The organism is Streptomyces sp. CB03234, from assembly GCF_001905885.1.
Taxonomy (GTDB): Bacteria; Actinomycetota; Actinomycetes; order Streptomycetales; family Streptomycetaceae; genus Streptomyces.
This window is the reverse complement of record NZ_LIYH01000001.1, coordinates 1,062,430-1,293,115: the sequence shown is the minus strand read 5'-3', so window position 1 is coordinate 1,293,115 and position 230,686 is coordinate 1,062,430. Positions and strand designations below refer to the sequence as shown.

Sequence of the window (230,686 nt, the reverse complement as noted above, 5' to 3'; positions counted from 1 at the left end):
GAGGGTGTCGGAGGTGACGGTGTAGGCGCCGGCGCTGTCGAGCGGGTTGCCGGGCGCGTCGCCGAGAAAGGCCCCCGTACCGGCGAAGCGGCCCACGCCCTGGAAGGCGCCGGGCGATGCCATGCCGGAGCGGCGGTACGCGCCGAGGTAGTACTGGGCGAAGTCGTCGGAGTCGGCGCGGCCGATGTCGACGAGTCCGCCGGCGTTCTCACCGGCGTTGACCAGCGTGCCGCCCTCGTTGAGGTACTCCCGTACGGCGAGCGTGGTGGCCCCGGAGGGCTGGCCCGCGCCGGTGTACCACACCACGGTGCCGAAGTGGCCGAGCACGCCCAGGGGGTGCGGGGCGCCCTGGGTGGCCACGTCCCAGACGGCGGCCCTGCGGCCGTTGTCCTTCAGCGCCTTGGTGTACGCGGCGGTGTGCCGGGCCGGCGTGGTGCCACCCTCCTCGGCGAGGACGAGCGTGTCGCCGCGCGGGCGTGCCGCGATCGTGTACGTGAACGGGGTGGACGAGACGCGCTTGCCGTCGCGGGTGCGGCCGGTGAACCAGACCTCGACGGTGTCGCCGGGTTCGCCGTCCTGGACTTCGGCGCGGTACTCGTCGTAGTAGAGGTTGTCCTCGCCGCCGTACGTCTCGCCGCCCTCCCAGGCGTCGAGCCGCTGGTCGTGCGTACGGCCGCCGTTGACGCGGTACTTGAGCTCCTTGTCGCGCAGCGACTTGCGGGCGGTGACGGCGACTTCCTGGTCGTCGCCGTCGTACGCGTAGGAGGTGGTGAAGGTGTCGGGGACGAAGGGGGGCGCGTCGGCGCCGACCGGGGAGACCGGGTCGTCGGGGCGGGCGGCGGACTCGGCGACGGCGAGCGCGAACGGGACGTTCTTGGCGAACTCCTGCTGGATCAGTCTCTCGTCGTCGGGGAAGGTGAAGATGGACGCGCAGTCGGCCGGGTCCCAGGCGTCGTTCGGGTCGACGCGGGAGGCGGTGGCGCAGGTGGACATCTCCGGGGTGAACATCTGCATGCCGTTGACGTTGGCCGCGTGTCCGTCGGATTCGCCGTTGGTGGTGTAGAGCTCGGAGGACACCTGCGGGCGGTAGCCGGGGATCGCGGGCTTGGCCGGGGTGCCGGCCAGCGCCTTGAGGGCGACGTCGTCGGGGGTGTCGGTGGCGACCTGCCAGCCGACGCCGTACAGGATCAGCTGCGCGGCGGAGTGGTAGTTGATGCCGTACTGGAATCCGATCCGCTTCTGGAACGCGTCGAGTGCCTTCGTCTCCGGCTCCGACATCGGGCCGGTGCCGCGGTAGGTCTCACCGGCCGGGTCGGGCGACGAACCTTCGTTGTCGTAGCCCCACTTGTAGGAGAAGTTGCGGTTGAGATCGACGCCGTCGCCGGGCGCGATCTTCCCGTCGCCGTTGTTGTCGCGGAGGTTCTTGCGCCACTGGCGGTTGGCCGGGGCGGCGTGGGTGTGGTCGTAGCCGTCGGGGTTGGCGGAGAGGACGAACCACAGCTCGGTGGTGTCGACGATCTTCGTGATACGCGGGTCCTTGCCGTAGCCGGCCAGGTAGTGGTGGAGCAGCCGCCGGTTCATCTCGGGCGTGATCCACTCGCGGGCGTGCTGGTTGGAGAGGTAGAGGGTGGCCGGCTTGGAGCCGTCCTTGTACTTCTTGGCGCCCTTGGTCAGCTTCAGGGCGAGGATGTCCTGGCCCTGGACCGTCCTGCCGATGCTGATGACCTTGGTGAGGGCCTGGTTGGCGCGGGCGGTCGCCAGGATCTCCTCCTTGAGCCCGCCCTTTCCGCCGTACGGCCGGAACACGCCGTCGCCGGCGGCCGCGACGCGCTTCTCGGCGGCCTTGGTGAGGTCGTGCTCGGTGACCCCGACGCCCTTGTCGCGCAGCGCCTCGGCCTGCCGGTCGGTGAGGTACAACTCGACGGTGGCGGTGCCCTTCTCGGGCACCTGCTCGCTCAGCTCGTGGCCGTCGGTCCCGGCGTCGAGCAGGAGCGGGACCTGTTCCCTGGTCACTTCGGCGTGCCACACGGAGAGGCTGTCGCCGTCCCCGTTGCCCGTGCCGTCCTTCTGCTCCGCCCCGGCGACGGGTGCCGCCACCAGTCCGGCCATCAGCAGTGAAGCCGCGGCGAGGATCGATCTCGCTCTACGTCTCATGTGCCCCCCTTGCTGTTGTCTGCCACGGAAGTGGACAGGCGCCAGGCTCATGACTCTTCATGATCATGTCAATACCACCCGGATGCGCTTGGCCGGTGAAGCATGGGGGCCGGTGCGGGTCCGGCAGGCCGCCGCTCCGGATGGGGCGGCGGCGCGCACAGCGGCGTCAGCCGACGAGGCCGTCGGCCATTTCCTCGGTCAGGTTGGACTCCGTGCCGGGGATGCCGAGGTCCTGGGCCCGCTTGTCGGCCATGGCCAGCAGGCGGCGGATACGGCCCGCGACCGCGTCCTTGGTCAGCGGCGGGTCGGCGAGGGCGCCGAGCTCCTCCAGGGAGGCCTGCTTGTGCTCCATGCGCAGCCGGCCGGCCGCCGCCAGGTGCTCGGGGACCTCCTCGCCGAGGATCTCCAGGGCGCGCTGCACCCGGGCGCCGGCCGCGACCGCGGCGCGGGCCGAGCGGCGGAGGTTGGCGTCGTCGAAGTTGGCCAGCCGGTTGGCGGTGGCCCGGACCTCGCGGCGCATCCGCCGCTCCTCCCAGGCCAGCACCGACTCGTGCGCCCCGAGCCGGGTCAGCAGGGCGCCGATCGCGTCCCCGTCCCGTACCACCACGCGGTCCACGCCCCGCACCTCGCGGGCCTTGGCGGCGATGGACAGCCGCCGCGCGGCACCGACCAGCGCGAGCGCGGCCTCCGGGCCCGGGCAGGTGACCTCCAGCGACGAGGAGCGGCCCGGCTCGGTCAGCGAACCGTGCGCCAGGAACGCGCCGCGCCAGGCGGCCTCCGCGTCACAGGTCGCCCCGGAGACGACCTGCGGCGGCAGGCCCCGGATGGGGCGGCCCCGGCCGTCCACCAGCCCGGTCTGGCGGGCCAGCTGATCGCCGCCCGCCACCACCCGTACGACGAAACGCGAGCCGCGCCGCAGCCCGCCCGGCGCCATCACGATCAGCTCGGAGCCGTGGCCGAAGATCTCCGCGATGTCCCGTTTCAGGCGGCGCGCCGCCATCGCGGTGTCCAGCTCCGCCTCGATCACGATCCGCCCGCTGACCAGGTGCAGCCCGCCGGCGAACCGCAGGATCGACGAGACCTCCGCCTTTCTGCAGCAGGTCCGGGTGACGGGGAGCCGGGAGATCTCGTCCTTCACCGCTGCCGTCATCGCCATGGGCCGATCCTTCCATGCATCCGAAAAATACGGTCGTACGCGGCGGCCAGCAGCTCCGGGTCGTGCTTCGGGGAGCCGTCCTTCCTGGCCACGGGGGCCAGCTCGACCGCGGCACCGAGCCGCTTTGCGGCGTCTGCGAGGGACTCGCGGTCGGGCACGGCGGCCTCGTCGGCCAGCACCACGTCCAGGGCGAGTTTAGGGGCGTGTCGTCCCAAAACCTCCAAATGACGCTGCGGAGAGAAGCCCTCGGTTTCTCCGGGCTGCGGCGCGAGGTTCAGCGACAGGACCCGGCGCGCCTTGGTCTCGACGAGGGCCTCCAGCAGCTCGGGCACCAGCAGGTGCGGGATGACCGAGGAGAACCACGAGCCGGGGCCGAGCACCACCCAGTCCGCGTCCAGCACCGCCGCGACCGCCTCGGGCACGGCGGGCGGGTCGTTCGGCACCAGGTGCACGGACTGCACCTCGCCGGGCGTGAGCGCCACGGTCGCCTGGCCGCGCACGGTGTCCACCTCGTCCGGGCGCTCCGGGTCATGGCCCTTGACCAGCGCCTGGAGCTCCAGCGGCACCGCCGACATGGGCAGCACCCGGCCGTGCGCACCCAGCAGCCTGCCCACCAGGTCCAGCGCCTGGACATGGTCGCCGAGCTGCTCCCACAGGGCGACGATCAGCAGGTTGCCGACCGCGTGCTCGTGCAGGTCACCCTTGGACTGGAACCGGTGCTGGATGACGCGGGACCACGTCTGGCCCCAGTCGTCGTCGCCGCACAGCGCCGCCAGGGCCTTGCGCAGGTCCCCGGGCGGCAGCACTCCGAGCTCCTCCCGGAGCCGGCCGCTGGACCCGCCGTCGTCGGCGACCGTGACCACGGCGGTCAGGTCGCCGGTGATACGGCGCAGCGCGGCGAGGGACGCGGACAGGCCCATGCCGCCGCCGAGGGCCACGACCTTGGGCTGGGCGCCGCGTCTGCGGAGCGTACGGACGGACAGGGACCGCGTACGCCGACGGTACTGCTTCACTCGCGCCCCATGTCCCGGTGGACGACGACGGTCTCGACCCCTTCCGAGGCGAGCCGGGCGGCGAGCTTCTCGGACATGGCGACGGAGCGGTGCTTACCGCCCGTGCAGCCGACGGCGATCGTCACGTACCGCTTGCCCTCGCGGCGGTAGCCGGTGGAGATCAGCTGGAGCAGCTCGGTGTACTGGTCCAGGAACTCCTTGGCGCCCGGCTGGTTGAAGACGTACCCCGACACCTCCTCATTGAGGCCGGTGAACGGGCGCAGCTCCGGCACCCAGTGCGGGTTCGGCAGGAAGCGGCAGTCCACGACCAGGTCGGCGTCGACGGGCAGGCCGTACTTGTAGCCGAACGACATGACGGTGGCCCGCAGCTCCGGCTCCTCGTCACCCGCGAACTGGGCGTCCATCTTGGCGCGCAGCTCGTGGACGTTGAGGCTGGAGGTGTCGATCACCAGGTCGGCGTCGCCGCGCAGCTCGCGCAGCAGGTCGCGCTCGGCGGCGATGCCGTCGACGATCCGGCCGTCGCCCTGGAGCGGGTGCGGGCGGCGCACCGACTCGAAGCGGCGGACCAGGGCCTCGTCGGACGACTCCAGGAAGACGATCCGGCGGGTGACCTGCTTGGCGTCGAGGACCGCGAGCGACTCGCGGAGGCTCTCGAAGAACTGGCGGCCGCGCACGTCGACGACGACGGCGATGCGCGCCACATTGCCCTGGGAACGGGCGCCCAGCTCCACCATGGTGGGGATCAGCGCGGGCGGCAGGTTGTCGACGACGAACCAGCCGAGGTCCTCCAGGCACTTGGCGGCGGTGCTGCGACCGGCGCCGGACATGCCGGAGATGATCACCAGCTCGGGGATGGCCGCCTCGGCGGCCTCTCCGGCCTCGATCGTCGTGCCCGTACTCACGTGTGCTGCTCCGTCTTCTCGCGCTGTCGGCTCTGGCTCTGCCGGCTTTGCCGGTTCTGCCGTCGGGTGGTGCTCAGTCATTTCCGGTTCCCCCGTCGTCGTCTTCCATGATCTCTCCTGTCGCCGTGTTCACGGCGGGGGCGGCCGGAGCCGCCTGGGCGAGGGCCACGGCCACGGCTTCGGCGGTCTTCCGGCCGAACCCCGGCACCTCGCAGATCTGCTCGATTGTCGCCTGCCGCAGCCGCTTCACCGAGCCGAAGTGTTTGATCAGCGCCTGCTTGCGGGTGTCGCCGAGGCCCGGGACCGCGTCCAGCGGGCTGGTCCGTATCCGCTTGGTGCGCTTGCTGCGCTGGTAGCGGATGGCGAAGTCGTGGGCGGTGTCACGGACCCGCTGGAGGAGGTACAGCCCCTCGCTGGAGCGGGGGAGGACGACGGGGTCGTCGTCGCCCGGCAGCCAGACCTCCTCCAGGCGCTTGGCGAGGCCGCAGACGGCGACGTCGTCGATCCCGAGCTCGTCGAGGGCCCGCTGGGCGGCGGCGACCTGCGGCTGTCCGCCGTCGACCACCACGAGCTGCGGCGGGTACGCGAACTTCTTCGGCCTGCCGTCGTCCTCTGGGAGGTCCGCCGGGACCTCGCCGTCGGTCTCCTCCAGGGCCCACTCCCCGGTCTTCTCCTTCTCCGCGAGGTACCGCCTGAAGCGGCGCGTGATCACCTCGTGCATGGAGCGGACGTCGTCCTGGCCCTCGAAGCCCTTGATCTGGAAGCGGCGGTACTCGCTCTTGCGGGGCAGGCCGTCCTCGAAGACGACCATGGAGGCGACCACGTCCTCCCCCTGGAGGTGGGAGATGTCGAAGCACTCGATGCGCAGCGGCGCCGTCTCCAGGTCCAGGGCCTCGGCGATCTCCTCCAGCGCGCGGGAGCGAGTGGTCAGGTCGCTGGCGCGCTTGGTCTTGTGCAGGACGAGAGATTGTTGGGCATTGCGGCCGACGGTCTCCATCAGCGCCTTCTTGTCACCGCGCTGCGGGATGCGCAGGGACACGTTCGACCCGCGGCGGGTGGTGAGCCACTGCGTGATCGCGTCCAGGTCCTCGGGGAGGGCCGGGACGAGGACCTCCTTGGGGACGGCGTCGCCGCTCTCCTCGCCGTACAGTTGCTGGAGCGCGTGCTCGACGAGGCCCGCCGTGTCGACCGCCTCCACCTTGTCGGTGACCCAGCCGCGCTGGCCGCGCACCCGGCCACCGCGGACGTGGAAGATCTGCACGGCCGCTTCCAGCTCGTCCTCGGCGACCGCCATCAGGTCCGCGTCGGTGGCGTCGGCGAGGACGACGGCGCTCTTCTCCATGGCCCGCTTGAGGGCCTCTATGTCGTCGCGGAGCCTGGCCGCCTTCTCGTACTCCATGTCCTCGGCCGCCAGCATCATGTCCTTCTCCAGGCGGCGGATGTACGTGCCGGTGCGGCCGGCCATGAAGTCGCAGAACTCCTCGGCCAGTTCCCGGTGCTCCTCCGGGTCGATCCGGCCCACGCACGGCGCCGAGCACTTGCCGATGTACCCCAGGAGGCAGGGGCGGCCGGTGCGCTCGGCGTTCTTGAACACCCCGGCCGAGCACGTCCGTACGGGAAAGACACGCAGCAGCAGGTCCACCGTGTCGCGGATGGCCCAGGCGTGGCTGTACGGGCCGAAGTACCGCACGCCCTTCTTCTTCTGGCCGCGCATCACCTGCACGCGCGGGAAGTCCTCATTGAGGGTGACGGCGAGGTAGGGATAGCTCTTGTCGTCCCGGTACTTGACGTTGAACCGGGGGTCGAACTCCTTGATCCACGAGTACTCCAGCTGGAGCGCCTCGACCTCGGTCGACACCACGGTCCACTCGACGGAGGCGGCCGTCGTGACCATGGTGCGCGTGCGCGGGTGCAGGCCCGCCAGGTCCTGGAAGTAGTTGGCGAGCCGCTGGCGCAGGGACTTCGCCTTCCCGACGTAGATCACCCGGCGGTGCTCGTCACGGAATTTGTAGACCCCCGGCGAGTCGGGGATCTGTCCCGGCTTGGGGCGGTAGCTGGAGGGGTCTGCCATGACTCACACCCTACTGGCGTCCACTGACACCACGAGTGTCCCCGAGGTGTCCACGGAACGGCCACGGAGCACCCCCGGCGGGGGCCGAAGCCCCCCGCGGCCCCTCCCGCCCCGCGCCCGGCGGCCGGGGGTTCCCCCGCTCGGCGCCCGGCGGGAGCGGGCGCAGCGGGGGCGGGCCCAGTGGGGGCGGGGTCCCGGCGGCCGGGGGTCTCCCCGTTCGCGGCCCGCCGGGAGCGGGCGCCGGGTGGGTCCCGGCGATTGGGGCACAGGCGGCTCGGTGCCCCGGCGGCCCACGACCCCGACAGCCCAAGAGCCCCGGCCGGAACTGGCCCAGCGGGGGCGGGGCCTCGGCAGCCGGGGGTCTTCCCGCTCGGGGCCCGGCGGGAGCGGGGGCCGGCGGCCCGCAGTCCCCACGGGAGAGGTGGCCCAGTGGGGACGAGGGCCCGGCGGCCCCGGTCTCCCCGACCGGGCCTTGGCAGGGCGGGACCCGGCGGGAGTGGGCCCCCGCCGGGGCCCAGGCCGGCTCGGGCACCGGCCGCTCGGCGCCCGGCCGAAGCGGGCCCAGCGGGGCCAGGGGTCTCCCCGCTCGGCGCCCGGCGGGAGCGGCCTCCGCCGGGGCCCGGGCCCGGCCCAGGGCCGGCTCGGGGCCGGGCGGGGCGCGGCGCCGCGGGCCCGGGGCTTCGCGGGCTCGGGGCCCGGGACCCGGGGCCCGGCGGGGCGGGGCTCAGTCGCGCCGGTGGCGGCGGAGCCTCCACGCGCCGGTGAGGGCGAGCGCCACGGCGCAGAGGGCGGCGGCTCCGGTGGGCACCGGCGGGAGGCCGGTACGGTCACCGGCGGCCGCGACGGCAGGGGCAGGCGGGGCATCCGGCCGGGCGGCCGGGCCGGAGGCGGGCCCTCCGTACCCGCCGGCGGCGCCCTTGCGGGCGTACGCCGTGCCGGGGAGCTTGTCCCCGTACGCCGCCGCGACCCGCTCCCGGTAGGCGGCGAGCGTGGTGCCGCGCGCGCCCACCGCGCGTATCGCGTCCTCGTCCAGCGGGAGCACCCGGCTGCCCTTGTGGACGTACCAGGCGTCGATCTGCGGTTCGCGGAAGACCGTGCCGCCGGGCAGTCGGCGGGCGCCCTCCCTCGCGTACCGGATCTCGTCGTCACCGGTCGCGATGTTGACCACCTGCCAGCCCTTCGCGCCCTGGCGGGCGGTCCAGACGGACGCCTTCTGCCCGTCCGAGGAGACCGCCCCGGCGGCGTGGAACTCGACGCGGGCCACCGGCGCCCCCGCTCTGCCCGCCACGAAGTCCGGCGACAGGACGCGTACGGGTACGGTCGAGCCCTCGATACGGGGGTGCGCGGCAGCCCGCGTCACGGCCCCGTCGCGGGCGAAGAACCGGGAGAGCGTGTCGAGGGTTGCGGGAGCGGTGACCGCCGCGCCCGGTGTGTCGGCGGCGGTGGCGGTGGGAGCGGGAAGCAGCAGCAGTGCGGGGGTGAGGGCGGCTGCTGCCAGGAGACGGCGTGGGGTCATGGCGTTCACGCCCCTGTCCGGTAGAGGGAGTGGGTCCAGGAGAAGGAGCCGTTGTCGACGTACCAGGCGTGCGACGCCCAGTTGTAGCGGTCGCTGGAGGGCCAGGGATCGCCCCAGTACACCCAGCTGTTGGCGTCGTCGTACCCGTAGATCACGTGCATGTGTCCGCCGCCGCTCGACCACTGGATGCGGGTCTCGATGGGGCGGTTCGCGTTGATCTCGGTCTGGACGGTGGAGTAGCGCAGCCAGCCGTCGACGTACGAGCCCGGGTTGATGCCGGCCCAGCGCAGCCCGTTCTGTACGTTGCCGAGGGTGGCCTGCCAGTTGGGGCAGTCGGTGCCCTGCTGCCGGTTGAAGGCGGCGTTGCAGAACTGGTTCTGGGAGTAGGAGCGGCCGAACCAGGCGGCGATGGTGTTGCCGCCGGCGGCCCAGCACCAGTTGGTCTTCTGCTGTGCCTGCATGGTGATGTTCAGGCGCTTCGCGGCGAGCGTCGTCGTCGCCGAACGGTCCTCGGCGGTGGCGGCGTTCACCGGGAGGACGAGGACGGTGGTGGTGGCGGCGAGGAGCACCGCGAGGAAAGTCGGTTTGCGCATCGCGTTCCTCCGACTGGGGATGTGGGGAGGGAGGATCGCGTCCGGACGCTGCTGGGAGCATCAAGCGTTGTCGGGGGCAGGTCAACACGCTTCAATGCGGGGTGACACCGCGCTGTGAATGCCACTGGTTGACGAGTGAACGGCACCCCCGTGCCCACCAGCCCGCCCGTCACCACCTCGCCCGGAGTCGCACTGCCCCGTCGTGAACGTTCACTGAGGACTCCCATGGGACACACCGAGACCGATCTGGCGCAGATCCTGCACACCGGCCCCTTCCACCTGGCGCTGCGCGCGGCGCTGGCGGTGCGCGGGCTGCCGCTCCAGCGGGTGCAGCACCATCTCGCGCATCGCGGCATCAAGGTGGGGGTGACCAGCCTCTGCTACTGGCAGCAGGGTGCCCGCCGCCCGCAGCGGCCGGAGTCGCTGAAGGCCGTACGGGCCCTGGAGGAGCTGCTCCAGCTGCCCGGCGAGTCCCTGATCCGGCTGCTCGGCGATCCGGCCCCGGGCGGTGAGGGGACGGCGCGGCCGGCGGCCCGTTCGTACCGCTCGCTGGTGGAGGTGTCGGGCGTGGTGGAGCAGCTGATCGCGGAGCTGGAGGCGCCCGCGGACGGCGGGCTGCACACAGTGGGGCACCAGGAGCGGGTACGGGTGGGAGCGGGGCGGGAGCTGGTCGGCCGGGACTCGCAGCAGGTCGTGCGGGCCCACCGGGACGGCATCGACCGTTACCTGGCCATCCACCACGGGGACCCCGGCTGCGACCCGGGGCGGGTGGTGGTGCGGGCGGGCGAGAACTGCCGTACGGGACGGGTTCGGTGGCACGGCGAGACGGGCGTCGTGGTCGCGGAGCTGCTGTTCGACGCGCGGCTGCGGGCGGGCGAGACGTACCTCTTCGGGTACGGCTTCGAGGACGGTACGGGCGGGGTGAGCGGCGAGTACGTGCGCGGCTTCAGCTTCGCGGGCGGGCAGTACGTCCTTCAGGTGCGGTTCCACGAGGACGCCCTGCCGGTACGGTGCCGGCGCTTCGCCCAGACGTCGGCGGGCGCGCCGCGCGGAGCCCGCAGCGACCTGACGCTGAGCGGGCGGCACCGTACGGTCCACTTCGTGGAGCAGGGCGTCAGGCCCGGGATCCTGGGGATCGACTGGGACTGGGAGTGACCCCCGGATCCGCCGTGCTGGGATTCCCCGTGCTTACGGCTTACGGCTTACGGCTTACGCGTCGGGGCCGGCGATCAGCTTGCCGTCGGCGCCGACCTTGACCGGGACCTCGGGCAGGGCGGCGGTGGCCGGGCCCTTCAGCGCCTTTCCGGTGGTGACGTCGAAGCGGCTGCCGTGGCAGGGGCAGTTGCCCTCGGTGCCCTCGACCTTGTCGAAGACGCAGCCCGCGTGGGTGCACTGGGCGCTGAACGCCCGGTACTGGCCCTTGGCCGGGCAGCTCACCACCAGGCGCTGCTCGCGGTACAGCTTGGCGCCGCCGACCGGTACCTCGTCCGCCGCGCCCAGGTTCACGGGTGCGGTGGGGGTGGGCGTCTGTGCGTGGCCGAGTTTCGACTCGGTGGAGCAGGCGGCTGCCCCGAGCCCGGCGGCCCCGGCGAGGGTGGCGCCTTTCAGCACGGTACGGCGGGCGGGCGGCTGGCCGGGCATGGGGGCTCCACGGTGGGCTGGTGTGCGTCGGTGACGGAACCGACGATACCGGGGTAGATCGGCGGCCTTGCGCGCGGGTTGGGGGGCTGTGGTGGGCGGGGGTGATGGGTTACGTTCGGGCTCGTGATCGTCGCCGCCGGAGAGTCCCTGATCGACCTCGTACCCGAAGGGGCCGAGCCGCTGTCCGCCCTGGTGCCGCTGCGGGGCGGCGGACCGTACAACACGGCGGTGGCGCTGGGCCGGCTCGGCGCCGAGGCCGGTTTCTGCTCGCGGATCTCCACGGACGCGTACGGCGAGGCGCTGCTGGACGGGCTGCGGGCCGCGGGGGTCGCGACCGGCCTCGTACAGCGCGGTCCGGAGCCGACGACGCTGGCGGTGGCCTCGGTGGGGGCGGACGGTTCGGCGGGGTACTCCTTCTACGCGGAGGGCACGGCCGACCGGCTCTTCGAGCTGCCGCAGCGGCTTCCGGAGGCGGTACGGGCCGTCGCCTTCGGGACGTGCTCGCTGGTCCTGGAGCCGGGCGCGAGCGCGTACGAGGCGCTGCTGCGGCGGGAGTCGGGGCGCGGGGTGCTGACCCTGCTGGACCCGAACGTCCGGGCGGGTCTGATTCCGGACGCGGACGCCTACCGGGCGCGGTTCGCGGGCTGGCTGCCGTACGTGTCGCTGCTGAAGCTGTCCGAGGAGGACGCGCGGTGGCTGGGCGGTTCGCCCGCGGAGTGGCTGGCGAAGGGGCCGTCGGCGGTGGTACTGACCCGGGGCGCGGAGGGGCTGACGGTGTTCACGGGCGACGTGACCGTGTCGGTGCCCGCGGTCCCGGTGACGGTCGCCGACACCATCGGTGCGGGCGACACGGTGAACGCGGCGCTGCTGCACGGACTGGGGGGCCGCGCGCCGGAGGCGCTGGATGAGGCGGCCTGGACGGACCTGCTCTCGTTCGCGGCCCGCGCGGCGGCGGTCACCTGCTCCCGGCCGGGCGCGGAGCCGCCGTACGCCGCGGAGCTGGTGACGGACGACACGGTGTTGCCGCTGAGCGGCGTCCCCACGCTGATCTGCGCGCCCGACGGCCCGCCGCTGGCCGGCCGGCAGGCCGCGCTCGACCTGATCGGCGACGCCCTGGGCCGGGGCGCGGGCCTGGTCGTCGTGCCGGTGGCCCGGCTCGGCGAGGACTTCTTCGCGCTCCGCTCGGGCGTGGCCGGCGAGGTCGTCCAGAAGTTCGCGGACTACGGGCTGCGGCTGGCGATCGTCGGGGACATCTCCACCCACGTGGCGGCGAGCACGTCACTGCGCGACTTCGTACGCGAAGCGAACCGCGGCACCCAGGTCCGGTTCGCGGACACCATCCCCGCCCTGGCGGCCCGCCTGGCCGCCCGGGCCTAGGCCCCGGGCCGCACCTGCGGTCGGGCACACGCCCCCTGCGCCGGACCGACACGCCGGCCCGTCGGCATGGCCACACCCTGAGCGCGCCGACCCCACCAGGACGATCGGCTCCGTCAGCTCCCCAGTCGACCGGTACGGCCTCGTGCCGGATCGGATGGCCGGGGGGGGGGACTCGAGGGGCCCGGGAGGACCTGGGCGGAGCCAGGGGACCCGCAGGACCCACGCGGACCCGGGGGCCAGGGGCCCGGGGGCACCCGGCGGAACCCGACCGACCCGCAGGACCCGCGCTGACCCGGTGGGCCCGGGGGACCCGGGAGACCCGCGCCGACCCGGTGGACCTGGGGACCCGGGGGACCCGCGTCGACCCGGTGGACCCGGGGACCCGGGGAGCCGGGGGACCCGCGTCGACCCGGTGGACCTGGGGACCCGGGGAGCCCGGGGGGCCCACGCGGACCCGGGGGCCAGGGGGTCCCGGCGGACCCGGATGGACCCGCAAGGACCCGGGGCCCGGATGGACCGGCAAGGGCCCGGAGGAACCCGGCAGACCCGCAGGATGCGGCCGGTCCGGGACCACGGGGGAACCAGGCGGACCCGGGGGAACCCGGCGGACCCGGGGGAACCCGGCGGACCCGGGGGAACCCGGCGGACCCGGGGGGACCCGGCGGAACCCGGCGGGCTCGCAGGCCCCGGGCGCCCCGATGGATCCCGCCGACCCGGCCCACGGACGGCGCCGCCCCGGGTGGGGATCCGGGGCGGTGCCGTGGCGAGGGCGGCCGGGCAGCCGGCAGCCGTACGGTCAGGGCTTGGCGGCCCGGGCCGTCTGCTTCTTCGGCTTCGTCGTCTTCGCCGTGGTCGTCTTGCGGGGCGTGCCGTCCGCCGCCGCGACCGTCTTCTTGGCGGTCGTGCGCTTGCGCGCCGCCGGTACCGTCGCGGCGGCCGCGTCGCTGACGCGGTCCGCGCCGAGGATGTCCCGGAGGAACTTGCCGGTGTGGCTGGCCGGGACGGCCGCGACCTGCTCGGGCGTGCCCTCGGCGACGACCAGGCCGCCGCCGCTGCCGCCTTCGGGGCCCATGTCCACGACCCAGTCGGCCACCTTGATGACGTCCAGGTTGTGCTCGATCACGATCACCGAGTTGCCCTTGTCGACCAGGTCGGAAAGGACCTTGATCAGCTTCGAGATGTCCTCGAAGTGCAGACCGGTGGTCGGCTCGTCCAGGACGTACACCGTGCGGCCCGTGGAGCGCTTCTGGAGCTCGGACGCCAGCTTCACGCGCTGCGCCTCGCCACCGGAGAGCGTCGGCGCGGGCTGGCCGAGCCGGACGTACCCGAGGCCGACCTCGGTGAGGGTGCGCAGGTGGCGCGCGATGGTGGGGACGGCCTCGAAGAACTCCAGGGCCTCCTCGATCGGCATGTCCAGGACCTCGGCGATGGACTTGCCCTTGTAGTGGACGTCCAGGGTCTCCCGGTTGTAGCGCGCCCCGTGGCAGACCTCGCACGGGACGTACACGTCCGGCAGGAAGTTCATCTCGATCTTGATCGTGCCGTCACCGGCGCAGTTCTCGCAGCGGCCGCCCTTGACGTTGAAGGAGAACCTGCCCGGCAGGTAGCCCCGGACCTTCGCCTCCATCGTCTCGGCGAACAGCTTGCGGACGTGGTCGAAGACACCGGTGTACGTCGCCGGGTTGGAGCGCGGCGTGCGGCCGATGGGCGACTGGTCGACGTGGACGACCTTGTCGACCAGGTCGTCGCCGTCCACGCGCGTGTGCCGCCCGGGCACCGACTTGGCGCCGTTGAGCTCACGCGCCAGGTGGGTGTACAGGATGTCGTTGACCAGCGTCGACTTGCCGGAGCCGGAGACACCGGTGACGGCCGTGAGGACGCCGAGCGGGAAGGAGACGTCGATGTCCCGCAGGTTGTTCTCGCGGGCGCCGTGCACGGTCAGCCGGCGCGACGGGTCCGCCGGGCGGCGGATGTCCGGCGTCGGGATGGACCGCTTCCCGGCCAGGTACTGCCCGGTCACGGAGTCCTTGTTGGCCAGCAGCTGCTTCAAGGGGCCCGAGTGCACGACCTTGCCGCCGTGCTCACCCGCGCCCGGGCCGATGTCGACGACCCAGTCGGCCACCTTGATGGTGTCCTCGTCGTGCTCGACGACGATGAGCGTATTGCCCATGTCGCGCAGCCGTACCAGAGTCTCGATGAGCCGGTGGTTGTCGCGCTGGTGCAGGCCGATGGACGGCTCGTCCAGCACGTACAGCACGCCCACCAGGCCGGAGCCGATCTGGGTGGCGAGCCGGATGCGCTGGGCCTCGCCGCCGGAGAGGGTGCCGGCCGCGCGGTTCAGCGACAGGTAGTCCAGGCCGACGTCGACCAGGAAGCGCAGCCGCTCGTTGACCTCCTTGAGCACCCGCTCGGCGATCTTCTTGTCACGGGCGTTCAGCGTGAGCTGCCGCAGGAAGTCGGCGCAGTCGCTGATGGACATCGCGGAGACCTCGGCGATGGACTTCTCCATGACCGTGACCGCGAGGACGATCGGCTTCAGGCGCGTGCCCTCACAGGTGGGGCAGGGCACCTCGCGCATATAGCCCTCGAAGCGCTCGCGGCTGGAGTCGCTCTCGGCCTCGCTGTGCCGCCGCTTGACGAAGGAGACGGCGCCTTCGAAGGCGGGCGTGGTGTACGCCCGCTCCCTGCCGTACCGGTTGCGGTAGCGGACCTCGACCTGGGTCTTGTGCCCGTACAGCAGCGCCTTCTTGGCACGGGCGGGCAGCCCGGCCCAGGGGATGTCGGTGCGGAAGCCGAGGGCCTGGGAGAGTCCGCCGATCAGTCGGCCGAAGTACTCCTTGGTGTGGCCGTGCGACCACGGATGGATGGCGCCCTCGTCGAGGGAGCGCTCCTCGTCGGGGACGACCAGCTCCGGGTCGACCTCCATGCGCGTGCCGATGCCGGTGCATTCGGGGCAGGCGCCGAAGGGCGAGTTGAAGGAGAAGGAGCGGGGCTCCAGCTCCTCGAAGGACAGGTCGTCGTACGGGCAGTACAGGTGCTCCGAGTACATCCGCTCGCGCTCGGGGTCGTCCTCGGGGAGGTCGACGAAGTCGAGCACGACCATGCCGCCGGACAGGCCCAGCGCGGTCTCGACGGAGTCGGTCAGCCGCCGCTTGGCGCTCTCCTTGACCGTGAGGCGGTCGACGACCACCTCGATGGTGTGCTTCTCCTGCTTCTTCAGCGTGGGCGGCTCGGCGAGCTGGATGGTCGTGCCGTCCACCCGCGCCCGGCTGTAGCCCTTGGTCTGGAGGTCGGCGAAGAGGTCGACGAACTCGCCCTTGCGCTCGCGCACCAGCGGCGACAGGACCTGGAAGCGGCTGCCCTCGGGCAGCTCCAGCACCTTGTCGACGATGGCCTGCGGCGACTGGCGCGAGATCGGACGGCGGCACTCGGGGCAGTGCGGCTTGCCGATGCGCGCGAAGAGCAGACGCAGGTAGTCGTAGACCTCGGTGATGGTGCCGACCGTGGAGCGCGGGTTGCGCGAGGTCGACTTCTGGTCGATCGAGACGGCCGGGGAGAGGCCCTCGATGAAGTCGACGTCCGGCTTGTCCATCTGGCCGAGGAACTGCCGGGCGTAGGAGGAGAGCGACTCGACGTACCGGCGCTGCCCCTCGGCGAAGATCGTGTCGAACGCGAGGGAGGACTTGCCCGACCCCGAGAGCCCGGTGAAGACGATGAGGGAGTCGCGCGGGAGGTCGAGCGAGACGTTCTTCAGATTGTGCTCGCGCGCGCCACGGACGATGAGACGGTCGGCCACGCCGGTCCGCACCTTTCTTGAGAGAAGCGGGGGCACAGCCCCCGTCCCAGACTGTTCAAGCCTACGGGGGGCCGCCAAATGGATGGATGCCTGACTTTCAAGGATGCCTCCACCGAGCGTATAGCACGTGCATTCGATTTCCGGCCGCGCTCCGCCACCTTCACCCGATCGTGTGGCGGCGCTAGGGTCAGCAGCATGATCGACCATGTGCATGACCTGGCCTCTGTACGTGAGGCGACCGACCGGCTGCTCAGCGCAGCCGCCAAACTCGACGACGCCGCCGTCGCCGCGCCGTCCCGGCTCCCCGGGTGGACGAGGGGCCACGTCCTGGCCCACCTCTCCCGTAACGCCGACGCCCTCGTGAATGTTCTCCAGGGCCGCCCGATGTACGTCAGCGCCGAGGCACGCGACGCCGACATCGAGCGCGACGCCCACCGCCCGCTTGCCGTCCAGCTCGACGACGTGCGCGAGAGCGCCGCCCGCTTCCAGGCGGAAGGCGAGGTGCCGGCCGACTGGGACCGCAGGGTGGAACTGCGCAACGGGGTGACCGACCGGGCCGTACGGCTGCCCTTCCGCCGCCTGGTCGAGGTGGAGCTGCACCACGTGGACCTGGGCATCGGCTACGAGCTGGAGGACCTGCCGCGGGAGTTCACCGAGCGCGAGATCGACTTCCTGGCCGAGCGCTTCTCCGGCCACCCCACCGTACCTCCGACCCGCCTGGTGGCGGCCTCCGGCAAGGAGTGGCGCACAGGCGGCGGCGAGGGCGCCGGGGTGACCGTCTCCGGACCGGCGGCGGACCTGCTCGGCTGGCTCGCGGGCCGCCGCGACGGGACGGCCCTGGAGGTCACGGGTGACGCCCTTCCCGTACTGCCCCCGCTATAGGCTGGATTCATGACGTACAGCGGAGCGGTGAAGGTCGGCGGGCCCGCCGATGTGCACGAGCTGTCGGACCTGATGATCTCCAAGGTCGCGGTCGGGCCGATGGACAACAACGCGTATCTGCTGCGCTGCCGGGCCACCGATGAGCAGCTGCTGATCGACGCGGCGAGCGAGCCCGCCACGCTGCTCCGGCTGATCGGTGACGACGGCATCGCGTCCGTCGTCACCACCCACCGCCACCACGACCACTGGGGGGCGCTGGCCGAGGTCGTGGCGGCCACCGGCGCCCGTACGTACGCCGGGAAGTACGACGCCGAGGGCATCGACGTCGTGACGGACGTCCCCGTCGAGGACGGGGACACGATCCGGGTCGGCCGGGTGGAGCTCACCGCCCGCCGGATGGTGGGCCACACGCCCGGCTCCATCGCGCTCGTCTACGACGACCCGCGCGGCCACCCGCACGTCTTCACCGGCGACTGCCTCTTCCCCGGCGGCGTGGGCAACACCTGGGGTGACCCCGACGCCTTCGCGAGCCTGATCCTCGACGTCGAGACGAAGCTGTTCGACGTGCTGCCGGACGAGACCTGGGTCTACCCGGGCCACGGCAAGGACACCACGCTGGGTGAGGAGCGCCCGAGGCTCCCGGAGTGGCGCGAGCGCGGCTGGTAGACGCTCCCGTGCGCCTCCCTCACGCCCCGTAACCCGGGGCCGTGGCGGGTAGTTGGCGCGGCATGCGCCAGAGTCATACTCCCCGTACGCCCTCCATGGTGCGGCTCGCCGCCGCCTCGCTCGCCGGCACCGCCATCGAGTTCTACGACTTCTTCGTCTACGGGACCGCGGCCGCGCTGGTCCTGGGACCGCTGTTCTTTCCGACCTTCTCGCCGGTCGCCGGCACGCTGGCGGCTTTCGGTACATTCGCGATCGGCTTCATTTCGCGTCCGCTCGGTTCTGCGCTCTTCGGGCACATCGGCGACCGGTACGGACGGCGTCCGGTGATGCTCGCGTCCCTGGTACTGACCGGCGCGGCGACCGTCGCGGTCGGGTGCGTACCGTCGTACGCGACGCTCGGCGTGGCCGCTCCGGTGCTGCTGCTGGTGCTGCGGTTCCTCCAGGGGCTGGGGCTCGGCGGGGAGTGGGGCGGGGCGGTGCTGCTGACGGCGGAGCACGCGCCCGAGCGGCGGCGCGCGCTGTGGGCGAGCTTTCCGCAGATCGGCCCCGCCGTCGGCTTCCTGCTGGCGAACGGGGTGATGCTGGGGCTTTCGGCGGGGCTGAGCGACGCCCAGTTCCGGGAGTGGGGCTGGCGGGTGCCGTTCTGGGCCGCGGGGCTGCTGGCGGCCGGCGGGCTGCTGCTGCGTACGTCCCTGGCGGAGACGCCCCAGTTCCGTGAGCTGGCCGAGACCGGCAAGCGGGCCGGCGCCCCGCTGGTGGAGGTGGCACGCGGCCACTGGCGGCTGGTGCTGCTGACGGCGGGGGCGCTGGCCGTCGGGTACGCGATCTTCTACGCGGTGTCCACGTGGGCGCTGGCGTACGGCACCGAGCGGCTCGGCGTGAGCCGTACGGTGATGCTCGTCTGCATCATGGCGGCGGTGGCGATCAAGGGGGTGGCGACGCCGTTCGCCGCGATGCTCGGTGACCGCTATGGGCGGCGTCCGATGTGCCTGGCCGGCTGCGCGGCCTCCGCGCTGTGGATGTTCCCCATGGTGGGCCTGCTGCACACGGCCCAGCCGCTGCTGATGTTCCTGGGGTTCACGGGGGCCATGCTGGCGTTCATCAGCACGTTCGCGGTGGTCGCCGCGTATCTGCCGGAGCTGTACGAGCCGAGGGTGCGCTGCACCGGCGCGGCCGTCGGCTACAACCTGGCGGGCGTCCTCGGCGGAGCCCTGACCCCGATCGTGGCGACGGCCGCCGCCGGCGGTTCCGGGCCGCCCTGGGGCGTGGCGGCGTACCTGACGGGGATGGCCCTGTTCAGCCTCGGTTGCTTCGCCCTGCTGCCCGAGACACTGCCCAAGCCGGTGGCGAAACCGGCCGTGGAGTCGGCGGTCGTGTGAGGCGATCGGCGGCCGGCTCCGCGTGGGCGGGGGCGATCGGCGGCCGAAGCAGCACCGGCCGGTGCGGGTCGCGATGCGAACCCGTACCGGCCGGTGCCGTGCTCGTGCCTGGGGCGGTCAGGCCCCGACGCTGTCCTTCGGCGCCTTCTCGGATCCATCGGACCCATCGGCCGCCTCGGCCGCTTCGCGCTCCGCCTGCTTCTTGGAGGCGATCAGGCTGGTGATCGTGGTGATGACCAGGACGCCGCAGATGACCGCGAGCGAGAAGGGGATGGAGATCTCCGGCACGTGCACCCCGGACTCGTGCAGGGCGTGCAGCACCAGCTTCACACCGATGAAGCCGAGGATCACCGACAGGCCGTAGCTCAGGTGGACCAGCTTCTTCAGCAGGCCGCCGATGAGGAAGTACAGCTGCCGCAGACCCATCAGGGCGAAGGCGTTGGCGGTGAAGACGATGTACGGGTCCTGGGTCAGACCGAAGATCGCGGGGATGGAGTCCAGCGCGAACAGCACGTCCGTGGTGCCGATGGCGAGCATGACGACCATCAGCGGGGTCAGCACGCGCTTGCCGTTGTTGCGGATGAAGAGCTTGGTGCCGTGGTACTTGTCGGCGACACCGAAGCGGTTCTCGATGGACTTGAGGAGGCGGTTCTCCTCGAACTCCTCTTCCGGCTCGTCGGCGCGCGCCTCCTGGATGAGCTTCCAGGCGGTGTAGATCAGGAACGCGCCGAAGATGTAGAAGACCCACGAGAAGCTGGCGATGATCGCGGCGCCGGCGGCGATGAATATCGCGCGGAGCACGAGCGCCACCAGAACACCGATCAGCAGCACCCGCTGCTGGAGATGGGTCGGCACCGAGAACTTCGCCATGATCAGGACGAAGACGAAGAGGTTGTCCACGCTCAGCGACTTCTCGGTGATGTAACCGGCGAAGAACTCGCCGGACGCCTGGGTCTCGCCGAAGAACAGCAGGCCCAGGCCGAACAGTGCGGCGAGGACGATCCAGACGACCGTCCAGGTTCCGGCTTCCTTGATCGACACGTCATGGGGCTTGCGCCCGATGAAGAAGTCGACCGCGATCAGGGCGGACAGACCGAGAATGGTCGCCACCCACAGGCTCATTGAAACGTCCACTGCGCCTCCGGCGTCGTACGGCTACTGATCAGCGTCGTCGCTGCCGGAGGTCTCTTCCACCCGGGCGGCCCGGCGTCCATCACCGGTACACACCACGGGCCGGCGCCCCGGGACCGGCCTTATGTCCGACCGTCCGTACTGACGGGCACGCCGCGCAGGGAGTACTCCCCTCCGCACCAAGAACGTTACCGCAAAGACCAAAGAAAGGTAAAGGGGAAAGTAAAAGGCGTCCCAAGTCCGCAGGTCAGCGCCGCCAGTTGGTACGGGCTTGAGCCACCTGCGACAGGACTTGGCGCAGGATCCCGCTCCCCTCGGGCAGCCGGGGCGGCTCGTACGTCCAGGCGTGTCCCACCCACGGGTCGGCGAGGTGGTCGTCCGGGACCGGCGTCAGGCGCAGCAGCGACCGCCACAGGGGGTCGAGCACCGGCCCGTAGGCACTGGCGTCCTCCCGGTCGGCGATCAGCAGCAGGTGGACGCCGACCGCCGGGCCCTCGTCCGCCAGGTAGCGCAGCTGGGTGACGGCACGGTCGTCGAAGCCGTGCGGGAAGTCGTTGACGATCAGCAGCTGGTCGGCGGTGTCCAGGTCCGGCGGGAGCGCGTCGGTCGCGCCGCCGCTGACGGCCATCCGTACCAGCTCCACGCGCTGGGTGAGAGCGCCCAGGACGGCGGCCACTCCCCCGGCCCCGGCCGCCGGCGGTGCGGCGAGCACCCCGGATTCGGCCAGCGGGGCGAGGGAGGCGGCTGCCGAGCCCGCCGGGTCGATGACATGGACGGCGTATTCGCCCACCGGGTGGACGGCGAGCAGCCGCGCCGCGTGCAGGACGGCCGTGTCCACGGCGAGCCGGCGCAGCTCCCCGTCGTCCATGAAGGCGGCGGCCTCGGAACCGGAACGGCCGCTGTCCACCCACAGGCCCCGCTCCAGCGGCAGCCGCACCAGCATCGGGATGCGCAGCTCGGGGCGCTCGGGGAGGTGGAGATCCCCCAGGCGCAGCGCCATGGGGCCCTCGGCGGGGACGCGGTAGCCGTGCCACACCGGGCTCTCCCAGCCCGCGTACGCGGCCGGAAGGGCGGGCTCGACGACCTCCGCCTCGGCGGTGAGCTGTGCGAGGTCCCGGTCGAGCGCCTCGCGGGCGCGGGCGGTCAGCTCGTCGCACCTGGCGCGGGCCGCCGCGCGGGCGGCGTCGCCGGCTGAGCCGATCCGGCTGCGCGGGTCGGACAGGACGCGGTCGAGCTCCTGGTCCATGCGGGACTCGGCGAAGTCGACGGCGCTGCGGTACGCGGCAGTGGTGCGGGCCAGGTCCTCGAACATGCCCCAGACCTGGTTGTACAGGCGCTCGTCCATGGACCAGCCGCTGGCATCGCCGGCGACCGGCGGGGCGGGCTGCCCCGGGGGCGTGGGGGCGGCTACGGGCCGGTTGGTGGCGGCGTCCGGGGGCGGCGGGGCGGTGGTCTCGCGGCGCGGGTGGGCGTAGCTGATGGGCCCGGTCGGCGCGGCGGCGGGCACGGCCGGGTGGGACGGGCCGGTGGCGGGGGGCGGGGTGGTGGACGACGGCGCGGTGTCGCCGGGTGCGCCGGATGCGGTCAGCGAGGCGCCGCGCCTGGCGCGGTCGCCGTCGGCGGTACGGGGCGGAGGCGCGGAGACCGACCGCGTCACCCCGTTCGCGACCGCTTCCTGGATGGTGTCCGCGAGCTCGGCGGCCCGGTCCAGACCCTGGTCGGCGAGCATCGCGGTGAGCCCGCCCGCGTACCCCTGGCCGACGGCGCGCATCTTCCAGGCACCCTGGCGGCGGTACAGCTCCAGGGCGACCACGGCGGACTCCGTGTCCAGGCCCGTGATGGTGAAACTGGCGACCTCGGTGCCGTCGAGGGCGGTGACCGCGGCGAACGGCGCGGCGACTGCGCCGAACCGCGCCGGGCCGCCGGCGCCATGGGGCAGGGCGAGGAGCACCGTCACCCGGTGCACCTCCCCCGGCAGGGCGTCGAGGTCGACGGCGAGCCGGTGGTCGGCGGCCGCCTGCCGGGACACTTCGAGGCCGGGCAGCGCGGGCGAGCCTGGGTGGGCGATCCACTGGGCGCCTGCCACCGTGCCGTTCTCGTCGCCGAGCGTGGCCCCGGCGATGACCGGCGCGCCGGCCGACACCCGGATCTCGAGTCGGGTGTGGGGCAAGGGATGGTTCTGCCCCCGGACCAGCTCGGCCGTCATGCCTGTGTCCCCTCGGTGCTGCGGTGCCTCGGTGTCAACCGCAGCTCCCGGCGGCCTGGCCTCCGGGAGCTGCGGGTGTGTGCTGTGCGTGTGCGTGTGCGTGTGCGTGTGCCGGGCGCCTACAGGTGCGGCAGGATCGACGGCATCAGGTCCTGGAACGTACGGCCGTTGGCCGGGTTGCCCAGGGCCGTCATCTGCCAGCCGGCACCGGCCCGGTGCACCTTGGCCATGATCTGCGCGGTGTACTGGCCGCCGCCGTCCAGGGTGTAGCGCGCCAGCTCCTGGCCGTTCGTCTCGTCGACGATGCGGCAGAAGGCGTTCTGGACCTCCTGGAACGTCTGGCCGGTGAAGGAGTTCACCGTGAAGACGATCTGGTCGATGTGGACCGGGACGCGCTGCAGGTCGACGAGGATCGCCTCGTCGTCGCCGCCCTGTCCCGCGCCGCCCACCAGGTTGTCACCGGTGTGGCGGACGGAGCCGTCGTCGCTGACCAGGTGGCGGAAGAAGACCACGTCCACGGGCTGCTTCTCGGCGAAGAGCACCGCCGAGGCGTCGAGGTCGACCTCACGGGTGCGCGAGCCGAACAGACCGCGACGCGGCGCCGCCTGCCACCCGAGCCCCATCCGCACCGCGGTGAGAGTACCCCCGTCGCTCTTCTGCAGGTTGATGGCCTGGCCCTTGGTCATATTGACCGTCACGCGCTGTCCCCTCTCGTTGCGTACCCCCGCGACCGTCTGAAGAGTGCGGTTGACCAGCACCCTACGCAGGGCCCAGACACGGCATCAGGCCAGGCCCTGTTTTGTGGCGGTGTTGCAACACACCGGATTCGGCGGGGTTAGGCGATGCCCGCCTCCTTCATCTGCCGCAGCTCCTTCTTCAGCTCGCTGACCTCGTCACGCAACCGTGCCGCCACCTCGAACTGCAGCTCGGCCGCCGCCGCCCGCATCCGCTCGGTCATCTCCTCGATGATTCCGGCCAGTTCGGCCGCCGGGCGGTCGCTGACCAGCGCGCCCTTTCCGCCGGCCTTGCCGGCCTTGGCGGCCTTGGCGCCTGCAGTGCCGCCGCCGTGCGCCGACTTGGAGCCCAGCGAGGGGACGGGGGCCTTGGCGCCCTTGCCGTCCTTGGACTGGCGGTAGCCGGTGCCGAGCAGCTGCTCGGTGTCGACCTCCTCGCGCGCGATGGTCGCGACGATGTCGTTGATCTTCTTGCGCAGCGGCTGCGGGTCGATGCCGTTGGCCGTGTTGTACGCGACCTGCTTCTCGCGCCGCCGGTTGGTCTCGTCGATGGCCTGCGCCATGGCCGGGGTGATGGTGTCCGCGTACATGTGGACCTGGCCGGAGACGTTGCGCGCCGCGCGCCCGATGGTCTGGATCAGCGATGTGCCGGAACGGAGGAAGCCCTGCTTGTCCGCGTCCAGGATGGCCACGAGGGAGACCTCGGGGAGGTCGAGGCCCTCACGGAGCAGGTTGATGCCGACCAGGACGTCGTACTCGCCGGAGCGCAGTTCGCGCAGCAGCTCCACCCGGCGCAGGGTGTCGACGTCGCTGTGCAGATAGCGGACCTGGATGCCCAGCTCCAGGAAGTAGTCGGTGAGGTCCTCGGCCATCTTCTTGGTGAGGGTGGTGACCAGGACCCGCTCGTCCCGCTCGGTACGGAGGCGGATCTCGTGGACCAGGTCGTCGATCTGGCCCTCGGTCGGCTTGACGACGACCTCGGGGTCGACGAGCCCGGTGGGGCGGATGATCTGCTCGACGAAGCCGTCGGAGCGGGAGAGCTCGTACTGTCCGGGCGTCGCCGACAGGTAGACGGTCTGGCCGATCCGCTCCTGGAACTCCTCCCACTTCAGCGGCCGGTTGTCGAGTGCTGAAGGCAGCCGGAAGCCGTGGTCGACGAGGGTGCGCTTGCGGGAGGCGTCGCCCTCGTACATGGCGCCGATCTGCGGCACGGTGACATGGGACTCGTCGATGACGAGCAGGAAGTCCTCGGGGAAGTAGTCGAGGAGGGTGTTGGGCGGGGAGCCGGGCTCACGGTCGTCGAAGTGCATCGAGTAGTTCTCGATGCCGGAGCAGGACCCGATCTGGCGCATCATCTCGATGTCGTACGTGGTGCGCATCCGCAGCCGCTGGGCCTCCAGCAGCTTGCCCTGCTTCTCCAGCTCGGCCAGGCGCTCCTCGAGCTCGCGCTCGATGCCGTTGACCGCCTTCTCCATGCGCTCGGGCCCCGCCACGTAGTGGCTGGCCGGAAAGACGTAGAGCTCCTGGTCGTCGCTGATGACCTCGCCCGTGAGCGGGTGCAGCGTGGACAGCGCCTCGATCTCGTCGCCGAACATCTCGATCCGGACGGCCAGCTCCTCGTAGACCGGGAAGATCTCGATGGTGTCACCGCGCACGCGGAAGGTGCCGCGGGCGAAGGCCAGGTCGTTGCGGGTGTACTGGATGTCGACGAAGCGGCGCAGCAGCTGGTCCCGGTCGATCTCCTCACCGACCTTGAGGGGGACCATCCGGTCGACGTACTCCTGTGGCGTACCGAGGCCGTAGATGCAGGAGACGGAGGCGACCACGATGACGTCCCGCCGGGTGAGCAGCGAGTTCGTGGCCGAGTGGCGCAGCCGCTCGACCTCCTCGTTGATCGAGGAGTCCTTCTCGATGTAGGTGTCCGACTGGGGGACGTACGCCTCGGGCTGGTAATAGTCGTAGTACGAGACGAAGTACTCGACCGCGTTGTTCGGCAGGAGCTCGCGGAACTCGTTGGCCAGCTGGGCGGCCAGCGTCTTGTTCGGCGCCATCACGAGGGTGGGGCGCTGAAGCTTCTCGATCATCCAGGCCGTCGTCGCCGACTTGCCGGTGCCGGTCGCGCCGAGCAGGACGACGTCCTTCTCGCCTGCGCGAATGCGCCGGGCCAGGTCGGCGATGGCCGCCGGCTGGTCACCGCTGGGCTGGTAGGGGCTGACGACCTCGAAAGGCGCCACCGAGCGTTCGATCTTGGAAACGGGCCGCATGCAACCACCGTACGACCCGGCACTGACAGCCGGGGCCCGGGCGAGGTCATCGGGGGTCGCCGGGCGGCCTCAGCGGTCGCCGGCGCGCTAGCGGCGGCGCGGTCGGCGGGCCGTCGACCGGACGGCGGGCTCGTCGTAGAAGTGGCTCTGCCACTGGACCGGCGCACCGGGGCGGCGGAGGGCCCGGCCGGGGGCCGCGAGCACGGTCCGCTGCCCGTCGCGGTCGCCGCCCGTCACCAGCAGCGGGTCGAACATCACCACGGCGCCGGCGAGCAGCAGGAACACCGCCGGGCCCACCAGCATGGGGCCGAGCAGCGAGGTCGCGGTGTCACCGTCGCCCGCCGTGAGGCCGCCGCCGTGCAGGTGGACGCTGACCGCGGCCATGCCCGTGTAGTGCATCCCGGTGACCGCGACGCCCATGCCCAGGCCGGCACCGAGGCTGGGCAGGAACCCGCGGATCGAGACGGCCGCCCACAGCGCCGAGGTCGCCGCCACGACCGCGATCACGACGGAGAGGGCGACGGTGAGGGTCTCGTACTGGAGCCGGCCCGGCAGGCGCATTCCGGCCATGCCGAGGTAGTGCATGGTGGCGATGCCGAGGCCCGTGATGGTGCCGCCGGTGACCAGGGCCATCGCGGTGGCACCCCGGTATCCGACGATGAAGATCCCGATGCCGACCATCACGATCGCCACGGCGAGGCTGGCGAAGGTGACGGCCGGGTCGTAGCCGACCGGCGCCTCCTGGACCGTGAAGCCCATCATCGCGATGAAGTGCATGGTCCATATGCCCGAGCCGATGGAGGTGGCGCCGAGTGCGAGCCAGCCGGGTCTGAAGGTGCCGTGCTCGCGAAGGGACCTGGTGGTGCAGCGCAGCCCCAAGGCGCCGCCCAGGCACGACATGAGAAAAGCGGCCACGGGTGTGACAAGGCCGTAGCTGAAACCGTCGACTGTGCCCTGCATGCCCGTATGCCCTTCGCTCCTTGTGCCCCGCCGTCCGGAAGCCTCGTCCCCGTGCCGTGGCGCCGTGGTGCCATGTGTACCCGCTGGTACGGGGGCGAGGCTATGGCGCGTCCAGGACCGAACAAACATTGCCGGGGGATTTGTCGGCAGAGGAGCCCCGGCGCGGTGGGCCGGGGCCGGTCCGTTCACATTCCGGCCATCCTTCGCCTGTTCCCCGTTGACCGTCGGCTGCCAGTCTCGAGGCCGTCCGCGATCCCTCGGCACGAGGAGCTCACGTGTCCCTACGGCCCGCCCTGGCCACCGCCACCGCGCTCGCCGCGGCCGGCACCCTGCTGCTGCCCGCCACCGCCACCGCTTCCGCGACCGCGACCGCGGCGGGGGCTGGGGGCGACCAGCCGCTCGTCATCGCACACCGCGGCGCCTCCGCGTACGCGCCCGAGAACACCCTGGCCGCCATCGATCTCGCCCGTGACATGGGCTTCACGTGGGTGGAGAACGACGTCCAGCGCACCAGGGACGGCGAGCTGGTCGTCCTGCACGACGACAGCCTGGCCCGCACCACCGACGTGGAACAGCGCTTCCCTGGCCGGGCCCCGTGGAAGGTCAAGGACTTCACGGCCGCGGAGATCGCCACGCTGGACGCCGGCAGCTGGTTCGGCGAGAAGTGGGCGGGTGCGCGGGTGCCGACGCTGGAGCAGTACCTCAACCGCGTGGACCGCAACCACCAGAAGCTGCTGCTGGAGATCAAGAAGCCGGAGCTGTACCCCGGGATCGAGAACGACACCCTGCGCGTTCTGGGCGAGGAGGGCTGGCTGGACCGCCCGCACGTCGCCGGCCGGCTGGTCATCCAGAGCTTCGGAGCCGCGAGCGTGAAGGCCGTGCACCAGCAGCGGCCCGACGTCACCACCGGCTTCCTCGGTACGCCCGCGATCGCCGACCTGCCGTCGTACGCGGCCTTCACCGACCAGATCAACCCGGCGCACACCACGCTCGCCGCCGGTTACGTCGCCGCGGTGCACCGGCTGAAGGGTGCGCACGGCAAGCCGCTGCGGGTGAACACGTGGACGGTCAACGACGCCGCGGGGGCGGAGCGGGCCGACGGTTTCGGGGTGGACGGCATCATCACCAACAACCCGGACGTCGTGCGGGACGCGGTGCGCTGACCCGTACGCGGCGCGCTGACCCGTACGCGGCGCGCTGACCCGTACGCGGCGCGCTGACCTACGGCGATCCTCGCCCCGGCCGCGTTGTCAGTGGTCGGTCGTACGGTGGTCGGCATGGACAGCAACGGGCAGTTCGTGGAGTGGGCCGTCGTCGGCAGCGGCATCGGCCCGCTGCTGCTCGCCGCGACGGGCGAGGGGCTGGTGAGCGTGGTGTTCCACGCCGACGACGCGGTGCGCGACCGGGCGTTGAAGCGGTTGGCGGGGCAGCTCGGCGCGGAGCTGGTGGAGAGCGCGTCGGGGCGGCTGGCCGAGCCGATACGCAGGCTGGAGGCGTATTTCGCGGGCGAGCTGCGCGAGTTCGGGCTGCGGCTGGACTGGTCGCTGACGGCCGGGTTCAACCGGCAGGTGCTGCGCGAGCTGGCCACCGGTGTGCCGTACGGGGCTGTCGTCGGCTACGGGGAGCTGGCCGGCCGGGTGGGGCAACCGGGGGCGGCGCAGGCGGTCGGTGCGGCGATGGGCGCCAATCCGCTGCCCGTGGTGGTGCCGTGCCATCGGGTGGTGGAGAGCGACGGGGGAATCGGCGGGTTCGGCGGAGGGCTGGAGACCAAGCGCCGGCTGCTGGCGCTGGAGGGGGTGCTGCCGCAGCCACTGTTCTGATCCTGTCAGGGGCGGCAGAGGGTGGCAGACTGCCGCGGTGACTACCGACCCCGACATACCCGATGCCTTCGCGCCGCCAGTGGAGACGTCCGGCTCACAATCCGGCTCACGGTCCGGCTCCACCGCTGTCGTGGCCGCCGAGTTGCCCGCCCTGCGGCGGCGGATCTCGGCCGTCCTCGTCGCCAGCCAGATCCTGGGAGGGCTGGGGGTGGCGACCGGGATCGCCCTCGCCTCCGTCCTGGCCCAGGAGGTGAGCGGGACGGACGCGCTGTCGGGGCTGGCTCCGACCGCCACCGTGGCCGGGACGGCGCTGCTGTCCATGCCGCTGGCCGCGCTGATGACCGCACGCGGGCGGCGGCCCGGGCTGGTCCTGGCGTATGCGATCGGGGCGGCCGGGGCGGGTGTCGTGGTGCTGGCCGCGGTCCTCGGGAACTTCCCGCTGCTGCTGGCCGGCATGGCGGGGTTCGGTGCCGGGTCGTCGGCCAACCTCCAGGCCCGCTTCGCGGCGGCGGACCTGGCGGAGCCGGAGCGGCGCGGGCGGGCCATCTCCACCGTGGTCTGGGCGACGACGATCGGCGCGGTGCTGGGCCCGAACATCGCCGCGCCCGCCGGACGGAGCGTGTCCGGGCTGGGGATACCGCCGGCGGCCGGTCCGTTCCTGTGGGCGGCCGGGGTCTTCCTGCTGTCGGCGGCGCTGGTCGCGGTCCTGTTGCGGCCGGATCCGCTGCTGACCGCGCGGGCGCTGGCGGCCGGCACCGAGGAGGACGCGGGACCCGAGGGCCGGTCGCTGCGGGCGGGCGTGCGCGCGGTGCGGGAGTCGCCTCGCGCCCGGCTGGCGCTGGTGACGCTGGCGGTCTCGCACACCGCGATGGTCTCGATCATGTCGATGACCCCGGTGGCGCTCAGCCACCACGGGGCGGACATCACGCTGATCGGGCTCGTCATCAGCGGTCACATCGCGGGCATGTACGCGTTCTCGCCCGTGATGGGCTGGCTGTCGGACCGGCTCGGACGGCTGTCCGTGATCGGTCTGGCGGTCGGGCTGCTCGCCACGGCCGCGCTCCTGGCGGGCACGGCCGGGCCGAGCCATGGGCAGACCGCGGCGGGGCTGTTCGTCCTGGGGCTGGGCTGGTCCGCGGGGCTGGTCTCCGGCTCGGCGCTGCTGACGGACTCCGTACCGCAGCCCGCCCGCGCGGCGGTGCAGGGCCTGTCGGACCTGACCATGAACACGGCGGCGGGCGTCGGCGGTGCGGGGGCCGGCCTGATCGTCGCGCAGGCGGGATACGGCTGGCTGAACGCGGTGGCGGCGTTGCTGCTGCTCCCGCTGGCCGCCGTGGCGGTACGGCGGAAGCGCGGCTGATACGACGGTGTGACGGGCGCTGCCTCAGAGGCAGATGTGGTACGCCTTGCGCAGTGTCTCGTGCACCATCCACGTCGTACGGTCGCCTTCGCGCAGGACGCACGCGTCGCCCGGCCCGAGTTCCAGCGTGTCGCCGCCCTCGACGTCCACGGTGGCGCGCCCGCTGACGACCACGAAGAGTTCGTTGGCCTCGGTGTCGGTCACGACGCCGGGCGTGATCTGCCAGATGCCGCGCACCTGGGTGCCGTCGGCAGATTCCCACAGCACCTTGCCGGTCACCACTGGGTCACCGGAGACGATCTGTTCCGGGTCCAGCGGCTCGGGCTCCAGCTCGGCGTCCGGTATGTGCACGGCAAACGAGGGCGGCTGCTCCATGGTCGTCATGGCCGGTGACTCTAACCGGCGCTGCCGGGCGCTCCGCGCACGGGGTGAACGCCGGTGCGGCACAGGAAAGCGCGTCCGGACGTTTGCGCGGGCCGCCGCCGCGCCAGGGATGGGGACATGCCGGAGACCACTGTCACCCTGTCGGAAGAGGTACGGGAGGCGATGGCCGCGCGCAGGCCGGTCGTCGCCCTGGAGTCGACGATCATCGCGCACGGCCTGCCCCGCCCACGGAACCTGGCCGTGGCGGAGGAGTTGGAGGCGCTGGTACGGGCCGGCGGGGCGGTGCCGGCCACGGTCGCCGTGCTGGACGGAGTGGCGCGTGTGGGGCTGGACAAGGCGCAGCTGGAGCGGGTGGCGGCCGATACCGGCGTACGCAAGCTGGGCCATCGTGACCTGGCGCCCGCCCTGGCGGCGCGGGCGAGCGGGGCGACGACGGTGTCGGCGACCGCGTTCCTGGCGGCGCGCGCCGGGATCCAGGTGTTCGCGACCGGCGGGCTCGGCGGCGTCCACCGTGAGTGGGTCCGGACGCAGGACGAGTCGGCGGACCTGCGGCTGCTGGCGCGGACCCGGATCGCCGTGGTGTGCGCGGGGGTGAAGTCCATCCTGGACGTACCGGCGACGCTCCAGCGGCTGGAGACGCTGGGCGTCGGCGTCGTGGGGTACGGGACGGAACACTTCCCCGGCTTCTACCTGGCGTCCTCCGGCGAGCCGGTCGACTGGACGGTGCGGTCGCCGGAGGAGGTCGCGGCGGTGATCCGGGCGCAGGACGCGCTCGGCGGCCCCGAGGCGGCGCTGATCGTCGCCAATCCGGTGCCGGAGGAGGAGCAACTGGATCCGGAGCTGCACGACCGGGTGCTCGCGCTGGCGCTGGCGGAGTGCCGGGAGCGGGGGATCACCGGGCAGGGCGTGACGCCATTCCTGCTGGAGTACCTGATGCGGCACACCGGTGGGGCGTCCCTGGAGGCCAACCTGGCGGCGGTGCGCGGCAATGTGCGGCTGGCGGCGCGTATCGCGGCCGCGCTGTGAGCGGCGCGCTGCTCGTCGTCGGGGACGTGGTCACCGACGTGGTGGCCCGGCACCGTACGCCGCTCGCCCCGGCGACCGACACGGCGGCGGAAATCCGGACGCTGCCGGGCGGCGCGGGGGCGAACGTGGCGTGCTGGGCGGCGCGTTCGGGCTGCGCGGACGTGCGGATACTGGCGCGGGTGGGCACCGACTGGGCGGCCTGGCACGAGGAACGGCTACGGTGCGCGGGGGTGCGGCCGTTGCTGGTACGGGACCCGGGCACGCCGACCGCGACGGTGGTCGCGCTGGTCGACGAGGCCGCCGAGCGGACGTTCCTCACGGACAGCGGCGCGGCGCTCCGGATCGGGGTTGGCGACTGGTCGCCAACCCTGCTGGACGGGGTGTCCCATCTGCACCTGTCGGGGTATCTCTTTTTCGCCGGGACCAGCCGCGAGACGGCGCGGCTGGCCCTGGCAACAGCGCGGGACCGGGGCGTGCCGGTGAGCGTGGATCCCGCGTCGGCGGGGTTCGTCAGGGAGCTGGGAGTGGACCGGTTCCTGGCCGCGGTCGAGGGCGCGGACGTGCTCCTGCCCAACGCCGACGAGGCCGCGCTGCTGACGGGCCTGGCCGACCCCGCGGGTGCGGCGGCCACGCTGAGCCGCCGCTTCCCGCTCGTCGCGGTGACCCTGGGCGCGGCGGGCGCCCTGGTCGCCGTATCGGGGCGGGCCCTCCCGCAAGTCCCGGCCCCGGCGGTACGGGCGGTCGACTCGACGGGCGCGGGCGACGCGTTCACGGGCGCCTTTCTGGCGGCCCGCCTGTCCGGCGCGGACCCGACGTCCGCCGCGGAAGCCGGCTGCCGCGCCGGCGCGACGGCGGTCACGGTACTGGGCGGCCGCCCGACGGTGGGATGACGGAGGCCGCCCGGATGACGGAGGCCGCCGGGTGAAGGACCTCGGCCGGACCGGGGCCGGGGGCGGAAGGGCCGGCACAGGGTGTCGCCGGTGGCGGAAGCCGCCGCAATACGGAGGCTGGGCAACCCCCCGGGCCACCCGGGAGCGGAAGGGCGGGGCGAAGGGTGCCGCCGGGTGACGGGGGCCGCGGAACCGGGCCGGCCGCGGTCGGGGCGCGCGGTCGGGGCGCGCGGTCGGGGGCAGGTGGGAGCAGCGGGGCGGCCGGGGGCATGCCGGGTGGTCGGTCCGGAAGGGACCGTGGTCGCTAGCGCAGGCCCGTCCAAGCCGGGTGGCGGGGGTCGTCGGCGCGGACGACGATGTCGGCGCTCTCCGTCGGGGCGACCTCGGCCTCGTACCGCTCGAAGGCCGGCAGCGTCCACGGCTGCTCCGTGCGACGGGCCAGGGCGCCGGGTGACAGCCGGAGGTGGACCGTCAGGTCGAAGGGGAACCAGTGGCCGAGCAGGAACGGCCCGTGCAGTACCAGTACCCCGCCCGGCGCCAGCGTCCGGTACGGGCTGCGTGTCGCCCTGTCCGTCACCGGGTCCCACAGGTCGGGGAGCACCCGCCCGTCGCCGCCCGGCTCCAGAGGCCCGAAGACCTCCCGCCACAAGGCGCCGGTGTCGAACCAGCCGCTGTAGTACGCGTCGGCGTCCTCCTTGCCGTACTCGTACCGCAGCGACGCCGGCCTCAGGAACCCCTCCGTTCCCACGGTCATCACCGCTCGCCCACGCACCCGCAGTGCCTCCGCCAGCCGCCCGGCCGGCTCTCCGGGCCGGGCGGCGGGCGCCCCGTCGACGGCGACCTTCAGCCACGGCCCGCCGTCGCCCGGGGACAGCCCGTCCACGTGCGCGGCGAGCGCGTCGGCCAGCCGTTCCCAGGTGATCGGTTCGAGTTTCACGCCCCCATGCTGCCCGAGACGCGTCATGAGTTGACCTTGCCATTGGCGGCAGGGTTCGAGGATCGCCCCATGAAGCACGCGCAGAAGAGCACCAGGGTCGTGATCGTCACCGGCGCCGGTACCGGTATCGGCCGCGCCACCGCCAGGGCATTCGCCGCGCGGGGTGCCCACGTCCTCGCCGTCGGCCGCCGCCCGGAGCCCCTCGCCGAGACCGCGCGGGCCCACCCGGACGGCATCCGGCCGCTCGCCGCCGACGTCACCGAGGAGGGTGCCGCCGAGCACATCGTCGGCGCCGCCCTCGACACGTACGGCCGCCTCGACGTCCTCGTCAACAACGCGGCCGTCGTGGGAAGCTGCCGTCTCGGCACGCACACCCGGGCCTCCATGGCGCCCCAGCTGGACACCAATCTCGTGGCGCCCGTCCTCCTCACCCAGGCCGCACTGCCCGCCCTGGAACGGCAAGCGGCGCACGGCGTGGTCGTGAACGTCACCACCTCGGTGGGCCAATGGGCCTGGCCGGGCAATGCCGTGTACGCGGCGACCAAGACCGCCCTCGAACTCCTCACCCGTAGCTGGGCCGTCGAACTCGCCCCGCGCGGCATCCGCGTCGTCGCCGTCGCGCCGGGTGCGGTCGAGACGCCGATGGGCGAGCACTCCGGGCTGTCCCCCGAGGAACTGGCCGGCTTGCGTGCCTGGCAGCGGGCGCACACCCCTCTCGGCCGGATCGGCCGCCCGGAGGACGTCGCATGGGCCATCACCCAACTCGCCTCGCCCGAGGCCTCCTTCGTTACCGGCACCGTACTGCCCGTGGACGGGGGCGCCGTGGTGGCGTGAACCCGGGAGACCCGCCCGTGATAGCAATGGCTCCCTGGAGGGGAGCACAGTGCGCATCGGGGAACTGGCACGGGCGACGGGCACCACGGCCCGCGCCCTCCGCCACTACGAACAGCAGGGCCTGATCTCGTCGACGCGCGCGCCCAACGGCTATCGGGAAGACGACGAGGGTGCCGCCGTCCGCGTACGCAACATCCGCCATCTGCTGGACGCCGGGCTGACGTTGGAGGACGTGGCGGCGTTCAGTGCCTGCCTGGACGGTGACGTCGCGGGCGCGCCGCCGTCCGAGCGCGGTCTGGAGATCGCCCGGGGCCGGCTCGCGGTCCTGGACGCCCGGATCGCCGCGCAGACAGCCGCCCGCGACCGGCTCGCGGCGGCGTTGCTGCGCGCTGAACGCCGTTCGGGCGGCGGGCGCAACCGACGCATCGGTCAGCGGGGGCGTGTACCGGACACCCCGGGCGCCACCGGGCCCACACCGTGTGCATGATGCACGTGACATCCGTCCATGGACCTGGAATTCGCGCGGAGGTTCGCCACGCAGTGGCGGGACGACTGGAACTCCCATGACATCGACCGCATCCTCGCCCGCTACCACGACGACGTGACCTTCTCCTCCCCCATGGTCAGCCGCTGCTACGGCGACCCTTCCGGCACCGTGCGCGGCAAGGACGCGCTGCGCGCGTACTGGACCGAGGGGCTACGGCGCATTCCCGACCTGCACTTCGAGGTGCTGGACATACGGGTGGGCGTCGACGCGCTGGTGATCGACTACCGGAACCAGATCGGTGACCGTGTCTACGAGGTGCTGACCTTCCGCGACGGCCTGGTGATCGCCGGCTTCGGTGCGTACGGGGCGACGCTCGCCCACTGACACCCGCTCGTTCAGGCGCGGGCGCTCCCGGCGAGCGTCCCGGCGTCGCCGCGACCGGCCGCCGCCACGCCCTCCGGCCCGCGCACCACCTCGATACGCCCCGCCCTCACACCCTCGGCGACCGACAGACCCCCGGCCGCCACGGCCGCGCACGTCGCCGCGTCCATCCGCAGGCAGACGTCCGGCTCGTGAGCGGCGGGGCCGTCGGCGTACGTCACCTGGCCGCTGTCGGCGTCGCCGCCCAGCCTGACATGGAACGTCCCCTCGTCGAGCCGGACTTCGACCACTCCCGGCCCCGGGGCCGCCGCCTGCAGGGCGTCCAGCAGCGGGATGGCAAACCAGTGCGCCCGCACCGCGTCCGTGGGGCGGGGCTCGGCGAGAGCGGGGGCTCCCCAGGCCGCCAGGGCCCGCAGCACGGGCAACAGGTCCCGCCCCCGGTCGGTGAGTTCGTACACGTACGCGGAAGCGGGCGGCGGCAGCCGGCGACGGGTCACCAGGTCGTCGCGCTCCATGTCCTTGAGCCGCGAGGCGAGCATGTCCGTACTGACGCCGGGGAGATCGGCGTGCAGGTCGGTGTAGCGGCGCGGACCCGCGAGCAGTTCGCGGACGATCAGCAGCGTCCAGCGGTCACCGACGGCGTCGAGGGCACGGGCGGCGGCGCAGTACTGGTCGTAACTTCGTCGACGTGGCATGCGAGGCAGTCTAGACAAGTTGTTGGACTTTCCAAGCTCACACTTGGTAAAACCAAGCAACACCACTTCTGGAGGTCGTCGCGCATGGAGTTCCGGCAGTCGAGCAAGCTCAGCGAGGTCTGCTACGAGATCCGCGGCCCGGTCATCGAGCACGCCAACGCCCTGGAGGAGGCCGGCCACAGCGTGCTGCGCCTCAACACCGGCAACCCGGCCCTCTTCGGCTTCGAGGCGCCCGAGGAGATCGTCCAGGACATGATCCGGATGCTCCCGCAGGCCCATGGCTACACCGACTCCCGCGGCGTCCTCTCCGCCCGCCGCGCCGTCGCCCAGCGCTACCAGGCCCTCGGTCTCACCGATGTCGACGTCGACGACGTCTTCCTCGGCAACGGCGTCTCCGAACTCGTCTCCATGGCCGTCCAGGCCCTCCTGGAGAACGGCGACGAAGTCCTCATCCCGGCGCCCGACTTCCCCCTGTGGACCGCCGTCACCGCCCTCTCCGGCGGCCGGCCGGTGCACTACCTGTGCGACGAGTCCGCCGACTGGTACCCCGACCTGGACGACATGGCCGCGAAGATCACCGACCGCACCAAGGCCGTCGTCATCATCAACCCCAACAACCCCACCGGCGCCGTCTACCCGCGCGAGATCGTCGAGGGCATCCTCGACCTCGCCCGCCGCCACCAGCTGATGGTGTTCGCCGACGAGATCTACGACCAGATCCTGTACGACGGCGCCGTCCACCACACCGCCGCCTCCCTCGCCCCCGACCTGGTCGTCCTGACCTTCTCCGGCCTGTCCAAGACGTACCGCGTCGCGGGCTTCCGCTCCGGCTGGCTCGTCGTCACCGGCCCCAAGCAGCACGCGCGCAACTACCTGGAGGGGCTCACCATGCTCGCCTCCATGCGCCTGTGCGCCAACGCCCCCGCCCAGTACGCCATCCAGGCCGCCCTCGGCGGCCGCCAGTCCATCCACGAGCTGACCGCCCCCGGCGGCCGCCTCCATGAGCAGCGCGACAAGGCCTGGGAGAAGCTCAACGACATTCCCGGCGTCTCATGCGTCAAACCCAAGGGCGCGCTGTACGCCTTCCCGCGCCTCGATCCGAAGGTGCACCGCATCCACGACGACGAGAAGTTCGTCCTGGACCTGCTGCTGCGGGAGAAGATCCAAGTGGTGCAGGGCACCGGCTTCAACTGGCCGCGCCCGGACCACTTCCGCATCCTCACCCTGCCGCACGTCGACGATCTCGACGCGGCGATCAGCCGGATCGGCCGCTTCCTGAGCGGGTACCGCCAGTGAGCCGGGGAAAGGGAGCGGGCCCCGAGGCGTAGCCGGCCCCCGGGCCCTGACGCGCCGCGCGGGCAGCCCGTCCGCTCTTCTCAACTGCGATGAACTGTTTGAGTCTTGTCGTTGTCACGAGAGAATCCCCTCAGCACCGGCGTGCCCGGACCGAAGGATTGAGGAGTACGGAGCGATGGAGACGGCGCTCATAGCCGTGGTCGGCACGCTGCTCGGTGCGGTCGTCACGCACTTCTTCCAGGGCCGGGCTGCGCAGCGCACCGCCGCCCTGACGCGCGCCGAACAGCTGCGCCAGGAACGGATCTCGACGTACAGCGCGTTCGCGGACGCGGTCGTCGAGTACCGGCAGGCGCAGAACGCCCGCTGGTACCGCCGGAACGGCTCGCATGCCGAGTCCGCGCGCCTGGAGTCGTACGACCGGCGCGCCACCGCCCGGCAGGCTCTCGTCCGGGTGCAGCTGGTGTGCGAGGACGGCGTGACGGTCGAAAAGGCGTACAAGGCCTTCGAGGTGACGCACTGCATGCACGAGGCGAAGGACGAGGCGGAGCGGCAGCGCCGCTCGACCGAGGCCGTCGAGGCGTTGACCGCGTTCATCGAGGCCGCGGCCCCCGGCGTGCGCTGACATGGCGGCGGCCCAGGCGGTGTCGGCCCCCCTCGTGGTGATCGAGCCGCTCAAACGGCGGCACTGCGCGGAGTGCCGCGGTGGGCCGCTCCCCCGGCTGGTCCTGGAGTTCAACGCGCCGCTCTGCCTGGACTGCGCCGACCTCGGCCACCTGGTCTACCTGCCGCGCGGCGACGCGGCACTCACCCGCAGGGCCCGTGAGGCGAGCGGCCTGTGGGCCGTGGTCGTACGCCACAACCGGCGCCGTACGCGGTACGAACGCCAGGGCATCCTCGTGGAGGAGGCCGCCCTCGCGCGGGCGGAGGCGGCGTGCCTGGCCGACGCGGAGGCACGGGCCCGCCGCCGGGCCCGGGACGCGGTGCGCCGGGCGGTGGAGGACGAGCGGTTCCGGGCCGCGCTGGCCGACGAGATCCTGCGCCTCTTCCCCGGCTGCCCGCCGGAGCGTGCCGCCGAGATCGCGGGGCACGCCGGGGAGCGGGGAAGCGGCCGCGTGGGGCGTACGGCGGCGGGGCGGGCGCTGGACGAGGGAGCGGTCACGGCGGCGGTACGGGCGTCGGTGCGGCATCTCGACACCGAGTACGACGCCCTGTTGATGCGCGGTGTCCCCCGCCGCCAGGCGCGTACCCGGGTGGCACCGGTCATCGAGTCGGTGCTGGCCGCCTGGCGGCCGTGACGGCGGTTCCGGCGGTTCCGACGGTTCCGGCGGTTCCGGCGGTTCCGGCGGTTCCGGCGGCAACGGCGGCGACGGTGGCGGGGCCGGGGCGGCCGGGTGCTCGGGGCGACCGGCCGCCGCGGGAATTCACGTGCGGTCGGGCGTGGGGCGGAAGCGGCGGTAGAGGAGGCCACCGCCGAGCATGAGGCCCATGGCGGCGGGCACTCCGATGCCGATGAGGCCGGCGCCGGAGCCGGTTTCCGCGAGCGCCGTCGAGCTGGTCCGCTCCACCGGCACCGGCGCGGGGGCCTGATCGGCCGGTGCGGGCACCGGAGTGGCGGGGCCGTCGCTCTGGGGCGGGGAGACGGGCTTGTCGTGGTCCTTCGGCGGCTTCTGCGGCGTGACGGGCGTCTTGCTGCCGCCGTTGCTGGAGGCGTTGCCGAAGGTGGGGTTGAGGATGCCGACCAGGCTGACGGAGTTGCCGCTGACGTTGACCGGCAGGTCGATGGGCAGCTGGATGCCGTTGCCGGAGATCACACCCGGCGACTTCACCGCGGCACCGTCCGCCGAAGCGCCGCCGCCGTTCTTGCTTCCGCTCTTGCCGCCCTGCTCACCGTGCTTGCCGGGCTTCCCGTGCGGCGTGCCGGGCCGGTCCTTGTGGTCGTGGCCGCCGCCCTTGTTCGCGCATGTGTTGCCGGCCGCGGGGTTGAGAATCCCGACCACATTGACGGTGTTCCCGCAGACGTTGACCGGGACGTCCACCGGCAGTTGCACGGTGTTGCCGGAGATCAGCCCCGGCGAATCCGCCGCGGCACCGGCCGCGTCGGAGTCGGCCTGCGCATAACCCGCCGCCAGAGCGAGCGCGCCACCCGTGGCCATCAGTGTGACCAGACCATTTCGGCGAGTGTGCCTCATGGCTTCCTGCCTTCCGGAGACTTTCACGGGCACCCGCCCGCACCGGAATTAACGCCTTACAGGCAAGCCGGGTTATGACGCATCCGCCATTCACCCCATCGAGTGGCGGCTCATTCGAACCCTCACATGGTCTTTACGACGTGTCCCCCGGTCGGCGGCGTGCCCGTCAGCGCTCCAGCAGGTCGGTGAGTGCTCCCACCGGGTCCGCGTCAGGGGTGCCTCTCGGCCACCAGTCCTCCCGGTCGGGGTCCGATTCGTACCCGTACCAGAGCCCGTCGCGGCCGTAACGCAGTTGCAGTGAGCGGGTGGAGAGGCGGTTGCGCCAAGGGCGGAAGTGCGGGAGGTCGGCGGCGATCAGGGCGGGGCGGGCACGGTCGAAGGGGCCGGCCGGCGGGTCCCAGGGCTCCTCCAGGACGGCGAGCCCGGCCGGTCCGCCCTGGCGCCAGGCGGCGACCGCGCGGGCCAGGTCGGCGGGGGTGCGGTCCAGGGCGGCGGCGAGGTCACGGTAGAGGGCGCGGGTGGAGGCGGTCAGGCCGGAGCCCGGGTGGGCGGCCGCGAGGCGGACGGCGTCCTGCCAGGGGGTGAGGGAGGCGACCGGGTCCTGCCCGGTGGTCAGGAAGGTGTGCGCGCGGGCTGCCGCCTCGGTGGCCAGCATCTCCAGGGCCAGCGGGTCGGGGGCGTCCGGGTCCTCGGGGTAGAGCGGTGGGCGGCCGGGCCGGTCGGGGACGGGCAGCGGCGGCGGCAGGGTCGTGGCGGGCGGGGAGGTGACGGCCGTGCGGGCGGGCACGGTGGGCATGGGCGGGGGCGCGGCGGTGGTCTCGGCCGCCTCGTGGGCGGCGTTGCGGTGGCTGAGCGCCGCGAGGATCTCCTGTTCGCCTCGGCCGCGCATCAGGAACAGCACGAACGGGTCCTCGTCGAGGAGCCGCGCCGCCTGATAGCACAGGGCGGCCGCGTGTTTGCAGGGGTAGCCGTGGTCGGGGCAGGAGCAGTCCGGGATCAGGTCGCCCGGGCCCGGCAGCAGGTCGACTCCGGCGGCCAGGGCGTGCGGCACGTCCTTGTCGAGGAGGGCGGCGATGTGGTCGGGGCGGGCAGCGGCGGCGTCCAGGAAACGCTCCCAGTCGTCGTCGCCGAGGACCCGCAGCCGGATCTCGGTGCGGTACGGGCGGGGGCGGCTGCCGTGCACGTACGCCACGACCCGCCCCGGCGTCACGGTGATGGCGTCGACGTGCCCGGTGGCGGCGTAGGCACGCCCGCGTGCCAGGCGCGCCGGGTCCAGGGCGGTGTCCTCCAGGGCCTCCACCCAGGCGTTGCCCCACCAGGTGGCGGCGAACTTCCCGTCGCCCCCCTGGACCGGGGCGAGCTGGGGGAACGTACGGCGGCGGTCGTCGTGCAGCGGGACGCGGCGCGCGCCGGGGCCCGGGCGGGAGCCGGGGCGGTCGCCGGGGCGGTCGCGGTGCGGGCTCATGACGGCCTCCTCAGGGAGACGAGGTCGGCCAGTTCACGGTCGGTCAGCTCGGTGAGGGCGGCCTCCCCGGAGCCCAGCACCGCGTCGGCCAGGGCACGCTTGGCGAGCAGCATCTCCGCGATGCGGTCCTCCACCGTCCCTTCCGCGATCAACCGGTGGACCTGGACCGGCTGTGTCTGGCCGATGCGGTACGCCCGGTCGGTGGCCTGCTCCTCGACGGCCGGGTTCCACCAGCGGTCGTAGTGCACGACGTGGCCGGCCCGGGTGAGGTTGAGGCCGGTGCCGGCGGCCTTGAGGGACAGCACGAACACCGGCACCTCGCCGGACTGGAACCGGTCCACCATCCGCTCCCGCTCCGCCACCGGCGTCCCGCCGTGCAGCAGTTGGGAGGGGACCGCGCGGGCCGCCAGGTGCGACGTGAGCAGCCGCGCCATGGTCACGTACTGGGTGAAGACCAGCACGGAGCCGTCCTCGGACAGGATCGTGTCGAGGAGTTCGTCGAGCAGGGCCAGCTTGCCGGAGCGGCCGGCCAGCCGTGCGGGCTCCTCCTTGAGGTACTGGGCGGGGTGGTTGCAGATCTGCTTCAGGGACGTCAGCAGCTTCATGACCAGGCCGCGGCGTGCGATGCCCTCCGCTCCCTCGATCCGCCCCATCGTCTCGCGCACCACCGCCTCGTAGAGGGAGGCCTGTTCGCGGGTGAGGGGCACGGGGTGGTCGGACTCCGTCTTGGGCGGCAGCTCGGGCACGATGCCGGGGTCGGACTTCTTGCGGCGCAGCAGGAAGGGGCGGACGAGCCGGGCGAGCCGCTCGACCGCCTCGTCGTTCTCGATCTGCTCGGCGTTCTCGACGGCACGCGCGTGCCGTGAGCGGAACGCCTTGAGGGGGCCGAGGAGCCCCGGCGTCGTCCAGTCGAGCAGCGCCCACAGCTCGGAGAGGTTGTTCTCGACGGGGGTCCCGGTGAGGGCGACGCGCGCGGGCGCGGGGATGGTGCGCAGCGCCTTGGCGGTGGCGGAGAACGGGTTCTTGACGTGCTGGGCCTCGTCGGCGACGACCATGCCCCACTCGTGGGCGGCCAGCCGCTCGGCGCTGGTCCGCATCGTGCCGTACGTGGTGAGCACGAAGCCCCCGTCGAGGCCGTCCAGGGTGCGGTCGGTGCCGTGGAAGCGGCGCACCGGTACGCCGGGGGCGAACCGGGTGATCTCGCGCTGCCAGTTGCCGAGCAGGGACGCCGGGCAGACGACGAGAGTGGGGGCCCGGCGGGCGCGGCGCAGGTGGAGGGCGATGAGGGTGACGGTCTTGCCCAGGCCCATGTCGTCGGCGAGGCAGCCGCCGAGGCCGAGGGACGTCATCAGGTCGAGCCAGGCCAGGCCGCGCAGTTGGTAGTCGCGAAGGGTGGCGTCCAGGCCGGGGGGCGGGTCGACGGTGCCGGGGCCCGCGACGAGCCGGTCGCGCAGCGCGGCGAGCGCGCCCACGGGGACGGCTTCGACCGTCTCGCCGTCGACTTCGGCGGTGCCGCTGAGCGCCACGGCGAGCGCGTCGACGGGCTCCAGCAGCCCCAGCTCCCGCTTGCGCGCCTTGCGTACGAGGGCCGGGTCGACGACCACCCACTGGTCACGCAGCCGCACGATGGGGCGGTGCGCCTCGGCGAGGGCGTCCATCTCCCGCTCGGTCAGCGGGTCGCCGTCCAGCGCGAGCTGCCAGTTGAACCTCAGCAGCTCCTCGCTGTCGAAGAACACCGTGCCGTCGGTGGCCGAGCCGGGTGCGGGCCGGACGACCGCGGCGGCGGTGAGCGACCGGGCCAGCTCCCTGGGCCAGTGCACGGTCACGCCGGCTGCGCCGAGCCGGGTCGCGGCGGGGCCCAGCAGCTCGTACAGCTCGTCCTCGGTGAGCGACAGGACGTCGGGGACGTCCCGCTCCAGCAGCCGGGCGAGCGGGCCCCAGACGCGGGCCGCGCGCCGCAGCGCCAGCACGGCGTCGATCCGGGCGCGCGGCCCGAAGTGCTCGGTGCTCTCCCCCGCCCACAGCGCGGCCGCGTCGACGACCAGGGTCGGGTCGGCGAGGCTGTGCACCTGGACCAGCGCGGCGGCGGCCTGCCGCTGCTCGCCCCCCTCCTGGACGGTGTCGAACAGCTCGTACCCGGACAGGTCGAGGCGGAGTGAGACGCGGACGCCGGCGTCCATGCCCGCCGCCGCCTCGGCGGCCCAGGCACGCGCGCGGGGCAGGTGCTGCGGGGCGCGGGCCGCGAACGGCGCCCCCGCGGCGTACGCTGCGGCGGGCGTACGGGGCAGCGTGTCGGCTACCGCGTCGAGGAACGCTCGCACCAGGGCCTCCGGTTCGGGCAGCTGGAGCGGCCGCAGGCCCCGCACGGGCACGGCATGGGCTTCGTACGGCATCGCCGCCGCGACCGCCCGCAGGTGGGCGATGTCGTCGGCATCCAGGGGTCCCGCGCGCCAGGCGTCCAGGTCGTCCGCCGTGAGCCCCGGCAGGAGCCTGCCACGCCCGGCGAGGTGGAGGGCGTGCAGGGCGGCCGCGCCCCAGCAGGCGGCGGCGGGGTGCGCGGCCGGGTCGTGCCGCGCGGTGACCAGCATGGGCAGGGCGTCGGCGACGGACAGCACCACCGCCGGGACCGCACGGCTCCGCACCCCGGCCCCGTGCGCCCGCACGATCGTGATCGTCTCGGGCCGGGCCCCGGACACCGGCAGCGGCAAGGGGACGCCATCCGGGGACCAGAAGGCGACACGGCCCTCACGCGGCAGCGCGGCCGGGAGGAAGACGGCGGCACAGGTGTGCAGCGGCCCCTGCTGCATGGCCGGTCACCTCCCTTCACGCTGGTCGTGTCGTGGATCTACGACCTTACGGCGAGGGTCTGACAATCGGCCCGAGCCCCGTCGGCGCACGCCCTTCCCACAGGGCCGACGCCGCCTCTCACGCCCCCGAACTCATCGGAGGCCGGCCTTGACGCGGCGCGAAGCTCACATGCGCGTGCGGACCAGAGCCAGGAGCTGCGCGGTGTGGTGGCGGCGGGCCCGGGCGACGACGGCCAGCAGCACGGCGAAGATCACCGGGGTGAACCAGTACTGCCCATCCAGAAAAGCCAGTTGCGTGACGAGCGCGCCGGCCATCAGGCCGATCAGCGCCAGCGCCGACACCCCGGACAGGACGGGTATCACCAGCCCGATGGCACCGGCCAGCTCTAGTGCGCCGACCAGGTACATGAACCAGCCACCGAGGCCGATCGCGTCGAAGGACTCCGCCGCCGACGCGTGTCCGACCAGCTTGGGCGCGGCGCTGGGAATGGCGAAGAACAGCGCGAGGACGATCTGCAGCGTCCATACGCCGATACCGGCCCGACGGGACAGGGCAGGGGCGGCGGTGGCCTGGGCGGTGGTGGTGGTCATGTCGGTCTCCTCCTACGGGCGTTGGGTGTCATGGAGGTAGACCGGAGGGCCGCCCGGAACTCATCGGTGTTCCGGCCGCGCCCGCACCCGTGTGCCGTCGTCCGTCAGGTACGTCTCGACCACGACGGCTCTGTACGGTCCTGACGCCGGGGCCCGTTTCATGGACCCGTTCCGGCATCTCGGCCGACTCGTCCACGGCTGTCACGACCAGTCCGCGTCCGGCCGGCGGCCCGGTCAGCCGCCCCGCCCCGCTGCACAGTTCGAGCAGGGTGGCCCCGCTCGGCTCGCACGGCACGGCACGGCACGGCACGGCAGCGGCGACGATGCCGGGCTCGTCGCCCGCCACGAGCCTGCCGTACAGGTCGGCCGCACAGCCGCCCGAGGTGATCGCCCCGAGGCCGTGCCCTGGTGTCCCTCACGCATCCGTCCGCTCATGCGACCCGAACCGCCGGCAGCGGATCGCTGTTCCCTCCCGGCTCGTCGTCCGCCGGATCGAACGGCGTCGTGCCGGGTACTCGCCCGTCGGGAGAGCGATCACCATGCGTACTGGCAGTGAACCGAGAACCGCACGCAGCCCCCTCCGGATCCGCTTCTGGCTGAGCATGTGGGGCCTGATCTGGGCGGGCGCCGGAACGGCGGCCTTCGCCCTGGCCGGCCGGCCCGGCTGGGCGGCGGCCTGCGGCCTGCTGGCCGTGGTCGTCCTGGTGGACCTCGTGGTCATCCTGCGCCACATCCGCCAGGGCCCGCACTACCAGCCGGGCCGCGACGTCCCCCCGTACGAACCGGACGACGGGGACTTCGGCGGCCGCTGACGTACGGGCCCGGTCATTCCTCGGGCGGGACGCCGGGCGGGAAGTCGACAGGGAACCGCGCCGCCTCGAGGTACTCCGGCTTCGGGTCCAGGGCGGCGGCCAGGCGGAAGTGACGCTTGGCCTGGTCGGGGCGGCCGGAGCGCTGGAAGGTGCGGGCCAGTGCGAAGTGCGCGAACGCGTTGTCCGGCTCCCGCTCCAGGACCAGTTCGAACTCCAGCTCCGCCGGTCGCAGCTGGGCGGCCGCGAAGAAGGCGCGGGCGCGCAGGAGGCGGGCTGCGGTGTTCTCGGGATGGGCCGCGATCACGGAATCGAGCAGCTTGACCGCGCCGCGTGGGTCCCGGGCGGCGAGCAGCTGCTCCGCCGCGCGGAAGTCGATGACGTGGGTCTCCGGATTGGTTTCGGGCACGCTCGCATCCTTCCCTCGGCTGCGGCGGTTCAACATGCCCGGCGCGGGCGGTATTCCTCCCCCGTCGCCGGGCGCGTTCGCGCTCACTCGTCCGGGTGGGCCGGCGGACGGGTGGCGGCCCGTTCGGTCAGCTGCTGCCAGACCTTGCGGACCTGCGGTTCCAGGTCCTCCAGCGGCCCGTCGTTGTCGATGATCAGGTCCGCGACGGCTCGCCGCTGTTCCCGGGTGGCCTGTGCGGCCATCCGGGCGCGGGCCTCGGCCTCCGTCATGCCGCGCAGCCTGAGGAGCCGGTCCAGCTGGGTCTCGGGGGACGCGTCGACGACCACGACGACGTCGTAGAGCGGCGCCAGGCCGTTCTCCGTGAGCAGCGGTACGTCGTGGACGACCACCGCGTCGGGCCCCGCCGCGGCTTCGAGTTCCGCGGAGCGGGCGCCGACGAGGGGGTGGACGATGCCGTTGAGCGTGGCCAGCCGCTCGGGGTCGGAGAAGACGATCGAACCGAGCCTGGGCCGGTCGAGGGTGCCCTCGGCCGTGAGGATGTCCGGCCCGAACGCCGCCACGACGGCCGCGAGCCCAGGTGTTCCGGGCGCTACGACCTCGCGGGCGATCTTGTCGGCGTCGACGAGCACCGCCCCGTACGACGAGAGCAGCCGCGACACCTCGCTCTTCCCGGCGCCGATTCCGCCGGTCAACCCAACCTTCAGCATGACCGGAAGCCTAGGCCCTACCGGACGGGCCCTGGAGACGGGCCCTCGGGACCGGCCTGAAGACGGGCCCTCGGGACCGGCCTGAAGACGGGCCCTCGGGACCAGCCTGGAGACGGGCCCCTACAGGTCGCCCTCCCGCTCGGCGAGGAACCGCTCGAACTCGCGGCCGAGCTCGTCCGCCGAGGGCAGGTCCACCGGTTCGGCGACCAGGCTGCCGCGGGTCTCGGCGCCGGCCATCGCGTCGTACTGGTGCTCCAGCCCCTGAACGAGCGCGGTCAGCTCTTCGTCGCCCTCGCCGATCTGCCGCTCGATCTCGGTCTGGGTGCGCTGGGCCTGCGTACGCAGCGTGTGCGCGATGCCGGGCAGGACGAGGCCGGTCGCCGCCGTGATGGCCTCCACGGCGGTCAGCGCCGCGTCCGGGTAGGCGGACCGGGCCACATAGTGCGGCACGTGGGCGGCGACACCGAGGACGTCGTGCCCGGCCTCCATCAGCCGGTACTCGATCAGCGACTCGGCGCTGCCCGGCACCTGTGCCTCGTCGAACGGGCTGAGGTGCCCCGGCATCAGGTCGGTGCGGTTGCCGTGCGGGGTGAGGCCGACGGGACGGGTGTGGGGGACGCCCATGGGGATGCCGTGGAAGTTGACCGAAAGCCGCACCCCGAGCCGCTCGACGATCTGCCGGACGGCCATGGCGAACCGCTCCCACTCCACGTCCGGCTCGGGCCCGGACAGCAGGAGGAAGGGCGCCCCGGTCGCGTCCTGAAGGAGGCGGACCTCGATGGCCGGGACCTCGTACTCGGTCCAGCGGTCGCGCCTGAACGTGAGCAGCGGACGGCGCGCCCGGTAGTCCACGAGCCTGTCGTGGTCGAAGCGGGCCACCACTTGGTGGGGCTGCGAGTCCAGCAGGCTGTCGACGATCTGCTCGCCGGCCTCACCCGCGTCGATGTATCCGTCGAAGTGGTAGAGCATGACCAGGCCGGCCGACTCCTGCGCCAGCGCCATGTCGACGACAGCCAGGCCCTTCGGCTCCCATTCGTACAAACCCTGCGGATCAAGCACGATTACCGCTCCTCCTCGTGTTCGTACGGAAGAACGTCACTCGCCGTACCGGCATTCCCCACCGGGGCCCATATCCGGCCTGCCGGGCCTCCATGGCGGGCCGTGCGGGGGTCCTTGATCCAGACCTTGACATGCCCACACCCCGTCCCTACGGTCACGGGGCAGCACGCCAGTTCAGGAAGCTGCGGCACCGTCTTCCGCGCCAACAAGGCCGACCTGACCGGCGCCACGGGCCCCGACCGGTACGCGATCCATGCCCCGCACCACTCGTCCTCGTGCCGTACGACGGTGTACGCGGACAACAGCCGCACCGGTGGCCGCGGCCCGGTCACACCGGGCGTGCCGGTCACGGGGTGAACACACGACTGAGGCCCGCCCCCTTCCGGGGACGGGCCTCAGTGCTGACTACTGCTTACCGCTCAGCGGTGCAGCCGGAGCCTCAGCTCTGGCCGCCGGCCAGCTTCTCGCGAAGGGCAGCCAGGGCCTCGTCCGACGCCAGGGCGCCGGAGTTGTCGTCCGACTCCGAGGAGTACGAACCACCAGCGGCACCCGCCGGGGCACCGGCCGCAGCGGCGGCGGCGCCACCCTCGGCAGCGGCGGCCTCGTCGGCCTCGCGGGACTTGATGACCTGGGCCTGGTGCTGCTCGAAGCGCTGCTGCGCCTCGGCGTACTGGGTCTCCCACGCCTCGCGCTGGGCCTCGTAGCCCGGCAGCCAGTCGTTGGTCTCCGGGTCGAAGCCCTCGGGGTAGATGTAGTTGCCCTGGTCGTCGTACGACGCGGCCATGCCGTACAGGGTCGGGTCGAACTCGACCGAGGCCGGGTCGGCACCGAAGGACTCGTTGGCCTGCTTCAGCGAGAGGCTGATGCGACGGCGCTCGAGGTCGATGTCGATGACCTTGACGAAGATCTCGTCGTTGACCTGGACGACCTGCTCCGGGATCTCCACGTGGCGCTCGGCCAGCTCGGAGATGTGGACCAGACCCTCGATGCCCTCGTCCACGCGGACGAACGCACCGAACGGAACCAGCTTGGTGACCTTACCCGGGACGACCTGACCGATCTGGTGCGTACGGGCGAACTGCTGCCACGGGTCCTCCTGCGTCGCCTTCAGCGACAGGGAGACACGCTCGCGGTCCATGTCCACGTCGAGAACCTCGACGGTGACCTCCTGGCCGACCTCGACAACCTCGGACGGGTGGTCGATGTGCTTCCAGGACAGCTCGGAGACGTGCACCAGGCCGTCGACGCCACCCAGGTCCACGAACGCACCGAAGTTGACGATCGAGGAGACGACGCCGGAGCGGACCTGACCCTTCTGCAGGGTCGTGAGGAACGTCTGGCGCACCTCGGACTGGGTCTGCTCGAGCCAGGCGCGGCGGGACAGGACCACGTTGTTGCGGTTCTTGTCCAGCTCGATGATCTTCGCCTCGAGCTCCTTGCCCACGTAGGGCTGGAGGTCGCGGACACGGCGCATCTCGACGAGGGAGGCCGGCAGGAAGCCACGGAGGCCGATGTCGAGGATGAGACCACCCTTGACCACCTCGATGACGGTGCCGGTGACGATGCCGTCCTCTTCCTTGATCTTCTCGATGGTGCCCCAGGCACGCTCGTACTGGGCGCGCTTCTTCGAGAGGATCAGGCGGCCTTCCTTGTCCTCCTTCTGGAGAACAAGGGCCTCGATCTCGTCGCCGACCTTGACGACCTCGTTCGGGTCGACGTCGTGCTTGATCGAGAGCTCGCGGCTCGGGATGACACCTTCGGTCTTGTAACCGATGTCGAGCAGGACCTCGTCCCGGTCGACCTTCACGATGACGCCGTCGACGATGTCGCCGTCGTTGAAGTACTTGATCGTCTCGTCGATCGCGGCGAGGAAGGCTTCCTCGTTACCGATGTCGTTGACCGCAACCTGCGGGGTGGTGGCGGTGGTCTCGGTGCTGCTCGTCATGTGGGAAAGGGCTCCGGTACGGACATTGAAGTCGTAGGTACTGCTACGCCGAGAGCCCGTATCGCAGCTGAAGAAGCCGGACAGCCAAGGAAGCGCCCAACCCCGCCAGGGGAGGCGCCTCGACAACCGAGGGGACATACAACAGATGCGAGCGCGACCTGCTCCGTCTGAGGCGCGCAGGCCCGCAGCGCAACCTTTAGCATACGGGGACGGCCGGACACGGTCAATGCGCGAAGGCGCACACCCGGGGCAGAACGTCGCATACCCGGCACATTTAAAGTTTCCCAAGGCCATCGTGGCCGCGGCCACCGCCTTCGCGGAGCCGTGCGCAACCTACAACGGCGGGCGGGATGATCCAAGAGTACGAGCCTGAAGCCACTCGGCGCCACGCCGGTGACGTGGAGAGCAGCCGGGCGAGCCGTGGCTGGTGGGACCGGAACGCGGACGAGTACCAGAGCGAGCACGGGGCGTTCCTCGGGGACGACCGGTTCGTGTGGGGGCCGGAGGGACTGGACGAGGCCGACGCGGGTCTCCTGGGAGACGTCGAGGGGCGGGACGTACTGGAGATCGGCGCGGGCGCCGCCCAGTGTTCGCGCTGGCTGGCCGCGCAAGGGGCGCGTCCCGTCGCGCTGGACCTGTCCCACCGGCAGCTCCAGCACGCCCTCCGTATCGGCCGGGACGTGCCCCTGGTGGAGGCCGACGCCACGGCGCTGCCGTTCCGGGACGGCTCCTTCGACCTGGCGTGTTCGGCGTACGGGGCGGTGCCCTTCGTGGCCGATCCGGTACGGGTCTTCAAGGAGGTGCGCAGGGTGCTGCGGCCGGGCGGACGGTGGGTGTTCTCCGTGACCCATCCGATCCGGTGGGCCTTCCCCGACGAGCCGGGTCCGGAGGGCCTGTCGGTGTCCGCCTCCTACTTCGACCGCACCCCTTATGTGGAGCAGGACGAGGAGGGCGATGCCGTGTACGTGGAGCACCACCGGACCCTCGGGGACCGGGTGCGGGACGTCGTGGCGGGCGGGTTCCGGCTGGTGGACCTGGTCGAGCCGGAGTGGCCCGCCTGGAACACCCAGGAGTGGGGCGGCTGGTCCCCCTTGCGCGGAAACCTGATCCCGGGCACGGCCGTCTTCGTGTGCGAGCGCGCGTGATGCGGCTCCGGGACGAGGCCCTGGGCCTTCCCGTACGTACCGCCCTGCCCGCCCTGGAACGGGCGCTGGACGGGCACGGGGCGGCGGTGCTGTGCGCGCCGCCCGGGACCGGCAAGACGACGCTGGTGCCCTTGGCGCTGGCCGAACGCGGCGCCCGGGTGGTGGTCGCCGAGCCGCGGCGGATCGCGGCGAGGGCGGCGGCCCGGCGGATGGCGTGGCTGCTGGGCGAGCCGGTGGGTGGCCGGGTGGGCTTCACGGTGCGCGGCGAGCGGGTCGTGTCGCGCGAGACGGTCGTCGAGGTGGTGACCACGGGCGTGCTGCTCCAGCGGCTCCAGCGGGACCAGGAGCTGCCCGGCGTGGACGTGGTGATCCTCGACGAGTGCCATGAGCGGCACCTGGACGCGGACACCGCCGCGGCCTTCCTGCTGGACGTACGGGCGGCCCTGCGGCCCGAGCTGCGGCTGGTGGCCGCCTCCGCGACGACCGACGCGGAGGGCTGGGCGCGGCTGCTGGGCGGCGCGCCGGTGGTGGAGGCGGAGGGGGTGGCCCATCCGGTGGAGGTGGTGTGGGCACCCCCGGCGTCGTCCGTGCGGCCGCCGCACGGGATGAGGGTGGACCCGGCGCTGCTGGCGCATGTCGCGGCGGTGGTGCGGCGGGCGCTGGCGGAGTGCTCGGGGGACGTGCTGTGCTTCCTGCCCGGGGTGGGGGAGATCGCGCGCGTGGCGGGGCTCCTGTCGTCCGTGGACGCGGAGGTGCTCCAGGTGCACGGGCGGGCGCCGGCGGCGGTTCAGGACGCGGTGCTGGCCGGTTCCGTTTCGGGGCGCCGGGTGGTGCTGGCGACGTCGGTGGCCGAGTCGTCGCTGACGGTCCCGGGGGTGCGGGTGGTGGTCGACTCCGGGCTGGCCCGTGAGCCGCGCGTGGACCACGCGCGGGGCCTCGGGTCACTGACGACGGTACGAGCGTCCAGGGCGGCCGCCCGACAGCGTGCGGGGCGTGCCGGGCGGGAGGCACCGGGCGTGGTGTACCGGTGCTGGGCGGAGGCGGAGGACGGGCGCCTGCCGCGCTTCCCGGCGCCCGAGATCCAGGTGGCCGACCTGGCCGCGTTCGCGCTCCAGGCGGCCGCCTGGGGCGACCCGGACGCGGCGGGGCTGGCGCTGCTTGACGCGCCGCCCGCGGGTGCGATGGCCGCCGCGCGGTCGGTGCTGGCGGCGATCGGCGCCGTGGACGCGGCGGGCCGGGTGACGGACCGGGGCGCGACGATGGCCCGCCTGGGCCTGCACCCGCGGCTGGCCCGCGCGCTGCTGGACGGGGCGCCGGAGGTGGGCGCGCGGTGCGCCGCCGAGGTGGTGGCGCTGCTGAGCGAGGAGCCGCCGCGCGAGTACGGCGACGACCTGGCGGCCGCGTGGCGCACGGCGCGACGGGGCGGCGACGCCTACGGGGCGCGGTGGCGCCAGGAGGCGCGGCGCCTGGCGGCGCACCTGCAGGCGTCGGGCGCGCCCGCCGGGCGGGCGGGCGGTGCGCGGGAGTCCGCCGGGCGGGCGGAGGGCTCCGGCGCTGTGGGGAGCGCGTGGAACGACGACGCCGTCGCGGGGCTCGTCGCCGCTCTTGCCTTTCCCGAGCGGGTGGCGCGGGCCAAGGGCGAGGGGGCCTTCCTGATGGCGTCGGGGACCGGCGCCGAGCTCGGCGCGGGGTCCCGGCTGCGGGCGGCGCCCTGGCTCGCCGTCGCCGTCGCGGACCGGCCGTCGCACGCCGCCTCCGCGCGCGTGCGGCTGGCCGCCGTGGTCGACGAGGGGACCGCGCGGGCGGCGGCCCGGCATCTGCTGGTGGCGGGCGAGGAGGTGCGCTGGGAGGACGGTGACGTGGTCGCGCGGTCGGTGGAGCGGCTGGGGGCCGTCGAGACGGCCGTACGGCCGCTGCGGGACCCGGACCCCGCACGCGTACGCGACGCGCTTGTGGACGGGCTGCGGCGCGAGGGCCTGGGGCTGCTGCGCTGGTCGCGGGAGTCGGGCGGGCTGCGGCGGCGGCTGGCGTTCCTGCACCGGGTGCTGGGCGCGCCGTGGCCCGACGTCTCGGACGCCGCGCTGCTGGACCGTACGGAGGAGTGGCTGGAGCCGGAGCTGTCACGCGCCCGGCGCCGCGCGGACCTGGGCAGGATCGACGCGGGGCAGGCGCTTCAGCGGCTGCTGCCCTGGGCGACCGGCGACGCCGCCCGGCTGGAGGAGCTGGCGCCGGAGCGGATCGAGGTGCCGAGCGGGTCGCGGATCCGGGTCGAGTACGAGGGCGAGCAGCCCGTGCTGGCGGTGAAGCTGCAGGAGATGTTCGGCCTGACGGAAACGCCCTCCATAGCGGGGGTTCCGGTCCTGGTGCACCTGCTGTCGCCCGCCGGCCGGCCCGCCGCCGTCACGGCGGACCTGGCGTCCTTCTGGCGCGACGGATACCGCTCCGTCCGCGCGGAGCTGCGCGGGCGGTACCCGAAGCATCCGTGGCCGGAGGACCCGGCGGTGGCGGAGCCGACCCGCCGGACGAACGCGCGCCGCTGAGGTCCGGGCGGCGCCGTGCGCGTGCCTCCAGCCACAGGGACAGCGCCGCCAGTCCCGTACCGAGGACCAGGAAGCTCCACGGCAGGTACGACGTCATCAGCAGGACCAGGCGGCGCTGGGAGCGCACCAGGTCGACGGTGTGCTCGAGGTAGTCCTCGCGCATCTTGACGTGCCCGGCGAACGCGGTGACCTTGTCGCGGCCGCCGAGGAGGGTGCCGCCGCGCAGCTCCTCGCGGTGGATCTCCTCACCGTTGACGGGGGCGCCGGTGACGGGCTCGACCCAGAACATGCGCTTGGTGGTGTACCAGCGGGTGGTGCCGGTCTGCTGTTCCAGTTTCGTCGCGTCGACGCCCGGCAGGGGCATCTTCTTCGGGTACGGCACCTTGGTCCACGGGATGGTCTGCTCGAAGTAGTAGACCTCCAGGCCGCGGACCGTACGCGTGCCCTTGTAGTGGATGGGCGCGGAGGTACGGGTCTGGGCGTCGAAGTACTCGTAGTCCCGTTTCTCGGTGAGGAAGGGCCACTTGAACTCGATGCCCTCGCGCCGCACCGGGTCCCCGTCGACCATCTCGCCGGTGGCGTGGACGGGTGCCTGGGTGTGGGCGTCGAAGATGTAGCGCTCGGGGATCTGGGACACCATGGCGCCGTCGGGGCCGGCCACGTGGGAGAGCGCGTCCCATACGACGACGTCGCGGCCGGCGTCGCGTTCGATCCTCCGGGACTCCTCGACGTTGCCCTTGAGGGTCTGGACGATGGTGACCTTGTCGACCTGTTCGGCCCTCATCGTGTCGTACTTCAGGAGGGTGGCCGGTTTCGCCTCCAGCACCATCTCCTGGTACTGGCCGGCGGGGATCTTCGCCAGCCGGGGGAAGGCGTACCAGCGCAGTGTGGGGGCCATGGCGGCGAAGAACACGGCGAAGGAGAGGAGGACGAGGCCGGCTCTTCGGCGCATGGTGGCTGCCCCTCCTACTTCTTGGGTCCGGGAACCGTTGTCAGGAGCGGTTTGGGCGAGGTCTCGCCCTCGGGTGCCGGATCGGTCACGGCCAGAAGCAGGACCAGGAGCAGGACTGGAGCCAGGCCTATGGAGGCGGCTACAAGGGCGCGCATGGATCGGCCTCCCTATCTGATGCTCCGTCAGATGGCAGGCACCGTAGCAATCGCACCGCGAGAGGGGAACACGTAACGCCGCACATATGACACCGCCCCACCGGGCGGGTGGGGCGGTGCGTGTGGTGTGCGGTGGGCCGTCAGGCGACCGTGAGCTCGATGGTCAGGGTCGCGCCGCCGGTGGTGGTGAGGCGGAGCAGGAACGTGCCGGTCTGGCCGTCCGCGAACATCCTCGGCAGCGTGAGCAGGCCGTTGGCGTCGGTCTTCAGGCCATCGAGGGTGCGGACCGGGTTGCCCTGCTCGTCCTTGAAGTAGGGGCCCTTGTCGTTGGCGGTCGCGTCGTCCGCCGCCTCGATCATGGTGGCGGTCAGCGCGACACCGGAGGCGGCGGCGCCCTTGTACGTGGCCTTCACCTGGACCTGGCCGGCGAACTCGCCCTCGGGCGCGGCCGTGAGCGCCTTGTCGTCCGTCCTGGTCAGGGCGTCGGCCTGCCGGGCGGTGACGGTCGCGGTGTAGTCGACCGGCGCGACGGTGCGGCCCACCACGGTGGCCCGGACGGTGAACTCCCCGGTCCGCTCGCCCGCCTGGAGCACGGGGGCGGTGGCGGTGCCGTCGGCGCCCGTGAGGACGGTGACGCTCGTGGCACCGTCCGGGAAGCGCGAGTCGGTCTCACCGACGAGCGCGAACCTCACGCCGACCCTGGCCACCGGCTTGCCCGACCCGTCCAGCGCCGTGACGGCGGGACGCTCCGCGAACCGGGTGCCGGCCGTCGCGGTGAGCGGCCCGGTGCCGGCGTCCTTGATACGCGTGACGGTGGGCGTCGGCTTGGGCGTGGGGGTGGGCGTGGTCGTGGGCGGTGTGGTCGTGGGCGGTGCGGGAGTGGGCGTGGGACTCGTCGGCGGCGGCGTGGGCGTGGGCGTGACCGACGGGGGGGTCGGGGTCGGTGTCGGAGTGGGCGTCGGCGTGGGGGTGGGCGTAGGTGTGGGCGTGGGCGTCGGAGTGACGCCGTTGTCGCTGCGGTCGACCGGCAGGACGCCCGTGCCGTCCGGCACCTGGTGGCTGTTGTTCTTGTAGTACTCGAACCAGGACAGAACCGTACGAAGGTACTCCGTCGAGCGGTTGTAGCTGAGGATCGCCTTGTCCAGGTCCGCCTTGACCGCGAGGTCGCGGTTGTTCGCGCACAGGTACATGCCGGCCGCCTGTGCGGCGTCGTAGATGTTGTTCGGGTCCTTGCGGCCGTCGCCGTTGGCGTCCTGGCCCCAGCTCGCCCATGTGGAGGGGATGAACTGCATCGGGCCGACCGCGCGGTCGTGCGTCGTGTCACCGTCGTACGCGCCGTCGTCGGTGTCGGAGATGTTGGCGAATCCGACACCGTTGAGGACGGGGCCGAGGATCGGCGTGAGGGTGGTGCCGTCGGCGCTGACGCGGCCGCCGCGCGCCTGGCCGGACTCGACCTTGCCGATGGCCGCGAGGAGCTGCCAGGGGAGGTTGCAGCCGGGGTCATTGGTCTTCAGGTGCTGCTCGGCCTGCTTGTAGGCGGCGAGCACGGTCGCCGGTATGCCCGCCTCCGCGGGGCCCGTGACAGGGGGTGCGGTGGGAGCGCCGGGCTTGGTGGGGGTGTTGAGCGGCGGCAGGTCCGTGTAGTACGGGGAGTCGCCGGTCGCCGAACCCCCGGGCGAGGGCGGTGTCGCGTCGGACAGCTGCTGGTCGGCGCCACCATCGGCGGACGGTGTCACGCCCGGCGCCTGCGAGGCGGAGAGCGCCGCCACCGCCGCCGCGGCCACCGCTGTACTGGTGGCCCCCTTGCGCAGCCGACGGCCGATGTGCGCTGCCATACGTCTGGTCCCTCCCCATTGACGGCCCTTCACGCTCCCCAGCGCGATGACTCAGGCGACCCTACGTCAACTCGGCGTCCCGGGCACCGCCAGTTGACCGGTTTTCACGCTTTCGTCACCTGTGGGCTGCCCGGAATCCGGTGTGCGAACGTCGCGCATACTGGGCGGCATTGACCAGAGGTTCGCATTCGGGGGCACGACAGCCATGCCATTCACGCTCAGCCATGCCGCGGCGGTCCTGCCGGGGATACGGAGGTCCGGCACTGGACGGGGGCCTCTCGTCGCGTCGGCGCTCGTCATGGGGTCGTTCTCGCCCGATATGACGTACTTCGCGGACACCGCGATCCCGGGGGCCATGCTCTTCGGGGACGTCACGCACAGCCTGGTGGGAATCCTGACCGTCGATGTGCTGATCACCGCCGCCCTGGTGGCGGTGTGGCTGATGGTGCGTGAGCCCCTGCTCGCGCTGGTGCCGGCCGGGTGGCAGGGGCGGGTGCACACGCTGCTGCGGGGGCAGTCCTGGCGTGGGCGGCATCCGGCGGTGCTGGCGTTCCGGTTCTACGCCTCGGCTGCCATCGGGGCGGCCACGCATGTGGTGTGGGACCTGTTCACGCACGCGGACCGGTGGGGTACGAGGGTGCTGCCGGCGCTGGGGGAAGTCGTGGCCGGCTTCCCCATGTACATGTACGCGCAGTACGGCGGCTCCGCCGTGGCGCTGGTGGTGCTGGTGTGGTTCGTGGGCGGCGCACTGCGGCGGGTGCCGCCGGAGGCGGCGGGCGAGCCTCCGGCGTCGGTGCCGGTGCTGGACCGGCGCGGGCGGTGGCTGGCGGCGGGGCTGCTCGGGGCGTGCGTGGCGGCGGGGATCGTGCACCGGTGCGTGCGGTGGTACGCGTACTGGGGCCGGATCGACACACCGCTGGACATCGTCCCCACGGCGTGCTTCGGGGCGGGGGCAGGACTGGCGGCGGGGCTGCTGCTGTACGGGGCGGGGATGCGGCTGCGCGCGGCGGGCCGCCGCCCGGCGGGGTAGGTGGGCGATGGCATGTCCCCCACCCCTACGCCCTGACGGGAAAGGTTGTTGTACGGGGGCTGACGCCCCCGCACTCCCGGCGCGGCAGCTTCGCCCCGCGGCCGCGCCCGGCGCCGGGCGGGGGCCCGAACCGGGCGCGCCCGGCCAGGCGCGATGGCGGCCCCGGGTGGGGCCGCCGTCCCGGGGTGAGGCCGCCGCCCCGGCAGGTCAGTGGGCCGCGGAGTCCCAGTCCGGGCCCACGCCCACCGACACGTCCAGGGGGGCGCGGAGGTCGACCGCCGTGGACATTTCGTGGCGGACGAGCTCCTCGACCCGGTCGCGCTCGCCCGGGGCGACCTCCAGGACGATTTCGTCGTGGACCTGGAGCAGCAACCGGGTGTTCAGGTCCGCCTCCCGCAGCGCCCGGTCCACATTGAGCATCGCGACCTTCACGATGTCGGCGGCCGTGCCCTGGATCGGGGCGTTGAGCGCCATCCGCTCCGCCGCCTCGCGGCGCTGGCGGTTGTCGCTGTTGAGGTCCGGCAGGTACCGGCGCCGGCCGAGCATGGTCTCCGTGTACCCCGTCGCGCGGGCCTCGTCGACGACGCGGCGCAGGTACTCCCGCACCCCGCCGAACCGCTCGAAGTACGTGTCCATCAGGGCACGGGCCTCGCCGGCCTCGATGTTCAGCTGCTGCGAGAGGCCGAAGGCGGACAGCCCGTACGCCAGGCCGTACGACATGGCCTTGATCTTGCGGCGCATCTCGGCGTCGACGGCGGACCGCTCCACCGAGAACACCTGGGAGGCGACGGTGGTGTGCAGGTCCTCGCCGGAGGTGAACGCCTCGATCAGGCCCTCGTCCTCCGAGAGGTGGGCCATGACCCGCAGCTCGATCTGGCTGTAGTCGGCCGTCATCAGGGACTCGAAGCCCTCGCCGACGACGAAGCCATGACGGATGGCGCGGCCCTCGTCGGTGCGGACCGGCACGTTCTGGAGGTTCGGGTCCGTCGACGACAGACGGCCCGTCGCCGCGACCGTCTGGCTGAAGGTGGTGTGGATACGGCCGTCGGCGGCGATCGTCTTGATCAGACCCTCGACCGTGGAGCGCAGCCGCGCCTGCTCGCGGTGGCGCAGCATGATGACCGGCAGCTCGTGCTCGGTCTGGGCCGCCAGCCACGCCAGCGCGTCCGCGTCCGTGGTGTAACCGGTCTTGGTCTTCTTCGTCTTGGGGAGGTTCAGCTCCCCGAAGAGGACCTCCTGGAGCTGCTTGGGCGAGCCGAGGTTGAACTCGTGCCCCACGGAGGCGTGCGCCTCCTTCACGGCCTGCTGCACGGCGCCCGCGAACTGCTGCTCCATCGCCTCCAGATGGGCGCGGTCGGCGGAGATGCCGTACCGCTCCATCCGGGCGAGCACCAGGGAGGTGGGCAGTTCCACGTCGTGCAGCAGCTCGGTCGCGCCGACTTCCTTCAGCTTCTCGCCGAACGCCTCGCCCAGGTCGAGGACCGCGCGGGCCTGCGCCATCAGGGCGTCGGCCTCGGCCTGTTCGTCGGTGCCGAAGGCGAGCTGCCCGTCGGCGGCGGCGGGGGCCAGCTCGCGGTGCAGGTACTCGACGGACAGGGCGTCCAGCGCGAAGGACCGGCGGCCCGGCTTGACCAGGTAGGCGGCGAGGGCGGTGTCCATGGTGATGCCCTCGATGTGCCAGCCGTGCTCGGGGAAGACCCGCAGCGCCTCCTTGGCGCTGTGCATGATCTTCGGCCGGTCCGGGTCGGCGAGCCAGGCGGCGAAGGCCCGCTCGTCGGACTCGTCGAGCTGGGTCGTGTCGAACCAGGCCGCCTTGCCGTCGGCGGCCGCCAGCGCGACCTCGCTGACGTTGCCCACGCCGAGCGCCCAGGTGGCGACGGTCGCCACGCCGAGCGGCTGCCGGCCGTGCTGCTCCAGCCAGAAGGCCAGCTCACCCGCGCCCAGGACCGCGCCGTCCAGCTCGACGCCGGCGGCCGTGGCCGGGGCCTCTTCCTCCTCCGCGCCCGGGTCGACCGCGAGGAGCCGCTCCCGAAGGCTCGGGTTGCGGATCTCCAGGACCTCCAGGAAGCCCTTCAGCGCCGTCCTGTCGTACGGCCGGCGCTCCAGGTCCGCGACGGACTTGGGCAGCTCCACGTCACGGACCAGCTCCGTCAGGTGACGGTTGAGCTTGACGGACTCCAGGTGGTCGCGCAGCGCCTGCCCGACCTTGCCCTTGACCTCGCCGGCACGCTCGACCAGCTCCGCGAACGAACCGAACTGGTTGATCCACTTCGTGGCGGTCTTCTCACCGACACCGGGGATGCCCGGCAGGTTGTCGGACGGGTCGCCGCGCAGGGCGGCGAAGTCGGGGTACTGCGCCGGGGTCAGCCCGTACTTCTCCTGCACCTTCTCCGGGGTGAACCGGGTCAGCTCGGAGACGCCCTTGGTGGGGTACAGCACGGTGATGTGGTCGGAGACCAGCTGGAAGGAGTCGCGGTCGCCGGTGACGATCAGCACCTCGAACCCGGCCGCCTCGGCCTGGGTGGCCAGGGTGGCGATGATGTCGTCCGCCTCGAAGCCGTCCACCGCGAACCGCTCCGCGTTCATGGTGTCCAGCAGCTCGCCGATCAGCTCCACCTGACCCTTGAACTCGTCGGGCGTCTTGGACCGGTTCGCCTTGTACTCGGGGAAGTCCTCGGATCGCCAGGTCTTGCGGGACACGTCGAACGCCACGGCGAAATGCGTGGGCGACTCGTCGCGCAGCGTGTTCGCCAGCATCGACGCGAAGCCGTAGATGGCGTTGGTCGTCTGGCCGCTCGCGGTGGTGAAGTTCTCCGCGGGCAGCGCGAAGAACGCCCGGTACGCCAGGGAGTGCCCGTCCATGAGGAGCAGGCGCGGACGGTTGTCGTCGGTCTTCTTCGATGCTGTCTCAGCCACGGGGACGATCCTGCCACGGACCACTGACAATCCCGACCGAGCGGGCCTGGAGTCCGCCACTGTCAGTGCGACGTGACAGGATCGTGAGACGTACAACGAGGACGTCCGTCGGACATGACCGCTCAAGGGAGAGCGCGATGGCCAGCAAGCCGCCCGCAGGTGACCCGGTCCAGGACGCGCCGCAGGTCGCGCCCCCGCAGCACGCCGCCGCGGGACTCCCCGCGATCGGGCACACGCTCAAGATCTCCCACCAGCAGATGGGTGTGCGCCGCACCGCGCGCACGCTGCTCAAGGTCAACCAGAAGGACGGCTTCGACTGCCCCGGCTGTGCCTGGCCGGAGGGCGACAAGCGGCACATCGCGGAGTTCTGCGAGAACGGGGCGAAGGCCGTCGCCGAGGAGGCGACGCTGCGCCGCGTCACACCGGACTTCTTCGCCGCCCACCCCATCGCGGACCTGGCGACCCGCAGTGGGTACTGGCTGGGCCAGCAGGGCCGCATCACCCACCCCATGTACGCGGCCGAGGGCGCCGGCCGGTACGAGCCGGTGAGCTGGGAGCGGGCCTTCGAGATCATCGCGGAGGAGCTGACGGCGCTCGCCTCCCCCGACGAGGCCGTCTTCTACACCTCGGGCCGCACCAGCAACGAGGCCGCGTTCCTGCTCCAGCTCTTCGCCCGCGAGTTCGGCACCAACAACCTGCCGGACTGCTCCAACATGTGCCACGAGTCGTCCGGGTCGGCGCTCACCGAGACGATCGGCATCGGCAAGGGCAGCGTCTCGCTGGAGGACCTGCACCAGGCCGACCTGATCATCGTGGCCGGGCAGAACCCGGGCACCAACCATCCCCGGATGCTGTCCGCCCTGGAGAAGGCCAAGACCGCCGGCGCGAAGATCATCTCGGTGAATCCGCTGCCCGAGGCCGGCCTGGAGCGGTTCAAGAACCCGCAGACCCCCCAGGGCATGCTCAAGGGCGCCGCCCTCACCGACCTGTTCCTCCAGATCCGCATCGGCGGCGACCAGGCCCTCTTCCGGCTCCTCAACAAGCTGATCCTTCAGACCGACGGCGCGGTCGACGAGGACTTCGTACGGGAGCACACCCACGGGTACGAGGAGTTCACGGCCGCCGCCGAGGCCGCCGACTGGGACGAGACCCTCGCCGCCACCGGCCTGGAGCGCGCCGAGATCGAACGCGCGCTACGCATGGTGCTCGCCTCGAAGCGCACCATCGTCTGCTGGGCCATGGGTCTCACCCAGCACAAGCACTCCGTGCCGACCATCCGCGAAGTGGTCAACTTCCTGCTGCTGCGCGGCAACATCGGCCGCCCCGGTGCCGGAGTGTGCCCGGTGCGCGGCCACTCCAATGTGCAGGGCGACCGCACGATGGGCATCTTCGAGCGCCCCTCCGCCGCCTTCCTGGACGCCCTCGACAAGGAATTCGGGATCACCTCCCCCCGCCACCACGGCTTCGACGTGGTCCGCGCCATCCAGGCGCTGCGCGACGGGAAGGCGAAGGTCTTCTTCGCCATGGGCGGCAACTTCGTCGGCGCGACGCCCGACACCGAGGTCACCGAGGCCGCCATGCGGCGCGCCCGGCTCACCGTGCACGTGTCGACCAAGCTGAACCGGTCGCACGCGGTCACCGGCACGCGCGCGTTGATCCTGCCCACGCTCGGCCGCACCGACAAGGACGTACAGAAAAGCGGCAAGCAGTTCGTGACCGTCGAGGACTCGATGGGCCTCGTCCACGCCTCGCGCGGGAACCTCCCGCCCGCGAGCCCGCACCTGCTGTCCGAGCCGGCGATCGTGGCCCGCATGGCGCGGGCGGTGCTGGGCGAGGCGTCGGCCACGCCGTGGGAGGACTTCGAGAAGGACTACGCCACGATCCGCGACCGCATCGCACGCGTGGTGCCCGGCTTCCAGGACTTCAACGCCAGGCTCGCGGCCGACCCCGCCGGCTTCGCCCTGCCGCACGCCCCGCGCGACGAGCGCCGCTTCCTCACTAGGACCGGCAAGGCGAACTTCACGGCCGCGCCCGTCGAGTACCCCACGGTCCCCGAGGGCCGCCTGCTGCTGCAGACGCTGCGCTCGCACGACCAGTACAACACCACCATCTACGGCCTGGACGACCGCTACCGGGGCATCAAGGGCGGCCGCCGCGTCGTCCTGGTCCACCCCGACGACGCCCGTGAGCACGGGCTGGCCGACGGGGCCTACGTCGACCTCGTCAGCGAGTGGACGGACGGCACCGAGCGCCGCGCGGCCGGCTTCCGCGTCGTGCACTACCCCACCGCGCGCGGCTGCGCCGCCGCGTACTACCCCGAGACCAACGTCCTGGTGCCGCTGGATGCGACCGCCGACATCAGCAACACCCCCGCCAGCAAGTCCGTCATCGTGCGTCTGGAACAATCACCCTCCGCCTGAGCGTTCGCTTAGGCAGCACGGCAGACCAGGGACATGACCGTACGACGATCGGAGCCGGCCCCCATGGGCGAGCAGACACACGTGAAGTTCCCTCAGGAGGTCATCGACGAGTACGCCTCGCTCGGTGTCGACCTGCCCGCCCTCTTCTCCGCCGGGCACCTCGGCAGCCGCATGGGCGTACAGATCGTCGAGGCGTCCGCGGACCGCGTCGTGGGCACCATGCCGGTCGAGGGCAACACCCAGCCGTACGGGCTGCTGCACGGCGGAGCCTCCGCCGTCCTGGCCGAGACGCTCGGCTCGGTCGGCTCGATGCTCCACGGCGGCGTGTCCAAGATCGCCGTGGGGGTCGATCTGAACTGCACGCACCACCGAGGCGTGCGCAACGGGCTGGTGACCGGCGTGGCCACCCCCGTCCACCGCGGCCGCTCCACCGCGACGTACGAGATCGTCATCACCGACGAGCAGAACAAGCGGGTCTGCACGGCCCGGCTGACCTGCCTGCTGCGCGACGCCTCCCCCAAGGACGCGGAGAACATCCCCGGGGCGACCACCGCCGGCCCCACGGGCTGACCGGCAGGGCCTGCGGGCGTCCGGCCATGCGCGGGTCACGCTCGTGAAGCCGGCGTCCCCGGTACGGTGCCGGCCCGGTGGGCGCGGCCCGTGCCGCCGGGGCGCACACGGCCGCCCGCACGCCTTCTCGCCACGGGCTCCGGCCCGCCGGAGCCCGGCCCGCCGGAGCCCGCCCTCCAAAGCCCGGCCGCCGTAGCCCGGCCTCCAGAGCCCCGCCCTCCACAGCCCCGCCGCCGGGACACCCGCACCGCCACCTCGGCGTCCCGCTGACCCGCGCGCCCCCTGGAAACGCCCGCCGGACACCTCCGCCTCCCCGCAATACCCCCGCCGGAAGACCGGCCCATCCGGGACACCGGCCTCCTTCCAGCGATCGGCCGCCCCGGGAATGGAGCCGTACGCCCCCTCGAGAAGACGGCCCGGCCTCGACCTCCCCGAGCCGCGGAATCCGCATCCGTACGGTGTCACCCCTGCCGTCTCCGTCGCTGTCCGTTGCCGTCCCGGACGTCCACCCGCTGGTGGGCGGCGTCCGCGCGGGAGAAGCCGGCTGGATCGGCTCGCCCCTCGATCCGCAGCGCCGGGCCCTCGCCGCCGTCCCGTACGGAGGGCACGGGCGCGGCCGCCACCAGTGCGGCGGCGAGGACGGCCGGGGCGGACCCGCGAGGGATACGGGGCATGCGGTTCGCGTGGGGTCCGGCCATCGCGCCTGCCGCCGAGGGCCGGTGGACGCGGCCGTCACACGGGAGGCACGCACACATTCCACCTCCGGCGCACGGGCGACACCAAACCTCCCAACCCTCCACCGCTCACTCACAGTTGAGGAGACAGGGTTCGCGCACGGACCCCAGCGGCGCCGCTGCCGACGCCCCCATGAGCCCGATGCGGGCCTCACCGGGCCCCGCGCCACGCGGGGCGTCCACCCGGGCCCCGGCAAGCGCGCCGCCCACCGGGCGCACCGCCGGCCACACACCGGCCCTCACACCAACTGCCGCTTCTCATAAGGCACTTCACCTACCGGACTCCGCGTCGCGCTCACCGGACGCCCAGCGCCGGAAGCCCCCGCCGGATGCACAGAACGGGACTTCACGTACAAGGCCTCCGACAAGGGACGGGAGCAGTGCCTCCTCCCACCCTCCCGCCGGTCGTCACAGCCGTTCGCCAGGCACTTCACCGCAACCGGCCCGGCCGCCGCCGACCGACACCGCGACACCCGGCGCACGCACCGCCCCGAAGGCCCCCGGCATCCCCGCGGAGCCCTCACGGGAGCCCGATCCACCGACCGCCCGTCGTAACACTGCGTAACAACCGAGCAATGCGGCCGACCACCCCTCCGGAGCGGTCCCGGCACCGCATGAGCCCCCGGCACCCCCTCATCCGGCCGCCCGCCACGACCCCCGCCGTAAGTACCAAGATCGGTCCAAGCCCCTTAGCGGAACTGGGCGTTCTCGCCATGTGAGAAAGAACCCCCGCCCGCGACAACCCGTGTAGCCACCACCGATCGGCGACGTTTGGCCACGGCATAACAAGAGAGTCACATCCTGTCTCTGCCGCTCCCGGACCCGCCCCAGCTGCGCTTAGAGTCACCGCCAGTCACCGCGCCGCCGGGCGCGTCACTGCACGGCCCCTGCATCACCACATGTACGGCCCGGCGCTCGCAACGGCTCCTCGAGCGAGGAGACCGCGCCAGGGAAAGGACCCCTTCGTGCGACAGCGATCGTTGTTCATACTCACCGCAGTGCTCACCACTGGAGCACTGACTCTCACAGCCTGTGGGTCGCGCGACGACAAGGGTGGCGGCGACAGCAGCAACGGCAAGAAGACCACCGTCGTCATCGGCTTCGACGCGCCCCTGACCGGTGACCTCTCCGCCCTCGGCCTCGGCATGAAGAACTCCGCCGACCTCGCCATCAAGACGGCCAACAAGGACAACACCGTCCCCGGCGTCGAATTCAAACTCGAAGCCCTCGACGACCAGGCCCAGCCGTCCGTCGGCCAGCAGAACGCCAGCAAGCTCATCAGCAACAAGGACGTCCTCGGCGTCGTCGGCCCGCTGAACTCCAGCGTCTCGCAGTCCATGCAGAAGCCGTTCAACGACGCCAGCCTCGTCCAGATCTCCCCCGCCAACACCGGCACCGAGCTGACCCAGGGCGACGGCTGGAAGGCCGGCGACAAGAAGCGCCCGTTCAAGACCTACTTCCGCACCGCCACGACCGACCAGGTCCAGGGCGCCTTCGCGGCCAAGTACCTCTTCAACACCGCGAAGATCAAGCAGGTCTACCTGATCGACGACCAGAAGACCTACGGCGCCGGCCTCGCCGCCTCCTTCAAGGAGACCTACACCAAGCTCGGCGGCAAGATCGTCGGCAGCGACCACATCAACCCCGACGACCGCGACTTCAACGCCGTCGTCGCCAAGGTCAAGAACTCCGGCGCCAAGGCCCTCTACTACGGCGGTGAGTACCCCGCCGCCGCGCCGCTCAGCCAGCAGCTCAAGGACAGCGGCACCAACATCCCGCTCATGGGCGGCGACGGCATCTACAGCGGCGAGTTCCCCAAGCTCAACAAGAAGGCCCAGGGCGACCTCGCCACCTCCGTCGGCAAGCCCGTCGAGCAGCTGGACTCCGCCAAGAAGTTCATCGCCGACTACAAGACGGCCGGCTACAAGGACGCCTACGAGGCCTACGGCGGCAGCACCTACGACGCCACCTGGTCCATCATCGAGGCCGTCAAGATCGCGGTGGCCGACAACGGCGGCAAGCTCCCCGACGACGCCCGCGCCAAGGTCCTCGAGGCCATGAACAAGGTCAAGTTCGACGGCGTCACCGGCCCCGTCTCCTACGACGAGTACGGCGACACCACCAACACCATGATGACCGCCTACCAGGTCGACAAGGGCGCCTGGGTCCCCAAGCTGAGCGAGGCCTACAAGCCGTAACCGGCCCCTCCCGCCTCACGCATTGACCCCAGGCCGCGCGGGAGCGCCACCAGCGCTCCCGCGCGGCGCCTTATCCGAACCACTTCACGGAGGCCCTGCGGTGCACGAACTGCCGCAACAGCTGGCCAATGGACTCATCCTCGGCGCGATGTACGGACTCATCGCTGTCGGCTACACGATGGTCTACGGCATCGTCCAGCTCATCAACTTCGCCCACGGCGAAATCTTCATGGTCGGCGGCTTCGGCGCCCTGACCGTCTTCCTCGTCCTGCCGTCCGGGTTCTCCCTCGGCCTCGCCATCCCCCTCATGATCATCGGTGGCGTCCTCGTCTCCGTCGCCGTCGCGACGGCAGCCGAACGATTCGCCTACCGCCCCCTGCGCAGCGCACCACGACTGGCCCCGCTCATCACGGCGATCGGCCTGTCCATCGCCCTCCAGCAGGCCGTCTGGATGCTCTACCCCGACGCCAAGAAGGACCGCTCCTTCCCCCAGTTCGACGGCGCGCCCTTCGACGTCTTCGGCGCCACCATCCAGCGCGGCGACATCTTCGTCCTCGTCGCCGCCCCGCTGTGCATGCTCGCCCTCGGCCTCTTCGTCACCAAGACCCGCTCCGGCCGGGGCATGCAGGCCACCGCGCAGGACCCGGACACCGCGAAACTGATGGGCATCAACACCGACCGCATCATCGTCATGGCCTTCGCCATCGGCGCCGCGTTCGCCGCCATCGCCGCCGTCGCCTACGGCCTCAAGAACGGCCAGGTCGGCTTCCGCATGGGCTTCCTCATGGGCCTCAAGGCCTTCACCGCCGCCGTCCTCGGCGGCATCGGCAACATCTACGGCGCCATGCTCGGCGGCGTCGTCCTCGGCATCGCCGAATCCCTCGCCACCGGATACGTCGGAGAAATCCCCGGCATGGAACTCTTCGGCGGCGGCGGCTGGAAGGACGTATGGGCCTTCAGCCTGCTGATCCTCGTCCTCCTCATCCGTCCCCAGGGCCTGCTGGGCGAACGCGTCGCGGACAGGGCGTGAACACCATGACCACCATCACCAAGAACACCCCCGCCGCCGACACCCCGGCACCCGCCTCCCTCCTCCCTCTGCCGGCCACCGCCGCACGGATCACGGCCCTCGCCGGATCCGCACTCGCCCTCGCCGGCACCTTCCTCGCCTGGACCTGGACCGACGAATTCCCCGGCGACCTCACCATCAACGGCCACCCCGGCGGCCTCCAGGTCCTCACCCTCGTCGGCTCCGCCCTCGCCCTGCTGTTCCTGCTCGCGGGATACGGCGTCAAAGGCCTGCGCTGGCTCACCCCCGGCGGCAGCAACAGCCCCGTACGCCTCCTCAGCCTCGGCATACTCGGCACCACCGGCTACGCCATCGGCGCCATATCCACCACCCTCGGCGGCCTGGTCAACCTCGAACCGGGCGCCTGGATCTCGGGCCTCGGCGCACTCCTCACCGTCATCGGCGCCTTCGGCCTCCCCGCCGACCAGGAGCCCGACGACGACACCGGCACCAGCTTCTGGGCCCGGCTGCGTCACAGCCTCACCGCCCCGCGCCCGCCGCGCGCCAAGGAACTCTCCTCCTGGGCAGAGATCCTCATCATCATCGGCGCCTTCGCCGTCGGCCTGTACGTCTTCGTGTACGGCATCGACACCCACTACGCCGAGCTGTTCATCGGCTTCCTGATCACCGTGGCGTTCGGCTTCACCGCGATCAACCGGGCCGGACTCGTCGCCCGCGTCTCGGCACTGACCGCCAAGCACCGCACCGTCACCATGGGCGCCGCCTTCGCGGCCGCGATCTGCTTCCCGTTCTCGCAGAGCAACGACCAGTTCACCCTGATCGGCGCGAACATCCTGATCTTCGCGACCGTCGCACTCGGCCTCAACGTCGTCGTCGGCCTCGCCGGCCTGCTCGACCTCGGTTACGTCGCATTCCTCGGCGTCGGCGCCTACACCGCCGCCCTCGTCTCCGGCTCCCCCCAGTCGTCGATCGGCGTCCACTTCCCCTTCTGGCTCGCCGTCCTCACCGGCGCCGCCGTCTCGCTCCTCTTCGGCGTCATCATCGGCGCCCCCACCCTGCGGCTGCGCGGCGACTACCTCGCCATCGTCACCCTCGGGTTCGGCGAGATCTTCCGCATCACCATGAACAACCTCAACGGCAACAGCGGCCCCGACATCACCAACGGCGCCCAGGGTGTCCCGAACATCCCCGACCTCAACATCCTCGGATTCGACTTCGGCCTCACCCACGCCATCGGCGGCTTCGACCTCACCCGGTCCGGCAACTACTTCCTGCTGATGCTGCTGTTCACCGCCATCGTGGTCCTGGTCTTCCGCCGCTCCGCCGACTCCCGCATCGGCCGCGCCTGGGTCGCCATCCGCGAGGACGAGACCGCCGCCACCGCCATGGGCATCAACGGCTTCCGCCTCAAACTCCTCGCCTTCGCCCTCGGCGCCGCCCTCGCCGGCCTCGCCGGCACAGTGCAGGCCCACCTCGGCTACAGCGTCACCCCCGAGCAGTACCAGTTCGCCGGCTCCGTACCGCCCAACTCCGCCTTCCTGCTCGCCGCCGTCATCCTCGGCGGCATGGGCACCATCGGCGGACCCCTCATCGGCGCCGCACTGCTCTACCTCATCCCGGCCAAGCTCCAGTTCATGCAGGACTACCAACTCCTCCTCTTCGGTGTCGCGCTCATCGTCCTGATGCGCTACCGCCCCGAAGGCCTGGTCGCCGACCGCCGCAAGCAACTCGAATTCCACGAGACCGGCCAACTCGACGTACCCGACGACAAGCTCCCCGACGGCGCCGTCGGCATCACCAAGGCGGGGGCGTAACACATCATGACCACCACCACTGCCACCGCGGCCGCACCGGCCACCACCACCGTCCTCGACGCCAGCGGCGTGACCATGCGCTTCGGCGGCCTCACCGCCGTACGCAACGTCGACCTCACCGTCAACAGCGGCGAAATCGTCGGCCTCATCGGCCCCAACGGCGCCGGCAAGACCACGTTCTTCAACTGCCTCACCGGGCTGTACGTCCCCACCGAAGGCCGCGTCAGCTACAAAGGCACCGTCCTGCCGCCCAAACCCCACCTCGTCACCCAGGCCGGCATCGCCCGCACCTTCCAGAACATCCGGCTCTTCGCCAACATGACCGTCCTGGAAAACGTCCTCGTCGGCCGCCACACCCGCACCAAGGAAGGCCTCTGGTCCGCCCTCCTGCGGCTCCCCTCCTTCAAGAAGGCGGAAGAAGAGTCACGCGCACGAGCCATGGAACTCCTGGAGTTCACCGGCCTCGCCGCCAAGGCCGACCACCTCGCCCGCAACCTCCCCTACGGCGAACAACGCAAACTGGAAATCGCCCGCGCACTCGCCAGCGACCCCGGCCTGCTGCTCCTCGACGAGCCGACGGCCGGCATGAACCCCCAGGAAACGCGGGCCGCCGAAGAACTCATCTTCGCCATCCGCGACAAGGGCATCGCCGTCCTCGTCATCGAGCACGACATGCGCTTCATCTTCAACCTGTGCGACCGCGTCGCCTGCCTCGTACGCGGCGAAAAGCTCATCGAAGGCACACCCGCCGTCGTCCAGGGCGACGAGCGCGTCATCGCCGCGTACCTCGGCACGCCCTTCGAGGGCGCCCCCGGCGCGGAGGAAGTCGCCGAGGTCGAGGCAGCCGAAGCCCACGCGCAAGCGGCCGGGTCGGATGCCTCGTCCGGCACCACCACGCCGGACAGTGAGACCGACGAGGCCCACGCCGACGACTCGGACGACGACGCGGACAGGGCGGACGACTCGGACGAGGCGCCCGAGGCGGACGAGGCGCCCGAGGGCGGCGCACCGGACACCCCCGGCACACCGGAGGCAGACGCGCCCAGCACCACCGAAGGAGACACCAAGTGACCACCCTCCTCGAAGTCGAGGACCTCCGGGTCGCCTACGGCAAGATCGAAGCCGTGAAGGGCATCTCCTTCAGCGTCGGCGCCGGCGAAGTCGTCACCCTCATCGGCACCAACGGCGCCGGCAAAACCACCACCCTCCGCACCCTCTCCGGCCTCCTCGAACCACTCGCCGGAAAGATCACCTTCGACGGCCGGCCCCTCCGCAAGGTCCCCGCACACAAGATCGTCGCCATGGGCCTCGCCCACTCCCCCGAAGGGCGCCACATCTTCCCCCGCATGTCCATCGAGGACAACCTGCGGCTCGGCGCCTACCTCCGCAACGACAAAGCAGGCATCGAAAAGGACATCCAGCGCGCCTACGACCTCTTCCCCATCCTCGGGGAACGCCGAAAGCAAGCCGCAGGCACCCTCTCCGGCGGCGAACAGCAAATGCTCGCCATGGGCCGCGCCCTCATGTCCCAGCCCAAACTGCTCATGCTCGACGAACCCTCCATGGGCCTCTCCCCGATCATGATGCAGAAAATCATGGAAACCATCGCCGAGCTCAAGGCCCAGGGCACCACCATCCTGCTCGTCGAGCAGAACGCCCAAGCCGCACTCTCGCTCGCCGACCAGGCCTACGTCATGGAAACCGGCACCATCAAACTGTCCGGCACCGGCCAGGACCTCCTCCACGACGAGTCCGTCCGCAAGACCTACCTAGGCGAGGACTGAGCCGTACGCACACGAAGAGGGCCCACCCGGTGAGTGACGGGTGGGCCCTCTTCGTCCCCGTACGTCTCCGTACGTCTGCTACTGGCCCTTCGCGGCCTTCTTCTCCTCGGCGTCCTCGATGACCGCCTCCGCCACCTGCTGCATCGACATCCGCCGATCCATCGACGTCTTCTGGATCCACCGGAACGCCGCCGGCTCCGACAGCCCGTACTGCGTCTGCAGAATACTCTTCGCCCGATCCACCAGCTTCCGCGTCTCCAGCCGCTGCGAGAGGTCCGCGACCTCCTTCTCCAGCGCCTTCAGCTCCGCGAACCGCGACACCGCCATCTCGATGGCCGGCACCACATCACTCTTGCTGAACGGCTTCACCAGATACGCCATCGCCCCGGCGTCCCGCGCCCGCTCCACCAGGTCCCGCTGCGAGAACGCCGTCAGCATCAGGACGGGCGCGATGGACTCCTCCGCGATCTTCTCAGCGGCGGAGATCCCGTCCAGCACGGGCATCTTCACATCCAGGATCACCAGATCCGGCCGGTGCTCCCGCGCCAGCTCGACGGCACGCTCACCGTCACCGGCCTCGCCGACGACCGAGTAGCCCTCTTCCTCGAGCATCTCTTTGAGGTCGAGGCGGATGAGCGCCTCGTCCTCGGCGATGACGACGCGGGTCGTCAGCGGCGGGACGTGCGACTTGTCGTCGTTGTCGTCGGCGACGGGCTGGGGCGACTCGGGGGCGGTCACGCGGGCTCCTCGTTCCAAGGGCAGGTACAGCTCCCCATGAGCCTACCTAGCTGCGGTATGGTGGACGCGCAGCGGGTCCAGGGAAACCTTGGATTCTGCGGGCCCCGGTAGCCCAATTGGCAGCAGGCAATGGATTCAAAACCCATACAGTGTCGGTTCGAGTCCGACCCGGGGCACTTTTCCTTGGATTCCAAGGTCACAAGCGGAATGGTGAACTTCACCCGACATCGTGAACCGCTCCCCCTTCACCAGCTCCGCCGCATCGCATCAGCCAGGCTCGACCGCGTGTACGACACCGACACAAGGAAACGGGCGCTGGCGCTCGTCGCCCAAGGCCGCAGCCTCAACTCCGTCAGCAAGCAGACCGGCATATCCCGGTCGGCCATCCGCTCGTGGCGGACCCGTCTCGAACCACTCGCCCGTACTGGCGAACCGTGTCCTCGTTGCCGGGACGTACCCGGCATGCCCGAGGACCCGGCGGCGTACGCCTACCTGCTGGGCCTGTACCTCGGCGACGGTTGCATCAGCGAGCACCGGAGAGGTGTCCATTACCTCCGCATCATGTGTGCCGATGCATGGCCGGGTCTCATCGACGCCTGCCAAGCCGCGATGCGTGCCGTACGCCCGGGCAACAGCGTCTTCCGTGTCCAGCGGCAGGGATGCGTCGCCGTTACGGCGAGCAGCAAGCACTGGCCCTGCCTATTCCCGCAGCACGGGCCCGGCCGGAAGCACGATCGCCCCATCGCCCTCGAAGACTGGCAGCAGGCGATCGTCGACGGGTATCCCTGGGAGTTCATCCGGGGGCTCATCCACTCCGACGGTTGCCGCATGACCAACTGGACCACTCGCATCGTCGCGGCTGAACGGAAGCGGTATGAGTACCCGCGGTACCTCTTCACCAATACGTCGGCCGACATCATGCGGCTCTACACCCGCACCCTCGACAAGCTCGGCGTCGAGTGGAAGCCGCTGAAACAGAGCCGCGCCGCCGTCACCGTCTCCGTCGCCCGACGCGCGTCCGTCGCGCTCATGGACGCGCACGTCGGGCCGAAGTACTGAGGAGGGGGCGTTATGCGAGGGGCTCGCCGATGTGGTGGACGCGGACGAGGTTGGTGGAGCCGGAGACGCCCGGGGGTGAGCCGGCGGTGATGATGACGATGTCGTCCTTCTGGCAGCGGCCGATCTTGAGGAGGTGCTCGTCGACCTGGGCGACCATCGCGTCGGTGGAGTCGACGTGGGGGCCCAGGAAGGTTTCCACGCCCCAGGTGAGGTTGAGCTGGGAGCGGGTGGCCGGGTCGGGGGTGAAGGCGAGCAGGGGGATGGGTGAGCGGTAGCGGGAGAGGCGGCGGACGGTGTCGCCGGACTGGGTGAAGGCGACGAGGTACTTGGCGCCGAGGAAGTCGCCCATTTCGGCGGCGGCGCGGGCGACGGCGCCGCCCTGGGTGCGGGGTTTGTTGCGTTCGGTGAGGGGCGGGAGTCCCTTGGCGAGGACGTCTTCTTCGGCGGCCTCGACGATGCGGCTCATGGTCTGGACCGTGGCGATGGGGTAGCGGCCCACGCTGGTTTCGCCGGAGAGCATGACGGCGTCGGTGCCGTCGATGACGGCGTTGGCGACGTCGCTGGCTTCGGCGCGGGTGGGGCGGGAGTTGTCGATCATCGAGTCGAGCATCTGGGTGGCGACGATGACCGGTTTGGCGTTGCGCTTGGCGAGTTTGATGGCGCGCTTCTGGACGATGGGGACTTGTTCGAGGGGCATTTCGACGCCGAGGTCGCCGCGGGCGACCATGATGCCGTCGAAGGCGGCGACGATGTCGTCGATGTTGTCGACGGCCTGGGGTTTTTCGATTTTGGCGATGACGGGTACGCGGCGGCCTTCTTCGTCCATGACGCGGTGGACGTCTTCGATGTCGCGTCCGCTGCGTACGAAGGAGAGGGCGATGATGTCGGCGCCGGTGCGCAGGGCCCAGCGGAGGTCTTCGACGTCCTTGTCGGAGAGGGCGGGGACGGAGACGGCGACGCCGGGGAGGTTGAGGCCTTTGTTGTCGGAGACCATGCCTCCTTCGAGGACGGTGGTGTGGACGTGGGGGCCTTCGACTGCGGTGACGTGGAGGGTGACGCGGCCGTCGTCGACGAGGATGCGTTCGCCGGGGGTGACGTCGGCGGCGAGGCCTTCGTAGGTGGTGCCGCAGGTGGTGCGGTCGCCTTGGACGCCGGGTTCGGTGGTGATGGTGAAGTCGTCGCCGCGTTCAAGGAGTACGGGTCCTTCGCGGAAGCGTCCGAGGCGGATCTTCGGGCCTTGAAGGTCGGCGAGGATCCCGACGCTGCGGCCGGTTTCGTCGGAGGCTTTGCGTACGTGCTGGTAGCGCTCCTCGTGGTCGGCGTAGGTGCCGTGGCTGAGGTTGAAGCGGGCGACGTCCATTCCGGCTTCGACCAGTGCCTTGATCTGGTCGTATGTGTCGGTGGCTGGGCCCAGGGTGCAGACGATTTTGGCTCGGCGCATGGGTCGACCCTATGGCTTACCGGCGGGTAGAGAATTGGTCCCGCGTGACTACTCAACAACCTTTCCATGAAGCCTCATTGACAAGTGTTGAATGTGTGCGGGGTGCTGCTCTGATGAGCGTCAGAGCTGGGGCGGGTGCATGGTGAACCGGGCGTTGACCTGGGCGGTGATGGTTTGGCGCTGGGGTTCGAGGTCGAGGGGTGGGGCGGCGGTTTCGCCGGTTTCGGCGGCGGCGAAGGCCATGCGGGTTCCGCCGAGGGGAGGGGGGTTGTAGGGGGTGGGGGGTTCGGTGCCGGTGTCGGCGAGTTCGACGAGGGCGGTGAGGTGGGTGCCGAGGGCTTCGGCGTATTCGCGGGCGCGTTGGACGGCTTCTTTGACGGCTTGGCGGCGGGCTTCGCCGTGGGCGGGTGAGTCGGGGCGGAGGGCCCAGGTGGGGCCGTCGATGCGGGTGAGGTCGAGGTCGGCGAGGCGGGTGGTGAGTTCGCCGAGGGCGGTGAAGTCGGTGAGTTCGGCGGTGATGTGGACGGTGCCGTGGTAGGCGCGGACGCGTTCGGCGCGGCCGTGGCGGGTGAGTTCGGGGGTGATGGAGAAGGCGCCGGTCTGGAGGTTTTCGACGGCGTCGCCGTAGGTTTTGATGAGGTCGAGGGCGGTGGTGTTGCGGCGGGTGAGGTCGTCGAGGGCGCTGCGCCGGTCGGTGCCGCGGGCGGTGACGGTGATGCCGATGCGGGCGATTTCGGGGTCGACTTCGAGGTGGGCTTCGCCGCGTACGGAGACGCGGGGGGTTTGGGGGGTGCCGTACGGGAGGTCGGTCGCGGGCTGGGGCTGGGATTGGGGCTGGGGTTGGGTCATGGGGTCCACTCTTCCGTAGGTGGTCATCGGATCGAAACCTGTGGGGGCTGTTGCGGGGGGCGTGTCTGCGCCAGAATCTACGCGCGTCATGCACTGAACGAAGGAGACCACATGCCGCTGAATCGAAGGACGTTCCTGGGGAGTTCGGCCGTGGCCGGCGCCGGTGTGGCGGTCGCCGGAGCGGTGGGAACGCCGGCGGCCGCGGCGCCCCGGGCGAAGCGGTACTCCTTCACCGTCATGGGCACCACGGACCTGCACGGCAATGTCTTCAACTGGGACTACTTCACGGACAGGGAGTTCGACGACAAGGCGCACAACGACGTCGGCCTGGCGAAGATCTCCACGCTCGTGGAGCGGGTGCGGGAGGAGAAGGGCCGTCGCAACACGCTGCTGATCGACGCGGGTGACACGATCCAGGGCACGCAGTTGTCGTACTACTACGCGAAGGTCGACCCGATCACCGCCGAGCGCGGGCCGGTTCATCCCATGGCGCAGGCGATGAACGCGATCGGGTACGACGCGGCCGCCCTCGGGAACCATGAGTTCAACTACGGCATACCGGTGCTGCGGAAGTTCCAGGAGCAGTGCGATTTCCCGCTGCTGGGTGCCAACGCGCTGGACGCGAAGACGCTGCGGCCGGCGTTCCCGCCGTACAGCATGCACCGGCTGCGTACGCCGTGCGGGCGGGATGTGCGGGTGGCGGTGCTGGGGCTGACGAACCCGGGGATCGCGATCTGGGACAAGGCGAACGTCAGCGGCAGGATGGTGTTCCCGGGACTGGAGGAGCAGGCGGCGAAGTGGGTGCCGCGGCTGCGGTCGATGGGCGCGGATGTGGTGATCGTGTCGGCGCACTCGGGGTCGAGTGGTACGTCGTCGTACGGGGATCAGTTGCCGTACATCGAGAACGCGGCCGCGCTGGTGGCGGAGCAGGTGCCGGGCATCGACGCGATCCTGGTCGGTCACGCGCATACGGAGATCCCGGAGTACCGGGTGGTGAACAAGGAGACCGGCAGGGACGTCGTGCTGTCGGAGCCGCTGAAGTGGGGCCAGCGGCTGACCCTGTTCGACTTCGATGTGGTGTGGGAGAGGGGCCGCTGGGCGGTGGAGAGGGTGGGCGCGCGGGTGCTGAACTCCAACACCGTCGAGGAGGACCCGGAGATCGTCAAGCTGCTGGGTGACGAGCACGAGAAGGTCGTGGCGTACGTCAACCAGGTCATCGGTACGTCGACCGTCGCGATGTCGACGGCGGACGCGCCGTGGAAGGACGAGCCGATCATCGATCTGATCAACCACGTCCAGGCGGAGACGGTGAGGGCGGCGCTGGCGGGTGGCGAGTACGCGTCGCTGCCGGTGCTGTCGCAGGCGTCGTGTTTCTCCCGTACGGCGAGGATTCCGGCCGGTGAGGTGACGATCCGGGACGCGGCGGGGTTGTATCCGTTCGAGAACACGCTGGAGGCGCGGCTGCTGACGGGTGCGCAGTTGAAGGACTACCTGGAGTTCTCGGCGCGGTACTACGTGCAGACTCCGGCGGGTGCGCCGGTGGACCGGGCGAAGCTGACGAACGCGGGTGGCACGCCGGACTACAACTATGACGCCGTGTACGGGCTGTCGTACGAGATCGACATCGCGAAGCCGGCCGGGTCGCGGATCGTGAACCTGGCGTTCGAGGGGAAGCCGCTGAACCCGGCGGCGCGGTTCGTGCTGGCGGTGAACAACTACCGGGCGTCCGGTGGTGGTGCGTTTCCGCATGTGGCGGGGGCGAAGCAGTTGTGGGCGAACTCGGACGAGATCCGGAACACGATCATCCAGTGGGTGCAGGCGCGGGGGACGGTCGACCCGGGCCGGTTCGCGTCGGTGGACTGGCGGCTGACCCGGGACGGCGTGCCGGTGTTCTAGCGATTGCGTTCGGTGTGCAGGGGCGTCTGGCGGGGAATGCCGGGCGCCTCTTGCCGTTCGAGGCCGAAGGTGGTGAAGGCGGTGCGGCGTGGGAGCGGGTAGGGCTCCTTGCCGGTGAGGTGGTTGAGGATGGAGGCGCTGCGCCAGGCGGCGAGGCCGAGGTCGGGTGTGCCGACGCCGTGGGTGTGGGTTTCGGCGTTCTGTACGTAGACGGAGCCGGTGACGGAGGGGTCGAGGACGAGCCGGTGGTGGGCGTCGATGCGGGGGCGGTCGGCGGAGTCGCGGCGCATGTAGGGGTCGAGGCCGGCGAGGAGGCGGCCGAGGGGGCGTTCGCGGTAGCCGGTGGCGAGGACGACGGCGTCGGTGGTGAGGCGGGAGCGGGTGCCCTGCTGGGTGTGTTCGAGGTGGAGTTCGACCTTGGTGGTGGCGAGGCGGCCGGCGGTGCGGACGCGGACGCCGGGGGTGAGGACGGCGTCGGGCCAGCCGCCGTGGAGGGTGCGGCGGTAGAGCTCGTCGTGGATGGCGGCGATGGTGTCGGTGTCGATGGCTTTGTGGAGCTGCCATTGGCGGGGGATGAGGGTGTTGCGTACCGGTTCGGGGAGGGCGTGGAAGTAGCGGGTGTAGTCGGGGGTGAAGTGTTCGAGGCCGAGTTTGGAGTACTCCATGGGGGCGAAGGCCTCGGTGCGGGTGAGCCAGTGGATCTTCTCGGCTCCGGCGGGGCGGGTGCGGAGGAGGTCGAGGAAGATCTCGGCGCCGGACTGGCCGGAGCCGATGACGGTGATGTGTTCGGCGGTCAGCAGGCGTTCGCGGTGGTGGAGGTAGTCGGCGGAGTGGATGACGGGGACGGTGGGCAGGTCGGCGAGGGGGCGTAGGGGGTCGGGGATGTGGGGTTCGGTGCCGATGCCGAGGGCGATGTGGCGGGTGTGGGTGCGGCCGAGGGCTTCGGCTTCGCCGTTGGTGTCGAGCTGGGTGTAGTCGACTTCGAAGAGGTCGCGTTCGGGGTTCCAGCGGACGGCGTCGACCTGGTGGGCGAAGTGGAGGCCGGGGAGGTGGTCGCTGACCCAGCGGCAGTAGGCGTCGTATTCGGCGCGGTGGGTGTGGAACCGTTCGGCGAAGTAGAAGGGGTAGAGGCGGTCGCGGCCGCGGAGGTAGTTGAGGAAGGTCCAGGGGCTGGTGGGGTCCGCGAGGGTGACGAGGTCGGCGAGGAAGGGGACTTGGAGGGTGGTGCCTTCGATGAGCTGGCCGGGGTGCCAGTGGAAGGCGGAGCGCTGTTCGTAGAAGGCGGTGGCGAGTCCTCCGGGTACGCCGTGGGCGAGGGCGGCGAGGGAGAGGTTGAACGGGCCGATGCCGATGCCCACCAGGTCGTGGGGCTGGTCGGGGTCGCGCTGGTGGTCGCGCTGGGGTGTGCTGCCGGTCATCGGGTGGTGCTGCCTTCCACGAGTGCGGTGAGTTCTTCGAGGTGGTGGGGGGTGGTGTGGGGGTTGAGGAGGGTGGCTTTGAACCAGAGGCGGCCGTCGGCGTGGGCGCGGCCGAGGACGGCGTGGCCTTGGGCGAGGAGGTCGCGGCGGGCGGCGGCGACGGCGTGGTCGGTGGCGCCGGTGGGGCGGAAGAGGACGGTGGTGAGGGTGGGGCGTTCGTAGAGGTCGAGGCGCGGATTTTTGTCGATGAGGTCGGCGAGAGCTTGTGCGGCGGCGCAGACGTGGTCGACGAGGTGGCCCAGTCCGGTGCGGCCGAGGGCGCGGAGGGTGACGGCGATCTTGAGGATGTCGGGGCGGCGGCTGGTGCGGGGTGAGCGGCCGAGGAGGTTGGGGAGGCCGGCGTGGGTGTCGTCGTCGGCGTTGAGGTAGGGCGCGGTGTGGCCGAGGGGGGCGAGGAGTGCGGTGTCGGGTACGGCGAGGAGGCCGGCGGCGACCGGCTGCCAGCCGAGTTTGTGCAGGTCGAGGGTGACGGTGCGGGCGCGGTCGAGGCCGGTGAGGAGGTGGCGGCGGGTTTCGCTGAACAGGAGCGGGCCTCCGTACGCGGCGTCGATGTGGAGGGTGGCGCCGTGGGCGTCGCACAGGTCGGCGATCTCGGGGAGGGGGTCGATGCGGCCGGTGTCGGTGGTGCCGGCGGTGGCGGTGACGAGGAGGGGGCCGCGGAGGTCGGTGAGGACGGCGGCGAGGGCGGTGAGGTCGAGTCGTCCGCCGGGGGCGGGGACGGTGACGGGTTCGGGCAGGCCGAGGAGCCAGGCGGCGCGGCGGATGGAGTGGTGGGCGTTGGCGCCGCAGACCGTCTGGAGGGTGGGGCCGTGGTGTTCGCGGGCGAGGAGCAGCGCGAGGTGGTTGGACTCGGTGCCGCCGGTGGTGACGAGGGCGTCGGGGTGGCGGCCGGTGGGGTGCGTCTCGGCGGCCAGGGCGCGGGTGACGAGCTGTTCGAGCGCGGAGGCGGCGGGGGCCTGGTCCCAGGAGTCGAGGGACGGGTTGAGCGCGGAGGCGGCGAGGTCGGCGGCGGCGGCGAGGGCGAGGGGCGGGGTGTGGAGGTGGGCGGCGCAGTGGGGGTGGGCGGGGTCGGCGGCGCCGTGTGCGAGGGCGGTGACGAGGGTACGGAGGGCCTCCGGCGCGCCGGTGCCGGTGTGGGGCAGCGCCGCCCCGAGGGCGTCCCGCACGTGTGCGGCGATTTTTTCGGGCCCGCCCGCGGGGAGCGGCCCGCCGCGTGCCGCCGCGCCGTCGCGGAGGGCGTCGAGCACGGTGTCGAGGAGGGGACGCAGGGCGTCGGGGCCGCCGGGGCCGCCGGCGAGGGGCGGGTGGAGGGCGTCGGGGCCGGGGCCTTCGGTGCCGTCGGGGGTGCTGGGGCCTTCGGGGCCGCCGGCGAGGGGCGGGCGCGGGGCGTGGGCTGCGTCGGGGCCCTCGGCGAGGGGCGGCGTGCTCCATGGGGTGCTCGACGGGGTGCTCCACGGGCTGCTCATGCTGCCAGCGTGGCCCGGCGCGGCGGAGCGTGGTTGCGGTGCGGCGCGATCACAACCCGAAAGGGGGACGAGGGGGTGGCGGGGCGGGGTGGGCGTGCTATGGGCGGCGGTGGGGTGGTGTCGGGCCCGGGGTGGGTTCTGGACCCGGCCCGGGTCGGGGCGCCCGGGGCGCGGGTGCCCGGGCGGGGGCGGGCGGTGGGGGGCGGCGTGGCCCCTCCGGGCTCGTCTCCTCGGCGCCGGCGGCCTTGGGTACGGATCCTGGGAGCCCATACATGGCCGCCAACCCCTGTGGGGACGACCCTGCACGGCCCCGCCACACGCCGTCCGCCGGGCGGTGGGGCGGGGCCGGTGGGTGGTCAGGCCTTGCGGACGCGCAGCGCGCGGCGGAGGTCGTCGATCTGGTCGGTGAGTTTGCGGCGGAGCGCCGGGAGGAGGTTGTCGTCGGCGAGGTGTTGTTCGCCGAGGCGGAGGTGGGCGGTGTCGACGGCGTGGGCCGGGAAGGCGTAGCGGCCGGCCGCCTCCGCGATGGCGGGGCCTCGGCGGTCGGCGAGGGCGGCGGCGTCGGGGTAGAAGCGGGGGACGTACTCCCGTACCAGCTCGGCCTGTTCGGGCTGCCAGAAGCCCTGGGCGGTGGCGGTGAACAGGTAGTTGGAGAGGTCGTCGGAGGTGAACATCCGGTGCCAGGCCGCCTGCTTGGCCTCGGCGGTCGGCAGGGCGGCGCGGCAGCGGGCGGCGCCCTCCTGGCCGGTGGCGCTGGGGTCGCGGTCGAGTTCGGCGGCGATGGCGGCCTCGTCGGTGGCGCCGAGGACGGCGAGCCGGGCCAGGATGCGCCAGCGCAGTTCGGGGTCGAGTTCGGGGCCGCCCGGGACACCGGCCTCGTCGAGCCAGCCGTGGAGGGTGCCGGGCCGGTCGGTGGCGTCGATGTAGTGGCGTACGGCGGTGAGGCGCAGGCCCGGGTCCCTGCCGTCCTCGGTGCGGCGGATGAGGTCGCGGGTGAGGTCGGTGAGCAGGGCGAGGGCGGCGGGGCGGTCTTCGGCGGGGACGTACCGGTCGGCGATGTGGGTGGAGGCGAAGCCGAGGACGCCCTGGACGATCGCGAGGTCGCTCTCCTCGGGGAGGTGGGCGCGGGCGGTCTGCAGGTAGGCGGTGGGTTCGAGTTCGCCGTCGCGGACCATGTCGCGCAGGCAGTTCCACACGACGGCCCGGGTGAGGGCGTCGGGGATGCCGGAGAGGGTGCGCAGGGCGCGTTCCTCGGAGTGCTCGTCGAGGCGGATCTTGGCGTAGGTGTGGTCGCCGTCGTTGAGGACGATGAGGGCGGGGCGGGGGCCGGGGATCGAGGCGGGGGCCTGCTCCGGGACGTCGATCTCCAGGCGGTCGCGGAGGACGAGGCGCCCGCCGTCGGCGAGGTCGTGGTCGTAGACGCCGACGGTGACGTGGTGGGGGCGGCTGCCGGTGCGGGTGACGGTGAGGGTGCGGCTCGCCTGGTCGTACGCCGGGGTGAGGGTGTCGACGCCGGTGGTGCGCAGCCACTGCTCGGCCCAGGTGTGGACGTCGCGGTCGGTGGCGGAGGCGAGGTTGTCGATGAAGTCGGCGAGGGTGGCGTTGGCGAACTTGTGGCGGGCGAAGTGGGTGTTGATCCCGGCCAGGAAGTCCTTCTCGCCGAGCCAGGCGACGAGCTGGCGGAGGGCGGAGGCGCCCTTGGCGTAGGAGATGCCGTCGAAGTTGAGCATCGCGGAGGCGGTGTCGGGGACGGCGTCGGGGTCGGGGGCGACGGGGTGGGTGGAGGGGCGCTGGTCGGCGTCGTATCCCCAGGCCTTGCGGGCGATGCCGAAGTCGACCCAGGTGTCGGGGTAGCGGCTGGTGGCCTCGTTGATGGTCTGGTAGCCCATGTATTCGGCGAAGGACTCGTTCAGCCAGATGTCGTCCCACCAGGTGAGGGTGACGAGGTCGCCGAACCACATGTGGGCCATTTCGTGGGCGATGACCATGGCGCGGGTCTGGCGTTCGGTGACGGTGACGGCGGAGCGGTAGACGAATTCGTCGCGGAAGGTGACCAGGCCGGGGTTCTCCATGGCGCCGGCGTTGAATTCGGGGACGAAGGCCTGGTCGTAGGAGTCGAAGGGGTACGGCTCGTCGAACTTCTCGTGGTACCGGTCGAAGCACTGGCGGGTGACGTCGAGGATTTCGTCGGCGTCGGCGTCGAGGTGGGGGGCGAGGGAGCGGCGGCAGTGGATGCCGAAGGGCAGTCCGGCGTGCTCGGTGCGGATGGAGTGCCAGGGGCCGGCGGCGACGGCGACGAGGTAGGTGGAGATGAGGGGGGTGGGGGCGGCCTGCCAGCGGCCGTCGCCCTGGTGGGTGGTGATGCCGTTGGCGAGGACGGTCCAGCCGTCGGGGGCGGTGACGGCGACCTCGAAGACGGCTTTGAGGTCGGGTTGGTCGAAGGCGGCGAAGACGCGCTGGACGTCCTCCATGAACAGCTGGGTGTAGGTGTAGGTCTCGCCGTCGCTGGGGTCGGTGAAGCGGTGCATGCCCTCGCCGGTGCGGGAGTAGCGCATGGCGGCGTCGACGCGGAGGGTGTGCTCGCCCTCGGTGAGGGTGAGGGGGAGCCGGTTGTCGGTGAGGGTCTCGGGGTCGAGGTGCTGCCCGTCGAGGGTGACGGTACGGAGGGTGGCCGGCTTGAGCTCGACGAAGGTGGTCCCGGCGGTGCGGGCGGTGAACCGGATGAGGGTGGTGGAGTCGAAGGTCTCATCACCGGTGGTGAGGTCGAGGTCGACCGTGTACCGGTGGACGTCGAGGAGCTGGGCTCGGGTCTGCGCTTCGTCGCGCGTCAGTACGGGCATGGGGCCATGCTGCCCGATGGGGTGGGGGCGGGGCACGGGGGTTCTCCTCATGGCTGATCCGGTGGCGGGCTCCCCCGGTGGGTGCGTGCGCCGGGGGCGTACTCTCCTGGCCGTGAACGGGGATCATGATCTGAGCGATCTGGAACCGGCGCGGCTGTACGACTGGGCGGTGGCCTGTTCGAGCACCGGCGGCGTCCTGGGCGTCGTCGAGGCGCTGTGCGCGCGTGAGACGAGGGACGCCACCGAGTGGGCGGCGCGGATCGCCTGTGAGGTGGTGGGTCCCGACGGGCCGGCCGGTGGGCGCCGGCTGGTGCGGTGGACCGCCTGGCGGCTGGCGCGGCGGCCCAGCAGGGTGGCGCTGGAGCCGCTGTTCGCGGGGCTGCCGGAGCGGCTGGATCGGGCGGCGGAGTTCCGTGCGTGTCTGTTGCAGGAGATGGCGCTGCGGTTCGGCCTGGACGGTGGGCCGTACGTGGCGTACCGGGAGCGGCTGGCGGAGCTGGGGCATCCGCTGGCGTGGTTGCCGCTCGCCTGGCTGGACTTCGAGCGGCGGCTGCGTGACGGGGGGTGGACGCCGGGCAGCGTGCTCGGTTCGCCGCGCCCGGCGCAGCTGCGGTCCCGGTACGCCGAGGTGCCGCCGACCGCTGCCGGGGCCGCTGCCGGGCGGGGTGCCCGGGAGGTGCGGGAGGTGGCGCGGGGGGCGGCGGTGGTGGCGCCGTTCGGGGACGAGGGCGCGCAGGACGTGCGGTTCTACGTCCTGCCGGGGCCGCTGGATCCGGTCGACTGGAACGCGGCGCTGCTGGCCGGGCTGCCGGCGCCGTGCCTGGCGGGGACGTCCACGCGGACGATGGCGGCGGTGCACACGACGGCGGACGACGTGCTGTGCGATCTGTTCGTGGCGGCGTTCGGGGGCGGTCTGTGGGGTGAGCCGGGGATGGGGGCGTACGGCAGGCTGCTGGCGTGGCGCGGGTTGTACGCGCTGATGGGGCTGGGCGCGGAGGTGTCGCCGTACGACGCGGTGCGGCGGGCGGCCGAGCACCGCTGGTTGCGGTTCGCGGTGGAGCGGCACGGCGGGAACGACTGGTTCTGCGGTGACCTGACGGACGTCGCGTTCGCGGTGCTGGATCCGGGCCGGACGCGGGCCGCGGTGCTGGCGCACACGGAGACGGACTAGTCGTCGGTGGGGGGTGCGCCGCCGGCGATGGTCTCGTGGTGGCGGATGACCTCGGCGATGATGAAGTTCAGCAGCTTCTCGGCGAAGGCCGGGTCGAGGTTGGCGCTCTCGGCGAGTTGCCGGAGGCGGGCGATCTGGCGGGATTCGCGGGCGGGGTCGGCCGGGGGGAGGTGGTGGCGGGCCTTGAGGTGGCCGACCTGCTGGGTGCATTTGAACCGCTCGGCCAGCATGTGGACGACCGCCGCGTCGATGTTGTCGATGCTTTCGCGCAGCTGGGTCAGCTCGGCGCGTACGGATTCGTCGATGTCGCCGGTGTCGTCGACCCGGCCGGTCTGGCTCGTGCTCATGGTGAGCGAGCTTAGACGTGTCCCGTGGTGATCGTCGGTGGGTGTTCGGGATCTGGGATCCGGGTGCTCCAGCCTCCCGGTACCGTACGCCCCTGCTGTTCGCGGAAGCGGACGGGGGCGGTGCCGACGCGGCGGGTGAACAGGCGGGAGAAGTAGGCGGGGTCGTCGTAGCCGACGCGGCGTGCGACGGCGGCGACGGGGAGCTCGGTGCCGGCGAGGAGTTCCTTGGCGCGGCCGAGGCGGATGCCGAGGAGGTAGTCCTTGGGGCTGCAGCCCGCGCCTCGTCGTACGGCTGTGCGCAGCTCGGCGGGGGTCATGCCGTGCCGGGCGGCGTGTTCGGCGACGGTCAGGGGCTGGAAGGCGTCGCGGGCGAGGGCTTCGAGGACGGGGTCGCCGTCGGCGTTGGTGTCGGCGCGGGCGCGGCGCAGGGCGACGAGCAGTTCGTGGACGGCGGCGGACGTCTCGACTTCGAGGAGCGGGTTGCCGCGGCGGGCGGCGCGGGCGATGCGGCCGATGACGGCGCGGGCGGGGCCGGCGTCGGCGAGCGGGACGACGGGGCGGTCGGGCTCGATGTAGCCGAGTTCGGTGTAGGTGGCGGTGACGGGGCCGGTGAAGTCGACGAAGCCCTCGTCCCACCCGGTGGCGGGGTCGGGCGCGTAGTGATGGGGGACGCCGGGGGTGAGCCAGAGCAGTGCGGGTGCCGTGACCGTGGTACGGCGGCCGTCGGGGCCCCGGTACCAGCCGCCGCCGGCGTTGATCACGACGGCGACGTGGTGGTCGAGGGTGCGGGGGCCGACGGTGGGCAGGGTGCCGTGCTGGAGGCCGACGCCGAGGCAGGTGAGGCCGAGGCGTGTGTGCAGCGGGCTGGGTGTGAAGAAGCGCATCCAGGTGTGGTACATCCCTCGGCCTCCCTGCCCCGTTGTGTCCATGCAGCGCTGATCTTTGTCCATGGACCCGCCGACCGCCAGAGGGCGACAGTTGGTCGCGGTACGTGACCAGGAGATGGGTGGAATGGTGGCAGTTTTCACGGTGGGTGATGAGGATTTTCTGCTGGACGGCAGGCCGGTGCGGCTGCTGTCGGGGGCGGTGCACTACTTCCGGGTGCACGAGGAGCAGTGGGACCACCGGCTGGCGATGGTGCGTGCGATGGGCCTGAACTGTGTGGAGACGTATGTGCCGTGGAACCTGCACGAGCCGGAGATGGGCCGGTACCGGGACGTGGCGGCGCTGGGGCGGTTCCTGGACGCGGTGCACGCGGCGGGGTTGTGGGCGATCGTGCGGCCGGGCCCGTACATCTGCGCGGAGTGGGAGAACGGCGGGCTGCCGCACTGGCTGACGGGGCGGCTGGGGCGGCGGGTGCGGACGGACGACGCCGAGTACCTGGTCCATGTGAACCGCTGGTTCCACACGCTGCTGCCGCAGGTCGTGGCGCGGCAGGTCGACCGGGGCGGTCCGGTGATCATGGTGCAGGCGGAGAACGAGTACGGGAGCTACGGCTCCGACGCGGGCTATCTGCGGCACATCGTGGACCTGCTGGAGGCGTGCGGGGTGACCGTGCCGCTGTTCACGTCGGACGGGCCGGAGGACCACATGCTGACCGGCGGGTCGATTCCGGGGGTGCTGGCGACGGCGAACTTCGGGTCGGGGGCGCGGGAGGCCTTCGAGGTGCTGCGGCGGCACCAGCCGCGCGGGCCGCTGATGTGCATGGAGTTCTGGTGCGGCTGGTTCGACCACTGGGGCGACGCGCATGCCGTGCGGGACGCGGAGGACGCGGCGGCGGCGCTGGCGGAGATCCTTCAGTGCGGGGCGTCGGTGAACGTCTACATGGCGCACGGGGGGACGAACTTCGGCGGCTGGGCGGGGGCGAACCGGGCGGGTGAGCTGCATGACGGTGCGCTGGAGGCGACGGTGACGTCGTACGACTACGACGCGCCGGTCGACGAGGCGGGGCTGCCGACGGCGAAGTTCTGGGCGTTCCGGGAGGTGCTGGCCCGGTACGCGGAGGGCCCGCTGCCGCCGGTTCCGGCGCCGCCCGTGCGGCTGGCCGCGCCCGTGGAGGCGGCCGTCGCGGAGTGGGCGCCGTTGGACGGCGTGCTGGAGGCGCTGGGCGACGAGGAGTGGGACGGTCCGGTGCCGCCGACCTTCGAGGAGCTGGGCGTGGACCGGGGCCTGGTGCGCTACCGGCTGCGGGTGCCGGGGCCGCGGCAGCCGTATCCGCTGTCGGTGACGGGCCTGCGGGACCGGGCGGTGGTGTATGTGGACGGGGTCCGTGCGGGAGTGCTGGAGGCGGAGGACGCGGTGCTGGCGGAGCTGGTGGCGGGGCCCGCGGTGGTGGAGCTGTGGGTGGAGTCGCTGGGGCGGGTCAACTACGGGCCGCGGCTCGCGGAGAGCAAGGGCATCACGGGCGGGGTGCGGCACGAGCGGCAGTACGTGCACGGGGTGCGGGCGCGGGGGCTGCGGGTGGACGCGTTCACGGCGGACGGGGTGGGGAAGGTGCCGTTCACGCCAGCTTCCCGGGAGGGTGCGCAGGGGCTGTACCGGGCGGTCGTGGAGGTGGCCGGGGCGGGGGACGCGGCGCTGGAACTGCCGGGCTGGACGCGGGGGTTCGTGTGGGTGAACGGGTTCTGCCTGGGGCGGTACTGGGGGGTGGGCCCGCAGGAGTCGCTGTTCGTGCCGGGGCCGGTGTTGCGGGAGGGGGCGAACGAGGTGTGGGTGCTGGAGCTGGAGGGCGCCGGGAGCCGCGTACGCCTGGCGTAGCGGGAGGGGGCAGGCCCCGCCGGGCCTGCCCCCCGCCGTGCTGGAGGTTCGCCGTGCTAGAGGTTCGCCGCCGCGGACTTGATGGCGGAGGCGAAGGTGGACACCTCGGTGTAGACGCCGGGGTAGTCGGGCCGTGCGCAGCCCTGGCCCCAGCTGACGATGCCGACCTGTATCCACGCCCCGGCGTTGTCGCGGCGGAACATCGGGCCGCCGGAGTCGCCCTGGCAGGTGTCGACGCCGCCCTGGGGCAGACCGGCGCAGATCTCTTCGGCCGGGACGAGGGCGTTGCCGTAGGCCTGCCTGCAGGTGGCGTCGGAGACGAACGGCACGGTCGCCTTGCGCAGGTAGCGCTGCTGGGCGCCGCCTTCGCGGGTGGCGCCCCAGCCGGCGACGGTGAAGGTGCCGCTGTTGTACGCCGTGGTCGACGCGATGTTCAGGGTGGGCAGGTTGATCGGCTGGGCGAGCTTGATCAGGGCCCAGTCCTTGCCCTTGCCGTTGTAGCCGGGTGCCTGGAGGACCTTGGTGGAGCGGACCTTGATGGCACTGGAGCTCTGGAGGTCCACGACACCGGCGGTGGCGGTGATGCTGGTGTTGTTGCCGGAGCCGCTGACGCAGTGGGCGGCGGTCAGCACGATCTGCTGGGTGAGCAGCGAGCCGCCGCAGCCCATGGAGAGCCTGACCATCCACGGGAACTCGCCCTGGGCGGCCTGTGTCCCTCCGACGACCGGCGCGGGGGCGGCGGAGGCGGTGGTGGGCTGGAGGCTGACCGCGGCGAGGGCGACGGCGCCGGCCGCGGCGCATCTTTTGAGGGCGCGAAGAAGCTTGGACAACTGTCTGCCTTTCGTGGGGGGTTGAGCCGTGCGCACACGACGGGGCCCGTGCCGCCAGGCAGCTCGATGACATGGTCCCGTCAAGGCGTGTCCCGGATTATCCGGAGGCGGTCGACGCGCCCACAAGGCCGTGTTTTCGGCCATGTGAACGGTGCCTGTACACCCGTACGGGCTCTTACGCGGGCGCTTACAGTGGAGGGGAGTCGACGTCGCACATGGGGGCAGGGACGTGGCGAACGGCAGTGAGGTCGTGCACGGCTACCCGCACCTCGACACCGTGCGGGCGGCGATCACCGCCCTGTACCGGCGGCTCCCCCAGGAAGGGCTGTACGCGTACGCCGGCAGCGTCGCCCCCGCCGACGTGGCCTTCGCCGACGGCGACGACCTCCACCTGGGCGCGCAGCGGGTGGCCCACGCGCTGGTGCAGCAGCTGCGGCTGCCGGACGCACGGATGATCGTCAGCTTCCGGGAGATGACGCACGCGGCGAGCGTCGAACTCGCGGCGGGGCCCGAGTACTTCATCGAGCTGAACGACCGGTTCCGTACGCATCGCCGGGACATCGGGGCGGCCCTCGCCCACGAGATCACCCATGTGCTGCTGCACCGGCTCGGCCTGAGCTTCCCCGGCACGCGGGACAACGAGATCCTGACGGACACGGTGACCACGTACCTGGGGGCCGGCTGGCTGCTGCTGGACGCGTACCGCGAGGACGGGGTGTCGAGCCAGAAGCTGGGCTACCTGACACCGGAGGAGTTCGGGTACGTGCTGGCCAAGCGGGCCCTGGCGTTCGGCGAGGACCCCTCGCCCTGGTTCACCAGCCCCCAGGGGTACACCGCGTACACCGAGGGCCGGACGGTGGCCCTGCGCGACGGGCGGCAGCCCCCGCTGACGGCGGCGGGCTGGGCCGGCCGGCACCGTTACGCCAAGGACCGCCGGTACGCCCAGGACCATCCGGGGGCCGTCACCGGCCTGCCGTACGCCTTCGAGGGCGGCGGCCACGAGGCCGCGCTGCGGGTCTCGTTCCCCTGCCCCACCTGCCACCAGCGCATCCGGATCCCGGTGCGGGGCCGGGTGCGGGCACGGTGCGGGCTGTGCCGGACGGTGCTGGAGTGCGACACCTGACGGATATCCACTTGGCGGCCGGGGGGCGGGCGGGCGAAGGTCGGACCATGACCAGCGATGTGGAGGACCTCTTCGAAGCCGTCCACGGCGGCGACGAGGACGCGGTGGTGCGGCTGCTGCGGGCGGGTGTCCCGGCCGAGGCGACCGACGAGGACGGGCAGACCGCGCTGTATCTGGCCGCGGTGAGCGATCACGCGGGGATCGTGCGGCTGCTGCTCGCCGCCGGGGCGCACCCGGGGTGCGGCAGCGGGGAGGGGGCCGGTGACCTGCCGCTGTGCGGCGCAGCGTGCGGCGGGCACACCGGGGCCGTACGGGCGCTGCTGGCCGCCGGGGCACGGCCGGACCAGCGAGAGGAGTTCGGGTTCACCGCGCTGACGTGGGCGGTGCGCAACGGGTACGCCGACACCGTGGAGGCCCTGCTGGAGTACGGGGCCGACCCCGGCCTGCCGGGGCCTGCGCCCGGCGCGGAGCTGCCGCTGGTCGCCGCCGCGCGGCGCGGCTCGCCCGCGGTGGTGCGGGCGCTGCTGGCGCGTGGCGCGCCGGGCCTGGAGGACGCGCTGCGCGAGGCGCGGCGGTGGGCCGGCACGGATGTGGCGGAGGCGCTGCGGCGGGACCTGGTCGAGGCGTACGGGCCGGGTGAGTACGAGGTCGTCACGCGGCACGTGCCGGAGGACGGCGGGGTGACCGTCGTCGTGGAGCTGCTGCGGGACGGTGTGCCCGGCGCGGGCGCCGAACAGCAGACCGGCCACGCGGCGATCGCCACGCTCCTGGAGGGCGCGCTGGGCATCCGCACCGGCCACGAGGAGCTGGCGGCGCGTGCCCTGCGCTGCAGCGACCCCGAGCAGGACGACTGGACCGAGTCGGTGGAGGCGCTGTCGCGGCGCGGCGACGAGGAGACGTTCCAGGCGGCGGTCGCCTGGGCCGCGAGCGGCGACCCGCTCCGGCAGGCCCTCGCGGCGGACGTCCTCGGCCGGCTCGGCTCCGGCGGGGCGCGGGCGTTGCCGGTGCTGCGGGAGGTGGCCCGGGAGGCGCGGGACACCGAACTGGTGGCGGCCGCCGTGGGCGCGCTCGGGCAGCACGGCGACCCGGCCGCGCTGCCCGAGATCCTCCGGCACGCCGCGCACCCCGACACCGGCGTGCGGCGCGGGGTCGCCGTCGCGCTCACCGGTCTGGTGCCCGCCGGCCACCGCGAGGGCGTGGAGGTGCTGATCGGGCTGAGCCGCGACGCGGCCCCCGAGGTGCGCGACTGGGCGACCCTGGCGCTCGCCGAGGTGCCGGACGACTCCCCCGCCCTCCGGGAGGCCCTGGCCGCCCGGCTGGACGACCCCGACGCCGACACGGCCGCCGAGGCCGCCCGGGGCCTGGCGAAGCGTCAGGACACCCGGGCCCTGGACGCCTTGGCGCGCGTCCTCGGCGGCGAGGCGCCGGGGAGTTCGGCGCGCGGTATCGCCGAGGGCGCCCTGGAACACGTACGGGACGAGCGCGACAGGCGGCGCCTGGAGCACACCCTGCCGCGCCGCCGCTGACCGCCCGGGCGCGGGCCCGGGCATCGGGGTCAGCGCAGCCGGAGCGCTCCCGGCGCCCGCTCCTCCATGATCTCCACGAGCTCGTCGAAGAACGCCGGTCCGAGGGCGCGGCGCGAGACGTCGTGGTCGCGCCACTCGAAGGCGAAGCCGCCGTCCTCCGGCGTACCGAAGCCACCGCTCAGGCAGTCCGCGAACGCGTCACGGTTGTGGCCGAAGTAGCCGCCGGGGCCGTTGACGGCCTCGCCGACGGCCCGCCAGAAGCCGGCCGGTGTGGTGACCCGGCGGCCCTCGATGACGTACACGCTCAGCAGTGGTGGTCGACGAGGTCGAAGGACGCGTAGTGGTCGGCGGTGTAGTAGTCCTCCCGCGTGGCGTCTCCGGTGACGATACGGCGGGCGCCACGGGTGTCGGAGCCGGGGGTGATGACCGTGTACTCACGGTAGTAGCCGGTGGTGCGGCTCGGCAGGATGCCTTCGCGGTTCTGGAAGACGGTGCCGTCCTGGGGGAAGGGGTAGGGGCCTCCGGTCTCGATGAGGTCGAGCGTGTCGTGTGCCTGGGAAGGCAGCCGGGAGTAACAGATGTCCCCGACCGCCGTGATGGCGGTGGGGACGGTGGGAGCGGCGGTGGCCGGTCCGGTGAACAGGGCGGCCAGCAGCGCGGTGGCGGCGCCGAGCAGGGTGAAGCGTGGGGGGATTCGCATACGCCGATGATGACGCGTGTAGATGTGGGCACGTCAACGCCAAGTAACGGGAATTACCCGGATGTTGACGCGTCGGACACGTACGGGGCGAGACGGTGAACGTCGCCCTCGTACGCCGCCGCGGCCTGCTTCGCCAGTGTCATGGATGCAGGCCCTCCACCACGTTCCACACCTGGTGCGTCCTCCAGGCCGTCGTCGAACACGCCGAGGAAACGGGGCGCCTCGGCCGCCGGGACCAGGTTCCCCCAGCGGTCCGGCCGTCGCCGGCAATCGAATCGGTGCCTGCCGTGCGGGGCTTGGTGTGCGCGTTCTTCGCCCGGCACCTGTCCGTACGGGCGGACGAGCGACGCTAGGGCGTGTGCGGGCCCGCCCCGTACACCGGGAGAGGCGCCTGCGCGGTGGCCAGGAGCGCGCGGGCGGCCTCCCCCGCTTCGGCCGGGAGCCAGCGGGCGGGCTTCTCGGCTGTGGGGCCGGGGCGCCAGCCGTCCATGACGGTGATGCGGCCCGCCTCCGCCTCGAAGACCCGGCCGGTGACGCCCGCGCTCGGCGCGCCCGAGCCGAGCCAGACGACGAGCGGGGAGACGTTCTCGGGGGCCATGGCGTCGAAGCCGTCGTCGCGGGGGGCCGCCATGGTGGCGGCGAAGGTGCGCTCGGTCATCCGGGTGCGGGCGGCCGGGGCGAGGGCGTTGACCTGGACGCCGTAGCGGGCGAGTTCGGCGGCAGCGACGAGGGTGAGGGCCAGGATGCCCGCCTTGGCGGCGGCGTAGTTGGCCTGGCCGACGCTGCCCAGCAGGCCCGCTCCCGAGCTGGTGTTGACGACACGGGCCTGGGGCGTGCGGCCCGCCTTGGACTCGGCCCGCCAGTGGGCGGCGGCGTGCTTGAGGGGCAGGAAGTGGCCCTTGAGATGGACGCGTACGACGGCGTCCCAGTCGTCCTCGTCGAGGTTGACGAGCATGCGGTCGCGCAGGAACCCCGCGTTGTTGACGAGGGTGTCCAGCCGCCCGAAGGCGTCGAGGGCGGTGGCGACGAGGGAGGCGGCGCCCTCGGGGGTGGCGATGTCACCGCCGTGCGCGACGGCCCGGCCCCCGAGCGCCCGGATCTCGTCGACCACCCGCTGGGCGGGGCCGACGGCGGCGGCTCCCCCACCGGGGCCGCCGCCCGGCGCGGTCGCCGCATCGAAGGCACCCGAACCGTCGCGGAACGCCGACCCGCCGTCGACGGAGGCCCCACCCTGGGCGAACGCCCCGCCGCGAGCGGACCCCCCGTCGCGGAACGCCGACCCGCCGTCGGCGGAGGCCCCACCGCGGGCGGGCATCCCGTCGTCGGACGGCCACTCGCCGTGGAGGAACGCCCCGCCGTGGGACGCCGAACCGTCGTGGAACGGCGACCCGCCGTCGGCGGAGGCCCCACCGCGGGCGGGCACCCCGTCGTCGGACGGCCACGCGCCGCGAGACGGCCACCCGTCGCGGGAAGGCCCCCCGTCACGGAACGGCGACCCGTCGTTGAAGGGCCTCCCGTCGCGGGACGGCGCCCCGCCGCGAGACGGCCCCGCGTCGCGGGCGGACCCCCCGCCGCGAGACGGCCACCCATCGCGGGAAGGTGCCCCGCCGCGGGCCGACGCGGCATCGTGGGCCGACGCGGCCCCGTGGGCCGACGGAGCCCCGTGGGCCGACGCGGCATCGCAGGACGACGCGGCATCGCGGGGCGGCGAGCCGTCGAGGCCGACGTCCAGGTCGTTGACGACGACGTGGGCGCCCTCGGCGGCGAAGGCCAGGGCGTGGGCGCGGCCCAGGCCGCGGCCGGCGCCGGTGACGGCGACGACACGGCCCGCGCAGATTCCGTCCGGTTCGGTCATCTGGAGGTCTCCTTGTTGGCGGTTGCGGCGTCCAGGAAAGCGGGGCGTTCCCCGCCCCCGTGGACGAGGAGCGACGCGCCGGTGATGTACGCGGCGCGGTCGGAGGCAAGGAAGACCGCCGCGTCACCCACGTCCGACGGCTCGGCGAGCCGACCCAGCGGGACGGTGCGCGCGACCGCCGCGACGCCCTCCTCGTCGCCGTAGTGCAGGTGGGCCAGCTCGGTGCGGACCATGCCGGGGAGCAGGGTGTTGACCCGTACGTCGGGCGCCCACTCCACGGCCATGGAGGCGGCCAGGTTCTCCAGGCCCGCCTTGGCCGCGCCGTACGCCGCCGTGCCGGGCGAGGGCCGCGTCCCGCTCACGCTGCCGACCATGACGACCGAGCCGCGGGCGGCACGCAGGTGCTCGTACGCGGCGAGGGAAGCCGTCAGCGGGGCGAGCAGGTTGAGCTCCAGCACGCGCGCGTGCCGCTCGGCGGGCCCTTCCGCCAGGGGGCGGTACGGCGTGCCGCCCGCGTTGTTCACGAGCACGTCCAGGCGACCGCGGGCGTCCGCCACGGCCGCGAAAACGCCCCGCACGGCGGCTGGTTCACGCACGTCCACCGACACGAACTCGGCCCGGTGGCCCACCACTTCGACCGGCTCCGGCGGCGGCCGGCGGGCGCACACCACCACATGGGCGCCCGCCGCGAGGAACGCCCGCGCGATACCGGCGCCGACGCCTCGCGTGCCGCCGGTGACGACCGCGACCCTCCCGTCCAGCTCCATCCGCTGCTACCTTCCCGGAAGACGCGCCTAACAAATGTTTGGTGGAAAGGTAGCTGATCCTCCCATGGGTGTCTCCACCACAAGCCCCGAAAAGGGCATCACGGTCGTCGAAGTCGGCTTCCCGCCCGTCAACGCCCTTCCCGTACAGGGCTGGTACGCCCTCGCCGACGCCCTCCGCGCCGCCGGGCGCGACCCCGACACGCGCTGCGTCGTGCTCGCCGCCGCGGGCCGGGGTTTCAACGCGGGCGTCGACATCAAGGAGCTCCAGCGGGACACCCCGGACCGCCGGGCGCTCATCGGCGTCAACCGGGGCTGCGCGGAGGCGTTCGCGGCGGTGTACGAGTGCGAGGTCCCCGTCGTCGCGGCGGTGCACGGCTACTGCCTGGGCGGCGGCATCGGCCTCGCGGGGAACGCGGACGCGATCGTCGCCTCCGACGACGCCACCTTCGGGCTGCCGGAGCTGGACCGGGGCGCGCTCGGCGCCGCCACGCACCTGGCGCGGCTGGTCCCCCAGCACCTGATGCGGGCGCTGTACTACACCTCCCGCACGATCACCGCCGCCGAGCTGCACGCCCACGGCTCGGTGTGGCGGGTCGTACCGCGCGCCGGACTCCAGGACGCCGCACGGGAGCTGGCGCGGGAGATCGCCCGCAAGGACGGGCACCTGCTGCGGCTCGCCAAGGCGGCCATCAACGGCATCGACCCCGTCGACGTACGCCGCAGCTACCGCTTCGAGCAGGGCTTCACCTTCGAGGCGAGCCTGAGCGGGGCCGCCGACCGCGTACGCGACACCTTCGGGAAGGACAAGGCGACGCCGTGACCGACAAGACCATGAGCCCCGACGAGGCCGTGGCGCGGCTGCGCAGCGGCATGACGATCGGCATCGGCGGCTGGGGCTCGCGCCGCAAGCCCATGGCCCTGGTGAGAGCGCTGCTCCGGTCCGGGATCACCGATCTCACCGTCATCTCCTACGGCGGTCCCGACGTCGGCCTCCTCGCCGCCGCCGGCCGTATCCGCAGGCTCGTCGCCCCCTTCGCCACCCTCGACTCGATCCCCCTGGAGCCGCACTTCCGGGCGGCCCGCGAGCGCGGCGCCCTCGAACTGACCGAGCTGGACGAGGCCATGCTCATGTGGGGCCTGCACGCCGCCGCGAACCGGCTCCCCTTCCTCCCCGTCCGCGCGGGCCTCGGCTCCGACGTCATGCGCGTCAACCCCGCCCTGCGTACGGTGCGGTCCCCTTACGACGACGGCGAGGAGTTCGCCGCCGTGCCCGCGCTGCGCATGGACGCCGCCCTCGTCCACGTCAACCGCGCCGACCGCCTCGGCAACGGCCAGTACCTGGGCCCCGACCCGTACTTCGACGACCTGTTCTGCCAGGCCGCCGACACCGCGTACGTCTCGTGCGAACGGCTCGTCGAAACCGCCGAACTCACCAAGGCCGCCGCCCCGCAGACGCTGCTCGTCCAGCGCCAGTACGTCACCGGCGTCGTCGAGACCCCGAACGGCGCCCACTTCACCTCCTGCGTTCCCGACCACGGGCGCGACGAGGCGTTCCAGAAGCTGTACGCGACCACGCCCTGGGACGAGTTCGCGGGGCGTTTCCTCTCCGGCGGCAGCGAAGCCGCGTACCAGGCGGCCGTCCAGGCATGGCAGGAGGGACAGAAGTGACCGTCTCCCGTGCCGAGTACTGCGTGGTCGCGTGCGCCGAGGCCTGGCGCGGGGACGGCGAGGTCCTCGCGAGCCCCATGGGCCTGATCCCGTCCCTCGGCGCCCGGCTCGCCCGGCTCACCTTCTCCCCCGACCTGCTGCTCACCGACGGTGAGGCGATGCTGGTGCGCCCCGACGGCACGGTCGAGGGCTGGCTCCCCTACCGCCGCCACCTCGCCCTGGTGACCGGCGGCAGACGGCACGTGATGATGGGCGCGAGCCAGATCGACCGGTACGGCAACCAGAACATCTCCTGCGTCGGTGACTGGTCGCGGCCCACCCGCCAGCTCCTCGGCGTGCGTGGCGCGCCCGTCAACACCCTCAACAACCCCACCAGTTACTGGATCCCCCGCCACTCCCCCCGCGTCTTCGTCGAGCGCGTCGACATGGTGTGCGGTCTCGGGTACGACCGGGCGGAAGCCGCCGGGGCCGCGTACCACCGCATCCGGCGCGTCGTCACCGACCTCGGCGTCCTCGACTTCGCCACACCCGACCGCTCCATGCGGCTGGCCTCGCTGCACCCGGGCGTCACCGTCGAGGAGGTCGTCCAAGCGACCGGTTTCGCCCTCGACGTCCCCGACGACGTCCCATACACCCGCGAGCCGACCGCCGAGGAGCTCACCCTCATCCGCGAGGTCCTCGACCCCGGCCGTACGCGCGAGCGTGAGGTGCGGGGGTGATGGAGACCGCGCTCACCGAGCTGACCGGCGTCCGCCACCCCATCGTCCAGACCGGCATGGGCTGGGTCGCCGGGCCGCGCCTGGTCACCGCCACCGCCCGTGCGGGTGCCCTCGGGATCCTCGCCTCCGCGACGATGACGCCCGACGAGCTGCGCGCCGCCGTCGCCGAGGTGAAGTCCCGTACGGACGCGCCCTTCGGCGTCAATCTGCGGGCGGACGCGGCGGACGCCCGCGAGCGGGTGCGGATCATCGTCGAGGAGGGCGTACGGGTCGCCTCGTTCGCCCTCGCGCCCTCCCGGGAGCTGATCGCCGAGCTGAAGGACGCGGGCGTGGTGGTCGTCCCGTCCGTCGGGGCCCGCCGCCACGCCGAGAAGGTCGCGGCGTGGGGCGCGGACGCGGTGATCGTGCAGGGCGCGGAGGGCGGCGGGCACACCGGCGAGGTGGCCACCTCCGTCCTGCTGCCCCAGGTCGTGGACGCGGTGGACATCCCGGTCGTCGCGGCGGGCGGGTTCCACGACGGGCGGGGGCTGGTGGCGGCGCTGGCGTACGGGGCGGCGGGCATCGCCATGGGGACGCGGTTCCTGCTCACCTCCGACTCGCCCGTCCCCGGTCCGGTGAAGGCGGCCTACCTGGCGGCGACGGTCAGGGACGTCACGGTGACGACCGCCGTCGACGGTCTGCCGCACCGCATGCTGCGTACCGAACTCGTCGCCTCCCTCGAACGGGCGGGCCGCGCCCGGGCGTTGACGGAGGCGGTACGGCGGGCGGCGCGGTTCCGGAAGCTGTCGGGCCTGTCGTGGGCGCGGATGGTCCGCGACGGGCTGGCCATGAAGCACGGCAGGGACCTGTCCTGGAGCCAGGTCCTGCTCGCCGCGAACACACCGATGCTCCTGCGGGCGGCCATGGTCGAGGGCCGCCCCGACCTGGGCGTCATGGCCTCGGGGCAGGTCGCGGGGGTGATCGAGGACCTTCCGAGCTGCGAGGACCTCGTCCGGCGCGTCATGTCCGAGGCACACCACGTGCTCCGCGCACTCCCCTCACCCGAAGGAGTCGGGCCATGGCCCTGACGAGACGCACTCTGCTCATGACAGCGACGACGGCCGCCCTCATGGCGGCGACCGGGACGGCCGGCGCGAGCACCGCCGGCCGTCACATCCCCCTCCAGGGCGCGGTCAACGTCCGCGACCTGGGCGGTCACCGCACCTACGACGGCGAGACGGTCCGCCATGGCCTGGTCTACCGGGCCGACGGGCTGAGCAGGCTCACCGACGCGGACCTGGTCACCCTCTCCGGCCTCCGCCTGACGAAGGTGATCGACTTCCGGATCCCGCTGGAGGTCCAGTACGACGGGCCCGACCGCCTCCCGGACGGGCTCGTGCCCGTCTCCCGCCCCGTCACCGACAACGGTCTGTACGCGCGGCTGCGCACCGCCATCGGTTCCGCGGACCCGGTCCGGCAGGAGGAGCTGCTGGGCGGCGGCCGGGCGGCCGCGTTCATGCGCGAGGTCTACCGCACGTTCGTCACGAGCGCCGACAACCGCGCGCGGTTCGGCGCCACGCTCCGCGACATCGCGTCCGCCGGCCGGGCACCGCTGCTGTACCACTGCACGGCCGGCAAGGACCGCACCGGCTGGACGAGCTGGCTGCTGCTGACCGCGCTCGGCGTGCCGGAGCGGACGGCCGTGGCGGACTACCTGGCGTCGAACACCTTCCGCGCCGCGTACGACGCCCAGCTGCGCGCCTACCTGAAGCAGGCCGGGCTGATGCAGAACCCGGACCTGCTCATTCCGTTGCAGGAGGTACGGACGGAGTACCTGGACGCGGCGCTGGCGGCGGTGTCGGAGGCGTACGGGAACCTGTACCGCTACCTGACCGCCGGGCTGGGCCTGGAGCACCGCACGCTGGCGGCGCTCCGGGCCCAGTTGGTGGGCTGAGCCGGTCCGGCCGCTACGCGGCGGTGCGCCGGCCGCCGCGCCCGGCCGGGCGGCCGGCGCCGCCGCTACGGCGGCGGGGAGTACCCGCCTGGGTGCTCACGCCGGTGGCCGTCGCGGCGCCGCTGCCGCCACCGGTACCGCCGCCCTGGCCGCTGCGGCGGGGGCGGCGGCGCCGTCCCGGCTTGCCGGAGGTCTGCGCGGCGGGCTGGGCCGGCTGCGGGACCTCGATCGTGACCGGTATGCCGGACGGCTCGCGGGCGCCGGTGAGCCGGGCCAGCTCCTCGTCGGACGACTTGACGCGGGCGGCGCTCGGCGTGATGCCCGCGTGGGACATCAGCCGGCTCATGTCGCGCTTCTGCTCGGGCAGGACGAGGGTGACGACGCTGCCGGACTCGCCCGCGCGGGCGGTGCGGCCGCCGCGGTGCAGGTAGTCCTTGTGGTCGGTGGGCGGGTCGACGTTGACGACCAGGTCGAGGTCGTCGACGTGGATGCCACGGGCCGCCACGTTGGTCGCCACGAGCGCGGTGACCTGGCCGTTCTTGAACTGGTCCAGGGTCCGGTTGCGCTGCGGCTGGGAGCGGCCGCCGTGCAGGCCCGCCGCCCGTACGCCGCTGGCGAGGAGCCGCTTGACCAGCCGGTCCACCGAGCGCTTGGTGTCCAGGAAGAGGATCACCCGGCCGTCGCGGGCCGCGATGCGGGCGGTGACGGCCTTCTTGTCGGTCTCGTCGGCGACGTACAACAGGTGGTGCTCCATGGTGGAGACCGCGCCCGCCGACGGGTCGACCGAGTGCACGACGGGGTCGGTGAGGAACATCCGCACCAGCCGGTCGATGTTCTTGTCCAGCGTCGCGGAGAACAGCATGCGCTGGCCGTCCGGCTCGACCTGCTTCAGCAGCGCGGTGACCTGCGGGAGGAAGCCCATGTCGGCCATCTGGTCGGCCTCGTCCAGGACGGTGACCGACACCTGGTCCAGCCGGCAGTCGCCGCGCTCGATCAGGTCCTTCAGGCGGCCCGGGGTGGCGACCAGGATCTCGGCGCCGCGCCGCAGCGCGCCCGCCTGGCGGCTGATCGACATGCCGCCGACGACGGTGGCGATCCGCAGCTGCACGGACGTCGCGTACGGGGTGAGGGCGTCGGTCACCTGCTGCGCGAGCTCGCGCGTGGGGACCAGGACCATCCCGAGCGGGGCCTTCGGCTCGGCGCGCCGGCCGGCCGTGCGGGCCAGCAGGGCGAGCCCGAAGGCGAGGGTCTTGCCGGAGCCGGTGCGGCCGCGGCCGAGGATGTCTCGGCCCGCGAGCGAGTTCGGCAGCGTCGCGGCCTGGATCGGGAACGGCTCGGTGACGCCCTGGGCGGTGAGCGTCTTGAGGAGGGCGGCCGGCATGTCGAGGTCGTCGAAGCCCGCGACCGGCGGCAGCGCCGGCGTGGCGGTTTCCGGCAGGGTGAATTCGCGCGGCGGCGCGATGGGGGCGCGGTTGCCCGCCCCGCGGGCGGGCGCCTTGCCGTTTCCGGCCGCCTTGCCGTTGCCGGAGCGCGCGGGGTTCGCGTTTCCGGTCCTCGCGGGGCGCTTACGGGCGGGGCGTTCGGGTCGAGTCGTCGTCATGCATTTGCCTTCCTTGGCCTGAGCAGGGCCTGAGCACAGCACAAGCCGGGACCCGCACCTGCATTGGTGCGGGTCCCGGCTGCGGGATACCGGTGCTGCGTATCCGGTGGATCCGGTGATCAGGCGGGGAGGATGTTCTCCGCCTGCGGGCCCTTCTGGCCCTGCGTGACGTCGAAGGTCACCTTCTGGCCTTCCTGGAGCTCACGGAAGCCCTGGGTGGCGATGTTGGAGTAGTGGGCGAAGACGTCGGCGCCGCCGCCGTCCTGCTCGATGAAGCCGAAGCCCTTTTCCGAGTTGAACCACTTCACGGTACCGGTGGCCATAATTATCTCCTGATGGTGTCGGGGCCCCATCCGGAGTAAGCCGGTAAAACAATAATGCGCCTGAGGAACATTCCCGTCAGGCGCACATAAAGTTCATGGGTACCAAAACTGCAACGTGAACAACCGTAGCACACCATCCCGGCGGCCCCGTCCGCAACTGGGCACGCCAGGTTCCGCCACGGCGCGCTACAGCCTCTCGATGATCGTCACGTTCGCCTGGCCGCCGCCCTCGCACATGGTCTGGAGGCCGAACCGGCCGCCCGTGCGCTCCAGTTCGTGCAGGAGCGTGGTCATCAGGCGGACGCCCGTCGCGCCCAGGGGGTGGCCCAGCGCGATCGCGCCGCCGTTGACGTTCACACGATCGGGGTCGGCGCCGGTTTCCGCCAGCCAGGCGAGGACGACGGGGGCGAACGCCTCGTTGATCTCGACCAGGTCGATGTCGTCGATGGTCATGCCCGTCTTCTTCAGGGCGTGCGCGGTCGCCGGTATGGGCGCCGTCAGCATGCGGATGGGGTCCTCGCCGCGCACCGACAGGTGGTGGACGCGGGCCCGGGGGGTCAGCCCGTGCGTGGCGACGGCCCGCTCGCTCGCCAGCAGCATGGCGGCCGCGCCGTCGGAGACCTGGGAGGAGCAGGCGGCGGTGACGGTGCCGCCCTCCAGGACGGGCTTCAGCCCGGCCATCTTCTCCAGGGTCGTGTCGCGGCGCGGGCCCTCGTCCGTCTCCACCGTCCCGTACACCACCGTCTCGCGCGCGAAGCGCCCCGCGTCGATCGCGCGGACCGCCCGCCGGTGCGAGCGGAGCGCGTACTCCTCCTGGTCCGCCCGCGTGATGCCCCACTGCCGCGCGATCATCTCGGCGCCGGCGAACTGGTTGACCGGGGCGTCGCCGTACCGGGCGCGCCAGCCCTCGGAGCCGGCGAAGGGCCCCTGGTCGAGGCCCAGCGGCACGGCGGCCTGCCGGGAGGCGTACGCGATCGGGATCATCGTCATGTTCTGGGTGCCGCCCGCCACGACCAGGTCCTGGGTGCCGGACATGACCGCCTGGGCGGCGAAGTGCACGGCCTGCTGGGAGGAGCCGCACTGGCGGTCGACGGTGACGCCCGGCACCTCCTCCGGCAGCCCGGCCGCCAGCCATGCCGTACGGGCGATGTCGCCGGCCTGCGGGCCGACCGTGTCCAGGCAGCCGAAGACGACGTCGTCGACGGCGGCCGGGTCGACGCCCGAGCGGTCGACCAGCGCCTTCAGGACGTGGGCGCCGAGGTCGGCGGGGTGGGCGGCGCCGAGGCCGCCTCCGCGCCGGCCGACGGGGGTGCGTACCGCTTCGACGATGTAGGCCTCGCCCATCACAACACTCCTCTACGTTCGTACGGCGATACCGTCCAGCACCATCGACAGGTACTGGCGGGCGATCTCCTCCGGGCTGTGCAGGCCCCCCGGCCGGTACCAGGACGCCGCCACCCACACCGTGTCGCGCACGAAGCGGTAGGTGAGCCGGACGTCCAGGTCGGCGCGGAAGACCTTGGCGGCGACGCCGCGCTCCAGCGTCCCGAGCCAGGCCTTCTCGAACTTCACCTGGGAGTCGGAGAGGTACTGGAAGCGCGGCTGGGTGGCGAGGTGGCGCCACTCCTTCTGGTAGATGGCGACGGCGGCACGGTGGCGGTCGATCTCCCGGAACGATTCGGTGACCAGCGCCTCGATGGTCTCGCGCGGCCCGAGCCCGGCGGCGAGGACGGTGTCGTACCCGGCCCACAGTTCGTCGAGGAAGTCGGACAGGATCTCGTCGACCATCGATTCCTTGGAGTCGAAGTGGTAGTAGAGGCTGCCGGCGAGCATGCCGGCCTCGTCGGCGATCTTCCGTACGGTGGTGGCGTTGTACCCATGGGCGGCGAACACCTCCGCCGCCGTGGCGAGGAGTTCGGCGCGCCGCTCGGGCGCGGGGGTGGTCACCTGGGGCTTCTTCTGGTTCGGCTTCGGCACGGGGACATTGTCGGCCTACGCGCGCTGGCTGCTGACGGGCACGGTCTCGCCGGTCATGTACGAGGCGTAGCCACTGGCCAGGAAGACGATGACGTTGGCGACCTCCCAGGGCTCGGCGTACCGCCCGAACGCCTCGCGCGCGGTCAGCTCCTTCAGCAGTTCGGCGGAGGTGACCTTCACCAGGTGCGGGTGCATCGCCAGGCTCGGCGCGACGGCGTTGACGCGGACGCCGTACGGGGCGGCTTCGAGCGCCGCGCAGCGGGTGAGCGCCATGACGCCCGCCTTGGCGGCGGCGTAGTGGGCCTGCCCGGCCTGGGCGCGCCAGCCGACGACGGAGGCGTTGTTGACGACGACACCGCCGCCCGGCCGCTGGTCGCGCAGGAGCCTCAGCGCGGCCCGCGTGCACCGGAACGTGCCGTTCAGGGTCACGTCGAGGACCCGGGCCCACTGCTCGTCGGTCATGTCGGCGAGGTGCGCGGTGCCGCCGAGGCCGGCGTTGTTGACGATCACGTCGAGGCGGCCGTGGAGCCGTACCGCTTCCGCGAACAGAGCCTGGACCTGGGCCTCGTCGGTGACGTCGCAGGGCTGGGCGGCGACGGCGGGTGCCCCGAACTCCTCCGCGAGCGCCCGCTCGGTCTCCTTCAGGCGGCGGGTGTGCGCGTCGCTGATCAGCACGCGTGCGCCCTCCTCCAGGAAGCGGCGTGCGGTGGCGCCGCCGATCCCGGCTCCGGCGGCGGCGGTGATGACGGCGGTACGCCCGGTCAGGAGGCCGTGCCCGGCCACGTACTCGACGCTGTTCATGGCCGTACGCTAACCTGCCAAACGCTTGTTAGGGAAGGGAGCGCCATGGAGGAGTCCCTCACCGCTTTCCGCGCGGAGGCCCACGCCTGGCTGGCCTCGCACGTGCCACCCGAGCCGCTGCCGTCCCTGGAGACGGCGGAGGGCTTCGCGGCCCACCGCGCCTGGGAGGCGCAGCTGCACACGGGCGGCTGGTCGGTCGTCAACTGGCCCGAGCGGTACGGCGGCCGGGGCGTCGGCCTCGGCCACTGGCTGGCCTTCGAGGAGGAGTACTGGGCGGCGGGCGCGCCCGGCCGCGTCTCGCAGAACGGCATCAGCCTCCTCGCCCCGACCCTCTTCGACCACGGCACGGAGGAGCAGCGGGCCCGGGTCCTGCCGCCCATGGCGAGCGGCCGGACGGTGTGGGCCCAGGCGTGGTCCGAGCCCGAGGCCGGCTCCGACCTCGCCTCCTTGCGCTCCCGGGCGGTGCGCACGGACGGCGGCTGGCTGCTGTACGGGCAGAAGACCTGGTCGTCGCGGGCCGCGTTCGCCGACCGGGCGTTCGGGATCTTCCGTACGGACCCGGCGGCGGCCCGGCCGCACCAGGGCCTGACGTACCTGATGTTCGGGCTGCGGGAGCCGGGCGTGACCGTGCGGCCGATCGCGCGGCTGGACGGCAGGCCGGCGTTCGCCGAACTGTTCCTGGACGGGGTGTTCGTACCGGACGAGGACGTGATCGGCGCGCCCGGCGACGGCTGGCGGATCGCGATGTCGGCGACCGGCAACGAGCGCGGCCTGATGCTCCGCTCCCCCGGCCGCTTCCTGGCGGCCGCCGACCGGCTCGTGCGGCTGTGGCGGGAGCGCGGGCAGGACCCGGCCGTGCGCGACCGGGTGGCGGACGCGGTGATCGGGGCGCGGGCGTACCAGCTGTTCACTGAGCTCGCCGCGGCCGGCGGCCCGGGGATGGGCGCGGAGTCCAGCCTGAACAAGGTCTTCTGGTCCGAGTACGACATCGCTCTGCACGAGACGGCGCTCGAACTGCTCGGCCCCGAGGCGGAGTTCGGCGACACCGGCTGGGCCGAGGGGTACACCTTCGCGCTGGCCGGGCCGATCTACGCCGGGACGAACGAGATCCAGCGGGACATCATCGCCGAGCGGCTGCTCGGCCTGCCGAAGGGCCGCCGCTGATGCGCCAGTGCCTGACGGACGAGCAGCGGGACTTCGCCCGGTCGCTGGACGCGATGCTGACCGCCTCGGACACCCCGTCGGCGGTACGGGCCTGGGCGGCCGGGGACCCGGCCGCGGGGCGTGCGCTGTGGGCGCGGCTCGCGGAGGCCGGGGTGTTCGCCCTGGCCGTGCCGGAGGCGTACGAGGGCGGCCTGGGCGTCCTGCCGCTGGAGGTGGCCCTGGCGTTCGTGGAGCTGGGGCGGCACGCGGTGCCCGGCCCGGTGGTGGAGACGGTCGCGGTGGCGGCGCTGCTGGACCGGCTCGGGGACGGCGCCGCCAAGCGGTTCCTTCCGCCCCTCGCGGCGGGCGAGCTGACGGCCACGCTGGCGATGAGCGCCGCGTCGCACACGCCGGGCCCGGGCTCGCCCACGGGCCGGATGGACGCGTACGCGCTCGACGCCGACACCGCCGGCCTGGTCCTGGTCGTCGCCGGCGACGAGCTGCGGGTGGCGCCCGGGCACGGTCCGGTGCGGGTGAGTGCTGATCCGGCACGGCGGCTCGCGCGGCCCGCGCTCGGCGGGGAGGTGATCGCGGCGGGGCCGCACGTGGCGGAGGCGGCACGGTACGCGGCGCGGTGGGCGGCGCTGGCGACAGCCGCGCAGGCGCTGGGCGCCGGGTACGCGCTGCTGGACCGGACGGTGGCGTACGTGAAGCAGCGCACGCAGTTCGGGGCGGCGATCGGCTCGTTCCAGGCCGTCAAGCACCGGCTGGCGGACACGCTGCTGGCGCTGGAGTTCGCCCGGCCGCTGCTGTACGGAGCGGCGGTCTCCCTCCGTACCTCCGAGGTCGCGGCCGCGAAGGTGGCGGCCGGGGAGGCGGCGTACGGGGCCGCCCGCACCGCGCTCCAGCTGCACGGCGCGGTCGGCTACACCGAGGAGCTGGACCTGGCGCTCTGGCTCCGCAAGGCGCGCCCGCTGCGGGACGCGTGGGGCACGCCCGCGTGGTGCCGGGAGCAGGTGCTGGCCGAGCCGCACGGCTAGGCCACGCGGACGGCCCGCCGAGGGGGAGGCAGGCCGTCGGTGCGGGAGGGGGACGGTCAGGTGAGCCAGCTGCCCGCGGCACACCCGGAGGCGTTCACCCAGCGGTGGGAGCCGATGTTGTTGAGGACCAGGCCACCGTTGTTGGTGTAGTAGTTGTCGGACAGGTCGTCGGCGTACAGCTCGTACGGCGAGAGGCAGACGTAGCCGTACTCGTAGCGGTAGCCGCTGGTGCGGTAGAAGGCGACGACGTCCAGGTTGCCGACGTAGCCGCTGTTCATCACGGACTTGGGCTGGGCGTACTCCGTCCCCGTGAAGGCGCCGGAGCTGTCGCCCCAGGCGTAGTCGTCGCCCGGGGTCGCCCCCAGCAGGTTGCCCGTGCAGTCGTAGCCGTTCCAGGCGCGGACCAGTCCGTCACGGCCGTGCTGGTTCCACTCGTAGTCGCAGTAGGCGCCCTGGGGCGCCGCCTGGGCGGAGGTGGGGACCGCGACACCGAGGACCGCCAGGCCCATGGCTGCCAGGGCTGTGCCCAACTTGCGCATCGTTCACTCCTTTTGTCTGCCTCGTCGGAGGCATGCCGGACCACGGCGACGACCGTGGGCGTGTGTGGGCGCGCTCAGGCGCGGGGTGCGACGAGCTTCGTGGCGTGGGCCAGCGCCCGGAGCCGCAGCCGGTCGTACGTGTCGAGCGCCTCGCCGTACTGGCCGCGCAGCGCGTTGACGTACTCGGTCTCCAGCTCCTTGCCGACGACCCGCAGACGGGTGTCCCTGGTGCAGGCCGCGTCGGCGACGGCGAGTTTCCGCTCGGCTTCGAAGGCGAGGGCGTGCGCCGCCTGGCGGGCCTCGGCCGGGTCCCGGTACGGGTGGCCGGCCCGTTTCATGCACTGCGACCATTTCGTGAGGGCCGCGGTGAAGCGCTCGTCGGCCATGGCCTTGGGGACGTAGAGCGGCTGGAGGCTCATGGCGGTCTTCTCCGCCCGGAACCAGGCCTTGGGGTCCCCGTACAACTGCTTCTCGGACTCGGCCACGCAGCCGCCCACCCGCTTGCGGACCGTTCCGCCGCTGGGCAGCTCGGCCGTCAGCTCGGGTGCGTCGACCCCTTCGTCCAGGGCCTTGTCGTACGCCGTGCGGCGCTGGGCCGGGAGGCCTTGGCGGTAGGCGACGTTGGGGTTGGCGCGCTTGGCCTGTTCGTGTTTCGCCCGGATGCGGCTGCCGTAGCCGTGCTCACGGGCCCAGGCGACGTCGTCGGACACATAGCCGAACGTGCGGCTCTCCTCCAGGCTCAGCCGCTCGGCCTCGTGGTACGTGAAGCCCTTGCGGGCCATGCAGTCCTTGATCAGCCGCTGCTGGGCGTCGGAGACGCGGAGCTGTTCGGCCTCGGTGAGCGGCCGCGGACGGTCTGTTGCCGCGGTGACGGCCGCGTCGCGCGGGTGCTGAGTGTCGCTCGCGCACCCCGTCACCAGGGTCGCCACGACGGTGGCCAGCACTGCCGCGGCGACCCCGGCGAACGTCCGCTTCATACCGATGCTCCCCCGTTGCTTCGGTACCTCTCTCCTACGGGTCCGACATTAGGACCGGGGCGGCCACGCCGGTCCTGACGGATGTCAGGACCGGCGTGGCCGGAGGTGGTGCGCCCGTGGGTGGGCAGTCGCTATTGTCATGCCCCCGTGACGACCGTGACTGTCCAGCTGCCCGAACCGGCTCGCCGGTACCCGGACGAGCCGCCCGGAAGGCCCCGCCTCCTCCATATGAGCCCCGGTCAGAGCGCCGACTTCGGGAGGGGTACGCCAGGGGCTCCGCTCCCCATTCCCCTCGACGACCCCGGCGTCTCCCGGTACGCCGGGCAGATCACCGCCACCGAGGACTACTGGCGGCTGTCCAACCACAGCGAGGGCGCGACCTACGTCGTCGAGAACATGGAAGGCGCCGGTGAGCACATCAAGGTCGCGCCCGGCCGGATCGGCGCACCCGTGCCGTTCGAGCTGTCGCGGGTGATCCTGCCCGCGGCCGAGGGCTCGGTGGAGTTCAAGGTGTTCGCGCCGCAGCACACGTACCGGGAACCGGGCAGCGACCCCACCGCCGGAGAACCGACCACCACGCCCTTCTCCCTGGACCCCACGTCCAAGTACTTCCTGGTGCTGCTCGCCCTGTGCGAGCCGAGGCTGCGCTCCCCGTCGGACGCGGCCGTACCGGGCGTCGGTGAGGTCGTCGAACGGCTGCGGCCCCTGCCGTCCTGCGCCGGCCTGACCCGGTCGGCCGTCAACTACCACATCGACTATCTCGTCACGGCCAAACTCCGGTTGCGCGAGGACACCGACGAGCCGGCCGCGGGTGGCGCCAAGCGGAGCCGGCTCGTCTCCCTGGCGCTCCGCTTCGACCTCGTACGCGAAGAGCACCTGCGCCTGCTCCCCCCACCCGTCAGACGCTGAACCGAAAGGCCCATCGAGGATGGACCCACACCGCAACGCCCCCGGCCTCGGCCTCCCCGAGGGGTACCGGATCGCCGACTGGGCCGTCACGGCCCTGCTCGGCTCCGGCAGCTGGGGCACCGTCTACGCCGCCGAACGGGCCGGCGGCACGGCGCCGGGCCCCGGAGTCGCCGTGAAGCTGCTCCGTACCGACCTGCTCAGCCCCGGGCAGCGGGCCTCCATGGAGGAACTCATCCGCCAGGAGGTGCGGTTCAGCAGCGAGGCGAAGCACCCGAACCTGGTGCGCACCCACGACGTGGTCACCCTCCGCGACCCCGACCGGCCCGACCTCGACGGGGTGACGGCGCTGGTCATGGACCGGGCGGAGCGCAGCCTGCACGACCTGATCACGGCCGGCGAGCAGGGCGCCCCTGTCCCCGGCGCCGAGCGCATCCTCTGCGGGGTCGCCGCCGGGCTGGCCCACATGCACGCCCGTGGCTGGGTCCACGCGGACCTGAAGCCCGCCAACATCCTGCTCGGCCCGGACGACGCCGTCCGCCTCGCCGACTTCGGGCTCACCGTGGAGCTCGACGGCACCCACGCGTACATCCCGCCGCTGGGCTCCCTCGACCACGTACCGCCCGAGTGGTGGTCCGAGCGGACCGGCATCCGCGGCACCACCGTCCGGCAGACGGCCGACATCTGGGCCTTCGGCGTCCTCGCCCACCAGGTGCTGACCGGCGGCCTCCACCCCTTCCCGGGCGGCACCGCGCGGGCCCGCGCCCTCGCCGCGCAGGCCTACGCCGGCGGGTCGGCGCAGCTGCGCCTCGACGACGCGCTGCGGCCTGAGTGGCGGGAGCTGATCGGTGCCTGCCTCGCCCCGGACCACGCCTCGCGGGCGGCGCTCGGCGCGGAGGAGCTGGCCCGGCGCGTGCGGGACCTCCACGAGGGTGCGCGTACCCGGCCGCGCCTCCGGCGTACGGCGCTGCTGCTGGGGACCGGTCTCGGGCTGGCCGCCGTCACGGCCGCCACGCTGACCCTGCTGCCCGACGGGACGTCCGACGGCAAGGGCGCCGCTCCGTCCGCGAAGCCCGCCGCGAGGACCTCACCCGCGTCCGGGCCGCCCGGGGCGATTCCGGCGGACTCGGACGTACCGGTCGCCCTGCGCGCGACCATCACCGACGCCGCCAAGCGCTGCACGGACCCCGAGGTCACACCGGCGTTCCTCGCCGCCATGCTCAAGGCCGAGAGCGGCTTCGACCCGCGGGCCTCCCGGCCCTCGGCGGGGGAGTACGGCATCGCCATGTGGACGCCGTCGGTGTTCCAGGCATGGGCCGTGGACGGCGACGGGGACGGGGACAAGGACCACATGTCACCTCCCGACGCCATCGCGACCATGGCCGTGTTCGTGTGCTGGCTCGACCAGCGGTTCAAGGACAACGGGCTGCACGACAACCTGCACGCGCTGATGGCCGCCGGCTACCGCACCAGCGACAAGACCGTGATCGAGGCCCGCGGCGTACCGGAGCGCACCCGCCCGCACGTGGACAAGGTGCTCCGATACCTGGAGGAGTACACGCGCTGACAGGTGTCAGAACCCGTAGTAGGGGTTGGCGGCGATGTACCGGGTCTCGCAGTGGTCGGGCGCTGCGGCGCCCCGGCGGCACAGGGTCATCGTGAGGTTTCTGATGCCGCTCGCGTCGGTGGCCCGGAGGTTGCGGAAGTCGGCGGTCGTGCCGCAGCCGCCGGTGTTGTGCTTGTCGCCCAGCGAGAGGGTGTTGCCGGAGCCGGTGCGGATGGTGAGGGTGGCGTAGAGGGACTTGTCGTCGCACGTCTGGTCGGCGACGGCGAGCGTTCCGTTGTGGAAGGAGTTCCGGTCGACCCAGGTCACTTGGATCCGGGTGCGGTCTCCCCAGCTGGCGGTGATGTCGCCGCTGGAGGTGGTTGCCCAGCCCTGCCCGGCGGCTGTCAGGGTGAGCGCGGTGGTGGTGGCGACGACGAAACCTGCACGGCGCATGTGAATGTCTCCTGTCCGGTGGCCGGCCCCGAGGTGCAGCCCTACCCGCCGGACGCGCCCGGTCACGAACGGGCGGGCACGATCACACGGCCGGGTCAGCCCGTCCGGCGTAGCGTGACGACCGCCGCGTGCCCGTCGGTACGCAGGTCCACCGCGGGCTCGTCGCACAACACCGCGTCGTACCGCCCCAGTTGCGTGCCGGCCACCTCCGCCGGGCCGTCCAGGGCGACGACGAGCACCGTGGCGTCCGCCGCGACCGCGACGGGCAGCCCGCCCCGTACGACCGCGACCGACGCCGTGACCGGGCCCCGCCGGTGCATCACGTTCAGGTTGACGACCGGTCCGGCGAGGAGCCGCCCGTGGGTGGCGACCTCGCCGGGGAAGGGCCGGGGGGCGTACCGCTCCGCGAGCAGGTGCCGTCGGGCGACCGTGAGGCCCATGCCCGTGCCGTCGACGACGGTCAGGATCCGCTCCGTACCGGGGAAGGCGGAGAACGGCCCGTCCGCGCCGACGTCCGCGAGGCTCACCCGCCAGTCGAAGCCGTCCACACCGGAGCCCTCCGGCCAGGCGGCGATCTCGCGGGTGACGCCGCCGCCGTTCTTCCACGGCACCGCCGTCCGGTCGGCCGCCCGCAGCACGCGCGGCGCGCTCATCGGACGATGCCCTGGGCGCGGGCGGCGGCGAGCCAGCCGGGGAACTCGGCGACCAGCCGGTCGTACAGCTCGGCGTCCGGGACGCGGCGCGGGTCGGCGCCCGCGTGGAAGAAGCCCGCGTTGTCGACGCACCGCTTGGCGGGGACGGCCAGCTCGTCGAGCTTGCGCAGGAACTCGAACTGGCGGCTGCCCGGGTCGCCGAAGCCGATGAACTGCCAGAACAGCGGCAGTTTGGCGGCCCTGCACAGGTAGCGCTCGGCGGCGAGCTTGTTGATCGGGCCGCCGTCCGTCTGGAAGACGACGAAGGCCGGGGCGGTGGCACCGCTGTCCAGGTAGTGGTCGATGACCGCGTCCATGGCCAGGTGGTAGCTGGTCCTGCCCATGTGGCCGAGCCCCGCCACGATCCTGTCTATCCGCCCCTGGTGGTTCGCGAGGGAGATCTCGGTCTCGGCGTCGATGTCCGTGGAGAAGAAGACGACCGGCACGCGCCCGTCGTCGTCGAGGTTGGCCGACAGGCCCAGCACCCGGTCGGCCAGCGCCTGGACGCTGCCGTCCTGGTAGTACGGCTTCATCGACCCCGAGTAGTCGATGACCAGGTAGACCGCGGCGCGCTCGCCGCTCAGCCCGTGCTTGCGCAGCGACACACCCGCGCTCTTGTAGAGGCTGACCAGGGCCGGGGCCGTCTCTTCCATCTTCCGCAGGCTGATCGGCATACGGGGAGACTATGCGATGACCGTCACAGCTCCTCCCCGAGCGGCAGGCGGCGCACGCCCGGCAGGAACTCGTCCAACTCCCCCGGCTGGAACCGGTACATGCCCACCACGTGCCAGAACTCGCCCGCCATGTCCCCCTCGTACTTGTAGCCCCCGGACGGGGTCAGCGCCGCCCAGCCGCCCGGTACGCCGATGAGCGTGGCCCGCGGCGACGGCTCACCGCCCTCCAGCGGCAGGTTCCACAGGCGTACCGTCCCGTCCTCCGCGCCGCTCGCCAGCGCCGTACCGTCCGGGCTGAACGCCACCGACAGGACGCGGCCGGTGTGGCCGGTCAGTTCCGCGAGCCGCGCGCCGCTGTCGGCGTTCCACAGGACGACGGTCCGGTTGTCGCCGGCGGCGGCGAGGACCGGGCGTGCGGGGTGCGCGGCGACCGTCCACAGTTTGCCGCCGCCCGCTCGCAGCCGCAGCCGGGGTTCGCCGTCGCGCCAGACAATGGCGGTGCCGTCCCAGGAGGCGCTGGCGAGCCAGGCGTCGCCGGGCCCGAAGGCGACGCCGTACACCCGGTCCTCGTGGCCGGACAGCTCGGCCAGCAGCCGCCCCTCGCGCGCCTCCCAGAGCCGTACGAAGCTGTCGTCGCAGCCGCTGGCGAGGACATCGCTGTCGGCGCGGAAGGCGATGGAGCGGACCCGGCCGCGGTGCCGGTCGAGGGTGGCGATGCGGGCGCCGGTGGAGCGGTACCAGAGGCGGACGGTGTCGTCGTCGTTGGCGGTGGCCAGCAGGTCGCCCGCGTGGTTGAACGCCTGGGCCCAGATGTGCTCGGTCTCGGCGTCCAGCTCGCGCAGGAACTCGCCGTCCTGGTTCCACAGGTAGACCCCGCCGTCGTTGCTGGCGGTGCCGAGGACGGGCCGGGCGGGGCTGAAGGCGGCGGAGACGAGCCGGTCGCCGCGCCCGGTGAGCTCCTGGGTGCGGGAGCCGGTGCGGGTGTCCCAGAGGCGTACCGCCCCGTCGCTGCCGCAGGAGGCGAGGCGGGTGCCGTCGGCGCTGAACGCCACGCCGCTGACGCGCCGGCCGTGGCCGCGCAGGATGCGCTTGCCCTGGCCGGTGGCGGCCTCCCAGATCTGGGCGCCTCCGTCGTTGCCGACGGTCAGCAGCTGCGGCTCGTGCGGGTGGAAGGCGCACGCCCAGGCGGAGCCCCGGTGCGGGGTGGGGCGGCGGGCGTGGAGGGTGACGACGTGGCCCTGGTGAGGGGTGCTGGTGACGGTCCACAGCCGGACCGTGCCGTCGCTGTCGCAGCCGGCGAGGAGTGTGCCGTCCGGGCTGAACAGGACCTGGTAGAGCGCGCCGGGGCAGCGTTCCAGGCTGCCGAGCGGGGTGCCGACGGCCGGGTCCCACAGCCGGACCTGCCCGTCGGTGCAGCCGCTGACCAGCAGCCGCCCGCCGGGGTGGAAGTCGAGGGTGTAGACGCGGCCGGTGTGGCCGGTGAACTCCTGCCTCGGCCGACCGTCGGCCGCGTGCCAGACGCGGACGCCCCCGCCCTGGTCGCCGGTGGCGATCAGGGTGCCGTCGGGGCTGTACCGCGCCCGGTAGACGGCTCCTTGGTGGCCGGGCAGTTCACGCTCGCAGGCCCCGGTCGCGAGGCACCACATCCGTACGTCGGCGGCGGCGTCGCCCGTGACGAGGGTGCGCCCGTCGGGGCTGAAGACGGCGGTGTAGACGGGCGCGAGGTGGCCGGGCAGCCGGTGCACGGGTTCGCCGCCGGCCACGTCCCACACGGTGACCAGGCCCTCGGCGTCCCCGGTTGCGAGCCGTGTGCCGTCGGCGCTGAGGGCGACCGGCCACACCCCGTCGGGGTGGACGGTCAGGCGGTGGCGGCAGGCGCCGGATACGGGGTCCCAGAGGCGTACGACGCCGTCGGAGCCGCCGCTGGCGATGACGCCGGGGCCGTGCTTGACGGCGTACACACGTCCCTCGTGCCCTTGGAGGGTGCGCAGGGCGCGGCCGCCCGCGGTGTCGCAGACGAGGATGCCGCCGTCCTCGCTGCCGACGAGGAGGAGTTCGCCGTCCGGGCTGTAGGCGATGGGTTCGGGCAGCCGGCTGGTGCGCATGCCGTAGCCGTAGGGCACGCCGACGGAGGAGGGGCGGAACCCGGCGTCGACGGGCATGCCGGGGGCGAGGGCGGCGGTGCGCAGTTCGGGTGCGGCGCGGGTGGTGTCGTCGATGACGGGGTCGATGAGGGCGGCGCGGTGCCAGCGGCTGCGGGTGAGGCGGGTGTCGCGCAGGTCGGTGCGGGTGAGGCGGGCGCGGCGGAGGTCGGCGTCGGTGAGGTTCGCGCCGCGCAGGTTCGCCCGGTCGAGGCGGGCGCCGACGAGGCGGGCGCCGGTGAGGTCGGCCTGCTGGAGGTCGGCGCCGACGAGGCGGGCGTCGGTGAGGTCGGCGCCGGTGAGGTCGACGCCGGAGAAGTCGCGGTGGGAGAGGTCCTCGCCGGCGAGGCGGGCGCCGCGCAGATCGGCGTGGGCGGGTACGCGGAGCCGGTCGCCGATGCGGACGGCGTTGGCGCGGGCGGTCTCGCTCACCCCCGTACGGCTGCCGTCGAGTGTGTCGCGCACCCAGCGGACGCACAGCTCGTGGTCGGCGAGGTCGCAGAGGAACTCGACGGCGAGGCGGCTGAGGGGGCGGGCGTGGAGGAGTCCGTACTGGCCGCGGTCTAGGCGGCGGGCGGCCTCGCGGGCGATCAGCCACTCACCGACGGAGCCGTGGATGAAGTGGAACAGGCCGTCGTCGGTGCGTACGAGGAGGCTGCCGGCGCCGATGGCGTGGCCGAGTTCCTGGGTGGAGCGGGGTGTTTCGGTGAGGCGGCTGAGGGTGCCGGCGACGGCGTCGGTGAGTTCGTCCAGGCGCAGCGCGGTGCGGCCGGACTCCCACAGGCGCTGGGCGAGGGCGGTGACCGCGGCCCACAGTTCGGTGAGGGTGAGGCCGGGCGGGGAGCCGGGACCCTTGCGGCCGCGGTCGGCCTCGTACTGGAGCCAGGAGGTGAAGACGTCCTCGTAAAGGCGGGCGGGGCTGAGCGCGCGGCCGGCTCCGGCGACGGCGCGCAGCCGTTCGGTGCCGAGCTGGGCGACAAAGGACAGCAGGCGGGGGTTGCGGCACAGGGCGAGCAGGTCGGGGATGTTGCTCAGGAGCTGGTAGCGGCGGTCGGCGGCCTCCTCGTCGCCGTACGTCTTGACGAGGTAGGAGCGGATCTGGTCGGGGGTGAAGCCCTGGACGGACAGGATGCGGCGCTGCGGCAGCAGGCCGACGCGCTCGCCGAGGGCGGTGAGGACCTGTTCGTGGGACTTGAAGTGCTGGGTGCGGCTGGAGACGACGATCTTGGCGTTGTCCACGGCGGCGTCGAGGAGGACCTGGAGGTGGTCGGCGGCGCGGTCGTAGCTGACACGGTTGACGAGTTCGTCGAAGCCGTCGAAGAGGAGGACGACGCGGCCCTGGGCGAGCATGTAGCGCAGCGCGCGCAGGTCGATGGTGTCGACTCCGTTGCCGGCGAGGTGGGCGGCGACGAGCCCTTCGAGGCTGTGGGCGCGGTCGAGGGTGTTGAGCGGGATGAGCAGCGGAGTGAGGTGCGGGAGTTCTTCGGGGATGCGGCGGGCGAGCTCGCGCAGTGCGAAGGTCTTGCCGTGGCCGAAGTCGCCGAGGAGGAGGACGAACCGGCCGTGGTCGGCCTCCAGCAGCTCCAGCAGGTCCTCGACGAGGTTGTCGTGCTCGGCGCCGGGGTCGCCCTCGGGGCGGTCGGCGTCGCGGTAGCGCTGAGGGAGGTAGCGGACGGGGGCGTAGCTGTCGCTGGCGAGGAGGCGGCCGGTCTGGGCGGTGACGTAGCCGCGCAGGTCGAGCAGGCCCTGGAATTCGAGGAAGCTGCGAATGCGGATGCCGTGGCGGACGGCCCGGTCGCGTAAGGCCTGGTCGGGGGTGGGGCCGTCGTGGACGAGCTCCGCTTCGACGCCGGGGCCGGTGGCGTGGAGTTGTTCGGCGAACCGGTCGAGCTGGTCGTCGGTGGGGGTGCCGGGGTGGACGGCGATCCGCAGCTGCCGTACGACGCCCTCCTCGCGCCAGGTCACCATGAGCTGCGCCATGTCGCCGGGGGTGCGGCGCGGCACGTCGCGCAGCCGTACGCCGTCGCGGCGGGCCAGGCACACTTCCTTGACGCGCTCGGTGAGCGAGTCGGGGGGCTCGTCGAACGGGGCGTGGTCGTGGACGGGTTCGGGGTCCGCGCCGGTGACGGGGACGTCGGCGGCGGGGAAGATCCGGGCGGCGCGAGGCCAGGTGCCGGGGAACGTCTCGGGGCCGGTGCGGCCGCGGTCGTACCAGCGGGTGATGCCGTCGGCGGCGATGCGCAGCAGCTGGAAGCGGGCGGGGGCGGCGGCGCCGAGGACGGGCAGGCCGGCGGTGGGGTCGGCGCCGGTGCCCGGCAGGCGGGTGTGGCTGGGGACGGTGCCGGTGGTGCGGGGACCGCCGGTGGGGCCGTGCAGGAGCAGGTGGAGGCGGGGCGCGGCGAGTTCGGTGAGGGTGGCGGCGTCGTCGAGGGCGCCGGGGCCGCCGTCGGCGTCGCCGGGGCGGGTGGTGTGGGTGAGGGGGTGGCGCAGTGCGCCGATCCGGAGCCAGCCCTCCTCCTCGTACCGGCGCAGCGCCTCGGCGAACCAGGCGGCCTGGTCGCGGCCGATGTGGCCGTACTGGTCCTCCAGGCGGTGGCTGTAGGCGACGGAGGAGTTGAACCCGGCGACGACGGTGTTCAGTTCGGGCACGGGGAACAGCGTCCAGGGCTGGTCGGCGTCGAAGACGGTGTCCAGGCCGTGGTAGAAGCCGCGGAACAGCCGGGTGTAGTGGCGCCACTTGGGCCAGTACGGGGGCTGCGGGGCGACCTCGTCGGCCTCGCAGGTGTGGAAGTAGGCGCGGCACGCGGCCTGGTTGACGTCCTGGGCGCCGGGGACGATGACGACGCGCTGCGGCGGCAGGTCGAGCAGGGAGCGTACGGAGGTGAGGAAGGCGAGGGCCTGGTCGCATTCGCGGGGGCTGCCGGAGGCGGTGAGGTCGCCGGTGACGACGAGCAGGTCGGGGGCGGGCGCGCCGCTGTCGCGCAGCACGATGAGGTCACCGCGGATCTCGCGGCGCAGCGCCTCCGGTTCGCGGCCGCGCCCGAAGTCGGGGCCGGCGAGGTGGAGGACGGTGACGGCGTCCTGGGCGGCGGCGCTGTGCGGGCCCAGCGGGTAGCGGGGTGCCTTCTGGGGGCGTCTGCGGCCGGCCCAGCCGGGGCCGCCGATCCACCGCTGGGCGGGCAGGTGGGTCTCGGGGGCGACGGGCCGGCCGGTGGTGCGGGCGGTGGCCGCGTCGCCGGGGTAGCCGGGGCGGCGGGCGGGGCGGGCGTGGCCGTCGAGGGCCTGTTCGACGCGGGCGAGGAGGAGGGAGCGGGCGGCCGCGCCGTCGTGGACGCCGACGAGGTCGACGTACGTGATGGTCGCGAGCAGCCCCTCCACGGGGATGTCGTCGACGCGGACGGTGAGCAGGCGCCGTTCCGGTGTCTCGGGGTCGGCGCGCAGGGCGGCGGTCCACTCCATGCGGCCGTAGGTGGAGCGTTCGTAGTGGCGGGAGAGGACGGCGATGACGGCAGCGGACTCGCTGACGCCGCGGTCCATGAAGTCGATGAAGTTGCTGCCCGGTACGAAGTCCCAGGCTTGGACGACGGTGCGGTATCCGGCCTCTTCCAGGGTCCAGGCTATCCAGGACGCCCAGGCCTCGTCGGCCGGTGAGTAGCTGATGAAGAAGTCCAACTCGGCTGCGCGCTGCCCCGCTTCGTCGACCCTCGGCATGTGTCCACATTAGGCCGGGCCGGGGTGCGGTGTCCGGGGGAAAATCTATGCTCGTTCCCGTGACTTTCCTCGGACGTGTGAGCGGACGCTGGAGCGCGCGCCTGCATCCGCTGGACTGGCTGGCCGCGGCGCTCCTCGTCCTCGGACTGCTCGCGGTCGCCACGGGCCTGCTGCCGTCCGGTCCGGCGTCGGACGTGCTGGCCAGGATCGGGCCGCTGCTGGTGTTCCTGGCGACGGTGATCGTGCTGGCCGAGCTGACGGGGAAGGCGGAGATCTTCGACGTGGTCGCCACGTGGGTGGCGCGGGCGGGGAAGGGCAGTTACGTCCTTCTGTTCGGGTTGTGCGTGCTGTTCGCGTCGGTCACCACGATCACCCTCAATCTGGACACGACGGCGGTGCTGTTGACGCCGGTGATGCTGGCGCTGGCGACCCGGGTGGGCATTGCGGCGGTGCCGCTGGCGATGACGACGGTGTGGCTGGCGAACACTGCGTCCCTCCTCCTGCCGGTGTCGAACCTGACGAACCTGCTGGCGGCCGACCGGGTGGCGCTGTCGCCGTCGCAGATGGCGGCCGTGATGTGGCCGCCGCAGGTGGCGGCGATCGTGGCCACGATGGCGTGCCTGTGGGTCTTCTACTGGCGGCGCGGCCGGCGCGGCGAGGACCGCTACGTCCCGCCGGAGCCGCCGCGCCCCGCCGATCCGGTGCTGCTGCGGGTGTGCGCGCTGGCGTGCGGCGGGTTCCTGCTGGTGCTGCTGGCCGACCTGGTGCCGTTGTGGGTGGCGTCGACGACGGCGGCGCTGGTGGTGGTCGTGGCGTTCGCGCGGCGCCGCCGGGAGGAGCTGCGGTGGTCGCTGGTGCCGTGGCGGCTGCTGGTGCTGGTGCCGGGGATGTTCCTGGTGGTGGAGACGGCCGGTGCGCTGGGCCTGGACCGGATACTGGCGTCGGCGATCGGTGCCCAGGAGGGCCCGCTGGGGGTGCTGCGTACGGCGCTGGTCGGGGCGGGGTTCTCCAACGCGCTCAACAACCTCCCGGCGTATGTGGCGGGTGAGGCGGTGGTGCCGCTCGGCCACCACGAGCAGCTGCTGGCCCTGCTGATCGGCGTCAATGTGGGCCCGCTGGTCACCCCGTGGGCGTCGCTGGCGACCCTGCTGTGGTTCGAGCGCTGCCGCTGGCACGGCACGCGCATCGCGCTGGGCCGGTTCATGGGCACGAGCCTGGTCCTGGCCGCGTCGGGCACGGTGGCGGCGACGGTGGCGCTGGCGGCGACGTCGTGACAGTCACGTCCTCCGGAGCGCGGCGGCCGTACGGCCCGTGGCGTGACGGCCGTAGGTCAGGCGGAGCGCGGTGGGGTGCCGCACGGTGCGGCGGGGGCGGGTACCGGGTGGCGCGCCGGGGTCAGGTACCGCGCCCTCGCATGGCGGCGGCGACCTCTTCGAGTACGTAGGTGAGGGTCTCCGCCCGGGCGGCGACGAAGCTGCGTCCCGAGTCCGGGCCGCTGAAGCCGGGCCGGAACGGCGCGCCGCGCAGGGTGCGCAGCTCAGCGCCCGCCTCGGCGGCGAGGAGCGCCCCGGGCGGCAGGTCGACGCCCTCGGCGCGGTAGCCGACGAACCCGTCGATGGTGCCGCGCGCCAGCAGGCTCCAGCCCAGCAGCGGCGCCCACAGTTGCAGGACGCGCCGGCAGCGCCGCTCCAGGGCGCCGCGCAGTGCCGTCGCCACCGGGTCGGCGCGCGCCACCGCGTGGCCCTGCGTCCAGGCGAGCACGGGCCCCGGTCCCGGCAGGGTGCCGCACGGGCCGCGCAGCCGGGCGCCGTCGTCGTCGTGGGCGCCCTGGCCGGTGACGGCGTGCCAGGTGCGGCCGGTGACGGGTTCGTGGACGACGCCGACGACCGGGATGTCCCCGACGCACAGCCCGATGCCGACGACGTACGCGGGCAGCCCGATCGCCACGTTGTTGCTGCCGTCCAGCGGGTCGACCAGCCAGGTGCGGCCGCTCCCCGTATCGTGCAGCCCGGCCTCCTCGGAGAGGATCCGGTCGTGCGGGAAGTGGCGGCGCAGCCGGGTGAGGATCAGCTCCTCGGCGGCCAGGTCCAGGTCGGTGACCACGTCGCCGTGCGTGCCCTTGGTCCGTACGGCCCGGGCGTCGGCGAAGTGGCCGCGCAGCAGCCGCCCGGTCGCCTCGGCCGCGGCGACGGCCACCCGCCGCTCCGCCGTGAACGGGGGGCGGCGGCCGATGTCAGGCACGGCGTTGTGCATGGATCCTCCCCAGGGCCGTACGCACGGCCCGCATGGTCGCCTCTGTGCCGTACAGCCGGCGGATCGTGCGGCGCGGCGGCCCGTCGAGCGGGCCGAGCGACAGGTCCCGTCCGCCGGGCAGGGACCGTCCCAGGACGAGGGTGGCGGCGCTCCGGCCCGGTGTCACCACCGTGGTGTGGAACTCGCCCGCGCCGAGCGCGTACGTCTCCCCCGCCGGGCTGCGGCGCACGGGCCCCTCCTCGCCGCGCACCAGCCGCGCGGTGGGCCGTATCTCGTCCACCCCGTCGGGGCCGCTGTGCACCTCGAAGACGCGGTGGGTGGGCGTGTCGGAGTCGTCGCGTATCCGTACGCGTACGTTGCCGACCTCCCCGTACAGGACGTGGCTGCGCAGCTCCCAGCTGTGGGCGTGCAGCGGCGGGACGTCGGCGGTGTGCCCGGCGTCGCCGTCGAAGAGGTGGACGCAGACGCCGTCGGCACCCTGTCGGAGCAGCGGCAGGCACAGGAAGCCCAGCGGGTGCCGGACGGCGGGCAGGGCCCGCTTCCCCGAGGCGATGTCCTCGAGGACGGGCAGGTAGGTGTCCACATGTGTGCGCATGGCGTCCATGGCCCGGGGGGTTCACCTCCCGTAGGGGTCCTCGGCGTGCAGGGCCTTGGCGATGACCTCGCCGACGTCGGCGTCGGTGAAGGTACGGGGCAGGGGCAGCGCGAGCGCGTCGAACAGGGCGCGTACTTCGTCGACGGTCGGGGACAGGCTGAGCAGGGTGGCGTTGCGCAGCTCGACGGCGGTGGCCTGCTCGCGGCTCTGGTGAAGCTCCGTCAGGTAGTAGTCGTACAGCGGCTGTCCGCGTCTGACCTGGAGATTGACCCGCGAGGGGTCGTCCTGGGTGATGATCAGGCTGGAGTCGGACAGGTCGAAGCGGAGCGTCGGCACGGTCGACGACAGGTGGACGCTGATGTCGAGGGTGGTCAGCTGCATGCGGAACCAGCAGGCGGCGAGGACGGTCGCGTACGACTCCTTGCGGGCGCGGGCGGCGGTCCACACGTCGCCGCTCTGGGGGCGGCTCGCGGAGAACATGCGGCGGAACTGGGCGTAGGCGTTGCAGGCCTGTTCGTCCGCCGGGTTCAGTATCTCGATCTTGACGTTGAGCTGGGAGCGGTGCTCCTTGGCGGCGCGTACGCACTGCGGGAGCGTGACGGCTCTGAGGTAGGTGCCGGTGCCGCCCTTGAAGTACCAGAGGTTGGTGCCCTGGCGGGCTTCGCGGAGCGCCTCGCGGACCTCGTTGCCGGCCAGGGAGCGGACCATGGTGAGGTCCTCGATGGCGCGGCGGGTGCCTTCCATGGCCTCCCGGATGGCGTGCGGGCGGCGGGTGCGCTCGGAGAGCGAGCCGATGGCGAGGGCACCGAGGACCACGAGGGTGGCGCCGGAGGCGAGGTCCGACTCGATGAGCTTGTCGCCGAAGATGTCCAGGAAGCCGATGGTCAGGCCGATCCCGGCCGCGAAGACCACCTCGAAGTTGCGCAAGCAGAAGGCGACCGCCCGCTCCACTCGGTTCGTCCGCGCGGTCCGCTCCGGCGACGCCATGGGCGCTCCCCTCCCCCGATCGGGTAACCGATCGTAGGAGACCCGCCCCGCCCCCCAACAGGGCGCACGTGGCGCACACAGGGCGCAGCGCCTGCCGATGGTCCGGTCGGGGACACGGCAGGCGCTGCTGTGTTCCGCACGCCGTTGTACGGGACGTATGAGGGGTGCCCGTGACCGCCGGGGGGCGGGGCGGGGCGGTTGCCCGGCGCGTTCGCTGGGCGCCGGGCGGTGCCGTTCGGGTGGGCGGCCGGGGGTCAGACCGTCAGCGCGCGGTCCGTGGGGCGGATCGGAGCCGGGAGTTCGCTCGTGCCCGTCAGGTAGCGGTCCACGCCGCGCGCCGCCGAGCGGCCCTCGGCGATGGCCCAGACGATCAGCGACTGGCCGCGCCCGGCGTCGCCTGCGACGAAGACGCCGTCGACGTTGGTCGCGTAGTCGGCGTCGCGCGCGATGTTGCCGCGCTCGTCGAGCTCCAGGCCGAACTGCTGGACCAGGCCGTTGGACTGGTCGGTGCCGGTGAAGCCCATGGCGAGGGTGACCAGCTGGGCCGGGATCTTGCGCTCGGTGCCCGGCTTCTGCTCCAGCTTGCCGTCCTTGAACTCCACCTCCACCAGGTGGAGGAACTGGACGTTGCCGTCCTCGTCGCCCTCGAAGTGGGTGGTGGAGACGGAGTAGATCCGCTCGCCGCCCTCCTCGTGGGCCGAGGTGACCTTGTAGAGCATCGGGAACGTCGGCCACGGCTGGTTCGCGTTCCGCTCCTCGCCCGGACGCGGCATGATCTCCAGCTGCGTGACGGACAGCGCGCCCTGGCGGTGGGCGGTGCCCACGCAGTCCGCGCCGGTGTCGCCGCCGCCGATGACGACGACGTGCTTGCCCTCGGCGGTGATGGGGGGCGCCACGAAGTCGCCCTCCTGCACCTTGTTGGCGAGCGGCAGGTACTCCATCGCGAAGTGGATGCCCTTGAGGTCCCGGCCGGGGACCGGCAGGTCACGGGAGACGGTGGCACCGGCGGCGATGACGACCGCGTCGTACCGCTGCCGCAGCTTCGCGGCGTCGATGTCGCGGCCGATCTCGATCTCCGTGCGGAACTTGGTGCCCTCCGCGCGCATCTGCTCGATGCGCCGGTTGATGTGCACCTTCTCCATCTTGAACTCGGGGATGCCGTACCGCAGCAGGCCGCCGATGCGGTCGGCCCGCTCGTACACGGCGACCGTGTGACCGGCGCGGGTCAGCTGCTGGGCCGCGGCGAGACCCGCCGGGCCGGAGCCGATGACGGCGACGGTCTTGCCGGACAGCCGCTCGGGCGGCTGCGGCGTGACGTCACCGGAGTCCCACGCCTTGTCGATGATCGAGACCTCGACGTTCTTGATGGTGACGGCGGGCTGGTTGATGCCCAGCACGCACGCCGACTCGCACGGCGCCGGGCACAGCCGCCCGGTGAACTCCGGGAAGTTGTTCGTGGCGTGCAGCCGCTCGGACGCGGCGGACCAGTCCTCGCGGTAGGCGTAGTCGTTCCACTCGGGGATCAGGTTCCCGAGCGGGCAGCCGTTGTGGCAGAACGGGATGCCGCAGTCCATGCACCGGCCGGCCTGCTTGCTGATGATCGGCAGCAGGGAGCCGGGGACGTAGACCTCGTTCCAGTCCTTGACGCGCTCCTCGACGGGGCGGGTCTTGGCGACTTCGCGCCCGGTGGTCAGGAAGCCCTTGGGGTCAGCCATTGGTCGCCGCCTCCATCATCTTCTCGGTGGTCTCCTGCTCGGAGAGACCGGCGAGCTCAGCGGCGTCCTTGGCGGCGAGCACGGCCTTGTACGTGGTCGGGATGATCTTGCTGAATCGGTCCACGGCGGTGGCCCAGTCGGCAAGGAGCTTCTCGGCTACGGTCGAGCCCGTCTCCTCGTGGTGGCGGCGCACGACGTCGTGCAGCCACGCCTTGTCGGTCTCGTCCAGTGCCTCGATCGCGCCGAGGTTGCCGGAGTTGACGTTGTCCCGGTCGAGGTCGATGACGTACGCGACACCGCCCGACATACCGGCCGCGAAGTTGCGGCCCGTCTCGCCGAGGACCACCGCGTGACCGCCGGTCATGTACTCGCAGCCGTGGTCGCCCACGCCTTCGGAGACGACCAGCGCGCCGGAGTTGCGGACGCAGAACCGCTCGCCGGTGCGGCCGCGCAGGAAGATCTCGCCGCCGGTCGCGCCGTACGCGATGGTGTTGCCCGCGATGGTCGAGTACTCGGCCAGGTGGTCGGCGCCCCGGTCGGGGCGGACGATCACGCGGCCGCCGGACAGGCCCTTACCGACGTAGTCGTTGGCGTCGCCCTCCAGGCGCAGCGTGATGCCGCGCGGCACGAAGGCGCCGAAGGACTGGCCGGCCGAGCCGGTGAAGGTGATGTCGATGGTGTCGTCGGGCAGGCCCGCGCCACCGAACTTCTTCGTCACCTCGTGGCCGAGCATGGTGCCGACCGTCCGGTTGATGTTGCGGATCGCGACCTGGGCGCGGACCGGCTGGGCCTCCTCGGCGGAGGCGGCGCCGAGCGCTTCGGCGGCCAGCTCGATGAGCTGGTTGTCGAGCGCCTTCTCCAGGCCGTGGTCCTGCTCGACCAGCGCGTGGCGCACCGCACCCTCGGGCAGCTCGGGCACGTAGAACAGCGGCGCCAGGTCCAGGCCCTGGGCCTTCCAGTGCGTGACGGCCCGCTCGGTGTCGAGCAGTTCGGCGTGGCCGACGGCCTCCTCCAGCGTACGGAAGCCCAGCTCGGCGAGGAGCTCGCGCACCTCCTCCGCAATGAACTGGAAGAAGTTGACGACGTATTCGGCCTTGCCGGTGAAGCGGTCGCGCAGCACCGGGTTCTGGGTGGCGATGCCGACCGGGCAGGTGTCCAGGTGGCACACGCGCATCATGACGCAGCCGGAGACGACGAGCGGCGCGGTCGCGAAGCCGAACTCCTCGGCGCCGAGCAGCGCGGCGATGACGACGTCACGGCCGGTCTTGAGCTGGCCGTCGGTCTGGACGACGATCCGGTCGCGCAGGCCGTTGAGCAGCAGGGTCTGCTGGGTCTCGGCGAGGCCGAGCTCCCAGGGGCCGCCCGCGTGCTTCAGCGACGTGAGCGGGGACGCGCCCGTACCGCCGTCGTGGCCGGAGATCAGTACGACGTCCGCGTGGGCCTTCGACACACCGGCCGCGACCGTACCCACGCCGACCTCGGACACCAGCTTCACGTGGATGCGGGCGGCCGGGTTGGCGTTCTTGAGGTCGTGGATCAGCTGAGCCAGGTCCTCGATGGAGTAGATGTCGTGGTGCGGCGGCGGGGAGATCAGGCCGACGCCGGGCGTCGAGTGCCGGGTCTTGGCGACCCACGGGTAGACCTTGTGGCCGGGCAGCTGACCGCCCTCGCCGGGCTTGGCGCCCTGGGCCATCTTGATCTGGATGTCGTCCGCGTTCACCAGGTATTCGCTGGTCACACCGAAGCGGCCGGAGGCGACCTGCTTGATCGACGAACGCCGCGCCGGGTCGTACAGGCGCTCCGGGTCCTCGCCGCCCTCACCGGTGTTGGACTTGCCGCCCAGCTGGTTCATGGCGATGGCGAGGGTCTCGTGCGCCTCCTTGGAGATGGAGCCGTACGACATGGCGCCGGTGGAGAACCGCTTGACGATCTCGGACGCCGGCTCGACCTCCTCGATCGGGATCGAGGGGCGGTCGGACTTGAAACCGAACAGACCGCGCAGCGTCATCAGGCGCTCGGACTGCTCGTTCACCCGGTCCGTGTACTTCTTGAAGATGTCGTAGCGGCCGGAGCGCGTGGCGTGCTGGAGGCGGAAGACCGTCTCCGGGTCGAACAGGTGCGGCTCGCCCTCGCGGCGCCACTGGTACTCGCCGCCTATGTCCAGCGCGCGGTGCGCGGAGGGGACGCCGGAGGCGGGGTACGCCTTGGCGTGACGGGCGGCGACCTCCTTGGCGACGACGTCCAGGCCGGCGCCGCCGATCTTGGTGGCGGTGCCGTTGAAGTACTTCTCGACGAAGGCCTCGTCGAGGCCGACGGCCTCGAAGACCTGCGCGCCACGGTAGGAGGCGACGGTCGAGATGCCCATCTTGGACATGACCTTCAGGACGCCCTTGCCGAGGGCGTAGATCAGGTTGCGGATGGCCTGCTCGGGCTCCAGGCCCTCGACGAAGGTGCCGGCGCGGACCAGGTCCTCGACGGATTCCATGGCGAGGTACGGGTTGACGGCGGCGGCGCCGTACCCGATGAGCAGCGCGACGTGGTGGACCTCGCGGACGTCACCGGCCTCGACCAGCAGGCCCACCTGGGTGCGCTGCTTGGTGCGGATGAGGTGGTGGTGGACGGCGGAGGTGAGCAGCAGCGACGGGATCGGCGCGTGCTCGGCGTCGGAGTGCCGGTCGGACAGCACGATCAGGCGGGCGCCGCCCTCGATGGCGGCGTCGGCCTCGGCGCAGATCTCCTCGATGCGGGCGGCCAGGGCCTCGCCGCCGCCGGAGACCCGGTACAGGCCGGAGAGCGTGGCGGCCGTCATGCCGGGCATGTCGCCGTCGGCGTTGATGTGGATGAGCTTGGCCAGCTCGTCGTTGTCGATGACGGGGAACGGCAGGGTGACGCTGCGGCAGGTCGCGGCGGTCGGCTCCAGGATGTTGCCCTGTGGGCCGAGCGAGGAGCGCAGCGAGGTGACGAGCTCCTCGCGGATGGCGTCCAGCGGCGGGTTGGTGACCTGCGCGAACAGCTGGGTGAAGTAGTCGAACAGCAGGCGCGGGCGCTCGGAGAGCGCGGCGATCGGCGAGTCCGTACCCATGGAGCCGAGCGGCTCACCGCCGGTGCGGGCCATCGGCGCGAGGATGACGCGCAGCTCTTCCTCGGTGTAACCGAAGGTCTGCTGGCGGCGGGTGACCGAGGCGTGGGTGTGGACGATGTGCTCGCGCTCGGGGAGGTCCTCGAGCTCGATGATCCCGCTCTCCAGCCACTCCTGGTACGGGTGCTCGGCGGCGAGGGCGGCCTTGATCTCGTCGTCCTCGATGATGCGGTGCTCGGCGGTGTCGACGAGGAACATCTTGCCGGGCTGGAGGCGGCCCTTGCGGACGACCTTGGCGGGGTCGATGTCGAGGACGCCGACCTCGGAGGAGAGGACCACGAGCCCGTCGTCGGTGACCCAGTACCGTCCCGGGCGCAGACCGTTGCGGTCGAGAACCGCGCCGACCTGGACGCCGTCGGTGAAGGTGACGCAGGCCGGGCCGTCCCAGGGCTCCATCATCGTGGAGTGGTACTGGTAGAAGGCGCGCCGGGCCGGGTCCATGGAGTCGTGGTTCTCCCACGCCTCGGGAACCATCATCAGGACGCTGTGCGGCAGCGAACGGCCGCCGAGGTGGAGCAGCTCCAGCACCTCGTCGAAGGAGGCGGAGTCGGAGGCGTCCGGCGTACAGACCGGGAAGATCCGGTCCAGCTTCTCCGCGCCGAAGAGGTCGGAGACGAGCTGCGACTCGCGGGCCCGCATCCAGTTGCGGTTGCCCTTGACCGTGTTGATCTCGCCGTTGTGCGCGACGAAGCGGTACGGGTGGGCCAGCGGCCAGCTCGGGAAGGTGTTGGTGGAGAACCGGGAGTGGACGAGCGCGACGGCGGTGGCGCAGCGGCGGTCCGACAGGTCCGGGAAGAAGGGCTCCAGCTGCCCGGTGGTGAGCATGCCCTTGTAGACGATGGTGCGGGCGGAGAGCGAGGGGAAGTAGACCCCGGCCTCGCGCTCGGCGCGCTTGCGCAGCACGAACGCCTTGCGGTCCAGGTCGATGCCGGTGCTCGTACCGCCGTCGCTGACGAACAGCTGGCGGAAGGCCGGCATGGTCGAGCGGGCGGTGGCGCCGAGCAGCTCGGGGGCGACGGGGACGTCGCGCCAGCCCAGGACGGTGAGGTTCTCTTCGGCGGCGATCGTCTCGATCCGCGAGACGGCCTGTGCGGAGCCGTCGGCGGGGAGGAAGGCGATGCCGACGGCGTACTCACCGGCGGCCGGGAGGGCGAAGTCGGTGACCTCGCGGAGGAAGGCGTCCGGCACCTGGAGCAGGATGCCCGCGCCGTCGCCGGAGTCGGGCTCGGAGCCGGTGGCGCCCCGGTGCTCCAGGTTGCGCAGAACGGTCAGTGCCTGCTCCACCAGCGCGTGGCTGGCAACACCGGTGAGGGTGGCAACGAAGCCGACACCACAGGCGTCGTGCTCGTTGCGGGGGTCGTACATACCCTGCGGGGCGGGGCGACCGTCCATGGGCGACCAGGCGTCGGAACGCATCGGCTCTCCCGTCGTCGTCGTGGCATATGCAAGTGCCAGAGGGACGACGTTGGCCCTCCGCGAAATTTCGTGCAGGTTACATGATGGAGTGCTTCTCGGAAAGCGGATAGCTCATTCCAGCATGCGGACACCGCTGGTGGCGGTGGAGGCGGTTCAGCGGCTTCACACATGGACAGGCCGTCGAGAGATCGACATCCGGCGGCCTGTGGGGAGCGGGCTTCATTGCCCGCAGCGCTAACGGCTCATGCCCCGTGTCGAGGGCTTCGAAACCGCCGTGTTACGGCTACTTATGTGCCGCGTTGCATAGTGTCTCATCGCGGGGGCGGATCGGGCTATTGGAGGTTCGTCACAAGACCTTTGTCGGTTCCTCAACGGTACGGCAACGGTACGGCGAAGCCCCCTCGCTCGCCTACCGAGGGGGCTGACCAGGGCGATCCCCTACGAACCGGACGGCCGCGCCGAGGGCGGGCGCCCGGCCGGTACGCGACGGCGTCCGCGCCGGACCGGACCGGCCGCGCCGAAGAGGCCCCTACGCACCCGGTCCCGCGCCGGATCAGATGGGCGGCACCGAAGGCGGCCGCCCGGCCCGTACGCACCGGCGTCCGCGCCGGACCGGACCGGCCGCACCGAAGAGGCCCCTACGCACCCGGTCCCGGATGGGCCGCGCCGAAGAGGCCGCCCAGCCGGTACGCGCCGGCTCCCGCGCCGGATCAGATCGCCGCGCCGAACAAGGCGCCCAGCCCGTACGTGACGGCCGCGGCCGCACCGCCCAGCGCCAGCTGGCGCAGGCCGCTGTACCACCAGCTGCGGGCGGTCACCCGAGCCACGAGGGCGCCGCACGCGAACAGCCCGAGCAGCGCCAGCAGCACCGCCGGCCACAGGGCGGTGGCACCCAGCAGATACGGCAGGACGGGCAGCATCGCGCCGAGCGCGAACGACCCGAAGGACGACAGCGCGGCGACCATCGGCGAGGGCAGGTCGTCCGGGTCGATGCCGAGCTCCTCGCGGGCGTGGATCTCCAGCGCCTGCTCGGGGTCCTTGGACAGCTGCATGGCGACCTCGCGGGCGAGCGGCGGCTCGACGCCCCGCGCCACGTACAGCGCGGCCAGCTCCTCCATCTCGTCCACCGGGTGCTTGCGCAACTGGTGACGCTCGACGTCCAGTTCCGCCTGGACCAGCTCGCGCTGCGAGGCCACGGAGGTGTACTCGCCGGCGGCCATGGAGAACGCGCCGGCCGCGAGCCCGGCCAGCCCCGTGATGACGATGGTCTGCTGGGACACCGCGCCGCCCGCCACACCGGTCATGAGCGCCAGGTTGGACACGAGACCGTCCATCGCGCCGAAGACGGCGGGGCGCAGCCAGCCGCCGTTCACATCGCGGTGGGTGTGGTTGTCGCGGTGCGCCTCGTGAAGCGTCGCCTCGGTCTCGATGATGGACACAGCTCTCCCCTTACGCCTTGCGTACAGCAGCGGGTCCGGGTGACCCCGCTCCCCCCAACACCCTCGAAAATACGCGCGATGTAAGGGGCGCGCCAGCAAGGCAGGCTTTACTTAGTAAGGCGTGCCTGGGCGCTGAGGCACCCGGGTGAAGCTGGCCCCGCCCGGACGGCCCGGGCTCCCTGACGTGGCACACATCCAGGAATCGGACCGGTGCGCACGGAAGGGCCACGCGATGGAGCCGATTGCCTGCGATCCCGCCCCGCTCGCGTCCGATGGCGCGGTCCTGCTCGACCGCGCCCGGGGCGCCCTGCTGGGACTGGCGGTGGGGGACGCGCTCGGGGCGCCCGCCGAGAACCTGCGGCCCTCGGAGATCCGCCGCCGGTGGGGCCGTATCGAGGGGTTCGTCAGCGAGGACCCGGCCGGCACGGACGACACCGAGTACGCGATCTTCTCCGGCCTCCTGCTGGCCCGGCACGGCTCCGCCCTGACCGTCGCACATGTCGAGAAGGCGTGGCACCGCTGGATCGCCGACCTCGACGAGGGGCCGTTCCGGGGCGCGGGCTTCAGCGAGCGCGGCACGCTGGAGAACCTCCGGCGGGGCCTGGCCGCCCCCATCTCGGCCCAGCACCGGCACGCCTGGAGCGACGGCCTGGCCATGCGCGCGGCCCCCTTCGGGGTCTTCGCGGCGGGGCGGCCGGCGGAGGCGGCGCGGCTGGTCGCCATCGACGGCACGGTCAGCCATGACGGTGAGGGCATCTACGGGGGCCAGGCGGTGGCGGCGGGCGTCGCCGCGGCGATGTCGGGCGCCGGTCCCGCCTCGGTCATCGCGGCCGCCCTGTCGGTGGTGCCGATGGATTCCTGGACGGCCCGCTCGATGCGCCGCGCGGTCGTCGCGGCCCAGCGCGTCCAGCCCGACCCGCTCGTCCGGGAGCGGACCGTCCGCTCGGCGGTGGTCATCGGCGGCTACCCGTGGACGGACCTGGCCCCGGAAGCGGTCGGCCTCGCCTTCGGCGCGTTCGCGGCGGCCCGCGGCGACTTCCGTACGTCGGTCCTCACGGCCGTCAACATGGGCCGCGACGCCGACACGACGGCCGCGGTGGCGGGCGCCCTGGCCGGCGCGATGACCGGGGCGAGGGCGATCCCCCCGGACTGGGCGGCCGCCATCGGCCCCGTACGCGGCAGCTGCCTGCCCTCGATGCGCGGCTACCACGTCCTGGACATCGCGGAGCTGCTCACCCCGTACGACGATACGGAGGTCCCCTGATGCCCCCTCGCCCCACCGCGCCGACACCCACGGACACGCCGAACCCCGCCGCCGCGCCCGGGCCGGGACCCGGAGCCGCCCCCGAACCCCACGGGCCCCCTGCACACCCCGGGACGGGAACCGCCGAGCGGGCCCTCGGGCCCGGCGCCACGGCCCCGCACCTGGACGGCGGGCACGCCCCCACATCCCCAAGGGCCCCGGATTGCACACCCGACGAGGCCCGTCCGCACCCCGAGAGCGACACCACCGGCCACCACCCCGGCCCCGGGGCCCCGCCCCCGACTCGGGAGCCGGGGGCCGCGCATCGGGCCGAAACCTTCCGGCCCCGCGAACCCCGCCGCGTCGAAGGGCTCCTCCTCGGTCTCGCCGCCGGGGACGCCGCCGGATGGCCGGCCGCCCGGCACCGCGCCGCCCGCATGCCCGAGTGGACCCGCCGTCTCACCCGCGAACTGGACACGTTCGCCGAGCAGAACGCCACCACCACCCTCCCCGTCCCCATCGCCCTCAACCAGCCCCCCGAGCCCCTTCGCCTCGGCCCGTCCGACGACGCCGAGTGGGCGGTGTTCACCGCCGAGACCCTGCTCACCGCCGCAGGCGACCTCTTCCGCTCCCTCCCTCCCGCCCGCCGCATGTGCGCCGCCGTCGACCTCGCCTGGAACTCCCTCGCCGCCGAGATCGCCGCGGCCTCCGACCGCGCCCCCGAGGTCGAGTCCGCCGTCCTCCCCCTCCGCGCCCGCATCTCCGTACGCGCCGGCCTCGGCAACCTCGCCACCGGTCTGCGCCCGCCCGCAACCGGCCACGACAACCCGCACTACTTCGACGACGCCGCCTGCGTCCGCGCCGCCGTCCTCGCTGTCGCCCACCCGGGCGACCCCCGCGCCGCCGCCGAACTCGCCGAGTTCGACGCCCGGTACACCCAGGACGGCGACGGCGTGCACGGCGCCCGCGCCATGGCCGCCGCCGTCGCCGCGGCCCTCGGCGGGGCGGACGTCGACGACGCCGTGGGCGCCGCGCTCGACCAGCTCCCGCCCGCCACCGAGATCGGCCGCAACGCCCGGCACGCCACCAAACTCGCCCGCGCCGCCGGCAGCGCCTTCGAGCTGGTCCCGCTCCTGGAGCACCAGATCGTCGACCACGTCTACAGCTACGGCATCGCCGCCGCCGAGACCGTCCCGGTCGCCCTCGCGCTCGCCACCGCCGCCCACGGCAGGGTCACCGAGGCGGTACCGGCCGCCGCCTGCCTCTCCCGCGTGGCGGACTCCGCACCCGCCCTCGCCGGCGCCCTGACCGGCGCCCTCAGCGGCGGCGCCGGCGTCCCCGCCACCTGGCGCGACGCCTGCCGCACCCTCGCGGGCTGCGCTCTGCCCCGCCTCGCGGGCACCGACCTCGTGGAACTCGCCGAGCAGCTCGCACACACGGAACTCGCCACCCCGGGTGGACAATTCCGACATGACGCCGAAACCTACACTCGAGGACCGGATCACCGGCAGCCTCGTCGGAGCAGCCATCGGTGACGCCCTCGGCGGCGCCGTCGAGGGCTACACCCCCGACCAGATCGCCGAACGCCACGGCGGCCGTGTGACCGGCATCGTCGGCCCCTGGAACGGCGACGACTGGCGCACCGCCCGCCCCATCGCCCCGTACCACAAGGGCGACGGACACGTCACCGACGACACCCTCATGACCCACGCGCTGATCCGGGTGTACGACACGGTCCGCGACCACCTCGACGCGTACGCCGTCGCCGGCCATCTCGTACCCGACCTGATCTCCACTCCCCGCTGGATCCCCGAACTCGAAACCGAGGCGCTGCCCCTCCAGCGGCTCTTCTTCGCCGAGAAGTGGCTGGTGACCCGCCTCCACTACGGCCACGTCGACCCGCGCGAGGCGGGCAACGGAAACATCGTCAACTGCGGCGCCGCGATGTACATGGCACCGGTCGGCCTGGTCAACGCAGCGAACCCGGCCGCCGCCTACACCGAGGCCCTCGAAGTCGCCGCTCCGCACCAGTCCTCGTACGGCCGTGAGGCGGCCGGCGTGTTCGCGGCGGCGGTCGCCGCGGCCTGCCTGCCGGGCGCGACTCCGGTCACCGTCGTCGACACGGCCGTCACCCTCGCCAAGGACGGCACCCGGTCGGCCATCGAGGCGGTGGCCGAAATGGCCTCGCGCCACACGGACTTCGAGTCCGCTCTCCGCCCCCTCCGCGAGGCCATCACCCCCTTCGACACGGTCGGCCCCGACTACCGCTCCCCCTCCCTCGGCGCGCGCCGCCCCTCCCGGCTGCACGCCATCGAGGAACTCCCGATCGCCCTCGGCATGCTGCTGGTCGGCGAGGGCGACTACCGCCGTACGGTGCTGGGTGCCGTCAACTACGGACGGGACTGCGACTCGATCGCCACCATGGCGGGCGCGATCGCGGGCGCCCTGCACGGCGAGGCGGCCATCCCCGCCGGCTGGGCGAAACAGGTCGCCGAGGCCAGCCGCCTCGACCTGCACGCCCCGGCGGCGGTGCTGGCCGACGTCACCCATGAGATTTTCATGCGCGACACGGCCCGCCGCCGCGCCCACGAGCGGGCGTTCGTCGCCCTCTCCCCCGCCACCGGAGTGCCCCGGTGAACGTGCGGCTCACCTGGGTCCAGCCCGAGGACCTGATCGGCCACGAACTGGGCCAGGCCACGGAGGACGGCCGCGACGCCTCGGCCATCAAGGCACGCTGGCGCGCCGCCGGCGGCACCCCCGCCCCCACGGCGGCCGGCGCCTCCCCCTGCCCCGCGCCCCCGCACCTCCGCGGCCTCGCGGAGCACCTCCTGGACGAACTGGCCGCCCTCCCCTCCCCGTTGTCCCCCACCGAACCCACCTCCCTCCCCCACATCAGGCGCCTGTGCCCCCACTGGCCCGGCGCCCACCACGACACCCCACCGGCCGCCCCGCCCGGAGCGCCGCCCGACGAAGACCCCCCACCGGCCCCGGCCGAGCACCGCCCAGCCACCGCTCCAAGCCCCACGCCGCCGCACGGCGTACGGGCGTGCGGCGCCCCGCCGGGAACCGCGGGCCCGCCACAACCACCGACCTCGGCCGCCGCGCCGCAGGCGCCGGTGGGCGGCGCCGCAACACTCACCACCGCGCCGCCCCGCTCATCGGCCGGGGGCCACACGCCCCGCCCATCGCCCCACGAGTCCGGCCCGCCGCCGGCCTCAGCGCCCGCCAACGCCTCTCACCCCGCCCCACAGGGAGCACAGGCCCCAGGCGCACCGCTCGACCAGACCGGCCCCCCGCCCGCCCCGACCCTGGCCCGCACCCCACATCCCGCCCCGGAGGGTGTACGGGCGGCGGGCGCATCGCCCCGGGTGGATCCCCCACCCGCACCAGTGGCCGTCGCGCCCGGGCTCGGCGCCCGGCTGCATGCCGCCTGGCTCGGCCGCGCCGCCGGGTGCCTGCTCGGCAAGCCCGTCGAGAAACTCCCCCTCTCCGCCATCCGGGCCCTCGCCCGCGCCACCGGGAACTGGCCGCTCACCTCCTGGTTCACCGCCAAGGGCGTGCCCCCGGCGCTCGCCGCCGCGCACCCCTGGAACCGCCGCTCCGCCGCCACCTCGCTCGCCGAGAACATCGACGGCATGCCCGAGGACGACGACCTCAACTACCCCCTTCTCAACCTGCTGCTCCTCCAGCGGTACGGCCCCGGCTTCACCACCGCCGACGTCGCCCGCCTCTGGCTGGACGAGCTTCCGGCCGGCCGCACCTTCACCGCCGAACGCGTCGCCTACCGCAACCTCCTCTCCGGCATCGAACCGCCGCTCACCGCGACCCATCGCAACCCGTTCCGCGAGTGGATCGGCGCCCAGATCCGCGCGGACGTCCACGGATGGACCCACCCGGGCGACCCGGCCGCGGCCGCCGAGCAGGCCCACCGGGACGCCACGCTCACCCACACCGCCAACGGCGTGTACGGCGCGATGTTCACCGCGGCCGTCATCGCGACCGCCGCCTCCGGCACCGCCGACGTCCACCAGGCGCTCGCCGCCGGGCTGACGGTCGTACCGCCCGACTCACGCCTGGCCCGCGCGGTCCGCTTCGGCATCGCGGCGGCCCACGCCAACCCCGACTTCGACACCGTCGCCGACCGGCTCCACGCCGCCTACGGCTCCTACCACTGGGTACATGTCGTCCCGAACACCGCCCTCCTCGCCGCCGCGCTCACCCACGCCGACGGCGACTTCACCCTCTCCATCTGCCGTGCCGTCTCCGGCGGCTGGGACACCGACTCCAACGGCGCCACCGCCGGCTCCGTCGCCGGTCTCCTCGCCGGCCGCCCCGACCGGATCCCCGACCGCTGGACCTCCCCCCTCAAGAACCGCCTCGCCACCTCCGTCCACACCTTCGACGGCGTCGGCTTCGACACGCTCGCCGAACTCACCCACCGGCTCACTCACCAGGAGGCACACCGCCCATGACCCATATCGCGGTGCTCGGCAGCACCAACATGGACCTCGTCGCCTATGTGAGCCGTGCCCCCAAGCTCGGCGAGACCGTCACGGGACGAGAGTTCCGTACGATCCCCGGCGGCAAGGGCGCCAACCAGGCCGTCGCCGCCGCCCGCGCCGGCGCCGAGGTGTCGATGATCGGCGCCGTCGGCTCCGACGAGTTCGGCACCCGGCTCCGGGCCGGCCTCACCGCCGCCGGCGTCGACACCGACCTCCTCCGCACCGTCGACGGCCCCTCCGGCACCGCCCACATCGTCGTCGACGACGAGGGCAGCAACGCGATCGTCGTCATCCCCGGCGCCAACGGCACCGTCACCTCCCTCTCCCCCGGCGACGAAACGCTCATCGCCACCGCCCACGCCCTGCTGCTCCAGCTCGAACTCCCCCTCTCCGCCGTCACCGCCGGCGCCGAAGCCGCCCGCCGCCATGGCGTCCGTACGATCCTCACCCCCGCCCCCGCTCAACCCCTGCCTCCCGAACTGCTCGCCGCCACCGACCTGGTGGTGCCCAACGAGCACGAGGCCGCGGCCCTCACCGGCCTCGCCGACCCGCACGCGGCCGCCGAGGAACTGCTCCGGCACGTCCCCGAGGTCGTCGTCACCCTCGGCGCGTCCGGCAGCCTCTACGCGGCCCGGGGCGCCGCCCCCGTCACGGTCCCCGCTCCCCGGGTCAAGGCCGTCGACACCACCGCCGCGGGCGACACCTTCGTCGGCGCCCTGGCCGTCGCGCTCACCGAGGGCAGGCCCGTACCCGACGCCCTCACCTGGGCCTCGTCGGCGGCGGCGCTGTCCGTCCAGCGCCCCGGTGCCACCTCCTCGATGCCGTACCGCACGGAGATCGACGCCCTATGACCACCACCGCTCCGAGGACTCCTCCCCTCCAGGACGTGCGCGTCCTGGATCTCGCCACCCTCTTCGCCGGCCCTCTGGCGGCGACCATGCTCGGCGACTTCGGCGCCGACGTCATCAAGATCGAGCACCCCCGCAAGCCCGACCCGTCCCGGGGCCACGGCCCCGCCAAGAACGGCGTCGGACTGTGGTGGAAGCTGCTCGGCCGCAACAAGCGCACCATCACCCTCGACCTGTCCACCCCGGGCGGCCGGGACACCCTGCTCCGCCTCGCCGCCACCACCGACGTCGTCGTCGAGAACTTCCGCCCCGGCACCCTGGAGAAGTGGGGGCTCGGCTGGCCCGACCTCTCCGCCGCCAATGACCAACTGGTCCTGGCCCGCGTCACCGGCTTCGGCCAGTACGGCCCGTACGCCCGCCGCCCCGGTTTCGGCACGCTCGCCGAGGCCATGAGCGGCTTCGCGGCAATCACCGGCGAACCCGACGGCCCGCCCACGCTCCCTCCCTTCGGTCTCGCCGACTCCATCGCGGCCCTGGCCACCGCGTACGCGGTGATGACGGCCCTCCACGCCCGCACCACCACCGGCCACGGCCAGGTCATCGACATGGCGATCATCGAACCGATCCTCTCCGTCCTCGGCCCGCAACCGCTCTGGTACGACCAGCTCGGCTACGTCCAGCCCCGCACCGGCAACCGCTCCCGCAACAACGCCCCCCGCAACACCTACCGCACCGCCGACGGCATGTGGCTGGCCGTCTCCACCTCCGCCCAGTCCATCGCGGAGCGCGTGATGCGCCTGGTCGGCCGCCCCGACCTGATCACCGAGCCCTGGTTCGCCGAAGGCACCACCCGCGCCCAACACGCGGACGTCCTCGACGAAGCGGTCGGCAGCTGGATCGCCCGGCACACCCGAGACGAGGCCATGGCGGCCTTCGAGAAGGCCGAGGCGGCGATCGCCCCGGTCTACGACATCCGCGACGTCATGGCGGACCCCCAGTACCAGGCGCTGGACACGGTCACCGAAGTCCCCGACCCCGAACTCGGTCCGCTCCGTATGCAGAACGTCCTCTTCCGCCTCTCCGAGACCCCCGGCGCCATCCGCTGGGCCGGCCGCCCCCACGGCGCCGACACGGACGCGGTCCTCACCGAACTCGGTTTGACCCGGGCCGAGATCGCCGCCCTGCGCTCCGAGGGCGCGCTATGACCTCCCCTCCCCCCACCCCGGTCACCTGGCCCCTGACCTGGCTGTACGCCCCCGGCGACCGCCCCGACGTCGTCGCGAAGGCCCTCGCGTCCGGCGCCGACGTCGTGATCGTCGATCTGGAGGACGCGGTGCCCCCGGACCGCAAGGCGTACGCCCTGGCCGCCACGACCGACCTGCTCTCCTCGCCCCACCCCGTACCGATCCATGTCCGCCTCCCCAGCGCGCACGACACCACGGCCATCACAGCTCTGGCCCCCCTGCCCGGCCTCGCTGCTCTGCGTATCCCCAAGGTGACACACGGCACTGACATTCAGCGGATCGCGGCCCTCGCACCAGCGGTCCCGCTGCACGCGCTGCTCGAATCCGCCCTGGCCATCGAGCGCGCCCACACCATCGCCACCGCCCACCCGGCCGTCCGCGGCATCGCCATCGGCGAGGCGGACCTCCGCGCCGACCTGGGCGTACGCGACGACAGCGGGCTCGACTGGTCACGCAGCCGCGTCGTGGTGGCCGCCCGCGCCGCGAGCCTCCCGCCGCCCGCGCAGTCCGTCCACCCGGACATCCGTGACCTCGACGGCCTCGCCGCGTCGTGCGCCCACGGCCGCGCGCTGGGATTCCTCGGCCGGGCCGCCATCCACCCCCGCCAGCTGCCGGTCATCGAGCAGGTGTACCTGCCGGCCCCCGAGGAGATCGCGGCGGCGGAGGAGATCGTCAAGGCGGCCGCCACCGACGCCGGCGCGCTGGCCCTCCCGGACGGCCGGTTCGTCGACGCGGCGGTCGTCGCGGCCGCCCACCGCACCCTGTCCCTGGCCAGGGCCCACCGCACATGAAAACGAGGCGGCCGCCGGAACCTCCTGGTCCCGACGGCCGCCTCGCACCACGTACGGGTCAGCTCTTCTCCGCCGACTCCGGCTTCGCACCCGCATCGGCCTCGGACGTGCCCGCGTCGCCGTCGTCGACCGGCCCCGCCGAGTCGGCCACCCCGGTCGCCCCGGCATCCGCCTTGGCCGCCGCCGCGTCCGCCTCCGCCGCGTCCGTCTCCGCGTCGTCCGTCTTCGCGTCGTCCGTCTTCGCCGCATCCGCCTTCGCCGCGTCCGCCTTCGCCGCGTCCGCGAGCACCGCCGGCTCCACGACCTCCTCGCGCCCCGGCCGCGTCCGCGACGAGACGACGATGTACGTCACTGCCAGCACGAAGACCAGGATCGCGGTCCACACGTTGAGCCGGAGGCCCAGGATGTGGTGCGCCTCGTCGACGCGCATGTACTCGATCCAGCCGCGCCCCGCGCAGTACGCCGCGACGTACAGCGCGAACGCCCGGCCGTGGCCCAGCCTGAACCTGCGGTCCGCCCAGATCACCAGCAGGGCGACGCCGACGCACCAGAGCGACTCGTACAGGAACGTCGGGTGGTAGAGCCCGGCCTCGCGGTCGGTGCCCGCGCTGATCTCCAGCGCCCAGGGCAGGTCGGTGGGCCTGCCGTACAGCTCCTGGTTGAACCAGTTGCCCCAGCGTCCGATCGCCTGGGCGAAGGCGATGCCGGGCGCGATGGCGTCCGCGTACGCCGGCAGCGGGATGCCCCGGCGCCGGCAGCCGATCCAGGCGCCGACCGCGCCCAGCGCGATCGCGCCCCAGATGCCGAGGCCGCCCTCCCAGATCTTGAAGGCGTCGACCCAGTTCTCACCCTCGCTGAAGTACAGCTGGTAATCGGTGATGACGTGGTACAGCCGGCCGCCGACGAGGCCGAAGGGCACCGCCCACACGGCGATGTCGGCCACGGTGCCGGCTTTGCCGCCCCGGGCGAGCCAGCGCTTGTTGCCGTACCAGACGGCGACGAAGACACCGATGATGATGCAGAAGGCATAGCCGCGCAGCGGAACCGGTCCGAGGTAGAAGACACCGGTCGACGGGCTGGGAATGTAGGCAAGGTCCATGGCAGGACCGACGCTACCCTGCCGGGCGGGAGACGGGGCAACCCGCCCGGCAAAGAGTGCATAACAGCGTGCTCAGCGCCCCGTGGGAGACGCGGGGGCCGGGGGCGTGGCCGGAGCGGCCGGGGACGGGAACGCCGTGCCGGGCTTCTTGCCCTTGTTCGCCTCGGCCACCCACTTCTTCAGGTTCTCGACGGAAATCCGTTCGTTGCCCTTCGCCGGGAAGATCGATTCTCCGTTGAGCAGCACGGTCGGTGTGCCACGGAAGTCACCGCTGCGGAAGGCCTCGTTGGACTTCCGCACCCAGGTGTCGTGCGTGCCCTCCGACACGCAGGCGCGGAAGGCCGGGCTGTCCAGGCCCGGCACCTTCGCCGCCAGCTCGAAGAGCTTGGCGTCGTCGGCGAAGGCGTCGTCCGGCTCCGGAGGCTGGTTCTGGTAGAGCACGTCGTGGTACGGCACGAACTTGCCGGCGTCCTGGGCGCACGCCGCGGCGTTCGCCGCGTTGAGCGAGCCGCTGCCGCCCATGTTGCCGTCGATGATCGTGGCGAGGTGGTACTCGACCTTGATCTGCCCGGAGTCGGTCAGCTGGTGGATGGTGTCCCGGACGGCGTTCTCGAACTGGGCGCAGGCCGGGCAGCGGAAGTCCTCCCAGATGGTGAGCGTGGACGGTGCGTCGGTGGCGCCGACGGGGATCGCCGGCTGGTCCTTGCCCGTGGCGCCGGTCGGGGCGGCGACGGGGCCGGAGCCGGAGCTGTCCCCCTTGTCGCCGGTGTTGGCGGCGATGAGCCCGACGACCGCGGCCAGCCCGAGCACGCCGACGACGGCCGCCGAGACGATCAGCGTGCGCCTGCGCTTGTCGCGGGCCTTCTGCCGCTCGCGTTCCTCCTGGAGCCGCATCCGTGCGCTCCGCTTGCCTGCACTGTTCTTCTCGCTCACGCCCACAGCAACGAACCGGGGAGGCGCCCGCGCGCCTCCCCGGTCCACTTCCACCCGTACGAGCTACGAAACTCGCCGTACCCCGCGTGCGAGTTCGCCCGCCAGTTCCCGTACGGCGGCGACACCGGCGGCGTGGTCGTCGGCGTCGAGCATCCGCTTGACGAAGGCGGAGCCGACGATGACGCCGTCGGCGAAGGAGGCGACCTCGGCGGCCTGTTCGGCGTTGGAGACGCCGAGGCCGACGCAGACCGGCAGCTCGGAGGCGGCGCGGGTGCGCCGCACCAGGTCGGCCGCCTGTTCGCCGACCGACTCACGGGTACCGGTGACGCCCATCAGGGACGCGGCGTACACAAAGCCGCTCCCCGCGCGCGTGATGGTGGCCAGCCGCTCGTCCTTGCTGCTGGGCGCGACGACGAAGACGGTCGCCAGACCGTGCTTCTCGGCGTGCTCGCGCCATACGGCGGACTCCTGGACCGGCAGGTCGGGCAGGATGCAGCCGGCGCCGCCCGCCTCCGCGAGTTCGGCGGTGAAGCGTTCGATGCCGTACCGGTCGATGGGGTTCCAGTACGTCATGACGAGGACCGGCTTGCCGGTGGCCTCGTGCGCCTCGCGGACCGTGCGCATGACGTCGGCGATCTTCACGCCGCCGCGCAGCGCGATGTCGTCGGCGGTCTGGATGACCGGGCCGTCCAGCACCGGGTCGCTGTGCGGCAGGCCGACCTCGACGACGTCGGCGCCGCCGTCGAAGACGGCCTTGACGGCCTCGATCCCGCCGTCCACGGTCGGGAATCCGGCCGGGAGGTACGCGATGAGCGCGGCCCGGTTCTCGGCCTTGGCCTGCTCCAGGGTGTCGCTGAGGAGTTGGATGTTGCCGCTCACTTGGTTCCCCCCTGGATGTCGGTGTCCGTCTGGATCTCGGCGGCGCCGTCGTCGGCGGAGGCGTCGGCCTCGACCGGGGCGGCGTCGGTGCCGTACAGGCCGAAGTAGCGCGCGGCGGTGTCCATGTCCTTGTCGCCGCGGCCCGACAGGTTGACCACGATGAGGCCGTCCTTGCCGAGTTCCCGCCCGAGTTCCAGGGCGCCGGCCAGTGCGTGGGCCGACTCGATGGCCGGGATGATGCCCTCGGTGCGGGACAGCAGGCGCAGCGCCTGCATGGCCGCGTCGTCGGTCACCGCGCGGTACTCGCCGCGGCCGCTGTCTTTGAGGTACGAGTGCTCCGGGCCGATGCCCGGGTAGTCCAGGCCGGCGGAGATCGAGTACGGCTCGGTGATCTGGCCCTCGTCGTCCTGGAGGACGTACGAACGGGAGCCGTGCAGGATGCCGGGCTCGCCGGCGGTGAGCGTGGCCGCGTGCTCGCCGGTCTCGACGCCGTGTCCGGCGGGCTCGCAGCCCACCAGGCGTACGTCGGCGTCCTCGATGAACGCGTGGAAGAGGCCGATGGCGTTGGAGCCACCGCCGACGCAGGCGACGGCCGCGTCGGGCAGCCGGCCGGCCCGCTCAAGGATCTGGCGGCGGGCCTCGACCCCGATGACGCGGTGGAAGTCGCGCACCATGGCGGGGAAGGGGTGCGGTCCGGCGACCGTGCCGAAGAGGTAGTGCGTGTGGTCGACGTTGGCGACCCAGTCGCGGAACGCCTCGTTGATGGCGTCCTTGAGGGTGCGGCTGCCGGACTTGACGGGGATGACCTCGGCGCCGAGCATCCGCATCCGGGCGACGTTCAGCGCCTGGCGCTGGGTGTCGATCTCGCCCATGTAGATGGTGCATTCGAGGCCGAACAAGGCGCAGGCCGTGGCGGTGGCCACGCCGTGCTGTCCGGCGCCGGTCTCGGCGATGACGCGGGTCTTGCCCATGCGCTTGGTGAGCAGGGCCTGACCGAGCACGTTGTTGATCTTGTGCGAGCCGGTGTGGTTGAGGTCCTCGCGCTTGAGGAAGACCCGGGCACCGCCCGCGTGCTCGGCGAACCGGGGCACCTCGGTGAGGGCGCTCGGCCGGCCGGTGTAGTTGACCAGCAGGTCGTCGAGCTCGGCGGCGAACGCGGGGTCGTTCTTGGCCTTGTCGTACTCGACGGCCACCTCGTCGACCGCGGCGACGAGCGCCTCGGGGATGAACTTGCCGCCGTAGGCGCCGAAGTAGCCCTCGGCGTTCGGGACCTGGCCCTGGGGATCGGGAATGAAGAACTCGCTGGGCATGCGACATGCTCCTCTACGGGGGCGGCGTTCGCCCCCGGATGTCTCGGCTTGACGGTGGTCACGGTAAGCGCCGACGCCACCGGTCGACCGCTGCCCACCCCGTCCGTCGGGACGGGGGGTGGATTCAGCGGTGGCGGAGGCGCGCGGTGCGCGCCCGCCATCGCATGCCGTTGACCTGGCCGGGCTCGTCGCCGATGACGTACCGGACGCGGCGCCCGTGCACGCGCCGCGCCGGGGCCCGGCAGCCGCGCGGACGGCAGCCGCGGGCGAGGCGGGCGTAGGCGTCAGGGACGGCGTGCACGCCGGTGAGGAGGTCCGCCGCGTAGGGGCGGCAGACGCGTCCCGCCGTCGCGGAGGCCACGCACGCGCGCGTGGCCGGGGTCGCGGCCGTGTCCGTGGCCGCCATACCGGTGGCGGTCCCGCTGACCGCGGAGGCACCGCCGGCGACGGCGGCCTCCGCGACAGCGGTCGCCAAAGCCGTGGGACGGCTTGTCCGCGGGCGCGCTGCGGCGCCCGGCGGCACGGCACGCGGCGGCGTGCGGTGCGGCGCCGGGGCGGCGCAGACGCGAGGGCGGACCGCGGTCATGGGGGAGGCTCAGCCCCGTCCGTGCCGGAGGGCCGGGTGGGCGCCGGCGGCGACCAGGTCGGCCACGGCCGACTTGGGGTCGCGCCCGGTGACCAGGGACTCGCCGACGAGCACGGCGTCGGCACCGGCATTGGCGTACGCGATCAGGTCGTGCGGGCCGCGGATGCCGGACTCGGCGATCTTCACGATGCCGGCGGGGATCTCAGGACCGACCCGCTCGAAGGTGGAGCGGTCCACCTTGAGGGTCTTCAGGTTGCGCGCGTTGACGCCGATGACGCGGGCGCCCGCGTCGACGGCCCGCTCGACCTCTTCCTCGTCGTGCACCTCGACCAGCGGGGTGAGGCCGATGGACTCGGCCCGCTCGATCAGCGACTCCAGGGCGGGCTGGTCCAGGGCGGCGACGATCAGCAGGGCGAGGTCGGCGCCGTACGCCCTGGCCTCCCAGAGCTGGTAGGCGGTGACGATGAAGTCCTTGCGCAGGACGGGGATGTCGACCTTGGCGCGCACCGCTTCGAGGTCGGCGAGGGAGCCGCCGAAGCGCCGCTGCTCGGTCAGTACGGAGATGACGGCGGCACCGCCCGCTTCGTAGTCCGCGGCGAGCCCCGCGGGGTCCGCGATCGCGGCGAGCGCGCCCTTGGAGGGGCTGGAGCGCTTCACCTCGCAGATGACCTTGACGCCGTCGCCACGCAGCGCGGCAGCGCCGTCCTTGGCCTGGGGCGCCTTGGCCGCCCGCTCCTTGAGTTCGTCGAGGGACACCCGCGCCTGTCGCTCTGCGAGGTCGGCGCGAACGCCTTCGATGATCTCGTCGAGCACACTCACGCGAGAGGCCCCCTTCCGGGACGGTGACGTTGGATTCAGGATCAGTCACCTTGATGGTATCCGTACCGGGGCCAAGAGTCTTCATCCGCCCGACCACACCGCACTGACCTGGGGTTTCACGGGGCGAGAGCGGAGCCCAACGGAAGGTTTCGGACGACGGAGAACACCGCCAGCAATGCTCCGGCCGACCACCACCAGGCGGGCCGGAGGGTGATCCGTACGGGCACTCCCCGGACGGCGCGCACCAGCCAGAACACCATCGCCACCGCGAAGATCACGTACCCGGCGACGGCGAACGCGTTCGCGCCGAGGGCGGTGGCCAGGTCGCCGTGGATGAACGCGTGGGCGCTGCGCAGTCCGCCGCATCCGGGGCAGAGGATACCGGTGAAGCGCAGCAGTGGGCAGACCGGGTAGTGCCCGGGCTCGTTCGGATCGACCGCCCCTACGTACGCGAACCCCCCGGCGACCGCGGCGAGCACCCCCAGGGGCGGCGCCAGCCGCCGCACGAGTGACGGCGGGACGTGGGGCGGCGGCGCCGCCGCGCGGAACCCCCCTCCGGCCGGCCCCGTGTACGCAGGCGGGCGGCGGCCGGTGCCCGGCACCACGTGGGTCTCGCACGTGCCGGAACCGGTGCCTTGCGCCGGGGCGGGGGCGGGCCCCATGGGCGGTCCCATGGGCGGCCCCATGGGCGGCGCCTTGTGCGTCGTGTACGCGCGGGAGCCGGTGCCCTGCGCGGGGGCGGGGGCGTCGGGGGCCATGGGCGGGGGCGCGCCGGGCTCCGGCGGGGTGGAGGCGGCGGGTGGGGGCGGGGGCGGGTTGGGGTCCACCGGGTGATTGTCGCCGGTCATGCGTGAAGGCGCAGCCCGGCTGGTGCCGGACCGCGCCTCGTGCCGTGGATGCGCCCGGACGGGTCAGGCGTGGACGTCCGCGCGGGCGGTCTCCGGCGTGTGGTCCTTGCGGGCGGCCTCTTCACGCGCCCGGTCCAGCTCCGGCGACGGCTTCTGGCCGAGGCCGGCGAGCTTCATCGCGAATCCGACGACACCGCCGAGCAGGATGACGGCCGTGCCCGCCCAGAAGCCGAGCGGGTTGGCCGCCACCATGAAAGCACCGGCGACGCAGAAGCCGATGAAGGAGATGGTGACTCCGGTCCAGGCGGCCGGGGTGTGTCCGTGGTCGCTGCCCGCCATGAATTGCTCCTCGTTGCTGTTGCTCTGTGTACGGCCCCGCCGGGTGCGGACGCTCAGCGTCATTGTCCCGCACGCGCGCGTGCGGGGTGATCCGGGGGTCACCCGGATCAGCGGCAGGGCAACCCGTCAGGCGTCGCGCGTGGGGTCCTCGCCACGGTCCAGCGCCTTCCACAGGTCCTCGGGCCGGTCCGGGTCGGCGGGTCCGGCCGCGCGGCCGGACTTGCGCGGCCGGGGGCCGCCGTCGCGCTCGTACCGCCCGGACATGGCGGGCCAGGTCCGGCCGTGGCGGAGGGCGAGCAGCCCGGCGAGGAGGATCAGCAGGGCGCCGGCGGCCGTGACGTAGGGCCAGGCGGTGTGCGTGAGGGCCTCTACCCGGGCCGCGGCGTCGCCGGTGGTGGTGGCGGCCTTCTCGTCGAGCGCCGCGCTGTCGGAGGCGCCCAGGTACGCGGCGACGGCCGCGCCCGCCCCGCTCAGGGTGAGCAGCAGCGACACGACGTACCGGCCCGCGCGGCGTACCGCGAAGACGGCGACGAGGGCCGCCAGGCCCACGACGGCGAGGGCGGTGGGTACGCCGGTCACGTCACCGCCCGCGGCGTCGAGCGGTACGGTGCCGCCGCCGACGGCGACCGTGCCCTGGGCCCAGGTCTGGCCGGAGGCGAGCAGCACGACGGCCGCGCCCACGGCGCCGAGGAGGAGGGCTGCGGCGAGGCTACGGCGGCCGCCGGAGGCGGCCGCCGTCTCGTCCGCGCGGGTGGCACGGGGCTGGGGTACGGATGCGGCACTCACGCAACCACTATCCCTTATGCCGTCATGCGCCGTTCATCCGGTTGGCGGTGTGTACGGCGCGGAGGACGGCGGCCGCCTTGTTGCGGCACTCGGTGTCCTCGGCGACCGGATCGGAGTCGGCGACGACCCCCGCGCCGGCCTGAACGTACGCCGTGCCGTCGCGCAGCAGGGCGGTGCGGATCGCGATGGCGGTGTCGGAGTCGCCGGCGAAGTCCAGGTAGCCGACGCAGCCTCCGTACAGCCCGCGCCGGGTCGGCTCGAGCTCGTCGATGATCTGCATGGCGCGCGGCTTGGGGGCGCCGGAGAGGGTTCCGGCGGGGAAGCAGGCGGTCAGGACGTCGAAGGCGGTGCGGCCCTCGGCGACGCGGCCGGTGACGGTCGAGACGATGTGCATGACGTGCGAGTACCGCTCGATCGACATGAAGTCGACGACCTCGACGGAGCCGGGTTCGCAGACGCGCCCCAGGTCGTTGCGGCCGAGGTCGACGAGCATCAGGTGCTCGGCGCGCTCCTTGGGGTCGGCGATCAACTCGTCGGCGAGGGCCTGGTCCTCCTGCGGGGTGGCGCCACGCGGGCGCGTGCCGGCGATCGGGTGGACCATGGCGTGCCCGTCCTCGACCTTGACTAGGGCCTCGGGGCTGGACCCCACGACGTCGAAACCGTCGAAGCGGAAGAGGTACATGTACGGGGACGGGTTGGTGGCCCGCAGCACCCGGTAGACGTCCAGGGCGCTCGCCGTGCAGGGGGTCTCGAAGCGCTGCGAGGGCACCACCTGGAAGGCCTCACCCGCCCGGATGCGCTCCTTGATGTCCTCGACGGCGTCCTGGTAGGCCTGGCCGCCCCACAGGGCGGTGTACGGCGGGAGCTCGGAGGGCGGCAGGGCGGCGGGCTCCGTCGCCAGCGGCTTCGCGAGGTCGGCGGCCATGGCGTCGAGGCGGGCGACGGCGTCCGCGTACGCCTCGTCGACGCCCGTGTCGAGGTCGTTGTGGTTGATGGCGTTGGCGATGAGCATCACCGTGCCGTCCCAGTGGTCCAGGACGGCGAGGTCCGAGGTGAGCAGCATGGTCAGCTCGGGCAGGCGGAGGTCGTCCTTGCCGTGGTCGCCGATGCGCTCCAGGCGGCGCACGATGTCGTACCCGAGGTAGCCGACCATGCCGCCGGTGAAGGGCGGCATCCCGGAGGCGAGGTCGCGCGTGGGGGTACCTCCCATGCCGCCAGGCATAGGGGGAGTGTGGAGGGCCTCCACGGTGGCGCGCAGCGCCTTGAGGGGGTCGCCGTCCACGGGCACGCCGACGGGCGGGGTGCCGAGCCAGTGGGCCTGGCCGTCACGGGCGGTGAGCGTGGCGGCGCTGCGGACACCGATGAACGAGTACCGCGACCAGGAGCGGCCGTTCTCGGCGGATTCCAGGAGGAAGGTGCCGGGGCGTTCGGCGGCGAGCTTGCGGTAGAGGCCGACCGGGGTGTCGCCGTCCGCGAGGAGGCGGCGGCTGACGGGGATGACGCGGCGGTCGGCCGCCAGCTTGCGGAAGGTCTCGAGATCCATGGTCGCCTACTTTCCCAGCGGCAGTACGTCGGCGTCGAAGCAGGTGCGGGCGCCGGTGTGGCAGGCGGCCCCCACCTGGTCGACCTTGACCAGGACGGTGTCGGCGTCGCAGTCGAGGGCGACGGACTTGACGTGCTGGACGTGGCCGGAGGTGTCGCCCTTGACCCAGTACTCCTGGCGGCTGCGGGACCAGTAGGTGCAGCGGCCGGTGGTGAGCGTGCGGTGCAGGGCCTCGTCGTCCATCCAGCCCAGCATGAGCACCTCGCCGGTGTCGTACTGCTGGGCGATGGCCGGGACCAGCCCGTCGGGGCTGCGCTTGAGACGGGCGGCGATGGCCGGGTCAAGGTTGCTGGTCATGTCGCCATTGTGCCGTGACGGCGAGGTGTTCCCGGTGGTGCGTCCACTGGGCGGACCGGACCGTGCGGCCGTACGCTGGCCTCCATGTCGACCCATGCCAAGCGTGAACGGCTCCTGCTCGCCGACCTCTTGGAGGCGGCGGGCCCCGATGCCCTGACCCTGTGCGAGGGGTGGAAGACCCGCGACCTGGCGGCCCATGTGGTGGTGCGCGAGCGCCGCCCGGACGCGGCGGCGGGAATACTGCTGGGTCCGCTGCGGGGGCGCCTGGAGCAGGTGCAGGCGGAGTACGCGTCCAAGCCCTACGAGGAACTGATCCAGCTGATCCGTACGGGCCCGCCCCGGATGTCCCCGTACGCGATCAAGCAGGTCGACGAGGGCGCCAACACGGTCGAGTTCTACGTGCACGCCGAGGACGTCCGCCGGGCGCAGCAGGGCTGGACGGCCCGCGAGCTGGACCCGGTCTTCGCGGAGGCCCTGTGGGTACGCCTGGAGAAGGCGGCCCGCATGCTGTGCCGGAAGGTCCCCGTCGGCCTGGTCCTGCGCCGCCCCAACGGCCAGACGACGGTCGCGCGCCGGGGTACGCCGGTGGTGACGGTGACGGGTGAGCCGGGCGAGCTGACGATGTTCGCGTTCGGCCGGCAGGACGCGGCGAACGTCGAGGTGGAGGGCGACAAGGACGCCGTGGAGCGACTGCACGGGGCGAAGCAGCTGGGGATCTAGGGCCGGGGCGCCTCTGTCGGGGCCGTCTCTGGCCGGGGCGCCTCTGGTCGGGGCCGCACCGGCGGCGCACAGGGCGCTGCGTGCGGTACGGACCGAGCGCGGGCGGAACTCGCGGGCCGACCGCCGCCGAGGGCGCCGCTCAGCCGCGTCAGGACCCCGGCCGGGAGGGCCGCCCCGCCGCCACGGTGGATTGCGCTACGCGGGCGAGGTCACGACGGCGACCGCGCCCGCTGTCCGGCCCCGTGCGTGCCCGGCGTGCGGCACACCGCGGCTCCCGCGCCCACTGTCCGGCGTGCCCGGCGAACGGCAGCCGGCCGGTATGCGTCCGGCAGCGGCCCGGCGTGCGGACGGCACCCGGCCGTGTACGCCAGGCGGCGGCCCGGCGTGCGGACGGCACCCGGCCGTGTGCGCCAGGCAGCGGCCCGGCGTGCGGACGGCGGGGCGACCATCCGGGATTCGCCGGGGCGGGCCGGGCTGGACCGGCCGTTGTCAGTGGGGGCGGGCATCATCGGACGTACGCGGCTCGTGCGCAGCCGGGCAGGAGGATCACGATGATCAGGATCGCGATGACCAGCGTGTACGTCGACGACGAGGAGAAGGCCCACGCCTTCTACACGGACGTGCTCGGCTTCGAGACGCGGACGAACCTCGATCTGGGTGAGGCGCGCTTCATCACGGTGGCCGCGCCCGGCCAGGACGTGGAGCTGTTGCTGGAGCCCGGGGACAGCCCGGTGGCGGAGGAGTACCGCAAGGGGCTGCGGGAGGCCGGGCTGCCGTGCATCGTCCTCGGGGTGGACGACCTGGGGGCCGAGTACGAGCGGCTGAGCGGGCTGGGCGTGAGGTTCACCCAGCCGCCCACGGCGCAGGGGCCGGTGCTGACGGCCGTGCTGGACGACACCGTCGGCAACCTCATACAGCTCGCGCAGCCGCTCGGCTGAGCCCTCCGGGGCCGCGTCAGCGGACCGGGTGGCCCGCTTCGCGCAGGGTGGCCTTCACCTCGGAGATCCGCAGGTCGCCGAAGTGGAAGACCGACGCCGCCAGGACCGCGTCCGCGCCCGCGTCGATCGCGGGCGGGAAGTGGGCGAGCCTGCCCGCGCCGCCGGAGGCGATCACCGGGACGGTGACGTGCTTGCGGACGGCCGCGATCATCTCGGTGTCGTAGCCGTCCTTGGTGCCGTCCGCGTCCATCGAGTTGAGCAGGATCTCGCCCGCGCCCAGCTCGGCAGCCCGGTGGGCCCATTCGACGGCGTCGATGCCGGTGCCGCGGCGGCCGCCGTGCGTGGTGACCTCGAAGCCCGAGGGCGTGCCCGAGTCGGTGCGACGGGCGTCCACCGACAGGACCAGCACCTGGCGGCCGAAGCGCTCGGCGATCTCCTGGATCAGCTCCGGCCGGGCGATGGCCGCCGTGTTGACGCCGACCTTGTCCGCGCCGGCGCGCAGCAGCTTGTCGACGTCGTCGGCGCTGCGCACGCCGCCGCCGACGGTCAGCGGGATGAAGACCTGCTCGGCGGTGCGGCGCACCACGTCGTAGGTGGTCTCGCGGTCACCGGACGACGCGGTGATGTCGAGGAAGGTGAGCTCGTCGGCGCCTTCGGCGTCGTACAGCTTGGCCATCTCGACGGGGTCGCCCGCGTCGCGCAGGTTCTGGAAGTTGACGCCCTTGACGACCCGGCCGTTGTCCACGTCCAGGCAGGGGATCACTCGGACCGCGAGGGTCATGACGCGGCACCTCCTCGGTTCGTCTCGGCCCGGTACGCTTCGACCTCGACCTCGACGACGAGGCTGGGGTCGACGAAGCCCTCGACGATGATCATCGACGCGGCAGGGCGGACGGCGTCGAACAGCTCCTTGTGGGCGCGGCCGACCTCCTCCACGTCCCGGGCGTGGGTGATGTACATCCGGGTGCGGACCACGTCCGCGGCCCCGAGGCCGAGCTGCTCCAGCGCGGCGAAGGCCACGTTGAAGGCGTTGACGGCCTGCTCGTAGGGCCCCCCGCCGGCGATCTGTCCATCGACGATGGAGGTGCAGCCGGACACCAGGACCAGGCCGTTGGGGAGCTCCACCGCGCGGGAGTAGCCGAACTGCTCCTCCCAGGGGGCGCCGGTCACGACCTTGCGTACGGAGTCGGTCATCCGGCCACCGCCGCGAGCGCTTCCTCCAGGGTGAACGCCTTGGCGTACAGCGCCTTGCCGACGATCGCGCCCTCGACGCCGAGCGGGACGAGCTCGGACAGGGCCCGCAGGTCGTCCAGCGACGAGACGCCGCCGGAGGCGACGACCGGCTTGTCGGTGGCCGCGCAGACGTTGCGCAGCAGCTCCAGGTTGGGGCCCTGGAGGGTGCCGTCCTTGGCGATGTCGGTGACCACGTAGCGGGCGCAGCCCTCGGAGTCGAGGCGGGCCAGCGTCTCGTACAGGTCGCCGCCGTCGCGGGTCCAGCCGCGGCCGCGCAGCGTGGTGCCGCGTACGTCCAGGCCGACCGCGATCTTGTCGCCGTGCTCGGCGATGACCTTGGCGACCCACTCGGGGGTCTCCAGGGCGGCGGTGCCCAGGTTGACACGGGTGCAGCCGGTGGCGAGCGCGGCGGCGAGCGAGGCGTCGTCCCGGATGCCGCCGGACAGCTCCACCTTGATGTCCATGGCCTTCGCGACCTCGGCGATCAGCTCCCGGTTGTCCCCGGTGCCGAACGCGGCGTCGAGGTCGACGAGATGCAGCCACTCGGCGCCCGCGCGCTGCCAGGCGAGGGCCGCCTCCAGCGGAGAGCCGTAGGACGTCTCCGTACCGGACTCGCCATGGACGAGCCGTACGGCCTGGCCGTCCCGGACGTCGACGGCGGGGAGGAGTTCGAGCTTGCTCATCTCAGCGGGTCCTAGATTCTCAAGGGGGACGGTCAGAACGTGTTGAGCCAGTTGGTCAGCAGCTGGGCGCCGGCGTCGCCGGACTTCTCGGGGTGGAACTGGGTCGCCCACAGCGCCCCGTTCTCCACGGCCGCCACGAACCGCTCGCCGTGCGTGGACCAGGTGACCTTGGGCGCGCGCATCGCGGGGTTGGTGATCTCCAGGCTCCAGTCGTGCACGGCGTAGGAGTGCACGAAGTAGAACCGGGCGTCGGCGTCGAGGCCCGCGAACAGCTCGCTGTCCTCCGGGGCCTCGACGGTGTTCCAGCCCATGTGGGGGACGACCGGGGCCTTCAGCGGCCCGACCGTGCCGGGCCACTCGTCCAGGCCCTCGGTCTCCACCCCGTGCTCGATGCCGCGCCCGAAGAGGATCTGCATGCCGACGCAGATGCCCATGACGGGGCGGCCGCCGGAGAGGCGGCGCTCCACGATCCAGTCGCCGCGGGCCTCCTTCAGCCCCGTCATGCAGGCGGAGAAGGCGCCGACGCCGGGGACGAGGAGCCCGTCGGCGTTCATGGCCTTGTCGTAGTCGCGGGTGATCTCGACGTCGGCGCCGACGTGGGCGAGGGCCCGCTCGGCGGAGCGGACATTGCCGAACCCGTAGTCGAAGACCACGACCTTCTTCGCAGTGCTCATGCCACTCATTCCCAGATTCCCTGAAGCCGCAGGACGCCCGCGAGCAGGCACATCACCGAGGCGATGGTCAGCAGGACGATGAGCCCCTTGGGCATCTTCTGCTTGCTGAAGGAGTACACGCCTCCCGCCAGGAAGAGGCCGACGACGATCAGGATGGTCGAAAGACCCGTCACAGCGCGCCCTTCGTGGAGGGCAGGATCCCGGCCGCGCGCGGGTCGCGCTCCGAGGCGTACCGCAGGGCGCGGGCGAGGGCCTTGAACTGGCACTCCACGATGTGGTGGGCGTTGCGCCCGTACGGGACGTGGACGTGCAGCGCGATCTGGGCCTGGGCGACGAACGACTCCAGGATGTGCCGGGTCATCGTCGTGTCGTAGGAGCCGATCATCGGCGCCATGTTCTCCGGCTCGGTGTGCACCAGGTAGGGGCGGCCGGACAGGTCGACGGTCACCTGGGCGAGGGACTCGTCCAGCGGCACGGTGCAGTTGCCGAACCGGTAGATGCCGACCTTGTCGCCGAGCGCCTGCTTGAAGGCGGCGCCGAGCGCGAGGGCGGTGTCCTCGATGGTGTGGTGCGAGTCGATGTGCAGGTCGCCGTCGGTCTTGACCGTGAGGTCGAACAGTCCGTGGCGGCCGAGCTGGTCGAGCATGTGGTCGTAGAAGCCGACGCCGGTCGCCACATCGACCTTGCCGGTCCCGTCGAGGTCTATCTCGACGACGACGGACGTCTCCTTGGTGGTGCGCTCGACCCGTCCTACGCGGCTCATGAGCTCTGCTCCTTCTTCAGTGCGCGAACCGCATCCAGGAACGCGTCGTTCTCTTCGGGTGTGCCGGCGGTGACCCGCAGCCAGCCCGGTACGCCGTTGTCACGGACCAGGACGCCCCGGTCGAGGATCTGCTGCCAGACGGCGTGAGCGTCCTCGAACCGTCCGAACTGGACGAAGTTGGCGTCGGACTCGGTCACCTCGTAGCCGATGGCCCGCAGCTCGGCGACCAGCCGGTCCCGCTCGGCCTTCAGCTGCTCCACGTACCCCAGCAGCGTATCGGTGTGCTCCAGGGCGGCGAGCGCGGTGGCCTGGGTGACGGCCGACAGGTGGTACGGCAGGCGTACGAGCTGCACGGCGTCGACCACGGCCGGGTGGGCGGCCAGGTAGCCCAGGCGCAGGCCGGCGGCGCCGAAGGCCTTGGACATGGTCCGGGAGACCACCAGGTTGGGGCGGCCCTCGATCAACGGCAGCAGCGAGGGACGGTGGCTGAATTCCACGTACGCCTCGTCGACCACGACCAGGGACGGCTTGGCGGCCTGCGCGGCCTCGTACAGCGCCAGGACCGTGTCCGCCTCGACGGCGGTGCCCGTGGGGTTGTTGGGGGAGGTGATGAAGACGACGTCGGGGCGGTGCGTGGCGATGGCGGCCGTGGCCGATGCCACGTCGATGGTGAAGTCGCCCTTGCGCGGCCCGGAGATCCAGCCTGTCCCCGTCCCGCGCGAGATCAGACCGTGCATCGAGTACGAGGGCTCGAAGCCGATCGCGATGCGGCCGGGTCCCGCGAAGGTCTGGAGCAGCTGCTGGATGACCTCGTTGGAGCCGTTGGCGGCCCACACGTTGGCGAGGCCGACCTCGTACCCGGTCGTACGGGTGAGGTAGGCGGCCAGTTCCGTACGGAGCTCGACGGCGTCCCGGTCGGGATAGCGGTTGAGCGTACGGGCGGCGTCCCGGACGCGCTCGGCGATCCGCTCGACGAGCGGCTCGGGCAGCGGGTACGGGTTCTCGTTGGTGTTGAGGCGTACGGGTACGTCGAGCTGCGGCGCGCCGTAGGGCGACTTGCCGCGCAGCTCGTCGCGGATGGGCAGGTCGTCGATACCGATGGTCACCGCGGCACCTTCCATCCGAACCGGGCCTTGATCGCCGCGCCGTGCGCAGGCAGGTCCTCCGCCTCCGCGAGGGTCACCACGTGGTGGGCCACCTCGGCGAGCGCGTCGCGCGTGTAGTCGACGATGTGGATGCCGCGCAGGAACGACTGCACGGACAGGCCCGAGGAGTGGCAGGCGCAGCCGCCGGTGGGCAGGACGTGGTTGGAGCCCGCGCAGTAGTCGCCGAGCGAAACCGGCGCCCAGGGCCCGACGAAGATCGCGCCCGCGTTACGGACCCGCGCGGCCACGGCCGTGGCGTCGGCGGTCTGGATCTCCAGGTGCTCGGCGCCGTACGCGTCGACCACCCGCAGGCCCTCCTCCAGGCCGTCGACCAGCACGATCGCGGACTGCTTGCCGCGCAGCGCGGGCACGATCCGGTCCTCGACGTGCTTGGTGGCGGTGACCTGCGGCTCCAGCTCCTTCTCGACGGCCTCGGCCAGCTCGGCGGAGTCGGTGACGAGGACGGCGGCGGCGAGCGGGTCGTGCTCGGCCTGGCTGATCAGGTCGGCGGCGATGTGCACCGGGTCGGCGGTGTCGTCGGCGAGGACGGCGATCTCGGTCGGGCCGGCCTCGGTGTCGATGCCGATCCGGCCGGTGAAGTACCGCTTGGCGGCGGCGACCCAGATGTTGCCGGGGCCGGTGACCATGTTGGCGGGGGCGCACGACTCGGTGCCGTACGCGAACATGGCGACGGCCTGGGCGCCTCCGGCCGCGTACACCTCGTCGACGCCGAGCAGGGCGCAGGCGGCGAGGATCGTCGGGTGCGGCAGGCCGCCGTGCTCCTTCTGCGGCGGGGAGGCGAGGGCGATGGACTCGACGCCCGCCTCCTGCGCCGGTACGGCGTTCATGATCACGGACGAGGGGTAGACGGAGCGGCCGCCCGGCGCGTACAGACCGACGCGCTGGACCGGAACCCACTTCTCGGTGACCGTGCCGCCGGGCACCACCTGGGTGGTGTGCTCGCCACGGCGCTGCTCGCGGTGGACGATCCTGGCGCGCCGGATCGACTCCTCCAGGGCGGCGCGGACGGCCGGGTCGAGCTCCTCCAGCGCGCGCGTGAGCGCGGCGGCCGGAACCCGCACCTGGTCCAGGGCCACACCGTCGAACTTCTCCGCGTAGTCGATCAGCGCCGCGTCTCCCCGATGATGCACGGCCTCGCAGATCGGCCGCACCTTCTCCAGGGCGGCTTCCACGTCGAACTCGGCACGGGGCAGCAGGTCGCGCAGAGCGCCACCCTTCGGGAGGGCGTCGCCGCGCAGATCGATTCGTGAGATCACAGGTCAATTCTCGCAGACGGTTTCCCGGGGCCGGACGTCCGTATCACTGGCTGATACACGCCACGGCCGCCCGGGATTGTCACACCTGACCGTTAGCGTTCAGTCCGTCACACAGCGGGAAGAACTGCAGTACGAAACAGGGGAAGCGGAGGGGGCGGCAGTGACCGAGCCGCACGACGACGACGTACCGGACGACCTGACCCCGTCCGAGGTGGGGATGTGGCAGGCGTTCCGGATCGGCGCCACGTATGACCTGAGCGCGGGCAACGCGATGCTGGACGATCCCTTCTCGCCGCGCGTCTGGCCGCCGGAGCGATGCGTGCGGGCGGACAAGGTGGCGTTACTGCTGCTGGACGGGCCGCCCGCGCTGGCCGGACGGGTCTCGGCACTGAAGCTGCGGGGGGTGCAGATCACCGGGACGCTGGACCTGGCGGGCGGCACGGTCGGTCCGTACGTGGAGCTGCACGGCTGCCGGTTCGAGAACGAGGTGGTGCTGCCGGAGTCGCGGTTCACCACCCTGCGGATGGTCAAGTGCGCGATACCGCGGCTGGAGGCGGCGCGGCTGCACACGGAGGGCGATCTGCACCTGCCCCGCTGCCGGATCGACCACGGCGTGCGGCTCACGGACGCCCAGATAGGCACCGACCTGCTGATCAGCCAGATCCATGTGGGGCCGGACCGGCGCGGCCGGGCGATCGTCGCCGACGGGATGTCGGTGGCGCAGGACCTGACGGCGGAGCTGATCGAGACGCACGGCGAGTTCTCCCTGCGCGGTGCGAAGGTCGGCGTCTCGCTGAGTCTGCGCGGCAGCAGGCTGCGGGGCGCGGAGGGCCGCCGGGCGCTGAACGCGCCGCAGCTGACCGTGGAGCGGACGCTGTACATGACGTACGCGTGGGTGAGCGACAGTACGGGGAACGCGGCGGGCGCGACACCGCCCGGTGGGCTGGCCAACTTCAACACGCCGATGCGCGGCACGCGCGTGCAGCCGTTCGAGTGCCGGGGCGGGGTGCGGCTGGACGACGGCCGGTTCGGGGACGCGGTGGACTTCCACCACGCCCGGTTCCTGCTGTCGTCGGAGCGGCGGGAGGAGCTGTCGCTGCGCCGGATCGTCACCCCTGAGCTGCGTTTCAACGGCGAGCGCCCGGAGGAGGGCCGGGTGGTGCTCAACGGCGCGAAGGTGGTGACGCTGATCGACCTGTCGACCAGCTGGCCGGGGCCCGGCGGGCTGGCGATGGGCGGGTTCGTGTACGAGAACCTCGTGCCGTACGGGCACTTCCCGCTCACCCGCCGCCTGGAGTGGGTGGCGGCGGCGACCCCGGAGTTCGCCCCGGAGCCGTACGAGCGGCTGGCGACCGTGCTGCGCAACAGCGGCGAGGACGCCGACGCGCGGGAGGTGCTGCTGGCCAAGCAGCGCCGGCGGCGCGAGACGCTGCCGCTGGCGGCGAAGATGTGGGGCTACATCCAGGACTGGACGGTGGCGTACGGCTACCGGCCGGGCCGGGCCGCGCTGTGGATGGCGGTGCTGTGGGCCGCGGGGACGCTGGCCTTCTCGCGGTGCGATCCGCCGGCGATCAAGCCGGGCGAGCATCCGCACTGGAACGCGGCCCTGTACGCGCTGGATCTGCTGCTGCCGGTGATCAATCTCGGCCAGGACGGGTACTGGCGGCTGGGAGGCATATGGCAGTGGGCGTCGACCGCGCTGATCCTGCTGGGCTGGATCCTCGCCACTACGGTCGCGGCCGGTGCCTCACGTCTCCTGCGGCGCAGCTGACACACCCGTACACCGCTTTCTTTACGTTCTCTTGGCATTCGTCCGTGCAACCATTCCGCCGCTACCAAAGCTTCACAGCAGCCCTCTGGCGCGGCTCCGACCTGCGGTTTTCAATGGTCCGCACCATGTCATTGCTCCGTGCCCTGCTCAGCACCGCGCGCGCGGTCCGGCAGACTCCGCAGCTCGCACCCGACGGGCTGCCGCCGGACCACGCGGTGCTGCTCGACGCGCCGGACGAGCGGCTCGCCCCGGCGCTGGTCGCCGCCGCGCTCGGGGACCACGAACCGGCCGCGAAGCTGCTGGCCGCGACGCGCGGCGCCGCCGAGTGGGAGAGCCGTGACCGGTACGTCACGCGGCTCGCCGCCTTCGCGCACAGCCGGGACGCGTGGCTGACGGGCTGGCTGGCGGACGCGCCGCACGACCCGGACGCGCTGCTGGTCCGGGCGGAGGTCGCGGTCCGCAAGGCGTGGGAGTCCCCGGCGCGGGCCGAGCGGCTGCGCGAGCTCGGGCCGTTGATCGACGCGGCGGCCGATGCCGCGCCGCGCGATCCGGTGCCGTGGCGGCTGGCGCTGGACCACGCGCGGGGCACGCACGCCACGCACACCGTCTTCGAGACGCTGTGGGAGCAGGCCGTGCGCCGCGCCGCGCACCACTACGGGTGTCATGTGGCCGCGCTGAAGTACCTGTCGACGCAACGGCGCGGCTCGCACCGCGAGTGCGTCGACTCCCAAGTCGACTCCCGCGTCGACTCCTGCTTCGACTTCTGCTTCGACTTCGCCGAGCAGGCCGCCGCCGACGCGCTGCCCGGGTCGCTGATAAAGGCGCTGCCGGTGCGGGCGGCGTTCGCCCGGCTGACGGCGGGCGGTGAGGCCGGTTCCGTACCGGAGGACCGGGTGGACGCGGCGGCGGACCTGGCCATCGAACTGTCCGGGCGGTACGCGGTGGCCGACCCGTGGCCGGCCGAGGTGCGCAACGTGCTGGTGTACGTGCTGGTGGGGCGGGCGCGGTGGGCGGCGGCGCTGGACCAGTTCCGGCTGATCGGCCCGTACGCGACGTCGTTTCCGTGGTCGTGGGGAAGCGACGATCCACTGGGCCGGTTCCTCGACGCACGCCACGGCGTACGCCTGGAAGTGGCCGCGAGCGTCCCGCTGCGCGGACGGGCCGGACGCGGCCGTTCGGGCGGCCATTACGCTTGACCGCTGTGACCACCGCTCGCCTGCCACTCTTCCCGCTGAACGCGGTGCTGTTCCCGGGCCTCGTGCTGCCCCTGAACGTCTTCGAGGAGCGCTATCGCGCCATGATGCGCGAGCTGCTGAAGACCGACGAGTCGGAGCCGCGCCGCTTCGCCGTCGTGGCGATCCGCGACGGGCGTGAGGTCGCGCCCACCGCGCCCGGGCTGCCCGACCAGACCGCGCTGCCGGAGAAGGGCCCCGCCGCAGGCTTCGGACCTGACCCGATCCAGGCGTTCCACCGGGTCGGGTGCATCGCCGACGCGGCGACGATCCGGGAGCGGGAGAACGGCAGCTTCGAGGTGCTGGCGACCGGGACGAAACGGGTCAAACTGCTGTCGGTCGACGCCAGCGGACCGTTCCTGACGGCGGAGCTGGAGGAGCTGGAGGAGGAGCAGGGCGACGGGGCCGGCGCGCTCGCCGAGGGGGTCCTGCGGGCGTTCCGCGCCTACCAGAAGCGGCTGGCGGGAGCGCGCGAGCGGTCCATGACGGCGAGTCAGGAACTGCCGGACGAGCCGTCGGTCGTCTCCTACCTGGTGGCCGCGGCGGCGGTACTCGACACCCCGGCCAAGCAGCGGCTCCTCCAGGCACCGGACACGGCGACGCGGCTGCGCGAGGAGCTGCACCTGCTGCGCGCGGAGACGGCGGTGCTGCGGCACCTGCCGTCGTTGCCGGCGGTGGACCTGACCCGTGCGCCGACGAGCCCCAACTGACGCGAGGAGCACGAGACGTTGGCGAAGAAGCCCAAGAAGCAATCAGAAGGGGCGCGCGAAGCGCATCCGAAGAAGGGTGGTGGCGGGCGACGGGCGGGCGGCACCCCGGCGACGGTGGCGCTCACCGCCGCCGGCACACCCTTCACGGTGCACGCGTACGACCACGACCCCGCGTCCCCCTCGTACGGCGAGGAGGCCGCCGAGGCCCTCGGGGTCTCGCCCGACCGGGTCTTCAAGACCCTCGTCGCGGACGTCGACGGCGAGCTCACGGTCGCGGTCGTCCCGGTCGCCGGCCAGCTGGACCTGAAGGCCCTCGCGGCGGCGGTGGGCGGCAAGCGCGCGACGATGGCCGACCCGGCGGCGGCGGAACGCACGACGGGGTACGTCAGGGGCGGGATCTCCCCGCTGGGCCAGCGCAAGCGCCTGCGTACGGTGCTGGACGCGTCGGCGTCGACGCACGACACGATCTGCGTCTCGGCGGGGCGCCGGGGCCTGGAGGTCGAGCTGGCCCCGTCGGATCTCGCGGCTCTGACGGACGCGGTGCTGGCGCCGGTCGGCCGCGCGTAACCCCTCGACGGCGGTCCCGTCCTCGGCCACGACCGCGGGAACGCCGTCGGAAGGGACCGCCCATGTCTGCCCGGTGCCGCGGCCCGGACACGCTTCTCCGAGAAGATCCGGGTGACCCCGGCCTCGGTGAGCGAGTCCAGTTGCGCGTCCAGAGACTGCCGCGTGGTTGAGTGACGCGGTCATTCTCGTCCGGGACCGGGACCGCTCGTGGGGGGTTCAGGCAGCCAGTCGCGGGTCGGGTCGTACTCCAGCCACCGGCTTCGCCGTGCTTCCTCGGCGCAGGCAGCGGCAAGGCGGTTCAGTCCGACCGGTCTCCTCCGGAGCGGCGCCGCTGGCCACGCGCCCCGAGGCCTGGGGCGGGGCGCCGGTTCGGGCATGCCGTCAGGGCTGGGCGTCCCAGTCCGGTTCCGGGTCGCGGGGGCCGAAGAGGCCCGTGAGGGCCAAGTGGACGAGCATCGCCGCCACCGGCCACGCCAGTACCGCCCCGTGCGCCTTGAGCTCCAGCGGCGCGTCGAACGTGACGCCCGCGCCGACCGCCCGGGCGTGCTCGGCGACGTCGTGCGCGGGGCCGAGCAGCGTGCCGACGCCCCAGCCGAGCAGCGAGCCCAGCAGGCCGCCCAACGCGAGGCCCACCACGATCGCGATGCCGCCGTGCCGGTGGAACCAGAAGACGACCGCCGCGCTGAGCGCGCCGAAGCCGAGGGCCAGCAGGGTGTACGTGCCGTCGGCGCCGACCGCGCCCTCGCCCTCCGTCTGCTTGAGGAACACCGCCCTGCCGTCCGAGACGAGCGGGATCCGGGGCGCCAGCCACAGCCACAGCAGGCCCAGCGCGATCCCCGCGAGCATCACCGCGAGCAGGACCACGGCACCCTGGCGTACCTCCGTGGCCACGTCCGGCGCGTCGCCCGCGTCCGACGAGGACGAAGACGAGGACGAGGACGAGGCGGACGGGTACGGCGGCGGCCATGCGGAATCGTGCGCGTCCTGCGGGGACGGCCGGTGCGGCGGAGTCAGCGGTGCGGTCACCCTGCCATCGTGCCAGGCGTCCCGGTGCGGTGCCTCACCGGACCGCCGCCCGCCGGTACGCCCATGTCGCCACGGCCAGCGAGACGACGCCGACCACCCCGCAGACCACGAGGTCCAGGCCCACGGCCGCCCAGTCGGGCCGGGCGTCGAACGTCCGGGCGAGCGCCTCGACCCCGTACGTCGACGGCAGCAGGTCGCGTGCCCACCCGATGGGCTCGGGCAGCCGGTCGGCCGGCAGCACGCCCAGCAGCAAGGCGGCCGACATGCCGAGCTGACCCAGCAGGGTGGCGAGTTCCTGCCGCGGCGCGAGCAGCCCGAGCGCCGCGCCGAGCCCGGCGAGGGCGGCTCCGGCGAGCGGGACGACCGCGGCCAGGATCCACAGGTGGGTCAGCGGCAGCTGGAACAGGACCGAGCCGATGACCGCCGTCACCACCGTCCCGGGCACCGTGAACGAGGCGTACGCGCCGGCCGCGCCCAGCACCACGGCGGCGGGCGGCACCGGCAGCGTGGCGTAGTGGTCGAGCCCGCCGCTCGCCCGCAGCTGCCCGAAGTACTGCGCCAGCAGGTTCAGCGCCACGAAGGCGACCACCAGCACCGACGAGCCGGCGACGACCGCCCGCGCCTCCGCCCCGCCGTCGACGACGCCCCGCATCAGGACCATGATCCCGACGGACTGGAAGGTCGCCACGAACAGCAGCGGGATACGGGCCACCCGGGCCCGCGACAGCTGTGCCCGGTAGACGGCGGCGAGCGCGGGCAGCAGCCGCGCCCGGGGCGCGAGCGGCGCGGCGCCGACCGCCGCCGGCTCGTCGGCCTGCGCGGCGGCGACCGCGCCGGACGGCAGAGCGGCCTGTGCGGGAACGATGCTCAACGGATGCTCCTGTTCATGCCTTGACCAGGCCCTTCGTCTCGCCGCCCAGCGCGAGGTACACGTCCTCCAGGCTCGGTGTCGCCAGCGTGAAGTCGTCGAGCGCCGCGAACGCCGCGCCGCCCGTCACCGCCGCGACCGCCGCCCGTGCCTCGTCCGGCGCGAGCCGCAGCACCCATGTACGCCCCGACTCCTGCGCAGACCCGCGCAGCGCCGCCACCTCGGGCACGTCCAGCGGTGCCCGCTCGCGCCACACCAGCTCCACCCGCACCTCGCCCGCCACGCGCTCCTTGAGCCCCGCCGGGGTGTCACAGGCGATGACCCGCCCGCGTTCCAGCACGGCGACCCGGTCCAGTACGGTCTCGGCCTCGATGACGTTGTGGGTGACCAGCAGCACCGTCGTGCCGTGCTGGGCGCGCCGCCGGTCGACCGCCGCCCACACGGCCCGCCGGGCGACGGGGTCCATGCCGGTGGTCGGCTCGTCGAGGATCAGTACGGGCCGCTCCCCGACCAGCGCGGTCGCGAAACAGGCGAGCCGCCGCTGTCCGCCGGACAGTTTCTTCAGGGGACGCCCGGCGAGCTCCGCCAGGCCCAGCTCGTCCAGTACGGCGTCCCGCTCGGCGCGCGCGTCGCGGGCGGCCAGGCCGCGCAGCCGTCCGGTGGTCTCGGCGGCGAGCGCGACGGTCAGCTCGTCGAGCGCGGTGGATTCCTGTCCGAGGTAGCCGATGAGGCGCGAGGCGCGCTCGGGGTGGCGTACGAGATCGTGGCCGAGCACCTCGACGGTGCCGGAGTCGGGCCGCATCAGGCCGGTCAGCTGGCGTACGAGGGTGGACTTGCCGGCGCCGTTGGGGCCGAGCAGGCCGAAGATCTCACCGCCGCGCACGTCCAGGGACACTCCGTCGGTGGCGCGCACCTCGGGCGTCGCGGGCCTCCCGCGCCTGCCGCGCGTGGCGGGGTACGTCTTGACCAGCTCCCGCACCACGCACACCGTACTCACGAGGGATGAGCCTAAAGGGTCGCCCTGCCCTATTCGCCCACGGGGGCGCGCTCGGCCGCCGCCCGTACGTCGATCTCGCGCCAGAACCCGGCCCTGATCGCGTACCGGTCGTGCTCGTCGATCTGGTCGTCCTTGTGGGCGAGCAGGCCGAACCGCGCCGCGTACCGCAGCAGTTCGCCGTCGATGCGGTGCGGGATCCGCGGGTACATGGTGGACAGCTTCTGTACGTGGGCGGGGTCGGGGAGCCGTTCCATCCAGCGCCGGGCGAAGACCTGGCCGACCTCGAAGGGGTCGCCGCCGACCGTGGTGATGTCCTCCTCCCGGTCGGCCCAGCGCTGCTCGGCGCTGGTGAGCTGGGCGAGCGTGGGCAGCGAGGCGGTCTCTGGCGGTTCGCCGACCGTGGCGCCGGGGCGGTCGATCCAGCCGCGGTCGGAGGACCAGCGGAGGGTGGCGTTCGCGGGCTGGGCGGCGGCTGCCGGGCCGGCGGCGGGCTGGTGGCCGGGGGCGCGCAGGGCGGCCAGGTCCTTGGGGGTGGGGACGCCGCCCTTGCTGCCGCCGGCCGAGCCGGGCGCACAGGTGCCGTCGGTGCCGTCGGTGCCGGCCCCGCCGCCCTCGCGGGGCGCGCCGTGGACGGACGTGCCATGGACGGAGGTGCCATTGACCGGCGTGCCATTGACGGACTGTGTGCCGGTGACGGACGGCGTCCCATTGACGGAGGCCGCCGCGGCGGCGGCTTCGGCGGCGCGCTCGGCCGAGGCGGCGAGGGCGGACTCGGGCAGCGGGGCGGAGAGGATCGCGGCGATCTCGGGGCGCGGGGCGGGGGGCGGCGAGCAGGTCCCGGTCAGCTCCTTGGCCCGTACGGCCCGGGTGATCCACTCGCGGTCGAGCACGCGGCGTTCGTCGGCCTCGGCGACCAGGTCCTCGGACTGGTTGTAGTCGCCGTCGGCGGCCTGGACGGCCCACAGGTGGACGGCGACGCCGTGTTCCTTGGCGGACATCAGACCGGGCAGCAGGTCACCGTCGCCGGTGACCAGCACGATGTCGGAGCAGGCCCGGTTGCGGGCGAGTTCGGTGAGTTCGGCGTGCATGGCCGCGTCGACGCCCTTCTGGGCCCAGCGCCCGTCGCTGCGGGTCAGGGCGCCCAGCCGGACGGTGACACGCGGCATGACGCGCAGCCGGCGGTGTTCCGGCTGGGGTACGCGGTCGGGGGCGCCGTCGAACCAGTAGATGCGCAGCAGCGGCTGCTGGGTGTCGGCCTCGGCGCGTTCGCGGAGGCCTTGGATGAGGGCGGTGTGGTCGACGGTGATCCGGGAGCGGGCCGGTTCTCCGGCGAGAAGGCTGGCGGCGGCTCCCAGCAGGTAGCCGGCGTCCACCAGAACGACGCAGCGGTCCACGTGTTCCACCCTCTTTCGGGAACCTCGGGATCGGAAGTTGCTTCGGGTTTCCTTCGAGTCTGCCCGACTGCCGGAGGGTTAACGGCCGGAACTGGATCATCGGCGTGGCGGATCCCCTCAGCCCCGCGCGAGGACGGCCGACTACCGTCCGCAATGATCCAAAATGCGCGTGTTGTGTACGTATGTGAGTCTGGCAGCGGCCCTGGCCCCTACACCCCACGGAGGCATCACCATGGCCAAGAACAAGAAGTCGGACCGAAGTCAGCAGAAGGCGTCGTCGGCGGAGCGCGGCGCGGAGCAGGCGAAGCACTCCTCGATGGAGGCGCAGGCGGAGCACCGGATCTCCCAGGTGACGCCGGCCGATGTCGCCGGCAAGGGGCGGCAGAAGCGGTTCGGCCACAACTGACGCCACTGCCCGGCCCCGCGTATGCCGGAAGGGGCGCACCCGTGACGACGGGCGCGCCCCTTCCGCCTGCGTGAAGGAGTCAGCAGGCGTCAGCCGGCCAGGCAGGACGGGCCGAGCAACACCTTCAGGTCGCCGAAGAGCGCCGGGTCGGGCTGGACGCGGTGCCGGTCGAGCCGGAGCACGGTGGTCTTCCGCGGCCCCTGGAGCTTGATCCGTACCTCGGTGTTGCCCTTGTGGTGGCTGAGGATCTCGCCGAGGCGGCTGATCATCGGCGGGGTCACCTTGACCGTGGGGATGGTGACGACGACGGGCGCGTTGGTGCCGGCCGACGACAGGTCGGGGACCATCAGCTCCATGGCGACCAGCCGCGGCACGTCCTCGCGCTTGTCGAGGCGGCCCTTGACGAAGACCACGGTGTCCTCGACGAGCTGGGTGGACACCAGTTGGTACGTCGCGGGGAAGAACATGCACTCGATGGAGCCGGCGAGGTCCTCGACGGTGGCGATGGCCCACGCGTTGCCCTGCTTGGTCATCTTGCGCTGGAGGCCCGAGATGATGCCGCCGATGGTGACGACCGCGCCGTCCGCGTGCTCCCCGCCCGTGAGCTGGGAGATCGCCGCGTCGGTCTTGTCGGACAGGACGTGCTCGATACCGAAGAGCGGGTGGTCGGAGACGTACAGGCCGAGCATTTCGCGCTCCTGCGCGAGGAGGTAGGACTTCTCCCACTCGACGTCGGAGAACTCGACGTCCAGTCCGAAGCCCGGCTCGTCGCTGGTCTCCTCACCCATGCCGCCGAAGAGGTCGAACTGTCCCTCGGCCTCCTTGCGCTTGACCGCGACCACGTTGTCGATCATCGGCTCGTGGTGGGCGACCAGGCCCTTGCGGGTGTGGCCCATCTCGTCGAAGGCACCGGCCTTGATGAGCGACTCGATGGTGCGCTTGTTGCAGACGACCGCCTCGACCTTGTCGAGGAAGTCGGGGAAGGAGGTGTACTTCCCCTTCGCCTTGCGGCACCGGATGATCGACTCGACGACGTTCGTACCGACGTTCCGCACGGCGGAGAGGCCGAAGAGGATGACGTCGTCACCCTGGGCGGCGAAGTTCGACTCGGACTCGTTGACGTTGGGCGGGAGCACCTTGATGCCCATGCGGCGGCACTCGTTCAGGTAGACGGCCGACTTGTCCTTGTCGTCCTTGACCGAGGTGAGCAGCGCCGCCATGTACTCGGCGGGGTGGTTGGCCTTGAGGTACGCCGTCCAGTAGGAGACCAGTCCGTACGCGGCGGAGTGCGCCTTGTTGAAGGCGTATCCGGCGAAGGGGACCAGCACGTCCCACAGGGCCTGGATCGCCTCGTCGCTGTAGCCGTTCTTCTTGGCGCCGGCCTGGAAGATGGTGAAGTTCTTCGCCAGCTCCTCGGGCTTCTTCTTGCCCATCACGCGGCGGAGGATGTCGGCCTCGCCGAGCGAGTACCCGGCGATGATCTGGGCGGCCTTCTGGACCTGCTCCTGGTAGACGATCAGGCCGTGGGTGACGCCGAGGACCTCCTTGAGCGGCTCCTCCAGCTCGGGGTGGATCGGGGTGATCTCCTGCTGGCCGTTCTTGCGCAGCGCGTAGTTGGTGTGCGAGTTCATGCCCATCGGGCCCGGCCGGTAGAGGGCCGAGACGGCGGAGATGTCCTCGAAGTTGTCGGGCTTCATCAGCCGCAGCAGGGACCGCATGGGGCCGCCGTCGAACTGGAAGACGCCGAGGGTGTCGCCGCGCTGGAGCAGCTCGAAGGTCGTCGGGTCGTCGAGGGGCAGGCTCAGGAGATCGATGTCGATCCCCTTGTTGGCCTTCACCATCTTGACGGCGTCGTCCATGATCGTGAGGTTGCGCAGGCCGAGGAAGTCCATCTTCAGCAGGCCGAGCGACTCGCAGCTCGGGTAGTCCCACTGCGTGATGGTGACGCCGTCGGTGTGCCTCACCCAGACGGGGACGTGGTCGACGATCGGCTCGCTGGACATGATCACGCCGGCGGCGTGCACGCCCATCTGCCGGACCAGGCCCTCCACGCCGCGCGCGGTGTCGATGACCTTCTTCACATCCGGCTCGTTCTCGTACATCGCCCGGACCTCGCCCGCCTCCGAGTAGCGGGGGTGGGAGGGGTCGGTGATGCCGGAGAGCGGGATGCCCTTGCCGAGGACGTCGGCGGGCATGGCCTTGGTGATGCGGTCGCCCATCGCGTACGGGTAGCCCAGCACGCGCGCGGAGTCCTTGATCGCGTTCTTGGCCTTGATCGTGCCGTACGTGCCGATCATGGCGACCTTGTCCTCGCCGTACTTCTCGGTCACGTACCTGATCACCTCGACGCGCCTGCGCTCGTCGAAGTCGATGTCGACATCGGGCATAGAGACGCGCTCGGGGTTGAGGAAGCGCTCGAAGATCAGGCCGTGCGGGATGGGGTCGAGGTCGGTGATGCCCAGCGCGTACGCCACGATCGAGCCGGCCGCGGAGCCTCGGCCGGGGCCCACCGCGATGCCCTGGTTCTTGGCCCACATGATGAAGTCGGCGACGACGAGGAAGTACCCCGGGAACCCCATCTGGATGATGACGTCCATCTCGTACTCGACCTGCTGCTGGCGGTCCTCGGGGATGCCGTCGGGGAAGCGGCGGTGCATGCCGCGCTGGACTTCCTCCTTGAACCAGCTGACCTCGGTGTGCCCCTCGGGGATGTCGAACTTCGGCATGAGGTCGCGCTTCTCGAACATGCCGGTGGTGTCGATCTGCTCGGCCACCAGGAGCGTGTTGGCGCAGCCCTCCTGCCAGGCGTCCGAGGAGTCGATGGCGTACATCTCGTCGGTGGACTTCAGGTAGTAGCCGGTGCCGTCGAACTTGAAGCGGTCGGGGTCGGAGAGGTTCTTGCCGGTCTGGATGCACAGCAGCGCGTCGTGGGCGGTCGCCTCGTGCGCGTACGTGTAGTGCGAGTCGTTGGTGACCAGGGGCGGGATGCCGAGCTTCTTGCCGATCTCCAGCAGCCCGTCGCGGACCCGGCGCTCGATCTCGATGCCGTGGTCCATCAGCTCCAGGAAGTACCGGTCCTTGCCGAAGATGTCCTGGTACTCGGAGGCCGACTTCAGGGCCTCGTCGAACTGGCCGAGGCGCAGCCGGGTCTGGAGCTCGCCCGAGGGGCAGCCGGTGGAGGCGATCAGCCCCTCCGACCACTTCGCGATGGTCTCCTTGTCCATACGCGGCCACTTCTGCAGCCAGCCCTCCTTGTACGCGTCGGAGGAGAGCCGGAACAGGTTGTGCAGGCCGGTCGCGTTCGCCGCCCAGATCGTCTTGTGGGTGTAACCACCGGAACCGGAGACGTCGTCCCGCTTCTGGTGCGGCTGGCCCCACTGGATCTTGCGCTTGTTGCGGCGCGACTCGGGGGCGACGTACGCCTCGATGCCGATGATCGGCGTGACCCCCGCCTTCTGCGCCGAGTGGAAGAAGTCGTACGCCCCGTGCAGGTTGCCGTGGTCCGACATCGCGATGTGCGTCATGCCCATCTCGTTGCAGGCGTTGAACATGTCCTTGAGCCGCGCGGCACCGTCCAGGAGCGAGTACTGGGTGTGCACGTGAAGGTGCGTGAACGGCGGCTTCGACACGGCTGCTGCCTCCGGCGGTCGGGGATGGGGGACAGCTCGGAAGTCTACGTCGCCCCACTGACAACGACCGGGCACCTGGGAGTACGGTCGCGCGTTGAGACGGACGGAACACCTGTCCGTTTTGTTGTGTACGAACCCACGTACAAACCCACGCACGCCCGCACCAGGAGGCACCCCGCGATGTCGGTCCCCCAGCCCACCGCCGAGGAGCGCGGTGAGCAGATCCTCTCCGTCTTCGGCACCGCCTTCGGCGAACTCCTGGCCGCCGACCCGGCCGCCTTCCGGGTCAAGTTCCGGAAGATGGCCGGCTCGGCCTTCGCCTTCTACCGGGGCACGGCCTGCCTCTTCTACGCCGACCTCGAACGGGAGCGGCACGGCGGCCCGTACCTGGACGAGCGGACCGGGCGGGTGTGGATCCACGGCGATCTCCACGCGGAGAACTTCGGCACGTACATGGACGCCAACGGGCGGCTGATCTTCAACGTCAACGACTTCGACGAGGCGTACGTCGGGCCCTTCACCTGGGACCTGAAGCGGCTGTCGGCGTCCCTGGCGCTGATCGGCTACACCAAGGCGCTCAGCGACCAGCAGATCACCGAGCTGGTGCGGATCTGCGCCGCCGCGTACCGGGAGCGGATCCACGCCCTGGCGACGGGCGCCAAGAACGACGAGGTGCCGCCCTTCACCCTCGACACGGCGGAGGGCCCGCTGCTGGACGCGCTGCGCGACGCCCGGTCGCTGACCCGGTTCGGGCTGCTGGAGTCGATGACCGAGATCCGTGACTTCGAGCGCCGGTTCGCGGCGGGCGGCGGGGCCATCGAGCTGGACGCGGCGACCCGCTACAAGGTGCTGGCGGCGTTCGACGGGTACCTGGAGACGCTGCCGGAGTCGAGCCTGGCCCGGCCCGACTCGTACCGTGTGAAGGACGTGGTGGGGCGGCGCGGCATCGGCATAGGGTCGGCCGGGCTGCCCTCGTACAACATCCTCCTGGAGGGCAACAGCGACGCCCTCGAGAACGATGTCGTGATCTACATGAAGCAGGCGCAGACCCCGGCGGTCTCGCGCCATCTGACGGACCCGGCGGTGCGCGCCTACTTCCAGCACGAGGGGCACCGTACGGTCATCTCGCAGCGCGCCCTCCAGGCGCACGCCGACCCGTGGCTGGGCTGGACGGAGCTGGACGGCGCGGGGCAGCTGGTGGCGGAGGTCTCGCCGTACGCCGTGGACCTGGACTGGTCGGACATCGACGACCCGGAGGAGATCGCGGCGACCGTCGCGGACCTCGGCCGGGCGACGGCGACGATGCACGCGGCGGCGGACGACGAGAGCGGGCACTCCCTGGTGCCGTTCTCCACGGAGCGGGCCATCGACGCGGCGATCGCGGCGGACGAGGAGGGCTTCGGGGAGCTGCTGGTGGACTTCGCGCACAGCTACGGCGCCCGGGCGCGGGCGGACCACCAGATCTTCGTCGACCTGTTCCGCAACGGCCGCATTCCCGGTCTGTAGGCACGGCCGGATCCTTTAGGGACCGCTTACACGCAGGCGTGGCAAACTCACGGACGATGGACGAGATATCCGGGACCCGGCTCAGGTGGCTGCGGGCGGCGTTCTTCACGGCACTCGTCGTGACGCTGTCCGTGGCCTCCCATGTGCTGCTGTCGGCGGTCCCGCTGCCGCTGACGACCGTCGCCGCCGTCGCGGCCGGGGTCTTCGGCGTCGCGTACGCGCTGGCGGGCGCCGAGCGCGGGTACTGGCGCATCGCGGGGCTGCTGGTGCCGCTGGAGCTGGCCGCCGACACCGTCTTCACCGCCGGTCAGCACGTCTGTTACGGCCCGGCCGGCGGCCCTGTGGCGGGGTCCCTGCGGTCGGTCGGCGTCGATGTGCTGTGCGGCGGCGGTGTAGGCACCCCGCTGCCCGGTGTCGCCGCCCCGGACGGCGGGGTCGCCGCCCTGCTCCGCTCCCCCGACCCGGCGCTGCCGTGGCTGCTGCTGGCCGCGCACGTCTCCGTCGGGCTGCTGGCCGCGGCCTGGCTGCGGCGGGGCGAGAGCGCGCTGGCCGGGCTGGTGCGATCGGTGGCCGCCTTCGCGTTCCGGCCCCTGCTGATCGCGGTCGCCGCGGTGGCCGCACCGCGCCCGGCCGTGCGGCGGGGCCCCCGGCCCGCGAGCAGGCCGCGCCCGTCCCGTACCCGTCTCCTCGTGCACTCCGTGGGGCGGCGTGGACCGCCGTGCCGGACGGCCCTCGCCGCCTGAGCACAGCAGTCCCCCCTTTACGCACGGATTTCCCACGGAGAACACCACCATGAGTGCACGCAACAGCCAGGCCAACAAGGCAGCCGCCCGCGAACGGCTCCGCCAGGAGCGGGAGCGTCAGGCCAAGAAGGAGAAGATCCGCCGGCAGGTCACCGTCGGCGTCTCGGCCCTCGCCGTCCTGGCGGTGGCCGGCGGCGTCGGCTACGGCGTGATGCAGGCGAACAAGCCGTCCCACTGGGAGGCGGCGAAGGACCGGACGAGCGTCACCGCGCCGAAGAACACCTCGGGCGACAACGGCACCACCCTCGTCATCGGCAAGCCGGCCGCGAAGAAGACCCTGGAGCTGTACGAGGACTCGCGCTGCCCGATCTGCGCGACGTTCGAGCAGCAGGTGGGCGAGACGATCGAGAAGGACGTCGCTGCCGGGAAGTACAAGCTCAAGTACGTCGGCGCCACGTTCATCGACAACTCCGACCAGGGCGAGGGCTCCAAGAACGCCCTCTCCGCGCTGGGCGCCGCCCTCGACGTGAGCCCCGAGGCGTTCCTCGACTACAAGGCGGCCCTCTACTCGGCGAAGTACCACCCCGAGGAGAGCAAGGACAAGTTCGCCGACGACTCCTACCTCCTGGAGATCGCCGGCACCGTCCCGGCCCTGAAGAGCAACGCCGAGTTCAAGAAGAACGTGGAGGAGGGCACCTTCGACGCGTGGGCGATGAAGATGTCCGAGTCGTTCGACAACAGCGGGGTGAAGGGCACGCCGACGGTGAAGATGGACGGCAAGACCGTCACCGACGCGCGGGGCAACGCCCCCATGACGGTGCCCGAGTTCACCGTCGCGATCGACAAGGCGCTCAAGGGATAACAGGGACGGCGGAGGCGCGTGCAGCGGCTTTCGGCCAACGGGAGGGTGAACTCTGTGGAGTTCACCTGCCCGTCTGTTCTACCGATCAGTAATCTGATCGGCCGTGACCAGTCGATTCCCTTCCGCTCCCAGCCGCCGCACGGTCGTCAAAGCCGCTGCCGCCACCGCTGTCGCCGCTCCCGTCCTGGCCTCCGCCCCGCCCGCCACGGCGGACGTCCGGGCCCCTGCCTTCCTCCACGGGGTCGCCTCCGGTGACCCGCTGCCCGACGGCGTCCTGCTGTGGACGCGGGTGACCCCGTCCCCCGACGCCCTCCCCGGCTCCGGCAACGGCCCGGACACCGAGGTGAGATGGGAGGTCTCGGAGGACAGAGCCTTCACCCGGACCGTGGCGCGCGGCACCGTCACGGCGACGGCCGCGTCCGACCACACCGTCAAGGTCGATGTAAGGGGACTGCGCCAGGAGACCGTCTATTACTTCCGCTTCACCGCCGGTACGGACGCCTCGGCGGCCGTCTCCCCGGTGGGCCGGACCCGCACCACCCCGGCCGCCGGCGCCACGACGGCCGGGGTGCGCTTCGGCGTGGTCTCCTGCGCCAACTGGGAGGCCGGCCACTTCTCCGCGTACCGTCATCTCGCCGCCCGGACGGACCTGGACGCGGTCCTCCACCTCGGCGACTACATCTACGAGTACGAGACGGGCGGCTACCCCCGACCCGACTACGTGGTCCGGCAGCACGAGCCGAAGCACGAGATCGTCACCCTCGCCGACTACCGGCTGCGGCACGCCACCTACAAGACGGACGGCGCCCTCCAGGCCCTGCACGCCGCGCACCCGGTGATCGCCATCTGGGACGACCACGAGATCGCCAACGACGCCTGGTCGGGCGGCGCGCAGAACCACACGCCGGGCACGGAGGGCGACTGGGCGGCCCGCGCGGCGGCCGCCAGGCAGGCGTACTTCGAGTGGATGCCGGTCCGCGCCTCCACCGAGGGCACCGTCTACCGACGGCTGCGCTTCGGCAGGCTGGCCGACCTGCACCTGCTGGACCTCCGCTCGTTCCGCTCGCAGCAGGCCTCCATGGGCAGCGGCGAGGTCGACGACCCGGACCGTACGATCACGGGCCGCGCCCAACTGGACTGGCTGAAGGCGGGACTGGCGTCCTCCGACGCAGCCTGGAAGCTGGTCGGCACCTCGGTGATGATCTCGCCGGTCGCCTTCGGCTCCCTGCCGGCCCATCTGCTGGGTCCGGTCGCGGAGCTGCTGGGCCTGCCCAAGGGCGGCCTGGCGATCAACGTGGACCAGTGGGACGGCTACACGGACGACCGCAAGGAACTGCTCGCCCACCTGACGGACCGGTCCATCACCAACACCGTGTTCCTGACCGGTGACATCCATATGGCCTGGGCCAACGACGTCCCGGTGACGGCGGCCACCTACCCGACGTCACGGTCGGCGGCGACCGAGTTCGTGGTGACGTCGGTGACCTCCGACAACCTGGACGACATCCTCCATGTCGCGCCCGGCACGGTCTCGCTGGTCGCGGCGGCGGCGATCAGGGGTGCCAACCGCCATGTGAAGTGGGTGGACATGGACAACCACGGGTACGGCGTCCTGGATGTGACCACGGAGCGCTCGCAGATGGACTACTACACCGTCTCCGACAAGAGGAAGCCGGACGCGTCCTCGGCCTGGATCCGCTCCTACCGGACGCGCAGTGGAACGCAAAAGGTCGAGCGGGTGTACACCCCGGTTCACTGACGGACCGTCAGCGGCGTTTTCCAGCCAATCCTCTGCTTGTTAACAGGAGATCACAGAGCCGTGGCGGGCGGCGTGTTCCGCGGATCGAATGGGGACACACCGCCCGCCACTGGTACCGGGTTCGTTACGTGGAGATCTCGAAGTCTGGGACTGACCGAAGGATTTCTCCCCGATGTCTTCAATTACTCAACGATTGATTGGGCTTGTTCAATGCTCATCAAGATCTGACATGGCCACGTAATCTCCCCGCGGTGGCGAGGAAGGCCCTCCCCACAACCCCCCGCGAGGAGTCACCATGCGTGCTCTTGCCCGAATATCTCCGCGTATGCACCGCCGTGCTCTCGGTACGGCGGTCATGGCCGGATCCCTGGCCCTCTTCCCGCTCTCCGCCCCGACGAGTGTCGCCGCCGCCACGTCGCCGGTCACCGCCGCCGCTCCCACCGCCGCCGCTCCCACCGCCGCCGAGGAGTGCGCCGACGGTTCGGGCGCCGCCGCCACCGCACGCGAGATCCACCCCGAGGGCGCCGGTCACGCGCACGAGCCCAACGAGATCACCGACGCCAAGGCCAAGGCCATGGAAGCGGACCTGAAGAGGAGACTGGAGGCGGCACGGGCCGACGGCAGCCGCCTGAACGTCGCCGCCGCCACCACCATCCCCGTCTACTTCCACGTCATCCACGACGGCGAGACCGGCAAGCTCTCCGCCACCGACATCGGCCGCCAGATGGCCGTCCTCAACTCCGCCTTCGGCGGCCAGGGCACCGGCAACGCCGACTCCGGCTTCCAGTTCTCGCTGGCCGGCACGGACTACACGGACAACCCGGCCTGGTACAACCTCAGCTCCGGCTCCCCCGAGGAGAAGGCCATGAAGTCGGCGCTCCGCAAGGGCGGCGCCAACGCGCTCAACTTCTACACCGCCAACCTCAGCGGCGGGCTGCTCGGCTGGGCCACCTTCCCGTCCTCGTACAAGTCCAACCCGACCATGGACGGTGTCGTCGTGCTCGACGCCTCCCTCCCGGGCGGCTCGGCCACCAACTACGCCGAGGGCGACACCGGCACCCATGAGGTCGGCCACTGGATGGGGCTGTACCACACCTTCCAGGGCGGCTGTAACGGCAACGGCGACTACGTCACCGACACGCCCGCCGAGAAGAGCCCGGCCTACCAGTGCCCGACCGGGCGCGACACCTGCGTCAACAAGACGGGTGTTGACCCGATTCACAACTTCATGGACTACACGTACGACGCGTGCATGTACCAGTTCACCGGGGGCCAGGTGCAGCGCATGAAGGACCACTGGACGGCGTACCGGGCCGGCTGACTTCCCTCTAACCTGGCGCCATGAGTGCGCCGGGGGACGTGATCGACGGTCGGTTCGAGCTGCTGCAACGGCTCGGCAGCGGGGGCATGGGCACGGTGTGGCGGGCACGCGACACCGTGCTCCACCGCGAAGTGGCCCTCAAGGAGGTGCGGTACGACGCCGGCGCGGCCGGCCCCATGAGGGAGCGGGTGCTGCGCGAGGCACGGGCGCTGGCCCGGCTGAGCCACCCGCATGTGGTGACCGTCCATCACATCGTGGACGTACGGCCGCACCCATGGATCGTGATGGAGCTGCTGCCCGGAACCTCCCTCCAGGACCGGATCGCCGCCCAGGGCCCCCTGCCACCGGTCGAGGCGGCGCGCCTCGGCCGCCAGGTGCTGGCCGCGCTGCGCGCCGCCCACGCGGCCGGGATCCAGCACCGCGACGTCAAGCCCGCGAACGTCCTGCTGCGGGCGGACGGGAGCGCGGTCCTCACCGACTTCGGGATCGCCGCGCTCCAGGGCTCCACCTCGCTGACGGCGACCGGCGAGCTGGTCGGCTCGCCCGAGTACATGGCGCCCGAGCGGATCCGGGGCCTCGACAACGACCCGGCCTCCGACCTGTGGTCGCTGGGGCTCGTCCTGTACGTGTGCGTGGAGGGCGTCAGTCCGCTGCGCCGCGCGACGACGCTGACCACGCTGGCGGCCGTCCTCGACGACCCCGTCCCCCCGCCCGTACGCTCCGGGCCCCTCGCGCCCGTCCTGAACGCCCTGCTGGTCCGCGACCCGGCGGCCCGTCCCGACGCCGCCCGCCTGGACGCCATGCTCGCGCTGGCGGAGACGGGGACGACGCCCCCGCCGCACTGGTCGGCGCACCCGACGGTCACGTCGGCTGCGCGCCCGGCGCCGACGCCCCCGCTCACGCTCCCGCCCCCCGACCGCCCGGCCCGCAGCCGTACCCCCGTCGTGGTCGCGGCCGTCGCGGTGGCCGTGGCGCTGGTCGCCGCGACCGCCCTGGTACTGGTACTGCGCGACGGGCCGGACACGAGCGCCGAGGGCCGGAACGGCTCGACCCCGCCGCCGACCGCCACCCCCACACCCACCCCCAGCGCCCCGCCGACCGCCACCCCCACCACGAGCAGCCCGGCGCCTGCCCCACCGCCTCCGCCTCCGCCTCCGCCCACACCCTCCGACCCGCTGGCCGACAGCTGGATCGCCCAGCTCGCCTCCGTGTCCAAGTCCTCGGGGACCGGCGCCCGGGCGCGCATGGCCTCGTCCCTCCGCGACAAGGGGCTGGAAGAAGCCGACTACCTGGACAGCGACGCGTACGCCTCTCTGCGCCCCGGCTACTGGGTGTTCTACGTGCCGGGCTTCGACAGCGGCACGGAAGCCGCCCAATGGTGCCGGTCCGCGGGGCTCACCTCCAGGAACGACTGCCTCGGCCGCTACCTGAGCCACCGCCCGTCGGACTTCGGCTACCAGTGCGCCCCCGGACCCGGCGCCGTCAGCGGCCGCTGCACGCGCGCGTGAGCCGCTACGACTCCGCCCGGTCCGCCCGGTCCGCCCGGTCCTCCAGCTCCTCCAGCTCCTCCAGGAAGGACAGTGCGATCGCCCAGGTCCGCTCCGCCGCCTCCTCGTCGTAGTCGGGCAGCTCCGGGTCGGTGTACAGGTGCCCGGCCCCCTGGTAGCGGTGGATCTCGGTGTCCGCGCCCGCCCGCCGCATCTGCAGGTACCAGGCGTTCAGCCAGTCGTGCGGCTCGAACGGATCGGGGTCGGCGACATGCAGCTGTACGGGAAGCTCGTCCACCGACGCGTTCGGCGCGATGTCCGACGTACCGTGCAACAGCAGCAGCCCCCGCGCCTTCTCGTCACCGAGCGCCATGGTCTGCGCGATGGACGCGCCCATCGAGAACCCCGCGTACACGAGCCCTCGCTCCGAGTACGGGGCGGCGGCCATGACGGCCCGCTTGAGCAGCTCCTCCTTGCCGATCCGGTCCTTGATCGCCATGCCCTCCTCGATGGTGCCGGCCGTTTGACCGTCGTACAGGTCGGGCACGTGCACGTGGTGCCCGGCGGCACGCAGCCGGTCGGCTGCGGCGTACACGGCCGGGCGCGGACCGTAGGCCGAGTGGAAGAGCATGATGTCCATCCGGCCATCCTGCCAGTTGGATGCGGAGCCATGGAGAACGCACTGCGCCCGTTGACCGTCGTCGGTGGCTCGGTGGTGCTCACGCTGATGGTCGGCTACCTCGTCGACGTCACGCTGCGCCGAGCCGATGCCCGGCACCACGAGACCCCGCTGTGGGGGCTGCTGCGCCGCTGCCGGCTGCCCCTCCAGGTCGTCCTGCTCACCGCGCTGCTGCGCGGCTCGTACGCCCAGACGCGCTGGCGGCTCATCGTGGAGCACGAGGCCGGGATAGGCCAGGTGCTGTCGCTGGTACTGATCGGGGCGAGCGCCTGGCTGGTGGTGCGGATCGCCGCGGCCATAGTGGAGTCCAGTTACGCCCGCTACGCCTCGTCCACCCGCGACGCGGCGCGGGTGCGCCGGGTCCGTACCCAGGTGACGCTGATCATGCGGATCGTCACGGCGGTGGTCGTCGTGGTGGCGGTCGCCGCGATGCTGCTGACGTTCCCGGACTTCCGGACGATCGGTACGTCGATGCTGGCGTCGGCGGGCATCATCGGCATCGTCGCCGGTGTCGCCGCCCAGTCCACGCTCGGGAACCTCTTCGCCGGGTTCCAGATCGCCTTCGGCGACATGGTGCGGATCGGCGACACGGTCGTGGTGGACGGCGAGTGGGGCGTGGTGGAGGAGGTCACGCTGACGTTCCTGGCCGTACGGACGTGGGACGAGCGCCGGATCACGATGCCGGTGTCGTACTTCACCAGCAAGCCGTTCGAGAACTGGTCGCGCGGCGGCGCCCAGATGACCGGCACGGTCTTCTTCCACCTGGACCACTCGGCGCCGGTGAGCCTGATGCGCGAGAAGCTCAAGGAGATCCTCGCGAAGTGCCCGGCCTGGGACGGCCGCGACTGGTCACTGGCCGTCACGGACACCACGCCGAGCACCATCCAGGTGCGCGCGGTCGTCACCGCGAAGGACGCGGACGACGTCTGGACAGTGCGGTGCGTCGTACGGGAGCAGATGGTCGCCTGGCTGTGCGAGAAGCACCCGTACGCGCTGCCGCGCATCGCCACGTCCCCGGCGTCCCTGCCCCCGGACGGCCAGTGGCCGGAGCGCGGCAAGGCGGCCACCCGCCCGCCGCGCGCGTCGGAGGTCCTCAGCAACAACGCGGACCGCTACGTCCCTGACGGCGACGCCCCGGCCAAGGACGCCTACGCCCTCGACGGCGAGCCCCCGGCCAAGGACGCCCCCCGCACAGGCCGCGGCTGACGAAACGCCGCCCGGAGCGGCACACAGCGGCACCCTGACGGGCGGGGCGGAAGCGGAGGCGGGGTCGGGCTCCGCCCGGGGGCGGGTTCTGCCCGCGGGCGGGTCCGGGCGCCGGGTGCCGGGCGCGGGCGTCAGCCAGTGCCGACCGGCCTGCCGGGCGCGGGGGTCAGCCAGTGCCGACCGGCCTGCCGGGCCCGGGAGGGGCGTGGTGGGCCTGCGGCCGCCGGGTACGCTCCGGGCGCCGGGGTGTCAGCGCGGGTGCCCGGCCTCGGGACGGACCGCAACGGGGTTGCCCCTGGGCCGGCGGGCGGCTGCCCGTGCCCGGCAGGCGGCCCGCGCGGATGTCAGGGCCGCGGGGCCCGGCCGACGGGCGCAAGCCCCGCTCGTCAGGGGGCGCGCCCCACGCGGGCGCGACCGGCCCGCGTCAGCGGAGGCTGCGGACGTCCAGGTGGCGCAGTACGCGGTCGACGACCTCCGGGTCGGCGCCGGGCTCGCTCCGCGCGGAGAGGACCTCGTGGCGGGCGGCCGACATCAGTTCCCGCTGGATGCGCTGCATCGCCCTGAACCGCTCCGCCCGCTTGGCGGAGGCCGACCGCCGCTCCTCGTCCACCAGGTCGGGACTGATCCGCGCCCCCACGTCGAACGCGACGCGCTGCAGCCGCTCCTGGAGGTCCTCCGGCAGGTCCTCCACCTCCTGGATCTCCTTGAGGCGCCGCTTCGCCGCCCCGGCCGCCCGGACGGCGAGCTTCCGCTCCAGCTCGCGCTCCGCGTCCGTGTCGGCGCGTACGCCCAGCCTCCGCACGAGCCACGGCAGCGTGAGGCCCTGGAGGACGAGGGTCGCCATGATGACGCAGAACGCGATGAAGACGATCTCGTCCCGCCCCGGGAACGGCGCCCCGTCCTCCGTACGCAACGGGATCGCGAGCGCCAGCGCGACCGAGGCCACACCCCGCATGCCCGACCACCACATGACGACGGTCTCCCGCCAGCTCATGGGGATCTCCTCGTGGTAGTCCCGGCGCGTATGGAGCCGTTTGGCGAGCCACGTGGCCGGCAGCAGCCACAGCAGCCGTACGCCGACGACGCACGCGACGATGGCCGCGCCCCACCCCAGCATCCGCAGCTCCCGCCCGTCGGCCGTGCCCAAGACGTTCTGCAGCTCCAGGCCGATGAGCCCGAAGGCGATGCCCGTGACGAGGGTGTCGACGATCTCCCAGAAGGTGCGGCCGGCGATCCGGCCCATCACGTCGTCGGCGTCCGTGGCGTGTTCGGCGAGGAACAGCGCGGTGACGAGGACGGCGAGGACGCCGGAGCCGTGCAGCTCCTCGGCGAGGACGTACGACACGAAGGGCACCAGCAGCGTGAGCCCGGTCTGGAGCGTGGCGTCGCCCAGCAGCCCCATCAGCTTGTTGGAGAGCCAGCCCAGCGCGAACCCGACCACGATCGCGACGACGGCGGACAGCACGAGTTCACCGGCCGCGCCCGCCCAGGAGAACGTTCCGCCGACCACCGCGCCGATCGCCACGTGGTACAGCACGATCGCCGTGACGTCGTTGAACAGCCCCTCCCCCTCCAGGATCGACACCAGCCGGCGCGGCAGCCCCAGGGAGCCCGCGACGGCGGTCGCGGCAACCGGATCAGGGGGCGCGACCAGCGCGCCGAGCGCGACGGCGGCGGCGATCGGCAGGCCGGGTACGACGGCGCTCGCCACGGCCGCGACGGCGGCCGTGGTGACGAACACCAGCGCCACCGCGAGCAGGAAGATGGGGCGCCGGTTGGCCGTGAACTGCCGCCACGACGTCCGCTGAACCGTCGCGTACAGCAGCGGCGGCAGCACCAGCGGAAGGATGAACTCCGGCGGGATCTCCACGTTCGGCACGAAAGGCAGCAGCGCCAGCACGATGCCCGCGAGCGTCATCAGCACCGGGGCGGGCAGACCCAGCCGTTCCCCAAGGGGCACGGTCAGCACCGCCCCGAGCAACAGCACGAGCATCAGAGCCAGCTGGTCCACGGTGCGCCCTCCGGCCGTTCACACGACGACGATCAGGCCTTCAACCCTGCCACGCGCGTCACAGCACCCGGCGCATCGCGAGGTGCGGTATCCCCGCGTCCTGGAACTCCTCGCCGTACGCCTCGTAACCGAGCCGTTCGTAGAACCCGAGCGCCTGCGTCTGGGCGTGCAGGTCCACCACCGTCAGGCCACGCGCGCGTGCCGCGTCCTCGATGGCACGCACCAGGGCCACGCCGACGCCGAGGCCTCGCGCCGCCCTGGACACCGCGAGCCGGCCCAGCGAGCCCACGCCCTCGGCGCCGCCTGTCTTGGCCGCCGCGTCGGCCCCGTACAGCAGCCGGCCGGTCCCCAGGGCGACCCCGTCGGCGCGGCGGACGGCCAGCACATGGACGGCGGTCGCGTCGTACGCGTCGTACTCGATGTCCTCCGGTACGCCCTGCTCGGCGACGAAGACCTCACGGCGGACGCCGAAACCCGCCTCCCGGTCGGCCTCGCTCACGGCCTCCCGTACGACGAACTCGCTCACGCGCTCTCCGCCGCGATCGTGTCCAGGGCGCCCTGCAGGTCGGCCGGGTAGGTGCTCTCGAACTCGACCCACTGGCCGTCCGCCGGGTGCTCGAAGCCCAGGCGCACGGCGTGCAGCCACTGCCGGGTCAGGCCGAGCCGCTTCGCCATCGTCGGGTCGGCCCCATAGGTCAGGTCGCCGACGCAGGGGTGGCGATGAGCCGCCATGTGGACCCGGATCTGGTGGGTCCGCCCCGTCTCCAGCTTGATGTCGAGCAGGGAGGCCGCGCGGTACGCCTCGATCAGGTCGTAGTGCGTCACCGAGGGCTTGCCGTCGGCGGTCACGGCCCACTTGTAGTCGTGGTTCGGGTGGCGTCCGATCGGCGCGTCGATCGTCCCGCTCAGCGGGTCGGGGTGTCCCTGTACGAGCGCGTGGTAGCGCTTGTCCACCGTGCGCTCCCGGAACTGCGCCTTGAGCAGCGTGTACGCCCGCTCCGACTTGGCCACGACCATGAGCCCGGACGTACCGACGTCGAGGCGGTGCACGATGCCCTGCCGCTCGGCCGCGCCGGACGTCGAGATCCGGTACCCGGCCGCCGCGAGGCCACCGATCACGGTCGTCCCCGTCCAGCCGGGGCTCGGGTGGGCGGCCACGCCGACCGGCTTGACGATCACGACGATGTCGTCGTCGTCATGCACGATCTCCATGCCCTCGACGGGCTCGGCGACGATCTGCACGGGGATCGGGGCTCCGGGCATCTCCACCTCGAGCCACGCGCCACCGCTCACCCGCTCGGACTTGCCGACGGCGGCGCCGTCGACGAGCACCTTCCCGGCAGCGGCCAGCTCGGCCGCCTTGGTACGGGAAAACCCGAACATACGGGCAATGGCGGCGTCGACGCGCTCACCTTCGAGGCCATCGGGAACGGGCAGCGTACGGATCTCGGGAATCGTGCTCACCCGTCGAGTATGCCTTGTCAGTCCTTGTGGACGGTCCCGTCGGGGTCCAGCCCCTTGAACGACAGGATCACAATGAGGAACCCGCCACACACGATCGCCGAGTCCGCCAGGTTGAACACCGCGAAGTGCGCCGGCGCGATGAAGTCGACGACCGCGCCCTCGAAGACGCCGGGCGAGCGGAAGATCCGGTCCGTGAGGTTGCCGAGCGCGCCACCGAGCAGCAGGCCCAGCGCGATCGCCCAGGGCAGGCTGTAGAGCTTGCGCGCCAGCCGGACGATCACGACGATCACCGTCGCCGCGATCAGCGTGAAGATCGCGGTGAAGGCCTCGCCGATCCCGAAGGCGGCGCCCGGGTTGCGGACCGCCACGAACCTCAGCAGGTCACCGATGACCTGGATCGGCTCGTGGTGCTCCAGCTTGGCCACCACGAGCATCTTGCTGCCGAGATCCAGCAGGTAGGCCACCAGGGCCACGGCGAGCAGCGCGGCGATGCGGCGCTTGCCCTTGGGCTGCTCGGCGGGCGCCGCAGCCTCGTCGTCAACATCCGGCGTACCGATGATGCGCTCCGCCTCTGCCACGTGAGTCCCTCAACCTAGGTGCCTACTGTGCACGAGGGTACGGCACACACGTACGGGTTCAGCCTCGCCGTTCCTGCTTCTGCTTGTCCTCCACGCACAGCGTGGCCCGGGGGAACGCCTGCATGCGCGCCTTGCCGATGGGCTTGCCGCACATCTCGCACAGGCCGTACGTCCCCGCGTCGAGCCGTTGCAGGGCGTGCTGCGTCTGTTCCAGGGTGGCGCGGGCGTTGGCGGCGAGCGCCATCTCGTGCTCGCGCGTGATGTTCTTGGTGCCGGTGTCGGCCTCGTCGTGCCCGGCGCCGTCACCGGAGTCGCGCATCAGCCCGGACAGCGCCTCCTCCGAGGCGGCGATCTCCGCCTGGAGGCGCGCCACCTCGCTCTCCAGCCCTGCCCGCGCCTCCGCGACCTCCTCGGGACTCCAGGGCTCTTCCCCGGGCCGTACGGCGAGTTCCTCCGGAGCCGTCTCTGCGACGCCCCGGGCGGGGGGTACGGCCGAGGCGGCCGGCGCCGTGGTCACATCCGCGGTCTTCTTCGCTGCCACTGTCCTGGCTCCTGTCTGTTCCGCGGCCTCGGCCGCCCCCTCGGCCGCGGCTGCGGCCTGTTTCGCGGCCTTCCCGGCCACGCGCTTCTTCCCCGCCCCGCCGGCCGCCGTGGCGGTGGCCCTCTTCCTGGCGGGCGCGGCCGTGCCCGCCGTCCCCGCCGTGACGCCGGCCTTCCCGCGGCCCCCGTCCTCGTCAGCCGCCTGCTTACGAACCGCCTTCCTGGCGGACGTCCCCTCGACGCCGGCAGCGGCCTTCTTGGCAGCCACCTTCTTGGCCGCCGCCTCGTCGCCACCCGCCCCGGCAGCAGCCTTCCCGCCCGCCGCCTTCTTGGCTGCCGCCTTCTTATCCGTGGTCCCCTTGGGGGGCGCCGCCGCACCACCGGTCTCCTTGGTGGCCGCCTTCCTCGCGGGTGCCTTCTTGCCCGCGGCTTCCTTGGCGGACACGTGCCCGCCGGCGGCCGTTCCCCTGCCGACCGCCTCTGCCGCACCGCCCTTCTTTGCCCCACCCTCCTTGGCGCCACCTTCCCTGGCCGCACCCTTCCCGGCACCGGCCGCCTTGGCCGCACCTGCCTTGGCCGCACCCTTCCGGGCACCGGCCTCCTTGGTCGCACCCTCCTTGGTGGCGCCCCTCCTGGCATCGCCCTCCTTGGTTGCAGCCTTCCTGGCACCCCCTTCCCCAGCGCCGCCCTTCCTGGCACCACCCTCCCCGGCACCGCCCTCTACGGCGGCACCCTTCCGGGCACCGCCCTCCCTGGCAGCACCCTCCTTGGCGGCACCCTCCTTGGTGGCACCCTCCTTGACGGCGGCCTTCCTCGGTGGCGCCTTCTTGCCTGCCGTCTTCGTTGTGGAGGCGCCCTCGGCGGCCGCCTGCCCGGCGGTCGGCTCTGCGCCACCAGCCTTCTTGGCGGCGGCTTTCCTGCCCGCCACCCCGCCGACGGGGACGTCCGCACCGGCCGCGTCCTTGGCGGCCGCGCCGGCGCCCTTGTCGGCGGCCGCTGCCCTGGTGGCGGTCTTCTTGGCCGCCGGGCCCGCCCGCTCCGAGGCGGCGCGGCCGGGCGACGCGGCGGCGGCCTTGCGCTTCGGCGAGGCCGGGCCCGCAGCCTCGGCCGCCTCCGCCGCCTCCGCCGTCTCGGCCCGTTTCGCGGACCGGTCCGCCTTCTTCGCCGCGGCGGTACCGCCACGCGCCCGTTCGGCGGTCACCGTCTTGCGGGCCGTGGCCTTCCGGCCGGCGCCCGCGCCGCCCCCCGCGCCGCTCCCCGCCGAAGCCGTGCTCTTCTTCCCCGTCGTGTCCTTGGCCGCCGCGCCCGTGGCGGTGGATCTTGTGGACGCCGTCTTCTTCACGGCGGTCTTCTTCGCCACCATCTCGCGGCCCCTTCACATATTGTGATCTTGCTCGCGAATCGTGCTGGGACGATAAATCGACTCAAGCCCCGCGGCAACGGGGCACGCCGCCGGTCCGGACGCCCCATACCCGCGGCAAGGACAGCCTGCATCCGTTGTGCCCAGCTCCCCGCCCTGTAATCCGCCCCCACCCCTCCCTCCGGCCCGCCGAACCCCATGTGGCCATTCGGGTCACTCACGCACCCACCACCCACCCACCCGAAAACCGGTCGGCCGCTGTCCGCCCGGCCCCTTACACTGGGCGCAGCGAAAGGCTTGGATGGGGACGAGTAGCGTCGTACGCAGCCATGAGCGACCCGGGGACGGTGAGAGCCCGGGGGCGAGCCCGATGTGAAGCATCACCCCGGAGCCGCCGGAAGAACGCCCAACGGGACACCGCAGGGTCAGTAGAACCGGCATCGCGACCCCAATGAGGGGGCTCAGGACGCCCATGAGGCGTCCCGGGCCAAGGAGGGTGGTACCGCGGGAGCCGCGCAGCGCGAGCGCTCTCGTCCCTCCGACGGAACGAGGAACAGTCCGCCGGAGGATTCGATGTCGCAGTACCGCCAGGTACCCGCCCAGGTCGACCTGCCCGCGCTCGAGCACGCCGTGCTCGATTTCTGGCGCGAGGCCAAGGTCTTCCAAAAGTCCCTTGAGCAGTCCGAGGGCCGCCCCGAGTGGGTCTTCTACGAGGGCCCGCCCACCGCCAACGGCATGCCCGGCGCGCACCACATCGAGGCCCGCGTCTTCAAGGACGTCTTCCCCCGGTTCCGCACCATGCGGGGCTACCACGTCGCGCGCAAGGCCGGCTGGGACTGCCACGGCCTGCCGGTCGAGCTCGCCGTCGAGAAGGAGCTCGGCTTCTCCGGCAAGAAGGACATCGAGGCGTTCGGCATCGCCGAGTTCAACGCCCGGTGCCGTGAGTCGGTGACCCGCCACACCGACGCGTTCGCCGAGCTGACCACCCGCATGGGCTACTGGGTCGACCTGGACGACGCGTACCGCACCATGGACCCGGAGTACGTCCAGTCCGTCTGGTGGTCCCTGAAGGAGATCTTCAACAAGGGCCTCCTGGTCCAGGACCACCGCGTCGCCCCCTGGTGCCCCCGCTGCGGCACCGGCCTGTCCGACCACGAGCTGGCCCAGGGCTACGAGACGGTCGTCGACCCCTCCGTCTTCGTCCGCTTCCCGCTGACCTCCGGCCCGCTCGCGGGCGAGGCGGCGCTCCTCGTCTGGACGACCACCCCCTGGACCCTGGTGTCCAACACCGCCGTCGCCGCCCACCCCGAGGTGACCTACGTCGTCGCCACCGACGGCAACGAGAAGCTGGTCGTCGCCGAGCCCCTCCTCGCCAAGGCCCTCGGCGAGGGCTGGGAGGCCACCGGCCAGTCCTTCACCGGCGCGGAGATGGAGCGCTGGACGTACGAGCGTCCCTTCACCCTGATCGACTTCCCGGCGGAGGCCCACTTCGTCGTCAACGCCGACTACGTCACGACCGAGGACGGTACCGGTCTGGTCCACCAGTCGCCCGCCTTCGGTGAGGACGACCTCAGGGTCTGCCGCGCGTACGGCCTGCCCGTGGTGAACCCGGTCCGCCCCGACGGCACCTTCGACGAGGACCTCGACCTCGTCGGCGGCCAGTTCTTCAAGAGGGCCGACGAGGCGCTCACGGCCGACCTCCAGGCCCGTGGGCGGCTCTTCAAGCACATCGCGTACGAGCACAGCTACCCGCACTGCTGGCGCTGCCACACGGCGCTGCTGTACTACGCGCAGCCGTCCTGGTACATCCGTACGACCGCCGTCAAGGACCGGCTGCTCCAGGAGAACGAGAACACCAACTGGTTCCCGGACTCGGTCAAGCACGGCCGCTACGGCGACTGGCTGAACAACAACATCGACTGGGCGCTCTCCCGCAACCGCTACTGGGGCACCCCGCTGCCCATCTGGCGCTGTGAGGAGAACCACCTCACCTGCGTCGGCTCGCTCGCCGAGCTGACCGAGCTGTCGGGCACCGACCAGTCGTCCCTGGACCCGCACCGGCCGTACATCGACGACGTGACCTTCCCCTGCCCGACCTGCCAGGAGACGGCGACCCGCGTCCCCGAGGTCATCGACGCCTGGTACGACTCCGGCTCGATGCCGTTCGCGCAGTGGGGCTACCCCTACCGCAACAAGGAGGTCTTCGAGAAGCGCTACCCGGCGCAGTTCATCTCGGAGGCCATCGACCAGACGCGCGGCTGGTTCTACACCCTCATGGCCGTCGGCACCCTGGTCTTCGACAAGTCGTCGTACGAGAACGTGGTCTGCCTGGGCCACATCCTCGCCGAGGACGGCCGGAAGATGTCCAAGCACCTGGGCAACATCCTCCAGCCGATCCCGCTCATGGACCAGCACGGCGCGGACGCGGTGCGCTGGTTCATGGCGGCCGGCGGCTCCCCGTGGGCCGCGCGGCGCGTGGGCCACGGCACCATCCAGGAGGTCGTCCGCAAGACGCTCTTCACGTACTGGAACACGGTCGCCTTCCAGGCCCTGTACGCCCGTACGTCGAACTGGGCGCCCTCCGCCGCCGACCCGGCCCCCGCCGACCGCCCCGTCCTGGACCGCTGGCTGCTCTCCGAGCTGCACGCGCTGACCGACCAGGTCACGCAGGCCCTGGAGGCGTACGACACGCAGCGCGCCGGCAAGCTGCTGTCCGCCTTCGTCGACGACCTGTCCAACTGGTACGTACGCCGTTCCCGGCGCCGCTTCTGGCAGGGCGACAAGGCGGCCCTCCGCACCCTGCACGACGTGGTCGAGACCGTCACCCGCCTGATGGCCCCCCTCACCCCCTTCATCACGGAGCGGGTCTGGCAGGACCTGGTCGTCCCGGTGACCCCGGGCGCGCCCGAGTCCGTCCACCTCTCCACCTGGCCGGAGGCCGACCTCTCCGCGATCGACCCGACCCTCTCCTCCCAGATGGCCCTCGTCCGCCGCCTGGTCGAGCTGGGCCGGGCCACGCGCGCGGAGTCGGGCGTCAAGACCCGCCAGCCCCTCTCCCGGGCGCTGGTGGCCGCCACCGGCTTCGAGGCCCTGTCCCCCGAGCTGCACGCCCAGATCACGGAGGAGCTCAACGTCTCCTCCCTGGCCTCCCTCTCCGAGGTGGGCGGCTCGCTCGTCGACACGACCGCCAAGGCGAACTTCCGCGCCCTGGGCAAGCGCTTCGGCAAGGGTGTCCAGGACGTGGCCAAGGCGGTCGCCGCCGCCGACGCGGCCGCGCTCTCCCTCGCCCTCCGCAACGGCGAGGCGACCCTGGAGGTCAACGGCGAGACGATCACTCTGGCCCCCGACGAGGTGATCATCACGGAGACCCCCCGCGAGGGCTGGTCGGTCGCCTCCGACGCGGGCGCGACGGTCGCGCTGGACCTGGAGATCACCCCGGAGCTGCGCCGCGCGGGCCTGGCCCGTGACGCGATCCGCCTGATCCAGGAGGCCCGCAAGAACAGCGGCCTGGACGTCGCGGACCGGATCGCCCTGCGCTGGGAGTCCACCGACGCCGAAGTGAGCGCGGCCCTCGCGGACCACGCGTCCCTGATCGCCGACGAGGTGCTGGCCACCGACTTCTCGTCCGCCGAGCCGGACGCCACGTACGGCGAACCGTTCACCGACGAGGGCCTCTCCCTCACGTTCCGCCTCCGCAAGGCGTAACCAGACGGAAGGGCCCGGCCACCACGACGGTGGCCGGGCCCTTCCGCATCCCCACGGCCCGCAGACGGCGTACGACCGGGGCGGGGCCGTGCAGGGTCGCCCCCGCAGAGGCTGGCGGCTCCGTGACGGCTCCCTATCGACGTAACCCGAGGCCGCCGGCCTCGAGGAGGCGAGCCCGGAGGGGCCACGCCCCCCACCCCCCGGCAGGCCGCCCACCCGCACCGAAACAGGCACCGCCCCGGGAGGAACCGCCACAAGGGCACCGCCCCGTCCCGTTGTGCCCACCCTCCCCCAAGCTCTCGGCTTCGCTCGAGCAGGGGGGACCCCCATCGCCCCAGCGGGACGACTGCCCACAACGGGGAGGGACCTCGAAGGCACCGCAAAAAGAGCTGGGGCCCGGGACGTCACACGTCCCGGGCCCCAGCCCGACTGCCTACCGACCGACGGCTACGCCCTCAGCGGGCGACCCGCCCCGTCAGTTGTCGTCCTCGTCGATGAGGAAGCCACGCATCGGCGACGGAGCCTGCTGCATCGGCTGCGGCGCCTGCGGCCGCACCGGTGCCATCGGCTGCGTCATCGCGGGCGACATCTGCTGCTGGCCGCCGTAGGACGGGCCACCGCCCATCGACGGGCCGCCGCCCATGGTCTGGTTGCCGCCGTACGACGGGGCGCTCGCGCCCGCCGACGCCATCGACGGGGACGGCGGCAGCGACGCGGTCGCCGGCGTCCGCGGGGGGGCCAGCGAGTCGTCCGCCTGGGTCTCCAGCTGACGCAGCTGGCTCTCCAGGTAGGACTTCAGCCGCGTACGGTACTCACGCTCGAAGCCCCGCAGGTCCTCGACCTTGCGCTCCAGCGTGGCGCGGGCCGACTCCAGGGAGCCCATCGCGACGCGGTGCTTCTCCTGCGCGTCCCGCTCCAGGGCGTCCGCCTTGGCGCGGGCGTCGCGCTCCAGGCCCTCGGCGCGCGACCGGGCCTCGCCGACGATCTTGTTGGCCTCGGAGCGGGCCTCCGCGATCGCCTGGTCGGCGGTCTGCTGGGCGAGGGAGAGGACGCGGGCCGCGCTGTCGCCGCCGGGGCCCTGACCGGGCTGGGGCATCTGCGGGCCGTGACCGCCCATGGGGCCACCCATGGGACCGCCCATCGGGCCACCCATGGGGCCACCCTGCATGGGACCGCCCTGCATGGGGCCGGGGCCGTGCTGACCGGGGCCGTGCTGGCCGTGCTGACCCTGCGGGCCGCCGTGGCTGGGACCGGCCGGCAGCTGAGGAGCACCACCGGGCAGCTGGGGCGGGCCCATCTGCGGGGGCTGCTGCTGGACCGGCGGACCCGATATCCCGGCGGGCACGGGGGCGCCGGGGCCCACGGGCCGCTGGTCCTGCTGCTCCGGCGGCTTGCGCATACCCTGCTGCTGGTTCTGCGCGGCCGCGCGCGTGGCGGCGGCCAGCTTCGCGCGCAGGTCCTCGTTCTCACGGAGCAGACGCGTCAGTTCGGCTTCGACCTCGTCGAGGAAGGCATCGACCTCGTCCTCGTCATAGCCTTCTCGGAGGCGGACGGTCGTGAACTGCTTGTTCCGCACGTCCTCGGGGGTCAGCGGCATCTTTCCTTCACCTCTACGTAGTCGTCGGCAGTCGGCAGGACCGTATCGCTACACCCTCACACCCTCATCATGAAGCTGTTCACGATGGAGATCAGGATGTAGACGATGATCATCAGAACGAAGAAGGACAGGTCGAGTGCCACGCCCCCGAGACGCAACGGCGGGATGAACCGCCGCAGAAGCTTCAGTGGTGGATCGGTGACAGTGTAGGTGGCCTCCAGAACGACCACCATCGCCTTCCCGGGTTGCCATGAACGAGCGAACTGGAAGACGTAGTCCATGACCAGCCGGAAGATCAGGACAACAAGGAAGCACATCAGAGCGATGTAGATCACTTGTAGTGCGACGCTCATCCCGCGCTTCCCTCTCCCCTGATCCCATGTCCACCGGCCTCCCGGCCGGCCGTTCCCGGTGTCGTGCTCTCAGCTCTGGTTGAAGAATCCGCCCTCTGCGATGCGGGCCTTGTCCTCCGCCGTGACATCGACGTTAGCAGGCGACAACAGGAACACCTTCTGCGTCACTCTCTCAATGCTGCCATGCAGCCCGAAGACGAGACCGGCGGCAAAGTCGACAAGTCGCTTCGCGTCCGTGTCGTCCATCTCGGTGAGATTCATGATCACAGGCGTGCCCTCGCGGAAGTGTTCCCCGATGGTACGGGCCTCGTTGTAGGTCCGGGGGTGGAGTGTGGTGATGCGGTAGGGCTCCCGCTCGGACACAACCTTGGGCATGATCACCGGTGCGTTCTTCTCCAGGCTCGGGCGTTCAGGTGTGATGGATGCCACGGGGGCGATTCGCGCCGGACGTCCGCTTTCAGCGGGAAGCGGAACAGGGTCGCGCTGCACGGGCGGCTGCTGGACGACACGCACCGGCTCCTCGCGCTCCGCCTGGTGCGAAGACTGGTGCGGGGGCTGGTGGCGCCGTCGGTCGCGCTCGGGCTCCGGCTCCAGTTCGGGTTCGAAGTCGTCATCGGGGTCGAAACCCCGGCCGTCGTACCCATCGTCCTCCACGAGGCCGAGGTAGACCGCCATCTTGCGCATCGCGCCGGCCATTCTCTGAGTCCTCCGCTCTGTGGTGGATCGCCCTCACCATTAGTGGGTACAGCGTCACCAAGTACCCGCGATCCACGAGGCCTGTCCGCTGTTCGGCGGAAATGACCATATTTTCTGCTGTGGTCCGACTTGCTTGGCGACGTTACCCGAGCCGGGGTCGGTCTCCGAGTACCGCCGTACCGATGCGCACATGTGTCGCTCCGGCCGCCACGGCGTCCTCGAGGTCCGCGCTCATCCCTGCTGACACCATGTTCGCAGCCGGACGGGACGCGCGCAGGCGGGATGCCAATTCCATCAGCCGATCGAATGCGGCCCGTTCACGCCCCGCGTAGGGCCCGGCCAGCGGCGCGACCGTCATGAGTCCGTCGAGCCGGAGCCCGGGCGCGCCGTCCACCGCGTCGGCCAACTCCTCGACGCCGTCGGGTGCGACGCCGCCGCGCTCACCGCGCTCGCCGGACTCCGCGTCGAGCGCCACCTGGATCAGGCACCCGAGTTCGCGCCCGGCGCGCTCCGCCGCGCCCGACAGTGCGGTGACGAGCTTCAGCCGGTCGACCGACTGCACCTCATGCGCATAACTCGCCACAGAACGGACCTTATTGGTCTGAAGCTGCCCGACGAAGTGCCATGTGAGGTCGAGATCCGCGCACGCGGCGGCCTTCGGTGCCGCGTCCTGGTCCCGGTTCTCGGCGACATGACGGACACCCAGCTCGTGCAGCAGCCGTACGTCGCTCGCGGGGTACGTCTTGGTGACCACGATCAGGGTCACCTCCTCGCGCCTCCGCCCGGCGGCCGCGCACGCGGCAGAGATACGTTCCTCCACTCGCGCCAGGTTCTCGGCGAGCTGAGCCTTGCGGTCCGTCATCTGCGTTATCCGTCCAACCAGACATATCCGGCGAGCCGCCCGGTGGTGCGGTCGCGGCGGTACGAGTAGTGGTCGCGCGATTCGAGCGTGCAGACCTCCGACGAGCGCCGGTCGCGCACTCCCAGCGCGTCGAGCTGGGCATGCACCCCGGCGGTCACGTCCACGGCCGGAGTGCCCCAACTCGTCTCGGCGTGCGCCTCCGGTACGACGGCGGCCACCTCGTCCCGCATGGCCACGGGGACTTCGTAGCAGCGCCCGCACACGGCCGGTCCGGTACGGGCGGTGATCCGGGACGGATCGGCGCCGAGATCGATCATGGCCTTCACGGCGGCCGGTACGACACCGGCGACCATCCCGGGGCGGCCGGCGTGCGCCGCGCCCACCACGCCCGCGACCGGGTCGGCCAGCAGGACGGGCGTGCAGTCGGCGGTCAGCACGGCGAGCGCGAGCCCGCGCCGGGCGGTGACGACACCGTCCACCGCCGGAACGTTCTCGCCCGGCGCCCACGGCCCGTCCACCACGGCGACGTCCCGGCCGTGCACCTGGTTCATCCACACGACCCGTCCCGGGTCGAGCCCCAGCGACTCGGCGGCCAGCCGGCGGTTCGTCGTCACGGAACCGGGGTCGTCACCGACCGCACCGCCGAGGTTGAGCTCTTCGTACGGAACGGCGCTCACCCCGCCCCACCGATCGGTGAAGGCGAAATGCGCGCCGCCCACTGAGTCGTGCTGCCCTATCACGTCACACGGTCACTTCAGGAAGTCCGGGACGTCCAGCTCTTCGGCCGAGGTGTCCGGGTACGGGCGGGCCGGCGGGACCGCCGGCGGGGTGACCGACAGGGAGCTGTCGCTCACGGCCGGCGCGGGCTCGGCCGCCGGGGCCGGGGTCTCCTCGCGTACCGGAACGGTCCCGAGGCCGCTCGCCGGGCGAGGGGCCTCCGTCGTACGCGCCGGTGGCGCCGGCTCCTCGCGCTTGCTCGAACCGGCGCTGAGGATGTTGTCGCGCCGGGCCGGCGGCTGGCCGCCGTCGAAGCCGGCCGCGATGACCGTGACCCGCACCTCGTCACCGAGGGCGTCGTCGATGACGGCGCCGAAGATGATGTTGGCCTCCGGGTGCGCGGCCTCGCTGACCAGCTGCGCCGCCTCGTTGATCTCGAACAGGCCGAGGTCCGAGCCGCCGGAGATGGACAGCAGCACACCTCGGGCGCCGTCGATGGACGCCTCCAGCAGCGGCGAGGAGATCGCCATCTCGGCGGCGGCCACCGCGCGGTCGTCGCCGCGGGCCGAGCCGATGCCCATGAGGGCGGAGCCCGCCTCGGACATGACCGACTTGACGTCGGCGAAGTCGAGGTTGATGAGGCCCGGGGTGGTGATGAGGTCGGTGATGCCCTGGACACCGGAGAGCAGCACCTGGTCGGCGGACTTGAACGCGTCCAGCACGCTGACCTGGCGGTCCGAGATGGACAGCAGCCGGTCGTTCGGGATGACGATGAGGGTGTCGACCTCTTCGCGGAGCTCGGCGATGCCGTCCTCCGCCTGGTTGGCGCGGCGCCGGCCCTCGAAGGTGAACGGCCGGGTGACGACACCGATGGTCAGGGCGCCCAGGGAGCGCGCGATGTTGGCGACGACGGGCGCGCCGCCGGTGCCGGTGCCACCGCCTTCGCCTGCGGTGACGAAGACCATGTCGGCCCCCTTGAGGACCTCCTCGATCTCCTCACGGTGGTCCTCTGCCGCCTTGCGACCGACTGCCGGGTTGGCTCCGGCCCCGAGGCCGCGGGTGAGTTCCCGGCCGACGTCGAGCTTGACGTCGGCGTCGCTCATCAACAGAGCTTGCGCGTCCGTGTTGATGGCGATGAACTCGACGCCCTTGAGACCGACCTCGATCATTCGGTTGATGGCATTGACACCACCGCCGCCGACACCGATGACCTTGATGACTGCGAGGTAGTTCTGCGGTGCTGCCACGTCGAAGGCCTCTCGCCTCGAGTTACGTGTCGCCACTTCGCGGTGGTCTTCGCGCCGCGACGACGGATGCCGATTGGGACGGTCCGAAACGCCGACCCAAACCCTAACGTTGAAGTTTAGGGTTACCAGTGTCTCTGTTCGCTGGACTCTTCCGAACAGGACACTAAGTCGACAAGTGGCGCACGTTCAACGAACACGCCGAACCTCCCGTTTTTCTTTTCACCCTATGTGATCACCCATAGCGCTGACCAACCAGGGTGCTGGCCAGCGCATATGTGCGTCAACTCCGTGATGCCGCCGGGGCAGTCGGGGCACTCACGTCGAAGTGCCCCGCTTTGGGCGCCGCCTTCATCAGTGCGATGAGCGCACGCGCTTTCGCCTCGCCGTCCTCGCCGCTGCCCCACACCACGGTCCGGCCGCCCGTCAACTCCAGCGTGATGGAGTCGTACGAACGGACCCGCAGCATCTTGGTGTCCTTGGCCACCAGCGCCGGCAGGTCACCGGCCACATGGACCGCCTCGGCGGTCAGCCGGTCGGCACCGAAGCGGCGCAGGCTGGGTGACTGAGCCACCGTCAACTCCAGCAGGGGCACGCCTTTCGGGGCCTTCGTCCCGTCAACCGTGGCGAAACGCACACCCCCGGCGTCCACTTCGGTGAACTTTCCGCCGTTTTCCATCAGGAGGACCGGCGTGCGCTCGACCACGTGCAGACCGATTCCGCGCGGCCAGGAACGGACCACGTCCACCGAGTCGATCCGGGGCAGGGCGCGCCGCAGCCGGTCCTCGATCTCGTCCGTGTCGACCGACACCACCGGCGCCCCGACCGGCACCGCGGCGGCCGCCCTGACCTCGGCGGGCGTCAGCACCCGCGTACCGGACGTGGTGACCTGCTCGACCCGCAGCCACGCGGAACCGTAGAAGAGCCACACCCCGCTCGCGAGCAGGGCCAGGGCGGCCAGGATCAGGATCACGGCACGGGGGCCGGGCAGCGCCTTGCGGCCACCACCCGGCCCGGGGCGTCCCGACCGGAAGGGCCGGGCCGACGACAGGCCCTTCCTGGTCCCCCGCGCACCGCGCTCGGTGGTCGTCGTCGGCCCGGCCATGCTCCCTGCCTTCTCACGCCCTGTGGCGTGCCGCGATCGCCTCGTAGACCATGCCGACGAGCAGGTCGTCGGCGTCCCGGCGGCCGAACTCGGCGGCGGCGCGGGACATCTCGTACAGCCGGTGCGGGTCGGAGAGCACCGGGAGCACATTGCCCTGGACCCACTCGGGCGTCAGCTCGGCGTCGTCGACCAGCAGGCCGCCGCCCGCCTTGACCACCGGCTGGGCGTTGAGCCGCTGTTCGCCGTTGCCGATCGGCAGCGGTACGTACGCGGCGGGCAGCCCGACGGCGGAGAGCTCGGCGACGGTCATCGCGCCCGCGCGGCACAGCATCATGTCGGCCGCGGCGTACGCGAGGTCCATCCGGTCCACGTACGGTACCGGGATGTAGGGCGGCATACCGGGCATGTTGTCGACGTGCGGCAGTTCGTTCTTCGGGCCGACCGCGTGCAGGATCTGGATGCCGGAGCGCTGGAGGACCGGGGCGATCTGCTGGATCACCTCGTTCAGCCGGCGGGCGCCCTGTGAGCCGCCGGAGACCAGCAGCGTCGGCAGGTTCGGGTCCAGACCGAACGCGGCGCGCGCCTCCGGGCGGACCCGGGCGCGGTCGAGGGTGGCGATGGTGTGCCGCAGCGGGATGCCGATGTAGCGGGCGCCCCGCAGCTTGCTGTCGGGCGTGGCGACGGCGACCCCGGCCGCGTACCGCGAACCGATCTTGTTGGCGAGGCCGGGCCGCGCGTTGGCCTCGTGGACCACGATCGGTACGCCGAGCCGTTTGGCCGCCAGGTAGCCGGGCAGCGCCACGTAGCCGCCGAAGCCGACGACGCAGTCCGCCTTCGTACGCTCCAGGATCTGCTCGGCGGCCTTGATCGTGCCGCGCAGCCGCCCCGGGACGGTGATCAGCTCGGGGGTGGGCTTGCGTGGCAACGGGACGGCGGGGATGAGCGCCAGCTCGTAGCCCCGCTCCGGTACGAGACGGGTCTCCAGACCCCGCTCCGTACCGAGGGCCGTGATCCCCACGGTCGGGTCCTGCCTGCGCAGGGCGTCCGCGAGGGCGAGCGCGGGCTCGATGTGGCCGGCGGTCCCCCCACCGGCGAGTACGACATGCACCGAAATTCACCGCTCTCCGGACGGACGCTTCTTGACGCGCCGTCGCATCGACTTCCAACTCACCCCGGCCCATGTGCCGAGACCAGGCTGTCGCATGGCCAGGGCCGCCTTCGCCGCGGGCTCCTCTCGCGCGAAGGCGATGAGCAGACCGACGGCGAACATGGTCGGCAGCAGGGCGGAACCTCCGTAGGAGAACAGCGGGAGCGGGACACCGGCGATCGGCAGCAGGCCGAGCACCGCACCGATGTTGACCACGGCCTGCGCCGTGATCCAGGTGGTCACGCCTCCCGCGGCATACCTCACGAAGGGGTCCTCCGTGCGTCCGGCCACGCGGATACCCGCATAGCCTAGAGCCGCGAACAGGGCGAGTACCGACAGCGTCCCCGCCAGCCCCAGTTCCTCCCCGGTGATGGCGAAGATGAAGTCGGTGTGAGGTTCGGGGAGTTGGCCCCATTTTTCCACACTCGCCCCCAGTCCGGAACCGAACCATCCGCCTGATGCCAGAGCATAGATCCCGTGCACGGCCTGCCAGCACGAGTCACCGGGACCGGGCTCGGTGGCGCCGATGCAGGCGAGCCGCGCCATCCGGTTCTCGCTGGTCCTGATCAGCATCACGCCGATCGTGGCGGCGACGCCCAGCACCCCCACGAACATCCGGGTGGGGGCGCCGGCCAGCCACAGCAGGCCGAAGAGGATCGCGGTGAGGATGATCGCCGTCCCCATGTCGCCGCCCAGCATGATCAGCCCGAGCAGCATGAAGGCGACGGGAACGAGAGGCACCAGCAGGTGCTTCCACTGGGTGAGCAACCGTTTGTCCTGCTTGCGGGCGAGCAGGTCCGCGCCCCACAGGATCAGCGCCAGCTTGCCGAACTCGCTGGGCTGGAGCTGGAAGGGGCCGCCCAGATAGATCCAGTTCTGGTTGCCGTTGACGGAATGCCCTATCCCCGGGATCTGGACGAGCACCATCAGGAAGACGGTGCCCACGAGCAGCGGATAGGCGAGCGCCCGGTGCAGCTTGGCCGGGACCCGGGAGGCGAACAGCAGCAGCCCGGTGCCGATGGCGGCGGCCAGGAACTGCTTGCGGAAGAAGTACGTGTCGGACAGCGACAGCTCCAGCGCCTTGATCTGCGACGCCGAGTAGACCATCACCAGGCCCAGGACGGTGATCAGCAGGCTGGCGCCGAGGATCACGTAGTACGCCGTCAGAGGGCGGTCCCAGGCCCGCCGTGCCCGCTCGTAGAGCCCGCGCACCCCGCTCCCGCGCGGCGGGCGCGGAGCGGGGATCCTACGGCCCCGGCCGGCCGCCTTACGGGCGGTGGGCGGCCGCCGCAGCCCGGCGGTCCGGCCACGGACGGCCAGTCCGGCGCCGCGCACCCGCCGGGCGGGCCCCATGGCGCTCCCGCGCGGGGCGGTCCCCGTGGTGGCGCCGCCAAAGACGCGGCCCATCGCCATGGCCGTGGCTTTCAGGGCGGCGCCGATGGGCAGGGCGTTCGACGCGGCACCCATGGCGCGGCGCGTGAGGGCGACACCCATGGTGCGGCGCGTGAGGGCGGCACCCATGGACGGGCCGTTCAAGGCGAGACCCGCGCGGTGCGGTGCGTACGCGGCGGCGTGGTCGGCCGGCATGGTCGCTGTCCCCTCCAGTCGTGCCCGGCGCGGCCGGACCTGGTGGCTGTCAGGCGCGCTCGGCGGCGAGTGCGCGGACCGCGTCCGCGAACGCCTCGCCCCGCTTGTTGTAGTTGGCGAACATGTCCATCGAGGCGCAGGCCGGGGCGAGCAGGACCGTGTCCCCGGGCTGTGCGAGCCGCGCCGCCTCCCGGACCGCCGCCGGCATCGCCCCAGTGTCGGTCCGGTCGAGGTCGACGACCGGTACCTCGGGGGCGTGTCGCGCGAGGGCTTCCCGGATCAGGGCGCGGTCGGCGCCCATGAGCACGACACCCCGCAGCCGCTTCGCCGACGCGGCGACCAGCTCGTCGAACGTCGCGCCCTTGGCGAGGCCTCCGGCGATCCAGACGATCGGGTCGTACGCGGCCAGCGACGCCTCCGCGGCGTGCGTGTTGGTGGCCTTGGAGTCGTCGACCCAGCGCACGCCCTGGATCTCCTCGACGAGCTCGATGCGGTGCGGGTCGGGCCGGAAGGCCCGCAGTCCGTCGCGTACCGCCTGCGGCTCGACGCCGAAGGCGCGGGCCAGGGCCGCCGCGGCGAGCGCGTTGGCGATGTTGTGCGGGGCCGGCGGGTTGATGTCGGAGACCTGGGCGAGCTCCTGGGCCTGCTCCCGGCGGTTCTCGACGAATGCGCGGTCCACCAGGAGGTCGTCCACGATGCCGACCTGGGAAGGGCCCGGCGTACCGAGGGTGAAGCCGATGGCGCGGCAGCCCTCCTCCACGTCGGCCTCGCGCACCAGGTCCTCGGTGGCCTTGTCGGCGACGTTGTAGACGCAGGCGACCTGGTTGCCCTCGTAGATGCGGCCCTTGTCGGCGGCGTACGCCTGCATGGAGCCGTGCCAGTCGAGGTGGTCGGGGGCCAGGTTCAGGACGGCGGCGGAGTGGGCGCGGAGGGAGGGCGCCCAGTGCAGCTGGTAGCTGGACAGCTCGACGGCGAGGACGTCGTACGTCTCCTCGCCGAGGACGGCGTCCAGGAGCGAGACGCCGATGTTGCCGACGGCCGCGGTCTTCAGGCCCGCCGCCTCCAGGATGGCGGCGAGCATCCGTACGGTCGTGGTCTTGCCGTTGGTGCCGGTGACCGCGAGCCAGGGCGCGGCGTCCGGGCCTCGCAGCCGCCACGCCAGCTCGACGTCGCCCCAGACCTCCACGCCCGCCTCGGCTGCCGCGGCGAACAGCGGCTTGTCGGGCTGCCAGCCGGGGGTGGTGACGACCAGCTCGGTGCCCTCCGGCAGGGTCGCCCCGTCGCCGAGGCGGACGGTGATGCCCTCCGCCTCCAGCTGCGCCGCCTGCGTACGGGAGCGCTCGTCGTCGCCGTCGTTGACGACCGTGACACGCGCGCCCAGGCCTGCGAGGACCCTCGCGGCGGGGATGCCGCTCACACCCAGACCGGCGACGGTGACGTTTTTGCCCTGCCAGGAGGTACTCACTTGTCGGCTGCCCATCCCGCGTAGAAGAGGCCGAGTCCCACGATGACGCACATGCCCTGAATGATCCAGAACCGGACCACCACGAGCACTTCGGACCAGCCCTTGAGTTCGAAGTGGTGCTGGAGCGGCGCCATCCGGAAGACCCGCTTGCCGGTCATCTTGAAAGAGCCGACCTGGATGACGACGGAGAGGGTGATGAGGACGAACAGGCCGCCCAGCAGGGCCAGCAGCAGCTCCGTACGGGAGCAGATCGCCAGGCCCGCGAGGGCGCCGCCGAGGGCGAGCGAGCCGGTGTCACCCATGAAGATCTTGGCGGGCGAGGTGTTCCACCACAGGAAGCCGAAGCAGGCGCCCATCAGCGCGGAGGCGACGACGGCGAGGTCGAGCGGGTCCCGCACCTCGAAACAGGCGTTGGGGTTCGTCAGGGTCTGGGCGTTGGCGCACGACTCCTGGAACTGCCACAGCCCGATGAAGGTGTACGCGCCGAAGACCATCACCGAGGCACCGGTGGCGAGGCCGTCGAGACCGTCCGTGAGGTTCACGCCGTTCGACATGGCCAGGATCATGAACAGCGCCCAGACCACGAACAGCACCGGGCCGATGGACCAGCCGAAGTCGGTGATGAAGGAGAGCTTGGTGGAGGCCGGGGTCTGGCCGCGGCTGTCGGCGAACTGCAGCGCCAGGACGGCGAAGGCGATGCCGACGATCAGCTGGCCGGCCATCTTCGCCTTGGCCCGCAGGCCCAGCGAACGCTGCTTGACGATCTTGATGTAGTCGTCGAGGAAGCCGACGAGGCCCATGCCCGCCATCAGGAACAGCACCAGGACGCCCGAGTAGGTCGGGTCCTCGCCCGTGATGACCTTGGCGAGCGCGTACGCGATGAGCGTGGCCAGGATGAAGGAGATACCGCCCATGGTGGGCGTGCCCTTCTTGCTGCCGTGCGTACGCGGGCCGTCGTCGCGGATGAACTGCCCGTATCCCTTGCGGGCCAGAAGCTTGATCAGCAGCGGCGTACCGATCAGGGTCAGGAAGAGCCCGATGGCTCCCGCGAAGAGGATCTGCCTCATCGGCCGGTGACCTCGCCCTCGGTGGTGTTCTCGAGCAGTGCCTGGGCGATCCGCTCGAGCCCGACCGACCTTGATGCCTTCACCAGCACGACGTCTCCCGGGCGCAGCTCACTGCGCAACAGGTCGATCGCCGCCCGTGCGTCGGACACGTGCACCGACTCCTCACCCCACGAACCCTCGTTATATGCGCCCAGTTGCAGCCAGGACGCTTCCCTGCCCCCGACTGCGACGAGCTTGCTGACGTTGAGCCGGACGGCGAGCCGTCCGACCGCGTCGTGCTCGGCGAGCGCCTCGTCCCCCAGCTCGGCCATCTGACCGAGCACCGCCCACGTCCGGCCCCCCTTGGCCTGTGCGGCCTTGCCCATGGCCGCGAGCGCGCGCAGGGCGGCTCGCATGGACTCGGGGTTCGCGTTGTAGGCGTCGTTGACGATCGTCACACCGTCCGGACGCTCGGTGACCTCCATGCGCCAGCGGGAGAGGGAGCCCGCCTCGGAGAGCGCGGTGGCGATCTCGTCGACGGACATGCCCAGCTCATGGGCGACGGCGGCCGCGGCGAGCGCGTTCGACACGTGGTGCTCACCGTACAGGCGCAAGGTCACGTCACTGCACCCGGTGGGTGTGTGAAGCCTGAAAGAGGGCTGTCCGGTCTCTGTGAGCCGGACATTCTCGGCACGTACGGCGGCGTCGTCGGCCTCGCCGAACAGCGTCACGCGCGCGTGGGTCCGGTTTTCCATGGCCCGTACGAGAGGGTCGTCGGCGTTCAGCACGGCGATGCCGCCCTCTTCGGCGGACGGCAGCGCCTCGACGAGCTCGCCCTTGGCCTGGGCGATCTGCTCGCGGCCGCCGAACTCGCCGATGTGGGCGCTGCCCACGTTCAGGACCAGGCCGATGGCCGGCGGGGTCAGCTCGGTGAGGTAGCGGATGTGGCCGATTCCGCGCGCTCCCATCTCCAGGACGAGGTGCTCGGTGTCCTTCTCCGCGCGCAGCGCGGTGAGCGGCAGGCCGATCTCGTTGTTGAGGGAGCCGGGCGTCCAGACCGTGGGCCCCTTGCGCTGGAGCACCTGGGCGATCAGGTCCTTGGTGCTGGTCTTGCCGGCCGAGCCGGTCAGCGCGACGACCTTCGTGCCGAGGCGGCCGACGACCGCGCGGGCGAGGGCACCCAGGGCCGTCTGGACGTCGTCCACGACGATGGCGGGCACCCCGACCGGGCGGGTGGCCAGCACGGCCGCCGCGCCCGCGTCCATGGCGCGCTGCGCGTAGTCGTGGCCGTCGACGTTCTCGCCGGCGAAGGCGGCGAAGAGCGAGCCGGGCCCGACCTGACGGGAGTCGATGACGACGGGGCCGGTGACCTGGATGGCCGGATCCGGTATGTCGTACGACTGCCCGCCGACGATTTCGGCGATCTCGGCGAGGGAGAGGGCGATCACTACTTCATCCCTGACTGTTCTGGATTGCTTCGCGGAGGACCTGGCGGTCGTCGAAGGGGCGTACCACTCCGGCGATGTCCTGGCCCTGCTCGTGGCCCTTGCCCGCGACCAGCACGGTGTCACCGGGCCGGGCGCGCGCCACGGCGGCGGCGATCGCTGCGGCCCGGTCCTCGAAGACGGCGACCTCGCCGCGTTCGTGGATCGGCACCTCGGCGGCGCCGGCGAGCATGGCGGCGAGGATCGCGAGGGGGTCCTCGGAGCGGGGGTTGTCTGAGGTCAGTACGGCGGTGTCGGCGAGGCGTGCGGCGGCGGCGCCCATCGGGCCCCGCTTGGTGACGTCCCGGTCGCCGCCGCAGCCCAGGACGACGTGCAGCTTGCCCTCGGTGACCTTGCGCAGGGCGCGCAGGACCGATTCGACGGCGTCCGTCTTGTGGGCGTAGTCGACGACCGCGAGGTAGGGCTGGCCGGCGTCGACCCGCTCCAGGCGGCCGGGTACGCCGGGGACGGCGGCGACGCCGTCGGCGGCGGTCTGGGGGTCGATTCCGGCCACGGCGAGGGTGACGACGGCGGCCAGCGTGTTGGCGACGTTGAACGGGCCCGGCAGCGGGGCCTTGGCGCTGATCCGCTCGCCCTCGGGGCCCACGATGGTGAACGTGCTCCCCAGGGCGCCGATTTCCACGTCCTCGGCGTGCCAGTCGGCGTCCGGATGGCCCTCGGCGGAGAAGGTGACGACGGGGACGGAGGCCTCCTTGACCAGCCTCCTGCCGTACTCGTCGTCGAAGTTCACCACTCCCTGCCGGCTGCGGCGCGGGGTGAACAACTGCGCCTTGGCCTGGAAGTAGTCCTCCATGCCGGAGTGGAACTCCATGTGCTCCGGGCTGAGGTTGTTGAAGACGGCGACGTCGAAGACGCAGCCGTCGACCCGGCCGAGCACGAGGGCGTGGCTGGAGACCTCCATGGCGACCGCTTCGACGCCGCGCTCGCGCATCACCGCGAAGAGCGCCTGGAGGTCGGTGGCTTCCGGGGTGGTCCGCTCGGACTTGATGCGCTCGTCACCGATGCGCATCTCGACGGTGCCGATGAGCCCGGTGCTCCGGCCGGCGGCCCTGAGGCCGCCTTCGACGAGGTAGGCCGTGGTGGTCTTGCCCGAGGTGCCGGTGATGCCGATCTGGAGCAGGTCGCTCCCCGGCCGGCCGTAGATGTCGGCGGCGAGCTCGCCCATCCGGCCGCGCGGGTCATCGGTGACCAGGACCGGCAGGCCGGTCGCGGCGGCGCGTTCGGCGCCCGACGGGTCGGTGAGGATCGCGACGGCCCCGAGGTCCGCGGCCTGGCCGGCGAAGTCGGCGCCGTGGAGCCGGGCGCCCGGCAGGGCGGCGTACACGTCTCCGGGGCGTACGGCCCGCGAGTCGTGGGTGATGCCGGTCACCTCGGCGCTGCCCGGCGACGGGATGTCCAGCCGGGCCGCCAGCTCGCCCAGGGGTGCGGGGCGGACCTGGGCCGGTCGGGGCGCTCCCGGGTGTTTCGCGGGGGCGTCCTTCGGGGTGGTTCGGGACTGATCAGCGTGTGGCACGGCGGTGAGCGTACCGGGCGCACCCGTCATCGGGCTAAATGAGGGCGCCTGGGCAGCGTGGTCGCCGGATCGGTTCCGCGGGTCGGGCGTGAAGGTTGTCACTGATTGCTCCCGCCGGCTCACTCGCCGGGTTTGAACGTGACCGGCATCCGAGGTGCTGGTGTGCCGGTTGGTGCGACTTGCAGGGTTTTGAGGGCGAACTCCATGACTTTCTTGTAGATGGGGCCGCAGATCTGGCCGCCGAAGTAGCTGCCCCTAGTGGGGTTCTGGATGGCGCAGTAGACGGTGATCTGCGGGTCGTCGGCGGGGGCGAAACCCGCGAAGGAGGCGGTGTAGCCCTTGTAGCGGCCGAGTTGGGGGTCGACGCGGTTGGCGGTTCCCGTCTTGCCGGCGACGCGGTAGCCGGGGATGGCGGCCTTGGTTCCGGTGCCTTCCTCGTCGTCGACGACCGATTCCAGCATGGCGGCGAGGGTCTTGGCCGTCTTCTCGCTGACGACCCGGGTCTGCTTGGGCGCGGGCGCCGGGGTGAAGCGGCCGTCCGGCCCCTTGGTGCCGCGTACGAGGGTGGGTTCGACGCGTACGCCGCCGTTGGCGATGGTCGAGTAGACGGACGCCGCCTGCATGGCGTTGATGGACAGGCCCTGGCCGAAGGGGATCGTGTACTGCTGCGAGGTGGACCAGTCCTGCGGCGCCGCGAGGATGCCGGAGGTCTCGCCGGGGTAGCCGAGGCCGGTGGGGCTGCCGAAGCCGAACTTGCGCAGGTAGGAGTGCAGGACGCGGTTGGCGTGGGCCTGGGTGGGGCCGAGCTGGCCGGTGGCCAGGATGGTGCCGATGTTGCTGGACTTGGCCAGGACGCCGTTGAGCGTCAGGTACCAGGTGGGGTGGTCGATGTCGTCCTTGAACAGCCGGTCGCCCCGGTGCAGCCGGTTGGGGACCACGACATGGGTGGAGGGCGTGGCGGCGCCCTCCTCCAGGACGGCGGCCATCGAGATGACCTTGGCGGTGGAGCCCGGTTCGTAGGCGTCCTGGAGGGCGGCGTTGCCCATGGCGGCGGAATTGGCCTGGGACAGGTCGTTGGGGTCGAAGCCGGGCGCGTTGGCCATGGCGAGGACCTCGCCGGTCCGGGCGTTCTGCACTATCACGTAGCCGCGGTCCGCCCTGGACTGCTCGACCTGCTGGGTGATGGCCCGCTGGGCGGCCCACTGGATGTCGCGGTCGATGGTCAGCTCGATGTCCGAGCCGGGGACGGCGGGGGTCTCGCGGGCGCCGGCGGTGGGCACCCGGCGGCCGCCGGACTGGGCGTACTTGATCTTGCCGTCCTGGCCGGCCAGCTCCTTGTCGAGCATGGACTCCAGGCCGCCTCCGCCACGGCCGTCGGCGTTGACGTAACCCAGTATCCCGGCGGCGAGGGTGCCGTTGGGGTACACGCGTTTGCTGCTGGGCTCGTTGAAGATGCCGGCGAGCACGCTGACGCCGGTGCCGCCGGCCGTCTTCTCGGTGCGGGCCTTCTCGGCGAAGACGTTCTTCAGGTCCTTGATCTGGTTCCAGACCTGCGGGGTCTGGCGGCGGGCCAGCAGCGCGTAGCGCGACTTGGGCGTTTTGAGCTTCTTGACCAGTTCGGCGGGGTCCTTGCCGAGGATCGGGGCGAGCAGGGCGGCGGCCTGCTCGGGTGCGTCGGGTGTCTTGCTCTCCTCGGGCGTGAACATCTTCGGGTCGGCCGTGATGTCGTACGCGTCGACGCTGGTGGCCAGCGCGATCCCGGCGCGGTCGGTGATCTCGCCGCGCTCGGCGGACAGCGTGTACTCCTGGTACCGGTTCTTCTCCGCCTTGGCGGCGTACGCGCCGGCGTCCACGGCCTGGACCTGGAGGAGGCGCACCACGAACGCCAGCATGACCAGCGTCAGGCCGAGGCTGACCAGCCGCAGCCGGGGCCTGGGGCTGCCGAGCCGGATGGTGCGGGCCCTGGCGGGCGGGCGGGCCGCCGGGCGCGGGCGCCGGGCGGGCGGGCGCGCGGGGCGCGCGGGGCGTTCGGAGCGGGCGGGGGCCGGTACGCGGCGGCGTGGGGGCTGGGTGGGGGGCACTGCGTCACCTGCCGGGCGTCGTCGGAGCGGTGGGCGGGCCGGGCTCGGCCGTCGCCCTGCTGGGTACGCCCCGGACCGTGCCGTCGGGGCCCAGGAAGGCGGGGCTGCCGCCGGGCACCATGCCGAGCTCACGGGCCCGGCGCTCCAGCGCGTCGGGGGCGGAGCGGCCGTCCACGTCCCGCTGGAGCTCCTGCTCCTCGTCGGTGAGTTCGGTGGTCCTCTTCTTGAGCTCGCTGAGCCGGAAGGAGCCCTCGTTGAGGGAGGAGTTGAGCAGCAGGAGGGTGATCAGACCGCCCCCCAGGAGCAGGACGACCAGCAGGACGAAGGGCGTACGGGCCGCGGTGCTCGGCCCGGACGGCATGAGCCGCGCGAGCCGCGCCGCCCGCCCCTTCAGCGGTCCCGCCTTGGTCACCTGTCCTCCCGGTTCGCCCCGCCGCCGTCCTCGTGGTCCACGTCGCCGCCGCACCCGCTACCCGGGTGGGCGCTCCGGCCCGCCGCTCACAGGGCGTCCTCCCTGATCCGCTCGGCACCCCGCAGCCGGGCCGGGGCGGCGCGGCGGTTCTCCGCGACCTCCTCCTCCGTGGGGAGTTCGGCACCGCGCGTCAGCAGCTTGAGCTTGGGCTGGTAGCGCTCCGGTACGACGGGCAGCCCCGGCGGCGCGGTACTGGTGGCCCCCGCCGCGAAGACCTGCTTGACCAGCCGGTCCTCCAGCGAGTGGTACGACAGGACGGCGATCCGGCCACCGACCGCGAGGGCCTTCACGGCGGCCGGGACGGCCCGCTCCAGAATGGTCAACTCGCCGTTGACCTCGATACGCAGGGCCTGGAAGGTCCGCTTGGCGGGGTTGCCGCCGGTCCGCTTGGCGGCCTGGGGAAGGGCGTCGCGGATCAGCTCGACCAGCCGGGCGCTGTTGCTGAACGGTTCCCTCTCCCGTTCCCGTACGATCGCCGCCACGATCCGCTTGGCCTGCTTCTCCTCGCCGTACTGGCGCAGGATGCGGACCAGCTCGCCGGGCGGGTAGGTGTTGAGGACCTCGGCCGCGCTGATGCCGGTCGTCTGGTCCATGCGCATGTCGAGCGGGGCGTCCTGGGCGTACGCGAAGCCGCGGTCGGCCTCGTCGAGCTGCATGGAGGAGACGCCGAGGTCGAACAGGACGCCCTGGACGCGCGGGACGCCGAGCCGGTCCAGTACGCCGGGGAGGTCGTCGTACACGGCATGGACGAGGGTCGCGCGGTCACCGAACCGGGCGAGCCGTTCACCGGAGAGCCGCAGCGCCTCCTTGTCGCGGTCGAGCGCGATCAGCCGCGCCTCGGGGAAGCGGGTCAGCAGCGCCTCGCTGTGGCCGCCGAGGCCGAGGGTGCAGTCGACGACCACCGCGCCCGGCTGCTCCAGCGCGGGTGCCAGCATGTCCAGGCACCGCTGGAGCATCACCGGGACGTGTCGGGTCTCGTTCATGCGCGACCCTCGCTGCGCCCGGGCCGGCATGCGCCGGAAGCGCACCTGCCGTCGATTCGCTCGCTGCGCTCGCTCATGCGCCCTCTCGAGATTCGGCGCGGCGTACGCACTGCCGGGTCACCGCCCGCCCAGGAAGCCGCCGGCGCCGGAAAGGGGCGTCGGCCGACCGGCGAGCGGGAGGAGGCCGAGCCGTACGTACCGCCGCACACGCGGGGGAGAAACTGCGGATTCGCTGGGATTCGCTCAATGTCTCCGTGAACTTCGCGTCACTTTAGTCCACTCCCCCGCCCGGTCAATCAACCGGGCAGCGCGTCGCGCGGGGCGGCCGCGCGGGGCAGGCCGTCCGGGATCGCTCACCCGTACGGCGGCCCGCGCACACCCTTTGTGGGTTAGCTCACACCGGGGCATGTTGGCGTACTTTGTCCTGCGTCAGAGCGAGCCGATGAGCTCGATGACAATTAACGTCATCAACATGTCGACTTCCGCGCACTCCGCATCCAGCGATGTCCGCCCCGGCGACTCGGTCATCGACCGTATCGTCGACGCGAACCGCCGTTACGCCGCCGACTTCAAGGACCCCGGCCTGGAAGGCCGGCCCAAGCTGAAGGTGGCCGTCGTCGCCTGTATGGACACCCGGCTCGACCTGCCCGCCGCACTCGGCCTGGAGGTGGGCGACGCCCACACCATGCGCAACGCCGGCGGCGTCATCACCGACGACATGATCCGGTCCCTCTCCATCAGCCAGCGCGAACTCGGCACCCGGAGCGTGGTCCTGGTGCACCACACGCGCTGCGGCATGCAGACGATCACCGAGCACTTCCGCGACGCGCTGGAGGAGGAGGTCGGGCAGCGTCCGATGTGGGCGGTCGAGTCGTTCAAGGACGCCGAGCAGGACGTGCGGCAGTCCATTCAGCGCGTGCGCACCTCGCCGTTCATCCCCCACACCGATGACGTCCGGGGCTTCGTCCTCGACGTGAACACCGGTCTGCTGCATGAGGTCGGCGCGGACTTCTGAGCGTTTCCTCTCGGCCCGGCACCACCCGATACGCCATAACCGTGGACATACCGCACGGCGTTATCCACAGCCAAGTGACACGTACGGGTAACGGCAACAAGAATGCGGGGGTGGCACGTCTCCTGAATGGTTCGGAGACGGTGTCCGTGTTTCAAGGGTGGACCGTGCCGTCAGTCGCGCACGGCCCATGGAACGGGCCGAGGAGGGCCGTGTGACGACCTATGACGATCGAGCGAGCCTCACAGATCTGACCACCACAGCGGAACGAGTCCGCCGGTCGGTGGAGGGTGTGATCGAGGGCAAGCCTGAGGTCGTACGGCTTTCGCTGACCGTGCTGCTCGCCGAGGGACACCTCCTGATCGAGGATGTCCCCGGCGTCGGCAAGACCATGCTGGCCAAGGCGCTGGCGCGGTCCATCGACTGCTCCGTGCGGCGTATCCAGTTCACGCCGGACCTGCTGCCGTCGGACATCACCGGTGTCTCGATCTACGACCAGCAGCGCCGTGAGTTCGAGTTCAAGCCGGGTGCGATCTTCGCGCAGATCGTGATCGGCGACGAGATCAACCGCGCCTCGCCCAAGACCCAGTCGGCGCTGCTGGAGTCGATGGAGGAGCGCCAGGTCACCATGGACGGGCAGACCTACGAACTGCCCAGCCCCTTCATGGTGGTGGCCACGCAGAACCCGGTCGAGATGGAGGGCACCTACCCGCTGCCCGAGGCCCAGCGCGACCGCTTCATGGCCCGGGTCTCGATCGGCTACCCGAGCGCCGAGGCCGAGCTGCAGATGCTCGACGTGCACGGCGGGGTCTCGCCGCTCGACGACCTGCAGCCGGTGGCGCACGCCCACGACATCGTGAAGCTGATCGACGCGGTGCGCACCGTCCATGTCTCCGAGGCGGTCCGGCGGTACGCGGTGGAGCTCGTCGCGGCCACCCGCACCCACCCGGACCTCCGCCTCGGTGCCTCGCCGCGCGCCACGCTGCACCTGCTGCGCGCCGCGAAGGCGTCCGCCGCGCTGAGCGGCCGTGAATACGCGCTGCCGGACGACGTCCAGGCGCTGGCCGTCGCCGTTCTGGCGCACCGGCTGCTGCCGACGGCCCAGGCGCAGCTGAACCGGCGCACGTCCGAGCAGGTCGTGCGGGACATCCTGCAGCGCACGCCCGTGCCGACGGCCACGCCGCCCGGCGGCCGGATGCCGGGCTCCCCGCTGTCCGGCGGCCCGATGGCCGGGGGCCCGTTGGGCGGCGGTCCGGTGGCCGGCGGTCCGGTGGGCGGCGGCCAGCTGCCCGGTGGTCAGGTTCCTGGCGGTCACCTGCCCGGCGGACCGGCGTCCGGCGCCCCGCTGTACGGCCAGCAGCAGCCCGGCGTACGGCGGCTGTGATGACGGCCGGGGGGCCCGCCGCCCAGGACGGCGAGAACATGGGCGGGGTCCGGGCCGCCCTCGGTGGACTGACCACGCGCGGCCGGTCCTTCCTGGCGGCCGGCATCGCGGCGGCGATCTGCGCGTACGTACTGGGCCAGGGCGACCTGCTGCGGGTCGGGCTGCTGCTCGCCGTGCTGCCGCTGGTCTGCGTGACCGTGCTGTACCGCACCCGCTACCAGGTGGCGGGCAGCCGGCGGCTGTCGCCGCAGCGGGTGCCGGCCGGGGCCGAGGCGCGCGTGCACCTGCGGATGGAGAACGTCTCGCGGCTGCCCACGGGACTGCTGATGCTCCAGGACCATGTGCCGTACGTGCTGGGGCCGCGGCCCCGGTTCGTGCTGGACCGGGTGGAGGCGGGCGGGCGCCGCGAGGTGTCCTACCGGGTCCGCTCGGACCTGCGCGGGTGCTATCCGCTCGGGCCGCTCCAGCTGCGGCTGAGCGACCCGTTCGGGATGTGCGAGCTGACCCGGTCGTTCAGCGCGTACGACACGCTCACGGTCATACCGCGCACCGAGCCGCTGCCGCCGGGGCAGCTGCCGGGCGAGGCGTCGGGGTACGGCGAGGGGCGGCAGCGTTCGCTGGCGCTGGCCGGCGAGGACGACGTGATCCCGCGCGAGTACCGCTACGGCGACGATCTGCGGCGCGTGCACTGGCGGTCCACCGCGCGGTACGGCGAGCTGATGGTGCGGCGCGAGGAGCAGCCGCAGCGGGCCAGGTGCACGGTGCTGCTGGACACCCGTGAGGTGGCCTATCAGGGTTCCGGGCCGGACTCCGCCTTCGAATGGGCGGTCTCCGGCGCGGCGTCGGTGCTGGTGCACATGCTGGAGCAGGGCTTCGCCGTGCGGCTGCTGACCGACGAGGGCAGCCCGCTGCCCGGCGACGGCTCCGACGGGTTCACCGGCGGGACGCACGACTCCGCCGACGCGGCGGGCCTGATGATGGACACGCTCGCGGTCGTCGACCACTCCGACGGAGCGGGGCTCTCGCGCGCGTACGACCTGCTGCGCGGCGGGAACGAGGGGCTGCTGGTCGCCTTCATCGGTGACCTGGACGAGGAGCAGGCGGCGGTGGCCGCCCGGATGCGGCAGCGCAGCGGCGCGGCCGTCGCCTTCGTCCTGGACAGCGGCACGTGGCTGACCGGCGGCGCGGTGGCCGGGGCCGTGGAGGACAGGCTGCGGCCGCTGCGCGACGCGGGATGGACCGCGGTGGCCGTGCCGCCCGGGGCGTCGCTCGCCGACCTGTGGCGGCACGCGGGCCGGGCCCGCGGCGGACCGGCTGCGACGGGCAGCGGTAGCGGTAGCGGTACGAGCGGTATGACCGGGGTTTCGGGGGGTTGGTCATGAGCGGTCGCGGAAGGCTGGCGCTGGGCGCCTTCGCCGCCACGCTGATGGCGGCGGGCGCGTTGCTGCCGTTGGTCGATCCGGCCACGTGGATCATCCAGGCAGCGCTGCTGCTGGCGGTCCAGAGCGGGTCGGGCGCGCTGGTGCGGCGGTGGTCGTCGGCCCGGGCGCTGACGGTGGCGGTCCAGGCCCTGGTGTCCCTGGTGGCGATGACGGTCGTCTTCGCCCGGGACCAGGCGGTGGCCGGGTTCCTTCCCGGGCCGGACGCCGTCCAGCAGTTCGGTGTCCTGCTGACCGCGGGCGCGGAGGACGTCGGGCAGTACGCGATCCCGGCGCCCGCGACGGACGGCATCCGGCTGATGCTGGTCGGCGGCGTGCTGCTGGTCGGACTGGCGGTCGACGCCCTCGCGGTGACGTTCCGCAGCGCCGCCCCGGCGGGGTTGCCGCTGCTGGCGCTGTACTCGGTCGCGGCCGGGCTGTCGGGCGGCGGCGCGAGCTGGCTGTGGTTCCTGCTGGCCGCCTCCGGCTATCTGCTGCTCCTGCTGGCCGAGGGCCGCGACCGGCTCTCCCAGTGGGGACGGGTCTTCGGCGGTGCAGCGCCGTCGCGGGGCGGCCGGGGCGCGGCCGGGCCGGCGGTGTCGCGCGGCGGGCCGCTGGCCCCGGTGCGTACCGGACGCCGGATCGGCGTGGTGGCCCTGGGCATCGCGCTGGCGGTGCCGGCCGCGCTGCCGTCGCTCGGCGGCGGGCTGCTGGACGGCACGGGCTCCGGGGGTGGCGGCGGGGGCACCATCGACGCGGTCAACCCGCTGGTGTCCCTCCAGAACAACCTGAACCAGCCCGAGGACCGTGAGGTGCTGCGCTACCGCACCAATACGGAGGAGACGTCCGCGCTGTACCTGCGGATGACCACGCTCGACGTGTTCGACGGCACCTCGTGGAGGAGTCCCAAGCGTCCCGTCGGCGACATCCCGGAGCAGTTCCCGCAGCCGGACGGCCTCAGTGGCAACGTCAGCACGACGGAGGTCACGACCAACATCTCGGCGGCCGGCTCCTACGAGCAGAAGTACCTGCCGCTTCCCTATCCGGCGACCCGGGTCGAGATCGGCGGACGCTGGCGGTACGAGCCGGTCGGGCGCCTGCTCGTCGGTGACGAGGGCCAGACCACCAAGGGCACGCGGTACTCGGTGAGCAGCCTGATCGTGAAGCCGACCCGACAGCAGCTGGCCAACGCCCCGCTGGCCCCGGCGGAGCTGAGGCGCGAGTACACCAAGGTGCCGGGCGAGCTGCCGGCGGACGTGAAGTCGACCGCGCTGCGAGTCACCAAGGGCGCGGCGAACGACTACGAACGGGCCGTCAAGCTCCAGGACTGGTTCGCCGTGGACGGCGGCTTCCGCTATGACACCGAGGTGTCGTCGGGTACGGGAGTCACGGCGGTCTCCCGGTTCCTGAGGGACAAGGAAGGCTTCTGCATCCACTTCTCCTTCTCGATGGCGGCGATGGCCAGGACTCTGGGCATTCCGGCGCGAGTCGCGGTCGGTTTCACACCGGGCGCGCCACAGTCGGACGACACGATGGCGGTCGGCATACGGGACGCCCACGCCTGGCCCGAGCTGTACTTCGAGGGCGTGGGATGGACCCGTTTCGAGCCGACGCCGACGCGTGGCTCGGTGCCCGAGTACACCCGTCCCGAGACACCCACGGGTCAGCCGAGCACTCCGGCGCAGCCCGAGGCGAGCGCCACCACGGCTCCCTCCGCGCAGCCTTCCGCCCAGGAGAGCTGCCCGCCGCGGGAGAGGCGGCTGGGCGCGTGCGGTGACTCCGAGGAGTTCGGCATCGTCGCGCCGACCGACTCGGGCCCGCCGCTGGGCACGATCCTGCTCGTGGCCGCGGGTGTGGTGGCGGTGGTGCTGATACCGCTGCTGCCGCTGCTGTGGCGGGTGCGGGTACGGGCCCGGCGCCTTGGTGCGGCCGGGCGCGGCGCCGAGGACGCGGCCGCCCGGACGCTGGCGGCCTGGGAGGAGATCATCGACACGGCGTGGGATCACGGCATCCCGCCGGACGAGTCGCAGACGCCGCGCAAGACGGCCGTGCGGATCATCCTGCTGGGGAAGCTGGAGGGGCCACCTGCCGAGGCGGTGCACCGGGCGGCGGGTGCGGTGGAGCAGGTCCTGTACGCCCCTCGGCCCCGCCCCGCGGTGGGGACGGCGGAGGACGCCGCCCTCATCCGCGAGGGTCTGGCCGCCGGGGTCGGCAGGGCCGGCCGGCTGCGCGCGCTACTCGCTCCGCGCTCGACCGTCCGGGTGGTGTGGGCGCTCTCGGACCGCTGGACGGCGGTCACCACCCGGTGGGCCGACCGGCGCGACCGCCTGGTGACCCGCTTGTCCTCCACCCTCCGCCGCCCGTCCCGCCAACGCGGCTGATCCCCGGCCGGGGCCGCGTCAGGGGGCGTCTCCGGGCGCGCCAGGACGCGGCGCCCCCGCGCAAGGCCCGGCCGCCCGGGCCGGCCTCGGGCGGTGCGCTGTCGTGGCGTGCTCGGCGAGCAGGCTGGGCCCAGCAGGCGGAGGGTTCGCGCGGACGGGCCTCGGCACCGAGTACCGGCAGCCGCGGGCCAAGAGCAGTCGACCTCGGCGCGCCGGCCGCCTGCGGGTCGGCAGGTGCAGGAGGTACAGGTAACCGGACCGGGCGCCGGGAACGGCCTCGGCCCTCGCCACGGACCGCGTAGCGGATCGCGTGGCGGACCGGGTGACGGACCGCGTGACGGACCGCGTGACGGACCGTGTGACGGACCGTGTCCGGTGGCCGGTTGCGGACATGGGTGAGGGGCGGCCGCCCGGAAGCGGTCGCCCCTCACCCGTAATTCACGCTGTGGCGCGGCCTCGCGGCCGTGCGTTCAGTGGCCCTGCTCGTCGCGGCGGCGCTGCCACCGCTGCTCGATCCGGTCCATCATCGAGCGTCGCTGCCGAGGCTGCCGGCCGTGGGCCGTGCCTCCCTCGGCCTGCTGCTCGCCCGGTTTGGGCGCCTTGCGCCATCCGGTGACCGCGAGGACCGCACAGCCGAGCATGACGAGGAATCCCACCACGCTGATCCAGATCTGCTGCGCGACCATTCCGGCCATGAGGAGCGCGATACCCACCAGGAAGCCTGCGACCGCCTGGTAGACCCGTCGCCGGGTGTATGTACGCAGCCCGCTTCCCTCGAGCGCTGTCGCGAACTTGGGATCTTCGGCGTACAGCGCTCGCTCCATCTGCTCGAGCATTCGCTGCTCGTGCTCCGAGAGCGGCACGGAGTCCTCCTCGTCGTCGGTCGCTGGGGGCGACCGGTATGCGGCCCTTTCAGGATAGGCAGGGATTCGCCCCCGTGAAACCCGCCCTCTGTGCCATTTCACCGATCGGACCGCCATGCCGGTTCGGCTGGTGAGGCGTTGATTCCCCATCCTCCGATCCGTCATGCCGGATGGTGTCCCTCGATCATACGGGGATCCGGACGTGAGCGGGGGGCCTGTGGCGTACTCCATCTGCGGCTGCGCCGCTGATCAGCCCGCTGGTGGGCTCAGCCGCGCTTTTCGCCCAGCACGTGCAGCTGGGTGGCGACGGACCGGAACGCGGGCAGCTCGGCGGCCGCCGCCTCCAGCTTGAGGAGGGCGTCCAGGGCGCCGGGCTCGGTGTCGACCAGGACGCCGGGGACGAGGTCGGCGAAGACGCGTACGCCGTGCACGGCGCCGACCTCCACACCGGCCGCCTCGACGGCCTCGGTGAGCTGCTCGGCGGTGAAGCGCCGGGGTACCGGGTCACCCTCGCCCCAGCGGCCGGCCGGGTCTGTCAGCGCGCGGCGGGCCTCGGTGAAGTGCCCGGCCAGTGCCCGCGCGAGGACGGCGCCGCCGAGCCCGGCCGCGAGCAGGCTGAGGGCCCCCGAGGGCCTGAGGGCCTCCACCGCGTTGCGCACGCCCTCGGTGGGGTCGTCCACGTACTCCAGGACTCCGTGGCAGAGGACCGCGTCGTAGCCGCCGCGCTCGACGACGTCGAACAGCCCGTGGATGTCGCCCTGGACCCCTCGCACCCGGTCGGCGACGCCGGCCTCGGCGGCTCGGCGCTCCAGCGCGAACAGCGCGTTGGGGCTGGGGTCGACGACGGTGACCCGGTGTCCGAGCCGGGCGACGGGCACGGCGAAGTTCCCGCTGCCGCCACCGGTGTCGAGGACGTCCAGGCTGTCCTTGCCGGTCGCCTTGACCCGGCGGTCGAGGGCGTCCTCGAGGACGTCCCACACCACGGCGGTACGAAGGGAGGCGCGGGGGCGCTGCGGGTCCGACACGGCAGTTGACTCCTAGGTGACGGTTACGAACGCTTCCCACCCTATGGCCTGACAGCCTGTGCCCGGTCCCTCAATGGGCATGGTCGCCCTCCGCCTTCCCCGCCCTGGGCTGCGGCAGCACGGGCTCGGGCACCAGCAGCCGCTCGACGAGGCCCAGGAACATGGTCACGTCGCGGATGAGGTCGTCGGCGTCCCGGCTGCTGGCGGCGCCCTGTATGCCCGCCTCGGCACGCGCCCGGCGCGCGGCCCCGGAGGCGAACAGGGCGCTCCACTCGGTCAGCTCGGGCGCTATCTCCGGGAGCACCTCCCAGGCGCTGCGGATCTGCTGCCGTTTGCGCGCAGTGGTCTCGGGGCGGCCACGGACGGCGAGTACGGCGGCCGCGGTCCGGAGGGCGGCGAGGTGAGCGGTGGCATACCGCTCGTTGGGGGTGTCGAGGGTGCTCGCCTCTTCCAGTCCCGTGCGGGCCTGGTCGAGCAGGTCGAGGGCGGCGGGGGGAGCCGAGGCGCGACGCAGCACGGGGTGGACGTCGCTCGCCGCCGCGTGGGTACCGGCCATGACGAACCTCCTGTCGTCGTGTGACGGCGCTGTGGCCGTATGTGTCCATCGTGCAGGCCACCACTGACAATCCGTGCCGACCTGCGGTTTTGCCTCGATCGCAGGTTCGGAGTAGTTTTTTACACTGACTGGTCAGTTCAAAGAAATGGGGGCTCGGTGGACAGCCAGGACGACAACACCGACGGGAGCGGCACCCACCCGCACGGCGCCGCGCTGGTCGCTGAGGGCCTCGGGCTGAAAGGCCCCCGGGGCTGGGCCTTCCGCGGCGTGACCGTGGACGCCGCGCCCGGCGCGCTGGTGACGATCGAGGGCTCGTCCGGTTCGGGCCGCACGTGCCTGCTGCTGGCCCTGACCGGCCGGATGCGCCCGACCGAGGGGCACGCGGACGTCGGCGGGCTGCGGCTGCCGCGCAAGATGGCCGCCGTACGCCGGATCAGCGCGCTCGGACCGGTGCCCGGCGTCAGCGACCTCGACCCGGCGCTGACCGTCGCCGAGCATCTGCGCGAGCGCGCCCTGCTGCAGCGCCGGTTCGACGGCTCGCCGCTCGCCCTGCTGCGCCCGCGCGCAGAGCAGGCCGCCGCCTCGCGTGCCCGTGTCGAGGCCGCCCTGGCCACCGCCGGCCTGAGCCTCCGCGGCCTGCCCAAGGCGGAGCGCACGTCCGTGCGGGACCTGGAGCGGCTGGAGGCCCTGCGGCTGTCGATCGCCCTGGCGCTGATGGGCGCGCCGCGCCTGCTGGCCGTCGACGACACGGACCTCAAGCTCTCCGACACCGACCGCGCCGAAGCCTGGACCCTGCTGCGGTCCATCGCCGACAGCGGCACCACCGTGCTGGCCGTGTGCAGCGAGGCGCCCGGCGGCACGACCACCATCCGCACCGGCACCGGCACTGGCACTGGCACTGGCACTGACACTGACACGAACGAGACCGAGAAGGGGGCAGCCGATGCGCTCGCCGAAACTGGCCGCGCTTGAGCTGAAGCGGTTCGGCAGGGGGAAGCTGCCGCGCGCCGCACTCGTGGCGGTCCTGCTGCTGCCCCTGCTGTACGGCGCGCTGTACCTGTGGTCCTTCTGGGACCCGTACGGCAGGCTCGACAAGCTTCCCGTCGCGCTCGTCAACGAGGACAGGGGCGCCACCGCGGACGGCAAGAAGATCACCGCGGGCGACGACATCACCAGGAACCTGCGCGAGAGCAAGGTCTTCGAGTGGCACGAGGTGAGCGACGCGGAGGCCCGTGAGGGCGTCGAGAACGGGACGTACTACCTGTCGCTGACCATGCCCGGCGACTTCAGCGAGCGCATCGCCTCCAGTTCCGGCGACGCGCCCGGGACCGGCGCCCTTCAGGTGCGTACGAACGACGCCAACAACTACATCGTGGGGCAGATCTCGCGGACCGTGTTCGCCGAGGTCCGCACCGCCGCGTCGACGAAGTCGTCCCGGTCGTTCCTCGACAAGATCTTCATCAAGTTCTCCGACCTCCACGACGCCACCGAAAAGGCGGCCAAGGGCGCCGACGAGCTCAAGAGCGGGGCGGCGAAGGCCAAGAAGGGTTCCAAGGACCTCTCCGACGGTCTCACCGACGCCAAGAAGGGCAGCGGCGAGCTGGCCGGTGGCCTGAGGAAGCTCGACAAGGGCGCGGCCGACCTGGAGACCGGGGCCCGGCAGGTCGCCAACGGCACCCAGGTGCTCGCCGACCGGGTCAATGGTGTGGCCGCCGACGTACGCCCGTACCTCAAGGACAACGGCAAGAAGATCGGCGAATCCGCCCGGCTGGTCTCCGACCTCTCCCAGGGCATGCGCAACAGCCTGGACCTCATCGTGAAGCGGGGGCCCACCCTTCGCACGGGCGCGCACGCGGCCGCCGACGAACTGGCCGCCATCCACAAGGAGGAGTGCGAGGCCGAGCCGCTGCCCGACGCGGAGCCCCTGCCCGGCGCCGATGCCCTGCCCGGCACCGAGCCCGTGCCCGACGCCACGCTGTGCCCCAAGCTGCAGAAGGCCAAGGTCGCGTCCGCCGACGTGGCGAAGATCGCCGACGACCTCCACGTACTGGCCCAGGACAGCAACGGTGACCTCAAGAAGCTGGACGCGCAGCTGAAGGACCTTCAGGCCAAGGCCGACGCCCTGGCCAAGCGGGCGCCGCACCTCGACGAGGACCTCGCCTACGCCGTCGGCAAGATCAACGAGCTGAACGCCGGCGCCCACAAGGTCGCCACCGGAGCGGACACCCTGCACACCGGCCTGACCACGGCCACGTCGGGCTCCACCGAGCTGGACAGCGGCGTCGGCAGGCTCAAGGAGGGCGCCGGCGAGCTGGACAGCGGCCTGTACAAGCTCGCCGACGGTTCCACCGACCTGGCCACCGGCCTCAATGACGGCGTCGAGAAGATCCCCGACTACGACAAGGCCGACCGCGACCGCCGCACCGAGGTGATGGCCGACCCGGTCAAGCTCGCGTCCCAGTCCCTGCACAAGGCGCCCAACTACGGCACCGGATTCGCCCCGTACTTCATCCCGCTCTCCCTCTGGGTGGGCGCCATGGTGGCGTACATGCTGATCCAGCCGCTCAACCGCCGCGCGCTCGCCGCCGGTGCGTCCGCGTGGCGCATCGCGCTGGCCGGCTGGCTCCCGGTGGCCGCGATCGGTGTGCTCCAGGTCGCCGCCCTGATGGGCGTCCTGCGCTGGGCGCCCGGTCTGGGCCTCGAGATGGCCCGCCCCGCCGGGACGGTGGCCTTCCTGCTGCTGGTCACCTGCTGCTTCGCGGCGATCATCCAGTGGCTCAACGCCCGCTTCGGCGCGGCCGGACGGATCCTGGTCCTGGCCCTGCTGATGCTGCAGCTGACATCGGCCGGCGGCACCTACCCCGTACAGACGAGCCCGGGCTTCTTCAACGCGATCCACCCCTTCCTGCCGATGACGTACGTCGTCGAGGCACTGCGCCGGCTCATCACAGGCGGCGGCATGGGACCTGTCTGGCAGGCCTGTGCGGTCCTGGCCGCCTTCACCGCCGGCGCGCTCGCCCTGACGGCCGTCTCCGCGCGGCGCAAGCAGGTGTGGAGCCTCGATCGCCTGCACCCGGAGCTGAGCCTGTGAGAATCGACGCCATGGACACCCAGAGCAGCAGACGGCAGGCCACCCGCACCAAGCTCTACGAGGCCGCTGTGACCCTCATCGCCGAGCAGGGCTTCTCGGCGACGACCGTCGACGAGATCGCGGAGCGCGCCGGGGTGGCCAAGGGCACGGTCTACTACAACTTCAAGAGCAAGACCGAGCTCTTCGAGGAGTTGCTGCGGCACGGCGTCGGGCTGCTCACCGAGTCCCTGAGGACCGCCGCCGACGAGACGGCCGAGCGGGGCGGGACGAGGGTCCAGGCGCTGGACGCGATGATCCGCGCGGGTCTGGTCTTCATCGACCGCTACCCGGCCTTCACGCAGCTGTACGTGGCCGAGCTGTGGCGCACCAACCGCGCCTGGCAGTCGACCCTGCTGGTGGTACGTCAGGAGGCGGTCGCCGTCGTCGAGACGGTGCTGCGGGAGGCCGTGGACAGCGGCGAGCTGAGCGACGAGATCGACATCCCGCTGACCGCGGCCGCGCTGGTCGGGATGGTGCTGGTGGCGGCGCTGGACTGGCAGGCGTTCCAGCGTGAGCGCTCCATCGACGACGTCCACGCGGCCCTGTCCCGGCTGCTGCACGGGCGCGTGAGCGGCCGCTAGGGGACCGCGTACACGGGCACGGAAACAGCCGGTCCGCCGAGGCTCGATCCCCCCGAGCCTCGGCGGACCGGCGTCATTCCCCCGTGTTCCCCCGTATCCCCCGTCCCCCGTGCGTTCCCCCTGGTGGGAGAGCCCCGACCCCCGTGTGTTCCCCCGTCGGTCCCCGGGCCCTCCGTTGTGCATCCCCGTTCCGGCAGGTGCGCGGTGCCGGTTCCGCCGCCCCGTGTCGGCGGTGTCGGCGCCGCGCCCCTTCCGTGGTCTCCACTCTTCCGTCCGGGCGGGTCGGGGCCCATCCGCGTACCTACTCATCTCGCGCCCTAGGTACGCGTACTCAGAACTCCGCGTTCCTGCCCACGGGCGCGTGCGTCCGGCCTCCCGGCGGGATTGTCAGTGGGGCCGGATAGGGTCCCTGACATGGCACGGATCGTGGTGATCGGCGCGGGGATGGGCGCCATGGCGGCAGCGGCCCGGCTGGCCGTGGCGGGCCACCGGGTGACGGTGTACGAGCGCGCGGAGACGTACGGAGGCGCGGTCGGCCGGTTCGAGCGCGACGGCTTCGCCTTCGACACCGGGCCCGGGCTGCTGCACCTGCCCGCCGTGTACCGGGACCTGTTCGTCAAGACGGGCAAGGAGCCGCTGGAGCGGTGCGTCGAGCTGACCCAGGTCGACCCGGCGAGCCGGCACGTCTTCGCCGACGGTACGGCCGTGTCATTGCCGAACGCCTCCCGGGCCGGTGTCGTCTCGGCACTGGACGCGGCGCTCGGCGCGGGCGCGGGGACACGGTGGGGCGAGTTCCTGAACCGGGCGCGGGACGCCTGGGACCGCTCACGCAGGCCGCTGCTGGAGGAGCCGCTGCCGGGCGACGTGACCCGGTTCGCGCGCGATCCCTACCCGGCGCTGAAGACCGGCCTGCTGCGCCGCTCGGCGACCACGCTCGCCGAGGTGGGCCGGCGGGAGCTGCGCGATCCGCGGCTGGCGGCGCTGCTGGAGAGCCACGCCCTGGCGTACGGCTTCGATCCGGCGACCGCCCCCGCTGCCGCCGCCGTGCTGCCGTACATGGAGCAGACCTTCGGGAGCTGGTACGTGAGCGGTGGCGTCCGGGCGCTGGCGGACGCCGTGTACGAGCGCTGCCTCGAGCGGAAGGTGGAGTTCGTCCTCGGTACCGAGGTGACCGGTGTGGTGGCCGAGGACGGCCGGGTGACCGGGGTCGAACTGGCCGGCCGGGAGGTGGTCGAGGCCGACCATGTGGTCGCGGGCGCGCCCCTGCCTGCGCTGTACCGGGACCAGGTCCTGGAGTGGGACAGCCAGGAGGAGTGGCCGCGCCACCAGCGGGGCGTACGGACGGGCCGGGTCACCGTGTGCCTGGCGCTGCGCGGCGCACGGGAGGCGGACGCCGTGCACCGCACGGTGGTGCACTCCGCCGGCCGGGAGGACGAGCTGGACGCCCTCGCGCGCGGGCGGCTGTGCGACCGGCCCACGGTCGTGGTGCTGCGCCCCGGCGACGAGCGGCTGCGCCCGGACGCGGACCACGAGTCGGTGACGGTCACCGCGACCGTCCCGGCGGGCGGCGCATGGGCGTCGGAGAACCTGTGGGGCGTCGCTCAGACGGCGGCCGTGGAGGCGTTCGCCGACCGCATGGTGGAGGCCGCGGCGGCGGCCGTGCCGGGCCTGCGGGAGCGGCTGCTGTGGCGGGTGGTGCGCACTCCGGCCGACACGTTCCGGGACACGGGCGTGTTCCAGGTGCCGGGTCCGGCGCTGGCGGGTGCGCGCGGCTCGCTGCTGCCCGCGGCGAACGCCGCCCCCCTGGGCGGGTTGTACTTCGCCGGAGGGTGGGCCCATCCGGGCGGCGGGCTGGCGCATGCCGGGATGTCGGGGGCGCTGGTGGCCGGGCTGATCGTGGAGGGCGCGGACTTCCGCGGCTCTCAGTAACGGTACGGCTCGCCCTGGCCCGGGTCGTAGCCGTACGGCGGCTGCTGCGGGGCCTGGTGCTCCGCGTCGCGCTGCTGTGGCACCCATACGCCGCCGGGCGGGGTTTCCATGCCGTACTGGGGGGCGTAGGGGTCGGCGTACTGCTGCTGCTCGCCGTAGCCGCTGTTGTCGTACGGGGCGGTGCCGATGTACGGGTCGGAGTACGCGGCGTAACTCTGCTCCCCGGCGGTGCCGTAGTCGTACGTGGCCGTGGCGTAGGTGCCCTGCTGGTCGTACCCGGTGGCGGCGTAGGTGTTGTCGAAGCCGCCGTCGTACGAGGCCGTGTGGGCGGTCGGCGCGGGCTGGTTGTAGACCGCGTACTGCCCGGTCTCGTCCGGCAGCGGCTCCGGGGCGTAGACCGCCGTGGTCTCGGCGGCCGTCGGCTCCTGGTGCTCGTAGGCGAGGTTCGAGACCTCCAGGGTCGGCCCGGCGGCGCCTGCCGCCCGGGTCCCGTTCCCGGCCCTGCGGCGGCGGCTGGCCCCGGGGCGGCCGCCGAGCGCCCACCCCGTGGAGAAGCCTCGCCGGAAGGAGAGCGTGACGTACGTCTGGCCGATCGCGAAGGCGATGGCACCCGCCGCGATCACGGGGACGGAGGGCAGCAGCACGCCGAGGACCACGCCCAGGAACCCGGCGAAGGCGAGCAGCCGCCAGCGCAGCCGTGCCTTGTACTGCAGGAGCACCTCACCGAGCAGCCACAGCGCGACGACACCGAACGCGATGTAGAGGACCGTCCAGCCCATGCCCGCCCCTCTCGTACGGCCCCCCGCCCCGGGACGTGGCGGGTACGGCCGGTCAGGACTGCTCGTGCAGTCCGAGATTCTCGTAGATCTCGAGCGTTGCCGTGGAGTTGTTGAGCGTAATGAAGTGCAATCCGGGGACGCCCTCGGAGAGCAGCCGCGCGCAGAACTCCGTCGCGAACTCGATGCCAATGGAGCGTACAGCGGCCGGATCGTCCTTGACGGCGAGGATCCGCTCTTTCAGCTCGGGCGGGAAGTGGGCGTTGCTGAGCTGAGCGAACCGTTCGATCTGCTTGACGCTGGTGACCGGCATGATCTCCGGGATGATCGGCGTATCGCAGCCCCTGGCCTCGGCCCGGTCGCGCAGCCGCAGATAGTCCTCGGGGAAGAAGAACATCTGGGTGATCGCGTAGTCCGCGCCCGCCCGGCACTTGTCCACGAAGTGCCGGATGTCCGTGTCCCAGTCGGCGGAGCGCGGGTGCATCTCGGGAAAGGCCGCGACGCCGACGCAGAAGTCGCCGGACTCCTTGATCAGCCGCACCAGGTCGGCGGCGTACCGCACGCCCTGGGGGTGCGGGACCCACTCGCCCATCGGGTCACCGGGCGGGTCGCCCCGGACGGCGAGGATGTTCCTGATGTCGGCGTCGGCGTACTGGCCGATCATGTTGCGCAGCTCGGCGATGGTGTGGTTGACAGCGGTGAGGTGCGCGACGGGGGTGAGCGTGGTGTCGGCGGCGATCTCCTGGGTGGCCTTGACCGTCCCGGCCCTCGTGGAGCCGCCTGCTCCGTACGTCACGGAGACGAAGCTGGGAGCCACGGCCTCTACCCGGCGCAGCGCGTTCCAGAGGTTCCGCTCACCCTTCTCGGTTTTGGGCGCCCAGAACTCGAAGGAGTACGTCGTCTTGCCGGTCGCGAGCAGATCGCGCACCGTTCGTGCGCGATCTGTCCTGGTGGAAGGTGTGCCAAGGGCCATACGGGCAGGTTAGCCACGGGAAGGACGTCACCCAACCAGAGCAGGGTAATTTGTCGCTTTTGCCGGGTTGTTGTCCACGCTTTGGACACTCGTGGACACTCGCGGACGGGATGAATCGTGCCCGCGCCTACGCCGCGCGCTCGCCGGCCCGCTCGCGGACCCGCTTCGCCAGCGCCGCCGTGGCCGCCGCCGGGTCGTCGGCCTCGGTGATCGCCCGGACGACGACGATCCGGCGGGCACCGGCGTCCAGCACCTCGTCCAGGTTGCCCGCGTCGATGCCGCCGATGGCGAACCACGGACGCTCCTGGCGCAGCGCGGCCGCGTACCGCACGAGGCCCAGCCCGGGCGCGTACCGCCCCGGCTTGGTGGGCGTCGGCCAGCACGGGCCGGTGCAGAAGTAGTCCACGCCCGGCTCGGCCACCGCCGCGTCCACCTCCGCCTCCGCGTGCGTGGAGCGGCCTATCAGCACGTCGTCGCCCAGGATGGCGCGGGCGGCCGGCACGGGCAGGTCGCCCTGGCCCAGGTGCAGCACACCGGAGCCGATGGCGTGCGCGACGTCGGCCCGGTCGTTCACCGCCAGCAGCTTGCCGTGCCGGCGGCAGGCGTCGGCGAACACCGCGAGGTGCTCCAGCTCCTCTCCGGCCTCCATGCCCTTGTCGCGCAGCTGCACGATGTCCACGCCGGAGGCCAGCACCGCGTCGAGGAACTCGGGCAGGTCGCCCTGGCGCTTGCGGGCGTCCGTGCAGAGGTAGAGCCGGGCGTCGGCGAGCTGGGCGCGTGCGGTGGACATGAGGTGATCCCCCCGTTGGTGCGGCGGTGTACGGGCGCGGGAGGGCTTCCCCCGGCCCGCACACCGCCTGGTGTCGGTGTTCCGCCCGGCGTACGCCGCCGGGCGCTTACCAGGACGTCAGACGGCGAGCGCCTGGGCGCGGCGCTTCACCTCCGTGCCGCGATTCTCGCTGAGCGCCTGCGCGGGCGTGCCCGGCAGGGTCGGGTCGGGGGTGAAGAGCCACTCCAGCATCTCTTCGTCGGTGAAGCCGTCGTCCTTCAGGAGCGTCAGGGTCCCGGCGAGACCCTTGACCACCTTGCCGTCCTTGATGAAGGCGGCAGGCACCTGGAGCGCCCGGTTCTCACCACGGCGCACGGCGATCAGCTGGCCCTCCTTGACCAGCTGCCGCACGCGCGTCACCTCGACATCGAGCATTTCCGCGATGTCGGGCAGGTGGAGCCAGGCGGGGACGAGAGCATCGATCTTTGCGTCAATCTCGGTCACGGGACTAGCGTGCCATCCCGCACTGACAGTCGGTAGCCGGGCTACGCCGGACCGGCCCCCGCTACCCCCGAGCGGCCGACTTCAGGGGGACGGACGGGTCCGCGACGAGCCCCGGATCGAGCGGCGCGCCGGACTCGATGAGCTTGCGCCCCTGCGCCAGGTCGCGGGGGCGGCCGACGGCCAGCAGCGCCACCAGGGCGTCCCCGCGCAGCCACGCCACCGACCAGGCCGCGCCGACCGGGTCGCCCCGCCACACCATCGCGTCGGCGGCCGGGTGATGCCCCGCGTACTGCACGAACCGGCCGAACTGCTCGGACCAGAAATACGGCACCGGGTCGTACGGCCGCGGGGCCTCGCCGACGACGGCGGCGGCCACCGTGCGCGGGCCCTGGAGGGCGTTGTCCCAGTGGTGCACCATCAGCCGCTCGCCGTAGCGGGCCGAGGGGAAGGAGGCGCAGTCGCCCACGGCGTACACATCGGGCGCGGACGTGCGCAGGTGGTCGTCGGCGACGATCGCGCCCTCCGGGCCGAGCTCGACGCCGGAGCCGGCCAGCCAGGCGGTGGCGGGCCTGGCGCCGATCCCGACGACCACGGCCCCGGCGGGCAGCAGGCGCCCGTCCTCCAGGGCGACCTCGCCCGGTTCGACGTGCCCTACGCGCGCGTGCGTCAGGAGTTTGGCGCCGCTCTCCTCGTACCACTCGGCCATCGGGGCGGCGACCTCGGCGGGCAGCGCGCCGGCGAGCGGGCGCGCGGCGGCCTCCACGACGGTGACCGCGCAGCCGGCCTCCAGCGCGGCCGTGGTGAACTCGGCGCCGATCCAGCCGGCGCCGACGACCACCACGTCGTGCTTCTCCGCGAGGACGGGACGCAGGCGCTCGGCGTCGTCGAGGGTGCGCAGCAGGTGGACCCCCCGCACGCCCTCCGAGCCGGGCAGCGCGATGGGCTGGGCGCCGGTGGCGACGACCAGGACGTCGTACGGGACCGGCCCCGCCTCGGTGTCCACCTCGCGTGCGCCGGGGCGCAGGGCGGTCACCTCGACGCCCAGGCGCAGCTCGATGCCGAGCGCTTCGAAGTCCACGTCGAAGGCCGACCCCTCCGCCGTCCCCAGCAGCACCGCCTTGGACAACGGGGGCCTGTCGTACGGCTGGTGCGGCTCGGCCCCGATCAGCAGCACGGGGCCGGTGAAGCCCTGCTCGCGCAGCGCCACGGCCGTCTGCACACCCGCCATCCCGGCGCCGACGATGACGACGCGCCGCTCTGCTTCCATCCGCTCGTTCACCCGCCCACCTTATGCAGCTGACCAAACGTCAGGAAGGGAGAGCCGTCAGGAAGGCAGTTCCTCCACCACACTGGTGCCACTGCCCTCCTGGGACTCCCATTCCCAGGTCTCCTCCAGCCGGACGCGCCCGTCGTCCAGTTCCACCACCGTGGAGAGGCAGTGCCCCGACGCCGTCCGCCCGTCGCGCTTCAGCTGGACATACCGGAAGTCCAGACGATCTCCCTCGCGGGTCCCGACGAGATGCCCGCGCACCACGTCACCGCCCGCGTACTCGGCCCACACACGGCCGTCCTCCTCGTGGTACGTGAACAGGGTCTCCGTACCGACCTGACCAGGGGCCTGGTCGACCACCGGGGAGAGGACCCGTCCGTCGAGCGACCGCGCCACGGTGAAGCTCCCTTACTGCGGGTTGCGGGGTGGGGTTAGTCTGGCCACCGTAGAGCACTCGCGGGAGCCCGGACGCACTGGGCTGAGAGGGAGGCTGGGACGGCCTCCGACCGTACGAACCTGATCCGGGTCATGCCGGCGAAGGGAGGGGCTGGACGCCCATGCATCCACGTACGTCAGACGTCCTCGTCGTCGGGGGCGGAATCATCGGCCTGGTCACGGCCTGGCGGGCGGCGCAGCGCGGTCTGCGCACCGCCGTCGTCGACCCCGAGCCGGGCGGCGGGGCCGCGCAGGTCGCGGCGGGCATGCTCGCCGCGGTCACCGAGCTCCACTACGGCGAGGAGACGCTGCTCGGGCTCAACCTGGAGTCGGCGCGCCGCTATCCGGACTTCGTCGCCGAGCTCCGGGAGGCGGCCGGCGGGGTGGACGTCGCATACCGCGCGTGCGGCACGCTCGCCGTCGCCCTGGATGCCGACGACCGCGCCCATCTGCGGGAGCTGCACGCACTGCAGCACCGCTCGGGCCTGGAATCGGAGTGGCTGACCGGCCGCGAATGCCGCCGCCTGGAGCCCATGCTGGCGCCCGGCGTGCGCGGCGGGCTGCGGGTGGACGGCGACCACCAGGTCGATCCCCGGCGCCTGGCGACGGCTCTGCTGGCCGCGTGCGAGCGGGCCGGGGTGGTGGTCCACCGCGCCTGGGCGGAGCGGCTGCTGGTGGTACGGGACCGCGCGGCCGGGGTGCTCCTGAAGGACGGCACGGAGCTTGCCGCCGGCCAGGTGGTCCTGGCGGCGGGCAGCCTGAGCGGCCGGCTCGGCGGCGTACCCGACGAGGTGCTGCCGCCGGTACGGCCGGTCAAGGGGCAGGTGCTGCGGCTGTCCGTGCCCCGCGCGTACGCGCCTTTCCTGAGCCGTACGGTCCGGGCGGTCGTGCGCGGCAGCCATGTGTACCTGGTGCCGCGCGAGAACGGCGAGCTGGTCGTCGGCGCGACGAGCGAGGAGCTGGGCTGGGACACCACGGTCACGGCTGGCGGGGTGTACGAGCTGCTGCGCGACGCGCACGAGCTGGTGCCCGGCATCACCGAGCTGCCCCTGACCGAGACCCGCGCGGGGCTGCGGCCTGCCTCCCCCGACAACGCGCCGCTGCTCGGCCCCACCGCGCTGCCCGGTCTGCACCTGGCGACGGGGCACTACCGCAACGGGGTGCTGCTGACACCCGTCACCGGGGACGTGATGGCCACCGTGCTGACCACCGGGCAGCTCCCGGAGGAGGCCCAAGCCTTCGCCCCCGCCCGTTTCCCCTCCCCCGCCCCCTCTCCGTCCCTCTCCCCGGTTGGAGTGTCATGAACGTCTCCGTCAACGGCGAGGCCCGACGGCTCGCCGGCCCGACCACTCTCGACGCCCTGGTCGCCACCCTCACCTCGGCACCGTCCGGGGTCGCCGCCGCCGTCAACGAGACCGTCGTCCCGCGCAGCCAGTGGCCGGGGACGATGCTCGGCGAGGGCGACCGGGTCGAGGTCCTCACCGCGGTCCAGGGGGGCTGACCCATGGCCGACGACCGTCTCACCCTCGCCGGGACCACCTTCGACTCCCGGCTGATCATGGGCACGGGCGGGGCGCCCAGCCTCGACGTACTGGAACGCTCCCTGGCCGCCAGCGGCACGGAGCTGACGACCGTGGCGATGCGCCGCCTCGACCCGACCGTGCAGGGCTCCGTCCTGTCCGTCCTCGACAAGCTCGGCATCCGTGTGCTGCCGAACACGGCCGGCTGCTTCACCGCGGGCGAGGCCGTGCTGACGGCCCGCCTCGCGCGGGAGGCGCTCGGAACGGACTGGATCAAGCTGGAGGTCGTCGCGGACGAGCGGACGCTGCTGCCCGACCCGATCGAGCTGCTCGACGCCGCCGAGACGCTGGTCGACGACGGTTTCACCGTCCTGCCCTACACCAACGACGACCCTGTGCTGGCGCGCAAGCTGGAGGACGTCGGCTGCGCCGCGATCATGCCGCTGGGCTCCCCCATAGGCTCCGGCCTCGGCATCCGCAACCCGCACAACTTCCAGCTGATCGTGGAGCACGCGCGCGTGCCGGTGATCCTGGACGCGGGCGCGGGCACGGCGTCCGACGCGGCCCTGGCGATGGAGCTGGGATGCGCGGCCGTGATGCTCGCGTCGGCGGTGACGCGGGCCCAGGAGCCGGTCCTGATGGCGGAGGCGATGCGCCACGCGGTGGAGGCGGGCCGCCTGGCCCACCGGGCGGGCCGCATCCCGCGCCGCCACTTCGCGGAGGCATCGTCCCCGGTGGAGGGCCGGGCGGCGCTGGACCCGGAGCGGCCGGCGTTCTGACCGGTCCGCGATCTGACCGGCCCGCGTTCAACACCGGCCGGTGTTCTGACCGGCCGGTGTTCTGACCGGCCGGTGTTCTGACCGGCCGGGGGGTGCCGCCGGGTGTTACAGGTCGGCTGCAGTCCAGGCCGGGGCAGGTACGGGGCGGCGGGGCTGTCGGTGGGGGCTCGTAGACTCGGGCGGGTGGATACGACCCTGCACGACCCCCTCGTCGGCCAGCTGCTCGACGGCCGCTACCGGGTCGACGCGCGCATCGCCGTCGGTGGCATGGCCACCGTCTACCGGGCCCTCGACACCCGGCTCGACCGGGTGCTCGCCCTGAAGGTGATGCACCCGGCCCTCGCGACCGACGCGACGTTCGTGGAGCGGTTCATCCGCGAGGCCAAGTCCGTGGCGCGCCTGTCGCACCCCAATGTGGTCGGCGTCTTCGACCAGGGCGCCGACGGGGCGTACGTCTATCTGGCGATGGAGTACGTGGCCGGCTGCACCCTCCGCGACGCGCTGCGCGAGCGTGGCGCGCTCCAGCCCCGCGCGGCGCTGGACATCCTGGAGCCGGTGCTCGCCGCGCTGGGCGCCGCGCACCGGGCGGGGTTCGTCCACCGGGACATGAAGCCCGAGAACGTCCTGATAGGGGACGACGGCCGGGTCAAGGTCGCCGACTTCGGGCTCGTCCGGGCGGTCGGCGCGGCCACCAGCACCACCGGCTCGGTCCTGGGCACCGTGTCGTATCTGGCGCCCGAGCAGATCGAGCACGGCACCGCCGACACCCGCGCGGACGTGTACGCCTGCGGTGTCGTCCTGTACGAGATGCTGACCGGCGCCAAGCCGCACGCGGGCGACACGCCCGCCCAGGTCCTCTACCAGCACCTGAACGCGGACGTCCCGCCGCCCTCCGCCACCGTCCCCGGCCTCGCCGTCGACCTGGACGAGCTGGTGGCGAGCGCCACCGCCCGCAACCCCGACGTACGCCCGCCCGACGCGGTGGCACTCCTCGCCCAGGCCCGTGAGGCCCGCGCCGCGCTCGACGACGCCCAGCTCGACCTCGTACCGCCGCAGGCCCGTACCGAAAACCCCGGCGGTGGCTCGGAGGAACCCACCAGCGTGATCGCACGGGCCCTGCCCGGCGAGGAGGACGGCGTCCAGCGCACCAGCCGGCTGGCCATGCCCCCGCAGCCCGCTCCCGAGCCGGAGCGGGAGCCGCAGCCCCGCGCCCCCTTCGGCAACGCGCGGCGTGGCGTGCTCGCCGCCGTGGTCGCCGTGCTGCTCGTCCTGGGCGTCGGCGCGGGCGTCTGGTACATCAACTCGGGGCAGTTCACCCGGGTCCCCACCGTGCTCGGCCAGACCCAGGCCCAGGCGGAGAAGCGGCTCGCCGACGCCGGGCTGGACGTCAAGAGCGTCGAGCGGGACTACAGCAGCGCGTACAAGCGGGGCACCGTGATGGCCGCCTACCCCGCGCCCGGCGAGCGCGTCCGCGGCAACGGACCGGTGACCCTCACCATCTCCCGCGGCCCGAAGATCGTGAAGGTGCCGAACCTGAAGGGACTGCCGCTCGCCGACGCCAAGCGCGAACTCACCAAGGCCGGTCTCGCCTCCGGCGTCGTCACCCGGGCCTTCAGCCAGGAGTTCGAGCGAGGGACCGTGATCAGCACCGACCCGAAGGCCGGTACCGGGCGCAACCCCGACTCCGCGGTCGCCCTCGTCGTCAGCAAGGGCGCCCCGCTCGACGTCCCGGACGTCACCGGCGACACCGTCGAGGACGCCACCCGTACGCTGGAGGACGCCGGGCTCACCGTGAAGGTCGCCCCCGCGCGGGTCCACTCCACCGAGGCGGCGGGCAGCGTGGCCGCCCAGTCCCTCTCCGGGGGCAGCGAGGCCGCCAAGGGCGACACGATCACGCTCACCGTCTCCAAGGGCCCCCGCATGGCCGACGTCCCCGACGTCACGGGCGACCACGTCGACGACGCCAAGCGGGAGCTGGAAGGCGCCGGCTTCGAGGTGAAGGTCGAGAAGAGCTTCCCCTTCCTCGGCGACACCGTGGAGAGCCAGTCCGTCAGCGGCGGCGACCGGGCCCCCGAGGGCAGCACCATCACCATCAAGACCAAGGGACTGTAAGAGCACATGAGGAACCCCGTCGGCGGCCATGTCCCCGTGGCCGGCGGCCTCGCGAAGACCGGCCTCACCTACGCCCGCGAGATCGGCGCCGAAGCCGTCCAGGTCTTCGTCGCCAATCCGCGCGGCTGGGCCACGCCCGCCGGAAACCCGGTCCAGGACGAGCTGTTCCGCGACGAGTGCGCCGTCGAGGGCATACCCGCGTACGTCCACGCCCCTTACCTGATCAACTTCGGCTCCCACACCGAGGCGACCGTCGAGTTCTCCGTGGCGTCCCTGCGCCACTCGCTGCGCCGCGCCCGCGACATCGGCGCCCTCGGCGTGGTGGTCCACACCGGCTCGGCGACCGGCGGCCGCCCCCGGGAGGAGGCTCTCGCGCAGGTACGCACGCACATGCTGCCGCTGCTGGACGAACTGACCCACGACGACGACCCGTTCCTGCTGCTGGAGTCGACGGCCGGGCAGGGCGCCTCGCTGTGCTCCCGCACCTGGGACTTCGGCCCGTACTTCGAGGCGCTCGACGCCCACCCCAAGCTGGGCATCTGCCTGGACACCTGCCACATCTTCGCGGCCGGGCACGACCTGGCCGGGGAGCACGGCGTACGGCAGACCCTGGACCTGCTGGTCGACACGGTCGGCGAGGGCCGGCTGAAGCTGATCCACGCCAACGACTCCAAGGACGTCGTGGGCGCCCACAAGGACCGTCACGCGAACATCGGCGCGGGCCACATCGGCGAGGAGCCGTTCCGCGAGCTGATGTGCCACCCGGCGACCGAGGGCGTCCCCCTGGTCATCGAGACGCCCGGCGGCAAGGAAGGGCACGCGGCCGACATCGAGCGGCTGAAGAAACTCCGCTGAGGCGTTGAGGAATACCCCAGGGGGGTATACGGTTCCTGCTGTCGGCAGGAACCGCTACCGCCACATGACCTTGGGGGCTCTCATGCAGCACGAAAGTCACACCCAGCACGGCGAACACGCGCACCAGCAGAACCACGGGCACCAGCAGAACCACGAGCCCGAGCAGCACCGCTTGCCCGAGCAGCACCACGAGCACGAGCAGCACCACGAGCACGAGCACCACCAGCACCACCACCAGCACGCCACCGGCGGCAAGGTCAGCTGGTCCATGGCCGCCAAGGCCACCCTCCACTGCCTCACCGGCTGCGCCATCGGCGAGGTTCTCGGCATGGTCATCGGTACGGCCCTGGGCTGGTCCACCGTGCCGACCATGGCCCTCGCGATCACCCTGGCCTTCTTCTTCGGCTACGCGCTCACCCTGCGCGGCATCCTCAGGGCCGGCGTCGACTTCAGGACCGCCTTCCGGGTGGCCCTCGCCGCCGACACCCTGTCCATCGCCGTCATGGAGCTGATCGACAACGGCGTCCTCGCCCTCTGGCCGGGCGCCATGGACGCGCACCTCACCGACGCGTTCTTCTGGGGCGTGCTGGCCTTCGCCCTCTTCGCCGCCTTCCTCATCACCACACCCGTCAACAAGTGGATGATCGGCCGCGGCAAGGGGCACGCGGTGGTGCACCAGTACCACCACTGACGAGTACCACCCAGGGGTATCAGAGCTCCGGGCCGTCCCCCGGCTCCTCCTGGTACGAGTACCTCTGTTCCGTCCACGGGTCGCCGATGTTGTGATAGCCGCGCTCCTCCCAGAAGCCGCGGCGATCGGCGGTCATGTACTCCACGCCCCGGACCCACTTGGGCCCCTTCCAGGCGTACAGGTGCGGCACGACGAGCCGCAGCGGGAAACCGTGCTCGGCGGTGAGCAGCTCACCGTCCTTGTGCGTGGCGAAAATCGTTCGCTCGGAGGCGAAGTCGGCGAGCCGCATGTTGGCACTGAACCCGTACTCGGCCCACACCATCACATGCGTGGCATTGGCGGCCGGCGGCGCCAGTTCCAGGATCGTACGGGCGGGGACCCCGCCCCATTCGGCCCCCAGCATGCTGTACTTCGTCACGCAGTGCAGGTCGGCCACGACCGTGGAGAACGGCAGCGCCGAGAACTCCTCGTGGTTCCAGCAGTGCTTGTCGCCATTGGCGGTGGCCCCGAAGACCCGGAACTCCCAGCGGTCGGGCTTGAACTTGGGGACCGGCCCGTAGTGGGTGACCGGCCAGCCGCGCTGAAGCCGCTGCCCCGGTGGAAGCTCGGACTCCCCTGCTGCCCGGTGTTCCCCGCTCCCTGGCTGACCCATGACTCAATGGTGACAGACCGGGAAGGGTGGTCATGACACAGGCACGAGGCAGATTCGGGCAACTCCTACTAAGCGTGCACTTACTGGACGCTCCTCTCCAGCGGTGCGAGGATGCGCGGCATCTGCCCCTTTCACACGCGCGGAAGGAGCCTCTGCGATGCAGGGCGACCCCGAGGTCATCGAGTTCCTCAACGAGCAGCTGACCGCCGAGCTCACGGCGATCAACCAGTACTTCCTGCACGCGAAGATGCAGGAGAACTTCGGGTGGACGAAGCTCGCCAAATACACCCGTGCGGAGTCGTTCGACGAGATGAAGCACGCCGAGGTCCTCACCGACCGGATCCTCTTCCTCGAAGGGCTGCCGAACTACCAGCGGCTCTTCCACGTCCGCATCGGCCAGACGGTCACGGAGATGTTCCAGGCGGACCGGCAGGTCGAGGTGGAGGCCATCGACCGGCTCAGGCGCGGCATCGAGGTCATGCGCAACAAGGGCGACATCACGTCCGCGAACATCTTCGAGTCGATCCTGGCCGACGAGGAGCACCACATCGACTACCTCGACACCCAGCTGGAACTGGTCGACAAGCTCGGTGAGGCGCTCTACCTCGCCCAGCTGATCGAGCAGCCGGACAGCTGAGCCCGCCGGGCCTAGGCGGCCTCGCGCAGCTCCACGGCGTCCACGGCGACCACGGCTTCGGCGGCCGTGAGCGCGGGCTTGCCCTGATCCACCAGCTCGCGCCGCGGGCAGTTGCCGCGGCCGAGGATCGCCTGGATGCGGCGTACGCAGGATCCGCAGTCCGTGCCGGCCTTGCAGGCCGACGCTATCTGGCGGGGCGTGCAGGCGCCGGCGTCCGCGTGTTCCTTGACCTGCTTCTCGGTGACACCGAAGCACGAGCAGACGTACACGCGGTTCACCTCCCTGCGGGGATCGACGGGACGGGTTACGGGGACCCCGCCCTTGATCGGTGAGGCTAACCTAACCTTACCCGTAGCCCACGGCGCGCAAAAGCCCGGGAAATGGCGATGGGGCGCGGATCACATGGATCCGCGCCCCATCGGCACGTCAAGGCTGTATTCAGCCAAGATCAACGATCACCGGTCACTGATCGCGGTACATCTCCGCCACCAGGAACGCCAGGTCCAGCGACTGGCTGCGGTTGAGCCGCGGGTCGCAGGCCGTCTCGTAGCGCTGGTGCAGGTCGTCGACGAAGATCTCGTGGCCGCCGCCCACGCACTCGGTGACGTCGTCACCGGTCAGCTCCACGTGGATGCCGCCCGGGTGCGTACCGAGCTCCTTGTGGACCTCGAAGAAGCCCTTGACCTCGTCGAGCACGTCGTCGAAACGGCGCGTCTTGTGGCCGGAGGCCGCCTCGAAGGTGTTGCCGTGCATCGGGTCGGTCACCCAGGCCACCGTGGCACCGGAGGCGGTGACCTTCTCGACCAGCTCGGGGAGCTTGTCGCGGACCTTGTCGGCGCCCATGCGGACGATGAAGGTCAGCCGGCCCGGCTCCCGGTCGGGGTCGAGGCGGTCGACGTACGTCAGCGCCTCGTCGACCGTGGTCGACGGGCCGAGCTTGATGCCGATCGGGTTGCGGATCTGCGACGCGAACTCGATGTGCGCGCCGTCGAGCTGGCGGGTGCGCTCACCGATCCAGACCATGTGGCCCGAGGTGTCGTACAGCCGGCCCGTGCGGGAGTCGACGCGGGTCAGCGCCGACTCGTAGTCCAGCAGCAGCGCCTCGTGCGAGGCGTAGAACTCGACCGTGCGGAACTCGGCCGGGTCGGTGCCACACGCCTTCATGAAGTTCAGCGCGTTGTCGATCTCCCGCGCCAGCTGCTCGTAGCGCTGGCCCGACGGCGACGACTTCACGAAGTCCTGGTTCCAGGCGTGCACCTGGCGCAGGTCGGCGTAGCCGCCGGTGGTGAAGGCGCGCACCAGGTTCAGCGTCGAGGCCGACGCCTGGTACATGCGCTTGAGCCGCTCCGGGTCCGGGATCCGCGCCTCTTCGGTGAAGGCGAAGCCGTTGACGGAGTCGCCCCGGTACGTCGGCAGCGTCACGCCGTCGCGCGTCTCGGTCGGCTTGGAGCGCGGCTTGGAGTACTGGCCCGCGATCCGCCCCACCTTCACGACGGGGACGGAGGCGGCGTACGTCAGCACGGCGCCCATCTGGAGCAGGGTCTTGAGCTTGTTACGGATGTGGTCGGCCGACACGGCGTCGAAGGCCTCGGCGCAGTCGCCACCCTGAAGCAGGAACGCCTCGCCCCTGGCGACGGCTCCCATCCGGGCGCGCAGCTGGTCGCACTCGCCCGCGAAGACGAGCGGCGGATACGACTCGAGGTCCGCGATCACATCGCGCAGAGCCTCGGCATCCGGGTACTCGGGCTGCTGCGCCGCGGGAAGGTCTCGCCAGGTGTTGCCACCGCTTGCGGTG

General features: G+C 72.4%; 198 protein-coding genes, 1 tRNA gene, 2 pseudogenes and 1 riboswitch (2 of these 202 running past the window's edge). Of the genes and pseudogenes, 82 read left to right on the top strand and 119 right to left on the bottom strand.

Annotated elements, in window-relative coordinates:
* From AMK26_RS05795 to AMK26_RS05765, 7 genes are all read right to left on the bottom strand, one after another.
* Positions 1-2,154 carry the 5' portion of a M14 family metallopeptidase gene (locus tag AMK26_RS05795; RefSeq protein ID WP_073752554.1) on the bottom strand. 810 nt of this gene lie to the left of the window's left edge, so the window shows 2,154 of its 2,964 coding nt (coding positions 1-2,154); it begins with the start codon at positions 2,152-2,154; the stop codon falls past the left edge of the window.
* Positions 2,155-2,320: 166 nt separating this feature from the next.
* Positions 2,321-3,310 carry a DNA-binding protein WhiA gene (gene whiA, locus AMK26_RS05790; protein ID WP_064073084.1) on the bottom strand — a complete coding sequence of 330 codons (990 nt, stop codon included), beginning with the start codon at positions 3,308-3,310 and terminating at the stop codon, positions 2,321-2,323.
* The gene (locus AMK26_RS05785) at positions 3,301-4,323 is read right to left on the bottom strand and encodes a gluconeogenesis factor YvcK family protein (RefSeq protein WP_073752552.1); all 1,023 of its coding nucleotides are present in this window, start codon (positions 4,321-4,323) and stop codon (positions 3,301-3,303) included. Before AMK26_RS05785 ends, whiA begins: the two co-directional genes overlap by 10 nt.
* Positions 4,320-5,306 carry an RNase adapter RapZ gene (gene rapZ / locus AMK26_RS05780; protein WP_241837794.1) on the bottom strand — a complete coding sequence of 329 codons (987 nt, stop codon included), beginning with the start codon at positions 5,304-5,306 and terminating at the stop codon, positions 4,320-4,322. The genes AMK26_RS05785 and rapZ overlap by 4 nt, the downstream gene beginning before the upstream one ends.
* Positions 5,299-7,296, bottom strand: coding sequence for an excinuclease ABC subunit UvrC (gene uvrC, locus AMK26_RS05775; RefSeq protein ID WP_073752548.1), 1,998 nt, complete (start codon positions 7,294-7,296; stop codon positions 5,299-5,301). The genes rapZ and uvrC overlap by 8 nt, the downstream gene beginning before the upstream one ends.
* 724 nt (positions 7,297-8,020) lie before the next feature.
* Entirely contained in the window at positions 8,021-8,812 is a 792-nt protein-coding gene (locus tag AMK26_RS05770) for a hypothetical protein (protein WP_107420880.1), read from the bottom strand.
* 5 nt (positions 8,813-8,817) lie between these two features.
* Positions 8,818-9,405, bottom strand: a complete 588-nt coding sequence (locus AMK26_RS05765; protein ID WP_073752544.1) for a papain-like cysteine protease family protein — start codon at positions 9,403-9,405, stop codon at positions 8,818-8,820.
* 225 nt (positions 9,406-9,630) lie between these two features.
* Between AMK26_RS05765 and AMK26_RS05760 the strand changes: the two genes are divergently transcribed.
* Positions 9,631-10,560, top strand: a complete 930-nt coding sequence (locus tag AMK26_RS05760; RefSeq protein ID WP_073752542.1) for a hypothetical protein — start codon at positions 9,631-9,633, stop codon at positions 10,558-10,560.
* A 54-nt stretch (positions 10,561-10,614) separates the two neighbouring features.
* Here the strand turns inward: AMK26_RS05760 and AMK26_RS05755 are convergent, their stop codons facing one another.
* Positions 10,615-11,046: a Rieske (2Fe-2S) protein gene (locus AMK26_RS05755; RefSeq protein WP_073752540.1), complete on the bottom strand. Its 432-nt coding sequence runs from the start codon at positions 11,044-11,046 to the stop codon at positions 10,615-10,617.
* Between the two features lie 123 nt (positions 11,047-11,169).
* On the opposite strand from AMK26_RS05755, the gene AMK26_RS05750 reads away from it, so the two are divergent.
* Positions 11,170-12,423, top strand: coding sequence for a PfkB family carbohydrate kinase (locus tag AMK26_RS05750; protein ID WP_073752538.1), 1,254 nt, complete (start codon positions 11,170-11,172; stop codon positions 12,421-12,423).
* A 796-nt stretch (positions 12,424-13,219) separates the two neighbouring features.
* Here AMK26_RS05750 and uvrA read toward each other — a convergent pair.
* Positions 13,220-16,219, bottom strand: a complete 3,000-nt coding sequence (gene uvrA, locus AMK26_RS05745) for an excinuclease ABC subunit UvrA (RefSeq protein WP_073752536.1) — start codon at positions 16,217-16,219, stop codon at positions 13,220-13,222.
* A gap of 195 nt (positions 16,220-16,414) precedes the next feature.
* On the opposite strand from uvrA, the gene AMK26_RS05740 reads away from it, so the two are divergent.
* The 3 genes from AMK26_RS05740 to AMK26_RS05730 all read left to right on the top strand — a co-directional run bounded on the left by AMK26_RS05740 (position 16,415) and on the right by AMK26_RS05730 (position 19,146).
* The gene (locus tag AMK26_RS05740; RefSeq protein ID WP_073752534.1) at positions 16,415-17,101 is read left to right on the top strand and encodes a maleylpyruvate isomerase family mycothiol-dependent enzyme; all 687 of its coding nucleotides are present in this window, start codon (positions 16,415-16,417) and stop codon (positions 17,099-17,101) included.
* Between the two features lie 9 nt (positions 17,102-17,110).
* Positions 17,111-17,767, top strand: coding sequence for an MBL fold metallo-hydrolase (locus AMK26_RS05735; RefSeq protein WP_073752532.1), 657 nt, complete (start codon positions 17,111-17,113; stop codon positions 17,765-17,767).
* A 95-nt stretch (positions 17,768-17,862) separates the two neighbouring features.
* Entirely contained in the window at positions 17,863-19,146 is a 1,284-nt protein-coding gene (locus tag AMK26_RS05730; RefSeq protein WP_073752530.1) for an MFS transporter, read from the top strand.
* 117 nt (positions 19,147-19,263) lie between these two features.
* Here AMK26_RS05730 and AMK26_RS05725 read toward each other — a convergent pair whose 3' ends face one another.
* The 5 genes from AMK26_RS05725 to AMK26_RS05705 all read right to left on the bottom strand — a co-directional run bounded on the left by AMK26_RS05725 (position 19,264) and on the right by AMK26_RS05705 (position 26,441).
* Positions 19,264-20,280 carry a TerC/Alx family metal homeostasis membrane protein gene (locus AMK26_RS05725; RefSeq protein ID WP_073752528.1) on the bottom strand — a complete coding sequence of 339 codons (1,017 nt, stop codon included), beginning with the start codon at positions 20,278-20,280 and terminating at the stop codon, positions 19,264-19,266.
* Positions 20,281-20,524: 244 nt separating this feature from the next.
* On the bottom strand, positions 20,525-22,483 hold the full coding sequence (locus tag AMK26_RS05720; protein ID WP_073752526.1) for a TerD family protein: 1,959 nt from the start codon (positions 22,481-22,483) through the stop codon (positions 20,525-20,527).
* 119 nt (positions 22,484-22,602) lie between these two features.
* Positions 22,603-23,181, bottom strand: coding sequence for a TerD family protein (locus AMK26_RS05715; protein ID WP_073752524.1), 579 nt, complete (start codon positions 23,179-23,181; stop codon positions 22,603-22,605).
* A gap of 137 nt (positions 23,182-23,318) precedes the next feature.
* Complete coding sequence (gene uvrB / locus AMK26_RS05710; protein WP_073752522.1) at positions 23,319-25,481, bottom strand: excinuclease ABC subunit UvrB; 2,163 nt, start codon at positions 25,479-25,481, stop codon at positions 23,319-23,321.
* 87 nt (positions 25,482-25,568) lie between these two features.
* Positions 25,569-26,441, bottom strand: coding sequence for an MHYT domain-containing protein (locus AMK26_RS05705; RefSeq protein WP_073752520.1), 873 nt, complete (start codon positions 26,439-26,441; stop codon positions 25,569-25,571).
* 275 nt (positions 26,442-26,716) lie between these two features.
* On the opposite strand from AMK26_RS05705, the gene AMK26_RS05700 reads away from it, so the two are divergent.
* The 3 genes from AMK26_RS05700 to AMK26_RS05690 all read left to right on the top strand — a co-directional run bounded on the left by AMK26_RS05700 (position 26,717) and on the right by AMK26_RS05690 (position 29,621).
* Positions 26,717-27,604: a glycerophosphodiester phosphodiesterase gene (locus AMK26_RS05700; protein ID WP_073752518.1), complete on the top strand. Its 888-nt coding sequence runs from the start codon at positions 26,717-26,719 to the stop codon at positions 27,602-27,604.
* 114 nt (positions 27,605-27,718) lie between these two features.
* Complete coding sequence (locus tag AMK26_RS05695; RefSeq protein WP_073752516.1) at positions 27,719-28,261, top strand: methylated-DNA--[protein]-cysteine S-methyltransferase; 543 nt, start codon at positions 27,719-27,721, stop codon at positions 28,259-28,261.
* 130 nt (positions 28,262-28,391) lie between these two features.
* On the top strand, positions 28,392-29,621 hold the full coding sequence (locus tag AMK26_RS05690) for an MFS transporter (RefSeq protein WP_073752514.1): 1,230 nt from the start codon (positions 28,392-28,394) through the stop codon (positions 29,619-29,621).
* 24 nt (positions 29,622-29,645) lie between these two features.
* Here AMK26_RS05690 and AMK26_RS05685 read toward each other — a convergent pair whose 3' ends face one another.
* Entirely contained in the window at positions 29,646-30,005 is a 360-nt protein-coding gene (locus AMK26_RS05685; RefSeq protein ID WP_073752512.1) for a cupin domain-containing protein, read from the bottom strand.
* Positions 30,006-30,122: 117 nt separating this feature from the next.
* Here AMK26_RS05685 and AMK26_RS05680 point away from each other — a divergent pair, with 117 nt between their 5' ends.
* Positions 30,123-31,031: a pseudouridine-5'-phosphate glycosidase gene (locus AMK26_RS05680; RefSeq protein ID WP_073752510.1), complete on the top strand. Its 909-nt coding sequence runs from the start codon at positions 30,123-30,125 to the stop codon at positions 31,029-31,031.
* Positions 31,028-31,921: a carbohydrate kinase family protein gene (locus AMK26_RS05675; RefSeq protein WP_073752508.1), complete on the top strand. Its 894-nt coding sequence runs from the start codon at positions 31,028-31,030 to the stop codon at positions 31,919-31,921. Before AMK26_RS05680 ends, AMK26_RS05675 begins: the two co-directional genes overlap by 4 nt.
* A gap of 304 nt (positions 31,922-32,225) precedes the next feature.
* On the opposite strand, the gene AMK26_RS05670 is transcribed toward AMK26_RS05675, so the two are convergent.
* Positions 32,226-32,858: a uridine kinase gene (locus AMK26_RS05670; protein ID WP_073752506.1), complete on the bottom strand. Its 633-nt coding sequence runs from the start codon at positions 32,856-32,858 to the stop codon at positions 32,226-32,228.
* Between the two features lie 69 nt (positions 32,859-32,927).
* Between AMK26_RS05670 and AMK26_RS05665 the strand changes: the two genes are divergently transcribed.
* The 3 genes from AMK26_RS05665 to AMK26_RS05655 are packed head-to-tail and all read left to right on the top strand — an operon-like array spanning position 32,928 to position 34,563.
* Entirely contained in the window at positions 32,928-33,692 is a 765-nt protein-coding gene (locus tag AMK26_RS05665) for an SDR family NAD(P)-dependent oxidoreductase (RefSeq protein ID WP_073752504.1), read from the top strand.
* A 49-nt stretch (positions 33,693-33,741) separates the two neighbouring features.
* A complete protein-coding gene (locus AMK26_RS05660) occupies positions 33,742-34,179 on the top strand; it encodes a MerR family transcriptional regulator (protein WP_079277448.1) in 438 nt (145 codons plus the stop codon).
* 18 nt (positions 34,180-34,197) lie between these two features.
* Complete coding sequence (locus tag AMK26_RS05655; RefSeq protein ID WP_073752502.1) at positions 34,198-34,563, top strand: nuclear transport factor 2 family protein; 366 nt, start codon at positions 34,198-34,200, stop codon at positions 34,561-34,563.
* 11 nt (positions 34,564-34,574) lie between these two features.
* Here AMK26_RS05655 and AMK26_RS05650 read toward each other — a convergent pair whose 3' ends face one another.
* Positions 34,575-35,255 carry a winged helix-turn-helix transcriptional regulator gene (locus AMK26_RS05650; RefSeq protein ID WP_073752500.1) on the bottom strand — a complete coding sequence of 227 codons (681 nt, stop codon included), beginning with the start codon at positions 35,253-35,255 and terminating at the stop codon, positions 34,575-34,577.
* 84 nt (positions 35,256-35,339) lie between these two features.
* Between AMK26_RS05650 and AMK26_RS05645 the strand changes: the two genes are divergently transcribed.
* The 3 genes from AMK26_RS05645 (at position 35,340) to AMK26_RS05635 (ending at position 37,846) form a co-directional block, all read left to right on the top strand.
* Entirely contained in the window at positions 35,340-36,551 is a 1,212-nt protein-coding gene (locus AMK26_RS05645) for a pyridoxal phosphate-dependent aminotransferase (RefSeq protein ID WP_073752498.1), read from the top strand.
* Between the two features lie 175 nt (positions 36,552-36,726).
* On the top strand, positions 36,727-37,173 hold the full coding sequence (locus AMK26_RS05640) for a hypothetical protein (RefSeq protein WP_073752496.1): 447 nt from the start codon (positions 36,727-36,729) through the stop codon (positions 37,171-37,173).
* A gap of 1 nt (position 37,174) precedes the next feature.
* Positions 37,175-37,846: a DUF2293 domain-containing protein gene (locus AMK26_RS05635; protein WP_073752494.1), complete on the top strand. Its 672-nt coding sequence runs from the start codon at positions 37,175-37,177 to the stop codon at positions 37,844-37,846.
* Positions 37,847-37,972: 126 nt separating this feature from the next.
* Here the strand turns inward: AMK26_RS05635 and AMK26_RS05625 are convergent, their stop codons facing one another.
* The 4 genes from AMK26_RS05625 to AMK26_RS05610 all read right to left on the bottom strand — a co-directional run bounded on the left by AMK26_RS05625 (position 37,973) and on the right by AMK26_RS05610 (position 43,603).
* Positions 37,973-38,704 (bottom strand): chaplin, encoded by a 732-nt coding sequence (locus AMK26_RS05625; RefSeq protein WP_443333141.1) that lies wholly within the window; start codon positions 38,702-38,704, stop codon positions 37,973-37,975.
* Between the two features lie 202 nt (positions 38,705-38,906).
* Positions 38,907-40,205 carry an SWIM zinc finger family protein gene (locus AMK26_RS05620; RefSeq protein ID WP_073752488.1) on the bottom strand — a complete coding sequence of 433 codons (1,299 nt, stop codon included), beginning with the start codon at positions 40,203-40,205 and terminating at the stop codon, positions 38,907-38,909.
* Positions 40,202-43,012 carry a DEAD/DEAH box helicase gene (locus tag AMK26_RS05615; protein WP_073752486.1) on the bottom strand — a complete coding sequence of 937 codons (2,811 nt, stop codon included), beginning with the start codon at positions 43,010-43,012 and terminating at the stop codon, positions 40,202-40,204. The genes AMK26_RS05620 and AMK26_RS05615 overlap by 4 nt, the downstream gene beginning before the upstream one ends.
* Before the next feature lie 165 nt (positions 43,013-43,177).
* On the bottom strand, positions 43,178-43,603 hold the full coding sequence (locus AMK26_RS05610; RefSeq protein ID WP_073752484.1) for a DoxX family protein: 426 nt from the start codon (positions 43,601-43,603) through the stop codon (positions 43,178-43,180).
* 539 nt (positions 43,604-44,142) lie between these two features.
* Between AMK26_RS05610 and AMK26_RS05605 the strand changes: the two genes are divergently transcribed.
* Positions 44,143-44,415, top strand: a complete 273-nt coding sequence (locus tag AMK26_RS05605; RefSeq protein ID WP_073752482.1) for a DUF6343 family protein — start codon at positions 44,143-44,145, stop codon at positions 44,413-44,415.
* A 13-nt stretch (positions 44,416-44,428) separates the two neighbouring features.
* Here the strand turns inward: AMK26_RS05605 and AMK26_RS05600 are convergent, their stop codons facing one another.
* The 3 genes from AMK26_RS05600 to AMK26_RS05590 form a co-directional block, all read right to left on the bottom strand.
* On the bottom strand, positions 44,429-44,821 hold the full coding sequence (locus AMK26_RS05600) for a tetratricopeptide repeat protein (protein WP_073752480.1): 393 nt from the start codon (positions 44,819-44,821) through the stop codon (positions 44,429-44,431).
* 83 nt (positions 44,822-44,904) lie between these two features.
* Complete coding sequence (gene coaE, locus AMK26_RS05595; protein WP_073752478.1) at positions 44,905-45,528, bottom strand: dephospho-CoA kinase; 624 nt, start codon at positions 45,526-45,528, stop codon at positions 44,905-44,907.
* Positions 45,529-45,648: 120 nt separating this feature from the next.
* Positions 45,649-46,587: a PAC2 family protein gene (locus AMK26_RS05590; RefSeq protein ID WP_073752476.1), complete on the bottom strand. Its 939-nt coding sequence runs from the start codon at positions 46,585-46,587 to the stop codon at positions 45,649-45,651.
* A gap of 126 nt (positions 46,588-46,713) precedes the next feature.
* On the opposite strand from AMK26_RS05590, the gene AMK26_RS05585 reads away from it, so the two are divergent.
* Positions 46,714-46,944: a hypothetical protein gene (locus tag AMK26_RS05585; RefSeq protein WP_073752474.1), complete on the top strand. Its 231-nt coding sequence runs from the start codon at positions 46,714-46,716 to the stop codon at positions 46,942-46,944.
* Between the two features lie 82 nt (positions 46,945-47,026).
* Here the strand turns inward: AMK26_RS05585 and rpsA are convergent, their stop codons facing one another.
* Positions 47,027-48,532 (bottom strand): 30S ribosomal protein S1, encoded by a 1,506-nt coding sequence (rpsA, locus tag AMK26_RS05580; RefSeq protein ID WP_073752472.1) that lies wholly within the window; start codon positions 48,530-48,532, stop codon positions 47,027-47,029.
* A 350-nt stretch (positions 48,533-48,882) separates the two neighbouring features.
* Here rpsA and AMK26_RS05575 point away from each other — a divergent pair, with 350 nt between their 5' ends.
* Positions 48,883-49,677, top strand: coding sequence for a class I SAM-dependent methyltransferase (locus AMK26_RS05575; protein ID WP_073752470.1), 795 nt, complete (start codon positions 48,883-48,885; stop codon positions 49,675-49,677).
* Positions 49,677-52,217 carry an ATP-dependent helicase HrpB gene (gene hrpB, locus AMK26_RS05570; protein WP_073753072.1) on the top strand — a complete coding sequence of 847 codons (2,541 nt, stop codon included), beginning with the start codon at positions 49,677-49,679 and terminating at the stop codon, positions 52,215-52,217. Before AMK26_RS05575 ends, hrpB begins: the two co-directional genes overlap by 1 nt.
* Positions 52,218-52,227: 10 nt before the next feature.
* On the opposite strand, the pseudogene AMK26_RS05565 reads toward hrpB, so the two are convergent.
* From AMK26_RS05565 to AMK26_RS05560, 3 genes and pseudogenes are all read right to left on the bottom strand, one after another.
* Positions 52,228-53,169 (bottom strand): annotated as a pseudogene (locus AMK26_RS05565) (DUF3068 domain-containing protein); the annotation flags it as partial.
* A 14-nt stretch (positions 53,170-53,183) separates the two neighbouring features.
* Complete coding sequence (locus AMK26_RS36065; protein ID WP_107418108.1) at positions 53,184-53,324, bottom strand: SPW_0924 family protein; 141 nt, start codon at positions 53,322-53,324, stop codon at positions 53,184-53,186.
* Between the two features lie 140 nt (positions 53,325-53,464).
* Positions 53,465-55,159 carry a lytic transglycosylase domain-containing protein gene (locus AMK26_RS05560; protein WP_073752468.1) on the bottom strand — a complete coding sequence of 565 codons (1,695 nt, stop codon included), beginning with the start codon at positions 55,157-55,159 and terminating at the stop codon, positions 53,465-53,467.
* A gap of 205 nt (positions 55,160-55,364) precedes the next feature.
* Between AMK26_RS05560 and AMK26_RS05555 the strand changes: the two genes are divergently transcribed.
* Positions 55,365-56,189: a DUF4184 family protein gene (locus AMK26_RS05555; RefSeq protein WP_073753070.1), complete on the top strand. Its 825-nt coding sequence runs from the start codon at positions 55,365-55,367 to the stop codon at positions 56,187-56,189.
* Between the two features lie 207 nt (positions 56,190-56,396).
* Here the strand turns inward: AMK26_RS05555 and polA are convergent, their stop codons facing one another.
* Complete coding sequence (gene polA, locus AMK26_RS05550) at positions 56,397-59,051, bottom strand: DNA polymerase I (protein ID WP_073753068.1); 2,655 nt, start codon at positions 59,049-59,051, stop codon at positions 56,397-56,399.
* A gap of 191 nt (positions 59,052-59,242) precedes the next feature.
* Between polA and AMK26_RS05545 the strand changes: the two genes are divergently transcribed.
* A complete protein-coding gene (locus tag AMK26_RS05545; protein ID WP_073752467.1) occupies positions 59,243-61,525 on the top strand; it encodes an FdhF/YdeP family oxidoreductase in 2,283 nt (760 codons plus the stop codon).
* Positions 61,526-61,588: 63 nt separating this feature from the next.
* A complete protein-coding gene (locus AMK26_RS05540; protein ID WP_073752465.1) occupies positions 61,589-62,095 on the top strand; it encodes a PaaI family thioesterase in 507 nt (168 codons plus the stop codon).
* A gap of 461 nt (positions 62,096-62,556) precedes the next feature.
* Here the strand turns inward: AMK26_RS05540 and AMK26_RS05535 are convergent, their stop codons facing one another.
* Positions 62,557-62,769: a hypothetical protein gene (locus AMK26_RS05535; RefSeq protein ID WP_073752463.1), complete on the bottom strand. Its 213-nt coding sequence runs from the start codon at positions 62,767-62,769 to the stop codon at positions 62,557-62,559.
* Positions 62,770-63,809: 1,040 nt separating this feature from the next.
* Here AMK26_RS05535 and AMK26_RS05530 point away from each other — a divergent pair.
* The 5 genes from AMK26_RS05530 to AMK26_RS05510 all read left to right on the top strand — a co-directional run bounded on the left by AMK26_RS05530 (position 63,810) and on the right by AMK26_RS05510 (position 69,655).
* Positions 63,810-65,027, top strand: coding sequence for a branched-chain amino acid ABC transporter substrate-binding protein (locus AMK26_RS05530; protein ID WP_073752461.1), 1,218 nt, complete (start codon positions 63,810-63,812; stop codon positions 65,025-65,027).
* A 100-nt stretch (positions 65,028-65,127) separates the two neighbouring features.
* Positions 65,128-66,057: a branched-chain amino acid ABC transporter permease gene (locus AMK26_RS05525; protein ID WP_073752460.1), complete on the top strand. Its 930-nt coding sequence runs from the start codon at positions 65,128-65,130 to the stop codon at positions 66,055-66,057.
* Between the two features lie 5 nt (positions 66,058-66,062).
* Positions 66,063-67,871, top strand: coding sequence for a branched-chain amino acid ABC transporter permease (locus AMK26_RS05520; protein ID WP_073753066.1), 1,809 nt, complete (start codon positions 66,063-66,065; stop codon positions 67,869-67,871).
* A gap of 6 nt (positions 67,872-67,877) precedes the next feature.
* Positions 67,878-68,942, top strand: coding sequence for an ABC transporter ATP-binding protein (locus tag AMK26_RS05515; RefSeq protein WP_073752458.1), 1,065 nt, complete (start codon positions 67,878-67,880; stop codon positions 68,940-68,942).
* Positions 68,939-69,655, top strand: coding sequence for an ABC transporter ATP-binding protein (locus AMK26_RS05510; RefSeq protein ID WP_073752456.1), 717 nt, complete (start codon positions 68,939-68,941; stop codon positions 69,653-69,655). The genes AMK26_RS05515 and AMK26_RS05510 overlap by 4 nt, the downstream gene beginning before the upstream one ends.
* Before the next feature lie 78 nt (positions 69,656-69,733).
* Here the strand turns inward: AMK26_RS05510 and AMK26_RS05505 are convergent, their stop codons facing one another.
* Complete coding sequence (locus AMK26_RS05505; protein WP_073752455.1) at positions 69,734-70,393, bottom strand: ANTAR domain-containing response regulator; 660 nt, start codon at positions 70,391-70,393, stop codon at positions 69,734-69,736.
* Between the two features lie 101 nt (positions 70,394-70,494).
* On the opposite strand from AMK26_RS05505, the gene AMK26_RS05500 reads away from it, so the two are divergent.
* Positions 70,495-70,569: transfer RNA gene (locus AMK26_RS05500), tRNA-Leu, on the top strand.
* Positions 70,570-70,678: 109 nt separating this feature from the next.
* Complete coding sequence (locus AMK26_RS05495) at positions 70,679-71,452, top strand: helix-turn-helix domain-containing protein (RefSeq protein WP_079277475.1); 774 nt, start codon at positions 70,679-70,681, stop codon at positions 71,450-71,452.
* A gap of 10 nt (positions 71,453-71,462) precedes the next feature.
* On the opposite strand, the gene pyk is transcribed toward AMK26_RS05495, so the two are convergent.
* Together pyk and AMK26_RS05485 are read right to left on the bottom strand one after the other, a co-directional pair.
* Positions 71,463-72,893 carry a pyruvate kinase gene (gene pyk / locus AMK26_RS05490; RefSeq protein ID WP_073752451.1) on the bottom strand — a complete coding sequence of 477 codons (1,431 nt, stop codon included), beginning with the start codon at positions 72,891-72,893 and terminating at the stop codon, positions 71,463-71,465.
* Positions 72,894-73,013: 120 nt separating this feature from the next.
* The gene (locus AMK26_RS05485) at positions 73,014-73,742 is read right to left on the bottom strand and encodes an SIMPL domain-containing protein (RefSeq protein WP_073752449.1); all 729 of its coding nucleotides are present in this window, start codon (positions 73,740-73,742) and stop codon (positions 73,014-73,016) included.
* Between the two features lie 111 nt (positions 73,743-73,853).
* On the opposite strand from AMK26_RS05485, the gene AMK26_RS05480 reads away from it, so the two are divergent.
* Complete coding sequence (locus AMK26_RS05480) at positions 73,854-75,638, top strand: bifunctional metallophosphatase/5'-nucleotidase (protein ID WP_073752447.1); 1,785 nt, start codon at positions 73,854-73,856, stop codon at positions 75,636-75,638.
* On the opposite strand, the gene AMK26_RS05475 is transcribed toward AMK26_RS05480, so the two are convergent.
* The 3 genes from AMK26_RS05475 to pepN form a co-directional block, all read right to left on the bottom strand.
* The gene (locus tag AMK26_RS05475; RefSeq protein WP_073752445.1) at positions 75,635-77,056 is read right to left on the bottom strand and encodes a lysine N(6)-hydroxylase/L-ornithine N(5)-oxygenase family protein; all 1,422 of its coding nucleotides are present in this window, start codon (positions 77,054-77,056) and stop codon (positions 75,635-75,637) included. The genes AMK26_RS05480 and AMK26_RS05475 overlap by 4 nt on opposite strands.
* Entirely contained in the window at positions 77,053-78,582 is a 1,530-nt protein-coding gene (locus AMK26_RS05470; protein WP_079277447.1) for a pyridoxal phosphate-dependent decarboxylase family protein, read from the bottom strand. Before AMK26_RS05470 ends, AMK26_RS05475 begins: the two co-directional genes overlap by 4 nt.
* Before the next feature lie 356 nt (positions 78,583-78,938).
* Positions 78,939-81,422: an aminopeptidase N gene (gene pepN / locus AMK26_RS05465; RefSeq protein ID WP_073753062.1), complete on the bottom strand. Its 2,484-nt coding sequence runs from the start codon at positions 81,420-81,422 to the stop codon at positions 78,939-78,941.
* A 112-nt stretch (positions 81,423-81,534) separates the two neighbouring features.
* Between pepN and AMK26_RS05460 the strand changes: the two genes are divergently transcribed.
* A complete protein-coding gene (locus AMK26_RS05460) occupies positions 81,535-82,593 on the top strand; it encodes a DUF6183 family protein (RefSeq protein WP_073752443.1) in 1,059 nt (352 codons plus the stop codon).
* On the opposite strand, the gene AMK26_RS05455 is transcribed toward AMK26_RS05460, so the two are convergent.
* Together AMK26_RS05455 and AMK26_RS05450 are read right to left on the bottom strand one after the other, a co-directional pair.
* The gene (locus AMK26_RS05455) at positions 82,590-82,940 is read right to left on the bottom strand and encodes a chorismate mutase (RefSeq protein ID WP_073752441.1); all 351 of its coding nucleotides are present in this window, start codon (positions 82,938-82,940) and stop codon (positions 82,590-82,592) included. The genes AMK26_RS05460 and AMK26_RS05455 overlap by 4 nt on opposite strands.
* Positions 82,941-82,951: 11 nt before the next feature.
* On the bottom strand, positions 82,952-83,839 hold the full coding sequence (locus AMK26_RS05450) for a helix-turn-helix domain-containing protein (RefSeq protein WP_073752439.1): 888 nt from the start codon (positions 83,837-83,839) through the stop codon (positions 82,952-82,954).
* Between the two features lie 115 nt (positions 83,840-83,954).
* Here AMK26_RS05450 and AMK26_RS05445 point away from each other — a divergent pair, with 115 nt between their 5' ends.
* Positions 83,955-85,697 carry a glycoside hydrolase family 35 protein gene (locus AMK26_RS05445; RefSeq protein ID WP_073753060.1) on the top strand — a complete coding sequence of 581 codons (1,743 nt, stop codon included), beginning with the start codon at positions 83,955-83,957 and terminating at the stop codon, positions 85,695-85,697.
* 56 nt (positions 85,698-85,753) lie between these two features.
* Here AMK26_RS05445 and AMK26_RS05440 read toward each other — a convergent pair whose 3' ends face one another.
* Positions 85,754-86,527 (bottom strand): serine protease, encoded by a 774-nt coding sequence (locus AMK26_RS05440; RefSeq protein WP_073752437.1) that lies wholly within the window; start codon positions 86,525-86,527, stop codon positions 85,754-85,756.
* A 229-nt stretch (positions 86,528-86,756) separates the two neighbouring features.
* Between AMK26_RS05440 and AMK26_RS05435 the strand changes: the two genes are divergently transcribed.
* Both AMK26_RS05435 and AMK26_RS05430 read left to right on the top strand, forming a co-directional pair.
* Positions 86,757-87,650 carry a hypothetical protein gene (locus AMK26_RS05435; protein WP_073752435.1) on the top strand — a complete coding sequence of 298 codons (894 nt, stop codon included), beginning with the start codon at positions 86,757-86,759 and terminating at the stop codon, positions 87,648-87,650.
* Positions 87,651-87,697: 47 nt separating this feature from the next.
* Complete coding sequence (locus AMK26_RS05430; protein WP_073752433.1) at positions 87,698-89,176, top strand: ankyrin repeat domain-containing protein; 1,479 nt, start codon at positions 87,698-87,700, stop codon at positions 89,174-89,176.
* Positions 89,177-89,205: 29 nt separating this feature from the next.
* Here AMK26_RS05430 and AMK26_RS05425 read toward each other — a convergent pair whose 3' ends face one another.
* The 5 genes and pseudogenes from AMK26_RS05425 to AMK26_RS05405 all read right to left on the bottom strand — a co-directional run bounded on the left by AMK26_RS05425 (position 89,206) and on the right by AMK26_RS05405 (position 92,498).
* Complete coding sequence (locus tag AMK26_RS05425; RefSeq protein WP_073752431.1) at positions 89,206-89,487, bottom strand: barstar family protein; 282 nt, start codon at positions 89,485-89,487, stop codon at positions 89,206-89,208.
* On the bottom strand, positions 89,481-89,876 hold the full coding sequence (locus tag AMK26_RS05420; protein WP_073752429.1) for a ribonuclease domain-containing protein: 396 nt from the start codon (positions 89,874-89,876) through the stop codon (positions 89,481-89,483). The genes AMK26_RS05425 and AMK26_RS05420 overlap by 7 nt, the downstream gene beginning before the upstream one ends.
* Before the next feature lie 349 nt (positions 89,877-90,225).
* A complete protein-coding gene (locus AMK26_RS05415) occupies positions 90,226-91,191 on the bottom strand; it encodes an SDR family oxidoreductase (protein ID WP_079277474.1) in 966 nt (321 codons plus the stop codon).
* Between the two features lie 297 nt (positions 91,192-91,488).
* Positions 91,489-91,731, bottom strand: a pseudogene (locus AMK26_RS38675) (SDR family NAD(P)-dependent oxidoreductase); the annotation flags it as partial.
* On the bottom strand, positions 91,728-92,498 hold the full coding sequence (locus AMK26_RS05405; RefSeq protein ID WP_073752427.1) for an SDR family oxidoreductase: 771 nt from the start codon (positions 92,496-92,498) through the stop codon (positions 91,728-91,730). The gene AMK26_RS05405 and the pseudogene AMK26_RS38675, both read right to left, overlap by 4 nt.
* Before the next feature lie 64 nt (positions 92,499-92,562).
* Here AMK26_RS05405 and AMK26_RS05400 point away from each other — a divergent pair, with 64 nt between their 5' ends.
* From AMK26_RS05400 to AMK26_RS05380, 5 genes are read left to right on the top strand one after another with little or no spacing between them, the layout of a single operon-like run.
* A complete protein-coding gene (locus tag AMK26_RS05400) occupies positions 92,563-93,318 on the top strand; it encodes an enoyl-CoA hydratase family protein (protein ID WP_073752425.1) in 756 nt (251 codons plus the stop codon).
* Positions 93,315-94,166 (top strand): CoA transferase subunit A, encoded by an 852-nt coding sequence (locus AMK26_RS05395; protein WP_073752423.1) that lies wholly within the window; start codon positions 93,315-93,317, stop codon positions 94,164-94,166. Before AMK26_RS05400 ends, AMK26_RS05395 begins: the two co-directional genes overlap by 4 nt.
* Positions 94,145-94,885 carry a CoA-transferase subunit beta gene (locus AMK26_RS05390; RefSeq protein WP_073752421.1) on the top strand — a complete coding sequence of 247 codons (741 nt, stop codon included), beginning with the start codon at positions 94,145-94,147 and terminating at the stop codon, positions 94,883-94,885. The genes AMK26_RS05395 and AMK26_RS05390 overlap by 22 nt, the downstream gene beginning before the upstream one ends.
* Complete coding sequence (locus AMK26_RS05385; RefSeq protein ID WP_073752419.1) at positions 94,885-95,952, top strand: NAD(P)H-dependent flavin oxidoreductase; 1,068 nt, start codon at positions 94,885-94,887, stop codon at positions 95,950-95,952. Before AMK26_RS05390 ends, AMK26_RS05385 begins: the two co-directional genes overlap by 1 nt.
* Entirely contained in the window at positions 95,943-96,818 is an 876-nt protein-coding gene (locus AMK26_RS05380; protein ID WP_073752417.1) for a tyrosine-protein phosphatase, read from the top strand. Before AMK26_RS05385 ends, AMK26_RS05380 begins: the two co-directional genes overlap by 10 nt.
* Before the next feature lie 13 nt (positions 96,819-96,831).
* Here the strand turns inward: AMK26_RS05380 and AMK26_RS05375 are convergent, their stop codons facing one another.
* The 5 genes from AMK26_RS05375 to AMK26_RS05355 form a co-directional block, all read right to left on the bottom strand.
* On the bottom strand, positions 96,832-98,418 hold the full coding sequence (locus AMK26_RS05375) for a DEAD/DEAH box helicase (protein WP_073752415.1): 1,587 nt from the start codon (positions 98,416-98,418) through the stop codon (positions 96,832-96,834).
* Positions 98,419-98,537: 119 nt separating this feature from the next.
* On the bottom strand, positions 98,538-98,741 hold the full coding sequence (locus AMK26_RS05370; protein ID WP_042152846.1) for a cold-shock protein: 204 nt from the start codon (positions 98,739-98,741) through the stop codon (positions 98,538-98,540).
* A 186-nt stretch (positions 98,742-98,927) separates the two neighbouring features.
* Positions 98,928-100,085: an acetyl-CoA C-acetyltransferase gene (locus AMK26_RS05365; protein ID WP_073752413.1), complete on the bottom strand. Its 1,158-nt coding sequence runs from the start codon at positions 100,083-100,085 to the stop codon at positions 98,928-98,930.
* Positions 100,086-100,097: 12 nt separating this feature from the next.
* Positions 100,098-100,718, bottom strand: a complete 621-nt coding sequence (locus AMK26_RS05360) for a TetR/AcrR family transcriptional regulator (RefSeq protein WP_073752411.1) — start codon at positions 100,716-100,718, stop codon at positions 100,098-100,100.
* Between the two features lie 15 nt (positions 100,719-100,733).
* A complete protein-coding gene (locus AMK26_RS05355; RefSeq protein ID WP_073752409.1) occupies positions 100,734-101,519 on the bottom strand; it encodes an SDR family oxidoreductase in 786 nt (261 codons plus the stop codon).
* A 45-nt stretch (positions 101,520-101,564) separates the two neighbouring features.
* On the opposite strand from AMK26_RS05355, the gene AMK26_RS05350 reads away from it, so the two are divergent.
* Both AMK26_RS05350 and AMK26_RS05345 read left to right on the top strand, forming a co-directional pair.
* Positions 101,565-102,683 (top strand): acyl-CoA dehydrogenase family protein, encoded by a 1,119-nt coding sequence (locus AMK26_RS05350; protein ID WP_073752407.1) that lies wholly within the window; start codon positions 101,565-101,567, stop codon positions 102,681-102,683.
* Positions 102,683-103,702, top strand: coding sequence for an acyl-CoA dehydrogenase family protein (locus AMK26_RS05345; RefSeq protein WP_073752405.1), 1,020 nt, complete (start codon positions 102,683-102,685; stop codon positions 103,700-103,702). The genes AMK26_RS05350 and AMK26_RS05345 overlap by 1 nt, the downstream gene beginning before the upstream one ends.
* A gap of 56 nt (positions 103,703-103,758) precedes the next feature.
* On the opposite strand, the gene AMK26_RS05340 is transcribed toward AMK26_RS05345, so the two are convergent.
* Positions 103,759-104,241 carry a hypothetical protein gene (locus AMK26_RS05340; protein ID WP_073752403.1) on the bottom strand — a complete coding sequence of 161 codons (483 nt, stop codon included), beginning with the start codon at positions 104,239-104,241 and terminating at the stop codon, positions 103,759-103,761.
* A 74-nt stretch (positions 104,242-104,315) separates the two neighbouring features.
* Positions 104,316-105,218 (bottom strand): hypothetical protein, encoded by a 903-nt coding sequence (locus AMK26_RS05335; RefSeq protein WP_073752402.1) that lies wholly within the window; start codon positions 105,216-105,218, stop codon positions 104,316-104,318.
* Positions 105,219-105,365: 147 nt separating this feature from the next.
* On the opposite strand from AMK26_RS05335, the gene AMK26_RS05330 reads away from it, so the two are divergent.
* Together AMK26_RS05330 and AMK26_RS05325 are read left to right on the top strand one after the other, a co-directional pair.
* A complete protein-coding gene (locus AMK26_RS05330) occupies positions 105,366-106,127 on the top strand; it encodes a serine/threonine protein kinase (RefSeq protein ID WP_073752400.1) in 762 nt (253 codons plus the stop codon).
* Positions 106,128-106,146: 19 nt separating this feature from the next.
* Positions 106,147-107,691 (top strand): serine/threonine-protein kinase, encoded by a 1,545-nt coding sequence (locus AMK26_RS05325; RefSeq protein WP_073752398.1) that lies wholly within the window; start codon positions 106,147-106,149, stop codon positions 107,689-107,691.
* Positions 107,692-107,697: 6 nt separating this feature from the next.
* On the opposite strand, the gene AMK26_RS05320 is transcribed toward AMK26_RS05325, so the two are convergent.
* The 4 genes from AMK26_RS05320 to AMK26_RS05305 all read right to left on the bottom strand — a co-directional run bounded on the left by AMK26_RS05320 (position 107,698) and on the right by AMK26_RS05305 (position 115,341).
* Positions 107,698-108,123 (bottom strand): hypothetical protein, encoded by a 426-nt coding sequence (locus AMK26_RS05320; protein WP_073752396.1) that lies wholly within the window; start codon positions 108,121-108,123, stop codon positions 107,698-107,700.
* A gap of 95 nt (positions 108,124-108,218) precedes the next feature.
* A complete protein-coding gene (locus AMK26_RS05315; RefSeq protein ID WP_073752394.1) occupies positions 108,219-108,776 on the bottom strand; it encodes a HutD/Ves family protein in 558 nt (185 codons plus the stop codon).
* Positions 108,773-109,489, bottom strand: coding sequence for a vWA domain-containing protein (locus AMK26_RS05310; RefSeq protein ID WP_073752392.1), 717 nt, complete (start codon positions 109,487-109,489; stop codon positions 108,773-108,775). Before AMK26_RS05310 ends, AMK26_RS05315 begins: the two co-directional genes overlap by 4 nt.
* Before the next feature lie 23 nt (positions 109,490-109,512).
* Positions 109,513-115,341: a TIR domain-containing protein gene (locus tag AMK26_RS05305; RefSeq protein ID WP_073752390.1), complete on the bottom strand. Its 5,829-nt coding sequence runs from the start codon at positions 115,339-115,341 to the stop codon at positions 109,513-109,515.
* Positions 115,342-115,418: 77 nt separating this feature from the next.
* Between AMK26_RS05305 and AMK26_RS05300 the strand changes: the two genes are divergently transcribed.
* On the top strand, positions 115,419-116,615 hold the full coding sequence (locus tag AMK26_RS05300) for an SLC13 family permease (RefSeq protein WP_241837791.1): 1,197 nt from the start codon (positions 115,419-115,421) through the stop codon (positions 116,613-116,615).
* A 121-nt stretch (positions 116,616-116,736) separates the two neighbouring features.
* On the opposite strand, the gene AMK26_RS05295 is transcribed toward AMK26_RS05300, so the two are convergent.
* From AMK26_RS05295 to AMK26_RS05270, 6 genes are all read right to left on the bottom strand, one after another.
* Entirely contained in the window at positions 116,737-117,594 is an 858-nt protein-coding gene (locus AMK26_RS05295) for an inositol monophosphatase family protein (protein ID WP_073752388.1), read from the bottom strand.
* Complete coding sequence (locus AMK26_RS05290) at positions 117,575-118,189, bottom strand: hypothetical protein (RefSeq protein WP_143608463.1); 615 nt, start codon at positions 118,187-118,189, stop codon at positions 117,575-117,577. Before AMK26_RS05290 ends, AMK26_RS05295 begins: the two co-directional genes overlap by 20 nt.
* Before the next feature lie 21 nt (positions 118,190-118,210).
* The gene (locus AMK26_RS05285) at positions 118,211-119,176 is read right to left on the bottom strand and encodes a hypothetical protein (RefSeq protein ID WP_073752384.1); all 966 of its coding nucleotides are present in this window, start codon (positions 119,174-119,176) and stop codon (positions 118,211-118,213) included.
* Positions 119,177-119,430: 254 nt separating this feature from the next.
* Positions 119,431-120,891: a glutamate synthase subunit beta gene (locus AMK26_RS05280; RefSeq protein WP_073752382.1), complete on the bottom strand. Its 1,461-nt coding sequence runs from the start codon at positions 120,889-120,891 to the stop codon at positions 119,431-119,433.
* Positions 120,884-125,446 carry a glutamate synthase large subunit gene (gene gltB, locus AMK26_RS05275; RefSeq protein ID WP_073752380.1) on the bottom strand — a complete coding sequence of 1,521 codons (4,563 nt, stop codon included), beginning with the start codon at positions 125,444-125,446 and terminating at the stop codon, positions 120,884-120,886. Before gltB ends, AMK26_RS05280 begins: the two co-directional genes overlap by 8 nt.
* 710 nt (positions 125,447-126,156) lie before the next feature.
* The gene (locus AMK26_RS05270; protein WP_073752378.1) at positions 126,157-126,885 is read right to left on the bottom strand and encodes a VIT1/CCC1 transporter family protein; all 729 of its coding nucleotides are present in this window, start codon (positions 126,883-126,885) and stop codon (positions 126,157-126,159) included.
* A gap of 232 nt (positions 126,886-127,117) precedes the next feature.
* On the opposite strand from AMK26_RS05270, the gene AMK26_RS05265 reads away from it, so the two are divergent.
* The 7 genes from AMK26_RS05265 (at position 127,118) to AMK26_RS05235 (ending at position 135,513) form a co-directional block, all read left to right on the top strand.
* Positions 127,118-128,149 carry an ADP-ribosylglycohydrolase family protein gene (locus AMK26_RS05265; RefSeq protein ID WP_073752377.1) on the top strand — a complete coding sequence of 344 codons (1,032 nt, stop codon included), beginning with the start codon at positions 127,118-127,120 and terminating at the stop codon, positions 128,147-128,149.
* Between the two features lie 161 nt (positions 128,150-128,310).
* Positions 128,311-129,663 (top strand): ADP-ribosylglycohydrolase family protein, encoded by a 1,353-nt coding sequence (locus tag AMK26_RS05260; RefSeq protein ID WP_073753056.1) that lies wholly within the window; start codon positions 128,311-128,313, stop codon positions 129,661-129,663.
* On the top strand, positions 129,599-130,765 hold the full coding sequence (locus tag AMK26_RS05255) for an ADP-ribosylglycohydrolase family protein (RefSeq protein ID WP_073752375.1): 1,167 nt from the start codon (positions 129,599-129,601) through the stop codon (positions 130,763-130,765). The genes AMK26_RS05260 and AMK26_RS05255 overlap by 65 nt, the downstream gene beginning before the upstream one ends.
* 479 nt (positions 130,766-131,244) lie before the next feature.
* The gene (locus AMK26_RS05250) at positions 131,245-132,600 is read left to right on the top strand and encodes an ADP-ribosylglycohydrolase family protein (protein ID WP_079277445.1); all 1,356 of its coding nucleotides are present in this window, start codon (positions 131,245-131,247) and stop codon (positions 132,598-132,600) included.
* A complete protein-coding gene (gene rbsK / locus AMK26_RS05245) occupies positions 132,597-133,481 on the top strand; it encodes a ribokinase (RefSeq protein WP_073752373.1) in 885 nt (294 codons plus the stop codon). Before AMK26_RS05250 ends, rbsK begins: the two co-directional genes overlap by 4 nt.
* Complete coding sequence (locus AMK26_RS05240) at positions 133,478-134,683, top strand: CaiB/BaiF CoA transferase family protein (RefSeq protein WP_073752371.1); 1,206 nt, start codon at positions 133,478-133,480, stop codon at positions 134,681-134,683. Before rbsK ends, AMK26_RS05240 begins: the two co-directional genes overlap by 4 nt.
* Complete coding sequence (locus AMK26_RS05235; RefSeq protein WP_073752369.1) at positions 134,680-135,513, top strand: HpcH/HpaI aldolase/citrate lyase family protein; 834 nt, start codon at positions 134,680-134,682, stop codon at positions 135,511-135,513. Before AMK26_RS05240 ends, AMK26_RS05235 begins: the two co-directional genes overlap by 4 nt.
* Positions 135,514-135,571: 58 nt before the next feature.
* On the opposite strand, the gene lgt is transcribed toward AMK26_RS05235, so the two are convergent.
* The 11 genes from lgt to hisI all read right to left on the bottom strand — a co-directional run bounded on the left by lgt (position 135,572) and on the right by hisI (position 145,012).
* Positions 135,572-136,612 (bottom strand): prolipoprotein diacylglyceryl transferase, encoded by a 1,041-nt coding sequence (gene lgt, locus AMK26_RS05230; protein WP_073752367.1) that lies wholly within the window; start codon positions 136,610-136,612, stop codon positions 135,572-135,574.
* A gap of 72 nt (positions 136,613-136,684) precedes the next feature.
* A complete protein-coding gene (locus AMK26_RS05225; RefSeq protein ID WP_073753054.1) occupies positions 136,685-137,545 on the bottom strand; it encodes a DsbA family protein in 861 nt (286 codons plus the stop codon).
* A 63-nt stretch (positions 137,546-137,608) separates the two neighbouring features.
* Complete coding sequence (trpA, locus tag AMK26_RS05220; RefSeq protein ID WP_073752365.1) at positions 137,609-138,424, bottom strand: tryptophan synthase subunit alpha; 816 nt, start codon at positions 138,422-138,424, stop codon at positions 137,609-137,611.
* Positions 138,421-139,734, bottom strand: a complete 1,314-nt coding sequence (trpB, locus tag AMK26_RS05215) for a tryptophan synthase subunit beta (protein ID WP_073752363.1) — start codon at positions 139,732-139,734, stop codon at positions 138,421-138,423. Before trpB ends, trpA begins: the two co-directional genes overlap by 4 nt.
* Positions 139,735-139,858: 124 nt before the next feature.
* Positions 139,859-140,209, bottom strand: coding sequence for a tryptophan biosynthesis modulator TrpM (gene trpM, locus AMK26_RS05210; RefSeq protein ID WP_073752361.1), 351 nt, complete (start codon positions 140,207-140,209; stop codon positions 139,859-139,861).
* 120 nt (positions 140,210-140,329) lie between these two features.
* Positions 140,330-141,139 carry an indole-3-glycerol phosphate synthase TrpC gene (trpC, locus tag AMK26_RS05205; protein WP_073752359.1) on the bottom strand — a complete coding sequence of 270 codons (810 nt, stop codon included), beginning with the start codon at positions 141,137-141,139 and terminating at the stop codon, positions 140,330-140,332.
* A gap of 116 nt (positions 141,140-141,255) precedes the next feature.
* Positions 141,256-141,987, bottom strand: coding sequence for a DUF2752 domain-containing protein (locus AMK26_RS05200; protein ID WP_073752357.1), 732 nt, complete (start codon positions 141,985-141,987; stop codon positions 141,256-141,258).
* Between the two features lie 63 nt (positions 141,988-142,050).
* Positions 142,051-142,326: an HGxxPAAW family protein gene (locus AMK26_RS05195; protein WP_073752355.1), complete on the bottom strand. Its 276-nt coding sequence runs from the start codon at positions 142,324-142,326 to the stop codon at positions 142,051-142,053.
* Between the two features lie 126 nt (positions 142,327-142,452).
* The gene (locus AMK26_RS05190; protein WP_073752353.1) at positions 142,453-143,112 is read right to left on the bottom strand and encodes a TIGR02234 family membrane protein; all 660 of its coding nucleotides are present in this window, start codon (positions 143,110-143,112) and stop codon (positions 142,453-142,455) included.
* 22 nt (positions 143,113-143,134) lie between these two features.
* A complete protein-coding gene (locus AMK26_RS05185; RefSeq protein WP_073752351.1) occupies positions 143,135-144,655 on the bottom strand; it encodes an anthranilate synthase component I in 1,521 nt (506 codons plus the stop codon).
* A gap of 6 nt (positions 144,656-144,661) precedes the next feature.
* Complete coding sequence (gene hisI, locus AMK26_RS05180; protein WP_073752349.1) at positions 144,662-145,012, bottom strand: phosphoribosyl-AMP cyclohydrolase; 351 nt, start codon at positions 145,010-145,012, stop codon at positions 144,662-144,664.
* Positions 145,013-145,096: 84 nt separating this feature from the next.
* Here hisI and AMK26_RS05175 point away from each other — a divergent pair, with 84 nt between their 5' ends.
* Complete coding sequence (locus AMK26_RS05175) at positions 145,097-145,732, top strand: TIGR03085 family metal-binding protein (protein ID WP_073752347.1); 636 nt, start codon at positions 145,097-145,099, stop codon at positions 145,730-145,732.
* 551 nt (positions 145,733-146,283) lie between these two features.
* Positions 146,284-146,670, top strand: a complete 387-nt coding sequence (locus AMK26_RS05170; protein WP_073752345.1) for a VOC family protein — start codon at positions 146,284-146,286, stop codon at positions 146,668-146,670.
* Between the two features lie 16 nt (positions 146,671-146,686).
* Here AMK26_RS05170 and hisF read toward each other — a convergent pair whose 3' ends face one another.
* From hisF to hisD, 8 genes are read right to left on the bottom strand one after another with little or no spacing between them, the layout of a single operon-like run.
* A complete protein-coding gene (gene hisF / locus AMK26_RS05165; protein ID WP_073752343.1) occupies positions 146,687-147,451 on the bottom strand; it encodes an imidazole glycerol phosphate synthase subunit HisF in 765 nt (254 codons plus the stop codon).
* On the bottom strand, positions 147,448-147,864 hold the full coding sequence (locus AMK26_RS05160; RefSeq protein WP_073752341.1) for a RidA family protein: 417 nt from the start codon (positions 147,862-147,864) through the stop codon (positions 147,448-147,450). The genes hisF and AMK26_RS05160 overlap by 4 nt, the downstream gene beginning before the upstream one ends.
* Positions 147,861-148,586, bottom strand: a complete 726-nt coding sequence (gene priA, locus AMK26_RS05155; RefSeq protein WP_073752339.1) for a bifunctional 1-(5-phosphoribosyl)-5-((5-phosphoribosylamino)methylideneamino)imidazole-4-carboxamide isomerase/phosphoribosylanthranilate isomerase PriA — start codon at positions 148,584-148,586, stop codon at positions 147,861-147,863. The genes AMK26_RS05160 and priA overlap by 4 nt, the downstream gene beginning before the upstream one ends.
* A gap of 32 nt (positions 148,587-148,618) precedes the next feature.
* Complete coding sequence (hisH, locus tag AMK26_RS05150; RefSeq protein WP_073752337.1) at positions 148,619-149,260, bottom strand: imidazole glycerol phosphate synthase subunit HisH; 642 nt, start codon at positions 149,258-149,260, stop codon at positions 148,619-148,621.
* Positions 149,261-149,265: 5 nt separating this feature from the next.
* Positions 149,266-149,433: a hypothetical protein gene (locus AMK26_RS37220; protein WP_198943991.1), complete on the bottom strand. Its 168-nt coding sequence runs from the start codon at positions 149,431-149,433 to the stop codon at positions 149,266-149,268.
* On the bottom strand, positions 149,430-150,023 hold the full coding sequence (hisB, locus tag AMK26_RS05145) for an imidazoleglycerol-phosphate dehydratase HisB (RefSeq protein WP_058941846.1): 594 nt from the start codon (positions 150,021-150,023) through the stop codon (positions 149,430-149,432). Before hisB ends, AMK26_RS37220 begins: the two co-directional genes overlap by 4 nt.
* Positions 150,020-151,129 carry a histidinol-phosphate transaminase gene (locus AMK26_RS05140; protein ID WP_073752335.1) on the bottom strand — a complete coding sequence of 370 codons (1,110 nt, stop codon included), beginning with the start codon at positions 151,127-151,129 and terminating at the stop codon, positions 150,020-150,022. Before AMK26_RS05140 ends, hisB begins: the two co-directional genes overlap by 4 nt.
* On the bottom strand, positions 151,126-152,445 hold the full coding sequence (gene hisD, locus AMK26_RS05135) for a histidinol dehydrogenase (protein WP_073752333.1): 1,320 nt from the start codon (positions 152,443-152,445) through the stop codon (positions 151,126-151,128). Before hisD ends, AMK26_RS05140 begins: the two co-directional genes overlap by 4 nt.
* Before the next feature lie 160 nt (positions 152,446-152,605).
* On the opposite strand from hisD, the gene AMK26_RS05130 reads away from it, so the two are divergent.
* The 4 genes from AMK26_RS05130 (at position 152,606) to ybaK (ending at position 156,725) form a co-directional block, all read left to right on the top strand.
* The gene (locus AMK26_RS05130; protein ID WP_073752331.1) at positions 152,606-154,216 is read left to right on the top strand and encodes an oxidoreductase; all 1,611 of its coding nucleotides are present in this window, start codon (positions 152,606-152,608) and stop codon (positions 154,214-154,216) included.
* Between the two features lie 113 nt (positions 154,217-154,329).
* The gene (locus AMK26_RS05125; protein WP_073752329.1) at positions 154,330-155,412 is read left to right on the top strand and encodes a hypothetical protein; all 1,083 of its coding nucleotides are present in this window, start codon (positions 154,330-154,332) and stop codon (positions 155,410-155,412) included.
* Positions 155,413-155,417: 5 nt separating this feature from the next.
* Positions 155,418-156,158 (top strand): LON peptidase substrate-binding domain-containing protein, encoded by a 741-nt coding sequence (locus AMK26_RS05120; RefSeq protein WP_073752327.1) that lies wholly within the window; start codon positions 155,418-155,420, stop codon positions 156,156-156,158.
* 18 nt (positions 156,159-156,176) lie between these two features.
* Positions 156,177-156,725, top strand: a complete 549-nt coding sequence (gene ybaK / locus AMK26_RS05115) for a Cys-tRNA(Pro) deacylase (RefSeq protein ID WP_443333140.1) — start codon at positions 156,177-156,179, stop codon at positions 156,723-156,725.
* 381 nt (positions 156,726-157,106) lie between these two features.
* Here ybaK and AMK26_RS05105 read toward each other — a convergent pair whose 3' ends face one another.
* The 4 genes from AMK26_RS05105 to AMK26_RS05090 are packed head-to-tail and all read right to left on the bottom strand — an operon-like array spanning position 157,107 to position 161,010.
* Positions 157,107-157,751, bottom strand: coding sequence for a DUF2567 domain-containing protein (locus AMK26_RS05105; RefSeq protein WP_073752321.1), 645 nt, complete (start codon positions 157,749-157,751; stop codon positions 157,107-157,109).
* A 34-nt stretch (positions 157,752-157,785) separates the two neighbouring features.
* Positions 157,786-158,622 carry an ABC transporter permease gene (locus AMK26_RS05100; protein WP_073752319.1) on the bottom strand — a complete coding sequence of 279 codons (837 nt, stop codon included), beginning with the start codon at positions 158,620-158,622 and terminating at the stop codon, positions 157,786-157,788.
* A 13-nt stretch (positions 158,623-158,635) separates the two neighbouring features.
* Positions 158,636-159,607 (bottom strand): ABC transporter ATP-binding protein, encoded by a 972-nt coding sequence (locus AMK26_RS05095; protein ID WP_198944007.1) that lies wholly within the window; start codon positions 159,605-159,607, stop codon positions 158,636-158,638.
* 38 nt (positions 159,608-159,645) lie between these two features.
* Complete coding sequence (locus tag AMK26_RS05090) at positions 159,646-161,010, bottom strand: NYN domain-containing protein (RefSeq protein WP_443333139.1); 1,365 nt, start codon at positions 161,008-161,010, stop codon at positions 159,646-159,648.
* Positions 161,011-161,242: 232 nt separating this feature from the next.
* On the opposite strand from AMK26_RS05090, the gene AMK26_RS37215 reads away from it, so the two are divergent.
* Positions 161,243-161,416 (top strand): hypothetical protein, encoded by a 174-nt coding sequence (locus AMK26_RS37215; protein WP_198943990.1) that lies wholly within the window; start codon positions 161,243-161,245, stop codon positions 161,414-161,416.
* Positions 161,417-161,505: 89 nt separating this feature from the next.
* Here the strand turns inward: AMK26_RS37215 and dnaE are convergent, their stop codons facing one another.
* Positions 161,506-165,045 (bottom strand): DNA polymerase III subunit alpha, encoded by a 3,540-nt coding sequence (gene dnaE, locus AMK26_RS05085; RefSeq protein WP_073752315.1) that lies wholly within the window; start codon positions 165,043-165,045, stop codon positions 161,506-161,508.
* Positions 165,046-165,225: 180 nt separating this feature from the next.
* Between dnaE and AMK26_RS05080 the strand changes: the two genes are divergently transcribed.
* From AMK26_RS05080 to AMK26_RS05055, 6 genes are all read left to right on the top strand, one after another.
* Positions 165,226-166,551 (top strand): DUF2252 domain-containing protein, encoded by a 1,326-nt coding sequence (locus AMK26_RS05080; RefSeq protein WP_073752313.1) that lies wholly within the window; start codon positions 165,226-165,228, stop codon positions 166,549-166,551.
* A 56-nt stretch (positions 166,552-166,607) separates the two neighbouring features.
* Positions 166,608-167,294 (top strand): hypothetical protein, encoded by a 687-nt coding sequence (locus AMK26_RS05075; RefSeq protein WP_073752311.1) that lies wholly within the window; start codon positions 166,608-166,610, stop codon positions 167,292-167,294.
* 49 nt (positions 167,295-167,343) lie between these two features.
* Positions 167,344-168,156, top strand: a complete 813-nt coding sequence (locus AMK26_RS05070) for a DsbA family protein (protein WP_073752309.1) — start codon at positions 167,344-167,346, stop codon at positions 168,154-168,156.
* 103 nt (positions 168,157-168,259) lie between these two features.
* A complete protein-coding gene (locus AMK26_RS05065) occupies positions 168,260-169,915 on the top strand; it encodes an alkaline phosphatase D family protein (protein ID WP_073752307.1) in 1,656 nt (551 codons plus the stop codon).
* A 325-nt stretch (positions 169,916-170,240) separates the two neighbouring features.
* Positions 170,241-171,236, top strand: a complete 996-nt coding sequence (locus tag AMK26_RS05060) for a zinc metalloprotease (protein WP_241837789.1) — start codon at positions 170,241-170,243, stop codon at positions 171,234-171,236.
* 20 nt (positions 171,237-171,256) lie between these two features.
* Entirely contained in the window at positions 171,257-172,744 is a 1,488-nt protein-coding gene (locus AMK26_RS05055) for a serine/threonine-protein kinase (RefSeq protein WP_073752303.1), read from the top strand.
* A 4-nt stretch (positions 172,745-172,748) separates the two neighbouring features.
* On the opposite strand, the gene AMK26_RS05050 is transcribed toward AMK26_RS05055, so the two are convergent.
* Positions 172,749-173,363 carry a dienelactone hydrolase family protein gene (locus AMK26_RS05050; protein WP_073752301.1) on the bottom strand — a complete coding sequence of 205 codons (615 nt, stop codon included), beginning with the start codon at positions 173,361-173,363 and terminating at the stop codon, positions 172,749-172,751.
* 30 nt (positions 173,364-173,393) lie between these two features.
* Between AMK26_RS05050 and AMK26_RS05045 the strand changes: the two genes are divergently transcribed.
* Positions 173,394-174,608 (top strand): mechanosensitive ion channel family protein, encoded by a 1,215-nt coding sequence (locus tag AMK26_RS05045; RefSeq protein ID WP_079277443.1) that lies wholly within the window; start codon positions 173,394-173,396, stop codon positions 174,606-174,608.
* A gap of 424 nt (positions 174,609-175,032) precedes the next feature.
* Here AMK26_RS05045 and AMK26_RS05040 read toward each other — a convergent pair whose 3' ends face one another.
* The 5 genes from AMK26_RS05040 to AMK26_RS05020 are packed head-to-tail and all read right to left on the bottom strand — an operon-like array spanning position 175,033 to position 180,564.
* Entirely contained in the window at positions 175,033-176,619 is a 1,587-nt protein-coding gene (locus AMK26_RS05040) for a Na+/H+ antiporter (protein ID WP_073752299.1), read from the bottom strand.
* A 58-nt stretch (positions 176,620-176,677) separates the two neighbouring features.
* A complete protein-coding gene (locus tag AMK26_RS05035; RefSeq protein ID WP_073752297.1) occupies positions 176,678-177,145 on the bottom strand; it encodes a GNAT family N-acetyltransferase in 468 nt (155 codons plus the stop codon).
* The gene (locus tag AMK26_RS05030) at positions 177,142-178,083 is read right to left on the bottom strand and encodes an RluA family pseudouridine synthase (RefSeq protein ID WP_073752296.1); all 942 of its coding nucleotides are present in this window, start codon (positions 178,081-178,083) and stop codon (positions 177,142-177,144) included. The genes AMK26_RS05035 and AMK26_RS05030 overlap by 4 nt, the downstream gene beginning before the upstream one ends.
* Before the next feature lie 17 nt (positions 178,084-178,100).
* Positions 178,101-178,661, bottom strand: a complete 561-nt coding sequence (gene lspA, locus AMK26_RS05025) for a signal peptidase II (protein ID WP_073752295.1) — start codon at positions 178,659-178,661, stop codon at positions 178,101-178,103.
* 58 nt (positions 178,662-178,719) lie between these two features.
* Entirely contained in the window at positions 178,720-180,564 is a 1,845-nt protein-coding gene (locus tag AMK26_RS05020; RefSeq protein WP_107420859.1) for a TraR/DksA family transcriptional regulator, read from the bottom strand.
* A gap of 570 nt (positions 180,565-181,134) precedes the next feature.
* Between AMK26_RS05020 and ileS the strand changes: the two genes are divergently transcribed.
* Positions 181,135-184,266, top strand: coding sequence for an isoleucine--tRNA ligase (gene ileS, locus AMK26_RS05015; RefSeq protein ID WP_073752294.1), 3,132 nt, complete (start codon positions 181,135-181,137; stop codon positions 184,264-184,266).
* Positions 184,267-184,741: 475 nt separating this feature from the next.
* Here ileS and AMK26_RS05010 read toward each other — a convergent pair whose 3' ends face one another.
* From AMK26_RS05010 to rsmH, 16 genes are all read right to left on the bottom strand, one after another.
* Positions 184,742-185,863, bottom strand: coding sequence for a DivIVA domain-containing protein (locus AMK26_RS05010; RefSeq protein WP_073752293.1), 1,122 nt, complete (start codon positions 185,861-185,863; stop codon positions 184,742-184,744).
* 56 nt (positions 185,864-185,919) lie between these two features.
* Entirely contained in the window at positions 185,920-186,216 is a 297-nt protein-coding gene (locus AMK26_RS05005) for a YggT family protein (protein ID WP_073752292.1), read from the bottom strand.
* Positions 186,217-186,285: 69 nt separating this feature from the next.
* Entirely contained in the window at positions 186,286-186,912 is a 627-nt protein-coding gene (locus AMK26_RS05000) for a cell division protein SepF (RefSeq protein WP_073752289.1), read from the bottom strand.
* Positions 186,913-187,054: 142 nt separating this feature from the next.
* Positions 187,055-187,774 carry a YggS family pyridoxal phosphate-dependent enzyme gene (locus AMK26_RS04995; RefSeq protein ID WP_073752280.1) on the bottom strand — a complete coding sequence of 240 codons (720 nt, stop codon included), beginning with the start codon at positions 187,772-187,774 and terminating at the stop codon, positions 187,055-187,057.
* A 5-nt stretch (positions 187,775-187,779) separates the two neighbouring features.
* Complete coding sequence (gene pgeF / locus AMK26_RS04990; RefSeq protein ID WP_073752278.1) at positions 187,780-188,514, bottom strand: peptidoglycan editing factor PgeF; 735 nt, start codon at positions 188,512-188,514, stop codon at positions 187,780-187,782.
* Positions 188,515-188,523: 9 nt separating this feature from the next.
* Positions 188,524-189,738: a cell division protein FtsZ gene (gene ftsZ, locus AMK26_RS04985; protein WP_073752277.1), complete on the bottom strand. Its 1,215-nt coding sequence runs from the start codon at positions 189,736-189,738 to the stop codon at positions 188,524-188,526.
* Between the two features lie 280 nt (positions 189,739-190,018).
* On the bottom strand, positions 190,019-190,840 hold the full coding sequence (locus AMK26_RS04975) for a cell division protein FtsQ/DivIB (RefSeq protein ID WP_073752275.1): 822 nt from the start codon (positions 190,838-190,840) through the stop codon (positions 190,019-190,021).
* Between the two features lie 13 nt (positions 190,841-190,853).
* Entirely contained in the window at positions 190,854-191,948 is a 1,095-nt protein-coding gene (murG, locus tag AMK26_RS04970) for an undecaprenyldiphospho-muramoylpentapeptide beta-N-acetylglucosaminyltransferase (protein ID WP_073752274.1), read from the bottom strand.
* 6 nt (positions 191,949-191,954) lie between these two features.
* The gene (gene ftsW, locus AMK26_RS04965) at positions 191,955-193,340 is read right to left on the bottom strand and encodes a putative lipid II flippase FtsW (protein ID WP_073753052.1); all 1,386 of its coding nucleotides are present in this window, start codon (positions 193,338-193,340) and stop codon (positions 191,955-191,957) included.
* Between the two features lie 283 nt (positions 193,341-193,623).
* Complete coding sequence (gene murD, locus AMK26_RS04960) at positions 193,624-195,054, bottom strand: UDP-N-acetylmuramoyl-L-alanine--D-glutamate ligase (protein ID WP_073752272.1); 1,431 nt, start codon at positions 195,052-195,054, stop codon at positions 193,624-193,626.
* A complete protein-coding gene (gene mraY, locus AMK26_RS04955) occupies positions 195,036-196,106 on the bottom strand; it encodes a phospho-N-acetylmuramoyl-pentapeptide-transferase (RefSeq protein ID WP_073752269.1) in 1,071 nt (356 codons plus the stop codon). The genes murD and mraY overlap by 19 nt, the downstream gene beginning before the upstream one ends.
* Positions 196,103-197,533 carry a UDP-N-acetylmuramoyl-tripeptide--D-alanyl-D-alanine ligase gene (locus tag AMK26_RS04950; RefSeq protein ID WP_073752266.1) on the bottom strand — a complete coding sequence of 477 codons (1,431 nt, stop codon included), beginning with the start codon at positions 197,531-197,533 and terminating at the stop codon, positions 196,103-196,105. Before AMK26_RS04950 ends, mraY begins: the two co-directional genes overlap by 4 nt.
* Positions 197,534-197,537: 4 nt before the next feature.
* Positions 197,538-199,205: a UDP-N-acetylmuramoyl-L-alanyl-D-glutamate--2,6-diaminopimelate ligase gene (locus AMK26_RS04945; RefSeq protein WP_073752264.1), complete on the bottom strand. Its 1,668-nt coding sequence runs from the start codon at positions 199,203-199,205 to the stop codon at positions 197,538-197,540.
* A gap of 17 nt (positions 199,206-199,222) precedes the next feature.
* On the bottom strand, positions 199,223-201,184 hold the full coding sequence (locus tag AMK26_RS04940) for a peptidoglycan D,D-transpeptidase FtsI family protein (protein WP_073752263.1): 1,962 nt from the start codon (positions 201,182-201,184) through the stop codon (positions 199,223-199,225).
* Positions 201,185-201,188: 4 nt separating this feature from the next.
* Complete coding sequence (locus tag AMK26_RS04935) at positions 201,189-201,596, bottom strand: FtsB family cell division protein (RefSeq protein ID WP_443333138.1); 408 nt, start codon at positions 201,594-201,596, stop codon at positions 201,189-201,191.
* Positions 201,597-201,682: 86 nt separating this feature from the next.
* The gene (gene rsmH / locus AMK26_RS04930) at positions 201,683-202,639 is read right to left on the bottom strand and encodes a 16S rRNA (cytosine(1402)-N(4))-methyltransferase RsmH (protein ID WP_073752261.1); all 957 of its coding nucleotides are present in this window, start codon (positions 202,637-202,639) and stop codon (positions 201,683-201,685) included.
* Between the two features lie 472 nt (positions 202,640-203,111).
* On the opposite strand from rsmH, the gene AMK26_RS04925 reads away from it, so the two are divergent.
* The 4 genes from AMK26_RS04925 (at position 203,112) to AMK26_RS04910 (ending at position 208,834) form a co-directional block, all read left to right on the top strand.
* Positions 203,112-203,654 carry a beta-class carbonic anhydrase gene (locus AMK26_RS04925; protein WP_073752259.1) on the top strand — a complete coding sequence of 181 codons (543 nt, stop codon included), beginning with the start codon at positions 203,112-203,114 and terminating at the stop codon, positions 203,652-203,654.
* A 211-nt stretch (positions 203,655-203,865) separates the two neighbouring features.
* Positions 203,866-205,035: an AAA family ATPase gene (locus AMK26_RS04920; protein ID WP_073753048.1), complete on the top strand. Its 1,170-nt coding sequence runs from the start codon at positions 203,866-203,868 to the stop codon at positions 205,033-205,035.
* A complete protein-coding gene (locus AMK26_RS04915) occupies positions 205,035-206,417 on the top strand; it encodes a DUF58 domain-containing protein (RefSeq protein WP_073752257.1) in 1,383 nt (460 codons plus the stop codon). Before AMK26_RS04920 ends, AMK26_RS04915 begins: the two co-directional genes overlap by 1 nt.
* Positions 206,414-208,834 carry a DUF3488 and transglutaminase-like domain-containing protein gene (locus AMK26_RS04910; protein WP_073752255.1) on the top strand — a complete coding sequence of 807 codons (2,421 nt, stop codon included), beginning with the start codon at positions 206,414-206,416 and terminating at the stop codon, positions 208,832-208,834. Before AMK26_RS04915 ends, AMK26_RS04910 begins: the two co-directional genes overlap by 4 nt.
* Positions 208,835-209,304: 470 nt before the next feature.
* Here AMK26_RS04910 and AMK26_RS04905 read toward each other — a convergent pair whose 3' ends face one another.
* From AMK26_RS04905 to AMK26_RS04895, 3 genes are all read right to left on the bottom strand, one after another.
* On the bottom strand, positions 209,305-209,697 hold the full coding sequence (locus AMK26_RS04905; protein WP_073752253.1) for a DUF3040 domain-containing protein: 393 nt from the start codon (positions 209,695-209,697) through the stop codon (positions 209,305-209,307).
* Between the two features lie 266 nt (positions 209,698-209,963).
* Entirely contained in the window at positions 209,964-210,722 is a 759-nt protein-coding gene (locus tag AMK26_RS04900; protein WP_073752251.1) for a methyltransferase, read from the bottom strand.
* 70 nt (positions 210,723-210,792) lie between these two features.
* Complete coding sequence (locus tag AMK26_RS04895; protein ID WP_073752249.1) at positions 210,793-211,278, bottom strand: SAV_6107 family HEPN domain-containing protein; 486 nt, start codon at positions 211,276-211,278, stop codon at positions 210,793-210,795.
* A gap of 156 nt (positions 211,279-211,434) precedes the next feature.
* Between AMK26_RS04895 and AMK26_RS04890 the strand changes: the two genes are divergently transcribed.
* The 4 genes from AMK26_RS04890 (at position 211,435) to AMK26_RS04875 (ending at position 216,918) form a co-directional block, all read left to right on the top strand.
* Positions 211,435-212,250 (top strand): ATP-binding cassette domain-containing protein, encoded by an 816-nt coding sequence (locus AMK26_RS04890; RefSeq protein WP_073752247.1) that lies wholly within the window; start codon positions 211,435-211,437, stop codon positions 212,248-212,250.
* The gene (locus AMK26_RS04885; RefSeq protein ID WP_073752245.1) at positions 212,222-214,369 is read left to right on the top strand and encodes a YhgE/Pip family protein; all 2,148 of its coding nucleotides are present in this window, start codon (positions 212,222-212,224) and stop codon (positions 214,367-214,369) included. Before AMK26_RS04890 ends, AMK26_RS04885 begins: the two co-directional genes overlap by 29 nt.
* Positions 214,370-214,380: 11 nt before the next feature.
* Positions 214,381-214,989 (top strand): TetR/AcrR family transcriptional regulator, encoded by a 609-nt coding sequence (locus AMK26_RS04880; protein ID WP_073753046.1) that lies wholly within the window; start codon positions 214,381-214,383, stop codon positions 214,987-214,989.
* A 414-nt stretch (positions 214,990-215,403) separates the two neighbouring features.
* Complete coding sequence (locus tag AMK26_RS04875; RefSeq protein ID WP_073752243.1) at positions 215,404-216,918, top strand: phytoene desaturase family protein; 1,515 nt, start codon at positions 215,404-215,406, stop codon at positions 216,916-216,918.
* On the opposite strand, the gene AMK26_RS04870 is transcribed toward AMK26_RS04875, so the two are convergent.
* The 6 genes from AMK26_RS04870 to AMK26_RS04845 all read right to left on the bottom strand — a co-directional run bounded on the left by AMK26_RS04870 (position 216,912) and on the right by AMK26_RS04845 (position 221,606).
* Complete coding sequence (locus AMK26_RS04870) at positions 216,912-217,697, bottom strand: hypothetical protein (RefSeq protein WP_073752241.1); 786 nt, start codon at positions 217,695-217,697, stop codon at positions 216,912-216,914. The two genes, AMK26_RS04875 and AMK26_RS04870, sit on opposite strands and share 7 nt — an antisense overlap.
* A gap of 52 nt (positions 217,698-217,749) precedes the next feature.
* Entirely contained in the window at positions 217,750-218,667 is a 918-nt protein-coding gene (metF, locus tag AMK26_RS04865) for a methylenetetrahydrofolate reductase [NAD(P)H] (RefSeq protein ID WP_073752239.1), read from the bottom strand.
* A 127-nt stretch (positions 218,668-218,794) separates the two neighbouring features.
* A complete protein-coding gene (gene thiE, locus AMK26_RS04860; RefSeq protein WP_073752237.1) occupies positions 218,795-219,457 on the bottom strand; it encodes a thiamine phosphate synthase in 663 nt (220 codons plus the stop codon).
* Between the two features lie 117 nt (positions 219,458-219,574).
* Positions 219,575-219,940: an Rv2175c family DNA-binding protein gene (locus tag AMK26_RS04855; RefSeq protein WP_073752235.1), complete on the bottom strand. Its 366-nt coding sequence runs from the start codon at positions 219,938-219,940 to the stop codon at positions 219,575-219,577.
* 61 nt (positions 219,941-220,001) lie between these two features.
* Positions 220,002-221,207 carry an NAD(P)/FAD-dependent oxidoreductase gene (locus AMK26_RS04850; protein ID WP_107420876.1) on the bottom strand — a complete coding sequence of 402 codons (1,206 nt, stop codon included), beginning with the start codon at positions 221,205-221,207 and terminating at the stop codon, positions 220,002-220,004.
* A gap of 57 nt (positions 221,208-221,264) precedes the next feature.
* Entirely contained in the window at positions 221,265-221,606 is a 342-nt protein-coding gene (locus tag AMK26_RS04845) for a hypothetical protein (RefSeq protein ID WP_073752232.1), read from the bottom strand.
* Positions 221,607-221,656: 50 nt separating this feature from the next.
* A riboswitch (TPP riboswitch) is annotated at positions 221,657-221,770 on the top strand.
* Between AMK26_RS04845 and thiO the strand changes: the two genes are divergently transcribed.
* The 6 genes from thiO (at position 221,768) to AMK26_RS04815 (ending at position 227,602) form a co-directional block, all read left to right on the top strand.
* Positions 221,768-222,949, top strand: coding sequence for a glycine oxidase ThiO (gene thiO / locus AMK26_RS04840; protein WP_073753044.1), 1,182 nt, complete (start codon positions 221,768-221,770; stop codon positions 222,947-222,949). Its footprint overlaps the riboswitch before it by 3 nt.
* Positions 222,946-223,146, top strand: a complete 201-nt coding sequence (gene thiS / locus AMK26_RS04835; protein ID WP_073752230.1) for a sulfur carrier protein ThiS — start codon at positions 222,946-222,948, stop codon at positions 223,144-223,146. The genes thiO and thiS overlap by 4 nt, the downstream gene beginning before the upstream one ends.
* A 3-nt stretch (positions 223,147-223,149) precedes the next feature.
* A complete protein-coding gene (locus AMK26_RS04830) occupies positions 223,150-223,944 on the top strand; it encodes a thiazole synthase (RefSeq protein WP_073752228.1) in 795 nt (264 codons plus the stop codon).
* A gap of 183 nt (positions 223,945-224,127) precedes the next feature.
* Positions 224,128-226,056, top strand: coding sequence for a Stk1 family PASTA domain-containing Ser/Thr kinase (gene pknB / locus AMK26_RS04825; protein ID WP_198943989.1), 1,929 nt, complete (start codon positions 224,128-224,130; stop codon positions 226,054-226,056).
* Between the two features lie 6 nt (positions 226,057-226,062).
* A complete protein-coding gene (locus AMK26_RS04820; RefSeq protein WP_073752226.1) occupies positions 226,063-226,911 on the top strand; it encodes a deoxyribonuclease IV in 849 nt (282 codons plus the stop codon).
* Positions 226,912-226,993: 82 nt separating this feature from the next.
* Entirely contained in the window at positions 226,994-227,602 is a 609-nt protein-coding gene (locus AMK26_RS04815; protein WP_079277441.1) for a DUF4396 domain-containing protein, read from the top strand.
* 19 nt (positions 227,603-227,621) lie between these two features.
* On the opposite strand, the gene AMK26_RS04810 is transcribed toward AMK26_RS04815, so the two are convergent.
* On the bottom strand, positions 227,622-228,254 hold the full coding sequence (locus tag AMK26_RS04810; protein ID WP_073752224.1) for a sulfite oxidase-like oxidoreductase: 633 nt from the start codon (positions 228,252-228,254) through the stop codon (positions 227,622-227,624).
* A gap of 157 nt (positions 228,255-228,411) precedes the next feature.
* On the opposite strand from AMK26_RS04810, the gene bfr reads away from it, so the two are divergent.
* Entirely contained in the window at positions 228,412-228,891 is a 480-nt protein-coding gene (gene bfr, locus AMK26_RS04805; RefSeq protein WP_073752222.1) for a bacterioferritin, read from the top strand.
* Positions 228,892-228,902: 11 nt separating this feature from the next.
* On the opposite strand, the gene AMK26_RS04800 is transcribed toward bfr, so the two are convergent.
* Positions 228,903-229,169 carry a (2Fe-2S)-binding protein gene (locus AMK26_RS04800; RefSeq protein ID WP_073752220.1) on the bottom strand — a complete coding sequence of 89 codons (267 nt, stop codon included), beginning with the start codon at positions 229,167-229,169 and terminating at the stop codon, positions 228,903-228,905.
* A 184-nt stretch (positions 229,170-229,353) separates the two neighbouring features.
* Positions 229,354-230,686 carry the 3' portion of a class II 3-deoxy-7-phosphoheptulonate synthase gene (locus AMK26_RS04795; protein ID WP_073753038.1) on the bottom strand. 14 nt of this gene lie beyond the right edge of the window, so 1,333 of the gene's 1,347 nt are visible here — the last part of the coding sequence; its start codon lies off the right edge, out of view; the stop codon is at positions 229,354-229,356.

Coding starts and splice junctions, on each gene's coding strand:
- whiA (WP_064073084.1), bottom strand. CDS start 3,310: ATGGCGATGACGGCAGCGGTGAAGGACGAGATCTCCCGGCTCCCCGTC.
- rapZ (WP_241837794.1), bottom strand. CDS start 5,306: ATGACTGAGCACCACCCGACGGCAGAACCGGCAAAGCCGGCAGAGCCA.
- uvrC (WP_073752548.1), bottom strand. CDS start 7,296: ATGGCAGACCCCTCCAGCTACCGCCCCAAGCCGGGACAGATCCCCGAC.
- AMK26_RS05770 (WP_107420880.1), bottom strand. CDS start 8,812: ATGACCCCACGCCGTCTCCTGGCAGCAGCCGCCCTCACCCCCGCACTG.
- AMK26_RS05765 (WP_073752544.1), bottom strand. CDS start 9,405: ATGCGCAAACCGACTTTCCTCGCGGTGCTCCTCGCCGCCACCACCACC.
- AMK26_RS05760 (WP_073752542.1), top strand. CDS start 9,631: ATGGGACACACCGAGACCGATCTGGCGCAGATCCTGCACACCGGCCCC.
- AMK26_RS05755 (WP_073752540.1), bottom strand. CDS start 11,046: ATGCCCGGCCAGCCGCCCGCCCGCCGTACCGTGCTGAAAGGCGCCACC.
- AMK26_RS05740 (WP_073752534.1), top strand. CDS start 16,415: ATGATCGACCATGTGCATGACCTGGCCTCTGTACGTGAGGCGACCGAC.
- AMK26_RS05735 (WP_073752532.1), top strand. CDS start 17,111: ATGACGTACAGCGGAGCGGTGAAGGTCGGCGGGCCCGCCGATGTGCAC.
- AMK26_RS05730 (WP_073752530.1), top strand. CDS start 17,863: ATGGTGCGGCTCGCCGCCGCCTCGCTCGCCGGCACCGCCATCGAGTTC.
- AMK26_RS05720 (WP_073752526.1), bottom strand. CDS start 22,483: ATGACGGCCGAGCTGGTCCGGGGGCAGAACCATCCCTTGCCCCACACC.
- uvrB (WP_073752522.1), bottom strand. CDS start 25,481: ATGCGGCCCGTTTCCAAGATCGAACGCTCGGTGGCGCCTTTCGAGGTC.
- AMK26_RS05705 (WP_073752520.1), bottom strand. CDS start 26,441: ATGCAGGGCACAGTCGACGGTTTCAGCTACGGCCTTGTCACACCCGTG.
- AMK26_RS05695 (WP_073752516.1), top strand. CDS start 27,719: ATGGACAGCAACGGGCAGTTCGTGGAGTGGGCCGTCGTCGGCAGCGGC.
- AMK26_RS05685 (WP_073752512.1), bottom strand. CDS start 30,005: ATGACGACCATGGAGCAGCCGCCCTCGTTTGCCGTGCACATACCGGAC.
- AMK26_RS05680 (WP_073752510.1), top strand. CDS start 30,123: ATGCCGGAGACCACTGTCACCCTGTCGGAAGAGGTACGGGAGGCGATG.
- AMK26_RS05665 (WP_073752504.1), top strand. CDS start 32,928: ATGAAGCACGCGCAGAAGAGCACCAGGGTCGTGATCGTCACCGGCGCC.
- AMK26_RS05655 (WP_073752502.1), top strand. CDS start 34,198: ATGGACCTGGAATTCGCGCGGAGGTTCGCCACGCAGTGGCGGGACGAC.
- AMK26_RS05650 (WP_073752500.1), bottom strand. CDS start 35,255: ATGCCACGTCGACGAAGTTACGACCAGTACTGCGCCGCCGCCCGTGCC.
- AMK26_RS05645 (WP_073752498.1), top strand. CDS start 35,340: ATGGAGTTCCGGCAGTCGAGCAAGCTCAGCGAGGTCTGCTACGAGATC.
- AMK26_RS05640 (WP_073752496.1), top strand. CDS start 36,727: ATGGAGACGGCGCTCATAGCCGTGGTCGGCACGCTGCTCGGTGCGGTC.
- AMK26_RS05635 (WP_073752494.1), top strand. CDS start 37,175: ATGGCGGCGGCCCAGGCGGTGTCGGCCCCCCTCGTGGTGATCGAGCCG.
- AMK26_RS05625 (WP_443333141.1), bottom strand. CDS start 38,704: ATGGCCACGGGTGGCGCGCTCGCTCTGGCGGCGGGTTATGCGCAGGCC.
- AMK26_RS05620 (WP_073752488.1), bottom strand. CDS start 40,205: ATGAGCCCGCACCGCGACCGCCCCGGCGACCGCCCCGGCTCCCGCCCG.
- AMK26_RS05615 (WP_073752486.1), bottom strand. CDS start 43,012: ATGCAGCAGGGGCCGCTGCACACCTGTGCCGCCGTCTTCCTCCCGGCC.
- AMK26_RS05610 (WP_073752484.1), bottom strand. CDS start 43,603: ATGACCACCACCACCGCCCAGGCCACCGCCGCCCCTGCCCTGTCCCGT.
- AMK26_RS05605 (WP_073752482.1), top strand. CDS start 44,143: ATGCGTACTGGCAGTGAACCGAGAACCGCACGCAGCCCCCTCCGGATC.
- coaE (WP_073752478.1), bottom strand. CDS start 45,528: ATGCTGAAGGTTGGGTTGACCGGCGGAATCGGCGCCGGGAAGAGCGAG.
- rpsA (WP_073752472.1), bottom strand. CDS start 48,532: ATGACGAGCAGCACCGAGACCACCGCCACCACCCCGCAGGTTGCGGTC.
- AMK26_RS05575 (WP_073752470.1), top strand. CDS start 48,883: ATGATCCAAGAGTACGAGCCTGAAGCCACTCGGCGCCACGCCGGTGAC.
- hrpB (WP_073753072.1), top strand. CDS start 49,677: ATGCGGCTCCGGGACGAGGCCCTGGGCCTTCCCGTACGTACCGCCCTG.
- AMK26_RS36065 (WP_107418108.1), bottom strand. CDS start 53,324: ATGCGCGCCCTTGTAGCCGCCTCCATAGGCCTGGCTCCAGTCCTGCTC.
- AMK26_RS05560 (WP_073752468.1), bottom strand. CDS start 55,159: ATGGCAGCGCACATCGGCCGTCGGCTGCGCAAGGGGGCCACCAGTACA.
- AMK26_RS05555 (WP_073753070.1), top strand. CDS start 55,365: ATGCCATTCACGCTCAGCCATGCCGCGGCGGTCCTGCCGGGGATACGG.
- polA (WP_073753068.1), bottom strand. CDS start 59,051: ATGGACGGGCACTCCCTGGCGTACCGGGCGTTCTTCGCGCTGCCCGCG.
- AMK26_RS05545 (WP_073752467.1), top strand. CDS start 59,243: ATGGCCAGCAAGCCGCCCGCAGGTGACCCGGTCCAGGACGCGCCGCAG.
- AMK26_RS05540 (WP_073752465.1), top strand. CDS start 61,589: ATGGGCGAGCAGACACACGTGAAGTTCCCTCAGGAGGTCATCGACGAG.
- AMK26_RS05535 (WP_073752463.1), bottom strand. CDS start 62,769: ATGCCCCGTATCCCTCGCGGGTCCGCCCCGGCCGTCCTCGCCGCCGCA.
- AMK26_RS05520 (WP_073753066.1), top strand. CDS start 66,063: ATGACCACCATCACCAAGAACACCCCCGCCGCCGACACCCCGGCACCC.
- AMK26_RS05515 (WP_073752458.1), top strand. CDS start 67,878: ATGACCACCACCACTGCCACCGCGGCCGCACCGGCCACCACCACCGTC.
- pyk (WP_073752451.1), bottom strand. CDS start 72,893: ATGCGCCGAGCCAAAATCGTCTGCACCCTGGGCCCAGCCACCGACACA.
- AMK26_RS05485 (WP_073752449.1), bottom strand. CDS start 73,742: ATGACCCAACCCCAGCCCCAATCCCAGCCCCAGCCCGCGACCGACCTC.
- AMK26_RS05480 (WP_073752447.1), top strand. CDS start 73,854: ATGCCGCTGAATCGAAGGACGTTCCTGGGGAGTTCGGCCGTGGCCGGC.
- AMK26_RS05475 (WP_073752445.1), bottom strand. CDS start 77,056: ATGACCGGCAGCACACCCCAGCGCGACCACCAGCGCGACCCCGACCAG.
- AMK26_RS05470 (WP_079277447.1), bottom strand. CDS start 78,582: ATGAGCAGCCCGTGGAGCACCCCGTCGAGCACCCCATGGAGCACGCCG.
- pepN (WP_073753062.1), bottom strand. CDS start 81,422: ATGCCCGTACTGACGCGCGACGAAGCGCAGACCCGAGCCCAGCTCCTC.
- AMK26_RS05455 (WP_073752441.1), bottom strand. CDS start 82,940: ATGAGCACGAGCCAGACCGGCCGGGTCGACGACACCGGCGACATCGAC.
- AMK26_RS05450 (WP_073752439.1), bottom strand. CDS start 83,839: ATGTACCACACCTGGATGCGCTTCTTCACACCCAGCCCGCTGCACACA.
- AMK26_RS05430 (WP_073752433.1), top strand. CDS start 87,698: ATGACCAGCGATGTGGAGGACCTCTTCGAAGCCGTCCACGGCGGCGAC.
- AMK26_RS05420 (WP_073752429.1), bottom strand. CDS start 89,876: ATGCGAATCCCCCCACGCTTCACCCTGCTCGGCGCCGCCACCGCGCTG.
- AMK26_RS05415 (WP_079277474.1), bottom strand. CDS start 91,191: ATGCCCGCCCGCGGTGGGGCCTCCGCCGACGGCGGGTCGGCGTTCCGC.
- AMK26_RS05405 (WP_073752427.1), bottom strand. CDS start 92,498: ATGGAGCTGGACGGGAGGGTCGCGGTCGTCACCGGCGGCACGCGAGGC.
- AMK26_RS05400 (WP_073752425.1), top strand. CDS start 92,563: ATGGGTGTCTCCACCACAAGCCCCGAAAAGGGCATCACGGTCGTCGAA.
- AMK26_RS05390 (WP_073752421.1), top strand. CDS start 94,145: ATGGCAGGAGGGACAGAAGTGACCGTCTCCCGTGCCGAGTACTGCGTG.
- AMK26_RS05385 (WP_073752419.1), top strand. CDS start 94,885: ATGGAGACCGCGCTCACCGAGCTGACCGGCGTCCGCCACCCCATCGTC.
- AMK26_RS05380 (WP_073752417.1), top strand. CDS start 95,943: ATGGCCCTGACGAGACGCACTCTGCTCATGACAGCGACGACGGCCGCC.
- AMK26_RS05375 (WP_073752415.1), bottom strand. CDS start 98,418: ATGACGACGACTCGACCCGAACGCCCCGCCCGTAAGCGCCCCGCGAGG.
- AMK26_RS05370 (WP_042152846.1), bottom strand. CDS start 98,741: ATGGCCACCGGTACCGTGAAGTGGTTCAACTCGGAAAAGGGCTTCGGC.
- AMK26_RS05365 (WP_073752413.1), bottom strand. CDS start 100,085: ATGGGCGAGGCCTACATCGTCGAAGCGGTACGCACCCCCGTCGGCCGG.
- AMK26_RS05355 (WP_073752409.1), bottom strand. CDS start 101,519: ATGAACAGCGTCGAGTACGTGGCCGGGCACGGCCTCCTGACCGGGCGT.
- AMK26_RS05350 (WP_073752407.1), top strand. CDS start 101,565: ATGGAGGAGTCCCTCACCGCTTTCCGCGCGGAGGCCCACGCCTGGCTG.
- AMK26_RS05345 (WP_073752405.1), top strand. CDS start 102,683: ATGCGCCAGTGCCTGACGGACGAGCAGCGGGACTTCGCCCGGTCGCTG.
- AMK26_RS05340 (WP_073752403.1), bottom strand. CDS start 104,241: ATGCGCAAGTTGGGCACAGCCCTGGCAGCCATGGGCCTGGCGGTCCTC.
- AMK26_RS05335 (WP_073752402.1), bottom strand. CDS start 105,218: ATGAAGCGGACGTTCGCCGGGGTCGCCGCGGCAGTGCTGGCCACCGTC.
- AMK26_RS05325 (WP_073752398.1), top strand. CDS start 106,147: ATGGACCCACACCGCAACGCCCCCGGCCTCGGCCTCCCCGAGGGGTAC.
- AMK26_RS05320 (WP_073752396.1), bottom strand. CDS start 108,123: ATGCGCCGTGCAGGTTTCGTCGTCGCCACCACCACCGCGCTCACCCTG.
- AMK26_RS05315 (WP_073752394.1), bottom strand. CDS start 108,776: ATGAGCGCGCCGCGCGTGCTGCGGGCGGCCGACCGGACGGCGGTGCCG.
- AMK26_RS05310 (WP_073752392.1), bottom strand. CDS start 109,489: ATGCCGATCAGCCTGCGGAAGATGGAAGAGACGGCCCCGGCCCTGGTC.
- AMK26_RS05305 (WP_073752390.1), bottom strand. CDS start 115,341: ATGCCGAGGGTCGACGAAGCGGGGCAGCGCGCAGCCGAGTTGGACTTC.
- AMK26_RS05295 (WP_073752388.1), bottom strand. CDS start 117,594: ATGCACAACGCCGTGCCTGACATCGGCCGCCGCCCCCCGTTCACGGCG.
- AMK26_RS05290 (WP_143608463.1), bottom strand. CDS start 118,189: ATGCGCACACATGTGGACACCTACCTGCCCGTCCTCGAGGACATCGCC.
- AMK26_RS05285 (WP_073752384.1), bottom strand. CDS start 119,176: ATGGCGTCGCCGGAGCGGACCGCGCGGACGAACCGAGTGGAGCGGGCG.
- AMK26_RS05280 (WP_073752382.1), bottom strand. CDS start 120,891: ATGGCTGACCCCAAGGGCTTCCTGACCACCGGGCGCGAAGTCGCCAAG.
- gltB (WP_073752380.1), bottom strand. CDS start 125,446: ATGCGTTCCGACGCCTGGTCGCCCATGGACGGTCGCCCCGCCCCGCAG.
- AMK26_RS05265 (WP_073752377.1), top strand. CDS start 127,118: ATGGAGCCGATTGCCTGCGATCCCGCCCCGCTCGCGTCCGATGGCGCG.
- AMK26_RS05255 (WP_073752375.1), top strand. CDS start 129,599: ATGACGCCGAAACCTACACTCGAGGACCGGATCACCGGCAGCCTCGTC.
- rbsK (WP_073752373.1), top strand. CDS start 132,597: ATGACCCATATCGCGGTGCTCGGCAGCACCAACATGGACCTCGTCGCC.
- AMK26_RS05240 (WP_073752371.1), top strand. CDS start 133,478: ATGACCACCACCGCTCCGAGGACTCCTCCCCTCCAGGACGTGCGCGTC.
- AMK26_RS05235 (WP_073752369.1), top strand. CDS start 134,680: ATGACCTCCCCTCCCCCCACCCCGGTCACCTGGCCCCTGACCTGGCTG.
- lgt (WP_073752367.1), bottom strand. CDS start 136,612: ATGGACCTTGCCTACATTCCCAGCCCGTCGACCGGTGTCTTCTACCTC.
- trpB (WP_073752363.1), bottom strand. CDS start 139,734: ATGCCCAGCGAGTTCTTCATTCCCGATCCCCAGGGCCAGGTCCCGAAC.
- AMK26_RS05200 (WP_073752357.1), bottom strand. CDS start 141,987: ATGACCGGCGACAATCACCCGGTGGACCCCAACCCGCCCCCGCCCCCA.
- AMK26_RS05195 (WP_073752355.1), bottom strand. CDS start 142,326: ATGGCGGGCAGCGACCACGGACACACCCCGGCCGCCTGGACCGGAGTC.
- AMK26_RS05185 (WP_073752351.1), bottom strand. CDS start 144,655: ATGGATCTCGAGACCTTCCGCAAGCTGGCGGCCGACCGCCGCGTCATC.
- hisI (WP_073752349.1), bottom strand. CDS start 145,012: ATGACCAGCAACCTTGACCCGGCCATCGCCGCCCGTCTCAAGCGCAGC.
- AMK26_RS05175 (WP_073752347.1), top strand. CDS start 145,097: ATGTCGACCCATGCCAAGCGTGAACGGCTCCTGCTCGCCGACCTCTTG.
- AMK26_RS05170 (WP_073752345.1), top strand. CDS start 146,284: ATGATCAGGATCGCGATGACCAGCGTGTACGTCGACGACGAGGAGAAG.
- hisF (WP_073752343.1), bottom strand. CDS start 147,451: ATGACCCTCGCGGTCCGAGTGATCCCCTGCCTGGACGTGGACAACGGC.
- AMK26_RS05160 (WP_073752341.1), bottom strand. CDS start 147,864: ATGACCGACTCCGTACGCAAGGTCGTGACCGGCGCCCCCTGGGAGGAG.
- priA (WP_073752339.1), bottom strand. CDS start 148,586: ATGAGCAAGCTCGAACTCCTCCCCGCCGTCGACGTCCGGGACGGCCAG.
- hisH (WP_073752337.1), bottom strand. CDS start 149,260: ATGAGCACTGCGAAGAAGGTCGTGGTCTTCGACTACGGGTTCGGCAAT.
- hisB (WP_058941846.1), bottom strand. CDS start 150,023: ATGAGCCGCGTAGGACGGGTCGAGCGCACCACCAAGGAGACGTCCGTC.
- AMK26_RS05125 (WP_073752329.1), top strand. CDS start 154,330: ATGGTCCGCACCATGTCATTGCTCCGTGCCCTGCTCAGCACCGCGCGC.
- AMK26_RS37215 (WP_198943990.1), top strand. CDS start 161,243: ATGGCCAAGAACAAGAAGTCGGACCGAAGTCAGCAGAAGGCGTCGTCG.
- AMK26_RS05080 (WP_073752313.1), top strand. CDS start 165,226: ATGTCGGTCCCCCAGCCCACCGCCGAGGAGCGCGGTGAGCAGATCCTC.
- AMK26_RS05075 (WP_073752311.1), top strand. CDS start 166,608: ATGGACGAGATATCCGGGACCCGGCTCAGGTGGCTGCGGGCGGCGTTC.
- AMK26_RS05070 (WP_073752309.1), top strand. CDS start 167,344: ATGAGTGCACGCAACAGCCAGGCCAACAAGGCAGCCGCCCGCGAACGG.
- AMK26_RS05060 (WP_241837789.1), top strand. CDS start 170,241: ATGCACCGCCGTGCTCTCGGTACGGCGGTCATGGCCGGATCCCTGGCC.
- AMK26_RS05055 (WP_073752303.1), top strand. CDS start 171,257: ATGAGTGCGCCGGGGGACGTGATCGACGGTCGGTTCGAGCTGCTGCAA.
- AMK26_RS05050 (WP_073752301.1), bottom strand. CDS start 173,363: ATGGACATCATGCTCTTCCACTCGGCCTACGGTCCGCGCCCGGCCGTG.
- AMK26_RS05045 (WP_079277443.1), top strand. CDS start 173,394: ATGGAGAACGCACTGCGCCCGTTGACCGTCGTCGGTGGCTCGGTGGTG.
- AMK26_RS05020 (WP_107420859.1), bottom strand. CDS start 180,564: ATGGTGGCGAAGAAGACCGCCGTGAAGAAGACGGCGTCCACAAGATCC.
- ileS (WP_073752294.1), top strand. CDS start 181,135: ATGTCGCAGTACCGCCAGGTACCCGCCCAGGTCGACCTGCCCGCGCTC.
- AMK26_RS05010 (WP_073752293.1), bottom strand. CDS start 185,863: ATGCCGCTGACCCCCGAGGACGTGCGGAACAAGCAGTTCACGACCGTC.
- AMK26_RS05005 (WP_073752292.1), bottom strand. CDS start 186,216: ATGAGCGTCGCACTACAAGTGATCTACATCGCTCTGATGTGCTTCCTT.
- AMK26_RS05000 (WP_073752289.1), bottom strand. CDS start 186,912: ATGGCCGGCGCGATGCGCAAGATGGCGGTCTACCTCGGCCTCGTGGAG.
- AMK26_RS04995 (WP_073752280.1), bottom strand. CDS start 187,774: ATGACGGACCGCAAGGCTCAGCTCGCCGAGAACCTGGCGCGAGTGGAG.
- AMK26_RS04975 (WP_073752275.1), bottom strand. CDS start 190,840: ATGGCCGGGCCGACGACGACCACCGAGCGCGGTGCGCGGGGGACCAGG.
- ftsW (WP_073753052.1), bottom strand. CDS start 193,340: ATGGGGCCCGCCCGGCGGGTGCGCGGCGCCGGACTGGCCGTCCGTGGC.
- murD (WP_073752272.1), bottom strand. CDS start 195,054: ATGGGCAGCCGACAAGTGAGTACCTCCTGGCAGGGCAAAAACGTCACC.
- mraY (WP_073752269.1), bottom strand. CDS start 196,106: ATGAGGCAGATCCTCTTCGCGGGAGCCATCGGGCTCTTCCTGACCCTG.
- rsmH (WP_073752261.1), bottom strand. CDS start 202,639: ATGAACGAGACCCGACACGTCCCGGTGATGCTCCAGCGGTGCCTGGAC.
- AMK26_RS04925 (WP_073752259.1), top strand. CDS start 203,112: ATGTCGACTTCCGCGCACTCCGCATCCAGCGATGTCCGCCCCGGCGAC.
- AMK26_RS04915 (WP_073752257.1), top strand. CDS start 205,035: ATGACGGCCGGGGGGCCCGCCGCCCAGGACGGCGAGAACATGGGCGGG.
- AMK26_RS04910 (WP_073752255.1), top strand. CDS start 206,414: ATGAGCGGTCGCGGAAGGCTGGCGCTGGGCGCCTTCGCCGCCACGCTG.
- AMK26_RS04895 (WP_073752249.1), bottom strand. CDS start 211,278: ATGGCCGGTACCCACGCGGCGGCGAGCGACGTCCACCCCGTGCTGCGT.
- AMK26_RS04885 (WP_073752245.1), top strand. CDS start 212,222: ATGCGCTCGCCGAAACTGGCCGCGCTTGAGCTGAAGCGGTTCGGCAGG.
- AMK26_RS04880 (WP_073753046.1), top strand. CDS start 214,381: ATGGACACCCAGAGCAGCAGACGGCAGGCCACCCGCACCAAGCTCTAC.
- AMK26_RS04875 (WP_073752243.1), top strand. CDS start 215,404: ATGGCACGGATCGTGGTGATCGGCGCGGGGATGGGCGCCATGGCGGCA.
- AMK26_RS04870 (WP_073752241.1), bottom strand. CDS start 217,697: ATGGGCTGGACGGTCCTCTACATCGCGTTCGGTGTCGTCGCGCTGTGG.
- metF (WP_073752239.1), bottom strand. CDS start 218,667: ATGGCCCTTGGCACACCTTCCACCAGGACAGATCGCGCACGAACGGTG.
- thiE (WP_073752237.1), bottom strand. CDS start 219,457: ATGTCCACCGCACGCGCCCAGCTCGCCGACGCCCGGCTCTACCTCTGC.
- AMK26_RS04850 (WP_107420876.1), bottom strand. CDS start 221,207: ATGGAAGCAGAGCGGCGCGTCGTCATCGTCGGCGCCGGGATGGCGGGT.
- thiO (WP_073753044.1), top strand. CDS start 221,768: ATGCATCCACGTACGTCAGACGTCCTCGTCGTCGGGGGCGGAATCATC.
- thiS (WP_073752230.1), top strand. CDS start 222,946: ATGAACGTCTCCGTCAACGGCGAGGCCCGACGGCTCGCCGGCCCGACC.
- AMK26_RS04830 (WP_073752228.1), top strand. CDS start 223,150: ATGGCCGACGACCGTCTCACCCTCGCCGGGACCACCTTCGACTCCCGG.
- AMK26_RS04820 (WP_073752226.1), top strand. CDS start 226,063: ATGAGGAACCCCGTCGGCGGCCATGTCCCCGTGGCCGGCGGCCTCGCG.
- AMK26_RS04815 (WP_079277441.1), top strand. CDS start 226,994: ATGCAGCACGAAAGTCACACCCAGCACGGCGAACACGCGCACCAGCAG.
- AMK26_RS04810 (WP_073752224.1), bottom strand. CDS start 228,254: ATGGGTCAGCCAGGGAGCGGGGAACACCGGGCAGCAGGGGAGTCCGAG.
- bfr (WP_073752222.1), top strand. CDS start 228,412: ATGCAGGGCGACCCCGAGGTCATCGAGTTCCTCAACGAGCAGCTGACC.